The organism is Limnohabitans sp. B9-3 (assembly GCF_002778325.1).
GTDB classification, from domain to species: domain Bacteria; phylum Pseudomonadota; class Gammaproteobacteria; order Burkholderiales; family Burkholderiaceae_C; genus Limnohabitans; species Limnohabitans kasalickyi.
On record NZ_NESI01000004.1, the window covers coordinates 1 to 228704 of the forward strand.

Annotated in this window: 218 protein-coding genes, 4 tRNA genes, 1 pseudogene and 1 riboswitch (1 of these 224 running past the window's edge); of the genes and pseudogenes, 88 read left to right on the top strand and 135 right to left on the bottom strand. The window is 56.4% G+C overall.

Translation table 11 applies throughout. The annotated features are described in order from the left end of the window. Window positions 1-480: 480 nt before the first annotated feature. Both B9Z42_RS07735 and B9Z42_RS07740 read right to left on the bottom strand, forming a co-directional pair. Window positions 481-852, bottom strand: a complete 372-nt coding sequence (locus tag B9Z42_RS07735) for a helix-turn-helix domain-containing protein (protein ID WP_100132804.1) — start codon at window positions 850-852, stop codon at window positions 481-483. Beyond that, window positions 833-1225 (bottom strand): type II toxin-antitoxin system RelE/ParE family toxin, encoded by a 393-nt coding sequence (locus tag B9Z42_RS07740; protein WP_100132805.1) that lies wholly within the window; start codon window positions 1223-1225, stop codon window positions 833-835. The genes B9Z42_RS07735 and B9Z42_RS07740 overlap by 20 nt, the downstream gene beginning before the upstream one ends. A gap of 301 nt (window positions 1226-1526) precedes the next feature. Between B9Z42_RS07740 and B9Z42_RS07745 the strand changes: the two genes are divergently transcribed. Continuing rightward, window positions 1527-2258: a serine protease gene (locus tag B9Z42_RS07745; protein WP_158235927.1), complete on the top strand. Its 732-nt coding sequence runs from the start codon at window positions 1527-1529 to the stop codon at window positions 2256-2258. Between the two features lie 227 nt (window positions 2259-2485). Here the strand turns inward: B9Z42_RS07745 and B9Z42_RS07750 are convergent, their stop codons facing one another. From B9Z42_RS07750 to B9Z42_RS07800, 10 genes are all read right to left on the bottom strand, one after another. Beyond that, the gene (locus tag B9Z42_RS07750; protein WP_100132807.1) at window positions 2486-3487 is read right to left on the bottom strand and encodes a hypothetical protein; all 1002 of its coding nucleotides are present in this window, start codon (window positions 3485-3487) and stop codon (window positions 2486-2488) included. Between the two features lie 613 nt (window positions 3488-4100). Beyond that, on the bottom strand, window positions 4101-4595 hold the full coding sequence (locus tag B9Z42_RS07760; protein WP_100132808.1) for a hypothetical protein: 495 nt from the start codon (window positions 4593-4595) through the stop codon (window positions 4101-4103). Between the two features lie 27 nt (window positions 4596-4622). Further along, window positions 4623-5843, bottom strand: a complete 1221-nt coding sequence (locus B9Z42_RS07765; protein ID WP_100132809.1) for an HNH endonuclease — start codon at window positions 5841-5843, stop codon at window positions 4623-4625. Window positions 5844-5851: 8 nt separating this feature from the next. Next, window positions 5852-6421 (bottom strand): DNA-binding transcriptional regulator, encoded by a 570-nt coding sequence (locus B9Z42_RS07770; protein ID WP_143474054.1) that lies wholly within the window; start codon window positions 6419-6421, stop codon window positions 5852-5854. A 638-nt stretch (window positions 6422-7059) separates the two neighbouring features. Then, window positions 7060-7135, bottom strand: a tRNA-His gene (locus B9Z42_RS07775). Window positions 7136-7148: 13 nt separating this feature from the next. Further along, a complete protein-coding gene (locus tag B9Z42_RS07780; protein WP_100132811.1) occupies window positions 7149-9044 on the bottom strand; it encodes a SurA N-terminal domain-containing protein in 1896 nt (631 codons plus the stop codon). A gap of 69 nt (window positions 9045-9113) precedes the next feature. After that, window positions 9114-9189 (bottom strand) — tRNA-Val (locus tag B9Z42_RS07785). Window positions 9190-9202: 13 nt separating this feature from the next. After that, on the bottom strand, window positions 9203-9475 hold the full coding sequence (locus B9Z42_RS07790) for an HU family DNA-binding protein (protein WP_100132812.1): 273 nt from the start codon (window positions 9473-9475) through the stop codon (window positions 9203-9205). Between the two features lie 234 nt (window positions 9476-9709). Then, window positions 9710-10798, bottom strand: a complete 1089-nt coding sequence (locus B9Z42_RS07795; protein WP_100132813.1) for a tartrate dehydrogenase — start codon at window positions 10796-10798, stop codon at window positions 9710-9712. Between the two features lie 16 nt (window positions 10799-10814). Next, window positions 10815-11693 carry an alpha/beta fold hydrolase gene (locus B9Z42_RS07800; protein WP_100132814.1) on the bottom strand — a complete coding sequence of 293 codons (879 nt, stop codon included), beginning with the start codon at window positions 11691-11693 and terminating at the stop codon, window positions 10815-10817. A gap of 64 nt (window positions 11694-11757) precedes the next feature. Here B9Z42_RS07800 and B9Z42_RS07805 point away from each other — a divergent pair, with 64 nt between their 5' ends. Continuing rightward, on the top strand, window positions 11758-12732 hold the full coding sequence (locus B9Z42_RS07805; protein ID WP_100132815.1) for a LysR family transcriptional regulator: 975 nt from the start codon (window positions 11758-11760) through the stop codon (window positions 12730-12732). On the opposite strand, the gene B9Z42_RS07810 is transcribed toward B9Z42_RS07805, so the two are convergent. From B9Z42_RS07810 to B9Z42_RS07835, 6 genes are all read right to left on the bottom strand, one after another. Then, window positions 12707-13597 (bottom strand): DMT family transporter, encoded by an 891-nt coding sequence (locus B9Z42_RS07810; protein ID WP_100132816.1) that lies wholly within the window; start codon window positions 13595-13597, stop codon window positions 12707-12709. The two genes, B9Z42_RS07805 and B9Z42_RS07810, sit on opposite strands and share 26 nt — an antisense overlap. Further along, window positions 13597-14160 (bottom strand): CDP-diacylglycerol--glycerol-3-phosphate 3-phosphatidyltransferase, encoded by a 564-nt coding sequence (gene pgsA, locus B9Z42_RS07815; protein WP_100132817.1) that lies wholly within the window; start codon window positions 14158-14160, stop codon window positions 13597-13599. Before pgsA ends, B9Z42_RS07810 begins: the two co-directional genes overlap by 1 nt. A gap of 6 nt (window positions 14161-14166) precedes the next feature. After that, window positions 14167-17640: a DNA polymerase III subunit alpha gene (gene dnaE, locus B9Z42_RS07820; protein WP_100132818.1), complete on the bottom strand. Its 3474-nt coding sequence runs from the start codon at window positions 17638-17640 to the stop codon at window positions 14167-14169. A 101-nt stretch (window positions 17641-17741) separates the two neighbouring features. Further along, a complete protein-coding gene (locus B9Z42_RS07825; protein ID WP_100132819.1) occupies window positions 17742-18440 on the bottom strand; it encodes a DUF599 domain-containing protein in 699 nt (232 codons plus the stop codon). A 27-nt stretch (window positions 18441-18467) separates the two neighbouring features. Further along, window positions 18468-19001: a flavodoxin family protein gene (locus B9Z42_RS07830; RefSeq protein WP_100132820.1), complete on the bottom strand. Its 534-nt coding sequence runs from the start codon at window positions 18999-19001 to the stop codon at window positions 18468-18470. Window positions 19002-19043: 42 nt separating this feature from the next. Then, a complete protein-coding gene (locus B9Z42_RS07835) occupies window positions 19044-19739 on the bottom strand; it encodes a pirin family protein (protein ID WP_100132821.1) in 696 nt (231 codons plus the stop codon). Between the two features lie 103 nt (window positions 19740-19842). Here B9Z42_RS07835 and B9Z42_RS07840 point away from each other — a divergent pair, with 103 nt between their 5' ends. The 3 genes from B9Z42_RS07840 to gluQRS are packed head-to-tail and all read left to right on the top strand — an operon-like array spanning window position 19843 to window position 22836. Next, window positions 19843-20820 (top strand): LysR family transcriptional regulator, encoded by a 978-nt coding sequence (locus tag B9Z42_RS07840; protein ID WP_100132822.1) that lies wholly within the window; start codon window positions 19843-19845, stop codon window positions 20818-20820. Between the two features lie 10 nt (window positions 20821-20830). Then, a complete protein-coding gene (locus tag B9Z42_RS07845) occupies window positions 20831-21898 on the top strand; it encodes an NAD(P)/FAD-dependent oxidoreductase (protein ID WP_100133044.1) in 1068 nt (355 codons plus the stop codon). Next, complete coding sequence (gene gluQRS, locus B9Z42_RS07850; protein WP_369806864.1) at window positions 21880-22836, top strand: tRNA glutamyl-Q(34) synthetase GluQRS; 957 nt, start codon at window positions 21880-21882, stop codon at window positions 22834-22836. The genes B9Z42_RS07845 and gluQRS overlap by 19 nt, the downstream gene beginning before the upstream one ends. Here the strand turns inward: gluQRS and B9Z42_RS07855 are convergent. From B9Z42_RS07855 to B9Z42_RS07885, 7 genes are read right to left on the bottom strand one after another with little or no spacing between them, the layout of a single operon-like run. Next, window positions 22804-23520 carry a M48 family metallopeptidase gene (locus B9Z42_RS07855; RefSeq protein WP_100132824.1) on the bottom strand — a complete coding sequence of 239 codons (717 nt, stop codon included), beginning with the start codon at window positions 23518-23520 and terminating at the stop codon, window positions 22804-22806. The genes gluQRS and B9Z42_RS07855 overlap by 33 nt on opposite strands. Beyond that, complete coding sequence (locus B9Z42_RS07860) at window positions 23520-26648, bottom strand: type I restriction endonuclease subunit R (protein WP_100132825.1); 3129 nt, start codon at window positions 26646-26648, stop codon at window positions 23520-23522. Before B9Z42_RS07860 ends, B9Z42_RS07855 begins: the two co-directional genes overlap by 1 nt. Before the next feature lie 21 nt (window positions 26649-26669). Beyond that, window positions 26670-28088, bottom strand: a complete 1419-nt coding sequence (locus B9Z42_RS07865; RefSeq protein ID WP_100132826.1) for a Fic family protein — start codon at window positions 28086-28088, stop codon at window positions 26670-26672. Beyond that, window positions 28085-28663: an SLATT domain-containing protein gene (locus tag B9Z42_RS07870; protein WP_100132827.1), complete on the bottom strand. Its 579-nt coding sequence runs from the start codon at window positions 28661-28663 to the stop codon at window positions 28085-28087. The genes B9Z42_RS07865 and B9Z42_RS07870 overlap by 4 nt, the downstream gene beginning before the upstream one ends. Beyond that, window positions 28656-29960 carry a nucleotidyltransferase gene (locus tag B9Z42_RS07875; RefSeq protein WP_100132828.1) on the bottom strand — a complete coding sequence of 435 codons (1305 nt, stop codon included), beginning with the start codon at window positions 29958-29960 and terminating at the stop codon, window positions 28656-28658. Before B9Z42_RS07875 ends, B9Z42_RS07870 begins: the two co-directional genes overlap by 8 nt. Next, window positions 29957-31189, bottom strand: a complete 1233-nt coding sequence (locus B9Z42_RS07880; RefSeq protein ID WP_100132829.1) for a restriction endonuclease subunit S — start codon at window positions 31187-31189, stop codon at window positions 29957-29959. Before B9Z42_RS07880 ends, B9Z42_RS07875 begins: the two co-directional genes overlap by 4 nt. Next, complete coding sequence (locus tag B9Z42_RS07885) at window positions 31180-33648, bottom strand: class I SAM-dependent DNA methyltransferase (protein ID WP_100132830.1); 2469 nt, start codon at window positions 33646-33648, stop codon at window positions 31180-31182. The genes B9Z42_RS07880 and B9Z42_RS07885 overlap by 10 nt, the downstream gene beginning before the upstream one ends. A gap of 99 nt (window positions 33649-33747) precedes the next feature. On the opposite strand from B9Z42_RS07885, the gene trmB reads away from it, so the two are divergent. After that, window positions 33748-34473, top strand: coding sequence for a tRNA (guanosine(46)-N7)-methyltransferase TrmB (gene trmB / locus B9Z42_RS07890; RefSeq protein ID WP_100132831.1), 726 nt, complete (start codon window positions 33748-33750; stop codon window positions 34471-34473). A 20-nt stretch (window positions 34474-34493) separates the two neighbouring features. Further along, the gene (locus B9Z42_RS07895) at window positions 34494-35390 is read left to right on the top strand and encodes a pseudouridine synthase (protein ID WP_100132832.1); all 897 of its coding nucleotides are present in this window, start codon (window positions 34494-34496) and stop codon (window positions 35388-35390) included. Window positions 35391-35458: 68 nt separating this feature from the next. Here B9Z42_RS07895 and B9Z42_RS07900 read toward each other — a convergent pair whose 3' ends face one another. The 3 genes from B9Z42_RS07900 to alaS all read right to left on the bottom strand — a co-directional run bounded on the left by B9Z42_RS07900 (window position 35459) and on the right by alaS (window position 39983). Beyond that, on the bottom strand, window positions 35459-36595 hold the full coding sequence (locus B9Z42_RS07900; RefSeq protein ID WP_100132833.1) for a transglutaminase-like domain-containing protein: 1137 nt from the start codon (window positions 36593-36595) through the stop codon (window positions 35459-35461). Window positions 36596-36723: 128 nt separating this feature from the next. Further along, window positions 36724-37326 (bottom strand): TlpA disulfide reductase family protein, encoded by a 603-nt coding sequence (locus tag B9Z42_RS07905; RefSeq protein ID WP_100132834.1) that lies wholly within the window; start codon window positions 37324-37326, stop codon window positions 36724-36726. Between the two features lie 5 nt (window positions 37327-37331). Then, a complete protein-coding gene (alaS, locus tag B9Z42_RS07910) occupies window positions 37332-39983 on the bottom strand; it encodes an alanine--tRNA ligase (protein WP_100132835.1) in 2652 nt (883 codons plus the stop codon). Between the two features lie 88 nt (window positions 39984-40071). Here alaS and B9Z42_RS07915 point away from each other — a divergent pair, with 88 nt between their 5' ends. From B9Z42_RS07915 to B9Z42_RS07925, 3 genes are all read left to right on the top strand, one after another. After that, window positions 40072-41550, top strand: a complete 1479-nt coding sequence (locus B9Z42_RS07915) for an NAD-dependent succinate-semialdehyde dehydrogenase (RefSeq protein WP_100133045.1) — start codon at window positions 40072-40074, stop codon at window positions 41548-41550. A gap of 110 nt (window positions 41551-41660) precedes the next feature. Beyond that, window positions 41661-42002, top strand: coding sequence for a hypothetical protein (locus tag B9Z42_RS07920; protein WP_100132836.1), 342 nt, complete (start codon window positions 41661-41663; stop codon window positions 42000-42002). 18 nt (window positions 42003-42020) lie between these two features. Then, window positions 42021-42094, top strand: a tRNA-Gly gene (locus tag B9Z42_RS07925). A 49-nt stretch (window positions 42095-42143) separates the two neighbouring features. Here the strand turns inward: B9Z42_RS07925 and B9Z42_RS07930 are convergent. Together B9Z42_RS07930 and B9Z42_RS07935 are read right to left on the bottom strand one after the other, a co-directional pair. Continuing rightward, window positions 42144-42782: a 3-oxoacid CoA-transferase subunit B gene (locus B9Z42_RS07930; protein WP_100132837.1), complete on the bottom strand. Its 639-nt coding sequence runs from the start codon at window positions 42780-42782 to the stop codon at window positions 42144-42146. 1 nt (window position 42783) lies between these two features. Continuing rightward, window positions 42784-43491: a CoA transferase subunit A gene (locus tag B9Z42_RS07935; RefSeq protein WP_100133046.1), complete on the bottom strand. Its 708-nt coding sequence runs from the start codon at window positions 43489-43491 to the stop codon at window positions 42784-42786. Between the two features lie 112 nt (window positions 43492-43603). Between B9Z42_RS07935 and B9Z42_RS07940 the strand changes: the two genes are divergently transcribed. Continuing rightward, window positions 43604-44170 (top strand): PAS and helix-turn-helix domain-containing protein, encoded by a 567-nt coding sequence (locus B9Z42_RS07940; RefSeq protein WP_100132838.1) that lies wholly within the window; start codon window positions 43604-43606, stop codon window positions 44168-44170. A gap of 4 nt (window positions 44171-44174) precedes the next feature. Here B9Z42_RS07940 and B9Z42_RS16425 read toward each other — a convergent pair whose 3' ends face one another. From B9Z42_RS16425 to B9Z42_RS07955, 3 genes are all read right to left on the bottom strand, one after another. Next, on the bottom strand, window positions 44175-46496 hold the full coding sequence (locus tag B9Z42_RS16425) for an acyl-CoA dehydrogenase family protein (RefSeq protein WP_100132839.1): 2322 nt from the start codon (window positions 46494-46496) through the stop codon (window positions 44175-44177). Window positions 46497-46521: 25 nt separating this feature from the next. Further along, window positions 46522-47193 carry a nitroreductase gene (locus B9Z42_RS07950; RefSeq protein WP_100132840.1) on the bottom strand — a complete coding sequence of 224 codons (672 nt, stop codon included), beginning with the start codon at window positions 47191-47193 and terminating at the stop codon, window positions 46522-46524. A 96-nt stretch (window positions 47194-47289) separates the two neighbouring features. After that, window positions 47290-47712 (bottom strand): carboxymuconolactone decarboxylase family protein, encoded by a 423-nt coding sequence (locus tag B9Z42_RS07955; protein ID WP_100132841.1) that lies wholly within the window; start codon window positions 47710-47712, stop codon window positions 47290-47292. 61 nt (window positions 47713-47773) lie between these two features. Here B9Z42_RS07955 and B9Z42_RS07960 point away from each other — a divergent pair, with 61 nt between their 5' ends. Next, the gene (locus B9Z42_RS07960; protein WP_100132842.1) at window positions 47774-48361 is read left to right on the top strand and encodes a peroxidase-related enzyme; all 588 of its coding nucleotides are present in this window, start codon (window positions 47774-47776) and stop codon (window positions 48359-48361) included. Beyond that, the gene (locus tag B9Z42_RS16105) at window positions 48362-48637 is read left to right on the top strand and encodes a YkgJ family cysteine cluster protein (RefSeq protein WP_143474055.1); all 276 of its coding nucleotides are present in this window, start codon (window positions 48362-48364) and stop codon (window positions 48635-48637) included. Between the two features lie 9 nt (window positions 48638-48646). Here the strand turns inward: B9Z42_RS16105 and B9Z42_RS07970 are convergent, their stop codons facing one another. After that, on the bottom strand, window positions 48647-49069 hold the full coding sequence (locus B9Z42_RS07970) for a thioesterase family protein (RefSeq protein ID WP_100132844.1): 423 nt from the start codon (window positions 49067-49069) through the stop codon (window positions 48647-48649). Then, complete coding sequence (locus B9Z42_RS07975) at window positions 49066-49845, bottom strand: SDR family oxidoreductase (RefSeq protein WP_100132845.1); 780 nt, start codon at window positions 49843-49845, stop codon at window positions 49066-49068. Before B9Z42_RS07975 ends, B9Z42_RS07970 begins: the two co-directional genes overlap by 4 nt. Before the next feature lie 102 nt (window positions 49846-49947). Here B9Z42_RS07975 and B9Z42_RS07980 point away from each other — a divergent pair, with 102 nt between their 5' ends. Together B9Z42_RS07980 and gcvH are read left to right on the top strand one after the other, a co-directional pair. Beyond that, window positions 49948-51633, top strand: a complete 1686-nt coding sequence (locus tag B9Z42_RS07980) for an electron transfer flavoprotein-ubiquinone oxidoreductase (protein WP_100132846.1) — start codon at window positions 49948-49950, stop codon at window positions 51631-51633. A 5-nt stretch (window positions 51634-51638) separates the two neighbouring features. Next, entirely contained in the window at window positions 51639-52001 is a 363-nt protein-coding gene (gcvH, locus tag B9Z42_RS07985; protein ID WP_100132847.1) for a glycine cleavage system protein GcvH, read from the top strand. 18 nt (window positions 52002-52019) lie between these two features. On the opposite strand, the gene B9Z42_RS07990 is transcribed toward gcvH, so the two are convergent. The 3 genes from B9Z42_RS07990 to B9Z42_RS08000 all read right to left on the bottom strand — a co-directional run bounded on the left by B9Z42_RS07990 (window position 52020) and on the right by B9Z42_RS08000 (window position 55044). Beyond that, window positions 52020-52859 carry a cyclopropane-fatty-acyl-phospholipid synthase family protein gene (locus B9Z42_RS07990; RefSeq protein WP_233203570.1) on the bottom strand — a complete coding sequence of 280 codons (840 nt, stop codon included), beginning with the start codon at window positions 52857-52859 and terminating at the stop codon, window positions 52020-52022. Between the two features lie 206 nt (window positions 52860-53065). Further along, window positions 53066-53824: a hypothetical protein gene (locus B9Z42_RS07995; RefSeq protein ID WP_100132848.1), complete on the bottom strand. Its 759-nt coding sequence runs from the start codon at window positions 53822-53824 to the stop codon at window positions 53066-53068. Between the two features lie 29 nt (window positions 53825-53853). Beyond that, window positions 53854-55044, bottom strand: a complete 1191-nt coding sequence (locus B9Z42_RS08000; RefSeq protein ID WP_100132849.1) for a PLP-dependent aminotransferase family protein — start codon at window positions 55042-55044, stop codon at window positions 53854-53856. 19 nt (window positions 55045-55063) lie between these two features. Here B9Z42_RS08000 and nth point away from each other — a divergent pair, with 19 nt between their 5' ends. Continuing rightward, window positions 55064-55702 carry an endonuclease III gene (gene nth / locus B9Z42_RS08005; RefSeq protein ID WP_100132850.1) on the top strand — a complete coding sequence of 213 codons (639 nt, stop codon included), beginning with the start codon at window positions 55064-55066 and terminating at the stop codon, window positions 55700-55702. A gap of 12 nt (window positions 55703-55714) precedes the next feature. Here nth and B9Z42_RS08010 read toward each other — a convergent pair whose 3' ends face one another. From B9Z42_RS08010 to B9Z42_RS08055, 10 genes are all read right to left on the bottom strand, one after another. Then, a complete protein-coding gene (locus B9Z42_RS08010) occupies window positions 55715-56236 on the bottom strand; it encodes a VOC family protein (protein ID WP_100132851.1) in 522 nt (173 codons plus the stop codon). 16 nt (window positions 56237-56252) lie between these two features. Further along, window positions 56253-56495, bottom strand: coding sequence for a DUF2783 domain-containing protein (locus B9Z42_RS08015; RefSeq protein WP_100133048.1), 243 nt, complete (start codon window positions 56493-56495; stop codon window positions 56253-56255). A 16-nt stretch (window positions 56496-56511) separates the two neighbouring features. Beyond that, a complete protein-coding gene (locus B9Z42_RS08020) occupies window positions 56512-58173 on the bottom strand; it encodes an FAD-dependent oxidoreductase (protein WP_100133049.1) in 1662 nt (553 codons plus the stop codon). Between the two features lie 158 nt (window positions 58174-58331). Further along, complete coding sequence (locus B9Z42_RS08025) at window positions 58332-59309, bottom strand: tripartite tricarboxylate transporter substrate-binding protein (RefSeq protein WP_233203571.1); 978 nt, start codon at window positions 59307-59309, stop codon at window positions 58332-58334. A 92-nt stretch (window positions 59310-59401) separates the two neighbouring features. Continuing rightward, a complete protein-coding gene (locus B9Z42_RS08030) occupies window positions 59402-60241 on the bottom strand; it encodes a CoA ester lyase (protein WP_100132853.1) in 840 nt (279 codons plus the stop codon). Between the two features lie 26 nt (window positions 60242-60267). Further along, window positions 60268-61653 (bottom strand): MmgE/PrpD family protein, encoded by a 1386-nt coding sequence (locus B9Z42_RS08035; protein ID WP_100132854.1) that lies wholly within the window; start codon window positions 61651-61653, stop codon window positions 60268-60270. Next, entirely contained in the window at window positions 61650-62843 is a 1194-nt protein-coding gene (locus tag B9Z42_RS08040) for a CaiB/BaiF CoA-transferase family protein (RefSeq protein WP_100132855.1), read from the bottom strand. The genes B9Z42_RS08035 and B9Z42_RS08040 overlap by 4 nt, the downstream gene beginning before the upstream one ends. After that, on the bottom strand, window positions 62843-64003 hold the full coding sequence (locus B9Z42_RS08045; RefSeq protein WP_100132856.1) for an acyl-CoA dehydrogenase family protein: 1161 nt from the start codon (window positions 64001-64003) through the stop codon (window positions 62843-62845). Before B9Z42_RS08045 ends, B9Z42_RS08040 begins: the two co-directional genes overlap by 1 nt. Before the next feature lie 24 nt (window positions 64004-64027). After that, window positions 64028-64945 (bottom strand): MaoC family dehydratase N-terminal domain-containing protein, encoded by a 918-nt coding sequence (locus B9Z42_RS08050; protein ID WP_100132857.1) that lies wholly within the window; start codon window positions 64943-64945, stop codon window positions 64028-64030. A 3-nt stretch (window positions 64946-64948) separates the two neighbouring features. Beyond that, window positions 64949-65914 (bottom strand): tripartite tricarboxylate transporter substrate binding protein, encoded by a 966-nt coding sequence (locus B9Z42_RS08055; RefSeq protein ID WP_100132858.1) that lies wholly within the window; start codon window positions 65912-65914, stop codon window positions 64949-64951. 152 nt (window positions 65915-66066) lie between these two features. Between B9Z42_RS08055 and B9Z42_RS08060 the strand changes: the two genes are divergently transcribed. Continuing rightward, window positions 66067-66999: a LysR family transcriptional regulator gene (locus B9Z42_RS08060; RefSeq protein WP_100132859.1), complete on the top strand. Its 933-nt coding sequence runs from the start codon at window positions 66067-66069 to the stop codon at window positions 66997-66999. Window positions 67000-67033: 34 nt separating this feature from the next. Here B9Z42_RS08060 and B9Z42_RS08065 read toward each other — a convergent pair whose 3' ends face one another. Genes B9Z42_RS08065 through B9Z42_RS08085 form a run of 5 tightly spaced genes read right to left on the bottom strand, consistent with a single transcriptional unit; the run spans window position 67034 to window position 72527 of the window. Continuing rightward, the gene (locus B9Z42_RS08065; protein ID WP_100132860.1) at window positions 67034-67807 is read right to left on the bottom strand and encodes an ABC transporter ATP-binding protein; all 774 of its coding nucleotides are present in this window, start codon (window positions 67805-67807) and stop codon (window positions 67034-67036) included. Continuing rightward, window positions 67807-68817 carry an iron ABC transporter permease gene (locus B9Z42_RS08070; RefSeq protein ID WP_199172006.1) on the bottom strand — a complete coding sequence of 337 codons (1011 nt, stop codon included), beginning with the start codon at window positions 68815-68817 and terminating at the stop codon, window positions 67807-67809. Before B9Z42_RS08070 ends, B9Z42_RS08065 begins: the two co-directional genes overlap by 1 nt. Further along, the gene (locus B9Z42_RS08075) at window positions 68814-69719 is read right to left on the bottom strand and encodes an ABC transporter substrate-binding protein (RefSeq protein ID WP_233203572.1); all 906 of its coding nucleotides are present in this window, start codon (window positions 69717-69719) and stop codon (window positions 68814-68816) included. Before B9Z42_RS08075 ends, B9Z42_RS08070 begins: the two co-directional genes overlap by 4 nt. 40 nt (window positions 69720-69759) lie before the next feature. Then, entirely contained in the window at window positions 69760-70566 is an 807-nt protein-coding gene (locus B9Z42_RS08080; RefSeq protein WP_100132862.1) for an ABC transporter substrate-binding protein, read from the bottom strand. 8 nt (window positions 70567-70574) lie between these two features. After that, a complete protein-coding gene (locus B9Z42_RS08085) occupies window positions 70575-72527 on the bottom strand; it encodes a TonB-dependent receptor domain-containing protein (RefSeq protein WP_143474056.1) in 1953 nt (650 codons plus the stop codon). A gap of 74 nt (window positions 72528-72601) precedes the next feature. After that, window positions 72602-72846, bottom strand: a riboswitch (cobalamin riboswitch). A 35-nt stretch (window positions 72847-72881) separates the two neighbouring features. Here B9Z42_RS08085 and B9Z42_RS08095 point away from each other — a divergent pair. The 3 genes from B9Z42_RS08095 (at window position 72882) to B9Z42_RS08105 (ending at window position 74448) form a co-directional block, all read left to right on the top strand. Next, window positions 72882-73103: a DUF904 domain-containing protein gene (locus B9Z42_RS08095; protein WP_100132863.1), complete on the top strand. Its 222-nt coding sequence runs from the start codon at window positions 72882-72884 to the stop codon at window positions 73101-73103. Beyond that, complete coding sequence (locus tag B9Z42_RS08100) at window positions 73100-73405, top strand: cell division protein ZapA (RefSeq protein ID WP_100132864.1); 306 nt, start codon at window positions 73100-73102, stop codon at window positions 73403-73405. Before B9Z42_RS08095 ends, B9Z42_RS08100 begins: the two co-directional genes overlap by 4 nt. 227 nt (window positions 73406-73632) lie before the next feature. After that, window positions 73633-74448 carry a sulfite exporter TauE/SafE family protein gene (locus tag B9Z42_RS08105; protein WP_100132865.1) on the top strand — a complete coding sequence of 272 codons (816 nt, stop codon included), beginning with the start codon at window positions 73633-73635 and terminating at the stop codon, window positions 74446-74448. Between the two features lie 39 nt (window positions 74449-74487). On the opposite strand, the gene B9Z42_RS08110 is transcribed toward B9Z42_RS08105, so the two are convergent. Then, the gene (locus tag B9Z42_RS08110; protein WP_100132866.1) at window positions 74488-75465 is read right to left on the bottom strand and encodes a tripartite tricarboxylate transporter substrate binding protein; all 978 of its coding nucleotides are present in this window, start codon (window positions 75463-75465) and stop codon (window positions 74488-74490) included. A gap of 18 nt (window positions 75466-75483) precedes the next feature. After that, complete coding sequence (locus B9Z42_RS08115; RefSeq protein ID WP_100132867.1) at window positions 75484-76698, bottom strand: alanine--glyoxylate aminotransferase family protein; 1215 nt, start codon at window positions 76696-76698, stop codon at window positions 75484-75486. Between the two features lie 126 nt (window positions 76699-76824). Between B9Z42_RS08115 and B9Z42_RS08120 the strand changes: the two genes are divergently transcribed. After that, complete coding sequence (locus tag B9Z42_RS08120) at window positions 76825-77532, top strand: GntR family transcriptional regulator (RefSeq protein WP_100132868.1); 708 nt, start codon at window positions 76825-76827, stop codon at window positions 77530-77532. A gap of 2 nt (window positions 77533-77534) precedes the next feature. Further along, the gene (locus B9Z42_RS08125) at window positions 77535-80606 is read left to right on the top strand and encodes an FAD-binding and (Fe-S)-binding domain-containing protein (protein ID WP_100132869.1); all 3072 of its coding nucleotides are present in this window, start codon (window positions 77535-77537) and stop codon (window positions 80604-80606) included. 9 nt (window positions 80607-80615) lie between these two features. Here B9Z42_RS08125 and B9Z42_RS08130 read toward each other — a convergent pair whose 3' ends face one another. After that, window positions 80616-81344, bottom strand: coding sequence for a sulfite exporter TauE/SafE family protein (locus tag B9Z42_RS08130; RefSeq protein ID WP_369806860.1), 729 nt, complete (start codon window positions 81342-81344; stop codon window positions 80616-80618). Continuing rightward, complete coding sequence (gene hemN, locus B9Z42_RS08135; RefSeq protein ID WP_100132870.1) at window positions 81344-82762, bottom strand: oxygen-independent coproporphyrinogen III oxidase; 1419 nt, start codon at window positions 82760-82762, stop codon at window positions 81344-81346. The genes B9Z42_RS08130 and hemN overlap by 1 nt, the downstream gene beginning before the upstream one ends. Before the next feature lie 89 nt (window positions 82763-82851). Here hemN and B9Z42_RS08140 point away from each other — a divergent pair, with 89 nt between their 5' ends. Next, window positions 82852-83577 carry a helix-turn-helix domain-containing protein gene (locus B9Z42_RS08140; RefSeq protein ID WP_100132871.1) on the top strand — a complete coding sequence of 242 codons (726 nt, stop codon included), beginning with the start codon at window positions 82852-82854 and terminating at the stop codon, window positions 83575-83577. Between the two features lie 14 nt (window positions 83578-83591). Here the strand turns inward: B9Z42_RS08140 and B9Z42_RS08145 are convergent, their stop codons facing one another. The 9 genes from B9Z42_RS08145 to B9Z42_RS08185 form a co-directional block, all read right to left on the bottom strand. Then, window positions 83592-83828, bottom strand: a complete 237-nt coding sequence (locus B9Z42_RS08145) for a hypothetical protein (RefSeq protein ID WP_100132872.1) — start codon at window positions 83826-83828, stop codon at window positions 83592-83594. A 57-nt stretch (window positions 83829-83885) separates the two neighbouring features. Beyond that, window positions 83886-84146, bottom strand: coding sequence for a FixH family protein (locus B9Z42_RS08150; protein WP_100132873.1), 261 nt, complete (start codon window positions 84144-84146; stop codon window positions 83886-83888). An 8-nt stretch (window positions 84147-84154) separates the two neighbouring features. Further along, window positions 84155-85525, bottom strand: coding sequence for a cytochrome c oxidase accessory protein CcoG (gene ccoG / locus B9Z42_RS08155; RefSeq protein ID WP_100133053.1), 1371 nt, complete (start codon window positions 85523-85525; stop codon window positions 84155-84157). Window positions 85526-85602: 77 nt separating this feature from the next. Then, complete coding sequence (gene ccoP, locus B9Z42_RS08160) at window positions 85603-86538, bottom strand: cytochrome-c oxidase, cbb3-type subunit III (protein ID WP_100132874.1); 936 nt, start codon at window positions 86536-86538, stop codon at window positions 85603-85605. 33 nt (window positions 86539-86571) lie between these two features. Further along, window positions 86572-86709 (bottom strand): cbb3-type cytochrome c oxidase subunit 3, encoded by a 138-nt coding sequence (locus B9Z42_RS08165; RefSeq protein ID WP_100132875.1) that lies wholly within the window; start codon window positions 86707-86709, stop codon window positions 86572-86574. Between the two features lie 10 nt (window positions 86710-86719). Further along, complete coding sequence (ccoO, locus tag B9Z42_RS08170) at window positions 86720-87343, bottom strand: cytochrome-c oxidase, cbb3-type subunit II (RefSeq protein ID WP_100132876.1); 624 nt, start codon at window positions 87341-87343, stop codon at window positions 86720-86722. Window positions 87344-87353: 10 nt separating this feature from the next. Next, a complete protein-coding gene (ccoN, locus tag B9Z42_RS08175; RefSeq protein WP_100132877.1) occupies window positions 87354-88781 on the bottom strand; it encodes a cytochrome-c oxidase, cbb3-type subunit I in 1428 nt (475 codons plus the stop codon). Between the two features lie 60 nt (window positions 88782-88841). After that, the gene (gene ccoS, locus B9Z42_RS08180; protein ID WP_100132878.1) at window positions 88842-88979 is read right to left on the bottom strand and encodes a cbb3-type cytochrome oxidase assembly protein CcoS; all 138 of its coding nucleotides are present in this window, start codon (window positions 88977-88979) and stop codon (window positions 88842-88844) included. Then, the gene (locus B9Z42_RS08185) at window positions 88979-91234 is read right to left on the bottom strand and encodes a cation-translocating P-type ATPase (protein WP_100132879.1); all 2256 of its coding nucleotides are present in this window, start codon (window positions 91232-91234) and stop codon (window positions 88979-88981) included. The genes ccoS and B9Z42_RS08185 overlap by 1 nt, the downstream gene beginning before the upstream one ends. 104 nt (window positions 91235-91338) lie before the next feature. Between B9Z42_RS08185 and B9Z42_RS08190 the strand changes: the two genes are divergently transcribed. Then, the gene (locus B9Z42_RS08190) at window positions 91339-91782 is read left to right on the top strand and encodes a universal stress protein (RefSeq protein ID WP_100132880.1); all 444 of its coding nucleotides are present in this window, start codon (window positions 91339-91341) and stop codon (window positions 91780-91782) included. A 10-nt stretch (window positions 91783-91792) separates the two neighbouring features. Here the strand turns inward: B9Z42_RS08190 and B9Z42_RS08195 are convergent, their stop codons facing one another. From B9Z42_RS08195 to B9Z42_RS08220, 6 genes are all read right to left on the bottom strand, one after another. Beyond that, window positions 91793-92746 carry a nitronate monooxygenase family protein gene (locus tag B9Z42_RS08195; RefSeq protein ID WP_100133054.1) on the bottom strand — a complete coding sequence of 318 codons (954 nt, stop codon included), beginning with the start codon at window positions 92744-92746 and terminating at the stop codon, window positions 91793-91795. A 54-nt stretch (window positions 92747-92800) separates the two neighbouring features. Then, the gene (locus tag B9Z42_RS08200; protein ID WP_100133055.1) at window positions 92801-94591 is read right to left on the bottom strand and encodes an acyl-CoA dehydrogenase; all 1791 of its coding nucleotides are present in this window, start codon (window positions 94589-94591) and stop codon (window positions 92801-92803) included. A gap of 69 nt (window positions 94592-94660) precedes the next feature. Continuing rightward, the gene (locus B9Z42_RS08205; protein WP_100132881.1) at window positions 94661-95593 is read right to left on the bottom strand and encodes an electron transfer flavoprotein subunit alpha/FixB family protein; all 933 of its coding nucleotides are present in this window, start codon (window positions 95591-95593) and stop codon (window positions 94661-94663) included. 24 nt (window positions 95594-95617) lie between these two features. Further along, the gene (locus B9Z42_RS08210) at window positions 95618-96367 is read right to left on the bottom strand and encodes an electron transfer flavoprotein subunit beta/FixA family protein (RefSeq protein ID WP_100132882.1); all 750 of its coding nucleotides are present in this window, start codon (window positions 96365-96367) and stop codon (window positions 95618-95620) included. 135 nt (window positions 96368-96502) lie between these two features. Next, window positions 96503-97741, bottom strand: coding sequence for a mechanosensitive ion channel family protein (locus B9Z42_RS08215; RefSeq protein WP_100132883.1), 1239 nt, complete (start codon window positions 97739-97741; stop codon window positions 96503-96505). 15 nt (window positions 97742-97756) lie between these two features. Beyond that, complete coding sequence (locus B9Z42_RS08220; protein ID WP_100132884.1) at window positions 97757-98710, bottom strand: histone deacetylase family protein; 954 nt, start codon at window positions 98708-98710, stop codon at window positions 97757-97759. Between the two features lie 191 nt (window positions 98711-98901). Between B9Z42_RS08220 and mltB the strand changes: the two genes are divergently transcribed. Together mltB and B9Z42_RS08230 are read left to right on the top strand one after the other, a co-directional pair. Further along, window positions 98902-99906 (top strand): lytic murein transglycosylase B, encoded by a 1005-nt coding sequence (mltB, locus tag B9Z42_RS08225; RefSeq protein WP_369806861.1) that lies wholly within the window; start codon window positions 98902-98904, stop codon window positions 99904-99906. A 20-nt stretch (window positions 99907-99926) separates the two neighbouring features. After that, window positions 99927-100148 carry a TIGR02450 family Trp-rich protein gene (locus B9Z42_RS08230; protein WP_100132885.1) on the top strand — a complete coding sequence of 74 codons (222 nt, stop codon included), beginning with the start codon at window positions 99927-99929 and terminating at the stop codon, window positions 100146-100148. Between the two features lie 97 nt (window positions 100149-100245). On the opposite strand, the gene B9Z42_RS08235 is transcribed toward B9Z42_RS08230, so the two are convergent. After that, complete coding sequence (locus tag B9Z42_RS08235; RefSeq protein WP_100132886.1) at window positions 100246-102357, bottom strand: hypothetical protein; 2112 nt, start codon at window positions 102355-102357, stop codon at window positions 100246-100248. Window positions 102358-102795: 438 nt separating this feature from the next. On the opposite strand from B9Z42_RS08235, the gene B9Z42_RS16500 reads away from it, so the two are divergent. Beyond that, window positions 102796-102969, top strand: a complete 174-nt coding sequence (locus tag B9Z42_RS16500; RefSeq protein WP_143474057.1) for a lytic murein transglycosylase — start codon at window positions 102796-102798, stop codon at window positions 102967-102969. Window positions 102970-103001: 32 nt separating this feature from the next. On the opposite strand, the gene B9Z42_RS08245 is transcribed toward B9Z42_RS16500, so the two are convergent. Together B9Z42_RS08245 and B9Z42_RS08250 are read right to left on the bottom strand one after the other, a co-directional pair. Then, window positions 103002-104345, bottom strand: coding sequence for a dienelactone hydrolase (locus B9Z42_RS08245; protein WP_100132888.1), 1344 nt, complete (start codon window positions 104343-104345; stop codon window positions 103002-103004). A 48-nt stretch (window positions 104346-104393) separates the two neighbouring features. Beyond that, window positions 104394-105098: a Crp/Fnr family transcriptional regulator gene (locus B9Z42_RS08250; RefSeq protein ID WP_100132889.1), complete on the bottom strand. Its 705-nt coding sequence runs from the start codon at window positions 105096-105098 to the stop codon at window positions 104394-104396. Between the two features lie 174 nt (window positions 105099-105272). On the opposite strand from B9Z42_RS08250, the gene B9Z42_RS08255 reads away from it, so the two are divergent. The 5 genes from B9Z42_RS08255 to B9Z42_RS08275 are packed head-to-tail and all read left to right on the top strand — an operon-like array spanning window position 105273 to window position 110239. Then, a complete protein-coding gene (locus B9Z42_RS08255; RefSeq protein WP_100132890.1) occupies window positions 105273-106277 on the top strand; it encodes an ABC transporter substrate-binding protein in 1005 nt (334 codons plus the stop codon). A gap of 3 nt (window positions 106278-106280) precedes the next feature. Next, window positions 106281-107090, top strand: a complete 810-nt coding sequence (locus tag B9Z42_RS08260; RefSeq protein ID WP_199172007.1) for an ABC transporter ATP-binding protein — start codon at window positions 106281-106283, stop codon at window positions 107088-107090. Continuing rightward, on the top strand, window positions 107080-107835 hold the full coding sequence (locus B9Z42_RS08265; protein WP_100132891.1) for an ABC transporter permease: 756 nt from the start codon (window positions 107080-107082) through the stop codon (window positions 107833-107835). The genes B9Z42_RS08260 and B9Z42_RS08265 overlap by 11 nt, the downstream gene beginning before the upstream one ends. A gap of 46 nt (window positions 107836-107881) precedes the next feature. Then, window positions 107882-108808 carry a TauD/TfdA family dioxygenase gene (locus tag B9Z42_RS08270; RefSeq protein WP_100132892.1) on the top strand — a complete coding sequence of 309 codons (927 nt, stop codon included), beginning with the start codon at window positions 107882-107884 and terminating at the stop codon, window positions 108806-108808. Between the two features lie 12 nt (window positions 108809-108820). Next, window positions 108821-110239, top strand: a complete 1419-nt coding sequence (locus B9Z42_RS08275) for an aldehyde dehydrogenase family protein (RefSeq protein WP_100132893.1) — start codon at window positions 108821-108823, stop codon at window positions 110237-110239. A gap of 36 nt (window positions 110240-110275) precedes the next feature. Here the strand turns inward: B9Z42_RS08275 and B9Z42_RS08280 are convergent, their stop codons facing one another. The 3 genes from B9Z42_RS08280 to queG all read right to left on the bottom strand — a co-directional run bounded on the left by B9Z42_RS08280 (window position 110276) and on the right by queG (window position 112303). After that, entirely contained in the window at window positions 110276-110713 is a 438-nt protein-coding gene (locus tag B9Z42_RS08280; protein ID WP_100132894.1) for a CBS domain-containing protein, read from the bottom strand. Between the two features lie 109 nt (window positions 110714-110822). Next, window positions 110823-111179: a hypothetical protein gene (locus B9Z42_RS08285; protein WP_143474058.1), complete on the bottom strand. Its 357-nt coding sequence runs from the start codon at window positions 111177-111179 to the stop codon at window positions 110823-110825. A gap of 53 nt (window positions 111180-111232) precedes the next feature. Then, window positions 111233-112303 (bottom strand): tRNA epoxyqueuosine(34) reductase QueG, encoded by a 1071-nt coding sequence (gene queG, locus B9Z42_RS08290; RefSeq protein WP_369806865.1) that lies wholly within the window; start codon window positions 112301-112303, stop codon window positions 111233-111235. A gap of 42 nt (window positions 112304-112345) precedes the next feature. Between queG and tsaE the strand changes: the two genes are divergently transcribed. From tsaE to B9Z42_RS08315, 5 genes are all read left to right on the top strand, one after another. Then, window positions 112346-112825: a tRNA (adenosine(37)-N6)-threonylcarbamoyltransferase complex ATPase subunit type 1 TsaE gene (gene tsaE, locus B9Z42_RS08295; protein ID WP_199172014.1), complete on the top strand. Its 480-nt coding sequence runs from the start codon at window positions 112346-112348 to the stop codon at window positions 112823-112825. Continuing rightward, window positions 112822-114246 carry an N-acetylmuramoyl-L-alanine amidase gene (locus B9Z42_RS08300; protein ID WP_100132896.1) on the top strand — a complete coding sequence of 475 codons (1425 nt, stop codon included), beginning with the start codon at window positions 112822-112824 and terminating at the stop codon, window positions 114244-114246. The genes tsaE and B9Z42_RS08300 overlap by 4 nt, the downstream gene beginning before the upstream one ends. Before the next feature lie 5 nt (window positions 114247-114251). Beyond that, entirely contained in the window at window positions 114252-115397 is a 1146-nt protein-coding gene (locus tag B9Z42_RS08305; protein WP_100132897.1) for an aminotransferase class V-fold PLP-dependent enzyme, read from the top strand. A 7-nt stretch (window positions 115398-115404) separates the two neighbouring features. Beyond that, window positions 115405-115683 (top strand): VF530 family DNA-binding protein, encoded by a 279-nt coding sequence (locus tag B9Z42_RS08310; RefSeq protein ID WP_100132898.1) that lies wholly within the window; start codon window positions 115405-115407, stop codon window positions 115681-115683. A 112-nt stretch (window positions 115684-115795) separates the two neighbouring features. Beyond that, window positions 115796-116344 carry a hypothetical protein gene (locus B9Z42_RS08315; protein WP_143474059.1) on the top strand — a complete coding sequence of 183 codons (549 nt, stop codon included), beginning with the start codon at window positions 115796-115798 and terminating at the stop codon, window positions 116342-116344. 18 nt (window positions 116345-116362) lie between these two features. Here B9Z42_RS08315 and B9Z42_RS08320 read toward each other — a convergent pair whose 3' ends face one another. After that, the gene (locus tag B9Z42_RS08320) at window positions 116363-117004 is read right to left on the bottom strand and encodes a VTT domain-containing protein (RefSeq protein WP_100132900.1); all 642 of its coding nucleotides are present in this window, start codon (window positions 117002-117004) and stop codon (window positions 116363-116365) included. Between the two features lie 33 nt (window positions 117005-117037). Between B9Z42_RS08320 and mutL the strand changes: the two genes are divergently transcribed. From mutL to miaA, 3 genes are read left to right on the top strand one after another with little or no spacing between them, the layout of a single operon-like run. Continuing rightward, window positions 117038-119005, top strand: coding sequence for a DNA mismatch repair endonuclease MutL (gene mutL, locus B9Z42_RS08325; RefSeq protein ID WP_100132901.1), 1968 nt, complete (start codon window positions 117038-117040; stop codon window positions 119003-119005). Then, the gene (locus B9Z42_RS08330; protein ID WP_100132902.1) at window positions 119005-120192 is read left to right on the top strand and encodes an MFS transporter; all 1188 of its coding nucleotides are present in this window, start codon (window positions 119005-119007) and stop codon (window positions 120190-120192) included. Before mutL ends, B9Z42_RS08330 begins: the two co-directional genes overlap by 1 nt. Next, a complete protein-coding gene (gene miaA, locus B9Z42_RS08335; RefSeq protein ID WP_100132903.1) occupies window positions 120189-121169 on the top strand; it encodes a tRNA (adenosine(37)-N6)-dimethylallyltransferase MiaA in 981 nt (326 codons plus the stop codon). The genes B9Z42_RS08330 and miaA overlap by 4 nt, the downstream gene beginning before the upstream one ends. Here miaA and B9Z42_RS08340 read toward each other — a convergent pair. From B9Z42_RS08340 to B9Z42_RS16115, 25 genes are all read right to left on the bottom strand, one after another. Next, window positions 121150-121671 carry a DUF1178 family protein gene (locus B9Z42_RS08340; protein ID WP_100132904.1) on the bottom strand — a complete coding sequence of 174 codons (522 nt, stop codon included), beginning with the start codon at window positions 121669-121671 and terminating at the stop codon, window positions 121150-121152. The genes miaA and B9Z42_RS08340 overlap by 20 nt on opposite strands. Before the next feature lie 44 nt (window positions 121672-121715). Continuing rightward, window positions 121716-122306, bottom strand: coding sequence for an NUDIX domain-containing protein (locus tag B9Z42_RS08345; protein ID WP_100133060.1), 591 nt, complete (start codon window positions 122304-122306; stop codon window positions 121716-121718). A gap of 44 nt (window positions 122307-122350) precedes the next feature. Then, window positions 122351-123838 (bottom strand): NADH-quinone oxidoreductase subunit NuoN, encoded by a 1488-nt coding sequence (gene nuoN / locus B9Z42_RS08350; RefSeq protein ID WP_100132905.1) that lies wholly within the window; start codon window positions 123836-123838, stop codon window positions 122351-122353. A 15-nt stretch (window positions 123839-123853) separates the two neighbouring features. Beyond that, window positions 123854-125332: an NADH-quinone oxidoreductase subunit M gene (locus B9Z42_RS08355; RefSeq protein WP_100132906.1), complete on the bottom strand. Its 1479-nt coding sequence runs from the start codon at window positions 125330-125332 to the stop codon at window positions 123854-123856. 13 nt (window positions 125333-125345) lie between these two features. After that, window positions 125346-127367, bottom strand: coding sequence for an NADH-quinone oxidoreductase subunit L (gene nuoL, locus B9Z42_RS08360; protein ID WP_100132907.1), 2022 nt, complete (start codon window positions 127365-127367; stop codon window positions 125346-125348). A 6-nt stretch (window positions 127368-127373) separates the two neighbouring features. After that, window positions 127374-127682: an NADH-quinone oxidoreductase subunit NuoK gene (nuoK, locus tag B9Z42_RS08365; RefSeq protein WP_100132908.1), complete on the bottom strand. Its 309-nt coding sequence runs from the start codon at window positions 127680-127682 to the stop codon at window positions 127374-127376. Then, complete coding sequence (locus B9Z42_RS08370) at window positions 127679-128317, bottom strand: NADH-quinone oxidoreductase subunit J (protein ID WP_100132909.1); 639 nt, start codon at window positions 128315-128317, stop codon at window positions 127679-127681. The genes nuoK and B9Z42_RS08370 overlap by 4 nt, the downstream gene beginning before the upstream one ends. An 11-nt stretch (window positions 128318-128328) precedes the next feature. After that, window positions 128329-128841, bottom strand: a complete 513-nt coding sequence (gene nuoI / locus B9Z42_RS08375) for an NADH-quinone oxidoreductase subunit NuoI (RefSeq protein WP_100132910.1) — start codon at window positions 128839-128841, stop codon at window positions 128329-128331. A 14-nt stretch (window positions 128842-128855) separates the two neighbouring features. Further along, complete coding sequence (nuoH, locus tag B9Z42_RS08380) at window positions 128856-129938, bottom strand: NADH-quinone oxidoreductase subunit NuoH (RefSeq protein ID WP_100132911.1); 1083 nt, start codon at window positions 129936-129938, stop codon at window positions 128856-128858. Further along, window positions 129938-132040, bottom strand: a complete 2103-nt coding sequence (gene nuoG, locus B9Z42_RS08385) for an NADH-quinone oxidoreductase subunit NuoG (RefSeq protein WP_100132912.1) — start codon at window positions 132038-132040, stop codon at window positions 129938-129940. Before nuoG ends, nuoH begins: the two co-directional genes overlap by 1 nt. 12 nt (window positions 132041-132052) lie before the next feature. Beyond that, on the bottom strand, window positions 132053-133429 hold the full coding sequence (nuoF, locus tag B9Z42_RS08390; RefSeq protein ID WP_100133061.1) for an NADH-quinone oxidoreductase subunit NuoF: 1377 nt from the start codon (window positions 133427-133429) through the stop codon (window positions 132053-132055). A 2-nt stretch (window positions 133430-133431) separates the two neighbouring features. After that, window positions 133432-133947: an NADH-quinone oxidoreductase subunit NuoE gene (gene nuoE, locus B9Z42_RS08395; RefSeq protein ID WP_100132913.1), complete on the bottom strand. Its 516-nt coding sequence runs from the start codon at window positions 133945-133947 to the stop codon at window positions 133432-133434. Continuing rightward, complete coding sequence (locus B9Z42_RS08400; protein ID WP_100132914.1) at window positions 133944-135197, bottom strand: NADH-quinone oxidoreductase subunit D; 1254 nt, start codon at window positions 135195-135197, stop codon at window positions 133944-133946. Before B9Z42_RS08400 ends, nuoE begins: the two co-directional genes overlap by 4 nt. A 2-nt stretch (window positions 135198-135199) precedes the next feature. Then, window positions 135200-135811, bottom strand: coding sequence for an NADH-quinone oxidoreductase subunit C (locus B9Z42_RS08405; protein ID WP_100132915.1), 612 nt, complete (start codon window positions 135809-135811; stop codon window positions 135200-135202). Between the two features lie 14 nt (window positions 135812-135825). Then, window positions 135826-136302, bottom strand: a complete 477-nt coding sequence (locus B9Z42_RS08410) for an NADH-quinone oxidoreductase subunit B family protein (protein ID WP_100132916.1) — start codon at window positions 136300-136302, stop codon at window positions 135826-135828. Between the two features lie 9 nt (window positions 136303-136311). Continuing rightward, window positions 136312-136671 carry an NADH-quinone oxidoreductase subunit A gene (locus B9Z42_RS08415; protein WP_100132917.1) on the bottom strand — a complete coding sequence of 120 codons (360 nt, stop codon included), beginning with the start codon at window positions 136669-136671 and terminating at the stop codon, window positions 136312-136314. An 86-nt stretch (window positions 136672-136757) separates the two neighbouring features. After that, a tRNA-Leu gene (locus B9Z42_RS08420) sits at window positions 136758-136842 on the bottom strand. A gap of 108 nt (window positions 136843-136950) precedes the next feature. Next, on the bottom strand, window positions 136951-137313 hold the full coding sequence (gene secG, locus B9Z42_RS08425; protein ID WP_100132918.1) for a preprotein translocase subunit SecG: 363 nt from the start codon (window positions 137311-137313) through the stop codon (window positions 136951-136953). Window positions 137314-137336: 23 nt separating this feature from the next. Continuing rightward, complete coding sequence (gene tpiA, locus B9Z42_RS08430; protein ID WP_100132919.1) at window positions 137337-138095, bottom strand: triose-phosphate isomerase; 759 nt, start codon at window positions 138093-138095, stop codon at window positions 137337-137339. Beyond that, window positions 138095-139096, bottom strand: coding sequence for an NAD(P)H-quinone oxidoreductase (locus B9Z42_RS08435; protein WP_100133062.1), 1002 nt, complete (start codon window positions 139094-139096; stop codon window positions 138095-138097). Before B9Z42_RS08435 ends, tpiA begins: the two co-directional genes overlap by 1 nt. A 24-nt stretch (window positions 139097-139120) precedes the next feature. Beyond that, window positions 139121-141259: a polyribonucleotide nucleotidyltransferase gene (pnp, locus tag B9Z42_RS08440; protein ID WP_100132920.1), complete on the bottom strand. Its 2139-nt coding sequence runs from the start codon at window positions 141257-141259 to the stop codon at window positions 139121-139123. A 195-nt stretch (window positions 141260-141454) separates the two neighbouring features. Beyond that, window positions 141455-141718 carry a 30S ribosomal protein S15 gene (gene rpsO / locus B9Z42_RS08445; RefSeq protein WP_100132921.1) on the bottom strand — a complete coding sequence of 88 codons (264 nt, stop codon included), beginning with the start codon at window positions 141716-141718 and terminating at the stop codon, window positions 141455-141457. A gap of 111 nt (window positions 141719-141829) precedes the next feature. Then, window positions 141830-143143 (bottom strand): branched-chain amino acid ABC transporter substrate-binding protein, encoded by a 1314-nt coding sequence (locus B9Z42_RS08450; protein WP_100132922.1) that lies wholly within the window; start codon window positions 143141-143143, stop codon window positions 141830-141832. A 76-nt stretch (window positions 143144-143219) separates the two neighbouring features. Further along, a complete protein-coding gene (gene tsaD / locus B9Z42_RS08455; RefSeq protein WP_100132923.1) occupies window positions 143220-144275 on the bottom strand; it encodes a tRNA (adenosine(37)-N6)-threonylcarbamoyltransferase complex transferase subunit TsaD in 1056 nt (351 codons plus the stop codon). 26 nt (window positions 144276-144301) lie between these two features. Beyond that, window positions 144302-144496, bottom strand: coding sequence for a hypothetical protein (locus B9Z42_RS16115; RefSeq protein ID WP_143474060.1), 195 nt, complete (start codon window positions 144494-144496; stop codon window positions 144302-144304). Between the two features lie 133 nt (window positions 144497-144629). Here B9Z42_RS16115 and B9Z42_RS08460 point away from each other — a divergent pair, with 133 nt between their 5' ends. From B9Z42_RS08460 to B9Z42_RS08470, 3 genes are read left to right on the top strand one after another with little or no spacing between them, the layout of a single operon-like run. Continuing rightward, entirely contained in the window at window positions 144630-145658 is a 1029-nt protein-coding gene (locus tag B9Z42_RS08460; RefSeq protein WP_158235928.1) for a MerR family transcriptional regulator, read from the top strand. Further along, on the top strand, window positions 145655-146974 hold the full coding sequence (locus B9Z42_RS08465) for a DASH family cryptochrome (protein ID WP_233203574.1): 1320 nt from the start codon (window positions 145655-145657) through the stop codon (window positions 146972-146974). The genes B9Z42_RS08460 and B9Z42_RS08465 overlap by 4 nt, the downstream gene beginning before the upstream one ends. A gap of 52 nt (window positions 146975-147026) precedes the next feature. Next, window positions 147027-147689, top strand: a complete 663-nt coding sequence (locus B9Z42_RS08470) for a heme-binding protein (protein ID WP_233203575.1) — start codon at window positions 147027-147029, stop codon at window positions 147687-147689. Between the two features lie 50 nt (window positions 147690-147739). On the opposite strand, the gene B9Z42_RS08475 is transcribed toward B9Z42_RS08470, so the two are convergent. From B9Z42_RS08475 to B9Z42_RS08485, 3 genes are read right to left on the bottom strand one after another with little or no spacing between them, the layout of a single operon-like run. Beyond that, on the bottom strand, window positions 147740-149002 hold the full coding sequence (locus tag B9Z42_RS08475; protein WP_100132925.1) for a Y-family DNA polymerase: 1263 nt from the start codon (window positions 149000-149002) through the stop codon (window positions 147740-147742). 21 nt (window positions 149003-149023) lie between these two features. After that, the gene (locus tag B9Z42_RS08480) at window positions 149024-149884 is read right to left on the bottom strand and encodes an endonuclease (protein ID WP_100132926.1); all 861 of its coding nucleotides are present in this window, start codon (window positions 149882-149884) and stop codon (window positions 149024-149026) included. Then, window positions 149878-150288 (bottom strand): LexA family transcriptional regulator, encoded by a 411-nt coding sequence (locus B9Z42_RS08485; RefSeq protein WP_100132927.1) that lies wholly within the window; start codon window positions 150286-150288, stop codon window positions 149878-149880. The genes B9Z42_RS08480 and B9Z42_RS08485 overlap by 7 nt, the downstream gene beginning before the upstream one ends. An 86-nt stretch (window positions 150289-150374) precedes the next feature. Here B9Z42_RS08485 and B9Z42_RS08490 point away from each other — a divergent pair, with 86 nt between their 5' ends. Genes B9Z42_RS08490 through B9Z42_RS08500 form a run of 3 tightly spaced genes read left to right on the top strand, consistent with a single transcriptional unit; the run spans window position 150375 to window position 153691 of the window. Beyond that, a complete protein-coding gene (locus B9Z42_RS08490; protein WP_100132928.1) occupies window positions 150375-150542 on the top strand; it encodes a DUF2256 domain-containing protein in 168 nt (55 codons plus the stop codon). Next, on the top strand, window positions 150539-152116 hold the full coding sequence (locus B9Z42_RS08495; protein ID WP_100132929.1) for a cryptochrome/deoxyribodipyrimidine photo-lyase family protein: 1578 nt from the start codon (window positions 150539-150541) through the stop codon (window positions 152114-152116). The genes B9Z42_RS08490 and B9Z42_RS08495 overlap by 4 nt, the downstream gene beginning before the upstream one ends. A 9-nt stretch (window positions 152117-152125) precedes the next feature. Next, window positions 152126-153691, top strand: coding sequence for a cryptochrome/photolyase family protein (locus tag B9Z42_RS08500; protein ID WP_100132930.1), 1566 nt, complete (start codon window positions 152126-152128; stop codon window positions 153689-153691). 39 nt (window positions 153692-153730) lie between these two features. On the opposite strand, the gene B9Z42_RS08505 is transcribed toward B9Z42_RS08500, so the two are convergent. The 3 genes from B9Z42_RS08505 to B9Z42_RS08510 form a co-directional block, all read right to left on the bottom strand. Continuing rightward, a complete protein-coding gene (locus B9Z42_RS08505; RefSeq protein WP_100133065.1) occupies window positions 153731-155962 on the bottom strand; it encodes an NADP-dependent isocitrate dehydrogenase in 2232 nt (743 codons plus the stop codon). 377 nt (window positions 155963-156339) lie between these two features. Continuing rightward, entirely contained in the window at window positions 156340-156819 is a 480-nt protein-coding gene (locus tag B9Z42_RS16120; RefSeq protein WP_143474061.1) for a hypothetical protein, read from the bottom strand. Further along, window positions 156816-157172, bottom strand: a complete 357-nt coding sequence (locus B9Z42_RS08510) for a hypothetical protein (protein WP_100132931.1) — start codon at window positions 157170-157172, stop codon at window positions 156816-156818. Before B9Z42_RS08510 ends, B9Z42_RS16120 begins: the two co-directional genes overlap by 4 nt. Window positions 157173-157264: 92 nt before the next feature. Between B9Z42_RS08510 and B9Z42_RS08515 the strand changes: the two genes are divergently transcribed. The 11 genes from B9Z42_RS08515 (at window position 157265) to B9Z42_RS08565 (ending at window position 169990) form a co-directional block, all read left to right on the top strand. Next, window positions 157265-157561, top strand: coding sequence for a helix-turn-helix domain-containing protein (locus tag B9Z42_RS08515; protein ID WP_143474062.1), 297 nt, complete (start codon window positions 157265-157267; stop codon window positions 157559-157561). Window positions 157562-157628: 67 nt separating this feature from the next. Next, entirely contained in the window at window positions 157629-158276 is a 648-nt protein-coding gene (locus B9Z42_RS08520) for an ANTAR domain-containing response regulator (protein WP_100132933.1), read from the top strand. 244 nt (window positions 158277-158520) lie between these two features. Then, on the top strand, window positions 158521-159765 hold the full coding sequence (locus tag B9Z42_RS08525; protein WP_100132934.1) for a CmpA/NrtA family ABC transporter substrate-binding protein: 1245 nt from the start codon (window positions 158521-158523) through the stop codon (window positions 159763-159765). Between the two features lie 36 nt (window positions 159766-159801). Next, complete coding sequence (gene ntrB / locus B9Z42_RS08530) at window positions 159802-160587, top strand: nitrate ABC transporter permease (protein ID WP_100132935.1); 786 nt, start codon at window positions 159802-159804, stop codon at window positions 160585-160587. Beyond that, a complete protein-coding gene (locus tag B9Z42_RS08535) occupies window positions 160584-161417 on the top strand; it encodes an ABC transporter ATP-binding protein (RefSeq protein ID WP_100132936.1) in 834 nt (277 codons plus the stop codon). The genes ntrB and B9Z42_RS08535 overlap by 4 nt, the downstream gene beginning before the upstream one ends. Window positions 161418-161427: 10 nt before the next feature. Beyond that, window positions 161428-163914 carry a nitrite reductase large subunit NirB gene (nirB, locus tag B9Z42_RS08540; RefSeq protein WP_100132937.1) on the top strand — a complete coding sequence of 829 codons (2487 nt, stop codon included), beginning with the start codon at window positions 161428-161430 and terminating at the stop codon, window positions 163912-163914. Then, window positions 163911-164261 carry a nitrite reductase small subunit NirD gene (gene nirD, locus B9Z42_RS08545; protein ID WP_100132938.1) on the top strand — a complete coding sequence of 117 codons (351 nt, stop codon included), beginning with the start codon at window positions 163911-163913 and terminating at the stop codon, window positions 164259-164261. Before nirB ends, nirD begins: the two co-directional genes overlap by 4 nt. Before the next feature lie 50 nt (window positions 164262-164311). Then, entirely contained in the window at window positions 164312-167269 is a 2958-nt protein-coding gene (locus B9Z42_RS08550) for a nitrate reductase (RefSeq protein ID WP_100132939.1), read from the top strand. Window positions 167270-167303: 34 nt separating this feature from the next. Beyond that, window positions 167304-168275, top strand: coding sequence for a DNA-binding protein YbiB (ybiB, locus tag B9Z42_RS08555; RefSeq protein WP_100132940.1), 972 nt, complete (start codon window positions 167304-167306; stop codon window positions 168273-168275). Between the two features lie 50 nt (window positions 168276-168325). Next, window positions 168326-169123 carry a uroporphyrinogen-III C-methyltransferase gene (cobA, locus tag B9Z42_RS08560; protein ID WP_100132941.1) on the top strand — a complete coding sequence of 266 codons (798 nt, stop codon included), beginning with the start codon at window positions 168326-168328 and terminating at the stop codon, window positions 169121-169123. A gap of 90 nt (window positions 169124-169213) precedes the next feature. Beyond that, entirely contained in the window at window positions 169214-169990 is a 777-nt protein-coding gene (locus B9Z42_RS08565; RefSeq protein WP_100132942.1) for an SDR family oxidoreductase, read from the top strand. Between the two features lie 9 nt (window positions 169991-169999). Here the strand turns inward: B9Z42_RS08565 and B9Z42_RS08570 are convergent, their stop codons facing one another. Next, window positions 170000-170857: a DUF6671 family protein gene (locus B9Z42_RS08570; RefSeq protein ID WP_100132943.1), complete on the bottom strand. Its 858-nt coding sequence runs from the start codon at window positions 170855-170857 to the stop codon at window positions 170000-170002. Between the two features lie 7 nt (window positions 170858-170864). Continuing rightward, complete coding sequence (locus B9Z42_RS08575; protein ID WP_100132944.1) at window positions 170865-171872, bottom strand: sodium-dependent bicarbonate transport family permease; 1008 nt, start codon at window positions 171870-171872, stop codon at window positions 170865-170867. 84 nt (window positions 171873-171956) lie between these two features. Between B9Z42_RS08575 and B9Z42_RS08580 the strand changes: the two genes are divergently transcribed. From B9Z42_RS08580 to B9Z42_RS08595, 4 genes are all read left to right on the top strand, one after another. Continuing rightward, complete coding sequence (locus B9Z42_RS08580; RefSeq protein ID WP_100132945.1) at window positions 171957-172853, top strand: LysR family transcriptional regulator; 897 nt, start codon at window positions 171957-171959, stop codon at window positions 172851-172853. A 9-nt stretch (window positions 172854-172862) separates the two neighbouring features. Beyond that, a complete protein-coding gene (locus B9Z42_RS08585; RefSeq protein ID WP_100132946.1) occupies window positions 172863-174113 on the top strand; it encodes an NAD(P)/FAD-dependent oxidoreductase in 1251 nt (416 codons plus the stop codon). A 136-nt stretch (window positions 174114-174249) separates the two neighbouring features. Beyond that, entirely contained in the window at window positions 174250-174462 is a 213-nt protein-coding gene (gene rpsU, locus B9Z42_RS08590) for a 30S ribosomal protein S21 (protein ID WP_006296472.1), read from the top strand. A 114-nt stretch (window positions 174463-174576) separates the two neighbouring features. Beyond that, on the top strand, window positions 174577-175023 hold the full coding sequence (locus tag B9Z42_RS08595; RefSeq protein WP_100132947.1) for a GatB/YqeY domain-containing protein: 447 nt from the start codon (window positions 174577-174579) through the stop codon (window positions 175021-175023). A 63-nt stretch (window positions 175024-175086) separates the two neighbouring features. On the opposite strand, the gene pmbA is transcribed toward B9Z42_RS08595, so the two are convergent. After that, window positions 175087-176475 carry a metalloprotease PmbA gene (pmbA, locus tag B9Z42_RS08600; RefSeq protein WP_100132948.1) on the bottom strand — a complete coding sequence of 463 codons (1389 nt, stop codon included), beginning with the start codon at window positions 176473-176475 and terminating at the stop codon, window positions 175087-175089. A 76-nt stretch (window positions 176476-176551) separates the two neighbouring features. On the opposite strand from pmbA, the gene yjgA reads away from it, so the two are divergent. Both yjgA and mog read left to right on the top strand, forming a co-directional pair. Continuing rightward, window positions 176552-177226, top strand: coding sequence for a ribosome biogenesis factor YjgA (yjgA, locus tag B9Z42_RS08605; protein WP_100133066.1), 675 nt, complete (start codon window positions 176552-176554; stop codon window positions 177224-177226). After that, a complete protein-coding gene (mog, locus tag B9Z42_RS08610; RefSeq protein WP_100132949.1) occupies window positions 177223-177840 on the top strand; it encodes a molybdopterin adenylyltransferase in 618 nt (205 codons plus the stop codon). The genes yjgA and mog overlap by 4 nt, the downstream gene beginning before the upstream one ends. 8 nt (window positions 177841-177848) lie before the next feature. On the opposite strand, the gene B9Z42_RS08615 is transcribed toward mog, so the two are convergent. From B9Z42_RS08615 to B9Z42_RS08625, 3 genes are read right to left on the bottom strand one after another with little or no spacing between them, the layout of a single operon-like run. After that, entirely contained in the window at window positions 177849-178274 is a 426-nt protein-coding gene (locus B9Z42_RS08615) for a hypothetical protein (protein ID WP_100132950.1), read from the bottom strand. Continuing rightward, window positions 178274-179047 carry a serine O-acetyltransferase gene (cysE, locus tag B9Z42_RS08620; RefSeq protein WP_100132951.1) on the bottom strand — a complete coding sequence of 258 codons (774 nt, stop codon included), beginning with the start codon at window positions 179045-179047 and terminating at the stop codon, window positions 178274-178276. The genes B9Z42_RS08615 and cysE overlap by 1 nt, the downstream gene beginning before the upstream one ends. Before the next feature lie 32 nt (window positions 179048-179079). Further along, the gene (locus tag B9Z42_RS08625) at window positions 179080-179889 is read right to left on the bottom strand and encodes an RNA methyltransferase (RefSeq protein WP_100132952.1); all 810 of its coding nucleotides are present in this window, start codon (window positions 179887-179889) and stop codon (window positions 179080-179082) included. Between the two features lie 104 nt (window positions 179890-179993). On the opposite strand from B9Z42_RS08625, the gene B9Z42_RS08630 reads away from it, so the two are divergent. From B9Z42_RS08630 to B9Z42_RS08655, 6 genes are all read left to right on the top strand, one after another. Next, window positions 179994-180884 (top strand): inositol monophosphatase family protein, encoded by an 891-nt coding sequence (locus B9Z42_RS08630; protein WP_100132953.1) that lies wholly within the window; start codon window positions 179994-179996, stop codon window positions 180882-180884. Between the two features lie 215 nt (window positions 180885-181099). Continuing rightward, a complete protein-coding gene (locus B9Z42_RS08635) occupies window positions 181100-182338 on the top strand; it encodes an ABC transporter substrate-binding protein (RefSeq protein WP_233203576.1) in 1239 nt (412 codons plus the stop codon). 129 nt (window positions 182339-182467) lie between these two features. Next, window positions 182468-183325 (top strand): carbohydrate ABC transporter permease, encoded by an 858-nt coding sequence (locus B9Z42_RS08640; protein ID WP_233203577.1) that lies wholly within the window; start codon window positions 182468-182470, stop codon window positions 183323-183325. A 1-nt stretch (window position 183326) separates the two neighbouring features. Then, entirely contained in the window at window positions 183327-184373 is a 1047-nt protein-coding gene (locus tag B9Z42_RS08645; RefSeq protein ID WP_100132956.1) for a carbohydrate ABC transporter permease, read from the top strand. Between the two features lie 14 nt (window positions 184374-184387). After that, window positions 184388-185425, top strand: coding sequence for an ABC transporter ATP-binding protein (locus tag B9Z42_RS08650; RefSeq protein WP_100132957.1), 1038 nt, complete (start codon window positions 184388-184390; stop codon window positions 185423-185425). Next, window positions 185422-187560 (top strand): TIM-barrel domain-containing protein, encoded by a 2139-nt coding sequence (locus B9Z42_RS08655; protein ID WP_100132958.1) that lies wholly within the window; start codon window positions 185422-185424, stop codon window positions 187558-187560. The genes B9Z42_RS08650 and B9Z42_RS08655 overlap by 4 nt, the downstream gene beginning before the upstream one ends. A gap of 78 nt (window positions 187561-187638) precedes the next feature. Here B9Z42_RS08655 and B9Z42_RS08660 read toward each other — a convergent pair whose 3' ends face one another. Further along, a complete protein-coding gene (locus B9Z42_RS08660) occupies window positions 187639-188265 on the bottom strand; it encodes a hypothetical protein (RefSeq protein WP_100132959.1) in 627 nt (208 codons plus the stop codon). Between the two features lie 186 nt (window positions 188266-188451). Further along, on the bottom strand, window positions 188452-190026 hold the full coding sequence (locus B9Z42_RS08665; RefSeq protein WP_100132960.1) for an alkaline phosphatase: 1575 nt from the start codon (window positions 190024-190026) through the stop codon (window positions 188452-188454). A 131-nt stretch (window positions 190027-190157) separates the two neighbouring features. Between B9Z42_RS08665 and mutS the strand changes: the two genes are divergently transcribed. Genes mutS through B9Z42_RS08680 form a run of 3 tightly spaced genes read left to right on the top strand, consistent with a single transcriptional unit; the run spans window position 190158 to window position 194505 of the window. Continuing rightward, the gene (mutS, locus tag B9Z42_RS08670) at window positions 190158-192872 is read left to right on the top strand and encodes a DNA mismatch repair protein MutS (protein WP_100132961.1); all 2715 of its coding nucleotides are present in this window, start codon (window positions 190158-190160) and stop codon (window positions 192870-192872) included. After that, the gene (locus B9Z42_RS08675; protein WP_100132962.1) at window positions 192869-193696 is read left to right on the top strand and encodes a proteasome-type protease; all 828 of its coding nucleotides are present in this window, start codon (window positions 192869-192871) and stop codon (window positions 193694-193696) included. The genes mutS and B9Z42_RS08675 overlap by 4 nt, the downstream gene beginning before the upstream one ends. Next, on the top strand, window positions 193696-194505 hold the full coding sequence (locus B9Z42_RS08680) for an alpha/beta fold hydrolase (RefSeq protein WP_100132963.1): 810 nt from the start codon (window positions 193696-193698) through the stop codon (window positions 194503-194505). Before B9Z42_RS08675 ends, B9Z42_RS08680 begins: the two co-directional genes overlap by 1 nt. Before the next feature lie 22 nt (window positions 194506-194527). Here the strand turns inward: B9Z42_RS08680 and B9Z42_RS08685 are convergent, their stop codons facing one another. After that, entirely contained in the window at window positions 194528-195385 is an 858-nt protein-coding gene (locus B9Z42_RS08685; protein WP_100132964.1) for an undecaprenyl-diphosphate phosphatase, read from the bottom strand. Window positions 195386-195690: 305 nt separating this feature from the next. Between B9Z42_RS08685 and B9Z42_RS08690 the strand changes: the two genes are divergently transcribed. The 3 genes from B9Z42_RS08690 to B9Z42_RS08700 all read left to right on the top strand — a co-directional run bounded on the left by B9Z42_RS08690 (window position 195691) and on the right by B9Z42_RS08700 (window position 199351). Beyond that, window positions 195691-196782: a cytochrome-c peroxidase gene (locus B9Z42_RS08690; RefSeq protein ID WP_158235930.1), complete on the top strand. Its 1092-nt coding sequence runs from the start codon at window positions 195691-195693 to the stop codon at window positions 196780-196782. 100 nt (window positions 196783-196882) lie between these two features. Beyond that, entirely contained in the window at window positions 196883-198724 is a 1842-nt protein-coding gene (locus B9Z42_RS08695; RefSeq protein ID WP_100132966.1) for a glutamine--tRNA ligase/YqeY domain fusion protein, read from the top strand. Between the two features lie 9 nt (window positions 198725-198733). Further along, on the top strand, window positions 198734-199351 hold the full coding sequence (locus tag B9Z42_RS08700) for a pyridoxamine 5'-phosphate oxidase family protein (protein WP_100132967.1): 618 nt from the start codon (window positions 198734-198736) through the stop codon (window positions 199349-199351). 51 nt (window positions 199352-199402) lie between these two features. Here B9Z42_RS08700 and B9Z42_RS16355 read toward each other — a convergent pair whose 3' ends face one another. Then, window positions 199403-200005, bottom strand: coding sequence for a LysM peptidoglycan-binding domain-containing protein (locus tag B9Z42_RS16355; RefSeq protein WP_199172008.1), 603 nt, complete (start codon window positions 200003-200005; stop codon window positions 199403-199405). A 677-nt stretch (window positions 200006-200682) separates the two neighbouring features. Beyond that, window positions 200683-201423 (bottom strand): SOS response-associated peptidase, encoded by a 741-nt coding sequence (locus tag B9Z42_RS08710; protein ID WP_100132968.1) that lies wholly within the window; start codon window positions 201421-201423, stop codon window positions 200683-200685. Window positions 201424-201478: 55 nt separating this feature from the next. Here B9Z42_RS08710 and B9Z42_RS08715 point away from each other — a divergent pair, with 55 nt between their 5' ends. The 7 genes and pseudogenes from B9Z42_RS08715 (at window position 201479) to B9Z42_RS08745 (ending at window position 207350) form a co-directional block, all read left to right on the top strand. Then, on the top strand, window positions 201479-202030 hold the full coding sequence (locus B9Z42_RS08715) for a pseudouridine synthase (protein ID WP_100132969.1): 552 nt from the start codon (window positions 201479-201481) through the stop codon (window positions 202028-202030). Between the two features lie 288 nt (window positions 202031-202318). Further along, window positions 202319-203098 (top strand): glucose 1-dehydrogenase, encoded by a 780-nt coding sequence (locus B9Z42_RS08720; protein ID WP_100132970.1) that lies wholly within the window; start codon window positions 202319-202321, stop codon window positions 203096-203098. Window positions 203099-203105: 7 nt separating this feature from the next. After that, window positions 203106-203411: a 2Fe-2S iron-sulfur cluster-binding protein gene (locus B9Z42_RS08725; protein WP_100133068.1), complete on the top strand. Its 306-nt coding sequence runs from the start codon at window positions 203106-203108 to the stop codon at window positions 203409-203411. 24 nt (window positions 203412-203435) lie between these two features. Continuing rightward, window positions 203436-204107 (top strand): RluA family pseudouridine synthase, encoded by a 672-nt coding sequence (locus B9Z42_RS08730; protein WP_100132971.1) that lies wholly within the window; start codon window positions 203436-203438, stop codon window positions 204105-204107. 101 nt (window positions 204108-204208) lie between these two features. Further along, on the top strand, window positions 204209-205390 hold the full coding sequence (gene bktB, locus B9Z42_RS08735; RefSeq protein ID WP_100132972.1) for a beta-ketothiolase BktB: 1182 nt from the start codon (window positions 204209-204211) through the stop codon (window positions 205388-205390). A gap of 15 nt (window positions 205391-205405) precedes the next feature. Then, window positions 205406-206740: pseudogene (locus tag B9Z42_RS08740) on the top strand (MFS transporter); the annotation flags it as partial. 112 nt (window positions 206741-206852) lie between these two features. Beyond that, window positions 206853-207350, top strand: a complete 498-nt coding sequence (locus B9Z42_RS08745; protein ID WP_100132973.1) for a hemerythrin domain-containing protein — start codon at window positions 206853-206855, stop codon at window positions 207348-207350. Between the two features lie 563 nt (window positions 207351-207913). Here B9Z42_RS08745 and B9Z42_RS08750 read toward each other — a convergent pair. The 4 genes from B9Z42_RS08750 to B9Z42_RS08765 all read right to left on the bottom strand — a co-directional run bounded on the left by B9Z42_RS08750 (window position 207914) and on the right by B9Z42_RS08765 (window position 212541). Then, complete coding sequence (locus B9Z42_RS08750) at window positions 207914-208954, bottom strand: methionine synthase (protein WP_100132974.1); 1041 nt, start codon at window positions 208952-208954, stop codon at window positions 207914-207916. 55 nt (window positions 208955-209009) lie between these two features. Beyond that, window positions 209010-210023, bottom strand: coding sequence for an LLM class flavin-dependent oxidoreductase (locus tag B9Z42_RS08755; RefSeq protein ID WP_100132975.1), 1014 nt, complete (start codon window positions 210021-210023; stop codon window positions 209010-209012). 82 nt (window positions 210024-210105) lie between these two features. Then, entirely contained in the window at window positions 210106-211800 is a 1695-nt protein-coding gene (locus tag B9Z42_RS08760; RefSeq protein WP_100132976.1) for a long-chain fatty acid--CoA ligase, read from the bottom strand. A 108-nt stretch (window positions 211801-211908) separates the two neighbouring features. Continuing rightward, the gene (locus B9Z42_RS08765) at window positions 211909-212541 is read right to left on the bottom strand and encodes a response regulator (RefSeq protein ID WP_100132977.1); all 633 of its coding nucleotides are present in this window, start codon (window positions 212539-212541) and stop codon (window positions 211909-211911) included. Between the two features lie 83 nt (window positions 212542-212624). Here B9Z42_RS08765 and B9Z42_RS08770 point away from each other — a divergent pair, with 83 nt between their 5' ends. Further along, window positions 212625-213629 (top strand): P1 family peptidase, encoded by a 1005-nt coding sequence (locus tag B9Z42_RS08770; protein WP_100132978.1) that lies wholly within the window; start codon window positions 212625-212627, stop codon window positions 213627-213629. Window positions 213630-213691: 62 nt separating this feature from the next. Here the strand turns inward: B9Z42_RS08770 and ettA are convergent, their stop codons facing one another. Beyond that, on the bottom strand, window positions 213692-215353 hold the full coding sequence (gene ettA, locus B9Z42_RS08775; protein ID WP_100132979.1) for an energy-dependent translational throttle protein EttA: 1662 nt from the start codon (window positions 215351-215353) through the stop codon (window positions 213692-213694). Window positions 215354-215499: 146 nt separating this feature from the next. Beyond that, window positions 215500-216489, bottom strand: coding sequence for a tripartite tricarboxylate transporter substrate binding protein (locus tag B9Z42_RS08780; RefSeq protein ID WP_100132980.1), 990 nt, complete (start codon window positions 216487-216489; stop codon window positions 215500-215502). Between the two features lie 340 nt (window positions 216490-216829). Between B9Z42_RS08780 and B9Z42_RS08785 the strand changes: the two genes are divergently transcribed. Next, window positions 216830-218701: a DEAD/DEAH box helicase gene (locus B9Z42_RS08785; protein ID WP_100132981.1), complete on the top strand. Its 1872-nt coding sequence runs from the start codon at window positions 216830-216832 to the stop codon at window positions 218699-218701. A gap of 117 nt (window positions 218702-218818) precedes the next feature. On the opposite strand, the gene B9Z42_RS08790 is transcribed toward B9Z42_RS08785, so the two are convergent. Continuing rightward, on the bottom strand, window positions 218819-219775 hold the full coding sequence (locus tag B9Z42_RS08790; RefSeq protein ID WP_100132982.1) for a 2-hydroxyacid dehydrogenase: 957 nt from the start codon (window positions 219773-219775) through the stop codon (window positions 218819-218821). Between the two features lie 65 nt (window positions 219776-219840). Here B9Z42_RS08790 and B9Z42_RS08795 point away from each other — a divergent pair, with 65 nt between their 5' ends. The 3 genes from B9Z42_RS08795 to gloA are packed head-to-tail and all read left to right on the top strand — an operon-like array spanning window position 219841 to window position 221569. Continuing rightward, entirely contained in the window at window positions 219841-220614 is a 774-nt protein-coding gene (locus B9Z42_RS08795) for an enoyl-CoA hydratase/isomerase family protein (RefSeq protein WP_100132983.1), read from the top strand. Between the two features lie 23 nt (window positions 220615-220637). Then, window positions 220638-221183: a PaaI family thioesterase gene (locus B9Z42_RS08800; RefSeq protein WP_100132984.1), complete on the top strand. Its 546-nt coding sequence runs from the start codon at window positions 220638-220640 to the stop codon at window positions 221181-221183. Continuing rightward, the gene (gene gloA, locus B9Z42_RS08805; RefSeq protein ID WP_100132985.1) at window positions 221180-221569 is read left to right on the top strand and encodes a lactoylglutathione lyase; all 390 of its coding nucleotides are present in this window, start codon (window positions 221180-221182) and stop codon (window positions 221567-221569) included. The genes B9Z42_RS08800 and gloA overlap by 4 nt, the downstream gene beginning before the upstream one ends. Window positions 221570-221685: 116 nt before the next feature. On the opposite strand, the gene B9Z42_RS08810 is transcribed toward gloA, so the two are convergent. The 3 genes from B9Z42_RS08810 to B9Z42_RS08820 all read right to left on the bottom strand — a co-directional run bounded on the left by B9Z42_RS08810 (window position 221686) and on the right by B9Z42_RS08820 (window position 224760). Beyond that, the gene (locus tag B9Z42_RS08810; RefSeq protein ID WP_100132986.1) at window positions 221686-222003 is read right to left on the bottom strand and encodes a high-potential iron-sulfur protein; all 318 of its coding nucleotides are present in this window, start codon (window positions 222001-222003) and stop codon (window positions 221686-221688) included. A gap of 124 nt (window positions 222004-222127) precedes the next feature. Further along, a complete protein-coding gene (locus B9Z42_RS08815; protein ID WP_100132987.1) occupies window positions 222128-224278 on the bottom strand; it encodes a xanthine dehydrogenase family protein molybdopterin-binding subunit in 2151 nt (716 codons plus the stop codon). A gap of 17 nt (window positions 224279-224295) precedes the next feature. Further along, window positions 224296-224760, bottom strand: coding sequence for a (2Fe-2S)-binding protein (locus B9Z42_RS08820; protein ID WP_100132988.1), 465 nt, complete (start codon window positions 224758-224760; stop codon window positions 224296-224298). Window positions 224761-224899: 139 nt separating this feature from the next. On the opposite strand from B9Z42_RS08820, the gene pdxH reads away from it, so the two are divergent. After that, entirely contained in the window at window positions 224900-225559 is a 660-nt protein-coding gene (pdxH, locus tag B9Z42_RS08825) for a pyridoxamine 5'-phosphate oxidase (RefSeq protein ID WP_100132989.1), read from the top strand. A gap of 51 nt (window positions 225560-225610) precedes the next feature. Here pdxH and B9Z42_RS08830 read toward each other — a convergent pair whose 3' ends face one another. The 4 genes in view from B9Z42_RS08830 to B9Z42_RS08845 are tightly spaced (at most 37 nt apart) and all read right to left on the bottom strand, a layout consistent with a single transcriptional unit that may run on beyond the window. Continuing rightward, entirely contained in the window at window positions 225611-226963 is a 1353-nt protein-coding gene (locus tag B9Z42_RS08830; protein ID WP_100132990.1) for an NAD(P)H-dependent oxidoreductase, read from the bottom strand. Window positions 226964-227000: 37 nt separating this feature from the next. Continuing rightward, on the bottom strand, window positions 227001-227678 hold the full coding sequence (locus tag B9Z42_RS08835; RefSeq protein WP_100132991.1) for a GntR family transcriptional regulator: 678 nt from the start codon (window positions 227676-227678) through the stop codon (window positions 227001-227003). A gap of 5 nt (window positions 227679-227683) precedes the next feature. Further along, window positions 227684-228517, bottom strand: a complete 834-nt coding sequence (locus tag B9Z42_RS08840; protein WP_100132992.1) for a class II aldolase/adducin family protein — start codon at window positions 228515-228517, stop codon at window positions 227684-227686. A 19-nt stretch (window positions 228518-228536) separates the two neighbouring features. Beyond that, window positions 228537-228704, bottom strand: the 3' end of a protein-coding gene (locus tag B9Z42_RS08845; RefSeq protein ID WP_100132993.1) for a PDR/VanB family oxidoreductase. It continues 798 nt past the right edge of the window; only the last 168 of its 966 coding nucleotides appear in the window; its start codon lies off the right edge, out of view; it ends in the stop codon at window positions 228537-228539.

Genomic DNA, 228704 nt, shown 5'->3' on the forward strand with positions numbered 1-228704 from the left:
CTTCAGGTTTTTTGTAATCCGCCAACAGGCGGTCTATGAGTTCGTTGCTTACGGTCATTTCTCTTCCTTTGAAGATGAAGGCAGTTTCCTGCCATTAGACCGTTTACACAAAATCTAGGACACGCCCCCATAAGACGGGTACACAGGGGCATACAGGGGCACGCAAGTCCTTGATTTCATTAGAAACACAACACTTTCATGCCCCTACGTTCCCCTAAATTAGCACTGGTTTAGCACTGGGGAACAACTTCAATCTCTACTTATTCATATCTTGCGAACTAACAGCCATTACCTTGACAGCAAACTCAGTCCATATGAGTCCGAGCAGCAGCGTCAGACTGCGCCATAAAAGTGTCTACAGGTTTGAGGGAATGCCAGAAGCTGAAATCGCAAAGCTCGAAGCTAACTTAAAAATCCCCAACCGCTCCGTAGATCAAGGCTTAGCGATAGGCCATTAATCTACCGAGAATTGACTCGAAATTATGCTGCGGCGCGAGCGGAACGGGCCCGAACGCGACCCGTTTGAGTTGAGCTCGAGTGGATTGAAGAGTGTTCAACACCAAGATGATCGATAACAACAGGTGGGCGATTTGGAAATTGAGCGACCAACTCTAGCTTGCCGCCCATGCTTTCCACATAGTGACGAAGAGTTGAAAGCAACATATCACTGCGTTTTTCTAATCGCGAAATTGTGTCTTGACCTACCCCAAGTGCAGCTGCCAAATCTTCTTGAGTTTGCTCTGCCGCTTTACGAAGATCTTTGAGGGTGGCCAACTCCATCGCACGGTCGTTGATGCGAGCGCGCCGTTTGGCTGGCATTGCGGCCATGATGTCATCGAGTTTTCTTGCCATTTTTAGGCTCCTTTTCTATTTGGTCATCTAACGATGCAAGATGCTCTTCATAACGGGTATCTGCTAACGCAATCAGTCGCTTGTAAAACCGTTTTTGATCTGCCCCACCTTTGTCACCACCAACGAGCAAAACCGCCTGTCGCTGTGGATCAAATGCAAAAGCAACGCGCCAAACCTCTCCCATCCAGTTAAATCGCATTTCCTTCATGTTGGCGTGCGAAGTACCTTTAAGCGTGTCTACTGTGGGGCGCCCCAGATTGGGACCGAACTCCGCCAGCAACTTGGCATGAGCCAACAGTTCGTCTTGTAATTTTTCATCTAGCTCCGCCACCTCATCAGCAAAGTCGTCGTGAAGTAATACGGTCCAAGTCATGCGCTAAATTATGTCTTTAAATGCATATGGAGTCAAATCCATATATTGGACCAAGCAATCTTTCGAAAGAACACCGTTGCTGTAATGACCTGAATGCAGCGATTGCAGCCGTTCAGTCCTGGGTTGCTAAGTTCGGCAACCGGTCAGAAGGGGAAGTTAATGACCGACCGCTTCCCGGGGGCCTCTCGATCCAAGCGAATCTTGGACTTCGGCCGTGTGCACTGATAGAACAGCGGCAATCGCGCTATTCGTCTTACATAATCAGTTTCTAAAATGAATAAAAACTCATGGAGAACGTCCAGTGCACCAAAGATTGGCTGACGCCACATTTAGAGTTGAGTGCGGTACTAGCTCGGGTAGCGGGTTCAGCTTCCGCCATCCATCCATCGCTGCAACCAACTGTCATGTCATCGAACCATATTTGTCTGCTGGCAGCCCCATCTATCTAGTCACCGAGGCCGGCGCGCGAATTCCGGCTCAGTTAGTAAGCTACTCGCCGGAGAACCAATATGACTTTGCCCTGCTTACTGTGCAAGGCTCATTGTCGCAAGGTAGGCAAGTACTACAACCCAAAGCCAACGCCGCTGCACCACGCGGTTTGTCTACGCTGTTCGCTGGCTTTCCACACGGCATTCATGACTTGCTTGTTCACGAAGCGGTAGTGTCCGGGCCCGCCGCTTCTCACGCTTTCTACATTGATGGCTCTGTCAATGGCGGGAACTCTGGTGGACCAATTGTTGAAAAGGCAACAGGTGAACTTATCGGATTGGTAACGCAGCGACGGTTCCTTGGAGTAGTTCAGCTCGGTCAACTCCGGCAGAAAGTTCAGCAGTTAACGCAGCATTGCCAAGGCGTGGCGAGCCAAGGTTCCGTGGAAATCATGGGCGTGAACTTCGGTGCCTTCGCCCAAATGATGGCCCAGAACTTCATTGTTGTAGACCAGCTACTTCAGGCTAATGCCAACTCCGGCATTGGAATCGGCTTCTCCATTGAGCACATGAATGCTGAATACACGCGCTTAGGCCTTCCATAAAGCGAGGCTTAACTCTCGGCTGGACCTTATGTCATCTCGACTATCGAGCGACTGTTCATACATAGGCAGCCAGAGCGCTAAGTCTAGGGACTACTGCTAGTCGGCTCAAGGTGGATGAAGCGATCATCGGCCAGAGTCGAGGCTGTCAGCCCGTTCCTGAAATTCGCATGATGATTCAGTTGACGAGATTCATTTTTACATGTCCAGGCTTTCACTCGAACCTTTATTCATCGAGCTAGCGAGTCGGTTCGCACAAGTTTAAAGTCATGCGACAGCGACATGTCCCGTGCCAAGTTGATGACTTCTACGTTGCAGTCGCCGAAATCTTCAGGAGCTTGGTCTCGAACGAACAATTTTTGGTCGCAGTGTTCGTGCGGGTCGAGGTCGGTATCGATTAGGGGGAAACAGATCTGTAGAGGGGCTTTGTTCGGGCTATTTATCGTTGCCTCACCCAAGATCATCAGCCGCCCAAAACTGGTTGGCTCGGAACTCATGATCCCAGTTGGAAGTTGGCGCTGTCCATTGAGCAGCCTAAAGTGGTTTTCGGTCTGTAGCTTACAGCTCGCTCGGCCTCCGTTTTCAAGCACAAAATCGGTATTCGACACTAGGCACAAAATTGCGAGTGATATAAGGTCCGCCTGTGCGTCCCAGATTAACTCGTCAAAAGGGACATTTTGCGTGCGCATTACATCCTTTAACTCCTTGTGAAAGTCGCGGACGTGAAAGGCCGCCCTTGAATGGATGAAACCAGTGATGAACTGCAGAGCAGCGAACAGCTCAATGCCACCTTTGTTGCTTCGTAGACTGCATGAGCCAGTTTTCTTGTCGATCAAGAAATTGGTTTCGATTTTCTTGATGAGCGTGGCTTGACTCATCTTGTACTCAGCCTTCAGGCGGCCTTCGTCCGACAGGCGCGCTTGAGAAAGAAATAATCGGTAGATATAAGCGGGAAAAGGTACGCTAAGGTTCAGCGGACATTTCTCAGACACATATTCCTGAAAGTACTGTATCGAGTCAGCGAACGCTGTAATGGACTGCTGCGCCAGACCTCTATCTCGTGCGTCTGAGTGCGCTACGAAATGCGCTACCTCAAGAAAGACTGTCTTCTCCCTAGCATGAGCGCGAAGCTTCATGAGTAAGTTGTCGACGTCGTTCTCATCGAAATGGCCGGCTTGGATGCGTTCAATGATTTGGTTCAGCTTGGCGAGGTCTTTAAGTTGTAGCGGCATGTGGTGTCATCCGTTAATACAGGTCAGTTTACGGTTGAACGGCCGCTTTGTGGCGCCGAATTCAGTGGTGGCTACTTTTTGTTTGGATCGAAGCAGCTCACTATGATGCCGACCACGGTCGGCTGCTATCAGCCTTTTCCAGCTGTTTGCTCGATGTCTGCACTGCAGCGTTAGCAGACTTCGACTTAAAGCGTAGGTTGCCCGCTACCGGCCAAAAGTTGTCATCGACGCGAATATCCAGGTGGTTCGTTACCAGACTGCAAGCTGTCACTTAGCATGGTAGAGGGCTACCTTTGGGACGTAGAGCCGGAGGTTCGAATCCTCTCACCCCGACCAATCTGAACCCACTGATCACCCAAGGTCAGTGGGTTTTCTTGTTTTTGGGAGTCCCTACTCACTGCTCAAAGGATGACGCAGCGGTGGCTCCACTCGCCCTCCACTCGACCAAATGCTTTTGTAGGAAGGTTTTCGGTCAGCTACTCGGGCAGGAGGTTTTGTAGACTCAAGCATGGCGGCAGTGTCAAGAGAATTTCCGCTGGAGCCATAGCTGATTGACGGCTGGGTCGTGAGCCGTCTGTTAGGTAGCGTGCCCTTCGCTGGACTTTCAGGTTAGCTACACCTGAGGGCTGGGTGGCTCGCGCTCCAGAACGACACCCTCGGTAGCGCAATCCTCAAAAACAACAATCAGGCCATCTGATCGTCTCTCCACACGGATCATTTTGATCGGGAGGAGCACTGCGCCATTAGCGTCTTCAACTTCGGTGACGTCGCAACCCGCATCAAAAGCGAGTGCGATGATTTCTTCCTCAGTGAAAATATTGTGACTTCCCTCTTTGGCACTAGAGATGACAGTCATCAGTCGCCTTGCGGCTTTTTCTAGTGGCGTCAGATCGTCATAAGGCACAAATTCATGTGTTCCGCTTGGCGGACTCAGAACTTCACGGGCCAGCAGCGAAGATTCGGCCCCCAACTCAATATTGCTAGAAATTCTCAACACAACACTGACTGATCGGGCCAAAAAATCACGTCGATCAAAACTGACGGGCGCAGCGAACTGTGCCTGCGCAGCAGGCACATAAGTGTTCATTTTCAGATCAGTTGAATTCATTGCTTGAATGCTCTTGTGCTCTACTTTTCAATCACCCTCGTCTAATCTGAAAACTTGCTCACGATGTGCCTTGAGATAGGCCTTATGGCGGTCAGAAATGTGCCTTAGTCGTGTTGCCTTGGAGAGACTCAACGCATGTAATTGATCTTCAGTCAGCTGACTACTAACCAGAATCAATCCATCGTCCGTGAAAGAAATCAAGCCACTATCGAAAAGCCGGTCAACAGAGGCTGTCAGTAGGAGCCCATTGAATGGATCAAGTCGCTCTTGGTTTGAGCACTTAGACCATGGCTTGGCATGTGAAGCAATCAAAACTTGATCAATATCGCAACCAGTGACAGCACAGCGCCGTTGCCAAAGATCCAACAGCTTCTTTCGGTAATCACCCTGACCAATGCGAGCTTGGACTAATGTGGCTCGTTGAGTTGGTCTCAATTCGCTGCCATGAGCATCAGCGTCGATCTCTGCCGCAGCCACCAATTCTTCTGGCATTTGAAAAACTGTCGTAGGCCAAAGTTGTTTAAGCGCCTCGACCAAAGCAGGTCGCATCTTCCATTGCCAATGACCCGAGTCGTCTTGATTTCGACAGACCGTTCCAATCATCTGCGTCTTTTGACTCAAGCCTTGGATGCCTAATGCTTCGGCCAATAGAGCGCCAACCCTTCCGTATTGAACATTAGCGGCTTCGAAACCGCTATAGCCAGCCAGTACAGCCAAGCATTCCATAGAAATCTCATGACTGCGAGCATTTACATGGCCGAGCAGCATTTCTTTCTGCGTCTGCGTGAACTGAGGCTCAAGGTTCCTGAGAACCTCGAGAAATTGACTGGCTGAGATTGTGGAAGCTAGGCGAAAAGCTCGAGCCTCTGGCGTTTCAAGCTCGCTAACCAAATTTTCCAATTGCTTGACTGTAGAGAGATCGATTTCTCGAACACCAAGACTGAAATTCTGCTGGCTCTTCTTGAACTCCTCAAACCAAGTCAGACCAGATAGCAAGAATGGCGGGGCAAAAGCAAAACCATTTGAGCCATGAGCAGAATTCGGACTACCCTGCTCAATGGAATCAACTGTGAACGTGTATTCGAGGTAAAAGGTCTTGCGCTTTTCACCTACGCCACTGATCAACCAGACTTGTTGACCAATCAAATGCCTGATGTGCTTTGATGAAAAAACTGAGAACCCGTCAGCTCCGCGCGCAGGCCTAGAACCAATTTTTTCTGTATTGTGATATTGGACGTAATGCTTCATAGAGTGGCTCAACGCTTCCCGGCGCGAATGTCTTTGGCAATACGGTCACACTCTGCCTGGGCAGCACGGAATTCCTCATCCGCAGCGTCAAACTCGTCGAGTGAATCGTCTGTCGGCAAGCCACTACCGCGAGGCAGCCACTGTTCGTTCATGCCCAGCATGGCTTCCTGCCGACGGTGGAACGCCCGGTCCATGCGCAACATGGCCCGATGTTCCTCATTGAGCCTCTTCAGTCTCTCAAGTTCTACCAAGCACTTGACCTTGGCATCTGGGCCGTCACTAAGTCCAGTAATACGACCATCCTGAATAGCGTTGATCGTCCGTTCATTCGATTCAATCATCCGCATGAGGCCCGCAGGATATGCAGCTCGAAATTCCAAAGCCCTCAGGACAGGTGCGGGTGGCTTGCCATCACCAGCACACCAGCTTCGCATGGTCCTTTCATCTACGTTGAGATATTTCGCGGCAGTACGTTGACTGAGGTTCGCTGCCTTGAGCAAAAACCTGAGCTCTTCAGCATCTGTGTGAGCGTTTTTAGAATGTGATGCCGTAATCGGCAAATAGCGACTTGCGTACATAAAGATCCTTGTAAGTTACCGGGTTTGATTGGCACGCCGCAAGGGCTGCAGTGGTGATTTTAACTTTAGCAGCCGGTTTTGGCAAACAAGTCCGTCCGGTTGCTCAGGACACCGCTCCGAAATTACGCTTGAGCGCATGGACTTGGGCATTTGGGTACAGCATCAAACGACACCGACTACAAGCTATCGAGGTACCGCACTCTGCCCATTTTGGCGTCAACCACGCCCATTGCCAACTGCCCGATCAAGGTCCGCAATCGCTCAAGTCCTGACTGTGGCCAGAATTTCTTCATAGACCGCAACGGGTCGGCAACTGCCAATCATTAACCCATGGCCTAGTCCGCTTTCAGCCTGAAGCGGTCGTTATGTCACCCGACTAGAGGAAATTTCCAGCTTCTTTATGTGTGTGCTGATAATTACCTAAATCCAACGGAACGGACGATGGTCGAAAAAAAACCGCAGATTGCTTGAACAATTCTGCGGAAATATTTTAAAAAGCGATCCAACTTGGGGCCTTACGACCTCAAAACGAAGCTGGAAAAACCTCGCTTCAGCGCTGCTTAAAAATCCAAATTAGCACTGGATTAGCACTGGAGACCCCCTAGGCAACGTAAGTCGTTGATTCTAAAGGGAAAAAATGGGGTGGCTGATGGGGCTCGAACCCACGACAACAGGAATCACAATCCTGGACTCTACCAACTGAGCTACAGCCACCGTAGAGGGGAAATTATAACCTAGCTACTTTGATTTCCGCCTTAAATTTTTCTTTTAATACACGGTAGTAAGCCAATCCTTCTGCCGATGCCCACCACTGCGCGTATTGGTCACGCTCACGAGCACGATTTTGTGCAGCATCACGCGGGACGATCTTCTCCACCTTCACCACGGCATAACCGCTGGTGCCAAGATCAACGCCCACCCAAGCTGGCAGAGTTTGAGTGCTCGCACGCAACGCAGCTTCGACCACAGCGGGTGCCTGCTGCTGCTTTTGTTCACGCGAAATCACCACGGAGGCTGGGAGTTTTGCGTTGTCTGGCGATGCCTTCCATTCTGTCAACTTGGCAGTACCCTCTTGGCGTGCACGCTCTGCTGATTGGATGGCTTTTACTTGTTCCAGTACACGGGCCTTAACTTCGTCCAACGGCAAGGTGCGTGCCGGGCTATGTTGGATGATGCGTGCTGCCGCCAACACATTAGTACCGAGTTCAACGGCTTCTGTGTTGCGCTTTTTCTCAATCGAATCAGCAGAAAAAATAGATGCCAAAAACTTTGGATTACCCAGGACACTGGCAGCAGATGCAGGTAAGGGATCGCGGGTCAAACCATTGGCTTGCTGAATATCGAGTTTCAAACGCTCAGCCACAGGCTTCAGGCTGTCGGACTGCTCGTAAACCATATTCGTAAACTGCTCAGCGACCTCGGCGAATTTGCGTTGTGCCAACTGACGTCGCACATCGACTTCTAAGCTCGCACGTTGCTCTTCGAAGCTCTTTTGTTTGGGTTGCTTGATGTCAGTCACTCGAATGATGTGGAAACCAAACTCGGTTTCCACAACGCCACTGATCTCGCCCTTTTTCAAGGTGAACACAGCATCTTCGAAGGGTTTCACCATGGCACCACGCGCAAAGAAATCAAGGTCACCGCCTTTGCTCGCAGAGCCTGTATCTTGCGAGTTCTTGCGAGCCACGTCAGCAAACTTCTCAGGTGACTGTTGAACAGTCGTCAACAAATCTTGCGCGTTGGCACGCGCTTTGTCGCGCTCTGAGGTAGGCGCGGCTTTGTCAGCATTGATCAAAATATGACTGGCACGACGCTCTTCTAAGCCTGCCAAGCGTGACAGATTTTGTTCGTAATAGCTTTTAAGTTCAGCCTCAGGCACCACGATGCTTTTTTGCACAGACGCCAAATCTAAAACTACATACTCAACGTCAGCACGCTCCATCGATTGAAACTGCTCAGGGCGCGACTTGTAATAGGCCTCTAAATCTGCGTCGCTCGGTTTAATTTGCGCGGCGTAGTCAGAGGCTGCAAAGCGTGCCACCTGCACTTGACGCTGCTCATAAAAAGCATTCAAAGTTACGTTGGCCAGGGCTGCAGGCGAAAAGCTGGTCACCCCTACGCCGGACATCACTTGACGAGAAGCCAAATCTCCACGCACTTGGGCTTCAAACATCTCAGGTGTCATACCTTGACTGCTCAAGAGTTGGCGATAACGTTCAATATCCAATGTCCCATCGGCACGACGGAGTGCAGCGATGTTGGGATTTTGTTGTAATTCTCCAGCCAACCGTTGGTCACTCACGCCCAAATGCAACTGGTTTGCCGCGACTTGTAACAGTCGTTCACGCACCATGCGCTCCAAGGTGCTGTATTTGGCTTCAGGTGTATCAAAGAGTTTCATGTCGGCATTGGGCATGGAACTGCGCATGCGGTCCACTTGAACGCGATGCGCGTTGTCCCACTCGGATTGCATGATGTCCACGCCATTCACAGTGGCAACAGGTGCACCTTTTTCAAGAGACCGGTTGTAGCCTTCCAGGCCAAACAAAACAAAGGAAGGAAAGATCAATAGGAACAGTAAAAACTGCATGATCCTGGTGTGCTGGCGGACAAAATCAAACATGCTATGAACCCGATGTGATTCTTGGTAACAATAAAAAAGGCGAACATGTGTTCGCCTTTACGTGTGTGGTGGTGGGCGCTGACGGTCTCGAACCGCCGACCTACTCCGTGTAAAGGAGCCGCTCTACCAACTGAGCTAAGCGCCCCACCGATTCAAAATTAATTCAACGCATCTTTCAGGCCCTTGCCTGGACGAAACTTAGGCACTTTAGCAGCTTTGATTTTGATCGCGTCGCCGGTGCGTGGGTTACGGCCTGTGCGGGCTGCACGTTTGCCAACAGCAAAGGTACCGAAGCCCACCAAAGACACAGTACCGCCCTTTTTCAGAGTGGTTTTCACGGCGCCAATGATCGATTCGAGCGAGCGTGTGGCTGCGGCCTTCGAAATGTCTGCGTGCTTGGCGATATGCTCAATCAGTTCAGTCTTATTCACAAAAATCCCCTCTCATCGAGATGTGATGTTGATCGGTTGTCGCAGCAGGTCGATGTGATGATTTGCCTCATCAGATCTTGTCTTAAACACTGCTGGATTTTCTTTTAAGTTACCCAAAGCGCTCACGCTTTGAGCAGAGGGCATGCCGGTAAGACACGCCTTGCAGGGCAACTGGATTGGGAATTCTAGTCGGTTTTTTATGCGTTTTTGTGGCTATCAGATGACAAGCACAACTCACAAAGCCTCTGCAATCGAGCGACCGACGTCAGAAGTATTACCTTTTCCGCCGATATCAGGGGTCTTAGGTGCGCCACTTCCAGGAGCCAACACTTTTTCAATCGCAGCCAGAACAGCATCGTGCGCGTCTTTGTAACCCAAAAACTCCAGCATCATGGCGCCACACCAAATCTGACCAATCGGATTGGCAATGCCTTTGCCCGCGATGTCAGGTGCCGAACCGTGGACAGGCTCAAACAACGACGGGAACTTGCGGTCTGGGTTCAAGTTCGCGCTGGGCGCAATACCAATCGTGCCGGTGCATGCAGGGCCTAAGTCGCTCAAGATGTCGCCAAACAAATTGCTGGCCACCACCACGTCAAAGAAGTCGGGGCGTTGCACAAAGTGCGCGGTCAAGATGTCAATGTGGAACTTGTCGACGTTGATGTCTGGGTAGTTCTTGGCCATCTCCACCACGCGCTCATCCCAATAAGGCATGGTGATAGCAATACCGTTTGATTTGGTCGCGCTGGTCAAATGCTTTTTAGGACGCGTCTGGGCCAACTCGAAGGCAAACTTCAGCACGCGGTCCACGCCAATGCGCGACATCACGGTTTCTTGCATCACGATTTCACGATCGGTGCCTTGGTACATGCGACCACCGATGCTGGAGTACTCGCCTTCGGTGTTTTCACGCACGATGTACATGTCGATCTCACCAGGCTGGCGTGGCGTGCCGTCACGACGCACCACCGGCGCGATGATGCCAGGCATCAAACGGGCTGGGCGCAGGTTGATGTACTGGTCAAACTCGCGGCGGAACATCAACAACGAGCCCCACAGCGACACATGGTCTGCAATTTTTTCAGGCCAACCCACAGCGCCAAAGTAGATGGCGTCGTGGCCACCGATTTGGTCTTTCCAATCGTCGGGCAACATCTTGCCGTGCTTCTCGTAGTAGTCCCAGCTGGAGAAGTCGAAGTGATCGAACTGCAAATCAATGCCAAATTTGCGCGCAGCGGCCTCCATCACGCGAATGCCCTCGGGCATCACTTCTTTGCCAATGCCATCTCCCGCGATAACGGCAATGCGGTGTTTTTTACTCATGAAATGCTCCTAAAAATTAAACAGTGAAAAACGTTTGGGCCTCAGCGATCACCCGCTCGGGTGCCTCTTCGGCCAAGTAATGCCCGCATGGCAGCGAGTGCCCTGAAACATCCTGTGCGCGCTCACGCCACAACGACAAGACATCAAAACAACGGGCAACCGCGCCATGTTCGCCCCACAGCACGCGCAGGGGTTGGGTTAATTTTCGCCCTGCCGCCACATCAGCGCGGTCGTGGTCCAAGTCAATCGTGGCGCTGGCTCGGTAGTCTTCACAAATGGAGACAGATGTGCCTGGCAGCTCCGAACAACGGGCGTACTCAGCTAAAGCCTCTGGGGCAAAAGCCGCCAAGCCCGCATGACGGCTGCCCATGACACTGCGCACATAGTGCGCGGGCCCCGCATCCAACAAAGCCTCAGGCAAAGGTGAAGGCTGAATCAGAAAGAACCAATGCCAATAAGCACGCGCAAACGATTCGCTGGTGTGTTCGTACATGCCCAAAGTCGGCGCAATGTCGAGCAGCATCAAACGCTGCACGGCCTGCGGATGATCCACCGCCAAACGGTGCGCCACGCGTGCGCCACGGTCATGGGCCAACACATCGAAACGATCGAAACCGTGCTGCTTCATGACGGCCATCGCATCCAACGCCATTTCGCGTTTGCTGTGGTTCGCATGCGCAGCGTCGGCAGGGGGACGGGCTGAATCGCCATAACCGCGCAAATCCATCAACACCACACGCCGTGTTTTTGCCAACTCGGGCGCGACACGATGCCACATCACCATGCTCTGTGGATGGCCATGCAACAGCAAAAGCGGCGGGCCCTCCCCGCCTACTCGGCTGTGCAGCAGCACGCCGTTGCGTTCCACAGTCAGGGTTTGGAATGAATTCAACATAACGACAGCTTACCCCTCCATAAAGCAATAATCGAGCAATTGATTATTTCTATTCAGGCAACAGTTGGACCGTTCAGATTTAGAGTTGGTGTTGGCCGTCAGGCTGCACGGCAGTTTGGTCAAAGCGGCGCGCGTCCTGCAACTCGCCCCGCCGGTGGTCACCAAACGGCTCTCCGCCCTTGAGAGCCACTTAGGCGTACGCCTGTTTCAACGCACCACGCGGCGCGTCAGCCCTACCACTGAAGGGCACGCCTTGTGCGACCGTGCTGCGGAATTGCTCAACCGCTTTGTGGCCCTAGAAGACGAGCTGCGCGAACGTCAAAGTGAACCCTCCGGCCCTCTTCGCATCGCCTGCAGTTTTGGTTTTGGCCGACTTTGGCTGGGCCCACTGCTGGCGGAGTTTCAAGCACGCTACCCAGCGGTGCGGGTGGATTTGCAACTGTCCGAGCAATTGCCCGACTTGGCCAACGAAGGCTTTGACGCTGCCATTTGGCTCTGGCACCCGCCCGCGCACATCGCGGCCGAGTGGATTTCACGCAAACTCGCCGCCAACCAACGCGTACTGGTGGCATCGCCCGTGTATCTGGCGGCACACGGCACGCCACAAACACCTGAAGACTTGGCCTCACACGCCTGTCTGGTGGTGCGTGAAAACGGCGGCGACACGGGACAAGGGCAGCGCTTTGACCACTGGCGGCTCAGCCAAGAAGGTCAAGCCCGTGCGTTGCATCTGGCCGTCCAAGGCCCACTGACCAGCAACTCCGGCGAAATGGTGCGCGACTGGTGTTTAGCAGGCCGCGGCATCATGCTGCGCAGCCTGTGGGACATTGCCCCACAGTTGGCCTCGGGCCAGTTGGTGAGGGTACTGCCCGATTACGCCATGTACGACGCCGATATCCATTGGTTGGCCCCCTACCGCGCACAAATGCCGCTGCGTATTCGCCTGCTGCAAGATTTTTTAGCCGCACGGTTTCGCGAAGAACCGTGGAAGGCCCTCAGCCCGATGAGCGCCGTTAGCTCACCACACGCGGCGGCCTGACGACCAAGCTCACGCCTACTGCGGTCACAGCAATGCCGGCCAGCGTCACCAACGTGATGGGCTCATCAAACAAAAACCAAGCCATCACCGCTGTGGTGGGTGGCACCAAATACATCAAGCTGGTGACGTTGGCGGCAGCTCCGCGCTGGATCAACACATACAACAACGAGCTACCGCCCAAGGTCAGCCCGATCACGGACCATGCCAACGCACCCATCATCTCGTGCGTCCAACGCACCGGCTCAGCCTCAACACAAGCAATGGGCAAAGTGATCACAAACGCCGCCATCAACTGCACCGCATTGGCGCTGCGCACATCACAAGACTGCACAAAACGCTTTTGGTACAGCGTGCCGATGGTGATCGCACACAAGGCCATGAAGGCCATCGCCAAACTCCAAGGCGTGACCTCAATGCCGCCCTCTAACTTGCGAGAAACAACCATCGCCAAACCCATAAAGCCTAACGTCAACCCAAGCCATTGGCGGCGCGACACATGGCCACCGCGTGACGACAACCAAATTGCAGTCAGCACTGGCTGCAGCCCCACAATCAGCGCCGACAAGCCTGAGCCCATACCCACTTTGACGGCGGCCCAAACGCCTCCCAAATAGCCGGCATGCATCAGCACTCCCGTCAGGGCCAAATGTCCCCACTGTGCGCGCCCAACCGGCCAAGGCACACGCGCCCAAATCACCCAGGGTACAAAACACAAAATGGAAAAAGCGTAACGCCACAGCAAAAACGTGAACGGCGGGGAATGGGGCATGCCGTAGCGCGCCACGATAAAACCTGTGCTCCAAATGCCCACAAAGACCACAGGCATGGCACGCAGCCATGCTTGGTGTGACACACCACCGCTCATTATTTGGCGTGCCGCACGATGTCAGGCCATGCTTTTTGCAGGTAATACACCATCGACCAAACCGTCAAAACACCGGCCAGCCAAATCAGCACCAATCCCCATAGTGCTGTGTCGATCACGCCAAACAACATGCCATCAAACAGTAAAAAGGGAATCGCCACCATCTGCACCGTGGTTTTCAGTTTGCCCAGCACATGGACTGCCACGCTGCGTGACGCGCCAATTTGCGCCATCCATTCGCGCAAGGCAGAAATCGCAATTTCACGGCCAATGATGATCAGGGCCACCAACACATCGGCACGCCCCAATTGCACCAACACCAGCAAACTGGCACAGACCAAAAACTTATCGGCCACGGGATCTAAAAACGCGCCGAAGGCAGAAGATTGATTCAATTTACGAGCCAAGTAACCGTCTAGCCAATCGGTCAAGGCAAACACCACAAACATGACAGTGGCCCAAAGGTTGCGCTGCTCGGTTTCGATGGGCAAATAAAACAGCCCCACGATCAACGGAATAGCCACGATACGGGCCAGGGTCATGAGCGTTGGGATGGTCCACATAAAAAGTTACTCGTAAATGATTTGAGACTGGCCCTCATGGGCCTGCGCCATCCAGCTGGCCAAAGCGGCATCGCTGGGGAAAAATTTGGAGGACTCACCCAATTGAAGGTCTGCCGTCGCGCCCTCGCGCAGCAGCTTGAAGCGCACGCCAAGACCGCGCACCAACTCGCCTTGCTCTGAGGTTTCAACCTTGGCCGGATGGTCGCGCAGCAAACGCGCCACATCAGGCGCGGTGCCGTTGACCGTCACGCTGAGGTATTTGCCAAAGCGGCAGCGCGCTTGCCCCAAGTCCCAGACTTGGTTGATCACCAAGCGCAAGCCACCCGAAAAACGGTCAGGCTGCGCCTTGCCCATCACGATCACCAGCTCATCGTCTTTCAAGCTGTTGCGAAACGCATTGATGGTTTTTTCGTCCGCCGTCGCTTCGATCACACCCGACTTATCGTCGAGTTTGAAAATGGCCAACTTGCCGCGCTGGCCGTTGATCACGCGCATGTCGCTGATGATGCCCGACAGCAGTTGCGGCTCTCGCGAGTCCATCAATTCTTCAATGCGGGTGCGGGCAAAGCGGCGCACTTCGCGCTCGACCTCGTCAAACAAATGGCCGGAAATGTAGAAGCCCAGCGCCACCTTCTCGTGCGTCAAGCGCTCTTTCACACCCCAAGGCATGACGGACACCACTTCGGGTTCTTGCGTGCTGGAGCCGTGGGCGTCATCACCCATCATGTCGAACAAGCCACCTTGGTTGGCATTGGCTTCGCTGGCGGCGGCAAAGTCAAAGGCACGCTCCACGCTAGCCAGCAGCTCAGCACGGTTCAGGTGCAAATTGTCAAACGCACCGGCTTTGATGAGTGCCTCAACCGTGCGCTTATTCAAGCGGCTGCGGTCCACACGGCGGCAAAAATCAAACAAACTGGAGAACGGGCCACCCGCTTCGCGGGCCGCCACGACGGCTTCAATCGCTTGCTGTCCTGAGCCTTTGATCGCGCCTAAGCCATAGCGAATCACCTTGTCGGAGATGGGCTCAAAGCGGTAAAAACCACGGTTCACATCAGGTGACTCAAAGGTCAAGCCCATTTTTTGGGCGTCTTCGTACAAGACTTTGAGCTTGTCGGTGTTGTCCATCTCCACCGTCATGTTGGCGCAGAAGAACTCGGCCGTGTAGTGCACCTTCAGCCAACCCGTGTGATAGGCCAGCAGTGAGTAAGCGGCCGCGTGCGACTTGTTGAAGCCATAGCCCGCGAACTTTTCCATCAAGTCAAAGATCTCGTCGGCTTTGTCTTGGTCGATGCTGTTTTTGGCTGCGCCCGCGCGGAAGATAGAGCGGTGCTCGGCCATCTCTTCGGCCTTCTTTTTACCCATGGCGCGGCGCAACATGTCGGCGCCGCCGAGCGAGTAGCCACCCAAAATCTGCGCGGTCTGCATCACCTGCTCTTGGTAAACCATGATGCCGTAGGTCTCGGACAACATCTCAGCCACCATCGGGTGCGGGTACTCAATGGTTTCGCGCCCGTGTTTACGCGCCACAAAGCTCGGAATCAGGTCCATCGGGCCGGGGCGGTACAAGGCGTTCAACGCGATCAAATCTTCCAAACGCGTGGGTTTGGCATCGCGCAACATACCTTGCATGCCGCGACTTTCAAACTGGAACACCGCTTCGGTTTTGCCGTCTTGGAACAAGCGGTAAGTCGGACCATCGTCCAGCGGGATATTTTCAAAGGCGAAGTTCTCTTGGCCTTTGTGGCGCTTCATGATGAACTCGCGCGCAATCTCCAAAATCGTCAGCGTGGCCAAGCCCAAAAAGTCGAACTTCACCAAGCCAGCGGCTTCCACGTCGTCTTTGTCAAACTGGCTCACCGCCGATTCGCTGCCGGGCTGTTGGTACAGCGGGCAGAAGTCGGTCAGTTTACCTGGGGCAATCAACACACCACCCGCGTGCATGCCCACGTTACGCGTCATACCTTCGAGCTTCTGCGCCAGCTCCAACAAGGTTTTAACTTCGTCTTCTTTGGCCAAACGCTCGGCCAAGATGGGCTCGACCTCGATCGCGCCTGCGATGGTGATGTGCTGGCCCGGCTTGTTGGGAATCAGGCCGCTGATGCCCTTGCAAAAGGTGTAGCTCATGTCCAGCACACGACCCACGTCACCAATCGCGGCACGCGCCGCCATGGTGCCGAAGGTGGCAATTTGCGACACCGCCGCACGGCCGTATTTGTCTTTCACGTAGTCAATCACTCGATCGCGGTTGGTTTGGCAAAAGTCGATGTCAAAGTCGGGCATCGAGACCCGCTCTGGGTTCAAGAAACGCTCGAACAGCAAGTTGTATTGCAGCGGGTCCAGGTCGGTGATCTTCAGCGCGTACGCTACCAGCGAGCCCGCACCTGAGCCACGACCAGGGCCTACGGGGCAACCATTGGCCTTGGCCCATTGGATGAAGTCACCCACGATCAGGAAGTAGCCGGGAAAACCCATCTTCAAAATCGTGTTCAGCTCAAACTCCAAGCGGTCGACGTAGCGCGGGCGCTCTTCATTGCGTTTGGCCTCGTTGGGATACAAGTGCAACAAGCGCGCTTCTAAGCCCTCGTGCGACACATGGCGGAAGTAGTCCTCGACCGACATCACCACGCCGTTGACGGGGGGAATGGGAAAGTTGGGCAACTGCGGCTTGCCCAACACCAAAGTCAGGTTGCAGCGCTTGGCAATTTCTAGGGTGTTGGCAATGGCGCTGGGCACATCGGCAAACAAGGCCTCCATTTGCTCGGACGATTTGAAATACTGCTCGCGGGTGAAGCGGCGCACGCGGCGCTGGTTGCCCAAAATTTCGCCCTCAGCAATACACACGCGGGCCTCATGGGCCTCGTAGTCGTCGGGCAAGGTGAACTGAATCGGATGGGTCGCCACCACCGGCAAATTCAAACGCGCCGCCAATTGCACAGCAGCCGTGACATGCGCCTCGTCGTCCGCGCGCCCTGCGCGCTGCAACTCGATGTAGAAGCGATGCGGAAAAATACCAGCCAACTGCAAGGCCACTTCACTGGCACGTGTCGTGTCACCCTGCACCAAAGCCTGGCCCACTGCGCCAGCTTGCGAACCGGCTAAGGCAATCAAGCCTTGAGACAGTTCTTGCAGCCACGCCAACTTGATGACACCCACGGCCCGGATGACGTTTTGCGTCCAGCCCCGGCTGATCAACTCGCACAAGTTCAAATAACCTTGGTGGCTTTGCACCAACAAAATCATGCGCGAGGTTTGTGCGGGGTCTTGCGTCAGGCTTTCGAGGTAGATCTCGGCACCGATCAGCGGTTTGACGCCCTTGCCACGCGTTTCTTTGTAGAACTTGATGGCACCGTACATGTTGTTGATGTCGGTGATGGCCATCGCGGGCTGTTGGTCAGCAGCCGCCGCTTTCACCACCTCGTCGATGCGGTTGGTTCCATCGACGACAGAAAACTCGGTGTGAAGGCGCAGGTGAACAAACATGAAAGAGATTGTAGAGATGACAGGTGGGCACTTGCCGCCTTCAAGGCCTTATGCCTGGGAATATTTCAGGCCAACTCTGACCTGTTTTTGAGTACTCTTGCCTACTCTTGAAGAAGCGCCAGCACTTCAGATTTAAATTCGCGGGTGTACAAAACACCCGCCACCAGCATGGTGGCTAGGACAAACATCGTGGGCGAAAAAAACCAACCCAATGCGGCAAACGAAAAGTAATAAGCGCGCAAGCCACCGTTGAAGGTTTCGGCGGCCAAGCCTGTCATCGCTGCGGCACGGTCCGCGCAATGCTGGCGGTTGGCCACGCCTTCATTTTCAAAACTTGAGGGCGGAGGCATGGCGCCAATCAGCAGGGCCACAAAGGTGTACTGGCGCATCGACCAAGAAAACCGAAAAAACGAATACACAAAAATTACCACCAACACCAAGATCTTGAACTCAAACACCAGCATGGGGGTTTGCTCGGCAAACGGGATTTCTCGCACCAACTCGGCCGCTTTGTCGGTGGTGCCTAACAGGGCGAACAAGCCGCCCAAAATCAAAATGGTGGTGGAGCAAAAAAACGCGGGCGTGGCCGACAAGGTTTGCGTGATGATGCCGTCCAGCATGCGCGGGTCACGCGCCGTGGCCTGCAACATCCACAAATGGCGGTAGCGGTTGGTCATCGCCAAAATAGAGTGCTGACCATCGCTCCAATACTTGGCAAACAAGGCGTAACCCACCCACACCAAGACAAAAAAACTGAGCGCAAACCAATCGGCCCAAGGTAGCAGTTGAAAAATTTTCATAGTCAACATGCTACCCAAAGAAAACCCTTAGCTGCGCAATTTCGCCGCCACAACTGCCACGCGCTCGCCGTAGGCTTTGGCGGTGTCCAAGTCGCCTTGAGGAATGTCAGCCGCTGGGCTGGTCGGGCCCACTTGGGCCATCAGGCCGGAGTTAGAACCCAAACGGTTGATGGTGCCGTCGTTCATGGCGGGCTGACCCACCCACACCATGCCTTGCTGCATGGCCAAGGTGATGAAGTATTGGATGGTCGACAGTTTGTCGCCGCTGGGGCTGGCCGAGATGGTGAAGCCACCAGCCACTTTGTCTTTCCAAGCGCTGCCGAACCACTGCTTCGATGTGGCGTCAGCAAATTTCTTGAACTGCCAAGACACGGTGCCCATGTAAGTGGGTGAGCCAAAGATGATGGCGTCAGCGGCATTCAAAGCCTCCCACTCTGCATCGGTGATGTTGCCATCTGCGTCAATGGCGACGACGGTGGCTTTCGCGCCTTCGGCCACGAATTGAGCCACGCGTTGGGTGTGGCCGTAGCCTGAGTGGTAAACAACAACGGTTTTGGTCATGAGGAACTCCTGTGAGTGGTTTAAAAAAATGAAAGTCAACGATCAGGCTACTAAGTCAAACACCAGCACCTCGGCATCTTGGCCTTGTGTGAGCGTGATGGTCGGTTCGTTGTCCAACAATGCCGCGTCGCCCGCTGACAAAGCCACACCATTCACGCGCAAGTTGCCGCGAATCAAGTGAACATAAGCTTTACGTTGCGGGGCGATCTGCAGGGTGGCCGTTTCCGCGCCATCAAACAAACCCGCGTACAGCGACGCATCTGCGTGAATTTTGACCACCGCGCCCTCGGGGCCTGCAATGCAACTCAAGGCGCCGCGCTTGGAAGCCGGCGGCACGGTTTTTTGCTCGTAGCCGGGGGCAATGCCGCGCACATTGGGTTCGATCCAAATTTGGAAAAAGTGCGTCGTTTGATCTGGGGCGTGGTTGAACTCGCTGTGCTGCACGCCCGTGCCAGCGCTCATGCACTGCACATCGCCGGGCGGGATGCCTTTGACGTTGCCCATGCTGTCTTTGTGCGCCAAATTACCGCTCAGCACATAGCTGATGATTTCCATGTCGCGGTGGCCGTGGGTACCAAAACCGCCACCGGCCGCAATGCGGTCTTCGTTGATGACGCGCAAATTGCCCCAGCCCATGAACTGCGGGTCGTAGTAACTGGCGAATGAAAAGCTATGGAACGACTTGAGCCAGCCGTGGTCGGCATAACCGCGATCTTGAGATTTGCGAAGGGTCAGCATGGTTTTTTCTCCTAAGACTGAACTTTAGGCGCTTCGCGGGCCTTGGCCGTGCATCGCATTTGATGGCATCATTCAAATTATTTGAACGATCAGAGCGCTTGACATGAACTCCCCCCGCGACGTGCTGACCCCCGACTCCCTAGCCATGCTGCACGCCATTGAAAAAGCAGGCAGCTTTGCTGCAGCGGCCCGCGTCTTGGGCGTGGTGCCCAGCGCCCTCACCTACCGCGTTCGCCTGATCGAAGATGCGCTGGACGTATTGCTCTTTAACCGCAGTTCCAGACAAGCCAAACTCACCGCGGCAGGCGTTGAGTTGATGCGCGAAGGCGAGCGTTTGCTGGCTGACATCGACGCCATCGCCAACCGCGTGAAGCGTGTGGCCACCGGCTGGGAGAGCCAATTCACCATCGCGGTGGACGGCATCATCGACCGCAGCACTGTGATGGAGTTGTGCGAAGCCTTTTTGGCCTTGAACGCCCCCACCCGCCTCAAACTGAGGGACGAAACCCTCACCGGCACCTTGGCTGCCGTCACCAGCGGTCAAGCTGACTTGGCGCTTGGCATTCCTGGCATCTTGGGCGAAGGCGGCGTTGCATCGGGCATTCACAGCCAGAGCTTGGGCATCATGAAATTTGTCTTCGCCATGGCACCCAACCATCCACTAGCCATCGCCCCCGAACCTTTGAGCGACGCATTACTTGGCCAACACCGCGCCGTCGCCGTGGCCGACTCGGTGCAAAGCGGAACAGGTATGACCATAGGTTTGCTGCCTGGCCAAGACGTGTTCACTGTTTCCAACATGGACCGAAAAATAGACGCGCAACTGCGCGGCATGGGCGTGGGCTTTGTGCCTGAGTTAATGGCTCAGCCTTGGATCAAAGCAGGACAGTTGGTGACGCGTGAGGTCGAACGTCCCAGACGCGAGTCCAACCTCAGTTACGCTTGGCGCATCCCCGACGGCAGCGAGGGCGAACGCGGTGGCCGCGCTTTGCAGTGGTGGCTTAAGCAACTCAAAAGCCCCGCTACCCGATCTGCCTTATTGGTGAACCCCCGAACCTTCAACCCCACACACAACGTGTAGAGTGCAACACATGACCTTAAACATCGCCATCATCGGAGCCGGCATCGCTGGCATCACCGCAGCCCGCACCCTGGCCCAAGCTGGCCACCGTGTGCATGTGTTTGAAAAGAGCCGCGGCGCAGGCGGACGCATGTCCACCCGCGAAAGCGCTTTTGGCACCTTCGACCACGGCACCCAGTTCTTCACCGTGCGTGACCCGCGCTTTTCGCTGGCTCTGCAAAGCGTGGCCGGTACCACCGACATTTGCCGCCCTTGGAGCGCCAACGCCGTGCGTGTGCTCGACCCGCAAGGCCATGTGTTTGAAGCCGCTCGCAACACCAAAGATGCACACTTCGTGGCCAAGCCCGGCATGAATGCCTTGGTCCGCCACTGGGCCAAACCTTTGGGCAATGACGTGGTTTATCAAACCCAAGTCACACGCTTGGAACGCTCGGCCAAAGGCCAATGGACCGTGCATGCCGTCAACAGCGCATCAGGCACCGACGTGACCGAAAAACACGCCGGCTTTGACCGCGTGCTGATGGCAATTCCCTCCGTGCAAACCGAACAACTGCTGCGCAACTCCGGCAAAGGCACTGCCAGCGCCGCTTGGCTCAAAGCCATGGCCAAAGTAGAAGTGGCCCCTTGCTGGACGCTGATGTTGGCCTTCCCCAACGCCATCCAACCCGAATTGCACATCGGCCCTCAATGGAACGCTGCCCGCAGCACCCACCACCGCGTGGCGTGGTTGGCGCGTGAATCGTCCAAACCCGGTCGCGGCAAGCTGGAGCGCTGGACCGTCCAGGCCAGCGCCGATTGGTCCACCGAACACTTGCAAGACACAGCCCCCCGAGTGAAAGCCAAACTGCTGCGCGCCTTCGCCGAACTGACCGGCATTCGCGCCGAGCCCTCGCACGCCGAAGTGCACCGATGGCTGTATGCCAAAACCATCACGCCCCTGGGCGTGTCGCACCAGTACAACCCCGCCAATGGCTTGGGCACCTGCGGCGACTGGCACTTGGGTCACCGCGTCGAAGACGGTTTTGTGTCGGGTCTTGAACTCGCCTTGACCGTTTGCCAATCGGCACACCGCCTGTAACCCGCTCACACGCGGGCAACGCGTGTGATTTTTCTGTGCACTACATCGGTCGCTTTGCACCTTCACCCACGGGCCCGCTTCATGCGGGCTCGCTCGTTGCTGCGCTCGCCAGTTGGTTAGACGCCCGTGCGCACGGTGGCCAATGGCTGGTGCGCATCGAAGATGTGGACACACCGCGCTGCATACCCGACGCCGACCAACGCATCCTCCAACAACTCGCCACCTGCGGCCTCATGCCCGATGCCCCTGTAGTGTGGCAATCGCAACGCGGCAATGCCTACCAAGCTGCGCTAGACAGTTTGATTGCCAAAGGCTGGGCCTACCCCTGCGGCTGCTCACGCAAAGACATTGAAGGCGCCCATGCGTTGATGGGCAACGCCCGCGCCCGCCACAGCGCGGCGGTCTACCCCGGCACATGCCGCCACGGTTTGAACGGCAAAGATGCACGCGCATGGCGTTTGAATGTGCAACGCGTGATCGACGATTTAAAACTTGCCACGCCTTTGACATGGCAAGACCGTTTGCTTGGCAGCCAACAACAAGACGTGGCCAAAGAAGTCGGCGACTTTGTGCTGCGCCGAGCCGACGGCCTGTGGGCCTACCAACTCGCAGTCGTCGTCGACGATGCTGCCCAAGGCATCACCCACATCGTGCGTGGCGCAGATTTGACCGACAACACCGCACGCCAAATCGTGTTGCAACATGCGTTGGACTTGCCCACGCCTAGCTACATGCACACGCCACTGGTGCTGGGTGAGAACGGGGAGAAGTTGAGTAAACAAAACGGCGCTGAGGCGTTGGACTTGAACGATCCTCTCCAAGCTTTGAACCGTGCGGCACAAGCTTTAGGTCTTGCTGGTTGCCCCACTTCGATTAAAGATGCGTTGCGTCAATGGACGCAAGCCTCACTCGCGCCAGCCTTCGTGCCCCAGAGGTAAGGCGTTGAGCTCAGCGCGACATTCGCGCCAATGTGGCCAATGCTGATCAAGTAACGCCACGAATCGTTCGTTGTGTGTGGGCTCTAATAAATGGGCCATCTCATGAACCACCACGTATTCCACCAAGTCTTTGGGTTTTTTCACCAGCTCAGTATTAAGTCGAATATTGCCCGCATGGTGGTTACAGCTGCCCCACTTTGTTTTCATACGTTGCAAAAAGTAGCCTGACACCTTCACGCCTAACTTAGGCTCCCACTTGGCAATCAGCTTGGGCACCAGCGCATGCAGCAGCGACTTGTGCCATTCATGCATCACCTCTAGCCGCTTTGCGGCATCGTGCCCAGGCCTAACGCTGAGGGTAATGCGTTTGTGGTCTAGCTTGACATGTGGTTTCACGTTTACATCAACCACTGTCATCAAATAACGGCGTCCCCACACATGATGGCTCTCTCGCTCCACAAATTGGCGCGGGGCTTCGCGTGCTTGCGCACTGAGCATGGCCTGCTGCTGGCGAATCCATTGCAACTTGGTAATGGCATAAGCACGAGCCACTTCAGGACGTGTGCCTAGCGGAGCCACCAGCGTGACCTTGCCATGTGGCGGCAACACGGTCAGGTGCACGTTCTTGATGGCTTTAAACGCCATCGAGATCGTGATGTCACCCAACTCAATCACGCTACTCATCAGTAACCCGGTTGGTTCTTGACCAGTTCAAACACCGCCAGCGTGGCCTCGCGGCTTTTGCCAAGCGCTTTGTGGATCAGGTTTTGCACCACTCGCTCTTTGACTTCATCGCCCTTCCAGCCAGCAGGCGCTTCAGCCTTGATCGCTTTATCCAACTTCAAAGCCAACTGCAAACGCTCATCGCCATAGGCAGTTTTGGCTTCGGCTATTGCATGCACCTCTACTTCAGGAGCAACCACATTTATCAAGTTGTTGTACAGCGTTGTGGCTTCACGATTGCCTTTCAGCGCCATAGGCACGCCAGCATCAGGGTGGCCTTGAACCAGCTTCTTCACCAGCACCTCTGCATTGCGCAAGAACGATTCATAGGCCTCGGTGTCGTCACGCTTTTGCTTGATCAAATCGTCCAACAACTTGGACATCTGGTCATAAAAACGCGGATCGGTAAGGCGGTCGCGAATGATGGTTTTTCGCACGTTGTTGATGATGCCCTCTGCAATCGAATCCCGCGACGCCTTGCCCTTGGCATTGAGCTTTTGGGCAATCGCATCGTGAATGCCAGTCTTGATGATCAAGTCGGTCAACGACAAGGTTTCCAGGTCTCCCAACACATGGGCCGAATCGGCCTGAATGTAGGTGTTGATCAAGTGCCGCATATCAGCCTCGTAAGGCTTGATGTCAAACTCTTCGCCCGAGTGCATCTTGATGGCCTCACGCACCTCGACGTAAAAATCAGCCTCTTTTTGCAGGGCCTGAACATCGGCAGGCGAGTAACCCGCTTCGGCCAGGTTTTGCGCCAAATCGGCATAGGCCCGCACAAAGGTCGACACCGACTTGTAAAACGTGATGCGCAGCGGCTCGGTGTTGGTCAGCGCCTCGGGGTCGCTGGCGTGACCACAAAAGTAGTGAATGAATTGCTCAATCTCTTTGGGCGAAGACACTGGCGCACACAAATAACTCAGCGCCTCGCGTGCTGCGTCCAGCTTGGCTTTGCCTTCTTTGAGCCAGTCTTTGACGATCACGTTGCCGTCATCGCCATCGGCGTCGTCAATGTCCAGCTCGTCAGACGTGTAAACCGCAATCGCGTTTTGCACGTTCTGAAACAGCTCTTTGTAGTCCACGATGTGGCCGTAATCCTTGTCCTCACCATCCAGGCGGTTGGTGCGGCAAATGGCCTGAAAGAGGTTGTGGTCCCGCAGTTCGTTGTCCAGATAAATGTAGGTGCAGCTGGGCGCATCAAAGCCCGTGAGCAGCTTGCTCACCACAATCAACAGCTTCAAGTTGGCAGGCTCTTCAATGAAGCGGCGCTTCATCTCGTCTTCGTACTGCTTGGTGGTCTGGTCTTTGGCCAGCACATGCTGGGTGTATGTGTCGAACTTGTAACGCTCATCGCTCTTGGGCGGTTCGCGAGAAATCGCGTTGTGGTTAGGCTGGTACGACGTAATGATGCCGCAGTAATCACCAAAGCTCGTATTCCTGAACAAGCGCAAATAGTGACAGGCATCGTAAATGGACGCCGCCACCAAAATGGCGGTGCCCCGGTTGTTGTCCAGTCGGGGCTTGACGCCAAAGTCGTGAATGATGTCGGCCACGATGCGGCCCTTGCGCTCACCCGCGCTCATCAGGCTCTCCATCGTCGCCCAATGGCGGCGCAGCTCTGACTTTTTGTAATTGTTCAGCCCACGGGTCTTGGTTTCAAACCAATCGTCCACGGCCTTTTTGTTGGTCAGCTGCTGGGGCACCGTGCGGGCTTCGTATTTCAGGTCCAGCACCACCTTGTCTTCCACCGCTTGGTGAAACTTGTAGGTGTGGATGTAGGTGCCAAACACATCACGCGTGGTTTGCTTGTCTTTGCGCAGCAGCGGCGTGCCGGTAAAGCCAATGAACACGGCCGAAGACAGCCAGCGCTTCATCTGCTTGTTCATGTCGCCGCCCTGGGTGCGGTGGCATTCGTCCACAAACACATAAAAGCGGCCCTTCACGGGCGGCGGATCGCCCTTCAGGTCGGCTGCATCAAACTTGTGGATCAAGGCGCACATCAAACGCGGCGCAGGCTGCGACAGCATGTCTACCAACTCGCGGCGGCTGGTGATGCGTGGCGACGGCGCATCGGCGCTGATCACCCCAGCGTTTTTCATCACCCCGGTGATCTGTTTGTCGAGCTCGTCCCGGTCGGTCACGATCAGCACCCGCGCATCGGGCTCGTTTTCCAGAATCCACTTGGCCAGCAGCACCATCAAAATGCTCTTGCCGCTGCCCTGGGTGTGCCAGATCACGCCGCCCTCGCGCATCTTGATGCGCAACTGCGCCGCCTTGATGCCCTCGTATTGGTGCAAACGCGGCACCTTCTTTTGACCCGCGTCAAACACCACAAAATTGCGCATCAAATCCAGCAAACGAGTTGGCTCGCACATTTGCGCCAATGGCTCGTCCAACAAACTGCCCGCAGCCAAATCGCTGGCAGCGCCCGGCATGCCTAGGGTGTGGTGTTTCCACTCGACATAAAACTTCTCAGGCGTGCCCGCCGTGCCATAACGCAAGCCCTGCGAGTCGTTACCCGCCAAAGTCAGCTGCACCGTGCTGAAAAAGCTTTGGTTAAAGATCGGCTCTTGGTTGGTGTTGAGCTGACGAATGCCATCGGCCACCTCCACAGAACCGCGCTTGAGCTCCAGCACCACCACGGCCATGCCGTTGATGTAGAGCACCACGTCGGGGCGACGCTCGTGCCCACCTCTGAGCGTGACCTCTTGGGCCAAACCAAAGTCATTGGCCTGCGGGTTGCCCCAGTCAATCAGGTGCACCGTCTCGTGCGCAGCGCCTGCAGCCACTTGCACTTGCACGCCGTAGCGCAACAGCTGGTAAGTGCGCAAATTTGCCTGGTACAGCGTGATGCCCGTCACATCGGTTGCCGCTTGCAACTTGGTCAAGGCCTGCGAAATATGAGCCGCTGAATAACCCCGCTTTTGCAGGCTGGCATGCAACAGGTCCAACTCTACACAGCGGTTTCCATCGCGTTGACTCCAGTCGCCCAAGTAGGCGTAACCCAAGCCACCTTGGGCCACGGGCCGGGTGATGCGCTCGACCACGCGGTTTTGTGTGACCCGCTCGGGCCGCAATGTTGTGCTCACTCAGTCGTCTCCCTGATTTTTTTATTCTGTATAGGCCTTGCCTGCTGCAGTCAGTCGGTATTTTTGATTGCGGCTTTGCGGCTTGTCGGGGATGGTCATTTCCACCAAGCCCGAGGTCACTGCTGCCTGCTGGTAGCTTTCACGGAAGTGTTTTTCATCCTTGAGACCCAAACTGGCCATGAGTTCTGCCCTACTCATCTCCCCGACCAGCACTTGCAACAAGCGCCCAACTTCGGGGGTGACTTCGGGGGTGACTTCGGGGGTGACTTCGGTAGAAACCACCGAAGCAGCCACCGTCCGCCAAACCACCGCCCTAAATTGGTTAATTTCCGGTTCATCCACCAAATCAATCTTGGGCCAAGCATCCAAGGCGCGGGGCACGCCTGTGCCCATGCCACGGTAAGGCAAGATGTGCGCCGCGTGCTCGGCCAGCACTTGGTTGCGGCGATTGGACACGCCCGTGCGAATTTGCTCGGGCGTCAGGCTGTCGGGCAAATGGCCGGGGCTGATGATCTCCACCCGGTCGGTGAACACAAACAGGCGAATGGTGGCGCTGACCAAAAAGTCGCGGTGCACCAAGGCGTTGACCAGCAACTCCACCAATGCTTCTTCGGGGAGCTCTAGCTGGCCCAGCGTGTTGAAGCCCCTGCCCGCCTGCACCTTGTGCAAGCTGCGCTTGAGAAAAGCCATGCCGCGCTCAAACTGCTCGTCCAGCGGGCCATCAATGTTCTCGCTGTCGAGGTAACGCATGTCGCCCAAGCGAGTGCTCGGAAACCACACCGCGCCAATCTGGCACACCGGCAGCAGCCGCTGCGGGTGCTTGCCAAACAACAACACCCCCGCCAAGTTGGGCACGCCGCCCTGCGCCAGTTGCAGGTTTTCCATCAGCTGGGCAACGGGCAAGCCTGCTGCGCTCAGGCTTTGGCCATAGCGCCGCTCGAAGTAGCGGCCAAAGGCACGCTCGTCAATGTCGGCCACCGTGGCGTTGCGCACCGGCACTTGGTCGGCCTGCAGCAGCCCACCGCGCTGGAACATGCGCTGCATTTCTTCACGCGCCGTCACATGGCGCTTATCGGCCCCGCTTTTCACCCAGACGCGGCCTTGCAGGTCCATATAAGGTTTGTTCAGCCCATCGGGCACCGACACCACCAGCACCAAACCTTGGGCGGTTTGCACGTTGTCGGTCTGCGGGTGCAGCGGCGGGCGCACATGCTGGCTGGCCGCGTTGCTGATGAGCTGGTTCAAACGCCGTACATCGGCCGCATCCAGCCCGACAATACTGCCGTCATCGTCCACGCCCAAAAACACCGTACCTCCGCCGCTGTTGGCGAACGCAGCCAGCTCCGCCGCCATGCCGTCGGCATTGGTGGCGTCGCGCTTGAACTGGTGGCGGCTGTCTTCGCCACGGGCCAATGTTTGCAGTAGGTCGACTTCGGTCATGGTTGCTTGCGCTTCAATTCCCTGGGAAGAAATGCATCAATCTCGTCATCAGAGAATGTCATATCTTCAAGTTCTTTGAGTGCCTTTTGAGCTTGCGTATATGCTTTGTAGTTGGTACTCGGTGCGCCTGAATAAACAACGTGCAAATCATCCGCCAAGTGGTCACGCAGACTTCGTAAATCATCAAGCGAAGCACCGCCCATGCGCAGATCAGTCAAGAGTGAGAGGTACTTTTCACGAATGACCCACAAGTCCGCGCCAGCTTGTCTGTGTTTTTGAGCAATCTCTCCCAAATCGTAGTCTTTGGTATATGAGTTCAAGACGAGAAGGATTGTTGACAGTAAAACGACAATCAGTGTTCCAAATTTTTTAAATTCAGCCAGTGATGAAAACTCAAACAGTGTCGTTAGCAAACCTCCTGTAACCAAAGCCGACAAAATGATTTGTGCAAGCTTAATTTTCTTATGTAGTTCCAACAAAATATCGGCGCATTTTTCATGGGTTTTATGAGAGTAAACCACACGCACATAGCACTCACGAAGCTGCCCCTCAAGAACCATTTCTGCATTAGTCATAGTCACTCCCATCCGCAACAATCGGCACATGAATTCTGTCTTTGGCAACAACCACGCCATCCATCACGCAATAACACTCAACGATATGTTCGCCCATGAACTGCGTTTTTTCTGATCTACGCATACTGCCGTCATCCTCAACTATTTGCCCTCGAATGGAGTCTCTTCGAATTGCCTCTACCCCTCGATTTAGAACCTTCCAATAGATTTTGTAGGGTTCGGCAACGGAAACCTCACTGACATAGAAAAGCAAGTCTTTCTTCGCTCTCAGAGGAAACCTCAACCTGAGTAAATCACGAAGAATGAACTTTCTAAAACCATTTTGTTTGACCTCACAGTCAATATTCAAATACTCTCGAATGTCAATTGGAAATCTATCTTCAATGAATTCCTCAGTATCACGCCAGCTGCGAGCTGCCATTCTTACTGTTGCTTCTTTTGCTGCTGGGAAAGGTCGTCCATAGACCTTTTTCCATTTTTCATTGACATTTTTTTGCTCTTCTGCATCGATAGCTTCAAGGCATAGGCTGTAGGCCTTTTTAGCTTTCTTTTGAAACTTTCTTTTTACCTTGACTCGCTGACGACTTCCTGGGGCTGCGTACTCAGTTTGCTCAGGCAATTCAGAAAGATATTTGAAAAAATCTCGACTCAGAAAATCGTAATAAAGAAAACTTTTCTCATCGTAGTCAGAAGTTGAATCAAGAAATTTATAGGCCAACGTATCGATTAATAAGCCACCCATCCCAACGCCATGCTTGTTCTTCCATGCACGAGCCATTTTGCATAGCCGTCGCAGATTTGAGTTTTTCAACGTATCCAGGTCAGCGATTGCGTCCATTTCTTCTCTGGGTTTGGTAATTTTCCAGTTACCGCCATTGGCCGTGTCGGGGTATTTGTAACTATTGTCGTCTTGCTCAAATACTGGCTGAACCTCAACATGAAAGTCCTTATAAGTCACTGTCACCACAAGGCGATCTACTCGGACTTTGGTGGTTGGATAACGATTCACGATTGCTTCTTTTGCGTCCTGCAAAAGCTTCAACTGGCCACCCACCTTGTTGTAGTCATCCCATTTCGTCTTGGGCATGATGAAGAGCATGTCCAAGTCAGAAATTCCATTGATACCAGTTTTTCTACCGAATGACCCAACTTGCAATGTATTAGCTGTCTTTGACTCGGTATCTCGAAATTGCTTGTTGAGTGCTGCCGTTAACTCACCATATCGCAAACTGATAGTTTCGGCATTGAAAATGACCAAGTTACCGATGAACTCAGAAAACATATCGGCGATGCTCATACCAAACGTGTCCTTCCTGTCAAAAGCTCTTGCATCATTCCTTGCTTTAAGTCCAGAGTTTTTTTGAATCGAAACTCGAGGGCAGAGAGTTCGGCATCTATGTCAGAGAGGGCTGCAGCGATGGCAACTTGTTCGCTGAAATCATTAGGTACAGCAATTTGCACGGCTGCTACATCTGTTGAATTGACGGAGTCAAAGGTTGACCCTTTGGAGATTCTTTCCCAACTGGGTTCAAGATAGATAAGTGCGTGATAAATAAAATCATTTGAAGTTCGTACAACACAGACACCCCGACCAATACAAAAATCAAAAGTAGCACGAGCGACCTCACCAACAGGCGCACGAACCGACAACAAAACATCACCCAACTTACCTTGCTTAGTAATTTTTGTCGTAAATACGCGTTTGATCGTCTGGCGGTCTCGGATATCTGCGTTACCTTGAATTAGTGGTAAACCTTGACCTTTGCTGTTGTAGTTGACAGAGCTAGGTGATTGACCCATTTCAATCTCTGAAATATCACCCAACCCCCTCACTGACCACGCCCCACTAAACCCAGGCAAGCGGGTTTGGCCGGTAAGGAGTTGTTGCATGATGGCTTGCTTGAGGTCGCGCTTTTTGACGATCAGTTTTTCCAGTCCGGCGATCAGGGAATCGACGTCGGAGAGGGCTGTTGCGATCGCTCTCATTTCAGTGTCATCTAAAGGCAAAGAGATTCTGAATTGAAAAAGTTCTTTAAGAGTCACGCTTGCCTGATTTGCGTTGCCCCGAAAGATTGCCTCAATGTGTGAAAAATATCTCTTCGTTCGTAAATTATTTAGAAGAATTCGCTGAACGTACTCACGATGATTCCTGTCGCGTAGTAACACTGCATTTTGATTGAGCAGCATATTTTTATGCGAATGATCAATCAGGATCACCTTGCCCACCATAGAGTCATACATTGGGGGCTTTGATCCAACTGTGGAGACAATCAGGTCATGCTCCTTGAGTTGCCAATTGGCGTACTTAGACACATTTCGGTCAGACACGTAGATCGCGTCTTCTGCTTTGATCGAATCATAGGTTGTGTCACTAACTCGCAGAACTCGAATGCCCGTGCTTTGGTATTCACTTGATTTAAAAGGAAAGCCCTTCGTATAGGTAATTAGCTCTGAAAGTTGTGCAACTTCCCACTCATCGGGAATTACACCGACCTCAGTCTGCTTGTAGCCGATTTCTAGCCCCATATCACCCCCATCCGCTTGAGGTGCTCACCCACCTTGGCCGACAGGGCCTCCACCTCATCTTCCAGAGCAGGCAGCGGCGTGGCATAGCGTTCGGCCAGTTCGCGGATGCGGCGGGTCAGGGTTTGGCTCACGCGGTCCAGTTCGGCTTGCAGACTGGTTTGCAAGGTGGCCAGCCATTTGTCGTGCACCACCAGTTGTTGGGTTTCTGCTTCGGTTAGCGTGGCGTAGCGGCTGTAGGCTTTTTGCTCCAGCGCGGCGTCCAGCGTTTTCACGGTTTTCTTGAGGGTGGCTTCTTCGTCGCTGAGTTTGAGCCAAGTTTTCAGCACCGCCAACTCGTCAGCAGCATCCGCATCGTTGCCGATTTCCTTGATGCGGCTTTTCACTTCTTTGTCGTTGATTTTTTCGAAGCCGGCAAAGGTCATGTCTTCGGCGCTGTGCTCTTCTTCCAGCTCGGCCAGTTGGGCGCTCACGGCGTCGAGCTCGGCCTGTTTGGCGTCGAGTGCGGCTTGTTCGGCGGCGTAGTAGCGGGCAATCAGCAAGGCCCGGGGAATCAGGTCACTCTTGTAGCGGCGTTTGTTGACCACAAAGTCGTGCGCTTCGGGCCACACCAGTTTGTTGTCTTTGTTTTTGACTTGCACCACTTCGCGCAGGGTGCGTGCGCTGGCCCAGCCGTCTTGCACCAGCAGGTACACGTCGTCTTGCATGACCTCGGCCCAATAGTCCATGAGGTGTTGGTACACGTCATACGCGTCCACCAAGGGCACGGGCTTGAAGGTGGCCAGCAGGTCTTCGGCCAGTTGCTCCACCAGGGCTTTGGGTTTGTCGCCGGGCTGAATGCCTGGCAGTGCAGGCAAGTTGCGAGTTTGCCATGCGGCAAAGCTGCTGGTGGCTTGGGTGTTGAAGGCCACAAACTCGGGGTGGGCCAGCACGGCGGCCTTCACCTCGTTCATGGGTTGTTGCAGCTGGGCATAGCCTTCGCGCAGGTGTTTAAACAGCATGTTGCGCAAGGCGGGCATGACCTTCCAGTAGGCGGCCAGTGCGTCCAGGTCGCGGTTGGGGATGCCGCCCGTCATGTGGGCTTGCAGGTCTTGAATGTCTTCGGCCTCTGTGCTGTCGATGTAGCGCGGCAGGTTGAGGTTGTAGGCGTTTTTGTCGCTGGCAATTTCATCCAACGGCACCATGCGGGCGAAGCCAGCCAAGTCTTCGAGCTTGTCAAACGCATCGACGATTTTGTGGATGTCTTGCTCGCGCAGTTTGTTTTTGTTGCCGTCTTTGATGAAGCCTTTGCTGGCGTCGATCATCATCACGCCCTTGCGGGCGTTGGCGTTTTGCTTGTCCAGCACCAACACACAGGCCGGAATGCCCGTGCCATAAAACAGGTTGGCAGGCAGGCCGATGATGCCTTTCAAGATGCCGGACTTGACGAGCTTTTCGCGAATCACCGCCTCGGCATTGCCCCTGAACAACACCCCGTGCGGCAAGATGCAGGCAGCTTTGCCGCTGCTGTTCATGCTGCGGATGATGTGCATGAGGTAGGCGTAGTCGCCCTGCTTGGGTGGCGGCACGCCCCAGCCAAAGCGTTGGTACGGGTCGCTGGCACCGCTGTCGCCCAAGGTCAGACCCGTGCTCCACTCTTTGTCGCTGAATGGTGGGTTGGCCACTACGTAGTCGTAGGTGCGAAGCTGTTCGCCGTCTTTGAACTTGGGCGCAGTGAGCGTGTTGCCGCTCAGCACATTGGCCGTGGGGAAGTCGTGCAAGATCATGTTCATGCGGGCCAGGCCCGCTGTGGTCACGTCTTTTTCTTGGCCTTCAAGGGTGATTTGCTTGCCTGCCTCGGCAGCTACTTTGAGCAGCAGCGATCCGGACCCACAGGTGGGGTCGTATGCCGTGGTTTTGGCGCTGGTGTTGTCGGGGCCAACGCCCAGCACCTTGGCCAGAATGCGGCTGACTTCGCTGGGGGTGTAGAACTGGCCTTTGCTTTTGCCCGAGTCTTGCGCGAAGTGGCGCATGAGGAATTCATATGCATCGCCCAGGATGTCGTCGTGGTCAGCGCGGTTTTGCGAAAAGTCCAGCTCGGGCTTTTGGAAAATGGCAATCAGGTTACCCAGCCGCTCAACCATTTCCTTGCCTTCGCCCAGTTTGTTGGGGTCGTTGAAGTCCGGAAAGTCGCTGCGGGCCAGTTTGCTGTTGGCATCAATCAGCGGCTGGATGATCTGGGTGTTGATCTTGTCGCCAATGTCGCTCTTGCCCTTCAGCTCAATCATGTCCTTGAAGCTGCCCCCTTGGGGGATGACCACCGCCGGGGCAAAGTCGTCGCTGTTGGCGTACTTGTCGCTCACGTATTTAATGAACAGCATGAACAGGACGTAGTCCTTGTACTGGCTGGCATCCATGCCCCCGCGCAATGCGTCGCAAGAGGCCCAAAGGGAGGAATACAGGTCGGATTTTTTGATGGCCATAGCCAATGATTATTAGTGATTTGAGATCCTATAAATTCACCAGAATTTGGCATGCTCTAGTCCCACGATAATCACCGGTAACTGAAAGACTCGCTTGCCATGACCGCCGACACACCCACCACTCCAGACGCCACAAAATCCGACGCCCCCTTCATGCGCGTCATCAAAACCTACGTGCTGCGCGCGGGGCGTATGGGGCCTGGTCAGACGCGTGCTTTTGAGCAGTTCGGCCCGCAGTTTTTGGTGCCCTACACGCCTGAGCGTTTGGACACCGCCGCCACTTTTGGCCGCACCGCTCCCCTGATTTTGGAAATCGGCTTTGGCATGGGCGACGCGACCGCCAAAATTGCGCAGACCCGACCTGACGACAACTTTTTGTGTTGCGAAGTACATGCTCCCGGTGTGGGCGCGTTGCTCAAGCGCTGCGGCGAAGAAAGCATTGGCAATATCCGCATCGTGCAGCACGACGCGATCGAGGTGATGGACCACATGCTGGGCGAAAACAGCCTCGACGGTGTGCACATCTTCTTTCCCGACCCTTGGCACAAGAGCCGTCACCACAAACGCCGTTTGATTCAAAGCGCGTTTGTCAACCGCTTGGCCAAACACATCAAACCCGGCGGCTATCTGCACTTGGCCACCGACTGGCAACCGTATTCAGAGCAAATGATGCACGTGGTGTCCGCCGAGCCCTTGCTCAAAAACACCGCAACAGACCCCAGCGGCTTTGCCGAAAAGCCCGCCTACCGCCCGCTCACGAAGTTTGAAAACCGTGGCTTGAAACTCGGTCACGGCGTGTGGGACTTGGTGTTCACCAAGGTCTAACACCTCTGAAAACCACTCCCATGCGAATCCCCACGCGCAACGGCGTAGGTGCCAGCCGCGTGTCGCTGCCGGTTGGACCTTGGTCCACGGTGTTGGATTTCTTGCTGGAGCGCATGCCCGACATTTCGCGCGACGAGTGGTTGCAACGCTTCGATGACCAACTGGTGCTGGATGAATCCGCGCAACCTGTCAAAGCCACGCAGACCTACAAGCCACGCACCAAGCTTTACTACTACCGCCACATCGCCAACGAACCGGTGCTGCCCGAAAAAGCCAGCCTCGTGTTTGAAGACGACCGTTTGCTGGTGGCCGACAAACCGCACTTCATGCCGGTCACGCCTGCGGGTCGTTATGTGCAACAAAGTTTGTTGGTACAGCTCAAACACCTCACCAGCAATGACGACCTCGTGCCCCTGCACCGCATCGACCGCGAAACCGCTGGACTCGTGATGTTTGGCAAGCGCCTGCAAGATCGCGATGCCTATCACGCCTTGTTTCGCGACAAAAAAATGCACAAGGTGTACGAAGCGGTGGCGGCCTACGACCCCGCGCTTGAATTGCCACGCGTACACATCAGTCGCCTAAAGCCCGACGAACTTTTTTTCAGAACTCAAGAAGTGGATGGCGAGCCCAACAGTGAAACACGCATCAGCCTGCTCAAAATAGAGGGTGCGCGCGCGCTGTACCAGTTAGAGCCCGTCAGCGGCAAGCGCCACCAACTGCGCGTACACATGATGGCACTGGGCTTGCCACTCGAAGGCGACCAGTTTTACCCCACAGTTTTACGCGGGCCAGATGCAGACGAAGACTTCAGCCAGCCGTTGCAGCTGCTGGCCAAAAGCGTCGCCTTTACCGACCCCGTCACAGGGCAAGACCGAGAGTTTCACAGCGCAATGCGTTTGAGCATCGCGCTTTAGAGCTTCAAGCATGAAGGCGCGAAGGCCCGAGGCATTGAAGCGTCAGGCCAACCCAACGCTTCCAACATTTAAGCTTTGATTTCGCGTGCCGTGATTTGGTACTTGAAACTGTCAGGTGCGTAAGAGTCTGAGCGGCCATCCACCGTCTCAGCGACGGGGTACATCAAGAAACCCAAGCGGTCTTCTTTGCTGCCGGGCAAGGTCACATCGTGCGCCGTGTTCCAGCCCAGCCAGTTGCCTTCCCAGCCGCCGAACAGGCGGTTGTAGACGGGCTGCACGACGGCGTTGTCGGTGCGCTTGATCCACTCAGGTGTCTCCATGCGCATCACTTTGGCCACGTCAGCGGGGTCCATCGCCACCCAACCGTGGGCTTGCAAATACACCTCGGCACGGCAGTGTTGCGCGCCTTTCAAGCTGGCAGGGTTGCCCGACAACTCTTTGTAGCCAAAAGCCGAAGGCACCAAACGAATGCCGTACACATCGCGGGCGGGCACGCCGACCGAGCGGCACAGGCCCACAAACAAGGCGTTGATGTCGGCGCATTTGCCGCCTAAGTTGCCCGTTTCCAGCATGGTTTTGATGTCGCCCTCACCGCAACCGCGTGTCTTGGGTTCGCGCCAAGCATTGGCCACGACCCAGTCGTAAATAGCGCGCGCTTTTTGGGCGTCGGTCTTCGCACCTTGCGTGGCTTTGAGGGCCGTGGTGCGCACGATGCCGTCGGTCGGCAAGAAATGTGTGGCTCGGGTGTAGTGATGCAACGTACCCGCATCCTCTCGGGTGAATGCGTGCGCTGTGGGTTGATTGATGTCCACAAAGCGGCTTTGGGTTTGCACGCGGCTGGTGATTTCGACAAACGGCGTGACGCCGGCAGCGAACTGGGTGTAGAGCATGCGAGCGCCGTCCACACCGTCGCTGGTGATGCGTGAGGTGCCGTTGGATTGGAAGCTGCTTTCCAGCGATTGCTGCCAATCCGAATTGATGCTGGGCACGGGCAACCAGACACGAGAGGCTGCACCTTTGACGTCGGCCAAGTCAACACGGGTGGTGACTTCAAACGTGCGCCATTGGCCCGCTTGTGGCTCGAAGCGGCGCGCAGTTTGGAAGTTTGTTTGGGAATTGGTTTGGGCCACAGCAAAGCCAGGCACACCAGAGAGGGCGCACGCAGCTGCGGCCCCCTTGAGAAGGGAACGACGCACGAGAGTCATGAAAGAGAGCTCCGAATAGTGAATGAGACCTGTCGGCACATGCAAGGCGATCACGCGAGATGAAACAACGCGCCGCACCTATGCCCCGAAGGCAGGTCACCTCACACAAAGCGCATGAGGCGCGCAGATTATCGCTTGGGGGTAGCCACCTTCGATGGCACGTTGGAGATGGGAACGGTTTGGCGTACATCGGCCAACCATGTATTCGCCTGCGGCCCACTCCAGTCCACATCCCCCATCACGCGCCAGCGGGCTTGGCCGTTAGGAGCAATGAGGATGGTGGTGGGGTAGACGGCCACGCCCCACCGCTTGGCCAACTCGCCTTTGGGGTCTGAAATGACTGGGAACGTCATGCCCGTGCTTTGCATGTATCGGGCTGCGCGTGCAGCAGGTTCTCGCACGTTGATGGTGAGCACCACGGTTTGGCTGTCGCTGATGTCATGCAGGGTTTGCAACGTGGGCAATTCGTCTTTACACGGCGCGCACCAAGTGGCCCAAAAATTGAGAACGACCACTTTGCCTGTTAGCTCAGCTGTGGTCCACGCTTTGCCTTGCAAATCGACGGCTTCGATTTTGGGCGTCGCCGTGTTGGCGGGCCATGCGGTTTTATCAAACTGCGCCCAAGCATCCGTGGCCATCAAACTTGAAGCCAAGACGGCGAGGCAAACACCAAGAAAAAGGCCCAACACGGGTTGGGCCTTTGTTTGCATGTCTTGTGAACGTGAGTTCATGCGGATCACAAGCGTTCAGTCACCCAAGCTTGCACACTGGCCAAAGCCTTGGGCAAGGCTGCAGCGTCAGTGCCACCCGCCATCGCCATGTCCGGCTTGCCGCCACCTTTGCCGCCGACTTGCTGGGCCACAAAGTTGGCCAACTCGCCCGCCTTGACTTTGCCCACGTTGTCAGCGGTGACACCTGCAGCGATGTTCACCTTCTCGCCATCAACAGCCGCCAACACGATGACGGCCGACTTCATCTTGTCTTTGAGCTTGTCCATGGTGTCGCGCAAAGTTTTGGCGTCTGCGCCGTCGAGCTTGGCCACCAAAAGCTTGGTGCCTTTGATGTCCACCGCTTGCGTCAGCAGCTCATCGCTTTGCGCGGAAGCCACTTTGCCTTTGAGGGCCGACACTTCTTTTTCGAGGGTTTTGATTTGCTCCAACACTTGCGCCAAACGTGCGTTGAGTTCGGTGGGTGGCGCTTTGAGCGCACCAGCGGCTTGCGCCACAGAGTCTTCAAGGGACTGCAAATAAGCCAGCGCATTGGCGCCTGTGACGGCTTCAATGCGGCGTACACCAGCGGCCACACCGCTCTCGCCCACCACTTTGAACAAGCCGATGTCGCCCGTGGCTTTGACGTGTGTGCCACCGCACAGCTCACGGCTAGAACCAATGTCGAGCACGCGCACGGTCTCACCGTACTTCTCGCCAAACAACATCATGGCGCCAGTTTTCTGAGCGGACTCGATATCCATCACACGCGCTTGTGCTGCAGCGTTGGCCAAAATTTCGGCGTTGACCTTGGCTTCAATCTCCCGAATCTGCGCATCGGTGACGGGTGCGTTGTGCGCAAAGTCAAAACGGGTGCGCTCGGCATTCACCAAGCTGCCTTTTTGTTGCACGTGGTCGCCCAACACTTCACGCAAGGCTTTGTGCATCAAGTGGGTGGCAGAGTGGTTGCGCACGGTAGCTGCGCGCACTTGTGTGTTGACCTGTGCGTCGACGTGGTCGCCTACGGCCAACGTGCCTTGGGTCAAAGTGCCGTGGTGGCCAAACACATCGGCCTTGATTTTCAAGGTGTCTTCCACCGCAAAGCTGGCTGAACCACTGACCAACACGCCAGCATCGCCCACTTGGCCGCCGCTCTCGGCGTAGAAGGGGGTCGTGTCCAACACCACCACGCCCGTTTGGCCGTGCTTGAGTTCGGCCACGGCGTTGCCGTCTAAGTACACAGCCACCACTTTGGACGTGGCTTTGAGGTCGTCATAGCCCACAAACGTGTTGCCAGCGCCGGTGTAGTCCAAGGCCTTGTCCATTTTGAACTTGCCGGCGGCGCGGGCTTGGGATTTTTGTTTCTCCATCGCGGCGGCAAAGCCTGCTTCATCCACGCTCAAGCCACGCTCGCGGCACACGTCGGCCGACAAGTCGAGTGGAAAGCCGTAGGTGTCGTGCAGCTTGAAAGCCACATCACCCGGCAATACTTTCACGCCGCCTTCCAAAGCGGCATCCAAAATTTGCATGCCCACGCCAAGGGTTTCAAAGAAGCGTTCTTCTTCGGCCTTCAACACCGACGCAATGCGCTCGGCTTGGCTGGCCATATTGGGGTAAGCATCTCCCATGAGCTTGACCAAGTCAGGAACGAGTTTGTGGAAGAACGGTTTTTTCTGACCCAACAAATACCCGTGGCGAATGGCGCGGCGGATGATGCGGCGTTGAACATAGCCACGGCCTTCGTTGCTGGGCACCACGCCGTCGCTCACCAAGAACGAGGTGGCCCGGATGTGGTCTGCAATCACACGCAAGCTCTTATGGCCCAGATCGGTGCAGCCGGTTTCGCGTGACGCGGCTTTGATGAGCGCATCAAAAATGTCGATTTCGTAGTTGCTGTGCACATGTTGCAAGATAGCCGCCAAGCGCTCGAGGCCCATGCCCGTGTCCACGCAAGGCGCGGGCAGTGGTGTTACGGCGCCTGTATCGTCCATGTTGAACTGCATGAACACGTTGTTCCAAATCTCAATAAAGCGGTCACCGTCTTCATCGGGGCTGCCGGGCGGGCCGCCTGGGATGTGGTCGCCGTGGTCGTAGAAGATTTCAGAACAAGGACCGCAAGGGCCGGTGTCGGCCATCATCCAAAAGTTATCGCTCTTGTAGCGGCCGCCTTTGTTGTCGCCAATTCGGATGATGCGGGTTTCTTGCACGATGCGCTCAGGCGTCCAGCCGGCCTTGACAAAAATGCCGTGCCAAATGTCATACGCCTCGTCGTCTTCCATGTACACAGTGGCATAGAGCTTGTCGGCGGGCAATTTGTAAACCTCGGTCAACAACTCCCAAGCCCACTGCAACGATTCGCGTTTGAAGTAGTCACCAAACGACCAGTTGCCCAGCATTTCGAAGAAGGTGTGGTGGCGGGCGGTGTAGCCCACGTTTTCTAAGTCGTTGTGTTTGCCGCCGGCGCGCAAGCAGGCTTGGACTGAGGCTGCGCGCACGTAAGAGCGCTTGTCTTCGCCCAAGAACACGTCTTTGAACTGGACCATGCCCGAGTTGGTGAACATCAAGGTGGGGTCATTGCCCGGCACCAGGGGGCTAGAGGCCACCACGGTGTGGCCTTTGGACTCGAAGAAGTCCAAGAACGTTTTGCGGATGTCGGCGACGGTGAATTGCGGTTTAGTCATCCTGAAATTATAAGTTTGGGTGTCACCCCAGGGTCATTCAGGCTACCGACCCAGCGGTATGCTCGGTGCATTGAATTTGGAGACCCACATGGACATGAAAACAGCGCCCCTTTCTTTGCTCAACGACCCCAGCTTGCTCAAGACCGACGCCTTGATCAACGGTCAATGGATACAAGGCGCCAGCCGTTTCGATGTGCTTGACCCCGCCACCGGCAAAAAACTGGCCGATGTGGCCAACCTTGGGGCTCAAGATGCCGAAGCCGCCATCAACGCCGCCAATGCGGCTTGGCCTGCGTGGCGCAACAAAACCGGCAAAGAGCGCAGCATTTTGTTGCGCAAGTGGTACGACCTGTTGATGGCCAACCAAGAAGACTTGGGCCGCATCATGACCGCCGAGCAAGGCAAACCCTTTGCCGAAGCCAAGGGCGAAGTGGCCTACGGCGCGAGCTTTGTGGAATGGTTTGCTGAAGAAGCCAAGCGCGTGAACGGCGAAACCTTGCCCCAGTTCGACAACAACCGCCGCTTGATGGTGCTCAAGCAGCCCATTGGCGTGTGCGCCGCCATCACGCCATGGAACTTCCCGCTGGCCATGATCACCCGCAAGGTTGCTCCAGCCCTGGCTGCAGGCTGCCCCGTGATCATCAAACCCGCCGAACTCACACCGCTCACCGCCTTAGCGGCTGCCGAGCTGGCTATTCGCGCAGGCATCCCTGCTGGCGTGTTGAACATCCTCACCGCCGACAGCGACAACAGCATTGCCGTGGGCAAAGTGTTCTGCTCACACGACGTGGTGCGCCACATCAGCTTCACAGGCTCTACCGAGGTGGGCCGCATCTTGATGGCGCAGTCGGCACCCAGCATCAAGAAACTGGCCTTGGAACTGGGCGGCAACGCCCCCTTCATCGTGTTTGACGATGCCGACATCGACAGCGCCGTCGAAGGTGCGATGGCGAGTAAATACCGTAACGCGGGCCAAACTTGCGTCTGCGCCAACCGTATTTACGTGCAAGACGCGGTGTACGACGAGTTTGTGCAAAAGTTCGCTGCCAAGGTCAAAGCGCTTAAGGTCGGCAACGGCTTTGAGGACGGCGTGATGCAAGGCCCACTGATCGAAGATGCGGCCGTCGAAAAAGTCGAGCGCCATGTGCAAGACGCGCTCGCCAAAGGCGGCAAACTGATCACCGGCGGCCACAAAATCGGCGGCCAGTTCTTCGAACCCACCGTCATTGCCGATGCCCGAGCCGACATGCTCTGCGCCCGCGAAGAAACCTTCGGCCCCTTCGCCCCCGTGTTCCGCTTCCACAACGACCAAGAAGCCATCGATGCCGCTAACAACACCGAGTTTGGTTTGGCCAGTTATTTCTACAGCCGCGACGTCGGCCGCATTTACCGCGTGAGCGAAGCGCTGGAGTACGGCATGGTGGGCATCAACGTGGGCATCATCGCCACTGAACATGTGCCATTTGGCGGTGTCAAACAGTCCGGATTGGGGCGCGAAGGCTCCAGTCACGGCATGGACGAATACCTAGAAATGAAGTACCTGTGTATTGGCGATATCTTGAAATAACATCAAAGTTAACAGCCACCCTTGATTTCAGGGATTTGACGCCAATTTATGGAAACAATGTATACAATTCATGCAGTCGATTTTCCTAGGCAAGCGAGGGCATAAGCATCATGAAAACCAAACAAATTTACCTACGTTTTCTCAACCTCATCCACGCGTTGGAAGGGGAAGCGCACACGCCTGCCATGGACCTCGATGCCAAGAAATTGCTCGAAATGATTGCAGTGCGTCATGAGCAAGAAAAACCGCTGACGGTGACAGAAGCCATGGCGCTTGGCACCATTGCGTCCCCTGCCACCATTCACCGCAAACTCGATCAATTGCGCGAACTCGGCATGATTGACACGGTGTTTGAAGGCAAGAACCGCCGTACCAAATATTTGGTGCCAACCCAAGCATCACACGACTACTTCGAAAGCATCGGCAAGGCCATGCAAGCCGCACTGGCCTGAACGGTCTGACACTCACAAGCGGGTGTCGTTCAATGGTAGGACTCTTGCTTCCCAAGCAAATAACGTGGGTTCGATTCCCATCACCCGCTCCAAGTAAAAAAGCCGCTCACTGAGCGGCTTTTTTGTGGCTGACGCACTAAGTTAAATGAGCGCCACGCCTGTCTTGCTCTGCAAGAACTCACGCGTCACACCGGGTGCCAACTCAATCACCTTCAGGCCTTCGGGCACCACGTCCATCACGGCCAAGTCCGTGATGATGCGGTCCACCACGCCGACGCCAGTCAAAGGCAAGGTGCATTCTTTCAAGATTTTCAAATCTTCGGTACCGTCTTTTTTCTTGGCAACATGCTCCATCAAAATGATCACGCGCTTGACGCCTGCGACCAAGTCCATCGCGCCGCCCATGCCCTTGACCATCTTGCCGGGGATCATCCAGTTGGCCAGATCGCCCTTTTCGCTCACCTGCATGGCACCCAAAATAGACAGGTTGATCTTGCCGCCACGGATCATGGCAAACGACTGCTCGCTGCCAAAAATTGACGAGCCTTTGATGGTCGTCACGGTTTGCTTGCCGGCGTTGATCAGGTCGGCATCGACTTCGTCTTCAACGGGGAAGGGGCCGATGCCCAACATGCCGTTCTCACTTTGCAACCAGACTTCCTTGTCGGCGGGCACGAAGTTGGCCACCAACGTGGGGATACCGATGCCCAGGTTCACGTAGAAACCGTCTTCCAGTTCATGGGCCGCACGGGCAGCCATTTGGTCTTGACTCCAGCTCATATCAAACTCCAGCCTTTTCAGTGATGGTGCGCTTTTCAATGCGCTTTTCGGGGGACGCATTCAGCACAATGCGGTGCACATAAATGCCGGGCAGATGCACGCTGTCGGGGTGCATGTCACCGGTCTCGACGATCTCTTCGACCTCGACCACGCAGATCTTGCCGGCCATCGCCACAGCCGGGTTGAAGTTGCGTGAGGTGTAGCGGAACTGCAGGTTGCCAGACTTGTCAGCGCGGTGCGCTTTGACAAATGACACATCGGGCACCAAAGAGCGCTCCATCACATACATCTCGCCGTCGAACTCACGCAGCTCTTTGCCTTCTGCCACCAAAGTGCCCACACCCGTCTTGGTGAAAAAGGCCGGAATGCCTGCACCACCCGCACGCAGCTTCTCGGCCAGCGTACCTTGTGGGGTGAACTCCAGCGCCAGCTCGCCCGCCAAGTACTGGCGTTCGAACTCTTTGTTCTCGCCCACGTAAGACGAAATCATCTTCTTGATTTGGCGGGTCTGCAGCAGCAAACCCAGGCCAAAGTCATCGACGCCCGCATTGTTAGAAATGGCAGTCAGGTTTTGCACACCGCTGTCGCGCAGGGCTGCAATCAAGGCTTCAGGGATGCCGCACAGGCCAAAACCGCCCACGCCAATGAGTTGCCCGTCAGCCACGATGCCCTTCAAGGCCTCAGCTGCGGATGGATAAATCTTGTTCACGCCAATCTCCAAATAGAGGATGAAAACGCCACGATACTACGTATTCAAATACGTAGTTTTTCGTAATGGTCAGTCCGTACACAGACCGGCAGACATTGTCACAGGATTGCGCATGAGCACAGCCCAGAAAATAGATTACCGCCTCGCCTTTGACTTGGCCCCCATCGGCATGGTCCTCTCAAGCAACCGCACCATGGTCGATTGCAACCAGCGGGTGTGTGAAATGTTTGGCACATCCCGCGAACAGCTGATCGGCCAGAGCTTTCAGCTGCTCTACCCCAGCGCCGACGAGTACGAGCGCACCGGCCAACGCATCACCCCCATCTTGAACACCAAAGGCGTGTACGCCGACGACCGCGTGATGAAACGCGTAGACGGCCGATTCAAGGGCGAAACCTTCTGGTGCCATGTGACCGGCCGGGCTCTGAACCGCGATGCCCCGCACGAGGCCGGCATCTGGACCTTTGAAGACCTGTCCGCACGCAAACCCGTCAAGGCCGAACTCACCGCCCGCGAACGCGAGGTGGCTGCCCACCTGATGGACGGCATGACCAGCAAAGAAATCGGCAAAGCACTGAACATCAGCCACCGCACAGTAGAAATCTACCGCGTCAAGCTCATGCGCAAATACCAGGCTTCAGGGGCTGCAGACTTGATTCAGAAGTTGATGCGGGGTTAACAGGTCAAACTGCGCCGACCAACCCAGCCAAGCGGCGCAAATGCTGCGTGACCCCGCCAAACTGTTGCTCGATCACCGTCAGTCGCTTGAAAGCATGTCCCACGGCCAGCTCGTTGGTCATGCCCATGCCACCGTGCAACTGCACCGCGCCCTGCCCCACCAAACGGGCGGCACGCAGCACCGTCACATGGGCAGATGACACGCGCTGCGCGCGGCGCGCCGCACTGTCGCCACACACATCGGCACAAGCACCGACCGCAGCCGCGGCTTGCACCAGCGCTAGGTACATATCTGCCATGCGGTGTTGCAGCGCTTGAAAGGTCGCCAAAGGCTGGCCGAACTGTTTACGCTGGCTGGTGTAGCTGAGCGTGTCGCGCATCAGCGCCTGCATCACGCCCACGGCTTCGGCACCAGCAACCAAGGTTGCCGTGTCCCACGCTTGCGAGAGTGCGGCCAATGCGTCGCCCTGCCCCAAGACAGCCTGAACAGGCACTTGGTCAAACGCCAACTCTGCGGCCCAGGCCCCGTCGATCAATTGAACATCGCGCCGCTGCACGCCGCTGGCCGCCCGTTCAATCACGCAGATGCACAGTTGCCCCGCCTCATCTCGCGCACTGACCAGCCAGTGTGTGGCCCAAGGTGCACTGCGCACGAGGGTTTTGCGCCCACTGACGCAGCGCTGGCCACCTTTGGTGTGCAAGTGGGTCGACACCCGACTCAAGTCGGTGCGCCCCTCAGGCTCAAAGGCTGCCACAGCCAGACGGACTTGGCCGTTGGCTAAGCCCTGCAACAAAGCCTCGGCCGCCGGATCGTCCAGCGCCTGCAGCAAGTTCGCGCCCAGAACGGCGGAACTGCTGTAAGGCTCAGGCACCAAGGCAGCGCCCAAAGCTTGGCAGATCAGCATCTGCTCAGGTAATCCACCCCCCATGCCCCCTAGGTTTTCAGGCAATGCTGCGCCCAAAAGACCCAGCTCGTGAGCCAAGCCTCGCCAAAGCGGCGCGATCGCTTCAGGCGTGGCGATCATCTGGGCCCGTTGGTCGACAGACAAGGTGTTCTGCAGCCAGGCTCGCAAACTGTCCAACAGCATGGTCTGCGTTTCGTCGGTAGGCAACACGGGCTCCACCACCTCGGCACTCAAAATATGGCGGGCAATCAGATTGCGCTGCACCTCGTTGGTGCCGCCATAAATCGATGCGGCACGGTCGTTCAAATACGCCCTTGTCGCAAATACCGACGCCTCGGGAACGGACAGCACATGATCGCTGGCCTCTTCCACAGTCAGGCTGGTGGCTCCATAGGGGCCTGCAATGCTCAGACCTAACTCGGTCAAGTGCTGTTTGAGTTCAGTCGCCAGCACCTTGCCCATCGATGGGGCCGCGGGCATACAGCAAGGCTGAGGACCGCCGCTGATGCGCGCAGTCAGCACCTGCTGCTCCCAAGCGTGCAAGGCGTCGATACGGCATTGCGCGTTGGCCAAGGTCAAGGCGATGTCGTCGTGCTCGGAATCAGCCGCTCCCTGTGCAAAGGACTCGCGCAATGAGGCGTACAGGCGAGCCAATCGGCCCCGCAAAAACGGCGCAGAGGAGCCGCCCCGTTCGTGTTCCAGCAAGAATTTGGCAATGGTCCAGCCCTGGTTTTCTTGACCGATCAGCGCGTCTGCAGGCACACGGGCGTCATCAAAGAAAACTTGGTTGAATTCATGATCGCCCGAGATGCTGACGATCGGGCGAATCTGAATGCCCGGGTTGTTCAGCTCGAACATCAAAAAGCTGATACCTTGCTGCGGCTTGCCGCTGCTGTCGGTGCGCACCAGGCAAAACATGTGCGTGGCGCGGTGGGCGTGGGTTGTCCAGATTTTGGAGCCGTTGATCACCCATTCGTTGCCCTCACGACGGGCGCGGCATTGCAGCGATGCCAAGTCGGACCCGGATCCAGGCTCGCTGTAGCCCTGGCACCAGTAACTCACGCCGTTGCGAATGTCGGGGAGCCAACGTTCTTTTTGGGCCTGCGTGCCAAACGCCACCAGCACAGGTGCCGCCATGACCAACCCCAAGGGCGAGACTTTGGGAGCGTCGGCCGCCGCCATCTCGCTGGCAAAAATGTCGTGCTGCTTGGGCGTCCAACCGCAACCACCCCACTCAACCGGCCAGTGTGGCGCCGCCCAGCCACGCTTGGCCAGAACCCGCTGCCAAGGAATACCCACTTCGTAATCCGAAAAAATGCCCGAGGTGCGGTGACCGCCAAGACGGATCTCCTCCGTCAGCTCGGTCGCCAAAAAGGCGCGCACTTCGTCGCGGAAAGCCAGTTCGTCTTTGCTCAAATTCATGGGGTCTTAGCTCCAAGCGTGGGGTTCAGAAGCCGACGTATCGCACAAAGTTGGCGTGGTCCTCGCGCACCGACTTGACGGTGTTGGCCACAAAGGATTCGTCTGGGTAGCCCAGCGCAATACAAATCATGATGTTTTGGTCATCTGGTATGCCCGCGTGCTCACGCACCACGGCCGATTGCATGATGCCCTGCCCATTGATCACGGTTCCTAAGCCCCGTTCCCAAGCCGCCAACACGATGGCGTGCGACAAAGCACCTAGGTCAAACTGGCTGATGGCCGCAGGCTCTAGGTATTTGTCGTAAGTGAGCACCAGCGACACAGGCGCGTCGAACTGGCGAAAACCGCGCATGACCCAATCGGTGCGGCGTTCTTTGTCGTCACGCGCAATGCCCATGACGTCAAACAGCTGAATCGCGATGTCCACTTGGCGCTTACGGTGGATGCCATCGTAGGCCTCTTTCATTGGGAAGTCGCGCTTGGGCGGCACACCTTTGAGCATGTTTTCGGTGTTGCCCTGTCGAATGCGCTCCAACGGTTCACCCGTGATCACGTGCACGTGCCAAGGTTGTGTGTTCATCGACGAGGGCGACCATTTGGCAACCTCGATGATCTCTTCGATCACTGCACGAGGAACCGGTTTTTGTTGGTAGCCTCGGATACTTTTACGGGCCTTGATGAGTTCTGAAAATTCCATGCGCTTGTCTCCTCACCGAAGAATCGGTGAAAAGCCAAGCTACGTCAACGCGACGCTGTTGCGTCCGTTACTCAGCGCTCATGAGGCCCCAACCCCTCAGGCCAAGGACTCGACCACCTCAGTCACCGATCGGAACGCATCAATCGCTGTGGGAAAACCACAGTACACCGTGGCGTGCAGCATGACTTCGCGCAGCTCTTCAGGCGTCGCGCCGTTGTTGAGTGCCCCACGCGCATGGGCTTTGAGCTCGTGTTGCTTGCCCAAGGCAGTGAGCATGGCGACGGTGACCAAGCTGCGGGTCTTCAAATCTAAACCAGGGCGCTGCCACACGTTGCCCCACGCATTGCGGGTGATGAACTCTTGCATGGGCAGGGTGTAGTCGGTGGCATTGCCAAACGCACGGTCCACAAACTCAGGCCCCATGACTTGAGTGCGAGTGGTCAAGCCTGCCTGAAAGGGTGCGTCATCAAGACGTTCGGCGCGGGCTTGTTGGGAGGGCGAGATGGGTGTGTTTGACATGACAGGCTCCTAGAAAATCTCTGAGCATAATCAAAAGCTAAAACCTCAGCCTGGAGACCCGATGAGCAACCGCTACCCCCAACCCGAACTCACTGACTTGCCCGAAGACATCCGTGCCAAAGTGCTGGAAGTGCAAGACAAAGCGGGCTTTATCCCCAACGTCTTTTTGGCCTTCGCGCGACGCCCAGCCGAGTGGCGCGCGTTCTTTGCGTACCACGATGCCTTGATGGTGCCCGAGTCGGTGGGGCGAGAAAGCGGCCTCACCAAAGGCGACCGCGAAATGATCGTCACCACCACCAGCGCGGCAAACAACTGCCTGTATTGCGTGGTCGCCCACGGTGCGATTTTGCGCATTTACGAGAAAAAGCCCTTGGTGGCCGATCAAGTCGCGGTGAACTACCGCAAAGCCGACATCAGCCCGCGCCAACGCGCCATGCTCGATTTCGCGATGAAGGTTTGCCAACATTCCGACCACATTGAAGACGCCGATTTTGCCGCCTTGCACGCGCACGGTTTCAGCGACGAAGATGCGTGGGACATTGCCGCCATCACTGCCTTCTTTGGCCTGAGCAACCGCATGGCCAGCTTCAGCAGCATGATGCCAAACCCCGAGTTCTACACCATGGGTCGCGTGCCCAAACAAAAGTAAATGCAATGCCGCAGCGGTTGCGGCGCGTGCTGCATTGCGCCGTCCATCACCAGCCCCTTGCCTGGCATGCCCAACGGCAAACCGGCGGGTGTGCCCTGCGCGCAGCTGATGCCCGACATGCGTTGCGCCGTGTTTGGCAAGCCTGAGCGGCCCGCGTTTTGCGGCGGGCTGCAACCCCAGCCGGAGATGTGCGGGGCAGACCGGCCAGCCGCCCTGCTTTGGTTGACCCAATTGGACCGAGCCACGACGCCCGAAGCAATCGGAGCGTGTCTCTAACTTAGTCCGTTAGGGCGTCACGATCGCCCGCACCCAGTCGGGCAGCTCAATCGCTTTTTGATTCGGAAAATCCACCCAAATGGTGGTGGCTCCGCCTGCCGCGTGAATGACGCCGGGTTTGCCGACCAATTCCATCGTGCCCCAAGTCTCAAACGTGGTGCGCCCGGGGTCGCTGGTGTACATCTTCAGCAGCACATCGCCGGGGTACTCCAACTGTTTGTAGAAGTTGCAAAACGCATTCACGATCACCGGGCCATGGCCATCGGGTTGCGGTGTTGCGCCGATAGAGCGCATCCAGTCAATGCGGATGGTTTCGAGGTAGCGAAAGTAAGTGGCGTTGTTGACGTGCCCCATGGCGTCCATGTCGCCCCAGCGAATGGGCACCACCAGTTCAAACACCAGCTTTTTGTGCTCAGGAATGTCGTACTTCATAGGGCAAAACCATCGTCAGCCGCGATGATGGCGCCGTTCACAAAACCGCTCTCGCCGCTGGCCAGCATGACCAGCAAGGCGTCCAAATCTTTGGGCTCGCCCACACGCTTGCGCGGCAACATGTTGACCAGCTTCTGGCCTTGCTCGGTGCTCCAATGGTGGTGATTGATTTCGGTGTCGATGTAGCCCGGGCAAATGGCGTTCACATTGATACCAAAACGGCCCCACTCCATCGCAAACACCTTGGTCATTTGCACCACCGCCGCTTTGCTCATGCAATACACGCCGATTTGCGGCAGCACTTTCAGACCCGCCACCGAAGCGATGTTGATGATGCGACCACTGAAGGTGCCGGGCGCTGCGCCCTTGGCACGGGCCAGCATGCGCTTGCCCACCTCTTGCGCCACAAAAAACGAGCCTTTCACGTTGGTGTCAAAGGTGAAATCAAAGTCGGCCTCGCTCACATCTTGCACGCGTTGGGTGGTGCTGACGCCGGAGTTGTTCACCAAAATGTCAATGGGCCCAGCTTGCTGCTCGGCCAGTGCCACCGCCGCTTGAATGCTGCTGAGCACGGTGACATCCATCGCCACCACGTGCGCCGCACCGCCTTCGGCTTGCAACTCGGCACGCAGGGCTTCTAACTTTTCAACGCGACGGCTGGCCAACACCACCGTGGCGCCAGCGCGAGACAAGGTGCGCGCAAACTGCGCCCCCAAACCGCTGGATGCGCCCGTGACCAATGCCACGCGACCCGATAAATCGATGCTGTACGCCATGTGTGTCTCCTCTTTGTCTAGGTGATTTTCATTATGACAAGGGCATCTAAGCAAGGCCCTAAAATCTGTCTCACCTCTGACAACAGACTCTGACGAGACTTTATGACGCAAGAAGACATCCTGGCCCAGTTCGGCCCCCGCGAAGCCATGGAATACGACGTGGTCGTGATTGGTGGCGGACCTGGTGGTTTGGCCACTGCCATTCGCATCAAACAACTCGCCGCAGAAAAGGGCAACGACGTGTCTGTTGTGGTGCTAGAAAAAGGCTCAGAGCCTGGCGCCCACATCTTGTCTGGCGCGGTGATGGACCCCAAGGCCATGACCGAGCTCATCCCCAACTGGAAAGAACTCGGTTGCCCGCTGAACCAAGAAGTCACAGGCGACGACTTGCTTACCCTCACTGAAACTGGCGTCAGCCGAGTGCCAGGTTGGCTGATGCCGCGCAACTTCCACAACGATGGTTGCTATGTGGTGTCGCTCAGCAACGTGGTGAAGTGGATGGCGGCTCACGCTGAATCGATCGGTGTGGAAATCTTCCCAGGCTTCGCAGCCGCTGAAGTTTTGTATGACGAGCAAGGTGCCGTTAAAGGCGTGGCCACCGGCAACCTCGGCATCGGCAAAGACGGCGAACCCACCGACAACTTCCAGCTCGGCATGGAACTGCACGCCAAGTACACCATCTTCGCCGAAGGCGCACGCGGTCACTTGGGCAAACAAGTCATTGCCAAATACAACTTGGCCGAGGGCCGTGACCCTCAAAGCTACGCCATCGGCATCAAAGAGCTGTGGGAAGTCGACCCCTCCAAAGCCAAGCCCGGCTTGGTGGTGCATACCTCTGGCTGGCCCATGCAAGACGACGCCTTTGGCGGCGGTTTTTTGTACCACCTCGAAGACAACAAAGTCACGCTCGGCTTTGTGCTTGGCCTTGACTACAAAAACCCATGGCTCAGCCCCTTTGAAGAAATGCAACGCTGGAAAACACACCCAGCCATTGCAGCCCACCTCGAAGGCGCCAAGCGCATTGGCTACGGCGCACGCGCCATCAACAACGGCACGCCACAAGCTTTGCCCAAGACCGTGTTTCCAGGCGGTGCACTGATTGGTTGCGACGCGGGCTATTTGAACGCTGCGCGTATCAAGGGCAGCCATGCCGCCATCAAGAGCGGCATGTTGGCGGCTGATGCAGCCTACGAGGCTGTGTCTGCAGGCCGTGCCAACGACGAGCTCAGCGCCTACCCCGCTGCGTTCGAGAAGAGCTGGCTGAGCAAAGAGCTCAACCAATACCGCAACTTCAAACTGTGGTTCAAAAAAGGCATGTTGGTCGGCACGGTGATGACTGGCATCGAGCAATGGCTGCTGCCCAAGCTCGGCATTGACACCCCACCTTGGACCCTGCACGGCACCAAACCCGACCACGTGAGCTTGGAGCCTGCGGCACAGCACGCCCAAATCAACTACCCCAAGCCCGACGGCAAGCTCACGTTTGACCGCTTGAGCAGCGTGTTCATCAGCAACACCAACCACGAAGAAAATCAACCCGCCCACTTGACGCTGAAAGACGCGTCCGTGCCCGTGGGCATCAACCTCGCTCAATACGCAGGCCCCGAGAGCCGCTATTGCCCCGCCGGTGTCTATGAGTACGTGAAGAACGACGACAACAGCGATCGTTTGCAAATCAACGCGCAAAACTGCGTGCACTGCAAAACCTGCGACATCAAAGACCCCACCCAAAACATCATCTGGGTCACGCCAGAAGGCGGTGGCGGCCCTAACTACAGCGGCATGTAACGACTATGAACCAATATCACGCAGAACACACTTGGGTGCGCATCGAAGGCGACACCGCTTTGGTGGGCATCACCCAGCACGCACAAGACACACTGGGCGACATCGTTTTCATCGACTTTGCCGAGGTGGGTAAAACCTTTGCACAAGGCACGGTGGCCGGTGTGGTCGAGTCTGTCAAAGCCGCCGCTGACGTGCACATGCCCGCGAGTGTGAAAATCCTCGAGCAAAACGAAGCCCTGCGGGCTGACCCATCTCTTGCCAACAGCGACCCCGAGGGTGAGGGTTGGTTTTACAAAGTCAAACTCAGCAACCCTGCTGAGTTGGATGGGTTAATGGATGGTTCGGCTTATCAGGCCATCACTGGGTGAGTTGAAGACCAGGGCAGCTCAAAAGCGGCGACCCTCCAAGGTTTGGACGGAGCCGTCTGTCGAGAGGGTGCCGCTCATGACGTTGGCATTGACTTTGCCACTGAAGCTGCGCACAGCCTGACCAACGCCCCGGAACTGAAAACTCAAGACATCACCCCGCAAACGTGCACCTAATATTTGCTGGGTGCTGCCTTCAAGGGTAACGGTGCCACCCACGTTCTGGAAGGTTTGCTCTAGGTCCAAACGCGCTGTTTGCCCTCCCTCAAAGCTCACGCGCCAGCCGCCCTGCACAGACGCAGGAACGATCCACATAAAGGCATCGGCATTTGCGGCGCTAGCGGTCTCATCGGCCTGCCATTCGCCCATGTCAAAAGCATGCGCAACTACGCGCGTACCTGGTTTCATTTGCAAGATCGTGGGTCGAAGTTGCAAGTTGAGTTCGGGCAACAGGTACAGCGTGACCACGGTGGCCGAGCTGAAATCCTCTTTAAAAATGTCGCCCGTGATGATGCGCACTTTGTCCTGCACACCGGCCTCGGCCACCTTGCGTCGGGCAAACTCAGCCATGTTTGGATTGAATTCAATGCCCACTGCATTGGCCTTGAATTTTTGGGCAGCCGCAATCGCGATGATGCCGTCGCCGGCTCCCAAATCAAACACGCGGTCTTGAGGCGTGACTTTAGCCATGGTCAGCATTTTTTCAACCAACTCGGGCGGTGTGGTGATCCACATCACGTCTTTACCGTTCTGGCCTCGCGAGGGCTTGTAGTTGGGGTCGGTGGGTGGGGTGCTGGCACAACCTACCAAAATGAATGAAGACAAGAGGGTAAAAGCAACACGGCGAGACAAGGACTGCACGGCAAAACTCCTAAAAACGCTTGAAATGGGAGGGCAAAATAACTTGGAATGAGATCCAGCTTTTAAATGTCAGGCATAACTGGCATGCTAAGTTTGAAGGTTGACGGATGCTTGGGCTGATCACCCCCTAACAAGCTGATACCTCAACTGCTGTTTTCCAAAGTGATTGCTGGCTGAACAGGCTTTTTCAATCGCATTCAAAGTACTCACCAACAATTGAGCCCGTTCCATGCTTGGTCGTATTTTTGCTCAGTGTTTTTCACTGAGAGAACCTTACTCAAACGATCATTAGCTTTGTCGCCAGCCCAAGTGAAATCCGAGGGGCCATCAAATCTCGGAACGTTTGTTGGGGATACAACATCTGCCCCACTGTCGTTGATAGAAGCAAAAGGATTTTTAAATAAATTAAACACCATTTTTTTATCTAGTTGTGCTTGCCTTGTTGCTAGCTCCTTGCAAGCCACATAGCGGCTGGGGTAAAACGCAATGTTCTTAAGAGATTTGCCAGAATCATGGCTAATTAGAATAATCTGCTTTTGATACTCGGCAGCGACCAAAAATTTACCGCTCTCAGACTCAAACCAATCATTCCAAGCTTTGTAGGCTGTTTTATCAGCGGCATCACCAGCAACTCGATCGAGCAGCAAATCCACCCTATTCTGAGAGGTCACCTTCTTTAACTTAAGAATATCACCCTGATATTGGATCAAAGCCAAGCCTTTGCTTCTATCAATATTGACTGTGGCGTTATATTTAACTGAATCTTCATTTTTCAACAGCGTTCCATTGCCATACTCGCTGAATGAAAACGAGATGTAGTCGATGGATGATCCATCGTAATAATCCCATTTGTTATTCTTTAACTCAGTAGTTGGATTCCTGTATTGAACATTTTGATTCAACCCGCCACACCCGCTGAAGCTCACAAAGAGAATAACAACCCCGAAAAATTTAATTAAATTCATTCCACAACACTTTCAAAGTCACCAATTATTCACAACGCCTGCCCCAAACGCGCAATCCCCTCTTTGATCTTCTCCACATCAGCCGTCGCAAAACTCAAACGAATCGCTGATGTATCGGGGTCGTTGGCAAAAAAAGGTGCGCCGGGAACAAAAGCGACGCCTTTTTCAATGGCACGTTTGGCCAATTCGGCACCGTCTTTCACCTTGCCGCCTGCGCCGGTGAGGTTGGCCCAGAAGAACAAGCCGCCTTGCGGTTGCGTAAACGTCAAGGCATCGCCCAATTCGCGCTTCAAGGCATCGCCCATGGTTTGGGCACGCTCGGCGTAAACACTGCGCACATGCGCCAAGGTGGCAGGCATGCGGCCTGCTTTGAGGTAATGCGCGGCAGTGGCTTGCGCAAAGGTGGAGGTGTGTGCATCACTGAATTGTTTGCACATGGTGGCGCGGGCCAAAAGCTCGGGCGGGGCAATCATCCAACCCACGCGCAGACCGGGTGACAACACTTTGCTGAGCGAACCGCAGTAAACCAACAAATCGCGACTGCCCGGCACTTGATCGCTCAAAGCGAGCAAGGAAGGTGGCGGTGCCTCCCCAAAGTACAAGTCGCCGTAAGGGTCGTCTTCGACCACCACAGTTTGGTATTTCACCGCAAGCTCCAGAATGCGCAAACGGCGCTCTAGGCTCAGCGTGGCGCCGCTCGGGTTACCAAAGGTGGGGATGAGGTACACCAGCTTTGGTTTGTGCTGCACCATCAATTCTTCGAGCTTGTCCACTTGCACACCATGCGCATCAATGGGCACGCCCACCACTTGCGGGCCATACAAACGGAAGCACTGAATGGTGGCTAAGAACGTGGGGCCTTCGACCAAGGCCACATCGCCTGGGTCGAGCAAGGTTTTCGCAACCAGGTCAAGCGCTTGTTGGCTACCTGTCGTGACGATGAGGCCGTTGGCGTCTAAGCCCTTCACGCCTTTACTGGCCATGAAAGCAGCAAGCTGTTCGCGCAGGGGGTTGTAGCCTTCAGTTGCGCCGTACTGCAAAGCAGCGCCTGGCTCTTCGGTCAAGGCGCGGCTGCTGGCCTCGCGAATGCCTTCCACGTCAAACATGGCGCTGTCGGGAAAGCCGCCTGCAAAGCTGATGATGCCGGGCTTGCCCAGGAGTTTGAACAGTTCACGAATGGCGGAAGTTTCAACGTTGTTGAGGCGGTCAGCAAATTGCATGGTGGGGAATAATGGTCGTATGAAAACACAGCACATTGAGCCTTTTTTTGCGACGCTGAAAGCAGCCAATCCGCAGCCCAATACCGAATTGGAATATACCAGCGTGTTCGAGTTACTCAGCGCGGTCTTGCTCAGTGCTCAAGCCACCGATGTGGGGGTGAACAAAGCCACGCGCAAGCTGTTTGCGGTGGCCAACACGCCGCAACAAATTTTGAATTTGGGCTTAGAGGGTCTGGAGGGTTACATCAAGACCATTGGTCTGTACCACAGCAAAGCCAAACACTTGATTGAAACCTGCCGCCTCTTGGTGGACCAGCACCACAGCGTGGTGCCGCGCACACGCGAAGCGCTGGAAGCCTTGCCGGGTGTAGGCCGAAAAACCGCCAACGTGGTGCTGAACGTGGCTTTTGGCGAACCTGCGATGGCGGTGGACACACACATTTTTCGCGTGGGCAACCGCACCGGTTTGGGGCCTGGCAAAACCCCTCTGGCCGTCGAGATGAAGTTGATGAAGCGCATTCCAGCCGCGTACTTGGTGGACGCACACCACTGGCTCATCTTGCATGGGCGTTATGTGTGCCAAGCCCGTAAGCCGCTGTGTTGGCAATGCAGCGTGTCAGACTATTGCAGCTTCAAACCCAAGACACCCAAGCCCTGATCAGGTGCGCTCTTATTTGTGCATCCACGCCGCGTGCTTGGGTGCGCGCTTGGTCTGGCTCCACTCTTCGAGCATGTCCCATTTCACGGCGTCGAGCTTGTCATACATGTCGGGCGTGCCCACATCGCAGGCGAGTTCTAGGCGATGGCCATTGGGATCGAAGAAATAAATCGATTTGAAGATGGCGTGATCGGTGATGCCGAGCACCTCCACCCCACCCGCTTGCAGCCGCTCCTTGGCGGCCTCCAAAGTCGCCAAGCTGTCTACTTTGAAGGCGATGTGCTGCACCCACGCCGGTGTATTGAGGTCTCGCCCCATCGCGGGTGCGGTGGGCAATTCAAAAAATGCCAACACGTTGCCGTTGCCTGCGTCTAAAAACACATGCATATAAGGGTCAGGCGCTTTGGTGCTGGGCACTAGGTCCTCGGCAATAGCAAGCACGAAGTTCATGTTCAGGTGCTTGACATACCACTCCACGGTTTCTTTGGCGTCCTTGCAGCGGTAAGCGACATGGTGAATGCGGTCGATTTTCATGGTCAGTCTCCAGTGACTAGGTGGGATCTTGGTTGACATCAGCACGGGCCAAAGTCAAAGCTTCACGCAGCACCTGCATGTCGCCAACATGGTTGGCCAGCAGCAAGATGAGCTTGGCATTTACCAAGGCGCTTTGCGCGTCACTGAGCTCGCGATGGGTGTCAATCAAAGCTTGATAAAAGTCATCGCCCGGCGTGAAGTCACGAAAGTAGCGTTTACCTGGCTCGTTGAAATTCGGGGCTAAATTGAGGTGTTGCATCGGTTCTGCCTTGTGCTCAAACATTGCAAGTGGCTTGGTTCAACGCTGCTTTGAGCCACGCGGAATTGAAACGTCGCGCACGCGCGCAGACGTGTTGATCGGGACGAATTAACCAGACGCTGCCTGGCTGCGCGTCGTAGCGTTTGGCAAACAAGCCTTGCGTGTCCACATAGACTGGCAAACCTTCGATCGCGCCTGTGTGGCGACTGACCACGGCAGCATGCACAGGCACAGGCTCATCCGCGAGTGCCTTCAAGGCGTGACGTGTGGCGGCATCAAGCTGGCCCACCTCGTCGACAAACACCAAGCACTGAAAACGGTGCCCCATTTGGTCTATCAGCCAAGCGTCTTGGCCGTTGACGTGAATGGGGGCGTCGTCCATCGGTGCGCCGGGCAACATGTTGCCCTCAAAGGCATCCACATCGGGGGTGTTCAGGGACGAGTCGGTGATGAAACTGGGCACCGACAAACGCCCCGAGTTGACCAATTTGCGCGCAAACGGGTGATGCCGCGCCAACGCCAAGGCCGCATCACGGAACACGCGGCTGGTGGCGGTTTTAGGCGTCAGGAAATCGGTCGAACGGGTGGAATTCAAAATGTTTTCATCGGCGGCAAAACCACGCTCGGTGTTGTAGGTGTCGAGCAAGGCTTGGGGTGCCAAACCACGCAGCACCAAGGCCAACTTCCACATCAAACCATCGGCGTCTTGAATGCCCGAGTTCGCGCCACGCGCACCAAAGGGCGACACCTGATGCGCCGCGTCACCCACAAACAGCAAGCGCTTGTGGCGAAAGTCTTTCATGCGCCGGCACTGAAAGGTGTAGATGCTGACCCACTCCAACTCAAACGGGCGCTCGTCACCCAACATGGCTTGTAAACGCGGCAGCACACGCTCGGGCTTTTTCTCTTCTTCAGGATCGGCATCCCAACCCAGTTGAAAGTCGATGCGCCACACGTTGTCGGCTTGCTTGTGCAAGAGCACGCTTTGGCCGGGGTGAAACGGGGGGTCAAACCAAAACCAACGCTCGGCTGGAAACTCGGCCTTCATCACCACGTCGGCGATCAAGAAGCGGTCTTTGAACACATGGCCTTCGATGTCCAAGCCCAGCATGCGGCGCACAGGGCTGCGTGCGCCGTCGCCCACGACCAGCCAATCGGCCTCGATCTCAAACTCACCGTCGGGTGACGACACGCACACGCACGCGTGGTCATTGTGCGAGGTGACGCCCACCACCTGGCATTTCCACCGAATGTCCACGCCCAGCTCTAAGGCGCGATTGACCAAGGCTTCTTCCAAGTAGTACTGCTGCAGGTTGATCATGCCAGGGCGCTTGTGGCCAGGGTCGGGCACCAGATTGAATTGGTACACCTCCTCTTGCTGCCTGAACGTGCGCCCAATGTTCCAACTCACCCCTTTGTCGCACAAAGGCTGGCCCACGCCCAAACGGTCCAAGACCTCTAGCGTGCGTTTGGCGTAACACACGGCCCGCGAGCCCACCGACACCGAATCATCTTCGTCAAACAACAAGACATCCAAGCCTTGCAAACGTGCATCAATGGCCGCAGCCAAACCCACAGGGCCACCACCAATGACGATCAGTGGCCGGCGTTGCGGTGGCTGCGCCATCAAGTCAGTGGGTGCAACGTAGTTGAATTTTGGATAGGTGTAAGAACCCATGGCGCTTGTCTCCTGGTTGGGCGGCGCATTTTTAATGGGCAAAAGTTTAACATTGGTAAATTAGTTTCTCTAAACGAAACCCATCACACATCCCAAAAAATCCAATAGACGCAAAAAAGGCCACACGAAGTGGCCTTTTGTTGTGCGCGTGATTGAGCTCAGTCGGCGTAAATACCCGACTTGGCGATCACAGGGCCCCACTTCTTGATTTCAGCCTCTAAGTGCGTCTTCAAGCCTGCGGGGGTGACTTTGTCCATAGGAGGAACATCCGAGCTCAAATCTGCCAAACGTTGCTTGACCGCTGGGTCTTGCAAAGCGGCACGCAGGGCCACGTTGATCTTGTCAATCACAGCAGCAGGCGTGTCTTTAGGTGCGTACATGCCGTGCCACACTTTGACCTCAAAGCCCTTCAACCCTTGCTCGTCCAATGTGGGCACGTTAGGCAAGGCGCTCAAACGCTTAAGCGTGGTGACGCCATACACCTTGACGCGTGACTCTTTGATCAAGGGCACGGTTTGTGTGGTTTGGTCGCACAACAAATCCACTTGGCCACCCAGCAAATCGTTCATCGCGGGGCCGGTACCTTTGTAAGGAATGGTGTTGAGGTCGGTCTCCATGGCGCTCATGAACAGCAAGCCGCACAGGTGCGACACAGCGCCTAAACCGGCATTGGCCAAAGACACTTTGTCTTTGTTGGCTTTGACATAAGTTTGCAACTCTGCAAAGTTGTTGGCCGGAAAGTCCTTGCGTGCCAGCATGGTCATGGGCACGTCGACCACTTGGCCGATGTATTCAAAGTCTTTCAGTGGATCGAACGACAGCTTTTTGTACAAAGCAGGCGCCGTAGCCATGCCCATATGGTGAATAAAAATGGTGTGACCGTTGGGCGCAGCACGCGCGACACGCGCTGCGGCAATGGTGCCACCAGCACCCACCGTGTTTTCAACCAACACGGTTTGCCCCAAAGACTTGCCCATGGGAATGGCGATCATGCGCGCCACCACATCCGTTGGGCCGCCCGCCGCAAAAGGCACGACCAAGGCAATGGGCTTGTCTGGGAATGCAGAGGTTTGGGCGCTTGCCACGCCGCTCAAAGTGCCGCACGCCACAGCGCAGGCCAATAGTAAAGTTTTCATTTGTTGTTTCATGATGGTCTCCGTTTTTAAAATACTGACGAAGCATAAACGGCAAGCAAGGTTTGAGCGCGAATGCCTGATATGCAGCAATGTTATTGGTCCACCAAAATTTGACGCGCCAACCGCAAAACAGGGGGGTCCACCATCTTGCCATCCACACTGAAAGCACCACCTCCAGCGGCAGTTTCCGCGGCCAAAACACGGTGCGCCCAATCTCGCTGAAGCGCGGTAGGCATGAATGCGGCACGTACCGGTTGCAACTGTGCAGGATGAATGCACAACTTTGCAAAAAATCCAAATCGTCGGCTGCGAGCGGCATCGGATTGCACCAAAGCCATGTCTTGTGTGCTGGTGCTCACGCCATCGATGGGTGGCGGCAAACCTGCACAGCGCGAAGCCAAGACCAGCTGAAAGCGCACAGGACCCAGCTCCGCCTCATCGGCCTCGCAGGCCATGCCCAAATCGGCTTGCAAGTCCAAATGCCCCAAAGCCAAGCGTAGAACCTGTGGGGCTTGGGCGATGACATCGAGAGCGCGCACGGCTTGCGCAGTTTCGATCAAGGGGACGAGCTGCATCTGAACAGGACCACCTTTCGCCACGCGCTGGAGCTCTGCCACCGATTCGGCCTTGGGCACCATCACAGCACTCAAACCGTCGAGCGTGCCCAACCAAGCCAAATCAGCCGTCGCCTCGTTGCTGCTGAGGGCGTTGATGCGAATCAGCACACGCGCACGTTGCGCGCTGGTCCATGTTTGCCAAGCCTGAGTGATCGCATCGCGCGCTTTGGCTTTGTCAGACAAAGGCACCGCATCTTCAAGGTCCAAAATCACGGCATCCGCGCCACTTTGCAAGGCTTTGTCAAAGCGGTCGGGGCGATGGCCGGGCACAAATAAAAATGTGCAAGCGCGCGCTAAAGGATGAAGTTCAGTCATAGCGGACCGCAAAACTCAACACAGCCTCAAGCCTGCACGGGCATCACCCGCGGGACGATCGGCCACTGCATGACTTGCCAAAGCTGCGCCACGGCGGCAGCCATCTCATCCGGCGTGGCGCCACCGCTGTGCGCGGCAAGAAGCAGGGCCTTGGCCGTGATTTCATCGCGGCTCAGCGTGTTGCCTGGGTCGCCCTTGGGCTCATCCACGCGCCCGTGCAACACGCGGCCATCCGTCGTGTGCACGGTGACCTTGCCAATCCAACGCTGCGGGTAAGCGGTGTCCACTTCGTCGTCCAACACCATCTCCACTTTGTCGCGCAAGGCTTGGGTGATGTCGTCTTTGAAATGCTGGTCAAACTCGCTCAACCCCGCATGCTCAAAGCGCGCCACCAAGGCCAACACCGTGCCCATGCTGAACTTGCTTTGGTGCACGGTGCTCGGGTTTGTGACAGGGCCCAACACGTCAATCGCCCCTTGGTGCACATGGGTGACCACGCGGGCCAAGTGAGCAATTTTGAGCTGGTGGTCTTGCATCACTTTCAGCAAGGCATCGGCCGCAGGATGCGTATGGCGGCACGAGGCGTGGTACTTGAACGAGGTTTCTGCCGTGGCCCAACGGGTGCCCAAGCCGTCGGTGAGTTTGCGCACATCGGCATCGCTGGACATGCCCGCAGCCATGCCTTGTGGACCTTCCAAAATTTGTGCCGCACCGGTGAAGTTGTCTTTGGCCAAATAAGCGGCCATCAAGCCGGCACCTGCAGCGTGGGCGGTGTGCAATTGTTTGGAGTCTGCTGCGGTACGCAAGAACTCCCACAAACCCGCAGACTGTGTGCCGGCCGATCCAAACGCGTGCTGCATCTGCGTGGCATTGAGCCCCAGCAAATGCCCCACAGCCGCAGCGGCTGCCAAGGTGCCCGCTGTCCCTGTGGTGTGAAACACGCGGTAATGCGAGCGTCCTAAAAACTCACCCACACGAATGCCCACCTCATAACCCGCCACGGCTGCGGTGATGAGTTGCGCACCCGTGGCCCCAATGGCTTGCGCGACAGCCAACACGGGCGAGAACACCACCGTGGCTGGGTGAAACACCGAGCCGTTGTGCACATCGTCTTGCTCGGCCACATGCGATGCGGCGGCATTGGCCATCGCCGCCCAATAAGGGCTGGTGGTGCGGCGGTTGGTCAACACCTCGCTGGGGCCGGATGCAGGCCCCATGCTCACCGCGAATTTGGTCAAGGTTTCAACAGGTCGCGAGCCATGACCTGCAATGGCTGAGCCAAACCAATCGACCCACAGGTCTTCGGTTTTGCGCAGCACATGCTCAGGAATGTCAGCGGTCTTCAGGTTCGCAGCAAAGGCAGCGAGCGTGGCGGTGGCGCTAGAGGGCACGGTTGTGGAAATGGCACTCATCGTTGAACTCCCAGTTCTTTCAAAATCGCTTCGGTGTGCTCGCCCACTTTAGGAATAGCACCCATGCGGTAATCAAACGCACTTTGTTTGCCGGGTGGCAACAAGGCTGGCAAGTCACCCGCAGGTGAATCGACCGAAGTCCAACGCTCACGCGCTTGGAGCTGCGGATGTGCCCACAGCTCGGCCATGGTGTTCATGCGGGCGTTGGCAATTTGCGCCACATCCAAACGCGCAATCACTTGCTCAGCCGTCAACGCGGCAAAGGTGTCGAGGATGATTTTTTCTAACGCGTTGCGGTTGGCGTTGCGCAGGGCATTGCTGTTGAAACGCGCGTCGGTGGCCAGTTCGGGTTGCTGCAGCACATGCTGGCAAAACTGCACCCACTCACGTTCGTTTTGCAAGCCCAACATCACCGTGCCACCATCGCCTGCGGCGAAAGGACCATACGGGTAAATGGTGGCGTGCGCCGCGGCGCTGCGCGGCGGCGGCGACGCGTTGTCCATCGCGTAATACATGGGGTAGCCCATCCACTCGCCCAAGGCTTCGAGCATGGACACATCGATGTGTGAACCCTCCCCTGTTTTGTCACGCTGAATCAGCGCTGACAAGATGTTGGTGTAGGCGTACATGCCCGCTGCGATGTCGGCAATCGAGTTGCCGCTTTTGCTGGGGTGATCGGGCGTGCCGGTGATGCTCAAGAAACCCGCTTCACTTTGGATGAGTAAGTCGTAGGCTTTCTTGTCGCGGTACGGACCGTCGTTGCCGTAGCCGGAGATGTCGCACACGATGAGGCGCGGGTTCTCGGCGCGCAAAGTGGCGGCATCCAAGCCCATTCGCCCCGTGGCACCGGGTGCGAGGTTTTGCACCAACACATCGGCCTTGGCAATGAGCTGTTTGAGCACCGCCAAATCTTGCGGGTCTTTCAGGTCCAGCGCCAGACTTTCTTTGGAGCGATTGACCCATACAAAGTGCGAGGACTGACCTTTGGCACGTTGGTCGTAAGCGCGTGCAAAGTCACCGGCGCCGGGGCGCTCCACCTTGATGACGCGGGCGCCCAAGTCCGCCAACTGGCGCGTGCAAAACGGCGCGGCAATCGCGTGCTCTAGAGACACGACGGTGATGTGGTCGAGCGGACGCACGCCGGCATTGGCGGCAAACGGTGATGCGGAATGTGAAGCAGCGTGTGTCATCAGAACGACCTTGGCAAACCCAGCAAATGCTCGGCAACATAAGAAAAGATCATGTTGGTCGACACCGGCGCCACTTGGTACAAGCGGGTCTCGCGGAATTTGCGCTCGATGTCGTACTCGCAGGCAAAGCCAAAGCCGCCATGCGTTTGCAAACAAACGTTGGCCGCTTCCCAGCTGGCCTTGGCCGCAAGATACTTCGCCATGTTGGCTTCAGCGCCAGCGTTTTGTAGGGCATCAATTTTTTCGCAGGCCTTCCAGCGCATCAGGTTGGCGGCTTCCAGCTCGATGAAGGCATCGGCAATCGGGAACTGCACGCCCTGGTTTTGACCAATGGGGCGGCCAAACACCACACGCTCGTTGGCATATTTGCTGGCGCGGTCAATGAACCAATAACCGTCGCCAATGCACTCCGCAGCGATCAAGGTGCGCTCAGCGTTCAGGCCGTCGAGCAGGGTCTTGAAGCCTTTGCCCTCTTCACCCAGCAGCGCGTCTTCGGGAATTTCGAGGTTGTCAAAAAACAATTCGTTGGTCTCGTGGTTGACCATGTTCAGGATCGGACGCACGGTTAGGCCGTTGCCAATCGCTGTTTTGAGGTCGATCAAAAAGCAGGACAAGCCTTCGGACTTTTTCTTCACCTGGTCAGCGGGCGTGGTGCGCGCCAGCAGAATCATCAGGTCGCTGTGCTGGATGCGCGAGATCCAAACCTTCTGGCCGTTGATGACCCAGCGGCCATCTTTTTTGACAGCGCTGGTTTTGAGTTTGGTGGTGTCGCTGCCGGTGGTGGGCTCGGTCACGCCCATGGACTGAATGCGCAATTCGCCCGTGGCAATTTTGGGCAGCAACGTGTCTTTTTGTTGTTGAGAACCGCTGCGCACGATGGAGTTCATCACGTACATCTGGCCGTGACAGGCGCCCGAGTTGCCGCCCGAGCGGTTGATCTCTTCCATGATGACCGAGGCCTCGGCCATGCTCAGGCCCGAGCCGCCGTATTGCTGCGGAATCAGCGCGGCCATCCAGCCCGCTTTGGTGAGCGCGTCCACAAATTCTTCGGGATAGCCGCGTTTTTCGTCAATCTTGCGGTGGTATTCGTCAGGGAACTGGGCGCAAAGGTCGCGCACAGCGTCGCGGATGTCTTGGTATTGGTCAGGGGTGTGCAACATAAAAACGTCTTTTCAAAAATGAGGTCAGCCGAGCTCAGCGGTGGCTTGCATGGTGAGCCAGCCTTCGTGGTCTTGCGCCCAAAGGCGCACCTGGTTGCCGTCTGCTTGGGGTTGACCGTTGACACGCAAGATACGTTGGTCGCCGCACTCAAACGTGGGACGCAGCGCTTTGAATTCAAAGCGTTGGATGGGGCGGTTCGTGTGACGGCGCACCAGATCCACCAACAAAGTGGCAATCAACGGGCCGTGCACGATGAGGCCGGGATAGCCCTCGACGTCGGTGACGTAGGTGCGGTCGTAATGGATGCGGTGGCCGTTGAAGGTGAGCGCGGAATAGCGAAACAACAGCACGTCATCAGGCGCGATGTCACGTTGCCACAATTCACTGTTGCCACCGCTTTGCACCAATGGGGCACCTTGTCCAACCATGCTGGCGGCAGCCACCGGCGCAGGCATAGGGTCGCCAGGCTGGGCCGCTGGGCGATACACGATGTCGTGCTCTTCCGTCAAACACAAACCGTCTGCGTTGTGCACTTCATGCTTCACGAGCACAAACAACAAATCGCCCGTGCGGCCCGATTTATGCGTGACGGATTGGATGGTGGAGACGCGCTTGAGTGCATCGCCCACGCGCAGCGGCGCATGCCACTGCAAACGTCCACCTGCCCACATGCGACGCGGCAGCGGCACAGGCGGCAAAAAGCCACCGCGCTTCGCATGGCCATCGGGCCCAATCTCGCTTTGGCGGTGATGGGGCAAAAAGTACAACCAATGCCACAACGCAGGCAGCTCGGTGCCCGCGGCAGGCAACGGGTCGTCACGATCCAGCGTGGCACTCAAAGCGCGCAAGGGTGCGGGGGTGATGAGGTCTTCTAAGGTTTCGCTGCGGCCTTGCCAGGTTTGCAAGTGCGCGAGGGTTTGGGGGTCGAGGTGGGTGGTCATCGGTCAGTCAATCGAAGCGCCAGAGCTTTTGACAATCTGCGCCCAGCGCACGATGTCTTCGTTCAACAAGGTTGCGAATTGTTCTGGTGTGGTGGGCCCAGCCATTTCAACGCCTTGCAACTCCAACTTGTCGCGCAGGTCTTTGGCGGCCAAGGTTTTGGCCATGGCGTCTTGCAGTTTGATCTGCACATCCGCAGGAACACCGGCGGGGGCAAAGAGGCCAATCCACAAAGTGCCTGTGTAGCCAGGAACCACTTCAGACAAGGCGGGCACATCGGGCAAAGCGGGCGAACGCTTGGAGCTGCTAACAGCCAACGGTTTGAGCTTGCCCGACTTGATGTGCGCCAGCGACGATGGCAAGCTGGCAAACACCAACGGTAACTGGCCGCCCAGCACGTCGTTCAGCGCCGGTGCCACGCCTTTGTAGGGCACATGCTGCAAGTCGATGCCGGCCATGCTGTTGAGCATCTCCCCCAGCAAGTGGTTCAAGGTGCCGTTGCCCGCTGAGGCGTATTGGTACTGGCCAGGTTTGGCTTTGGCCATGGCGATGAGCTCTTTCATCGACTTGGCAGGAAAGTCGGCGTTGGCCAACAACACATTGGGCACGGCGCCAATCAAGGCGACGGGCTTGAAATCTTTGACGGGGTCAAAACCCGGGTTTTTGTAGAGCGCTGGGTTGATCGCTTGGCTGCTGCTGATGGTCATCAACAAGGTGTAGCCGTCTTTGGCCGACTTGGCCGCGAACTGCGTGCCGATGTTGCCGCCGGCGCCTGGGCGGTTTTCCACCGCCACAGGCGAACCCAAAATTTCAGAAAGCTTTTGGCTCACCACGCGCCCCACGATGTCGTTGGTACCGCCCGCGGTTTGCGGAACGATCATCAAAATGGCACGACTTGGGTAGGTCGACTGCGCCATGCCAGTGCCAGCCGCAACGCACAAACAAGCGCAACACAAAGCACGCCGAGTCATGCGACGTGACTTAGATAAAAGGTTGATCATCCACATCTCCAAAATAAGTGGGTGGATGTTCGGCGGTTTGACGCGGCAGCGCAATCGGTCATTTCCAGATCCAGCCTCTTGTTTTTCCGAAGGCTTAGGCTTGGCAGCATTAACATGGCACCATGCATTTCGACCTGAATGATCTCCGGCTTTTTGTGTGGGCCGCTGACGAAGGCAGCCTCACCAAGGCAGCTGCCAAACAACACCTGTCACTGGCCGCGGCCAGCGCACGTATCAAAGCACTCGAAGCTCAAACCGACTTACCGCTTTTGTACCGAGAAGCGCGTGGCGTACGTCTGTCACCACCGGGACAAGCGTTCTTGCACCACGCTCGTTTGATGCTGCGTCAAGTCGACCAAATGCGCGGCGATTTACAAGAATACGGGGGCGGCTTGCGCGGCCATTTGCGAGTATTTGCCAACACCACCGCTGTGACTGATTTTTTGCCAGAAATCTTGCCAGAGTTCTTGGCAGACAACCCCAAGGTGAACATCGACCTTCAAGAAAAACCGAATGCTGACATTGCGCGTGGTGTGCAAGATGGTCGGGCTGACATCGGCATCGTGGCCGGACAAGTGGACACACTGGGCCTGCAAAGCCTGCACTTCAGCACCGACCGCTTGGTGCTGGCCACCGCCAAAAACCACCCGCTGGCACAACGCCAAAAAGTGGCGTTTGTAGACACGCTCGACGAAGACGCCGTGGGCATGCATCACGGCAGCACCTTACAAACTTTCTTGAGCCAAGTGACAGAGCGATTGGGCAAGCCCCTGAAGCTGCGCATTCAGCTCTCCAGTTTTGATGCCATGTGCCGCATGATTGGCGCGGGCGTGGGAGTTGGCATCGTTCCTGAATCAGCCGCCAGACGCAATCAAGACGCCATGAACATGGCGTTGGTAGAACTCAGCGACGCGTGGAGCGTGCGTGAGCGCTACATCCTGACACGCGACCAAGCCGCCCTGCCCGCCTATGCCCAATCGCTGATCGCGTTGCTGTGTGCGCGCTATGCGCCAATGAAAGAATCCGCCAAAGCACCAAGAGACAAATCAACCTGACTGAACTGGCGGTCATCACCTGTGCTTGAGAATTTTAAAACTTGGGCACAGCCACCCACTGGCCATCCAACGCATGGATCGCAATACGCTTGCCAAACACCGCTTCAACAGCGCGGTGTGTGACGGCGTCGGCACATGGGCCTTGGTGCACCACGCGGCCCGCTTGCATGACCACCAAGTCGTCCGCATGCAAGGCCATGCCCACTTCGTGCAGCACGCTCACGACCGTGGTGTTTTGCGAGGTGAGGCAGCGCACTTGCTCTAGCCAATCCACTTGATGCGGGGGGTCCAGGTTGGCCAAAGGCTCGTCCATCAACATGACTTGCGCTTGCACGGCCATGGCACGAGCCAGCAGCACACGTTGGCATTCGCCACCCGACAGCTGACCCAACGAGCGCTCGCGCCAATCCCAAGCGCCTGTGGCTTGCAAGGCCGTTTCGACCACCGCATGATCTTTAGCGCTGGGCGCAGCCAGCCAGTCTTGATGCGGCATGCGCCCCAGCATGACCACATCCCACACGCGCAAGTCGTCGGATGCCGATTCGTTTTGACCCAACCACGACAGCTGCTGCGCGCGCTGCTTGCGGTCCATCGCCATCAACGTTTGGTCAAACAAAAAGATGCTGCCAGTGACAGGCAGCAAGCCTGCCATGGCTTTGAGCAAGGTGGATTTACCCGCGCCGTTGGGGCCCACAATGCTGCTCCAACGCCCTGCGGTCAACGACAGATCAATCCCGTGCAAGACCTCATGACCGGCAAGAGACACATGCACATCCATCAAGCGCAAAGCAAACGACGACGTACTCATCAAGCCGCCCTTGATGTTTGACTGCGGTACATGAGCCACAACAAATAGCCGCCACCCAACACCGCCGTCAGCACCCCCACAGGCATCTCTTGTGGCGACAGCAACAGGCGGGCCAGCAAGTCGGCGGCGAGCAGCAGTAAGCCGCCCATCAAGGCAGACAACACCACGATCCAATTGTGTTGGCTCTTCACCACGGAGCGCACCAAGTGCGGTGCAGCCAAGCCGACAAATGCGACCAAGCCCGTTTGCGCCACCGCCGTGCCCGTTGCCAACGCCAACACACACACCAACGCGACACGCATGGGGATAAGCGGCAACCCCAAGCTCAAGGCCGTGGATTCACCCAAACTCAAGGCATCGAGCACACGGCTCAACGTGAAAGCCAACACCAAGCACACCAGCAACACACCGAGCATCAGCACACAAGCGTTCCAACCAATGAAGCTAGTGGAGCCCAACAAAAAACCCTGCATGCCTTGCAACACATCGGGGCGCATGAGGGTGATCAACGAAGCCACCGCACCGAACACCACCCCCACAATCACGCCCGCCAACAACAAGCGCAAGGTGTGCTGCACACCACGCGCCAGCACCAACGTGAGCAACACAGCCAAGACCGCCCCCACAAACGCGGCACCCGTCAAGCCCAAACGCACCACAAACTCAGCCGCAAACGGATGACCCCCAAACAACGCAAGCGCGACGGCCACACCCAGCGATGCGCCTGATGCACTCCCTAACAAATAAGGGTCAGCCAACGGGTTACGAAACAACCCCTGCGCCAACGCCCCCGCCAAGCCCAGCAACGCCCCAGCCGCGCAAGCGCCCAAGCTACGCGGCAAACGAATGTCCCACACGATTTGCCAAGCGGTGTCGTCGTTGAAAGCACTGAGCCAACTCTCGACACCTGTGGTGCCCACGGCAGTGCCCAGTGCAATACCCAATGCACAGAACACCAACAGGCTCAAGGCCACGGCCAGCGAAGAGGAGCGCGCGCCTGGGTCCGTCATGGCGCTCCTTTGGTTTTGTCGACGGCCTCGGCTTTGTTGGCTTGCGCTTTCTCAGTCAAACATTTGGCCATCAAGCGTGCCGCCTCAGCCATGCGCGGACCTGCACGCACCAACACATCTGACTCTTCAGATTTGAAATGGCACACACGTTGCGTCCGCATTGCCCGCATGTTTTGCCAACCCGGCCGTGTGGCCATGTCTGCAAAGTTGCTGTCGCCCACCATGATGATGTCGGGCTGAGCGCGCACCACAAACTCCGGATTGATTTGAGGAAAAGGGCCCAACGATGCGGGCAAGATGTTGCCCGCGCCCAGCCGCTGCAAGGTTTCGCCAATGAACGACGACTCGCTGGCGCCATACGGCGCGCGGTTGACTTCAAAGTACACACGCTGGCCTTTGGCTTGCACAGGAATCGATTGCGCGGCGGCATTCACAGCCGCGTCGATGTGACGCCACGCGCGATCACTCTCTTGTACAGGCACAGCCAGCGCTTGGGCCACGATACGCATCACACGCTGCACATCGGCATGCGAGCGTGGCTCAAGCGCCAGCACCGTCAAGCCCAAAGCGGTAAAGCGTTCTGCACCTCGCGCTGAGGTGGCCATCAGCACCAAATCAGGTTTGGCCGCCACCACGCTTTCGATGTTCGGGTCAATTCCGCCACCCATCCGAGGCAGCTTGGCGATGCTCTCTGGCCAGTTGGAGTAACGGTCCACACCCACCAGCTTTTGGCATTGCCCCAAAGCGCACACCGTCTCGGTGAGCGAAGGCAACAGGCTGACGACGCGTTGTGGGACTTGGGTGATGGTCACGTCCACTTGACGGTCATCACGCAACACAACGGCCTGCGCAGGATTGGCGAAACTGTTGATCACAACGAAGCACGCCCACATATGCAACATAACAAACCGTTGCCGAGTCATGCTTAGCTTCATCATGCCTCTACGCATAGGAGGACTCCCAACGCTTGACGATTTGGTGCAGCTGCGCCACACCATCGGTCAAGGCCGCAGGCCCAGGCTGCAAGATGTCGGCCGACTTGATTTCAAAAATCTGCTTATTCCGCACAGCAGGCACGTCTTGCCAACCTGCGCGTGCTGCTGCTTTTTCTGGGCGAAACTTCTTGCCACACAACGAGCCAATGATGATGTCGGGTGCACGGTCCACGATGGTTTGACCACTGGCAATGATGCGGTCTTTACCCATGGGCATTTGTGCCAACTCAGGAAAACAATCGTCACCACCCGCTATGCCAATCAGCTCAGACACCCAACGTATCGCGCTGAAGTGTGGCTCATCCCACTCTTCAAAATACACCTTGGGGCGGCGCTTGAAGGTGGCGGCTGTCTTTTGTATGTCGTCCAACTGTGCACGCATGTGCTGCAAACGCTGCAAGCCTTGCTCGGCTTGCCCCACCATCGCCGCCACTTGGTAGAGCATTGAAAAAATCTCATCCACACTGCGCTGGTTGAACACCGTGACTTGCACACCCGCACGAATCAGCAAGGCCGCAATGTCAGCCTGCAAATCAGAAAAACCAAACACGCAATCGGGCTTGAGTGCCAAGATCTTGTCAATCTTGGCGCTCAAGAACGCGCTGACTTTGGGCTTCTCGTCACGCGCACGACGCGGGCGCACGGTGTAACCCGAGATCCCCACAATGCGCGCCTCTTCCCCCAGCAGGTAGAGCCACTCTGTCGTTTCCTCGGTAAGGCAGACGATGCGAGAAGGAAGATGTGAAGCCAGCATTCAGACTTTTACTTATAGCTATAACGCAACGTCAAATAGCCACTGCGACCGGGCGTTGCATATGGCGTTCCAAAAGATGTTGCTAAGGTGTATTTTTTATCGAGCACGTTATCAACTCTAGCAAGCAATGACCAATTGGCATCTATTTTGTACAAATCCGAAACATTCAAAACGCCATAGCCAGCTAAGGTGTTCTGTCCACTGCTGTCTAGACGCTCAGAAGCAAGTTGCAACATAGCGGAGACTTTATGACTTTTGATTTCCTTAGACAAAGTAAGTGCAGCGCTGCTCTTCGGGCGACGATCTAATTGCAAGCCTGTTTCTTGATTGATCGCTAAAAGACGGGTGTATTGCGCCGCAACAAACCAATCAGCAATACGTTGTCTAACACCTGTTTCAAGGCCGCGGATTGTGACTTGATTGACATTTACAGGCTGGTAATAAGAACCATAGGCGTCACCAACGCCTTGCTCCGTACTTTTCCAAGAAATCAAGTCTGAAATTTTTGTCTCAAAGTAATTCAAGCTCAATGCATACCCATCGACATATCGCATGCCGATTTCTGCCGTTTTTGATTTCTCAGGTTTAAGGCTTGCGTTTCCAACAGTGTCGTACACACAGGGTGTTCGCGATCCCCAGCTTGTCATCACCGTCGGTCCACAAGTACCGGCTGAAGAACTTAAAGAGTTACCAAAATCGTCTGTATTAGGCTCAGCTGAGTGGGGCCAATATAAATCGTTGGCAGTTGGCGCTTTAAAAGCCGTGCCATAGGAAGACATCACCTGCAACTTAGAGTTGATTTTTTTACCCGCTGCGGCATTGAAGGTGGACTGATTTCCATAAACGTTATGGTGATCACTGCGTCCACCTAATTGCCAATCAACATCTTGCCACTTGGTCGCATACTGACCAAAAATAGCATTCGTGACCAACTCTTTTTGGACGTTATTAGCCGCATTCCAATAATCCAACTTAACTACTTTATCGACCCACGTATCAGCACCTAAAGTCAGTACACCACTGGACATCGTGAACAAGTTTTGCCACGACAAGGCTGTTCTATCTGTACTGAACTCACCTGGAGGGTAGCCCTTAGGAACGGTCAGATTTACACCAAACGAACTAAGTTGCAATGTCTGGTGCCAGCTATCAGTTGTCGCATGATCAACACGCGCAAAGCCACTGTAGTTTCGAGAAAAATTAAGACCATATTCGTCTTCGTTATTACCTTCGCCATAACTCAAACCGAATTGCAAACGCGTGTCACGATCAAATTTGCGATTCAGAGTTCCGTCAATATATTTTTGACGCGAACCAAATCGATTGGGTTTAGTCAAAATAGTTTGCATACCATCGATGGATTTAGTACCCATACGAAGACCATAGACCCACTCACCACCACCACCTATAGACACATCCGTTTGACGTGTTCCATAGGAACCGATAGTTTGAGCAATGGACACACCTGACTGTGGTGTGCGTGTAAATATCTGAATCACACCACCTACGGCATCTGAGCCATAAAGACTGGCTAATGGACCTCGAACGACTTCAATCTTTTCAATTTGTTCAGGCAAAAAAGAATTCCAGTCGAACTCTCCAGTTCCTGCAGCAGAGACACGTACACCATTTACAAGAACAAGCAGCTGATTTGTCGTTGTTCCACGCATGTAAACACTGGTCGCCTTGCCTGCTCCACCACTTCGTGCTGTTTGGACGCCTGGCAAACCGGCCAACAAATCCATGATGGATTGGGCGCCACTTTCTTCAATTTGTTGTCGTGTGATCACACTGACAGATTGGAAAACTTGATCTGCCGTTACCTCTCGGCGGTTGGTTGTAACAACCACTTCTGGATCACTGGAATATTGAGATTGAGCCAGCGCCGTCAAGCTTGCCAAAGACAACGCAGAAAGCGCAGGCACAAACGCGCGCGCGCGGAGACGAATAGATTTCTTCATGATTTGAATACCAACTTTTTTGCCCTCACCGCCTTCCCCGACAGTGCTTGAGCGATCAGGCGGCGCATTTTTAGGCGCACCGCCACCTTGTTGGCCGGTATCCGGGCTGGCGGAGACGACCTCTGTCGCCTTCCCAAGCGCTTGTTCAAGGCGCTCAGTGGCATGTGTGACAGAAGCTGAGCCGAAAGGCTCGTCCGCTTGACCGTTGCGGGGGCAGCGCAGGTTGGGAGTTGTCGAGTTGGTCGACGCGACCTTCCTGCTTCCCGTTGAACTGCAGCATGTGAACCACGCTGCGAGCACCAACATTTGAAATTTTAGCGGCTAACCTTTCAGCCACCTTAAAATGCGGAGGTCATGCCAAACACACCCCTGATCGATCAAATCACCGAACGCGTGGAGCGTTTGCTGCTGCGTCACGAAGAACTCATGCGCACCAACGCCTTGCTGAGTGCACAAATGCAAGAACTCACGCACGAACGCGATCTGCTGAAGTCGCGACTGAGCGCAGCTCGTCATCGCATTGATGCCTTGATTGAGCGGTTGCCGCAAAACGCGGCTGAGAAAGACAAAGCATGAAGCAAATTGAAGTTCAAATCATGGGTCAAGGCTACGTGTTGGGCTGCCCCGAGGGCGGCGAGACACGTTTGGGTCAAGCAGTCAACAAAGTCGATGAGGCCATGTGCAAGATTCGCGATGCTGGCAAGATCAAAGCGCGTGACCGCATTGCTGTACTCGCCGCCCTGAATTTAGCGTTTGACTTGACCGACCGCCCCAGTTCGGTGCTTTCTGCGGTCGATCAAAGTACATCCACTGTACAAATGCAGGCCCTTCTGCAGCGACTCGACAACGTGCTCGCCAGCGACAACCAATTGCTCTAAAGCACGCCTACAATGGCTCGGTCTGCAAGTCCTTGGGGCTTTATATTTCCTTGAACCAATGCTCATACGAGCCCGGGCTTGGAACATCGTTTGGTGAGCGTGATCGTCTCGCGTCAGATGAACCCAACGTCAAACTGACCTCGCCCACCTGAACCCCCGGTTCAGGATGACGGCCCTGAGGCCCTTGCAGACACCTTCTTTCTTTTGTCTTAAGGCGTCGCCCTCTCATGGACCTCCAACCCCAACTGATTCTTGAACTCGCCGCATTAGGCATTTGCACAGGTTTTCTGGCCGGTCTATTGGGCATAGGCGGCGGCATGGTGATGGTGCCATTCATCACCATCATGTTGTCCCATCGCGGTGTGGATGCCAACTTGGCCGTCAAAATGGCGATCGCCACCTCGATGGCCACCATCATATTCACGTCCATTTCCAGCGTACGCGCCCATCACAAACGTGGCGCCGTGCGTTGGGATTTGGTCAAAGGTTTGGCGCCTGGCATCGTCTTGGGCAGCATGATCGGCAGCTTGGGTGTGTTCGCCCTGCTCAAAGGCTCTTACTTGGCGATCTTCTTCGGCTTGTTTGTCGGGTTCTCAGCCACACAAATGTTTTTGGACAAAAAACCCGCGCCCACACGTCAAGTTCCCGGCCCTGCCGGTTTGGCAGGTGCTGGCGGTGCCATTGGATTTTTATCAGGCTTGGTCGGCGCAGGTGGCGGCTTTATCAGCGTCCCCTTCATGGCATGGTGCAACGTAGCAATCCACAACGCAGTGGCGACCAGCTCTGCCTTGGGCTTTCCGATTGCGCTGGCCAACGTCTTGGGCTACGTGATCAGCGGTAGCTCGGTGGAGGGCTTGCCCGCTGACGCGTTTGGTTATATCTGGGTACCTGCGCTGGCTGTGATCGCGCTGTGCAGCGTGTTCACTGCACCTTTGGGCGCCAAAGCTGCCCACAATTTGCCGGTCAAACAGCTCAAGCGTGTCTTTGCCATCGTGTTGTATCTGCTGGCCGCCTACATGCTTTACAAAGGCTTGACGAGTTGAGCCGACAAGGCCCTAGCTCAGGGCCTTGAAGAGGGGCCGTTAAGCGTCCGCTTGGACTTTGGCGTCTTTCACCACTTTGGCCCATTTCTGGGTTTCGTTGCGGATAAATTCGGCAAAGCGTTCAGGTGTACCGCCGCCATCTTCGGCGCCATATTGGTCAAATTTTTCGATCACATCAGGCATGGCCATGACGCGGTTCATGTCTTCGTTGATACGCTTTACGAAGGCAGGGTTCATTTTGGCGGGGCCCACCAAGCCATACCACGTGGTGGCATCAAAGCCTGCAAACCCTTGTTCGTCCATGGTCGGCACGCTAGGATGACCTTTGGCGCGTTTGGGTCGGGTTTGCGCCAGCGCAATGGCTTTGCCGCTTTTCACGTGCGGCGTGGCGGAGGTCATGGTTTCAAAACAATATTGCACTTGACCGCCGATGAGGTCGGTCAACGCAGGGCCTGAACCTTTGTAGGGCACATGCAGCGCGTCGATGCCAGCACGCAGCTTGAACATCTCCAACGCCAAATGCTGCGCTGAGCCACCCCCCGCCGATGCAAAGCTGATCTTGCCTGGATTTTGTTTACACAAGGCCACCAAGTCTTTCACTGTTTTGGCCGGTTGGTTTTCGTTACAAATCAACAAATTGGGCGTGACGCCCACCAAACCAATGGGTGTGAAGTCGCGTTCCACGTTGTAGGCCAACTTAGGCTGCAAACTGGGGGCTAGCGCGTGACTGTTAATGTGCGCCATCAACAAGGTATTGCCATCCGCCGGTTGCTTCGCCACATGGTCCGCAGCAATCACACCGGCGGCTCCTGCTTTGTTGTCAATCACGATGGTCACGCCCCACATCGCTTGCAGCTTTTGCGCCAGCACACGGGCCAAGGCATCGGTTCCGCCACCCGGTGGAAAACCCACCACGATGCGAATGGGACCTGCAGGCAGTGTTTGCGCCTGAATCATGGGCGCGGCCAACGTCACGGCTGTGGCGGCACTGGCTTGAAGTAGCGTTCTGCGTTTCATGCTGTCTCCTCTGTGTTTTTAAGACCTGACCAACGGGGGCACAGGGTGTGCCGAGAAAAAATCCATGGCGGCTTGCACGCCCGAATCTGCCAATTTCACGCCACTTAGTTTGAGGCCCATTTCGCACGCGGAAAGCGCGGCGATCAAGGTCAAATCATTGCAATCGCCCAAATGGCCGATACGGAACATGCGGCCTTTGACCTTGCCCAAGCCGGTGCCCAGTGAGCAATCAAAGCGCTCGTAAATCACCTTGCGCACAGCGTCAGCATCAATGCCTTCTGGCGTCATCACACCTGTCAAGATAGGGGAATACACCTTGGCATCGGCACATTGAATCGGCAAGCCCCACGCGTTCACCGCAGAACGCACACCCTCGCCCCATCTCAGATGGCGTTTGAACACCACGTCCAAACCTTGACCCAAAATCATGTCGCAAGCTTCACTCAAACCATACATCAAGTTGGTATTGGGCGTAGATGGGTAATAACCCGTTTTGTTGATCTCCAGCATCTCGTCCCAGGCCCAAAACGATTTTGGGAGCGTGGCCTGTTTGCTGGCTTCAATGGCTTTGGGTGACAAGGCGTTGAAGCCAATGCCAGGCGGCAGCATCAACCCTTTTTGCGAGCCGCTGATCGTCACATCCACCCGCCATTCATCGTGGCGATAGTCGGCTGAGGCCAAGCCTGAAATGGTGTCGACCAACAACAGAGCCGGATGCTTGGCGTTGTCGATGGCGCGGCGCACCGCGGGGATATCGCTGGTCACGCCCGTCGACGTTTCGTTGTGCACCACACACACGGCTTTGATGCTGTGGGAGGTATCGCCCTTAAGGCGCTGCTCGATCATGTCGGCGTTCACTCCATGGCGCCAGCCCTCAACCCCAGGCAGTCCAAGCACTTCGGTCTTGATGCCCAAGCGGGTTGCCAACTTGTTCCACAAAAATGCGAAATGTCCGGTTTCATACATCAGCACATGGTCGCCCGGGCTCAAGGTGTTCACCAAAGCCGCTTCCCAAGCGCCGGTGCCCGACGAGGGATAAATCATGACCGGGTGCTTGGTTTTGAAAATCTTTTGCATGTCAGCCATGAGCTTTAAACCCAACGCCGCAAATTCAGGACCGCGGTGGTCGATGGTGGGCAAGCTCATGGCCCGCAAGATGCGGTCGGGCACAGGCGACGGCCCGGGAATTTGCAAAAAGTGGCGGCCAGTGGGGTGAAAGTCTAAATTGAGCATGCGCGTTGTTCTCCTGAAGATTGACTATTTTTTGCATACAAAATTCATTTTGCAACTATCGAATACCCTAAATATCTTTTAAATTCATCGATTGACCCTCTTTCTTTTTGCATACAAAATAAACCCATGACCGCAGAAATCTTGTCCATCCCCCGTGCTGCCTTGCACAACCAAGTGACCCACCGGTTGCGACAAATGTTGGTAGAGAACCAAATCGCGCCGGGCGCCAAGCTCAACGAACGCACGTTGTGCGAGGCCTTGAACATTTCTCGCACCCCTTTGCGCGAAGCCATCAAAGCCTTGGCGGCTGAGGGACTGGTCGAGTTGTTGCCCAACCGTGGCGCAGTGGCTGTGGCCTTGACGGAGGCCGATGTGCGCAACACCTTTGAGGTGATGGCAGGCTTAGAAAGCCAATCTGGCATGCTGGCAGCCCAGCGCATCACCGACACAGAGCTGAACGAAATTCGTGCGCTGCATTTGGAAATGATGGCGGCGCATGTGCGCCGTGACCTCTCCACCTATTACCGACTCAACGCCGTCATTCACCGCGCCATCAATGCGGCGGCCAAAAACCCAGTGCTCTCCAGCACCTACGACCAAGTTAACGCTCGGTTGCAGGCCTTGCGCTTTCGTTCCAACCAAGACGAAGACAAATGGAACAAGGCCATGGCCGAGCACACCCAAATGATCGACGCCCTGCAAGCCCGCGATGCACCAGCGCTGCGCGATGTGCTGCTCAAACACCTAGAAAACAAACGCGACGTGGTGATCGCCCAACTACTCGCCCAACAAACCAACGCCACCGTCACCACTAAACAGACACGCAAGGCCTGACCATGAACGCACCTCTGCCCCGCCACATCACCGACACACCCGCCAACACCTACGAACGCGTGGCCACTGGCAGCAACGAAGTTGCAGGCAAACTGGCCGCGCGGTTGCGGGCTGAAACCCAAGGCGAGGTGCTGTTCTCAGCTGCCGACCGAGGCCGATACGCCACCGATGCGTCGATTTACCAAATCACACCGGTGGGTGTGTTTGTGCCACGGCATGCACACGAAGTGCCCGTCGCGCTGCAGATTTGCCGCGACTTAGGCGTACCCATCGTGCCGCGCGGCGGCGGCACCAGCCAATGCGGCCAAACCACCGGCGCAGGTTTGGTGATTGACCACAGCAAACACATTCGCAACGTGATTCAGCACGACGTTGATGCGCGCACTGTCGAGGTCGAACCCGGCATGGTGCTGGACCACTTGAATGCCCAACTCAAAGCTCACGGTGTGTGGTTTCCAGTGGATGTATCCACCAGCGCCCAAGCCACCTTGGGCGGAATGGCGGGCAACAACTCGTGTGGCAGCCGCTCGATTGCCTACGGCAACATGGTGCACAACGTGGTGGGGGCCAACGCATGGCTGAGCAGCGGCGAATTGCTGCAGTTTGGGGCCTACGGCGCAAGCAGCGGACGTGCTTTGCAAATAGGCGATTTCGTCAAACACTTGGCACAAGGATTAACACCGGAGCTGGAAGCCCACTGGCCCAAAGTGATGCGCCGCGTCGCAGGCTACAACCTCGATATTTTCAACAACCAAAACGAGCGCCCTTACACCAGTGACGGCTCCGTGAACTTGGCGCACTTGCTGATTGGCAGCGAAGGCACGCTGGGCTTGACCCAATCCCTCACGCTTAAGCTGAGCGACTTGCCGCGCGCCAAGGTCTTGGGCGTGGTGAACTTTGACAGCTTTTACAAAGCCATGGACGCCGCCCAGCACATCGTCAAGCTGGGCGACGGCACGCTCACAGCGGTCGAGTTGGTCGACCGCACCATGATCGACCTGTCGCTGCAAAACCCAGCGTTCGCCCCCACCATTCGCACCGCCTTGATTGGCGAGCCAGAGGCTGTGCTTCTGGTCGAATTTGCAGGCGCCAACAAAGACATGCTCAAGCCCAAAATGCGCCAACTGGTAGAGCTGATGGGAGACCTCGGCTTGCCCGGCAGCGTGGTGGAAATGATCGACGACGCACCCCAAAAAAACCTGTGGGAAGTGCGCAAGGCCGGCCTCAACATCATGATGAGCCTCAAAGGCGACGGCAAGCCGGTGAGCTTCATCGAAGACTGCGCGGTACCCCTCGAAAGCTTGGCCGAGTACACCGACGAGCTGACCCAAGTGTTCAAGCGCCATGGCACCAAAGGCACGTGGTACGCCCACGCCTCGGTGGGCACCTTGCATGTGCGTCCAATTTTGGACATGCGACGCAACGGCGCCGCCAAGATGCGCGAAATCGCTGACGAAGCCAGCGCCTTGGTGCGCAAATACAAAGGCGCTTACAGCGGCGAGCACGGCGATGGCTTGTGTCGCGGTGAATGGATTGAGTGGCAGTTCGGACCCAAAATCAACGAGGCCTTCACGCAAATCAAACAACACTTGGACCCGTTGAATTTGTTGTCACCGCAACGCATCGTCAACCCACCCAAGATGGACGACACCTCGCTGATGCGTTTTGGCAATGACTACAAAGTCATCCCGATTCAAACGGCTTTGGACTGGCGTGCGTGGGACGTGCAAAACGACCCCGCCACCGAGCTCACCACCGCCCCCGGCACCGGCGGCGACGCCGCCCAAGGCTTCGCTAAAGCCGTGGAGATGTGCAACAACAACGGCACATGCCGCAAATTTGACGCAGGCACCATGTGCCCCAGCTACCGCGTCACCCGCGACGAAAAACACCTCACACGTGGTCGCGCCAACACCCTGCGCTTGGCCTTGAGCGGCCAGCTCGGCGCTGAGGGCCTGAGCAACCCTGAATTGATGGAAGCCATGGACTTGTGCGTGGGCTGCAAAGGCTGCAAGCGCGATTGCCCGACAGGCGTAGACATGGCCCGCATGAAAGTAGAGACCCTGCACCATTACAAAGCGAAGCATGGCTTCACCCTCAAAGACCGCCTGATTGCCTACCTGCCTCGCTACGCGCAACACGCCGCACGTTGGTCAGGCCTGCTGAATTTGCGCAACAAAATTCCGCTGCTGGCTCAGCTGGCCGAACGCCTCACAGGCTTGTCTGCACAACGCAGCTGGCCCACTTGGCAGGGCCAACATTTCTTTAACCAAGGCACACAGGGCGTGTCAAAAGAAGCTGTGTTGAGCGCCAGCAAACCCGTGGTGCTGTTTGTTGACACCTTCAATGGCTACTTTGAATCGAGCAACGCCCACGCCGCCCTGCGTGTGTTGCAAGCGGCAGGCTACAGCGTGCATGTGGCGTCGAAAAACGAGCGCGGTCACGATGCGGACGCCGGACACTTGTGTTGTGGTCGCACCTTCTTGGCCAACGGCATGGTGGACAAAGCGCGTGAACACGCCCGTGAGCTGATTGACACCTTGCTGCCTTTTGCCAAACGCAACATTGCCATCGTGGGCTTGGAGCCCTCTTGCTTGCTGACGCTGCGTGATGAGGCACTTGTATTGGGCTTGGGCGACAGCGCACACCGCGTGAGCGAACAAGCGCTTTTACTAGAAGAGTTCTTGGCACGCGAAGCCAAAGCGGGCGCGTTGGATGAACTCAAGACGCACCTCAAGCCTGCCGTCAAAGCCATCTTGCTACACGGCCACTGCCATCAAAAAGCCTTTGGCTTGATGCCGCCCGTGCTGGATGTGATTCGCCTTATCCCCAACGCAGCCCCTGAGCTGATTGAAAGTAGCTGCTGCGGCATGGCCGGTAGCTTTGGCTATGAGGCCTCGCACTTAGAGGTGTCGATGCAAATGGCCGAGCTGAGTTTGTTGCCCGCAGTACGTGCCAAGCCTGATGCCATCGTGGTGGCAGACGGCACAAGTTGTCGCCACCAAATTGAAGACGGTGCCGCTCGCCAAGCCATTCACGTGGCTCAACTGTTGAGCGACCACCTGAAAAGTTAAGTCAGCAACTTATTGCGGAACCAAGCACCACGGTGCTTGGTACTCCACCAAGCCTATCCAAAGGGTCCAGCCAGAACTGGCCGCCAAAGCCAATCCTGCCAAGCGCACGCCCCATGCGCCACTGGATGCGCCAGCGACACCCGTGGGCTTGAACCCGCGCATGCGCAACCACAACCAAGGGCCCACCGTCAGCACGACGGCGCTGCCCAAGGCGAACAAGGCCATCACGCCTGCGCCCTCTAGAGGGCTGCTGCTCAATGCGGCCACCAGCAAGGCACCGTAAAGCAAACCGCAAGGCATCAAAGCCCACAAAAAACCCAAGACGACAGCGCCGCCGTTGCGCAGCTTGAGGTGCGCCGTCAGGCTCTGGACGCGGCGCCAAATGTTGCGCCCGATGCCGTCGAGCCACACGGGTTGCTCTGCGCGCCATAGCAAGAGCAAGCCCACCAAAAACGCAAACAAGTGCAACAGGGTCCACACTGGGCGAAACACGGCAGATTGCGTGCTGAGCCAGCCCACGCCTTGCATGGTGTATGCGGCCACTGCGCCCAACGTGCTGTAGCCCGCGATGCGGCCCAGTTGAAACAACAGCATGGCCGATGTGCCCTGCCCTGCGCCTTGCTTTTGTGCAGAACGGCCAATGCCCGCACAGACAGCACCACACATGGCCAAACAATGCGGGCCGCCCGCCAGTCCCATCAGCAAAGCGGTCAGGGCTAAAGTTGAATTCATCACCATCAGATGATTTTAGAGAACCTCGCGCGGTTGCGGTCTGTTTGCAAATATTGATCAAACACCATGGCGACGCCGCGCACAAAGAACCAACCCAACTCCGTCACCTGAATCCCCGTCGAATCTAGGGACACAAGCCCTTGCGTTTGCATATGCCGCAACGATTCCAGTTCTTGCGCAAAGTAGGGCTGAAAATCAATTAGATGCGCCAACTCGATGGACTCAAACAACACATGCCCTTGGCACATCAACGCCATGATGACCGACTGTCGCACCAAGTCATCGCGTGACATGGCCAAACCTCGCTCAACAGGCAAACGCCCTTGGTCAAGCAGGTCGTAATAAGCCTCTAAGGTTTTCACGTTTTGGCTGAAGGTGCTGCCCACACGGCCGATCGACGACACCCCCAACGCCACCAAATCACAATCGGGTTGTGTGCTGTAGCCTTGAAAGTTTCGGTGCAAACGTCCTTGACGCTTAGCCACCGCCAGCGCGTCCGTGGACAGCGCAAAGTGATCCATGCCGACATAGACATAGCCTGCGGCCATCAACACGCGCATGGCACTGGCCAACATCGCCAACTTAGAGCTGGCGGGCGGCAAATCTTCTACATGAATGCGGCGCTGAGGCTTGAACCGCTCTGGCAAATGCGCATAGGCGTACAAGGCAATGCGATCGGGGTGCAGCTTCACGACCTGCGCCAAGGTGCGCTCAAAGGTCTCGGGACTTTGCATGGGCAGGCCATAAATCAAATCCACATTGATGGACTCAAAGCCAATCTTGCGGGACACTGCCACCAAATCAAACACCTGCGCCTCAGGCTGAATGCGGTGTACCGCTTTTTGCACGGCCGGCTCAAAGTCTTGCACGCCAAAACTCAAACGGTTAAACCCTAGCTCTGCCAGTCGTATCAAACGCTCTGGTGTGACGGTGCGTGGGTCAACCTCTATCGAATATTCACCACCCGGCGTGAACACAAAATTGCGACGCAGCATGGCCATCAAATCTTGCAATTCAACATCGCTCAAAAACGTGGGACTGCCACCGCCAAGATGCAATTGCGAGACGCTTTGCCCAACGCCCAGATGCGCAATATTGAGCTCGACCTCGCGCGTCACGTAGCGCAAATATTCGGCACCCCTTTCATGGTGTTTGGTGATGATTTTGTTGCACGCACAGTAGTAACACAGGGACTCACAAAACGGGATGTGAACATACAGCGACAACGGGTAAAGCTTGGAGCCCAAACCCACACGCCGCAGCGTCAGGGCTTGCACATAGTCGAGCTCGCCGAAGGCCTCTACAAACCGATCGGCCGTGGGATATGAGGTGTAGCGGGGGCCTGGCACGTCATAGCGCTGAAGCAATTCAGGACTGATCACAACAGGTGAAGGGTGTGCAGCCGACAAAAGGGAGGAGGACATAAGTTCACAGTCATATTTGGATCTCATAATGTGACTTGAATCTGCTTTTTTAGTTTTGACACAAGTCAAAAAACCGGTCTGTTTGAAGTATGAATCCTCACGCCATCAAAGTCGCCTGCTCCAGCTGCAACCTGCGTGAATTGTGTATGCCCGTCGGGCTCACTGATGCGGATATGCAGCGCATTGAAGAGGTGGTGGCCACACGCCGCAAAGTGCCCAAGGGCACACATTTGTTTCACAACGGCGAGCCATTCAACGCGCTCTACGCCATACGCACTGGATTTTTCAAAACTTGCGTGTCCTCCGAAGATGGACGCGATCAAGTCACAGGCTTTCAGATGGCAGGCGAAGTGATTGGGCTCGACGGCATCGTCAGCGACCGTCACACGTGCGATGCGGTTGCCTTAGAAGATGCCGAAGTCTGTGTGATGCCCTTCGACCGGATTGAAGAGCTGTCGCGGGAGGTGAACGCACTGCAGCACCATGTCCACAAAATCATGAGTCGAGAAATCGTACGCGAACACGGCGTGATCATGATGTTGGGCAGCATGCGTGCTGAAGAACGGTTGGCTGCATTCTTGTTGAATTTGGTGCAACGCTTGCATGCACGCGGCTTCTCGCAATCCGAGTTGATGCTGCGCATGACACGCGAAGAAATTGGCAGCTATCTTGGTCTCAAATTAGAGACGGTCAGCCGAACCTTTTCCAAGTTTGCGGATGACAAGATCATTGAAGTCAAGCAGCGCCATGTGCGTATCTTGAACACGGATGCGTTGAAAGCTTTGGTCAACCCGCCCACCTGCGGTCCACTCTGATCTAAAAAAATCACTCAACGGTTGACGTCAGAGGGTAATACCGACAACAAGGTGGTCAAGGCGCTCGATGCCGCTGTCACGGTCCAGAACACAAAAAACGAAAGGGTGTAAATGCCCTGTCTAGACATGTCAATCGGTTGTCCTGCCCAATGCAGGTCTGTGGGGTCGAGCAAAGCAAACACCAAGATTTCTAAAACACCCGCAAGCAAAAAGGCTGGCCAGAGAATCCACATCATTCGTTGTGCCAACATCACGTTCTCCAAAAAGATAAATTTTTGATCACTTGCTCACCTTGGGTGCTTTGAACATCAAGGCTTGGCAGACACAGGCGTGGCCGCATGGTTGCGGGTTTGCAGGGCAGGCGCAAGGGCTTTTTGCTCGGCCAAGGTCTTGTTGATCTCTAGACCCCGGCGGTAATAGTCTTGTGCAATCACAGGGTCTGGCACACGGATGGCAATCACCAAGGTCACAAATCCGGCGACCACCACGGCAGCGGGTCCTGCAATGATGAGCCAGACATGGCCGTACATCCACCAAGGCTGTGTATCGAGTTGTGTAGGTGAGGTCATAGCAACTTTCAGCGTGGCACGATGAACACAGATTTTTCAACCACCAGGTCGTCTGTCCCCACCGCTTGAATTTCAAACTGTATTTTGTGCGATCCGGCTTCGACAGAGCCGTAGGGAATGTCTGCGCGCAGCACCACCCAGCGGGCTTGTGCGGCATCGACCTTGACATCGGTTTCAGTCTCGATGCGGATATTTGGCAAACCACGAACAGACAAATGGTAGGTCTGCGCGCGCTCGGAGGCATTCATGATTTGCAAGCGATACACATTCTCCAAAGTGCCGACTTCTGTGATGCGCGAGAGTGTGGACCGGTCACGCACGACATCCACTTTGAACGGCGTGCGCAAACTCAAAGACACCAACACAAACGCAATCAAGCCCACCAAAAACAGGGCGTAGATCTGCACCCGCGGACGCAACATGCGCTGCCATATTTGCTTGGATGACCATTTTTGGCCCAGAGCATTTTGCGTGGCGAAGCGCACCAAGCCACGCTCAAAACCCATTTTGTCCATCACCGAATCACACACATCCGCGCAAGCGCCGCACGAAATGCATTCGTATTGCAAGCCATCACGAATGTCGATACCCGTCGGACAGACCTGAACACACAGGGTGCAATCGATACAAGCACCCAACTGGGGTTGAGTCAGTTCGACATGGCGAGCGCGAGAGCCTCGGGGTTCGCCGCGCGCACTGTCGTAAGTGACGATGAGCGTGTCATGGTCAAACATGGCGCTTTGAAAGCGGGCATAAGGGCACATGTATTTGCAAACCTGCTCGCGCATAAAGCCTGCATTGCCATAAGTCGCAAAGGCGTAGAAGAACACCCAGAACAACTCCCACGAACTCATGTGCGTGGTGAAAAACTCCATGGCTAAATCACGAATTGGTGTGAAATAACCCACGAAGGTGAAGCCTGTCCAGATCGACAAGACGATCCAGATCAAATGTTTGTACCACTTCTTCACCAATTTTTCGAGGGAGAAATCGGCGCCATCCAAACGTATGCGCGCAGAACGATCACCTTCAATTTTGCGTTCTATCCACAGAAAAATTTCGCTGTACACCGTTTGTGGGCAGGCAAAACCGCACCACAAACGCCCCGCCACCGCCGTGAATAAAAACAGCGACAGCGCTGAAATCACCAACAAGCCGGTCAGGTAAATAAAGTCTTGCGGGTACAAGACCAAGCCAAAAATGTAAAAACGGCGCGATGCCAAGTCAAACAAAACGGCTTGACGTGTGCCCCACTCCAGCCATGGCAAACCGTAAAACACCAGCTGCGTCAGCGCCACAAAAAACCAGCGCCACTTTGCGTACACACCTTGGACGGATCGGGGGTAGATTTTTTTGGCTGCCGCATAAAGCGACACCATCGCCTCATCGTCTGCAGGCACAGCGGTGATGGGGATGGTCTTACGCTGCTTCGCGTCGTCAGCTGAGTTCACAGCAATTACTTCGCTGTATCAACAACAGCAATTGCAGGTTGGTTTGAAAAACCCCACACATAAGCCGTCAACACGTGGATTTGCGAGGATGTCAACCGGCCTTCTTGCGCAGGCATTTGGTTGACCTTGCCCACGTTGATGATGGCTGCAATCGCTTCTTCTCCCCATCCATGCAACCAAATTTTGTCGCTCAAGTTCGCCGAGCCCAAAGCTTGGTTACCTTTGCCGTCCATGCCGTGACAGGCCGCGCAAGCACCAAACTTCGATTTCCCTAAGCCTGCGCGCACAGAGTCATGTGGACTACCGGACAAGCTCAGGACGTAGTGCGACACGTTGCGAATATCGTCGGGTGAACCCACAGCGGCTGCCATGGGCGGCATTTGGCCGATACGACCTTTGGTCAAAGTTTCTTTGATCTTGTCAGGTGTGCCACCGTGCAACCAATCGCCGTCGGTCAGGTTAGGGAAGCCTTTGGAGCCGCGCGCGTCAGAGCCATGACATTGGGAACAGTTGTTCATGAACAAACGCTCACCCACAGCCATGGCTTTGGGGTCCTTGGCCAATTGTTCTGGCGTTTGTGCATCAAACGCTGCATACAAGGGTTGCAAATCGGCATTGGCTTTGGCCACTTCATCGTCGTATTGACCCTGCGATGTCCAACCCAACTCGCCCACATAACTGCCTAGCGTGGGGTAGGCCACGCCATACACCGCCGCAAACACAAGGGTCATGATGAACAACCACAACCACCAACGTGGCAAGGGGTTGTTCATTTCGCGCAAATCACCGTCCCACACATGGCCCGTGGTGCCGTCGTCGGTTTGATGCGCAGACACTTTGACCTGTGCAGAAAACCACAACAAGAAAGCGCAATACAAGACGCCAAAGATCGAAATAGCGGCCACAAAGATCGACCAAAAACTACTTGTGAAATCACTCATGATTCGATTCCTTTATAGAGCACCTTGCAGCACTCAGTCCTGATCGAGGGGCAACTTAGAGGCCTCCTCGAAATCTTTTTTGTTGCGCTTGGAAAAAGCCCAAACAATGATGCCAATGAAGACGGTAAATGAGATCACCGTGGTAGCTGCGCGCAGGTCGTTCACGTCCATGGTGTGCTCCTTATTTCAGGGCCAAGCCTAGAACTTGCAGATAAGCAATCAAGGCATCCATTTCAGATTTGCCCTTCACGTCTTCAGTCGCTTTGGCAATTTCTTCATCCGAGTAAGGCACGCCCACCGTGCGCAAGGCTTTCAAGTGAATGGGCATCGCTTCGGCGTCCACCAAATTCTTGTTCAGCCATGGGTATTCGGGCATGTTGGATTCAGGCACCAAATCTCGTGGGTTGTTTAAGTGCACGCGGTGCCACTCGTCGCTGTATTTACCTCCCACACGCGCCAAGTCAGGCCCTGTGCGCTTGCTGCCCCATTGAAAGGGGTGGTCATACACCGACTCACCAGCGACCGAGTAATGGCCGTAGCGCAAGGTTTCAGCACGGAACGGACGAATCATTTGCGAGTGGCAGTTGTAGCAACCTTCACGCACATAAATGTCACGACCCGCCAGTTGCAGCGCGGTGTAAGGCATCACACCTGTTACCGGCTCGGTGGTCGATTTTTGGAAAAACAAAGGCACGATTTCAACCAGACCGCCAATGGCGACCGACATCAAAATCAACACGATCATCAAAAAATTGTTGGTCTCCACACGGGCGTGGGAGAAACCTTTGGAATTGTTATCAGACATGTGCTTCTCCTCAGTCGTGGGCTGGTGCAGGAATGGCGACGCTGACCTTGTGGCCGTTCAAGGCCGTTTTGATCACGTTCCAGAGCATGATCAACATGCCGGCCAAGTACAACAAGCCACCCAACATACGGATCACATAGAACGGATAAGTGGCTTTGACAGACTCCACAAAGGTGTAGGTCAAGGTACCGTCCGCGTTGATGGCACGCCACATCAAGCCTTGCATCACACCGGCAATCCACATGGCCGCGATGTACAACACGATGCCGATGGTGGCCATCCAAAAATGGACCTCAATCGCTTTTTTGCTGAACATCTCTTTTTGACCGAACAGCTTAGGAATCAAATAGTAGAGGGAGCCCATCGACACCAAGCCCACCCAGCCCAAAGCCCCAGAGTGCACATGGCCCACAGTCCAGTCGGTGTAATGGCTCAGGGCGTTGACCGTTTTGATGGCCATCATGGGGCCTTCGAACGTGGACATGCCGTAAAAGGACAAGGACACGATCAAGAAACGCAAGATGGGGTCATCGCGCAGTTTGTGCCAAGCGCCCGACAAGGTCATGATGCCGTTGATCATGCCGCCCCAGCTCGGGGCCAACAACACCAGCGAGAACACCATGCCCAAGGACTGCGTCCAATCAGGCAAGGCGGTGTAGTGCAAATGGTGCGGACCCGCCCACATGTACGTGAAGATCAAAGCCCAAAAGTGCACGATCGACAAGCGATACGAATACACAGGGCGACCGGCTTGCTTGGGGATGAAGTAATACATCATGCCCAAGAAGCCTGCGGTCAAGAAGAAACCCACCGCGTTGTGGCCGTACCACCATTGAATCATCGCGTCTTGCGCACCGGCATAAGCCGAGTACGACTTCATCCAACCGGCTGGAATGGCCGCACTGTTGACGATGTGCAACAAGGCCACCGCAATGATGAAGGCGCCGTAAAACCAGTTGGCCACATAAATATGCTTGACCTTGCGCGTGCCCACAGTGCCAAAAAACACCACCGCATACGACACCCAGACCACCGCAATCAGCAAGTCAATGGGCCATTCGAGTTCGGCATATTCCTTACCTTGGGTGAAACCCAGAGGCAAGCTGATGGCCGCTGCCACGATGACCAACTGCCAACCCCAAAAGGTGAAGGCGGCCAGCTTGGGCATGAACAAAACAGTGTGGCAGGTGCGTTGCACCACGTAGTAACTGGTCGCAAACAAGGCACAACCGCCAAACGCAAAAATCACCGCGTTGGTATGGAGCGGGCGTAAGCGGCCATAGCTCAACCAAGGAATGCCAAAGTTCAATTCGGGCCAAGCCAGTTGAGAGGCAATGATCACCCCCACCAACATGCCAACCACCCCCCAAACCACCGCCATGATGGAAAACTGCCTGACGACGCTGTCGCTATATACGGCTTGTTGTGATGCGTTCATCGTTCACCTTTCATTTCTGATCAGTGTCCTCAATGTCGCGAGGATTTGTATTGATCCAAATCAATCGTCACGCAGAATTCGTTCACCTTCTTGCTCAATACCTTCAAATTGACCCTGATGAATGGCCCACCAAAGTCCAGCGAGGATGCACAGCACCAAAATCACGGACAAAGGGATTAACAAATACAAGATATCCATCAAAACCCTTTCGTTAGACGTAGCGCGTTCACAACCACCCAGAGCGAACTCAGGGCCATACCCAAACCTGCCAGCCATGCGGGCAAATATCCAAGGGCGGCCAGCGGCACACATACTGCGTTGTACAACGCAGCCCAAGCCAAGTTTTGCTTGACGACGCGCAACATGTGACGCGCGAGCTTCACGCTACGCGCCACCACCAAGAGGCCGCCGCCCATCAACACCAGATCAGATGTCGACTGCGCCAAAGGCACCGCATTGCCAAACGCCATCGACACATGGGCACCTGCCAGCACAGGCCCGTCGTTCAGCCCGTCACCGACCATCGCCACCTGCGCACCTTGGGCTTGCGCCGCTTGCATGCGGGCTAATTTATCTTGCGGTGAACACGCACCCGCGGCATGCGCAATGCCCACACGGTGTGCCACGCGTTGCACTGCCTCGTCTTGATCACCAGACAACAGCCAGACATCGATGCCCAAGGCTTGCAAGTCTTGAACGGTCTGGGCCGCGTCATCACGGACATCCTCTGACAACTGCCAGCTCGCCAGCCACATGGTTTCGCTGCATAAATGGACTTGGCAGGCTTGTGCATGCTCAGGCAATCCCTTGCGTTGAGCGCCGCAAAACTGGGCGGAACCCAATCTCAGTGTTTCTTCAATCCCGCCTTCTAAGCCTTGCCCCATCACTTCCTGCACATCACCCATTTCAAGCGCGTTCACATCGCCCGACGCCTGATGCTCTGCCACCAAAGCACGCGACAAAGGGTGTACCGAATGTTGGGCCAAGGCTGCCGCCATCTGCAACGCTTGTGCAGGCGTCATGCCCTCTGCTGTCCAAACTTGCGTGATGTGCTGACCATCACGCGTCAACGTGCCGGTTTTGTCAAAAATCAACGTATCAATCTTGGCCAACGACTCCAAGGCCTGCATACGCCGCACCAGCACACCATGACGCGCCAAGGTGCCAGCCGCCGCCAACATGGCGGCAGGCGTCGCCAATGACAAGGCACAAGGGCACGTCACCACCAGTACCGCCACCGCCACCATCAAGGCATGGCTCGGGTCACTGGGCCACCACGCCACAGCCGCCAAGATGGCCATGACCAAAACACCGATTAAAAAAGGCTTGGCGACACGGTCGGCAAGTTGAGCCAGACGTGGTTTTTGCAGCGAGGCATCTTCCATCAAAGCCACAATTTTGGAAAACTGCGTGCCCTCACCCACCTGCGTCACGCGGACAAGCACGGTGGCCGTCAGGTTATGGCTTCCAGCCACCACGGTGTCCCCCACAGCGCGCGGCTGAGGCCGCGACTCCCCCGTGAGCAAGGCCTCGTCCGCCAAAGTTTGGCCCTGCAAGACCACACCATCGGCCGGAAAGCTCTCACCCGCCAACACACGAATCACGTCGTTCTCCAACACGCGACGCACCGCGACACGCTCAAAACGACCGTAGGCGTGTTGCCGCTCGACGCTGTCGGGCAAGCGGTTCATCAACACGTCCAGCGCGCCCGCTGTGCGGTCACGCAATCGCAGCTCTAACCAACGACCAGTGAGCAAGAAAAAAACAAACATGGTCAACGAGTCGTAATAGACCTCGCCCCCGAATAGGCCATTGGGCTCAAACGTCGCCGCCGAACTCAGACTAAAGGTGATCACCATGCCCAAAGCCACCGGCAAATCCATGCTGATACGCCGCTGGCGAATGTCGCGCAAAGCGTTGCTGAAAAACGGTCCACATGAAAAAAGTACCACCGGCAGAGTCAACACCCACGAGGCCCAACGCAGCAAGAAAACCATGTCTGGCGTGATGTCGCCCTCACCCGACACATAGGCCGGGTAGGCATACATCATCACTTGCATCATGCAAAAACCTGCCACCAACCAACGCCACAAGGCGCGGCGCGTTTCAAGTTGGCGCGCTTGTCGCAAGCTGCTGTCTGCAGCAGGCAAAGCGCCGTAACCCGCTTTTGCAATGGCCGCCATCCAAGTCGATGGTAAGACGCGCGCTTCTGACCAGACGATCTTGGCGCGGTGTGTCGTGGCATTGACTTCGGCCGATTGCACACCAGGTACGGCCAACAAAGCATCTTCAATCGCAAACGAACAGGCGGCGCAATGCATGCCTTGAATCACAACGTGCGAGTCCCACACGGCATCGGCCACTTGGGGTGATACGGCCGCATGGGGCTGGCTAAATCGCAACCACTCTTGGCGGTCGTCCAACAAATAGGCCGTCGGTGAGTCTGAATACATATAAGCTGTAGCCTAGCGTGTCCTTCTTGCTCAAGCTTGATTTACATCAACACACGGCAAAAAGGAAACGCTAAGCTGAACCCATTCACAAACAGGAGTCACTTATGTACACACGAATTTTGGTTGCCACCGATGGATCTACCTTGTCCAAAAAAGCGGTCGCCAGCGCCATCGCCTTGGCCGCGCTCAGCGGTGCGGAGTTGATCGCCGTGAAAGTGACGCCCCGTTACCCACAAAGCTACTTTGAGGGCTCTTTGCCGTTGAACCCGACCGAAGTTTCAAAGATCGAAACACAGTGGGCTGACGATGCAAAAAAAATGCTCGATGCCGTGGTTAAAGCCGGCAAAGCCAAAGGCGTGACGGTCAAGGCTGTGGTGGTGAAGTCTGACATCGTGTCGGACGCCATCATTGCCACCGTCAAGAAGCACAAAGCTGACTTGGTCGTGATGGCCTCGCACGGTCGCCGTGGCATCAAGCGTTTGTTGCTGGGCAGCGAAACCCAGCAAGTGTTGACGCACGCCAGCGTGCCTGTGCTGGTCTTGCGCTAAGCGTTAGCGATCAGGCGGTGATGCGTGACTTCGCAGCTTGGTACTCGCGCTTCAAGCGGGCCACCAACTCGGCAGTCGGCACCACCGCTTTGACCGCACCAATGCCCTGACCGCAGCCCCAGATGTCTTTCCACGCTTTTTTGGCATCGCCACCAAAGTTCATTTTGCTGGGGTCGCTCTCTGGCAAATTCTCGGGGTCCAAGCCTGCGTTGCGAATGGAAGGTGCCAAGTAATTGCCGTGCACACCGGTGAACAAATTGCTCAACACAATGTCGTCTGAGGTGCTGTTCACCACGGCCTGTTTGTAATCTTCCGCGGCACGGGCTTCATCCGTGGCAATGAACGCGGAGCCAATGTAAGCAAAGTCAGCCCCCATGGCTTGAGCCGCCAACACAGCGCCGCCCGTGGCAATGGAGCCACTCAGCGCAACGGGACCATCAAACCACTCACGGATTTCTTGAATCAAAGCAAAAGGACTTTTCACACCAGCGTGTCCGCCTGCGCCAGCAGCCACTGCGATCAGGCCATCAGCGCCCTTCTCGATCGCCTTTTTCGCAAACTTGTTGTTGATCACGTCGTGCAACACGATGCCGCCATAGCTGTGCGCGGCCTGGTTCACATCTTCACGCGCACCCAGCGAGGTGATGATGATCGGCACTTTGTACTTCACGCACATGGCCATGTCGTGCTCAAGGCGATCATTGCTCTTGTGCACGATTTGGTTGATTGCAAACGGCGCAGCCGGTTGGTCTGGGTGCTCACGGTTGTGCGCCGCCAAGGCCTCTGTGATTTCGATCAACCACTCTTCGAGTTGCTCAGCCGGACGCGCATTGAGCGCGGGCATGGAGCCCACCACACCGGCCTTGCACTGCGCAATCACTAGCTTGGGATTGCTGATGATGAACAAGGGCGAGGCGATGACGGGAAATTTGAGTGAATCAAACGCAGCAGGAAGTTTGGACATGAATTGCACTTTCAAAAATGAGTGAAACGCGGATCAGGACAGAAATGTAAGAACTTAAAAAGCGTCCAACGCCAGCTCAGTCACGCTGTCAGCGCCTTCGACGATGCTGTCGCGCATGCCAGGCACTTTGACCAAGATGTGGTCAGCGTAAAAACGTGCCGTCGTGATTTTGGATTGCATGAAGGCAGCCTCTTCGCCCTTGGCCAACTGCTCTTCAGCCACCAACAGCGCGCGCGCCATTTGCCAACCGGCCACCAAATTGCCCGTGAGCATGAGGTAAGGCACGCTGCCCGCAAACACGGCGTTGGGGCTGGTTTTGGCACCCGCCACCACGAAGTCGACCACGTTCAAAAACGCTTCGCGTGCGGCTTGCAAACGGGCAGCGACGGCCTTGGCATTGGCGCTGCCGCTCTTGAGCAAATCGGCTTCGGTCTTGGCCACTTGTGCGGCAATGCCTTTGGCGGTTTGGCCACCATCGCGGCCAGTTTTACGACCAATCAAGTCGTTGGCTTGAATGGCGGTGGTGCCCTCATAAATGGTCAAAATCTTGGCGTCGCGGTAATACTGTGCGGCACCGGTTTCTTCGATAAAACCCATGCCGCCGTGCACTTGCACACCCAAGCTGGTGACTTCCAAACTCATCTCGGTGCTGAAGCCTTTGACCAGCGGCACCAAAAATTCGTAGAACGCCAAGTTGTCTTTTCGTGTGTCGGCATCGGGGTGATGGTGCGACGCGTCATACGCGGCGGCAGCCACCGTGGCCATCGCGCGGCAGCCTTCGGTGTAAGCGCGCATGGTCATCAACATGCGGCGCACGTCGGGGTGGTGAATGATGGGCGCGCTGGTCTTCATGCTGCCGTCCACGGGGCGGCTTTGCACGCGATCACGCGAGAAGGCCACAGCCTTTTGGTACGCACGTTCAGCGATGGAAATGCCTTGCACCCCCACGGCATAACGCGCGGCGTTCATCATGATGAACATGTATTCCAGACCACGGTTTTCTTGGCCCACCAAGAAGCCCACCGCGCCACCGTGGTCGCCATACTGCAACACGGCTGTCGGGCTGGCTTTGATGCCCATCTTGTGCTCGATGCTCACGCAGTGCACATCATTGCGAGCACCCAACGTACCGTCTGGGTTGACCATGAACTTAGGCACCACAAACAAACTGATGCCCTTCACGCCTTCGGGTGCGCCTTGCACACGCGCCAGCACGAGGTGAACGATGTTCTCGGCCATGTCGTGTTCACCGTAGGTGATGTAGATTTTGGTACCGAACACTTTGTAGGTGCCATCGGCTTGTGGCTCTGCGCGGGTGCGCACCGCGGCCAAGTCGGAGCCCGCTTGGGGCTCAGTCAAGTTCATGGTACCCGTCCACTCGCCAGAGATGAGCTTCTCGAGGTAGGTGGCCTTCAATTCGTCTGAGCCCGCGGTCAGCAAGGCCTCAATCGCACCGTCCGTCAACATCGGGCACAAAGCAAAGCTCATGTTGGCCGAATTCAGCATTTCGCCGCAAGCCGCACCAATGGTTTTGGGCAAGCCTTGGCCGCCGAACTCTGCGGGGTGCTGCAAACTTTGCCAGCCACCTTCGGTGAACTGGGCGTAGGCTTCTTTGAAACCTGGTGTGGTGGTGACCTTGCCGTCTTTGAAGAATGAAGGGTTCTTGTCGCCTTCCCAATTCAAAGGTACCAGCACCGACTCGTTCAACTTGGCGCATTCTTCCAGCACGGCTTGCGCGGTTTCTAAACCGGCATCTTCAAAACTGGGCAGTTGGGCGATCTGGTCGAGTCCGGCCAGGGACTGCATGTTGAACAACATGTCTTTGACGGGGGCGATATAGCTCACAGTGAGTCTCCAAGAATCCATACAAACAATAAAAAAGGCACCCCGCAGAGTGCCTTTTCAACCACAGGCTTAAAGCGCTGCAACCAGCTCTGGCACAGCCACAAACAGGTCAGCCTCCAAGCCGAAATCGGCCACCGAGAAGATCGGGGCTTCCGCGTCTTTGTTGATCGCCACGATGACCTTGCTGTCTTTCATGCCGGCCAAATGCTGAATGGCACCGCTGATGCCGCAAGCGACATACAACTGAGGGGCGACGATCTTGCCGGTTTGGCCCACTTGCCAGTCGTTGGGGGCGTAGCCCGCATCGACCGCAGCGCGGCTGGCGCCCATCGCGGCACCGAGCTTGTCGGCCAGGGGGGTCATGACTTCGGCAAACTTTTCAGCAGAGCCCAAAGCACGACCGCCTGACACGATGATCTTGGCGGCTGTCAATTCAGGACGGTCGCTCTTGGTGACTTCACGTTTCACAAAACTGCTCTTGCCAGAGTCGGCCACAACGGCCACGCTCTCCACGGCAGCCGAGCCGCCCGAAGCGGCAGCGGCATCAAAGCCCGTGGTGCGCACGGTGATGACTTTGACCGCGTCCAAAGACTGCACCGTGGCCATGGCGTTACCCGCATAAATGGGGCGCTCAAACGTGTCGGCACTGTCGACGCGGGTGATGTCGCTGATTTGCGCCACGTCCAATTTAGCTGCCACACGGGGGGCCACGTTTTTACCGGCTGCGGTGGCGGGGAATAAAAAGTGACTGTAACCCGCGGCCACGGCCAGCACTTGGGCGGCCACGTTTTCGGCCAAGCCGTCAGCCAAAGTGGCGCCATCGGCGTGCAGCACTTTGGTAACGCCAGCAATTTGCGCGGCAGCGGCAGCGGCAGCGGCAGCGTTGTGGCCAGCGACCAACACATGCACATCGCCGCCCAAAGCGGCAGCAGCGGTCACGGTGTTGAGGGTCGAAGGCTTGATGGAAGCGTTGTCGTGTTCAGCAATCACGAGAGATGTCATGGTGTTTCTCCTGCGTAGTTCTAATTAAATGACTTTGGCGACGTTTTTGAGCTTGTCGACCAAGGTGGCCACATCGGGCACTTTGATACCAGCGCTGCGCTTGGGTGGCTCGTTGACCGACAAGGTCTTGATGCGCGAGGTCACGTCCACGCCAAGGTCTTCGGGCTTGAACACGTCAAGTTGTTTTTTCTTGGCCTTCATGATGTTGGGCAAGGTCACATAACGTGGCTCGTTCAAACGCAAGTCCGTGGTGATCACGGCGGGCAAGCTGATCGACAGCGTTTCCAAACCACCGTCCACTTCGCGCGTGACGCTGGCTTTTCCGTCGGCCACTTCGACTTTGGACGCGAATGTCGCTTGGGGCAAGTCTGCCAAAGCAGCCAACATTTGGCCGGTTTGGTTGCAGTCGTCGTCAATCGCTTGTTTGCCCAAGATCACCAAGCCTGGCTGCTCTTTGTCCACCAAGGCTTTGAGCAACTTGGCGACCGCCAAGGGTTGCAACTCTTCAGCGGTTTCCACCAAGATGCCACGATCTGCGCCGATGGCCATGGCCGTGCGCAAGGTTTCTTGGCATTGGGTCACACCGCAAGACACGGCGATGACTTCGGTCACCACACCCTTTTCTTTCAAGCGAACCGCTTCTTCGATGGCGATTTCATCAAAGGGGTTCATGCTCATTTTGACGTTGGCGATGTCCACGCCTGAGTTGTCCGACTTGACACGAACCTTCACGTTGTAGTCCACAACGCGTTTGACAGCGACCAATACCTTCATGGCAAAAGCTCCAAGTTTTGAGTAAAAACAGATTGACGTTTACGTAAACGTCAGATTGTAGGGTTTAGCAACAGCTTTTTTAGAACGACCGTGCTTTTTTGGCTATTGTGCACAAAAATTCACACGCCACAGGCGTCACATTCGAAGCACCACTTCTTGTGGTGACTTCACCAGCCATAGGCCAGCGCCTCTCAGCGCTGCTAAAACAGCAATATTGACGCCTGAGCGTGCCGAAGATTGGCCGTTGGCTGGGTCGTCCATCCAAAAATTCAAGGTAAAACGAAGCCCTTGCGGCGACACTTCAGCCAGCAAAGCAAGAGGCGCAGGATCAAGCAAAACGTGCGGCGCACTCGACGCAGCAGCGATCAGCAAGGCCTGCACCTGGGCCACATCACTCTCCAAGCCCACCCAAAACGTGCAGGTTTGCAGCATATGGGTGCTTTCCAACGAGAGGTTCTCCACGCGCTGGGTGATGAGCAATTCATTGGGTACCACCGACTCACTGCCGTTGGCTGCACGCACCAAGGTGTAACGGGTTTTGATGTCGGTCACGCGGCCTTCAAAGCCGTCGACCCGCACGTAATCGCCAATGCGCAGAGAACGCTCCAACAAAATGACAAAGCCGCTGACGTAATTGGCCGCCAACTTTTGCAAGCCAAAACCAATACCCACGCCCAAAGCACCGCCCAACACCGAGAGCGCGGTCAAATCCACCCCCAATGAAGACAGTGCAAACAAAGCACCAATCAACAACAAAATGGCCCGCAGGGCGTTGGCGGCCACGCGGCGCATCGACAAATCAGACACGGCACGGTTGAGCAAGCGGTGCTCAATCGTGGCAGACAGCCACAAACTCAGCACCAGCACAAAGCTCGAGGTCAGCACGACATCAATGATGTGCATCACGCTCAACCGAGTCTTGCCTATGGTGAACGTGAGACTGTCCAGCTCAGCCATGGCCGGTACCAATAAGCCCGTGATCCACAACACCGCCAAGCCCCAAGCGAACCAAGAGACAACGCGCTCCAAGGCGCGTGCGCTTTGCGATCCAGGAAAAACTGCGGTCAACACCCGCGCTATCACCCGGATGATGACCAGCGACACCAAAACAGGCACCACCACTTTGAGCACAGGCACATGTTGCAGCTTGAGCAAGCCCAGCTTCAGCCCCACCGTGAAGACCAGCGACAGTGTCGGAAACAGCACGCCATCGATCACACGGCGACCAAACAAAATCGAACGGTGACCCAGGCGAGCACGCCCCAGTCCCCAGCTGATGCCCCAGGCGAGGCCTAAGCAGGCCAGCAAACCCAGCAACTCCAACCCAATGGCCGGGCTTTGTAAGTCCAGCCAAAACTCCTGCAAATCACTCATGGATCATCGTTTTCATCAAAGTTCGGCCAACACACGCAAATGCGCTTCTACGCTGCGACCCAGCGCACTCAGGTCATAACCGCCCTCCAAACAAGAAACGATACGCCCTTGCGCGTGGCGCAAAGCAATTTGGCGCACGCGGTGCGTGATCCAGCTGTAATCTTGCTCGGTCAAACCCATTTGACCCATCTCGTCTTCCCTGTGAGCGTCAAACCCCGCGCTGATAAAAATCATCTCGGGTTTGAACTCTTCTAAGCGCGGCACCCAATAGGTCTCGATCAACTCACGCACATCCATGCCCTTGGTGTAGGCCGGTACGGGAATGTTCACCATATTAGCCGCAGAGTTCTCGGCACCGCTGTGCGGGTAAAACGGGTGCTGAAAAAAACTCACCATCAGCACACGCTCGTCGCCCGCCAAAATGTCTTCGGTGCCGTTGCCGTGGTGCACGTCAAAATCCACCACCGCGACGCGCTTCAAACCGTGGCGCTCCAGCGCATATTTCGCCGCAATGGCTACGTTGTTGAAAAAACAAAAACCCATGGCCTGCTTGCGGGTGGCGTGGTGTCCGGGCGGCCGCACAGCGCAAAACGCATTTTCAAGCTCACCTGCCAACACCGCATCGGTGGCTGCGACAGCAGCACCCGCTGCACACAGCGCGGCTTTCCAAGTGTGCGAATTCATGGCTGTGTCAGCATCAAGGTGCGAATAGGCAGGGCCACCGGCTTGCAGATCATCTTGCAAACGATCGCTGGTGCCGCGTAAGGCTGCGATGTACATGCGGTCATGAGCCAACTCAATGTCTGCCAACGGGGCTTCGGGGGCTTGCAGCTGCGTGAGGCCTAAATCCACACCGCTGATCAGCAGGCGGTCTTGAATCGCACTCAAGCGATCAGGACATTCAGGATGGCCAGCACCCATCTCGTGCAACCCACATTCGGGATGGGTGTAGTAACCAGTTTTACGCATTTTTTATCTCAATTCTCTCTATCTCAGCTTACCATGCAGGCCTTGCATTTAGCCCTTGGCAAACCCGCGTGACCTGCTCTACCCTGCGTACTTTTACCTGCGTCGCACTGCTTGCAACCTCCCTCGCAAGCAGCGCTACCGCCACTCCCAACTACGCCTCTTCCAAACACCCCCCAAAAGCCAAACAGAGCTTGACCAAGCAACCTTCTGCACCCAAGGCCAAAGTCAATGGCCCAGTGTTTGGCATGACACCTGAAGTGACCGCACTGGCCGACGAACTGGCCCGACAACAAGCACTGCCCGTGGCTTGGGTGCGTCAGCAACTCAGCGGCGCACGGCGCTTGGCACGCGTCCCACAACTGGTGTTACCCCCGCCCGTGAGCGTGCCCAAAAATTGGCGAGCCTACCGTGAGCGCTTCATCGAGCCCAGACGCATTGAGGCAGGCGTGCAGTTTTGGCAAACCCACAGCAACGCCCTTTCAAGGGCTGAGCAAACCTACGGCGTGCCCGCAGAAATGATCGTGGGTGTCATCGGCGTGGAAACCTTCTACGGCCAGCACATGGGCAACTACCGCGTGCTCGATGCCTTAACCACCCTGACCCTCGACTTCCCAGCGGCTCATCCACGCGCGGCCGAGCGCCAAGCGTTTTTCAAATCGGAGTTAGGCCATTTTTTGGTGCAGCTGCGCCAACATACACGCAGCGGCAACACCACCCCCATCAACGGCAGCTTTGCGGGTGCCATGGGATGGCCCCAATTCATGCCGTCGAGCATCAACAAATTTGCCGTGGACTTTGATGGCGATGGCACGATTGATTTGCGCAACAGCCCCGTCGACGCCATCGGTTCAGTCGCCAACTATTTCAAAGCCTTCGGCTGGCAAACCGGCATGCCCACGCACTACCCCGTGCGCTTTGACGAAACCCGCCTCGACAAACCCACCCTCCTCGCCCCCGACATCGTGCCCTCGTTCAGCGTCAGCAGTTTCTTGGCCAAAGGCGCTTTGCTCGATGGCGAGGCGGTGCAGCACGCAGGGCCATTGGCTTTGGTCGAAGTGTTCAACGGCGACGATGCGCCCAGCTATGTGGCGGGCACCGAAAACTTTTATGTGGTGACGCGTTACAACTGGAGCAGTTATTACGCCTTGGCGGTGATTGAGTTGGGCCAGGCTGTCAAAGCGGCCAAGGAACGCTGAAACATCAGCGCTTTAACTTTATGAATCCCCTGAACCCCAAGAAACTGCTGTTGACCAAATGGACAACCGTCATCCCCGTGGCCAAACAAAAACACTTCTTGGTCTGCCGGGTGATTCAACCTGAGTTACCAACTGACCCCATTGAGTTGGTGGAAATCGAAGCGGTGTTTTCAAAAGCCACACAGGTCATTGCCTGGCGAGAGCTGCAAGACGATGCTGTATGGCGGCAGGGATGGCTTTGAAGCGCAACTGTGCTCAACATTACCGCAAGAATAATTTGCAAGACAAATAAAAACGCCCCGTTTCATTCAAGCGGGGCGTTTTTTTAGTCATCAAGACTTAAGGGGCAAGGAATGTCATGGTGTAGAAATTGACATACTCAACCCCATCAGACGATCTGCTGTAAAGATCGGTACCCGTCACTTTAGAAGTAGCGGCATATTGAGTCGTGCCTGTGGCGCACTGAGGATCACCGCTGGGGCAAGTGATAGTGAATGCTCTAAGCGTAGACCTGATTGACACACGGTCCTCAAACGAGCCGCTGAATCCGCCACCAGGACCTGCTCCTAAACCTGATGCGCCAAAGATACGAACTGCTGTCATCGGAGCGGCATTAACGGGCACCGGCTTCTTGGCTGCAATCAAATCGTCGAATGCGCCCTGCCATGCCAACTCAAAACCTGAGGCAGGAAGACCACCATAGCCATTACCTGAAATGGCGGTCACGCTTGCAGATGCCTTTAAAGCATCCAGCTTGGCTGTGGTCAAGGTGGGTAATGGCACGGCCTTGAACTCTCCGATTGAGTAAGCCCTTCGGGCTGGTCGGTGATATTGAGTTGCCGTTGTATTGTCGGCAAAGTTGTACACAAAAGTCCATGGCTTGGTCGATACTTGGCCTTCCAACTCGGTTTCTGAGACGTCAGGTGAGGCAAAAGCCAATGATGTGTCTTTTGTACGGGGATGAGTGGATGTGGTGTTGTTCACATACTCCGAACGAAGTCGCAAGAAATTAGTTCCGCCAAGCTGCTGGCCTACGGCATTACAAGTAAGGCTTGGGTCTTTTGCAAAAACCAGAAAACTGAAACCCGTCTTGGGGCACAGCTTTAAATTATTGCCTTTAGGTGTAGTCACTACAAGATCTGTAATTGGCTTACCGCTGCCAACCACTTTAGCAACGCCAGAAACCCAATAAACAAATGCTCCCGGCGTGTACCCAACGCTGTAGTAACTCATGTCATCATTACGAACATTGGTGCGTTTCTGCGCATAAGAGCCGACTCCTCCATCATGGAGGTACTGATTACCGACAACTTCAAGCCGGCCATTGGTCACATTTTTACGGACCATAGTGCGTTCATATTGATAGTTTCCTGCGGAGTCCACCCAGCGATAACCAATCAACATATCCCCTGCTTTGGGACCGTTAATTGGCGCATCGGTTTTAACCGTACCGAAATACTGGGGACGATCAAAGACTACCCCAACAGCAGAAGGATTGAAAATTCCGCTGAAATGTTGTGTCGATGAAACCAACGAGCCACCATGTTTGTAAGTGACCGGATTTTGACCAATAAATATTTCCTTGCAAGGGGTAGCGACCACAGCTGCAGCAGTGGTACCGGTTGCCCCAACCCTGTCGACTTTGGGCAATGCGTAACACGCCGTCATTTTGTCCAAAAGATTTTTGATCAAGGGCGATGTACCGTCTGCCACCACATCGCCTGCAGGAACATCGGGCAAAGTAGGAATGGCAGCTGAAACCGTGGCGCCCAGTGCAAATTGGCTTAGGGAATTTGCGCCTTGGTCCTCATCCATAGCGCCTTTGACCGTCACCTCGACATTGGATGTGGTTCCAGCAGGGGTGATTTTGATGTCCAACATGTCGAGCACCTTGTCGACGCCGGTGCCATTCGTCGCAAACTTGACGCTGAAGGGATCAAAGCTGCTCACGTTGGCCGCGGTGAACAAGGGCTTAAGGGCAGTTTGAACAACCGTCGATGCCGAAGTAATGGCCGATGTCGTGGCTGTAACTGAGCCCTTGGCAATTTCCGTGCTGAGACTAAGCGGGTTTCCGCTGGGTGACAACTTGGCAGCGACCAGATCGGTAATTTGGTTGATATTAACGGTTGTCGAGTTGCTGCTGCCCAAAATACTGACCAGCTTGTCCACACCATCATCAACGACAAATGTATATGGAGCCACTTTGCCGGCAGGAATGCTCAAGCTGTATTTACCGTCAGCACCCACAACAACACCCTCCACCACAAGGCTACCTGTTGCGTCAAAAACGCTCACAGATGCGGAAGCCATTGGAGCACCCGTGGCGGCAATGCCATCAATGGCAATAGCTTGCGGACTTGTTAAACCACCCCCGCCACCACCACCGCAGGCCACCAAGCCTACAGCGGCAAGGAGCAAGCCGCAGTAGCTGATCTTTTTCATGGCTTTCATGTTTTCCTTAGTTTAGATGATTACAAATATGAAAATTTTAAATAAATTGACACGAATTAAGCTCAGTAAAAACCCTAAAAAGACTGTTTCTATCGACTCATACAGCGGGATCAACTGGCGCCATAACAAGCCCTTCCATGACCGGACCACAAAACAGTTTTTTGGCTTGTTGAAGATCCATTATCAGTACTGCATCTGAAATTTATTAACTAATCTTCTGTCAAAAGCTACTCTTTGATGTCTTCGAAATCATCCAGCTGAAGCAAAAAAAACTAGATATTTTTATTAATTAGTCCGCCGAACAATCTCCCTTTTGAGCAGCCAAAGTTGAACAGGATCAGGCGGACCTTGGCGCAACAAGCGCTAGTATCTGGATCGGTACACATCCCAACAGTTGAAAGGAAAGAATGCCTAGGCAAATGGGGTCTGCGGTGATTCATGGCGCGCACCCTCGCTGCGGACTTCGACCGTGACAGCCAGATCGACCTAGGCAACAGCTGCGTCGACGCCATCGGCTTAGTCGTCAACGACTTCAAAGCCTTCGGCTGGCAAACCGGAAGCTGTGTTTTCAAAAGCCACTCAGGTCATTGCGTGGCGAGAGCTGCAAAATGACCGCGTCTGGCGCTAGGGTTGGGTGTAGCTTTTTATCGGGCCGCCGCGCCCAAATGCTCAAGCCTCAACCCCACTGCCGTGCGAGCTGGGAAGCCCTTCCAATAGGTGTGGTCGGCTTTGAAACTGCCATCGGGATTGGCCGACCACTTGCCTTGCTGCGCATACTCCAGCACGTCTAAATGTGCCGCCTTGGCGGCATCCTGTTCCAAGTGCTTGCCCAAAAAGGCCGCAATGAAGTGTTGCGAAATATTGTTCATGCGCACGTTGTCCCACACCGCATCAACGTAATGCGCAGCGGGCGTCACAGGCAACCAGGGCACTGACTTCCAGGCCTCTTGCGGTGGGGGCATGGGCGCACCCGCGTTGTGATTGGCATTTTCAAAGGTCAGCAAATACCTGTCGGCATGGATGCTGCCTTCATAGATATTGCGCACCCCGGGCGCGTACCCTGACACATCGTCCACGCTGCCAGCAATGAAGAGCATGGGCGTCTGAATGCCCTTGAGGCCGTCTTCGTTCCAGAAACCCTGCTTCCAACCCCAAGGTGCAAAGGCAACCGCCGCTTTGATGCGCGGGTCACGCCTTTTTGCGAAATCAGGATTCGCGTGGAGCAGCAGGTTCAGACTGTCCTTGGGCAGATTGGGAAATTGGGTGGCCTTGTCGCTGAAGCCGCCACCGAGTTTGTTGATGACGCCATAGCCACCCATGGAGTAGCCGATCAGCGCGATGCGGTTTTCATCGATCAAGTCTTTGAAAGGGCTGGCCGCATTTCGGTTGGCTTTGACCATTTCATCGATCACGAAGGACACGTCCAGTGGCCGGTTACGCAAGGTGCTGGGGAATGCGCCTTGATCGGAGTAGGTGCTGTCGGTGTGGTCGATGGAAGCCACCACATACCCTTTGCTGGCCAAGTTCTCGGCAATGGGACTCATCAAAAATCGGTTGCCCGGATAGCCATGCGACATGATGACCAAGGGGTAAGCGCCGTTCGTCCGATTTGGCTTCGCATCTCGCAGTGCTTTGCCATGGAGCGTGATTTGTGTTTTGCCGTCTCGGAAAAAGACGTGGTATTCACCTGCGTTTATGGCGGCAGGGTCCGCCTGACCGGGATACCAAATTTCAGTGGTCAATGGCCGGTCGTACATGGGCACGTCTTGGCCCGACTTGGCGTTCAGCATGTCCCATTGATTGGGATGTTTGAACTGCAGCGTTTTGACCCCAATATCAAACGCCCCATAAGCCGCCAAGGCTGGCGCGTCAGATCGGATCTGGTCGATCCGATTGGATTGCGCAAAGCTGAAAGCGCTGCTCAGACCAATGCCGCCACACAGCAGCGCTTGGGTGAAACCGCGACGAAAGAGTAAGGATGGGGACATGACAAATCACCTTGAGCATTGAAAAGGGGTGCGGCGCATGGCAGGGGCTTAGCGCATGGAAGGTTGCAGCAAGACGATGCTGCGGTAACCCAGTCGAATCAATCCTTGGTCTTGAAAACGTCTGAGTTGTTGATTCACGCGTTGTCGCGAAGCCATGGCCGCCTGCGCCAGATCGCCTTGGCTGACAGAAACTTGCACACCTTCAGGAACTTGGACACTGTTCAATCGAGCGATCCGCTCTAGCGTGGCCCAAACTCTTTTTTCCAAGGTCGGCATGCCCTGCGTCGCTAAGGTGTCAAACATTTGATTGACTCGCAGACCCAAAATTCGAATCAAGTCGATCGCCAACTCGCCATCTTGTCGAACCAGCGCCATGAGTTTGGTGCGCTCGATCTGCAAGACTTGACTGGGGACGGCAGCGACCAAATCGGCCGGGTAAGTGCTATCGGCAAACACGGAACTCAGACCCGAAATTTCGCCGGGCAGCATCCAGTGCAACAACTGCTCTTCTCCCTCAGGCGTGATCACACTGACACGCAACCGTCCCTCGATCAACAGCAAGGCTGCCCCCAGAGATTGCCCGCGACTGAGGATGACCTGACCCGACTGCCAATGGCGATTGACGCCGATTTTCATCAAGGCTTGTATCGAGCGATGGGTCAGACCTACACCGTCCGACCAAGACTGTGTCGAAGCGGCCGCTTCACCCTGTTTAAGCTGGGCATAACGGTGAGCGTTGCGGGCGTTTTGCATGGCATTTATTGTGAAGGTGAACGGGCCCAGCGTGGGTAGATTTTGAATTTTGAGTGCTTTCCCTTAAATTGTCACATGGGTAACAATTTGTCGGCACGTGGCACTTTCTAATGCAAATTCGAATGAAGTTGACTTCACAAGGCGCAAGCCAAAGCCACATTGATTGGAGACCACATGAAATTTTTATTCAGCACCCGCATCAAAACCGCCATGGGCATTGCAGCCCTCACCTTGGGTTCCACGGTCATGGCTCAAACGGAAACTTTGCGCATCCAAGACTACCCGGGCTTGGGCAATATTTTGGTGCGTGTCGCTGCAGCCAATGGGTATTGTGAAAAAAACGGACTCAAGTGCGAGCTGAAAACCATTCCTGCCGCGCCTTTGGGCATACAAACCCTGATGGCCGGTGACATTGATGTCGCTTTTGGCCCAGCTGAGGTGGTCATTCAAGCCGCGAACAAGGGGGCGGATCTCAAAATCATCGGCAGCGGCTCACGCGGCAACATTTTCTATTTGATGGCTGGGGCTCATACCGAAACGCCCAATTCGGCCAAAGGTTATCCAGCCGTGATGGCGGACCTGAAGGGCAAAAAAATAGGCGTCACCTCGCGTGGCTCAGGTGCTGAATTTCAGTTGATCGACATGCTCAAAGGTGCGGGCATGACCGGTAGTGATGTGACCATCGTGCCGGTGGGCGCACCGAACACCGCCTTGCCTGCCATTGCCAACAAGCAAATTGACGCACTCATGCTGTTCTCCCCCATGGACGGTTTTTGTGAGGCTATGAAAGTCTGTCGCGTGATTGTGGATCCTCGCAAAGGCGAAGGCCCCAAGGAGATCACGCAGCTCAACGGCGCTGCGGGCCCGATGACTGTGCGAGGAGATTTTGCGCAAAAGAAAGGCCCCGTATTGGATGCATTTGCAAAGGCCATGCGTGAATCGGAATCCTTTGTTCAAAATCCCGCCAACTTCAATGCCTTGCTCAAAATAGTCAACGACACCTTCAAAATAGAGGGGCCTACAGGCGCCGCTGCAGTCGAAGCTTCCTTGCGTAACGCCATCACCAGCTCGGGATTTTCCTTAGACCCCAAAGCCTTGCAAGCTGCCGCCGACTATTTACAAAAAACCGCACAAATCGATAAAACCTTCGACACCTCAAAACTATTGCAATTGCGCTGATCCATGGACATCGTCAACGCAAGCGCCGAGTTGAATCACTCGCCGCTCGCCATCGCAGTCGATGGCGTTCATTTGAGTTTTGATGGCATCACGCCTGTCTTATTTGATGTGTCTTTGCGCATCAAACAAGGCGAATTTGTGTCTTTGGTTGGCCCCAGCGGCTGCGGCAAAACAACACTGTTGAACATGGCTGCAGGCTTGGTGGCGCAGACCGGCAAGGGCTCCATTCAAGTGGCGGGCTCAGCACCCCTACAAGGCAATCCTCAAGTGGGCTACATGCTAGCCCGTGACAGTCTGTTGCCTTGGAAGACCGCATTGGGCAACGCCATGTTTGGCATGCAAGTTCGCGGCGTGCCTCGTGCTGAGGCTCAAGAACGCGCCCAAGTCATGTTGCAAGAAGTGGGTTTGGCAGGGTTTGAAAATGCCTACCCCAAAGCCTTGTCGCATGGCATGCGCCAGAGGGTGGCGCTGGCACGCACCTTTGCCATGGGTTCCTCGGTTCTCTTGATGGACGAACCATTTGGTGCGCTGGATGCACAAACCAAACTGCAACTCGAAGACCTGTTGCTTCGCCTGTGCCAACAACACAAGCAGTCGGTGCTGTTTGTCACGCACGATTTGTCGGAGGCTGTCGCCGTATCTGATCGCGTGGTGGTCATGACGTCTAGGCCTGGGCGCATCGTGGCCGACATTGCGATTGATTTGCCACGTCCGCGTTCCATTCGCGAGCTACAAAAAGATCCGCATTTTCACGAACTGTATGCGCAAATCTGGTCGCACCTTGAGTCTGGTTGGAGCAAACATGAAGGCTGAAAAATTGAAATGGCTGGTCGTACATCTCGCCTTCATCGGCATGATGTTGGCGCTGGGCGAATGGCTGACTGCCAACCGTTGGCTCGATCCCACGTTTGTGGGGCAACCCAGCGGCATCCTCAAATTTTTATGGAACAACATCACGTCAGGGCAGCTCTGGGTGGACATGGGCTGGACCATGGCCGGCACCTTGATTTCTTTTTTACTCGGCAGTGTGGCGGCCATTGCCGTTGGACTCGTCTTTGTGGGATTTCCAAAGTTTGAGAAGTTCCTAGACCCTTATTTGAACGCGATGAACGTGATGCCACGTATTGCGTTGGCACCACTGTTCATTTTGTGGTTTGGCTTAGGGCTAGGGTCAAAGATTGCGTTGGGTTGCAGCCTGACGTTCTTCATTGTCCTGTCGAGCACCGTCGCAGGCATTCGTGGCGTTAGCCAAGACCACGTCACCCTTTGCAAGACCTTGGGGGCGAGTGCCGTTTCCACCTTCTTTCAGGTCACTCTGCCCGGCGCTGTGCCCGTGATTTTTTCGGGCTTGCGCTTAGGTCTGATCTATTCGCTGCTGGGCGTGATTGGTGCAGAAATCATTGCCTCAGAAAAGGGCCTGGGCCAATCACTGGCTTATCTGGGCTCCACATTTGAAGTCAACGGCGTGATGGCCTTGCTCTTGGTCTTGGCCCTGATCGGTGTCAGCGTGATGAAAACCATGACATGGCTTGAAAAACGATTGCTCCACTGGCAATGAACCCAAACTTCCCAAAGCATTTTTAACTTTCCGAAAGTGAGCCCCCATGGCCAATACCAAACCCCTGAAACTCATCAACATTGCCAAGCGCTACAAGCACATCACCCCCGTGCCGCGCATGCCGAACTTTGCCGCTTGGATCGAAGGCGTCGACCTGACCAAGCCGCTGAGCAAAGAAGTGCAAGCCGAGTTGCGCCAAGCCCTGTTTGACTTTGAGGTCATCTTCTTCAAACCCCAAGTGATCACGCCTGCGCAACATATCAGCTTGGCTAAAGTGTTTGGCCCCCTGTCGTCAGGCTCTTACTTTGAGCGCCACCCCGATGCACCGGAGTTGGAAGTCATCCACTCGGACCCCGCGCGACCACCCTCGATTGACAACTGGCACACCGACATCAGCTGGAAACAGCGTCCACCTTTAGGCACCGCCATTCAAATCACGGTGACGCCACCCGCAGGCGGCAACACCTGCTGGATCAGCACCAGCAAAGCCTATGAGTGGCTCTCTCCAGGCATGAAAAAATACCTGGACGGTCTAACGGCCGTGCACAGCTGGGAGGTTTCAGGCTTTCGCGAAGCACTCGGCAAACGCGGCGACGAAGCCTTGATCGCAGCGATCAAGGCCTTCAAGCCCGTGGTGCATCCTGTTGTGCGCGTGAACCCAGACTCAGGCCGCAAATGCATTTATGTCAACAGCGATTTCACGCGCAACATCGAAGGCGTCGATCGCCACGAAGCCGTGGGCATGCTGCGCTTTTTACTGGACTGGATGAAAAAACCCGAGTTCATGGTGCACCATCAATGGGAACCCCACGGCATCGCCATCTGGGACAACCGCTCCACACAACACTATGCGGTGGCGGATTACTGGCCACACAGCCGAGTCAACCAACGCGTCACATTTGATGAGCCGGGCAGCAAAGCCGACAAGGTGAATGTGAACAAGAAGGTTTTGGGCGGCGGAAAACTCAACTGAAATAAGTAAAAAATGACGATCGATACCAATCACATCTCAAAAGTCTTTGACGCTCAGGCAGCCACAGCACTTCGCCTGAGAAGCTCAACGGCCAATGAGCGCATTGCAAAGATTCGGAGGTTACGCGATGCCGTGATTGCGCACACAGAGGATTGGTATCACGCTGCTTACCTAGACTTCAAGAAACCGCAAGGCGAAGTTGATCTTGCTGAAATCTTGCCCGTGTGCATGGAAGCGAATGACGCCATTCGCAACCTCAAAAAATGGATGAAGCCAACCCATGTTTGGCCGACCCTGTTGACCTTGGGTATGCGAAGTCACGTGCAACACACACCCCGTGGACGTTGCCTGATCGTTGGCCCGTTCAACTACCCTGTGAATTTGACGTTAGGGCCCTTGGTTTCAGCCATCGCCGCGGGCAATACGGCCATTTTGAAACCTTCTGAATTGACGCCCCATCTTTCTGGATTGATCTGCAAGGTGGTGCGTGAGGTTTTCACGGAAGACGAGGTCGCCATCTTTGAAGGTGAAGCGGAGGTGTCGCAGGCACTCTTGGCGCTGCCTTTTGATCACATCTTTTTCACAGGCAGTCCAACGATTGGCAAGTACGTCATGGGTGCTGCTGCCAAGAACTTGGCAAGTGTGACCTTGGAGTTGGGCGGTAAAAGTCCGACCATCATCGATGAAACGGCCAACCTCAAGTTGGCTGCAACCAATGTCATGTGGGCCAAGTTTGCCAATGCGGGTCAGACCTGTATCGCACCAGACTATGTGTTTGTGCATGAAAACGTCAAGGATGCGTGGCTGGCCTGCTGTCGCGAACAACTCATCAAAGCGTATGGCACGACGCTCGAGGCGCAAAAGAGCAGCCCCCACCTGGCGCACATCGTGAACGGACGGCATACCAAGCGTATCAAGGCGCTGTTGGATGATGCACAGGCCCAAGGCGCACGCACCATCACGGGCGGAGGCGCCAGTGAGGGAGACTGCTTCATTCAGCCGACCTTGCTTGACCAAGTGTCCCCCACCTCTCGGATCATGGAGGAAGAGATCTTTGGCCCATTGCTTCCTGTGATTAGCTATAGCAACCTGGATGAGGTGATTGCGCACATCAACGAAGGTCCTAAGCCTCTTGCGCTTTATATCTACAGCCGCAGCAATGCACATATTGACAAAGTTCTGACGCAGACCGTGTCGGGTGGTGCTTGCGTCAATCACGCCCTGATGCAGTTTCTTCAGGGAAATTTGCCATTTGGCGGAATCAATAACTCAGGCATTGGCAATGCACATGGCCACTATGGGTTCAAGGCTTTCAGCCATGAGCGCGGCGTCGTGCGTACGCAGTTTTCATTCGCCGCCACCTTGTTCTCTGCCGGAGAAGTCCCTGGGATGATTCGTCAAGCGATCAAGTCCGCTTTCAAAATTTTGTAATCTGCCATGTGATTGGCAGATCACGGCCCGGCACGATCAGACGCCGTGCCCCTTGATATAGGTTTCCAGAAACTTGATCTGGTTGCCCTGGAGTTCAATGATATTTTTGACCAAGTCACCCACCGAAATAACACCCACCACCTTATTGGCTTCAAGGACTGGCAAGTGCCTGATGTGCTTGTGAACCATGATCGCCATGCACTCTTCTAAGGAGTTGGAGAGCGTCACGGTGAGAGGGTTCGCTGTCATGATTTTGGAGACCGCAACCTGCGTGGGATTGAGGTGTGGCAACAACACTTTGATGGCGCAATCGCCTTGAGAAACGATGCCCTTCAAGTCGCCGTCATCGATGACGAGGACGGCCCTGACGCGGAAATCGCGCATGATTTTCAAGGCACTGTCGACAGGGTCAGAAGACCGAACAGAAAAAATGGTGCTTGCTTTTTGATCAACAATTTTTTTAACAGTCGTCATGAAATCTGCCTTGAGAGTTACCAAACTTATAGTCTAACAAAAGTACAAGGTCTCGCAGCCATGGCCATTCACACCTTCAGTTTGAAGCGGTGCTGCCAAGGAAAGCACCTCAATCTTTAGGCAGGTAACGCTTCTCCCGGATTTCACGCACCTCCACATCTTCAATCACATCGGATTTAGAGCTTGAACGATGCGTATGTGCTGGCTCTTCATGCCGTGGCGCATCGCTTTGACTGGACCAACGAAACCCACCAGACCAGCGTGCACCTTGGCCAGACTGCATGCCTTTGCGCATGGTTTGTACTTGTTGCCACATCATCACCACTTGTGGCTTTTTTCCCGTCAGCAGCCAACGTAGAGAGGCAAAAACGATGAACAAGGCCAACCATCCCAAGACGACCAAAGTCATCAACACAGCGAAAGCCATGCCTAACAAAGTGATGAGCAAACGAGTAAAAAGCGCCATAGGTTGATAGTAACTGGGACGATCGCGGTTGTCGCACAAGACGCGTTGAAGCCTTAGCAAGCGCTTTGCCGCAACGCCCACTGCACATGGTCACGGACCACCTCGCTCTCATGCGTGAGATGAGCTTCCAAGGCTTGGCGTAAGGTCAACTGATCAGTTTGGCGCAGCGCATTGCCCGCTGCGACCGCCAAATTGCGCACCCAACGCGTATGGCCAATGCGCCGAATGGGACTGCCCTCCGTGATGCGTAAAAACTCAACTTCAGTCCACGCCAACAAACGGGCGATGTCTTGCCCCACCAACCCCGTTCGTGCGTCAAAGTCGGGCAAGCTGGAGGTTTGGGCAAATTTGTTCCAAGGGCAAATCAACTGGCAGTCGTCGCAGCCGTAAATGTGGTTGCCCATCAAGGGACGCAGGGCTTCGTCGATGGGACCTGCGTGCTCAATCGTCAAATACGAAATGCAACGTCGCGCATCCACCACACCCGGTGCCACGATGGCTTGGGTCGGGCACACGTCGATGCAGGCGGTGCATTGGCCGCAATGCGCGCTGGTGGGCTCAGAGGCTGGCAGGGCAATGTTGAGAAAAATCTCGCCCAAAAAAAACATGGAGCCCGCCTCGCGGTTGAGCACCAAGGTGTGCTTGCCGCGCCAGCCCTGCCCACTGCGGGCGGCCAACTCGGCCTCCAACACGGGCGCGGAGTCGGTGAAGGCGCGGTATTGCAAACCGTCTTGGGGCAACTCTGCCGCATGAGCCATCAAAAAAGCGTCAATTTGGCGCGCCAAGGTGTCTAAGCGTTGGCGCAGCACCTTGTGGTAGTCACGCCCTCTTGCGTAGACGGACACCACGGCTTCATGCGGTTCGCGTAAACGCTGCCACTCACGTTCTTGCCAATCGGTGGGGGTGTCGCGCGGCAAATAGTTCATACGCGCCGTTACCACGCTCAAAGTGCCCGGCACCAACTCGGCGGGGCGGGCGCGCTTCATGCCGTGGCGGGCCATGTAGTCCATCTCACCATGAAAATTTTGCGCCAACCAGGCTTGCAAATGCGGCTCGGCAGACGACAAATCCAAAGGTGCCACCGCAATTTGGGAAAATCCAAGGGAATTCCCCAAATTCTGAATTTCTGATAGCAATAATTGGTGAAAACTAGACAACCGACGTCCTTGAAGAATTCCGCCATTGTAAAAACTCTCTCTTGGCCCGATGAAGCCGCCACCGCCGCCTTTGCACGCCAGTTGGCGCAGGCCTTGGTGCGCGCTGCAAATGGCCTGCATGCTTGTATCACCTTGCAGGGCGACTTGGGCGCGGGCAAGACCACGTTGGTGCGCCACCTCTTGCGTGCGCTTGGTGTGGCAGGCCGCGTCAAGAGCCCGACGTATGCCGTGGTTGAGCCCTACGAGGTGGCTGACGGGCACATTTGGCATTTTGATTTTTACCGCTTCAGCGATCCACGCGAGTGGGAAGATGCCGGCTTTCGCGACATCTTTGCCAGCCCCGGCCTCACGCTGTGCGAGTGGCCACAAAACGCCGAAGGCGTGATGCCCCACCCAGATCTAGACATCCACATTCAAGTGGGCGACGACGACCAACGTAGCGTCACGCTGCACGCCCACACCGCGCGTGGTCAGGCGCTGCTGGGATGAACAAGCCGCTACCCAGACGCACCGTGCTCAAAGGCGGCACCTTGGCCCTGCTGCTGGGCAGCGCCGACATTGCGCGGGGCGCCACCATCGTGGCCGTGCGTGTGTGGCCGGCGGTCGACTACACGCGGGTGACGATTGAGAGCGACACTGCCCTCAAAACCACGCCCCTGTTTGTGGCCAACCCACCCCGCTTGGCGGTGGACATCGACGGCATCGAACTCAACCCCGCGCTGCGCGAATTGGTCGGCAAAGTGCGCTCCGACGACCCGTACATCACTGGGGTGCGTGTGGGTCAATACACACCCAACACCGTGCGCTTGGTGCTGGACTTGCGGCAAATGGTGCAACCCCAAGTCTTCAACCTGCAACCCGTCAATGCGGGCGGTGCGCGCTACCAACACCGCTTGGTGCTGGACCTCTACCCTTCCAAAGTGGCCGATCCGCTGGAAGCGCTGATCGTTGACCGGCTCAACGGCACACAAACCAACGTGCCATCGATGACGGCTACCCCGCCTGTCTCAGCCAACGCCTTGGGCACCGCGCCCGACCCCATGGCTGATTTACTCGCCAGCCAAAACCGACAACCCCAGCCCTTGGCTGCGCAGGCTCCAGCCTCCAGTGCGTCGGGTGCTTCAACGCCGTTCACCTCCGCAGCCTCGGTGGGCAACAACGCCAGCCAAGGCAGCGAGCGCTTCATCATCGTGGCGCTGGACCCGGGGCACGGCGGCGAAGACCCAGGGGCGATTGGCCCACGCGGAACGAAAGAAAAAGACGTGGTGCTGCAAATTGCCCACCGCATGCGTGACCGCATCAACAGCACCGTCATCCAAACCAAATTCGGCAAATTGCCTATGCGCGCCTACCTCACGCGCGACGGCGACTTCTTTGTGCCCTTACAAGTTCGAGTCGACAAAGCGCGGCGCGTGCAAGCCGATTTATTCATCAGCCTGCACGCCGATGCATTTTTTACACCGCAAGCCAAAGGCGCGAGCGTGTTTGCGCTCAGCCAAGGCGCGGCTTCTAGCGCAGCAGCTCGCTGGATGGCAACCCAAGAAAACCGCGCCGACTTGGTGGGTGGGCTGAACATCAAGACCCAAGACGCCACTGTGCAACGCGCCCTGCTGGACATGAGCACCACCGCCCAGATCAACGACAGCCTCAAGCTCGGCAGCGAAATGCTGGGGCAAATTCGGCGCATTGGCAAACTGCACAAACCGCAAGTCGAACAAGCCGGATTTGCGGTGCTCAAAGCACCTGACATTCCAAGCGTGTTGGTTGAAACTGCCTTCATCAGCAACCCCGACGAAGAAGCCCGCTTGACCAGCGAAAGCTACCAAAACGAACTCGCCAACGCGTTGATGAAAAGTATTGAGCGCTACTTCTCACGCAACCCACCGCTGGCTCGCACCCGAAACACCTGAACGCCATGGCAACGTCAAACTTGGCTTACTTCAACCACGCCGGTGCATCGTTAATATCTACCGCCGTGCTCGACACGGTGGTGGCCCATTTGCAATTAGAAAGCCGCATCGGCGGCTACGCCGCGGCCATGCAGCAGCAGCCGGCGCTCGACCAGGTCTACGCCCGTGCTGCCCAACTGCTGAATTGCGACACAGATGAAGTGGCTTTGACCGACAGCCACTCACGGGGTTGGCGCGATGTGCTGTCGTGCCTGCAGTTTTCGCCAGGTGACCGCATTTTGGTAGCTCGCAGCGAATGGGGCGGCAACTACGCGGCGCTCGCACACATGGCCCAACGCAGCGGCGCCTCGCTCGAAGTCATCCCCTGCACAGCCACGGGTGAGGTGTGCCTAGACGCGCTGGCCCACATGCTGGACCACCATGTTCGCTTGGTGTCACTGACTTGGCTGCCCGCCAACGGTGGCCTGATTCAACCCGCAGCCAAAGTGGGCGCACTGACCCGCGCCGCTGGCATACCGTTCTTTCTCGATGCGGCTCAGGCTGTGGGGCAACTGCCCGTGGATGTGCGTGCGTTGGAGTGCGATGTGCTGACGACACCCGGACGAAAATGGCTGCGCGGGCCGCGTGGCACAGGCCTACTCTATGTGCGACGGGCCTTTCTTTCAGCGCTGACACCCCCTGTGGTGGACCACTTCACAGCCCCTTTCGGACAAGGGCGCTACACGCTACGCCCAGATGCCCGCCGTTTTGAAACTTCCGAAGCGGGCATCGCTGCACGCTTGGGGCTAGGCCAAGCGCTCAAAGAGGCACTGACCCAAGGCATTGAAAACATTCAACACAGCATCTTTGCGAAAAGCCAAACCATCCGTCAGGCACTGGCTCACATTCCTAACGTGCAACTGCGCGATATCGGTTTGGCGCAGTCTGGCTTGGTGTCGTTCACGTTTGATCACTGCACCGCCAAAACGGCACAGACGCGTCTCAACGCACAGGGCATTGAAGTCGCCTTGAATGGGCTTGCTTTCACGCCGCTCGACCTGCAAGCCCGAGGCCTGACGGACATCCTTCGCGCCAGCGCGCACACCACCACCACGGATACCGACATCGACCGGCTCATCCATGCAGTTTCACAAATTGCTGCCAACGCCTAAACACCCCATGAACTCCCCAACGCCAAACCCACAAGCGCGCAACCCCCTGCACGGGCTGACTTTAGAAAAAATCGTCACCGAACTGGCCGACTACTACGGATGGGAAGACTTAGGCCAACGCATTGCCATTCGGTGCTTCACCCACGACCCCAGCGTGGGCTCCAGCCTCAAGTTTTTACGCAAAACACCCTGGGCGCGTGAGAAAGTCGAAAGTCTTTATTTGTTCATGCTGCGCGATATAAAGCGCGAATCAACGCAACAAAATCAAATGGATGATTCATTTTGAGGCTGATGTTTGTTTGTAAAAACAGACATGTAATTTCCACGTACTTGGGCTGTCATCATGCATTCAGCAGGGTGATATATTGATATCCAAGCAACAAGAAAATTTAAGCAACGTGCTACTCCAACAACGGCTTGCCATCATCGCCATCACATCGATCAGCTATTTTTTGCTGTTTCGATTGAATATGAGTTTGTTTGACTTTTTACATTTTTCTCATGGCGTGGATTGGATATTTTTACCCAGCGGCTTGCGAATGGCATTTGTTTTGTTGTTCATCGCCGAAGGCGCCATTGGCATTGCTTTAGCCTCAACAGCCATCACTTACCTATTCCACTTTGATGGCAGTTACATCGGTAGCCTACTGAATGGATTGATTGCAGGTTTAGCCCCATTTTTGGCACGTCACATCGCTTTGCAGTATTGGCAATTGGACAGAGATTTAAAGAATCTCAAAGCCATTGGCATCTTCAAAATATCCGTTTTATTTGCGTTTATCAGTGCCCTGGTGCATCAACTTTGGTATTTCTGGAGTGGCAAAACAGAAGACTTCATTGCCAGCACGTCGGTCATGATGGTGGGCGACTTATTGGGCACACTGATTGTGTTGTTCGCCCTGAAAACCATAGCCCCCCTGCTCAGTCCGTTTTATAAGAAACCTTAATCTAGGACTTTGAGCCGTTTAAAGCGGCTGACGCGAGGCCTTCCAAGAACCGTAAATGGCCAAAGCGCCCGGAATCAAAATCATGGCCCAAATGATTTTGTCGAGATGCAGCTTCACCCACGGAATGTTGCCAAAGAAATAACCCGCTGTGACGATGCCACCTACCCACAAAGCACCACCTGCCACGTCGTAAAAGGTGAATTTACGGCGGGTCATGTGCGCCACACCCGCCACAAACGGGGCAAAGGTGCGCACAAAAGGCATGAATCGGGCAGCGACCAAGGTCACGCCGCCGTAGCGCTCGTAAAACGCATGGGCTTGGTCAAATGCGCGGCGGTTGAAAAACTTGGAGTCTTCCCACGCGAACACCTTCGGACCAAAGAATCGCCCGATCGCGTAATTGGTTTGGTTGCCCGCTACCGCTGCAGTGAACAACAGCGCGACCGACAAGCCATAGTCCATCAGCCCCACACCGCACATGGCGCCCACGACAAACAGCAACGAGTCGCCCGGCAAGAACGGCATGACCACCAAACCCGTCTCCACAAAGATGATCAGGAACAACAGGGCATAGACCCAAACGCCGTAGGCCTGGACAAAGGCCTCGATGTAGCGGTCGATGTGCAAAATGAAGTCGAGCATGAGTGTGATGGGTTCCATGCCCGTGATTATCCCTGCCTCTAAAATCTCAGGGTGCAACCTGCTACTCAACCCCCACGCGCGATCCGCGAACTCCCCGACGAACTCATCAGCCAAATCGCCGCCGGCGAGGTGGTGGAACGCCCCGCCTCAGTGGTGCGCGAGTTGGTCGACAACGCCTTAGATGCCGGCGCCACACTCATCACCGTGCGTTTGTTGGCCGGCGGTGTACGCCTGATCAGCGTGGAGGACAACGGCGTGGGCATCCCCGCCAATGAGTTGCCCATTGCGCTCAAGCGCCATGCCACGAGCAAGATCACCAGCCTGAACGAGCTGGAGTCGGTGGGCACGATGGGTTTCAGGGGCGAGGCCTTGGCTGCGATTGAGTCGGTGTCTGAGTTGTCCGTGTTGTCGCGCACCGCCGCACAAGACATGGCCATGCTGCTTGATGCGCGCAGCGGCGAGCTGCAAGCGACGGCGCGTGCGCAAGGCACCACCATCGAAGTCAAAGAGCTTTTTTACAGCACCCCCGCGCGGCGCAAATTCTTAAAAACAGACAACACCGAATTGGCGCACTGCGTGGAGGCAGTTCGTCGCCATGCATTGACGCGCCCCGAAGTGGGTTTTGCCATTTGGCATGAAGGCAAATTGGTCGAGCAATGGCGCGCACAACCGGCAGAAGTGGAACGCCAACTCGCCCTAGACCGCCGGCTCGCCGACGTGTTGGGTGATGATTTTCTGGACAATTCGGTCGCCGTGAACTACCAATCGGGCAACGTGACGGTGGTGGGTCGCGCCGGTGTGCCAGATGCTGCACGTTCACGTGGCGACCACCAGTTCTCCTACGTGAATGGCCGCTATGTGCGCGACAAAGTGGTGACCCACGCCGCCCGCAGCGCCTACGAAGATGTGTTGCACGGCCACCGCCAGCCGGTTTATGCCTTGTATGTAGAGATCGACCCCACGCGGGTGGACGTCAACGTGCATCCCACCAAAATTGAGGTGCGTTTTCGCGACAGCCGCGAGGTGCATCAAGCTGTGCGCCACGCGGTTGAAAACGCCTTGGCCGTGCCACGCGCCAACTTGTTGGCGGCTGCGGCGTTGACGGCGACGGATGCGAATTTGGCAGCGGACAACGGTGTGCAACTCAAGCCCAGCTCAGGCGCCTGGCCTCAAGCGCATTGGCAACAAGCCGCTATGCCCTTGGCGGGCAACCGCGTGTCCGACCTCAGCGCCTTGTGGCAATCCACCGCTCCCAAAGGCTTGCCTGCACACGAGTCTGCGCAAACCCAATTTGATGGCACGCCGATGGTTAGCCGCGATGCGGGTTCTGCGTTTCTCAACGAGACCGCGTTCGTAAGCACCGGTGCCACCTCGCCCCTCACAACCAGCGCCAGTCACGCATCGTTGAACGCTGCGAACTCAGCCTCCGCCGAGTCTTGGCCTTTGGGCAAAGCCTTGGCGCAACTGCATGGTGTCTACATCCTGGCGGAAAACGCCCAAGGCTTGATCTTGGTCGACATGCACGCGGCGCACGAGCGCATCGTCTACGAGCAACTCAAAACCCAAGTGGACACGCAGCACATGGCCAGCCAGCCGTTATTGATTCCCGCCAGTTTTCCAGCCACTGCACAAGAAATCGCAGCAGCCGAAGCCAATGTCCAAACCCTCCACGAATTGGGTTTGGAAATCTCGGCCCTGTCCGCCAAAACCTTGGCCGTACGCGCTGTACCCAGCAGCTTGGCGCAAGGCGATGCCGTCGCCCTCGCACGCAGCGTTTTGGCGGAGTTGTCGCAGCACGATGCCAGCACCGTGGTGCAACGCGCGCGCAACGAACTGCTGGCCACCATGGCCTGCCACGGCGCGGTGCGCGCCAACCGACGCCTGACCTTGGACGAAATGAACGCGCTGCTGCGCCAAATGGAAGTCACTGAGCGCTCCGACCAATGCAACCACGGTCGCCCGACTTGGCGTCAACTCAGCATGCGCGAACTTGACGCTCTCTTTTTGCGCGGTCGTTGATGTCACCCCAACTCATTGTGGGGCTGTTGTCGATGCTCTTGGGCATTCAGCCCGTTGCCACAGATTTGTACTTACCCGCCCTGCCTGCGATCACCTCAGACTTACAGGCCACCGTGGCACAAGCCCACCTCACATTGAGTGCCTTGTTGCTGGCCTTTGGCACTTCGCAACTGGTGTGGGGTCCGCTGTCTGACCGGTTTGGACGCAAACCTATTTTGTTATGGGGCTTGGCAGCGTTTGCTTTGGCCGGCATGGGTTGTGTGTTGTCAACGGCCATGCCAGAACTCATCATGTGGCGGTCGTTGCAAGGCGCTGCGATGGGTGCGGTGGTGATGTGTGGCCGTGCCATCGTGCGCGATTTGTACATGCCCGATGTGGGCGCGCGCGTGATGTCCAAAGCGCTCACGGGCTTGGGCATGACGGCGGCCATTTGTGCACCCCTTGGTGGCCTGCTGACCGACCTGTGGAGCTGGCATGCAGCGCTCGGGTTGGTGGCGGCATTTGGTTTACTCTCTTGGGTGATGGTCGCTTGGAAGTTTGAAGAAACCGTCCAGGTGAAAAACCCGGATGCACTGCGCGCTCGCGTGTTGGTGCAAACCTGGTGGCACATCGTGCGCCACCCCACGTTTGTGGCCTTCACCGCGGTGGCCCTTTGCTCCTACGTGGGGTTGTTCACCTTCTTGGCATCGTCTTCTTTTGTGTTCATCGGCCTACTGAAGTTGGCACGTTGGGAATATGGGTTGCTGATGTTTTCCATGGCATTTGTGTACCTGAATGGCACGCTGCTGTGCCGACGTTTGTTACAGCGTTTTGGGGTGCGACGCACCGTGGCCTTTGGCGGATGCTTAAGCTTATTGGGCGGCGGTTGGATGGTGCTGAACCCTTGGCTAGGCTGGGTCAGCGTGGCGAGCATCATGCTGCCGTATTACTTGTTCATCTTAGGTCATGGCATTCATCAGCCTTGCGGACAAAGCGGCGCCATTGGGCCGTTTCCGCAAGCCGCTGGTGCGGCGTCTGCTTTGGGTGGGTTTTTGATGATGGTGACGGCCTTTGCCACAGGCATTTGGCTAGGCACGCAAGCCGACGGCAGTGTCTTTCCGATGGTCAACACCTTGGGCTTTTGGAGCCTGCTGACGACCTTGGCGGCCTGGGGCTTGGTGTGGCGTCAACCAGAGAAACAAGCATGAGCAACCTTCCCTTAGACGCCATCGCCTTGTTAGGCCCCACCGCGAGCGGCAAAACAGCTGCGGCCTTGGCCATTGCGCAATGGCTGCCCATCGAAATCATCAGCCTCGATTCAGCCCTCGTGTACCGCGGCATGGACATCGGCACCGCCAAGCCAAGCGCACAAGAACTGGCCCAAGTGCCTCACCACCTGATTGACATTCGCGATCCTTTGCACGCCTATAGCGCGGCCGAATTCGCACGCGATGCAACTGACTTGATCGCCGACATTCGTGCACGCGGCAAGCTGCCTTTGGTGGTGGGCGGCACCATGCTCTACCTCAAAGCCTTGCGCGATGGCATTGACGATTTACCAACCGCGCAGCCCGAACTGCGCGCCCAAATCGAAGACCAAGCCATCGACCTCGGCTGGCCCGGTATGCACGCCGAATTGGCCAAGGTCGATCCGGTCACGGCGGCACGTTTGGCCCCCAACGATGCGCAGCGTATCTCGCGCGCCTTGGAGGTATGGCGTGTCAGTGGCAAACCCCTGTCGCAATGGTTCGCAGAGGCCGCCCACACACGCGCCCAAAAAACCGCGCTGAACATGCCTTTGATTTCGTTAGAGCCCAGCAACCGTGCTTGGTTGCATGAACGCGTTGGCCAACGTTTTGACGCGATGTTGAAAGCGGGTTTTATGGATGAAATGCTCACACTCCGCGGGCGTGGCGATTTGCACATCGACTTGCCCAGCATGCGCTGTGTGGGCTACCGACAAGCTTGGGAATTGCTAGAACGCGCGGCGGACTTCAAGGTTCCGATCGAAACCCTCTTGCCACAGCTGCGCGAACTGGGCACGGCGGCAACGCGTCAACTGGCCAAACGCCAACTCACTTGGCTGCGTGGCTTGGGCGAACGCTTGATCGTGCCTTGCGATGCGCCTGACGCACTGGCACAAACGCAAGCCCTGGTGAAGCAGCTTACTGCAGCGTCTCTTTGACCGACTCAGGCATGGGCAACGGCAATACAGAAATGCCCTCGTCCAGCAAAGCCTCGGTTTCTTGTGGGCTGGCTTGTCCACGGATGTTGCGGTGCTCGGCTTCTCCGTAATGCATCTTGCGTACCTCTTCGGGAAAACTGCTTCCCACATCTTCGGTATTGGCCACCACATGGCGCACCATTTTCAATAACGCAGCTTGCAGTTGAGCCGGCTCAAGCGCGTGAGGTTCTTGTGCGTGAGTGGTGACAGTCTCAGTGACCGCAGGATCAGACACTGTTTGCATCGGCTCAGACTCGACTGGACGAGCAAGCCCACCACCACGCTCCCCACGCGATGTTGTCAAGTTCAACCTTGGCGCGCTGAGTTTTTTCGTGATGGCGGCGTCGGCGCAAACCGGACACGTGACCAAGCCGCGCGCAAGTTGACTCTGAAAGTCATCTTCAGAGGCGAACCAGCCCTCAAAGCTGTGTTGCTGGCTGCAATGGAGGTCAAGAACTTTCATAAGCGCAAATTAAGCCACACATCGCTCAAAGAACACAGACAAGCTCAAACCGTTTGCCACGTCAGTGGCCAGGCACCACTGCGATGGTTTTGCAGCCACAACAAACCCGTGAGGGTTTTGGCATCGGTCAGCTGACCGTCGCGCGACCACGCCAGCAGCTCGTCCATGCTGGCGGTGAACACATCTAAAAATTCACCCTCATCCAACTGGCGTTCACCAAGGCTTAAGCCACGCGCAAACCAAATATCGATGAACTCCGTGGAGTAACTGATGACAGGGTGCAACACACCCGCATGCGCCCACTCGGTGGCTCGGTAGCCAGTCTCTTCCAACAACTCACGTTGGGCACAGGCAAGACGATCCTCACCAGGGTCCAACTTGCCAGCGGGAAACTCAATCATCACCTGTTGCACGGGATAGCGGTACTGACGCTCCATGACCAAACGACCATCGTCCAACATGGCGATCACCATCACCGCTCCGGGATGAATGACGAATTCGCGCGTGGCTTGCTCGCCGTTGGGCAAGCGCACGGTGTCGCGAAAGGCGTGCAAGAAGTGGCCTTTGAGCAACTCCACATGATCGAGCGTGTGTTCGACCAAATGGCTGTCGGACGAAGAAATAGGTGCAGACATGAAAAAAGCCAGCACAGAGGCTGGCTTCGCAGAAAGTTTGTGAATTAGGTGCCGAGCGTGGACACGATGGCACGCGCGCACAAGGCCATCAGCCCACCAGGCATCATGCCCAAGATCAAAATCAAGGCACCGTTGATGGTCAAGACGACACGCACATCGGTGCCGGCAGACACGGTGGTGGCCGTGATCGGTGCATCAAAGTACATGACTTTGACCACGCGCAGGTAGTAGAAAGCGCCGATCAACGACATCATCACGGCAAACACGGCCAAGGCAATGGCGCCCGATTGGCCTGAAGCGATGAGTGACTGCAACACCGACAGCTTGGCGTAGAAACCTACCATAGGTGGCACGCCAGCCAACGAGAACATACACAAGGCCATCACGCCAGCATACAAAGGGCTGCGTTGGTTCAGGCCAGCGAGGTCGGTGATCTCTTCGCTCTCGAACCCTTCGCGGGCCAACAACAAAATGATGCCGAACGTCGCCAAAGTAGTCAGGACGTAAGTGATGACGTAGAACATGGATGAGCTGTAGGCATTGGCGGCAGACGCCGTGTTGCCATTGACCACACCCGAGAGCAAACCAATCAACACAAACCCCATTTGCGAAATGGTCGAGAACGCCAACATGCGCTTGAGGTTGGTTTGCGCCACCGCAGCCAAGTTACCAATTAACAAGGAACCGATGGACAAGACCATCAACATCTGTTGCCAATCGATCGCCAAAGGCAACAAGCCTTCTACCAACAAACGGATGGTCATGGCGAACGCGGCCAACTTGGGCGCACCACCAATCATCAACGTCACCACCGTGGGCGCACCTTGGTACACGTCAGGAATCCACATATGGAAAGGCACCACACCGAATTTGAACGCCAAACCGCAGACCACGAATACCAAGCCCAACACCAACACTTGGTGTTTGATTTGGCCGGAAGCCACAGCCTTGAAGACCGTGCTTATGTCGAGTGATCCGGTTGCGCCATAGAGCATGGACAAACCGTAGAGTAAGAAGCCACTGGCCAACGCGCCGAGCACAAAGTACTTCATGGCGGCTTCGCTGGCCGTTGCATTGTCACGACGCAAAGCCACCAAGGCGTAGCTGGACAAGGTCAACAATTCCAAGCCAAGGTACAGCACCAGGAAGTTGTTGCCCGAGATCATGACGAACATGCCCAAGAGCGCAAACAAACCCAAGGTGAACATCTCGCCACCGCGAAGCATGTCGCGATCAGCGGCATAGGGACGGCCGTAAACCAAGGTGACCATCACAGCCAAAGCCGCAAAGCACTTGAGCCAACCGCCCATGGGGTCAGACACCACCATGTTGCCAAAGCTGTAAACCGTCAGCCCTTGGGACGCTGCACTGGCCTGCATGTAGGCGACGACACCCAAGGTGGCCATGGACAGGGCGTAGGTCAGCGTACGGCGGGGTGACTTGACAAACAAATCAACCAAGGCGATCACGATGGCCATGATGGCCAGCAAAATTTCGGGATAAACCGCAGCAATGCTCAGTTTTTCAAACATATTCTTCTATCCCTTTTATTGGGGCAACTTCGACAGGGCAACGTGCTTGAGCAAGTCGGCCACCGAGGCATCCATCACATCGGTGAAGGGCTTGGGGTACAGGCCCATGACCAACACCGCAATCGCCAGCAAAGACATGACCAAGAACTCCCGCGCATTGATGTCGGTCAGCGCTTTCACGTGCTCGTTGGCAACAGGGCCTAAGTAAACGCGCTTGACCATCCACAAGGTGTAAGCGGCGCCAAAAATCAAGGCAGACGCAGCAGCCAAGCCAATCCAGAAGTTGAACTTGATGGCGCCCAAAATGACCATCCACTCGCCCACGAAACCTGCTGTTCCGGGCAAACCGCAATTCGCCATGGCAAAGAACAGGGCAAACGCTGCAAACTTGGGCATGGTGTTAACCACACCCCCATAGCTGGCAATTTCACGCGAGTGCATGCGGTCGTACAACACACCAATCGACAAGAACATGGCGGCAGACACAAAGCCGTGGGCGATCATTTGCACCAAGGCACCCGACACACCGATGTCATTGAAGATGAAGAAGCCCAAGCTCACGAAGCCCATGTGTGCGACAGACGAATAAGCCACCAGCTTTTTCATGTCCTCTTGAACCATCGCCACCAAACCGACGTAAATCACAGCCACGAGCGACAAAGCGATCATGAGCCAAGCGAATTCGCGCGCAGCATCCGGCGCAATGGGCAATGAAAAACGCAAGAAACCGTAAGCACCCAACTTCAACATGATGGCAGCCAGCACCGCAGAGCCGCCGGTAGGCGCTTCCACGTGAACGTCTGGCAACCAAGTGTGCACAGGCCACATCGGCACCTTCACGGCGAAGGCGGCAAAGAAAGCAAAGAACAAATAAGTTTGCGCGGTTGAGCCCAAAGGCAATTTGTGCCAAGTGGCCAAGTCAAAGCTGCCACCCGATTGGGTGTAAAGATAAATCAAGGCGATCAGCATCAGCAAAGAGCCGAGCAAGGTGTACAAGAAGAACTTGAACGCGGCGTAAATCTTGTTCGGGCCGCCCCAAATACCGATGATCAAGTACATCGGAATCAGTGTGGCTTCAAAGAACACGTAAAACAGCATGCCGTCCACGGCCGTGAACACGCCAATCATCAAACCGCTCAAGATCAAGAACGCGCCCATGTACTGGTTCACGCGCTCAGTGATGACTTCCCAACCTGCGAGCACCACAATCAAGGTGATGAAAGCGGTCAGCAACACAAACCACATCGACAAACCGTCGACGCCCAAGTGGTAGAACACATTGAAGCGTTCAATCCAAGGGGCTTTCTCGACCAACTGCATCGCAGAAGACGCCGTGTCAAAACCTGCATAGATAGGCAAGGTGACCAACACACTGACCAAGGCGCCAATCAAGGCCACCCAACGGACTGTTTTGGCGTGTTCGTCACGGCCGAAGGCCAACAACACGGCACCAAAGAAAATTGGTGTCCAAATGGCAAGGCTCAATAAACCCATTTTTTTATTCTCCTTATTTGAGCCAGACGAACCACGTCATCAGCAAGAACACGCCCAGAATCATCACCAAGGCGTAGTGATAGAGGTAACCCGACTGCAGCTGACGCGAGGCCGTCGAGATCCAACCCACCAATTTCCAGGACGCGTTGACGATGCCACCTTCGATGATGGCTTGGTCGCCGCCCTTCCAAAGGCCCGTACCCAACAGTCGTGCGCCTCGGGCCAAGATGTTTTCGTTGATCCAGTCCAAGTAATACTTGTTTTCCAACAAGGTGTAGACGGGCTGGAAAGCACGTTTGATCGCGGCAGGCACGGCAGGGTTGACCATATACATGTAGTAAGCGCTGGCCACACCGGCCACGGCCAACCAGAACGGTGCCGTGCTCAGGGCATGAATCGCCATGCCCACTGCGCCGTGATAGCCGTGCGCCAACTCTTTCATCACGGGGTGCTTGTCCGCGTTGATGAAGATGGCATCTTTGAAGAACTCGCCGTACAGCATCGGATCGATCGTCAAGTAGCCGATCACCACCGACGGAATGGCCAACAGCAGCAATGGCACCGTTACCACCCATGGGGATTCGTGAGGGCTGTGATCGTGACCATGGTCGTCATGACCGTGGTGATCGTCGTGGTGGGCATCCGGGTTTTGGTCGTAACGCTCTTCGCCGTGGAACACGAGGAAGTACATGCGGAACGAGTAGAACGCGGTGACGAACACACCGGCCAACACGGCAAAGTGCGCGAAACCAGCACCGGGCAAGTGACTTTCAGCCACAGCTTCGATGATGCTGTCTTTGGAGTAGAAGCCCGAGAAGAACGGTGTGCCGATCAAGGCCAACGAACCGAGCAACGAAGTGATCCAAGTGATGGGCATGTACTTGCGCACACCGCCCATCCAGCGGATGTCTTGGTTATGGTGCATGCCCATGATGACGGAACCAGCCCCAAGGAACAACAAGGCTTTGAAGAACGCGTGCGTCATCAAGTGGAACACGGCCACTGAGTAAGCCGATGCGCCCAAAGCCACCGTCATGTAACCGAGCTGCGACAACGTGGAATAAGCCACGACGCGCTTGATGTCGTTTTGAATCAGGCCCAAGAAGCCCATGAACAACGCAGTGATGGCACCAATCACCAAGACGAAGTTCAAGGCTGTGTCTGACATTTCAAAGAAAGGCGACATGCGCGCCACCATGAAAATGCCAGCGGTCACCATGGTCGCTGCGTGAATCAGTGCAGAGATGGGTGTGGGGCCTTCCATGGAGTCAGGCAACCACACATGCAGCGGAAATTGCGCTGACTTGCCCATCGCACCGATGAACAAGCAGATACAAATCACGGTCACCAACATCCATTCGGTGCCAGGCAAAGTCAATGCACCCAATTCGCCTGCTTTGGCAAATGCTTCGGTGTAGTTCAAAGTGCCTGTGTAGGCAGCGATCAGACCAATGCCCATGATGAAGCCGAAGTCACCGACACGGTTGACCAAGAAGGCTTTCATGTTGGCGAAGATGGCCGTAGGTTTGTTGAACCAAAAACCGATCAACAAATAAGAGACCAAGCCCACCGCTTCCCAGCCGAAGAACAACTGGAGCATGTTGTTGCTCATCACCAGCATCAGCATGGCAAAGGTGAACAAGGAGATGTAGGAGAAGAAGCGGTTGTAGCCTTCGTCTTCTTCCATGTAGCCAATGGTGTAGATGTGCACCATCAGGGACACAAAGGTCACCACACACATCATCATGGCGGTCAAGCCGTCGACCATGAAGCCGACTTCCATTTTCAAACCACCCACCACCATCCAGGTGTAGAGGGTTTCATTGAAACGCGCGCCATCGTTGGCCACGCTGTTCAAGGTCATGGCAGACAACACAAAGGCAACCAGCACGCCCAGAATGGTCAAGGTGTGGGTCAGACGGCGGCCGATCCAGTTACCGCCAAAACGGGTACCGAACAAACCGGCTAAGGTAGAACCCACGAGGGGTGCCAATGGCACGGCCAACAGCGTAGAAGCTTGAAGGGTTTGAGACATGATCTGTTAACCCTTGAGCGTGTTGAGTTCGTCGACGTTGATGCTGGACTTGTTGCGGAACAACTGCACCAGAATCGCCAAACCAATGGCGGACTCAGCAGCCGCCACGGTCAAGATGAAGAACACAAAGATTTGCCCATTCAAGTCGCCCAAGTAGTGCGAGAACGCGACAAAGTTCATGTTCACAGCCAACAGCATCAACTCAATCGCCATCAACAAGACGATCAAGTTTTTGCGGTTCAAGAAAATGCCGGTCACAGAGAGCGCAAACAAAATCGCGCCCAACGTCAGGTAATGGCCTAAAGTAATGCTCATGCTGATTTCTCCTCTTCGGCTGCGGGTGCAACGGGCGGTTTGACCGCATCCATCTTCACCAACGCGACACGGTCGCGCGCTTTCACGCGGACTTGGTCAGCCGGATTTTGGTATTTGCTGTCTTTGCGTGTGCGCAAGGTCAAAGCGATGGCGGCAACCAGGGCGACAAACAAGATCAAAGCAGCGATTTGCACTGGGTAAAGGTACTCGGTGTACAGAAGCACGCCCAACTCTTTGGTGTTGGAAACTTGCACCGCACCCGCTGTGGCTTGCACTTGCGGCTCTCTGATGCGAAAACCACCCAACAACACCGCTGCCAATTCGAGTGCAATCACAGCACCCATGGTGGCAGCCAAGGGGAAATGTTTCCAAAAGCCTTGGCGAATGCTGTCCATGTTGATGTCGAGCATCATCACGACGAACAAAAACAAAACCATCACCGCGCCGACATACACCAGCACCAAGGTGATGGATAAGAACTCAGCGCGCAAGAGCATCCACACACCCGAGGCTTGGAAGAATGCGAGCACCAAATACAGCGCGGCATGCACCGGGTTGCGCGCCGTGATGACGCGAAACGCTGCAAACAGCATGACGGCTGAAAACACATAAAAAAGAGCCGATTGAACGTCCATCATGAAATCTTTCAACGGTATTTGGCGTCCGCAGCCTTGTTGGCTGCGATCTCGGGTTCATAACGGTCGCCGACGGCCAACAACATCTCTTTGGTGAAGTACAGGTCACCGCGTTTTTCGCCGTGGTACTCAAAGATGTGGGTTTCAACGATGGAGTCGACGGGGCAACTTTCTTCGCAGAAACCGCAGAAGATGCACTTGGTCAAGTCGATGTCATAGCGTGTGGTGCGGCGGCTGCCATCGGCACGCTGGTCCGACTCGATGGTGATGGCCATCGCGGGGCACACGGCTTCGCAGAGTTTGCAAGCGATGCAACGCTCTTCGCCGTTTTCATAACGACGCAGGGCGTGTAAGCCACGAAAACGGGGCGATGCAGGCGTTTTTTCTTCAGGGAACTGAATCGTGATGCTGCGCGAGAACATGTACTTGCCGGTCAGGGCCATGCCTTTGAACAGCTCGGTCAGCAAGAAGCTCGACAAAAAGTCGCGCAACGAGAAGGGAACAGATTGTGTGGTTGTTGTCATGGTGTTTTACAGCCTCAGTTCCAGATGTTCCAAGGGGTCTGCATCCAGATACCCACCACCAACAACCAAACCAGCGTCAGCGGAATGAAAATTTTCCAACCCAAACGCATGATCTGGTCATAGCGGTAACGTGGGAACGTGGCACGCACCCACAAGAACATGGTGACGACCACGAAGGTCTTCAGTCCCAGCCAAATCCAGCCCGGGATCATGTTGAACAGGGCGTTGTCAAAGGGTGACAACCAGCCGCCCAAGAACATCACGACGGTCAACATCGAAATCAAAATCATGTTGGCGTATTCGGCCAAGAAGAACATGGCGAATGACATGCCCGAGTACTCGATCATGTGGCCAGCCACAATTTCGGATTCCCCTTCCACCACGTCAAACGGGTGACGGTTGGTTTCAGCCAGACCAGAGATGAAATAGATGATGAACACAGGGAACAAAGGCAGCCAGTTCCAAGACAAGATGCCCAGGCCCTTGTCGGCCATCATGCCTTTGCCTTGACCCATCACGATGTCGGTCATGTTGAGGCTAGAAGACACCATCAACACAATCACAAAGCAAAAGCCCATCGCAATTTCGTAACTCACCATTTGTGCCGACGCACGCATGGCACCCAAGAAGGCATATTTGGAGTTAGAAGCCCAACCGGCAATGATCACGCCGTACACCTCTAAGGAGGTGATGGCCATCAAAAACAGCAAACCTGCGTTGACGTTGGCCAAAGCCACATCGGGACCAAAAGGAATCACAGCCCACGCAGCCAATGCCGGCATGATGGTCATGATAGGGCCCAACAGGAACAAACCCGTCGACGCCTTGGTGGGGATGATGATCTCTTTGGTCAACAACTTGAGCGCGTCAGCGATCGGTTGCAACAAGCCAAAGGGACCGGTGCGGTTGGGGCCCTTGCGGATTTGGGTATAGCCAATGGCTTTGCGCTCCCACAAAGTCAGGTAAGCCACGCAACCCATCAAAGGCAACAGCACCGCCACGATCTTGAGCAAAGTCCAGAGAATAGGCCAAGCCAGAGTGGTCCACCAGGCATCGGCCATCAAGCCAAAGCCTGCGTTGTAGATGTTGTCAACCATCACAGACCTCCTTGCAATTTGGCATCAGCCGTGAGTTGCAGCGATGGTGCGCGACGCACCAAGCTGTCGAGTTGGTAAATCGCCGCAGAGGCCGGCTGACCTGCAGCTGGACTCACGTCCACTTGTGCACTGCATGCGTTGGACAACAAGGCTGGCACATCGGCAGGGATGGCTTGGGCACGCACGTCTTCAATGGTCTCGAAGTCGAAGCCGGGCACGGAGAGCATGGAGCCCAACACGCGCAACACTTTCCAGGCAGGACGTGTCTCGCCCAAAGGCTTGACCACGCCATGGAAGCTTTGGACGCGCCCTTCGGTGTTGATGAACGTGCCCGCTGTCTCAGTGAATGGCGAAATGGGCAACAGCACATCGCTGATGTCCATGTTGGCCTTGAAGGGTGACAAGGTCACCACCATGTCGGCTTGACCGATGGCTTGTGCCGCAGCCGCGCCGTTGGCTGCGTCGAAGGCAGGCTCAGTGTTGAGCAACACCACCGCCTTCAAACCACCTGCCAACATTTGGCCTGCATTTTGACCGCCTGCTTTTGGCAAGGCGCCCACCACTTGAGCACCCACGGTGTTGGCGGCTTCGCCAAGGAAACCCACGGTCGCGCCGGTTTGTGCACCAATCCAGTTGGCCAAGCTCAGCAAGCTCGAAGCTTGTGGGTGGTGTGCCGCTGCGTTGCCCAACAAAATGGCTTTGCGCTCGCCGCCCGTTAATGACTTGGCAATGGCTTGTGCTTGGGCGCTGTTGGCGTTGCCCGCCACAGGCGCAGCAGCACTGGTGATGGCACCCACCGCTGCCGCGATGTCGGCCAAAGCTTGCACCCAATTGGCAGCGTCAGCCACCAAGGTGTTGGCGACGGGCATGGCCCAGTCGAAGGCTTGTCCGTTCAAGGCATTCACCTTGCCACCGTGACGCACGGCCTGGCGCAGACGTTGGGCCAACAAAGGTTGGTCTTTGCGAATGTTTGAGCCAATCACCAAGACACGTTGCAGCGTGGTGAGAGAGGCCACAGAGGTTCCCAGCCAACGAACTTTTCCGTCGTGTTGGAAGTCTGCAGCGCGCAAACGTGTGTCGATGTTTTGGCTACCCAAACCGCGTGTCAGGCTAGTAGCCAAGTACAACTCTTCCGCTGTGCTGTGTGGGCTGGCCAAGGTGCCGATGGTTTGTGCGCCATGCTGAGCTTTGACGCCTTGCAAACCATTCGCCACGTATTCGAGGGCCGTTTGCCAATCGACTTCTTTCCACGCGCCGCCTTGCTTGAGCATGGGGGTGGTCAAGCGGTCAGCGCTTTCCAAGGCTTCGTAGCTGAAGCGATCACGGTCTGCAATCCAGCACTCGTTGACGTCTTCGTTTTCCAAAGGCACGACGCGCATGACTTTGTTGTTCTTGACTTGAACGATCAAGTTTGCGCCCGTCGCATCGTGGGGGCTCACCGACTTGCGGCGGCTCAGTTCCCACGTACGTGCGCTGTAGCGGAATGGCTTGCTGGTCAACGCGCCCACGGGGCAAATGTCAATCATGTTGCCCGAGAGCTCAGAGTCCACCGATTGACCCACAAAGGTTTCAATCTCGGCATGCTCGCCACGGTGAGACATGCCCAGCTCCATGACGCCAGCCACTTCTTGACCAAAGCGCACGCAGCGTGTGCAGGCGATACAACGGCTCATCTCTTGCATGCTGACCAAAGGACCGACGTCCTTCGGAATCACCACACGTTTCTCTTCTTCGTAACGCGAGGTAGAACCGCCGTAACCCACCGCCAAGTCTTGCAACTGGCATTCACCGCCTTGGTCACAAATTGGGCAATCAAGCGGGTGATTGATGAGCAAAAACTCCATCACCGACTTTTGCGCTTTAACAGCACGGTCTGTTTTGGTGCGAACCACCATGCCTTGCGTCACAGGCGTGGCACAAGCTGGCATGGGCTTAGGGGCTTTTTCCACATCGACCAAACACATGCGGCAGTTGGCCGCAATGCTGAGTTTCTTGTGATAACAAAAATGCGGAATGTAAGTGCCAGCCTTTTCAGCGGCATGCATGACCATGCTGCCTTCTAGGACTTCAACTTTTTTTCCGTCGAGTTCGATTTCAACCATGGTGCTTATCCGTCAAACGTACGCCGGGACCATGCAGGTCTTATGCGTGATGTGGTGTTCAAATTCGTGGCGGAAATGCTTGATCATGCCGCGCACGGGCATGGCGGCTGCATCGCCCAGAGCGCAAATGGTGCGCCCCATGATGTTCTCGGCCACGTTGTCGAGCAAAGCCAAGTCACTTTCGCGGCCTTCACCACGCTCAATGCGGTCGACCATGCGCCACAACCATCCTGTACCTTCGCGGCAAGGTGTGCACTGGCCGCAGGACTCGTGCATGTAGAAGTAGCTCAAACGTTGCAGACTCTTGACCATGCAGCGGGTGTCATCCAGCACGATCACGGCGCCAGAGCCCAACATGGAGCCCGCTTTGGCGATGGAGTCGTAATCCATGGTGCACTGCATGATCACATCAGAGGGCAACACAGGCGACGATGAACCGCCAGGAATCACAGCCTTCAAAGTGCGGCCTTTGCGCACGCCACCCGCCAACTCCAACAGCTTGGAAAACGGTGTGCCCATGGGAATTTCGTAATTACCGGGACGCTCGACGTCACCGCTGACCGAGAAGATCTTGGTGCCGCCGTTGTTGGGCTTGCCGCATTCGAGGTAAGCCTGACCACCGTTGCGGATGATCCAAGGCACGGCCGCGAATGTTTCGGTGTTGTTGATGGTGGTGGGCTTGCCGTACAGACCAAAGCTCGCAGGGAACGGTGGCTTGAAACGCGGTTGGCCTTTTTTACCTTCGAGCGATTCGAGCAAGGCCGTTTCTTCGCCGCAAATGTAAGCACCAAAACCATGAGAAGCATGCAGTTGAAAACTGAACTTCGAGCCCATGATGTTGTCGCCCAAAAAGCCTGCTGCGCGGGCTTCTTCTAAAGCAGCCTCAAAGCGTTCGTAGCTTTGAAAAATCTCGCCGTGGATGTAGTTGTAACCCACGCTGATGCCCATGGCATAAGCCGCAATGGCCATGCCTTCGATCACGATGTGTGGGTTGTGCTGCAAGATTTCACGGTCTTTGCAAGTCCCAGGCTCGCCTTCGTCGGAGTTACAGACCAAATACTTTTGACCTGGGAACTGACGTGGCATGAAGCTCCACTTCAAACCCGTGGGGAAACCCGCACCGCCGCGACCACGCAAGCCGGACTCTTTGACGGTGGCAATCACCTGGTCTTGCGTCATGCCCACGGCGCCTGTTTCGGGGTCGGGCGTGCTGCCGTCTTGACCCAGAATTTTGCGCAGGGCTTGGTAGCCGCCTCGGGCTACGTAATCTTGCAAGGACCAGTTCTGGCCGTTCAAGCCAGCCAAGATTTGGGGTCCGAGGTGACGGTCGTGGAAACAAGTTTCCTCGGCGGTCGTTTGAAACTGGGAAAGCACTTGTTGAACGTTCATGCTCATTCCTTCGCAGCGCGCAAGCCGTCGACCAATTGGTCCAACTTGTCATTGCTCATGTAGCTGCACATGGTGCGGTCGTTGACCAACAACACGGGCGCATCGGCGCAAGCACCCATGCATTCGCCAGGTTGCAAGGTGAACATGCCGTCGGCGGTGGTGCCACCGACTTCAATGCCCAGTTTCTGAGTCAAATGCACCAATGCCGCCTGCCCGTTGCGCAACTGGCAAGGCAAGTTGGTGCAAACGTTGATCTTGAACTTGCCAACCGGTTTTTGGTTGTACATGTTGTAAAACGTGGTCACTTCGTGCACGGCCATTGGCGCCATGTCCAAATGCTTGGCAATGGCGCGTTCGCTTTCAGCACTGACGTAGCCCTGCTCTTGTTGCGCGATCGACAGGCAAGCCATGACGGCTGACTGTTTTTGATCTGCAGGATATTTGGCAACTTCACGGTCAAAACGCGCAAAGGCTTCGGCCGACAGCGGTAAGCTGTGGTGGGTAACTTCAGAACTCATCGGTCAATTTCCCCGAACACAATGTCCATGGTGCCAATCACCGCCACGGTGTCAGCGATCATGTGGCCACGCGCCATTTCGTCCATGGCTGCCAAATGGGCAAACCCTGGGGCGCGAATCTTTAAACGGTAAGGCTTGTTGGCACCATCGCTCACGAGATAGATACCAAACTCACCCTTGGGATGCTCGACAGCGGCATACGCTTCGCCCTCGGGCACATGAAAACCTTCGGTGAAAAGTTTGAAATGGTGGATCAACTCCTCCATGTTCGACTTCATACCTTCGCGGCTAGGCGCGGCCACTTTGTGGTTGTCTGTGATGACCGGACCGGGGTTGACGCGCAACCAGTCGACACACTGTTTGATGATGCGGTTGGACTGACGCATTTCTTCCACACGAACCAAATAGCGGTCGTAGCAGTCACCGGTTTTGCCCACAGGAATATCAAAGTCCATGCGGTCATACACGTCGTAAGGCTGGTGCTTGCGCAAGTCCCAAGTGATGCCAGAACCACGCAACATGGCGCCCGTGAAACCGAGGTTTTTCGCGCGCTCTGGGGTGACCACACCGATACCGACGGTGCGTTGTTTCCAGATGCGGTTGTCGGTCAACAGGGTTTCGTACTCGTCCACCAATTTGGGGAAACGTTGCGTGAAATCGCCGATGAAGTCGAGCAAAGAGCCTTGGCGGTTTTCATTCAAACGCGCAATCGCTTTCGCATTTTTGATCTTGCTGACTTTGTACTGAGGCATCACGTCTGGCAAGTCGCGGTAGACACCGCCTGGACGGAAGTAAGCCGCATGCATGCGCGCGCCAGACACGGCTTCGTACATGTCGAACAAGTCTTCACGTTCGCGGAAGCAATAAATCAAGATGTTCATCGCGCCGCAGTCGAAACCATGGCAGCCCAACCACAACAGGTGGTTGAGCAAACGGGTGATTTCGGAATACATCACACGGATGTACTGCGCACGCTCTGGCACTTCGAGCCCCATCATTTTTTCGATGGCCAAGCAGTAAGCGTGCTCGTTACACATCATGGACACGTAGTCGAGACGGTCCATGTAGGGCAAAGATTGAATGTAGGTTTTGCTCTCAGCCAGCTTTTCAGTGGCACGGTGCAACAAGCCGATGTGTGGGTCAGCGCGCTGGACCACTTCGCCATCGAGTTCAAGCACCAAGCGCAAAACGCCGTGTGCAGCAGGATGTTGAGGACCCAAGTTCAGGGTGTAGTTCTTGATATCAGCCATGGTCAGTGCACACCGCCGTAGTTGTCTTCACGAATGATGCGCGGCGTGATTTCGCGCGGTTCGATGGTGACGGGTTGGTACACCACACGTTTTTGCTCGGCGTCATAACGCATCTCAACGTGACCCGAGGTGGGGAAATCTTTGCGGAAGGGGTGGCCAATAAAACCGTAATCGGTCAGGAGGCGGCGCAAATCCAAATGGCCTTCAAACACGATGCCAAATAAATCGAAAGCTTCGCGTTCAAACCAATTGGCAGAACTCCACAGGTCATTGATCGAAGCGACAAGAGGCACGTCGTCGCTCACCGCAAACACGCGCACACGAAGACGCCAGTTATGACTGATCGACAGCAAATGGATGGTGACTGCGAAACGAGGCGCATCTGTGAATTTGGAGTGCGCACCGTCTTTGTAGCTGGAATAGTCCATGCCACATACGTCGATCAATTGCTCGAAACCTAAACGGGCGTTGTCGCGCAAGTGTTGGCAAACATCGTGGTAATCCGCAGCAGAGACGGTGAGGGTCAGCTCGCCCAAAGCCGAATCGAGTTGCTTGATTTGACCGCCCAGCACATCGTGCAAAGCCGCTTCAAGCGTTTGAATGGAATGACTCATCTTGAACTTCCTGCTCAGCGGGCAATGGTGTTTTCGCGACGAATCTTGCTTTGCAATTGCAAGATGCCATACAACAGCGCCTCAGCCGTGGGTGGGCAGCCCGGCACATACACATCCACAGGCACCACGCGATCACAACCACGCACCACCGAGTAGCTGTAGTGGTAGTAACCACCGCCGTTGGCACATGACCCCATGGACAAGACCCAGCGAGGCTCAGACATTTGGTCATAAACCTTGCGCAAAGCGGGGGCCATCTTGTTGCACAAGGTTCCCGCCACGATCATCAAATCGGACTGGCGGGGACTGGGGCGAAACAACATACCAAAACGGTCAATGTCGTAGCGCGCAGCGCCGGCATGCATCATCTCAACTGCACAACACGCCAAGCCAAATGTCATGGGCCACAACGAGCCCGTTTTGGCCCAATTCACCACCGAGTCGTACGACGTGGTGATGAAGCCTTCTTTGAAAACGCCTTCAAGTGACATAGTTGATCCTTATTCCCAGTCGATGGCACCCTTGATCCACATGTAGGCGAAGCCTGCAACCAGGATGGCAAGGAAGATCATCATGTCGATGAAGCCAATGAAACCAATGTCCTTGAGCGCCACAGCCCAAGGAAACAAAAATGCAATTTCCAAATCAAACAAGATGAAGAGGATGGCGATCAAGTAGTAGCGCACATCAAACTTCATGCGCGCGTCTTCAAACGCTTCAAAACCGCATTCGTAGGGAGAATTTTTCGCTGGATCAGGGCGATTTGGACCTAAGAGATAGCCCAAAACCTGAGGAACCACCCCCACGACAAGACCAATGAGGATAAAAAGAAGGACAGGGAGGTAGGGTTCTAAGCTCATCTCAATCTCGCGATATGACTATCAGTTTTAGTCAGCGAAGTTTGCTGTAACTGGATGACACCAGGGTTACAGCAAACTTTTTTGGATGGTGCCGTCGGCGAGACTCGAACTCGCACAGCTTTCGCCACTACCACCTCAAGATAGCGTGTCTACCAATTTCACCACGACGGCTTTGGGTTGATTGTTCAATGAAAACGAAGAGGGATAACGCTTCCTGAACAGCTTAAGAGTTTACTCTGAAAAGGGGCCCAATCACTCTAAAACTCAAAGGTTTTTAGCTTACTTTGTTGGAATTTGTGCGGCACCTGAAGCTGGCACAACGGCAGGTGCGGGAACAGCACCATTTTCAGTGGCAACGGGTGCAACCGCAGCACCTTCGAGCACGCTGCCAGAGCTGGCTGGGCGCAAATTACCAAAATAAGCCAAGCCCAAGGTGCACACAAAAAATACCGCAGCCAACACACCTGTTGTGCGAGACAAAAAGTTAGCACCACCCGTCGCACCAAACAAACTTCCAGAACTGCCACTGCCAAACGCAGCCCCCATGTCTGCACCTTTGCCGTGCTGAACCAAGATCAGGCCAATCATGCCCAAGGCTGCTAACAACTGGACCACTTGCACGATGTTAAGAATCAAACTCATAAAAACTCCGGAAAAAATAGATTTCAGCGCGCCGCAGCGGCAATGATGGTGAGGAAGTCAGCTGACTTCAGAGCAGCGCCGCCGATCAAACCACCATCAATATCTGGCTGGCTCAACAGTTGGGCTGCATTGGCGGCATTCATGCTGCCGCCGTACAAAATTTGGACACGGTCTGCATGCTCTGTGGCAGCGTGCAATTGCGCACGAAGTACCGCATGCACAGCTTGCGCCTCTTCTGGAGAGGCCGTTTTACCGGTGCCGATGGCCCAAACAGGCTCATACGCCACCACGATTTCGCTGATGCAATGACCGTTGGTGTGAATCACAGCGGCCAATTGGCGCTTGACCACCTCTTCGGTTTTGCCAGCGTCACGCTCGGCCAAAGTCTCGCCCACACACACAATGGGCGTGATACCCGAAGACAGTGCGCGTTGTGCTTTAGCCGCCACATGCTCATCGGTTTCGCCATGGTATTGACGACGCTCAGAATGCCCAACGAGGCAATAACGCACAGCAAAGTCTTTGAGCATGGCAGCCGATGTCTCACCGGTATAAGCGCCCTGCTCTTGAGCGGAAACATCTTGTGCACCGACCTCAATGCCCGAACCTTTGACGAGTTGCTGCACTTGGGACAAATAAGCCACCGGCACACACACCGCCACTTGCGCTTGCTTGCCATTCAATGCTTGCGCCAAACCTTGCTGGACACCTTGCAATAAAACTTCGTTGGCAGCCAAACTGCCATTCATCTTCCAATTTCCTGCGATGAGTTTTTGCTTCATCACACACTCCAGGTCAAAACGATTTTGCCCACATGCTGGTTGGACTCCATCAAACGGTGCGCATTGGCAGCACCATCAGCCGATGCCGCATCGAAGGTCGAATGAATCACGGGACGAATATGACCCGCTTCAATCAAAGGCCACACATGCTCGCGCAAATTGCGCGCAATCGCCGTTTTGAAAGACACAGGGCGGGGACGCAAGGTCGACCCTGTGATGGCCAAACGACGGCGCAACACCAAGCCAGCGTTGAATTCGCTCTGAATACCGCCCTGCACCGCAATGATGACCAAGCGGCCATCTTCGGCCATGCACGTCACTTCGCGCGCCACATAGTCGCCAGCAACCATGTCGAGCACCACATCCACGCCTTTGCCATCGGTCAGGCGCAAGGCCTCGGCAGCAAAGTCATGGGTCTTGTAATTGATGGCGTGATCAGCGCCGAGGGCCACGCAGGCAGCGCACTTGTCGTCGCTTCCTGCCGTGACGATCACCTTGGCACCCAAGGCTTTGGCCATTTGAATAGCCGTCACCCCGATACCACTTGAACCGCCCTGCACCAGCAATGTCTCGCCCGCTTGCAAACGCGCACGGTCAAACACATTGCTCCAAACGGTGAAAAAGGTCTCTGGCAATGATGCCGCTTCCACATCGCTCAAGCCTTGAGGTACAGGCAAACATTGGCCAACGGGGGCCACGCAAAACTGCGCATAACCACCACCGGCCACCAAAGCACACACACGGTCCCCGATCTTCAAGCCCGCTTCAGCCAAGGCGGAAGCATCACCAGACTCGATCACACCGGCGACCTCTAAACCCGGCACATCCGATGCGCCAGCAGGCACAGGGTAGTTACCGGTCCGTTGCAGCACGTCAGGGCGGTTGATGCCACTGGCGCTGACACGGATCAGCAATTCACCCACACCGGCTTGCGGAACAGGCCGCTGAGCAGGACGCAGCACCTCAGGGGCGCCAGGACTAGAGATTTCAACGATGTGCATCATGTGCGAACCTCGGAGCTTGGATTAAGACTGTGCGTCGTGACGATCGCCGTGGTGTTGGTCGCCCGCAGGACGCTCCATCAAGGCTTTCATCGACAACTTCACGCGACCTTTTTCGTCGGTTTCGAGCACTTTCACGCGCACGATCTGACCTTCGGCCAACACGTCAGTCACCTTCGCAATGCGCTCGTGGCTGATCTGGCTGATGTGCAACAGACCGTCTTTGCCTGGCAACAAGTTGACCAAGGCACCGAAGTCCAAGATCTTGGTGATCGGGCCTTCGTAGACCTTGCCGATTTCGACTTCAGCCGTGATTTCGGTGATGCGACGCTTGGCGATTTCAGCCTTCTCACCATCGGTGGCAGCGATGGTGATCGTGCCGTCTTCCTCGATGTTGATTTGGCAACCAGTTTCTTCGGTCAACGCACGGATGGTGGCGCCGCCCTTGCCGATCACGTCACGGATCTTCTCGGGGTTGATCTTCATGGTGAACAACTTCGGTGCAAAGTCAGACACTTCGGTCTTGGCTTCGCCCATCGCAGCTTGCATCTTGTCCAAGATGTGCATGCGCGCTTCTTTGGCTTGAGCCAATGCCACTTGCATGATTTCTTTGGTGATACCTTGGATCTTGATGTCCATTTGCAAAGCGGTAATACCGTTGGTGGTACCGGCCACTTTGAAGTCCATATCGCCCAAGTGATCTTCGTCACCCAAGATGTCGGTCAACACGGCAAAGCGGTTGCCATCTTTGATCAAGCCCATGGCGATACCGGCCACGTGTGCTTTCATCGGCACGCCCGCGTCCATCATGGACAAACAGCCACCGCAGACCGAAGCCATCGATGAAGAACCGTTGGATTCTGTGATTTCAGACACCACGCGCATGGTGTACGGGAACTCTTCTTTGGTGGGCAAAACCGCCACCAAAGCACGCTTGGCCAAACGGCCGTGGCCGATTTCGCGGCGCTTGGTTGAACCCATGCGGCCCACTTCGCCGGTGGCGAACGGAGGCATGTTGTAGTGCATCATGAAGCGGTCTTCGTATTCACCAGCCAATGCATCGATACGCTGTGCATCGCGCTCAGTACCCAAAGTGGTGACCACCAAAGCTTGGGTTTCGCCGCGTGTGAACAAGGCAGAACCGTGGGTGCGTGGCAACACGCTGTTGCGAATTTCGATAGGACGCACCGTGCGTGTATCGCGACCATCGATGCGTGGCTCGCCTGCCAAAATTTGGCTACGCACAATGCGGGCTTCGATGTCGAACAGCATGTTTTCGACTTTGACCGAATCAAACTCGACGCCATCCGCCTTCAAACCAGACATCACAGCGCCGTAAGCTTCACGGCAAGCGTGTGTACGCGCTTGTTTATTGCGGATTTGGTAGGCAGCGCGCAGCTTGTCTTCGGCTTGAGCAACAACCTTGGCGATCAGTGGCTCGTCCTTGGCAGGAGCTGTCCAGTCCCATGCGGGTTTGCCAGCGTCGCGCACCAACTCGTGGATGGCGTTGATCGCGATGTTGCCTTGCGCGTGGCCGAACACCACAGCACCCAGCATGATTTCTTCAGACAGCTGTTGGGCTTCTGATTCGACCATCAACACAGCCGCTTCGGTGCCCGCGACCACGAGGTCCATCTGGCTGTCTTTGCGTTGTGTTTGGCCTGGGTTCAAGACGTATTCGCCGTTGATGTAACCCACGCGCGCGGCACCGATCGGGCCGTTGAAAGGAATGCCAGAAATGCTCAAGGCAGCAGACACAGCGATCAAAGCCGCGATGTCAGCATCCACTTCAGGGTTCAACGACACGGTGTGAATCACCACGTGCACGTCGTTGTAGAAACCTTCAGGGAACAAGGGACGGATGGGGCGGTCGATCAGACGGCTGGTCAATGTCTCGTGCTCGCTGGGCTTGGCTTCGCGTTTGAAAAAGCTGCCGGGGATCTTGCCTGCAGCGTATGTTTTCTCGATGTAGTCAACGGTCAAGGGGAAGAAGTCTTGGCCAGCTTTGGCGATCTTCGAGCCCACGACGGTGGCCAATACCACGGTGTCGTCCATGTTGACGAGCACAGCGCCGCCCGCTTGACGCGCGATTTCGCCGGTTTCCATGGTGACCGTGTGCTGGCCCCACTGGAAGGTTTTGGTAACTTTGTTAAAAATTGACATGTTTTTTCCTAATGAAATTTGGCAAACCTCGGTGCAGTCACGATGCCATTCCAGAAAAGCTGGGACTTTTTTGGAATGACACAGCTTTCGAATCTGCGCCTCTTTGTCTTGCCTTGGGTTAAAAGTTCGTTCTTGAAAGTGCAAAACGCCTGAGCTTGTTGAAAACTCAGGCGTTTGTCGCTAAAAATTTAACGATTACTTGCGCAGGCCAAGCTTGGCGATCAGTGCAGCGTAACGGTCAAAGTTTTTCGACTTGAGGTAGTCGAGCAATTTGCGACGACGGCTCACCATACGCAACAGACCGCGACGACCGTGGTGGTCTTTGGCGTGCAATTTGAAGTGAGGTGTGAGTTCGTTGATACGAGCGGTCAGCAAAGCCACTTGGACTTCGGGACTGCCTGTATCGCCTGCGGCGCGTGCGTTGTCTTTGACGACATTAGCAATAGTTGCTGTCAACATGGTTTTTTCCTTAAATATTTGACTTGCGTTGCACCGTGGAAATTGGTGCAACGTGCTGTTGCTTTACCCAAAAGTAAAGCCCGCTGAGTATAACAGGACGCCCTCAGCGCTTCAATAGCGCTGCATTTGGCAACTCGTCGGCATCTGGGCAGCATCAGGCGAGAGTGACTTGATCACCCGAAAGCCGTAGCTTGAGCCTTCCACGTCAAAGGCCACACCCGGCTCGCCCTGGTGATCCATTTGCCCGACCACCAAGGCTTGCTGAAATTGATGGTCTGCCGCGCGCATGAATCCTTTTTGACCAAATTTTGTCAGGCTGACGCTTTCTAAAGCACGCGCCACGGGCGCAGCTTCCACCGTCCCGGCCTTTTCAAGCGCTTGCACCAAGGCCTCGACCATCAGTTGCATGCGCATGTGCACGTAGTCGTCGGCAGGCTGGGGGAAACGTTGGCGAAATGACTTGTAAAAATCTGCCGAAGGCTTGGTCTGCACATTGGGCAACCAATCGGCCACTGCCACCACACGACCAACCCCCGACTGACCAATGGCCGCAGGCGCACCTAGCGCATTGCCGTAAAAGGTATAAAACTTGCCATCAAACCCCACCTCGCGGGCCGCTTTGACCAACAGCGTCAAATCATTGCCCCAATTGCCCGTGATCACCGCTTGGGCACCACTGGCTTTGATTTTGGCGGCATAAGGCAAAAAGTCTTTCACACGCCCGACCGGATGCAGCTCATCACCCACGATCTGCACATCGGGGCGCTGCACCGTCAGTTGGCGACGCGCCTCACGCGAAACAGCCTGACCAAAACTGTAGTCTTGGCCCATCAAATACACACGCTGGGTGGCTTTGTCAGACTTGATCACTTGCATCAAGGCCGACATGCGCATGTCGGCATGTGCATCAAAACGAAAGTGCCAGAAGCTGCAACGCTCATTGGTGAGTGCAGGGTCAACGGCGGAATAATTCAAAAATAACACGCGACGCTCAGGCTCACGGTCGTTGTGCTTGTTGACCGCTTCAATCAACGCGGCGGCCACTGCGGAACTGTTGCCTTGCAACACAAAACTTGCGCCCTCATCCAACGCCGCACGAAAGGCAGAAAGCGCCTCTTCGGTTTGACCCTTGCTGTCGTGGCGCCCCAACACCAATTCGCGCGCACCGCCGGGTAATTTCACCCCGCCGCGCTGGTTCACACGCTCGACGGCCCACAACAAATTGCGATACACCGCCTCACCGGTGTTGGCAAACGGACCACTCAAGCCTTCCACCATGGCCAATTTGATGGGAGGCAAAGCGGGTTTGACTTGCGTCACCGAGGGTGCAGCTTTGGGTGTTGTGGCACCCGCCACACACGCCAGTACGGCACCACACGCCAAGACGGCAGACCGTTTCAAAGCAACACGAAAAAAAACACGCATGACGAACTCTCTCATTTAAAAACAACAGGTGAAGGCTGCGCATGCCAAGCGGCATGGCACCAAGACGCACGCCCAATCAGCCTAATTCAGCCAAAGGCCAGCGTGGTCGAATATCAAACCCGTAGTGATGAAGCGCTTGAGCTTGTCCACCCGAACCGCTTTGCAAGCGCATGGCAGCAGCCATCGCAATCATGGCGCCGTTGTCTGTGCACAAATGCAATTCGGGGTAATGCACGCGCACGCCTTGACGCTTGCAAGCGGCATTGAGTTGTTCGCGCAAATGCCGGTTGGCCCCTACGCCACCGGCCACCACCAAGCGCTTCAAGCCGGTTTCACGCAAGGCCGTGAGTGATTTTTTCAACAGCACATCCACAATCGCAGCCTCGGTCGATGCGGCCAAATCAGCCTTGCGGGCTTCTAAATCATCACCCAGTTTTTTGGCTTGGGTCATGACCGCCGTTTTCAAACCGGCAAAAGAAAAGTCCAAATTTCCGTTGTGCAGCAGCGGTCGCGGCAACTTAAAAGCAGCCGGATCGCCCTGCTCCGCCAACTTCGACAAAGCAGGACCACCGGGGTAACCCAAGCCCATCAGCTTGGCAGACTTGTCAAACGCTTCACCCGCCGCATCGTCAATGGTTTCACCGAGCAATTCATAACGACCCACACCATCGACGCGCATGAGCTGTGTGTGCCCACCCGATACCAGCAAAGCCACAAACGGAAACTCAGGCGGATCGGCACTCAAAAAAGGCGACAACAAGTGCCCCTCCAAATGGTGCACACCCAACACAGGCTTTTGCAGCGCAGCGCCCAGCGCACACGCCACGCCTGCGCCCACCAGCAACGCACCCGCTAAGCCAGGACCTCGGGTGTAAGCCACCACATCGATGTCTTGCAAACTTTTTTGAGCCTCGGCCATCACCTCACGCGCCAGCGGAATCACCCGGCGAATGTGGTCACGGCTCGCCAACTCGGGCACCACACCGCCGTAGGCTTGGTGCATGGCAATTTGGCTGTACAGGGCGTGCGATAGCAATCTTGGCAGCACCGGTTGCGGCTCAGGGTGCGCGTCTAATTCCACGAGCGCAACACCCGTTTCATCGCAGGAAGATTCAATACCAAGGATCAACATAGGCGCAGAGTTTATGCGCCAGCACCTTACTTGGACGGGATGTCGGGGTGAGTCGCCGAAGACAGACTGGGCGCGTCTGGCACGCTGGAGCCCGTCGCAGCGGGGGCATCAGCACGGGAAAAACTCATTTTCTCGCCATCCCAGCGCTGGCCGCACCAGCACACACCATCGGCGTTGATGATGCAGGTTCCGGTGCCGCAGCACCTCACGTCATCGGTCATGTCTCATCCTTCAGGTTGGACGTTAAAACTAAGTTGCGTTGAATTTTTAAGGATAAACCTACGCGACACCTTGAATATCTATTCAAATAAAATATTTCAACACATAATCTACGCAAATTCTACTCAAATAATGATGTCAAACACCAGTGCCCTGCCAACAACCGCTCTGTACCGCATTGGTGCTGTGTCCAAAACCGCAGGCATTCCTGTGTCGACGCTGCGCATTTGGGAGACGCGCTACGGCGCATTCACCCCCGTCAAGACCGAAGGCAAGCAGCGTTTGTTTGCCGAGCACGATGTCTCGAAAGCCTTGCTGCTCAAACAGCTGTCGCAAAACGGCCATGCCATCAGCACCATCGCCAACCTCGACCTAGAGCAACTTCGCCGCATGAGCAACTTGCCGCACCACACATCGCCGAGCGTGGTGACACCTGGCCTGCCCGTCTCATTGGCGGTGGTCGGCCTGAGCATGGCCAATCGGATTGAATCCCAGAAATTTGCAGCGGGCTTGAAACAAAACCAAATCAAAGTCACCGATGTGTTGCAGGACTTGAGCACCGCCTCACAGGCCGAGTTGCCTCAGCAACCGCAGGTACTGCTGGTCAAAGTCAACACCTTGCAAACAACGGTGCACACCGACCTTCAAGCGCTGGTTGCCAAGCATAAATTTGCGCAAACCATCGTTATTTATAACTTTGCAACGGATGCGGTGGTTCAGGCCATGAAGTTTTCGGGTTTCATCGTGCGGCGTGAACCCATCTCCGACATCGAGTTGGCTGAGTTGCTGCAATCGGTTTTGTTTGTCGATCCTGAGCGTGCGCAAGAGTTCGGCACCACGGGGGCAGTCATTGCGGCACGTAAATACTCAGACGCCACCCTCAGCCGCGTGGCGGGCATTTCTACCAATGTGCTGTGCGAATGCCCGCGCCATGTGGCCGAGCTGATTGCACAGCTTGCCAGCTTTGAGCAATACAGCCAAGAGTGCTTGAATCGAAACGCCGAAGACTCACACCTGCACGCTTACCTGCGCTCTATTTCAGGGTCTGCACGCTCGCTGTTTGAAAACGCTTTAGAAAAAATTGCAGCGCATGAAGGCATTGATTTGCGGGACGATGTGCGGCCCCAAGATCGCCACGTCGCCGTGTTTCACGGAAAAAAATGACACATCCGGCCACCATCTCGGGCGTCGTTTACTGGTTCAGAAACGACCTGCGCCTCCACGACAACCCAGCCCTGCAACACGCCATCGCACTGGCCGAGCGGCACCGTACGTGGCTGCTGCCGGTTTATGTGCACGACACCGCCTTGCAATTGACCAGCCCTTGGGGCTTTGTGCGCACCAGCGAGCACCGCTTAGCCTGGGCGGCCATGGCCGTGCACGATGTGAGCGAACAGTTGGCTGCACTTGGCAGCCAGCTGCTACAAATCAGTGGCGATCCTAGCCAGGTGCTGGCCGAGCTGATGACCCGCCTCGGTGCCAGCACACTGGTGTGCGAAGACATTGCGGCCCCCTACGAAGAGGCCCACATCCAAGCCCTGCAAAAAGGAGGACGAGAGGTGCAGACCGTGTGGCAATCCACGTTGATGGCCCCCGACCAACTGCCCTTCGAGCCGCACGATGTGCCCGATGAGTTTTCTAGCTTTCGCCGCGCCGTTGAGCGCCATGCGTGCGCACCGGCCAAGCCAGCAGCCGCCATCACACGCCTGCCTGCGCGGCCGGAGAACCTGCCACACGACGCCCTAGCAACCCACGCCAGCACCTACACCCCACTGAACGATCCACGCTCTGCATTTCCTTGGTCGCAGCCTGCGTTTCATGGCGGCGAACGTGCGGCACTTGCGCATCTGGCGCAATACTGCAGCCGAGGTTTGCCGCACAGCTACAAGGCCACGCGCAATGGACTTTATGGGGCCGATTACTCCACCAAGTGGTCACCGTGGTTGGCCACTGGCGCGCTGTCTGCGCGTCAGGCATGGGCGGCCATTCAGGCCTTTGAAGCGCAACACGGTGCCACGGACAGCACCTACTGGATCAGCTTTGAGCTGCTGTGGCGCGACCACTTCCGCTGGCTGCACCTCAAGTACGGCGAGCGCATGTATTGGCAACGTGGCTTGTCGGACGCCCCGTTACAACAACGCGCCCACAACGCACGCGGCTTTGAGCGCTGGCGCACAGGCCAAACGGGCCACGCGCTGATTGACGCAGGCATGCGCGAACTCAACGCCACAGGCTATTCGTCCAACCGTTTGCGGCAAAACCTAGCGAGTTTTTTGATCCACGATTTGCACGGCGATTGGCGTGCCGGTGCCGCTTGGTTTGAATCGCAGCTGATTGACTTTGACATCTACAACAACCAAGGCAACTGGTTGTACCTCAGCGGTCGCGGCACTGACCCCAGAGGGTCCAGGCGCTTCAACCCCGATAAGCAGGCACACGACTACGACGCCGACGGCACTTACCGCAAACTCTGGCTTTGAAACGCTGGCTTGTCCATCCCCTGATCGAACACCTGCTGGAGCAACTGCCGTCATGCGCTTAAACACTCACACCCTCATCGCCTTGTTGGCTGGATTTTTATGGATGGAACCGACCATGGCCACGGAAGAACCTCGCTACGACGTGCGCATCGCGCAAGGCCCCTTCGAGCTGCGGCACTACGCGCCCACCTTGATCGCCGAAACCGTGGTGGACGGCGACATGGATGCTGCATCTGGCAAAGGCTTTCGCTTGATTGCTGATTACATCTTTGGCAACAACCGCGCTGCGGGCTCACAACAAGCCGCCAAAATTGCCATGACGGCCCCTGTGACGATGGAGCCCCAATCTTCAAAAATTGCCATGACAGCGCCCGTCACCATCGAGCCACAATCGGGCAACACCGCGATGGTTGAGGCGAACCAATGGCGCATCCACTTTGTCATGCCCAGCCAATACACCTTGGCCAACATTCCCAAACCCAACAACAGCGCGGTGACCTTGCGCGAGCTACCGCACAAGTACTTTGTGGTGTACCGCTACTCGGGCTTCAACACGCAAGCGGGGGTGCAAGAAAAAACCAACGAAACCTTGGCATGGGCCAAGCAACAATCCCTTCAGGTGATAGGCACGCCGCAGCTCTCGCGCTACGACCCGCCTTGGACGCTGCCCATGTTCAGGCGCAACGAAATCATGGTGGAAGTCGCCGCGCCATGATCGCCAGCGCCTACGTGGCGCTACGCCAACAGCGCTAAAACACAGACCCATCACACCACAGGCACTTGCTGCCAGTCCGTGGTGTAGCTCGGCGACTTGTGGTTTTGGTTCATTTGCCAGGTCTTGAAAGCGCCTTGCGTCGACACCTTGACTGTGCCGCGGCCATAGCGTTGGTTCAAGCCATCAATCACAGCCATCAAGTGGCTGGCTGGGGCTTGCGCAGGCTCTAGCCAATCGGTTTGGTGCGTGGTGACGGCCGAAATATCGCTCAGCATGATGCCGGCTTTTTTGTAGCCGTACCCCTCTTTGAACAAGCGACTCACCAAGTAATCAGCCCAGCGGTTGACCACCAAACTGTCTTGCGTGGGCTGCGGCAGCGGCAAGGTGAATGACGGGTTGTACTGAGGCTGGTCTGGGCGAAACCGGTTGGTGCGCAAAAACACGTGAATGGCCCCCGCGTGCGAGCCCTGCGCGCGCAGCTTGACGCAGGCATTGGCCGCAAAGGTGCTCATGGCGTCTTGCAGCACGACCAGCTCGTGGACGGTTTGGCCAAAGGATCGGCTGCACACAATTTGCTGCTTGTCGGGCGCCATGTCTTGCAGTGCGAGGCAGGCCACGCCTTGCAGCTCGCGCTGCGTTTTCTCTAACACCACACCAAACTCGGCACGCAAGGTGGGCGTGTGTGCACCGCGCAAATCAGCGGCCGTGTGAATGCTGTGTTCAGCCAGCCGTGCGCTCAGGCGTTGGCCGACGCCCCACACCTCGCCTACCTCAATTTGGCCCAAGATGCGCGCTTGCTGGGCGTCGCTCAAATCGTTGTAATTGAAAACGCCTTTAGACCTCGGGTGCTTCTTGGCAATGTGGTTGGACAGCTTGGCTAAAGTCTTGGTCGGGCCAATGCCCACACACACCGGAATGCCTGTCCAAGCGATCACGCGGTCACGCATTTGGTAACTCAGGGCTTTGAGTTGGGGCATGCCCGTGAGGTCGACAAAACACTCGTCAATCGAATACACCTCATGTTGCGGGGCATAGTCAGCAAGGATGGACATGACGCGGTTGGACATGTCGGCGTACAACGCGTAATTGGAGCTCAGGGCCACCACGCCTTGCTCTTTAGCCTGTTGCGCGTACGCAAACCACGGCTGGCCCATGCGCACGCCCAAGGCCTTGGCCTCGTTGGAGCGTGACACCGCACAGCCGTCGTTGTTGGACAGCACCACCACGGGCACGCCCTTCAAGTCGGGGCGAAACAAGCGCTCGCAACTGACGTAAAAGTTATTGCAATCGACCAAGGCAATTTGCGAGGGCATGGGGTTCAGAGTGTTGCGGACTTACCGCGCTGGCTCAACCACCGCTGTTTTCAGCATGATGGGCCGCACCAAAATTTTGTAGCTGTCCAAATCAAACTCGCGCGGCGCTGCGTCGCTCAACGCCAAGGCTTGACCGAAGTGCGGAGACGGCGGAGACGGCGAAGATGGCAATGACCGCGAGCACTGCGTGCCCAAATAACACCAGTTGTTCACACGGTGGCGCTGCACCCAAGTGCCCGAGGTTTCCACCACATCCACCGCACCGGCAAAGGGCCACACCTCAACCTGCGAATCACACAGGGCCGAGAACAAACGCGCGTCATGAATGCCTCGATCTTCCTGGCCCACACACACGCCCAAACAGGTTTTGATTTGCACCCCAAAGCAGCCGCGCTGGCCGGCTTTCTCAAGCCCCAACACCGACAAACACAAGCTGTGCTGCTCGGCCAAGGCCTTGAGCTTGGCCGCAGCCGCATGCGGCGATGCAAACAAACCGTACAGCGCAGGCGTGGTGCCCAGGTTGACCAACTTGCTGTCCACCACCTCGGGCACCAACCCAGCGGGCGACTGCACCAAACGAATCGAACACAAGCTGCGAATACGACGCAGCCGCTGGTTGAACAGCGGGTTGTCGGTTTTGATCATGCGCGACTCCAACAGCAAAGCACCCATCTCACCCGCGGTTTCGATGAAATCGATGCGGCGCGTTTGCGCCACCATGCGCGCCTCGTCGGGCGCGCGCAGGTGGCTCATGACGCGGCTGCGAATGTCCACACTTTTGCCAATATACAAAGGCAAGGGGCTGTCACCTCGAAAAATATACACACCCGCGCCGCGTGGCAACGCCGCCAAACTGTCGGGGTCAATCTGGTGGGTCAGCACAGTTTGTGGATGTTGTGGGTCACCACGCCCCACACCACGAAGTCGTCTTCTTCTTTGATGCGTCGGGGTTCGTAACTTGGGTTTTCGGCCATCAGCTGCACCACGCCCGCGCGTCGGTGCAAGCGCTTGACCGTGAACTCGTTGTTGAGCTGTGCCACCACAATGTGGTTGTGCTTGGGGTCAATGCTGCGGTCTACCAGCAAGGCGTCGCCCTCGTAAATGCCGACCCCTGTCATCGAATCGCCCTTGACACGAAACACATACGTGGCCGCTTTGTTGCGAATCAAATGTTGATTGAGGTCGATGCGTTCTTCGGTGTGGTCGGCTGCTGGCGACGGAAATCCCGCAGGCACCAACCAGCCGCACACATCCAGCCACACGCCGCCCACGTCCAGTGGCAGCATAGGATGAGAGAGTTCTTTTAAATGTGACATTTGCTTATAATACTGTACAAATAAACAGCCCAATTCAAGACACGCCCGACCACACCATGCCGCCAAAAAACACGTTCAAAGGCAACAAGCAAAGCCTGCCCAGCAAACCCTGCAAAACCTGCGGGCGCGACATGACGTGGCGCAAAGCGTGGGCCAAAAACTGGGAACAGGTGCTGTACTGCTCAGACGCTTGCCGCAAAAACAAATCGGCCACGCCCCCATGAGCTACGCACTGGTTTGGTTCAAACGTGACCTGCGCTGGCAAGACCACGCGGCGTTGGCCAACGCTGCGCAGCAAGGGCCTGTCCGCTGCATTTACGTGGTCGAGCCCGAGCTGTGGCTGCAACCCGATGCCGCCTTGCAGCACTTTGAGTTTGTGCGCGAATCGCTGCAAGCACTGGATGCTGAGCTGCGTTTGCAAGGCGGCTGCGTAGAAGTGCACACGGGTGAGCTGCCCGAGGTGTTGAGCCGCATTTGGCAAGAAGCGCCCTTTCGCACACTGCACGCGCACCAAGAAACCGGCAATGGCTTTACTTATGCGCGTGACCTACAAGTGGGCGCGTGGTGCAAAGCCCACGGTGTGGGATGGCATGAGACCCCTCAGTTTGGTGTGGTGCGTGGGCTGAGAAACCGCAACTTGTGGCAGCCTGCTTGGGAAAGGCACATGGCAGAGCCTGTGCGAGATGTGGGCGCTTTGCAGTTTTGGCAATGCCAGACATTGAGCCGCGCTGGGTGCACCCCCTCGCAGATGCAAGCCCCCGCGCACCTGCAGCACAACCCGCCGCTGCGCCAACGTGGTGGCCGCCCGTTAGCCTTGGCCACCTTGCACAGTTTTTTGCATGCCCGCAGCTTGGGCTATCGCGGTGGCATTTCGTCGCCGCTGTCGGCACCCGATGCATGTTCGCGCCTGTCGGCGTATTTGGCTTGGGGCTGCATCAGCATGCGCGAGGTGGTGCAGCACACGCGCGCTCAGATCGCCCAGCTGCCTCCCAGCGCCAGCCGACACCGTGCAGGATTAACGGGCTTCATCAGCCGTTTGTATTGGCACTGCCACTTCATCCAAAAGTTAGAGAGCGAACCCGCCATCGAGTGGCACAACATGCACCGAGGCTACGACGGTTTGCGCGAACACGATTTCAACGAAGCGCACTTTGAAGCCCTCAAAGCCGCCCGCACCGGTTGGCCCATGGTCGACGCGTGTGTGACCATGCTGCGCGAGACGGGCTGGCTGAACTTTCGCATGCGGGCCATGCTGGTGTCGGTGGCGGCTTACCCTTTGTGGTTGCACTGGCGGCCCGTGGGCGAGTGGCTGGCCACGCAGTTTTTAGATTACGAGCCGGGCATCCACTGGAGCCAGTTGCAAATGCAATCAGGCACCACAGGGATCAACACCACACGCGTTTACAACCCCATCAAACAAGCGCAAGACCACGACCCACACGGCCGCTTCGTTCGTCAGTGGTTGCCCGAGTTACGCCAAGTGCCCGACACTTGGCTGTTTGAACCTTGGCTCATGCCGCACACCATGCAAGTGCACCTCGGTGTATTTGTCGGCACTGACCTGGCGCAACCCGTGGTCGACTTAACCCAAGCAACACGCGAAGCGAAGCAATTGCTGCACAGCCGACGCCAAACCGACGAGGTCAAAGCCGCAAAAAAAGCGGTGGTCGACAAACACGCCTCGCGTAAAAACTGGGGTACAAGCACAAGCGCACGCCGCACACCTACACGCAAAGCAACACGAGCCTCTGCCGACACCACCCAAGCTGCCAAAGCGCAACTTGGTTTCGATTTTTAAAAAGCCCACATGACCACACCCCGACAACGCCTCATCCTCATCTTGGGCGATCAGCTCGACGAAGACGCCTCTGCCCTGAGCGACTTCAACCCCGCACACGACACGCTGTGGATGGCCGAGGTGTTGGAAGAATCCACGCACATTCCCTCGTCCAAGCAACGCACCACGGTTTTCTTAAGCGCCATGCGCCACTTCGCAGCGCACCTGCAAGCACGCGGCTGGCCGCTGATTTACAGCCAACTCGATGACCCACACAACTCAGGTACGCTGGCGGGTGAATTGGCCAAAGCCATCGCCCAAGTCAAGCCGCAACAACTGGTGATGACCGCCCCCGGCGACTGGCGCGTGTTGCAAAGCCTGCGCGCTGTGGCCCAACAACACGACTTGCCACTGGAGATCAAAGACGACACGCACTTCTTCAGCACCGTGCGCGACTTTGCCGCCCACGCCGCGGGTCGCAAGCAGCTGCGTCTTGAATACTTTTACCGTGAGCTACGCCAGAAAAACGGCATCCTGATGGAAGGCAAAAAACCCATCGGCGGCCAATGGAACTTTGATGCCGACAACCGAGGCAGCTTTGGCAAACAAGGCCCAGGACTGCTGCCCGCCCCCACACGCGTAACCCCCGACACCATCACCCAAGATGTGATGGACATGGTCAATAAAAAATTAGCGCATCACCCAGGCTCAATTGCCCAATTTGGCTGGCCCGTGACACGCGCACAGGCCTTGGTCGCGCTGTATGAATTCATCACTCACCGACTGCCCAGCTTCGGGCTGTACCAAGATGCCATGTGGGAAGGCGAAGTGTGGCTGTACCACTCTCACCTGTCGTGTGCGTTGAACCTGAAGCTGCTCAACCCACGCGAAGTGGTAAGTGCGGCAGAGGCCGCGTTGCACAAGGGCCATGCGCCCCTAGAAGCGGTCGAAGGTTTTGTGCGGCAAGTTTTGGGCTGGCGTGAATACGTGCGCGGCATTTACTGGACCCACATGCCCGACTACGCCGAAGGCAACGCTCAGCAAGCCCACGAGCCGCTGCCCGCGTTTTACTGGACCGGCAACACCGAGATGGCTTGCTTGCGCGACGCCATTGGCCAAACCCTGCAACACGGCTATGCACACCACATTCAACGCTTGATGGTCACAGGCCTGTATGCCTTGATGCTGGGCGTAGAGCCCAAACAAGTGCACCAGTGGTACCTCGGTGTGTATGTAGACGCGGTGGAGTGGGTCGAGCTGCCCAACACCTTGGGGATGAGCCAGTTTGCCGATGGCGGCCTGATGGCCAGCAAACCTTATGTGGCCAGTGGCAAATACATAGACCGCATGAGCAACCATTGCAAAGGATGCCGCTTCAACCCCGCCGAATCCACAGGCGACACGGCCTGCCCCTTCACCACCTTGTATTGGGATTACCTAGGCCGCCACGCCGACATGCTGGCCAAAAACCCGCGCATGCTGATGCAACTGAAAAACCTCAACCGTCTCACCCCTGAGCAACGTGAGGCTATTGCCACGCAGGCACAGACACACCGCACCCAACTTCGCGCCAAAGAAAAAGCCCCCCAAGCCTGACGGCTTGGAGGGCTCGGTTCGTTGAGCGACTGAGTGCGCTTAGACGCTGGCCATGGCGGCGTTCAGCGTGGCGCTGGGGCGCATCACAGCGTTCACCTTGGCTACATCGGGCATGTAGTAACCGCCGATGTCCACAGGCTTGCCTTGAACGGCATTGAGCTCATCCACGATCTTGCTTTCGTTCTCGGTCAGCGTTTTGGCCAAAGGCGCAAACTTGGCAGCCAAGTCTTTGTCGTCGCTTTGCGCGGCCAACTCTTGGGCCCAGTACATGGCCAAGTAGAACTGGCTGCCGCGGTTGTCCAACTGACCTGTCTTAGGAGACGGGTTCTTGTTGTTGTCGAGCAATTTGCCAGTGGCGGCATCCAGCGTCTTAGCCAACACGGAGGCCTTGGCGTTACCCGTCTTCAATCCCAAATCTTCAAAACTGACGGCCAGTGCCAAGAACTCACCCAGCGAATCCCAACGCAGGTGGTTCTCTTCCACCAACTGCTGCACGTGTTTAGGGGCAGAGCCGCCCGCGCCGGTTTCGTACATGCCGCCACCTGCCATCAAAGGCACGATAGACAGCATCTTGGCTGAGGTGCCCAGTTCCATGATGGGGAACAAGTCGGTCAGGTAGTCGCGCAAGATGTTGCCTGTCGCGCTGATGGTGTCCAGACCACGCACCACGCGCTCCAAGGTGTAACGCATGGCACGCACTTGGCTCATGATTTGAATTTCCAGACCCGCCGTGTTGTGCTCGTGCAGGTACATCTTGACCTTGGTGATCAACTGCGCTTCGTGCGGACGGTACTGGTCGAGCCAGAACACCACGGGCATGCCGGAGTTGCGGGCACGGGTGACGGCCAGCTTGACCCAGTCGCGAATCGCTGCGTCTTTGCACTGGCACATGCGCCAGATGTCACCGGCTTCCACGTTTTCGCTCAACAGCACTTCGCCTGTGTTGATGTCGGTGATGTTGGCCACGCCGTCTTCAGAGATTTCAAACGTCTTGTCGTGCGAGCCGTATTCTTCGGCTTGCTGGGCCATCAGGCCCACGTTGGGCACGGTGCCCATGGTCTTGGGGTCGAACGCACCATGCCATTTACAGAAGTTGATGATCTCCTGGTAAATGCGTGCAAAGGTGGATTCGGGCATCACGGCCTTCACGTCTTTCAAACGACCATCGGCACCCCACATCTTGCCGCCGTTGCGGATCATGGCGGGCATGGAGGCGTCCACGATCACGTCGTTGGGCGAATGGAAGTTGGTGATGCCTTTGGCCGAGTCGACCATGGCCAATTCAGGGCGGCCTTCGTGGCAAGCGTGCAAGTCACGATTGATTTCGTCTTGCTTGGACTGGGGCAGCGTGGCGATCTTGTTGTACAGATCGGCCATGCCGTTGTTCACGTTCACACCCAGTTCGTCAAACAACTTGGCGTGCTTGGCAAACGCGTCTTTGTAGAAAATCTTCACGCAGTGACCGAACACGATGGGGTGCGACACCTTCATCATGGTGGCCTTGACGTGCAAGGAGAACATCACGCCGGTTTGGTGCGCGTCTTCGATTTCTTTTTCGTAAAACTCGAGCAAAGCTTTTTTGCTCATGAACATGCTGTCCACGACTTCACGGTCAAGCAAGGCCACCTTGGGCTTCAGGACAATGGTTTTACCGCTCTTGGTAATCAGCTCCATCTTCACTTCACGGGGACGGTCCATGGTCATGGACTTTTCACCGTGGTAGAAGTCGCCGGCATGCATGTGCGAGACGTGTGAACGCGAAGCTTGGCTCCAATCGGCCATGCTGTGTGGGTTCTTGCGGGCAAACTCTTTCACGGCGCGTGGCGCGCGGCGGTCCGAGTTGCCTTCGCGCAGCACAGGGTTCACGGCAGAGCCGGTGCACTTGGCATAACGGGCCTTGAGGGCTTTTTCTTCGTCGGTCTTGGCGTTCTCAGGGTAATCAGGCAACGCATAACCTTTGGACTGCAACTCCTTGATCGCCAGCACCAGTTGGCCCACCGATGCGCTGATGTTGGGCAGCTTGATGATGTTGGCTTGGGGCTTCAAGGTCAGCTTGCCCAGTTCGGCCAAGTTGTTGGTGACGCGCTGCTCAGGGGGCAGCAAATCCGAAAACTCACCCAAAATGCGGGCCGCGACGGAGATGTCGCTCTCCACCACGTCAATACCCGCGGCGTCTGCAAACGTGCGAACGATGGGCAAAAACGCACGGGTGGCCAGCAAAGGCGCTTCGTCCGTCAAGGTGTAAATGATTTTTGATTTTTCAGCAGCCATGTGTGCGCTCATTCTTTTAATAGATGGATTGGTAAGAAATGCGGTGTCCGATTCCAAACCCAAGCCTGAGTGACAGGCTAGGCTTTGCGGTCAACACTTTACAACAAGTGAAGAAGCGCTTCGCTTACAAATAACAGCGGCGGCGAGATTGCACCCGCCGCCGCTAAAAACAATTTGTTTCACTAAATTAATTAACCCAAAGCTAGCTTTAACTGCTCGAAATGAGCACAGAGATGCAGTGGATACATCGCACGCCTGTCCAATCTACCAACGGCTATTGCAACTTCAAATTCAGCAGATCATCAATCACCAACTTGATACTGTTTCGAATGGCACCTTCGTTAGCAATTGTCAAACGATCGTTGTACGCAAAAGCATCATTCCATTTGGCTGTATGCGTTGCTTGAACAACACGCGCATAAACCTCTTTGCGCGTGTTGTTCAAGCAACGAATAACGAACTGATGAAGAGACGTCAAGGTTTGCCCCCATAAACGGTTGACTCAAATCCAATAAATCTGCTGTCAACTGATATTGAGCAGTAGCAAAAACCGGATTCAGCAGCGTCGCATTTCGCAAAGACTCTTCTAGCGCACGCTGAAATGCATCAGACGAAACTTTAGAACGCCACATCGCATTGGTCTCAGAACCCCCAGTCACCATTGAAACCGCAACATTAGTTTTCAAAGCTGAGTTGACGGGCGACTTAGAAACTTGATCGAAATCAGTTCGCGCTGCTGTCATCTGGTCAATTCTTGCTGACGAAGCACAGCCAGAAAGCAACGCAACTGTTGCAACTGCGACGAACAGGCTAGTCACTGACCGCATTTGCGGTACGGAAATCATCAACTTTTTCATGAACATTTTTTCTGAGTGTTGGTCGTTTGAATTGCCTCGTATTCACCCTTCAAACGCGACAACTCAGCCTCTTGCTGTTTTGTTCCTCCAAGGGCAAACAACGCCGGCCAAAACAAAAGTCCGCCTGCAACAAGCGCTTTATCGTTACCTGCAGCCTCATCCAAACGCCCTGTCAGTTGATTGACGCGACCGTTGAGACGGCTCATTTCCATCCGTAACTGATCGCAATCCAAGTTTGAAAACTGCGCTGGTGAAACATAGGAAGCTGAAACATCCTTCCCTGCCGTTGCACAACCAGCACATAAAGAAACCACTGCCATTGCAGCAGCGATCACATTCAATTTGCTTTTCATCTGAGTCTCCAAAAGTAAAAAAACTGATAAACACCACTAATGTACGAATTAAGGTGTGTACGAATTAAAGCACGAAAGTGATAAATGTTGCCGTGACAAACGACAACATCCATCCCCTACAAAAAAGTTTTGGTCTTCGCATCAAAGAGTTTCGAGATCTAAAAGGCATGACCCAAGAGGACTTAGCAGAAGGGGCTGCGCTCTTCAGAACTTACCTAAGCAGAATTGAGATGGGACATGCAAATCCAACATTGACTGTCATTCATGCGCTTGCGAAAGGTTTAAACGTGGCACCGGGATTACTTCTTGAAGAACCCGAAATTCTTAGCATCCCAAAGAGAAAACGAGCCACAAGCTCAATCTCCAGAGGTCGGGTCGATAAAAATTGACAACCGACGCTGAATCCAAACACAAGACTCCTGCAGTTCTGGTACACGTTTTGCATAGCAGTACGCAATGCAAACCCAAAAAACACCACGCCCACAAGCCCTGCGCATCGTGGTCGTGGCCCCCGACTTGGTGGTGGAAGACCCCGAGGACGACCACGCACTGAGCCAAGCCGAGCGCTCACGCGCCTTGCGCATTGGGCTGCTGGAAAGCGGCTTCAACCTGATTGCCACCCTGCCCGCCGACGTGTTCTTGGCCGACCGAATTCACCAATTGCAGCCCGATCTGATCATCGTGGACGCCGAGTCTGAGGCGCGTGATGCTCTGGAGCATGTGGTGTTTGCCACCCGCGACGCCCGTCGCCCCATCGTGCTGTTCACCGACGACAGCGACACCAGCCATGTGCGTGATGCCGTGGCTGTAGGCGTGTCGGCCTATATCGTGGACGGCTTGTCGAGCACCCGCATACGCCCCATCTTGGACGTGGCCATGGCCCGCTTCGACTATGAAGAACGCCTGCGCTTGGAGCGAGACGACGCGCGCAGCGCCTTGCAAGAGCGCACCGTCATCGACCGCGCCAAAGCACTGCTGATGGAGCGACAAGGCCTGAGCGAGAAAGAAGCTTTCACCAAACTGCGCAAGGTCGCCATGGACAAAGGCCTCAAGTTAGCGGAGGTCGCGCATCGCATGCTGGACATGGCGGAGTTGCTGGCTTGAGTGCACGAAACCCACAAAAACGCCAATTCGGTGCAAAGTTAAAACACACAACCCCAGCAGTCACCAAGATGGGGCGCTAAAAACTCGGGAGAACCCCTAGAAGCTGGCACAGCAATTGCAAACAGTTCATCACAAGAACCAATGACGGTTCAAGGACAAAGGCGTCCCCACCCATGCACCCAAGGTGTATGCGGTGAGGACGCTTTTGTCGTTTCTGCCCAGCCATTTATCAAGGAGTGAAGTCATGACGAAACTTTTGGAGACCCCCATGAGCCGCCGCAATATCTTGCAAGCTGCCACAGCAGGCGCACTCACCATCGCGCCCGCCTTGCGTGCCGCCGTGTATGCCCAAGGCTCGGACAAGCCTGAAAAAGAAGAGGTCAAGATTGGCTTCATTCCCCTCACCGATTGCGCGAGCGTGGTGATGGCGTCTGTCCTTGGCTTCGACAAGAAATACGGCGTCAAGATCATCCCGTCTAAAGAATCTAGTTGGGCCGGTGTGCGCGACAAGCTGGTCAACGGTGAGCTCGACTTTGCCCACGCCTTGTACGGCTTGATTTATGGCGTTCACATGGGCACGGCTGGTCCGAAAAAAGACATGGCCGTGCTGATGAACCTGAACCAAAACGGCCAGGCCATCACCCTGTCCAAAAAGCTGGCTGACAAAGGCGCGGTCGACGCCGCCAGCTTGGCCAAACTGATGGCCACTGACAAGCGTGAATACACCTTCGCGCAAACTTTCCCGACGGGCACACACGCCATGTGGTTGTATTACTGGTTGGCCAGTGTCGGTGTGAACCCCCTCAAAGACGCCAAGGTCATCACCGTGCCACCGCCTCAAATGGTCGCCAACATGCGCGTGGGCAACATGGATGGCTACTGCGTGGGCGAGCCTTGGGGCCACCGCGCAATTGCCGATGGCATTGGTATCACCGCAGCCACCACACAAGACATCTGGCGTGACCACCCTGAAAAAGTCTTGGGCACCACCGGCGAGTTCGTCAAGAAATACCCCAACACCGCACGCGCTGTGACCGCTGCCATTTTGGAAGCTGGCAAGTGGATTGACGCGGGCTTGCAAAACAAAATGAAGATGGCTGAAACCATCGCCGACAAGTCGTATGTCAACACCAGCGTGGACGTGATCAACCAACGCATCTTGGGCCGCTACCAAAACGGTTTGGGCAAAACTTGGGACGACCCCAACCACATGAAGTTCTTCAACGACGGCACGGCCAACTTCCCTTACCTGTCTGACGGCATGTGGTTCCTCACACAGCACAAGCGTTGGGGTTTGCTCAAAGACCACCCTGATTATTTGAAGGTGGCCAAAGAGATCAACCAGATCGACATCTTCAAACAAGCGGCCGCCGCCAGCAACACACCCGTGCCCAAGAGCGACATGCGCAGCAGCAAGTTCATGGACGGTGTGGTGTGGGACGGCAAGGACCCGAAGAAATACGCGGACAGCTTCAAAGTTCACGCTTAAAGCACCTACAAACGCTCTCGCACAAGGACACATGCCATGACTTTGAAACACCTGTTGTCACGCGTGGTGCCGCCCTTCATGGGCTTGGCGCTGCTGGTGGGCATTTGGTCGCTGGTGTCCATCACCAGCACCAACAATTTCCCTAACCCCACCGACACCTTCTGGCAAGCCGTGGATGTGTTCAGCAACCCGTTCTACAGCAACGGCCCCAACGACCAAGGTGTGGGCTGGAACGTGTGGAGTTCTCTCAAGCGCGTGGCACTGGGCTTTGGCTTGGCCGCGTTGGTGGGCATTCCTTTGGGTTTCTTGATTGGGCGCTTCGAGTTTTTGTCGCGCATGTTTAACCCACTCATCAGTTTGTTGCGTCCTGTCTCGCCACTGGCTTGGTTACCCATTGGTTTGTTGGTGTTCAAGGGCGCCAACTCTGCTGCCATTTGGACCATCTTCATTTGTTCGATTTGGCCCATGGTCATCAACACCGCGGTGGGGGTGCAACGTGTGCCGCAAGACTACATGAACGTGGCCCGCGTGCTCAACCTCTCGGAGTGGAAGATCGTCACCAAGATTTTGTTTCCTGCGGTATTGCCCTATATGTTGACCGGTGTGCGTCTGGCCGTGGGCACAGCGTGGTTGGTCATCGTCGCCGCGGAGATGCTGACCGGTGGTGTGGGCATTGGCTTTTGGGTGTGGGACGAATGGAACAACCTGAATGTGAAGAACATCATCATCGCCATCTTCGTGATTGGCATCGTGGGCTTGGTGTTGGAGTACGCCCTCATCAAACTCGCCACCGCATTCACCTTTGAGGAGGTGCAGTCATGAACGCATCGTTGACCAGCAAATATTTGCAAATTCAGGGCGTGGCCCAAACCTTCAAAACAGCCAAGGGCGATTTCCCTGCCCTGCGCAACATCGACCTGACGGTGAGCAAAGGCGAGTTTGTCACCCTGATTGGCCACTCGGGTTGCGGCAAGTCCACCTTGCTCAACCTCATTGCGGGCTTGACCATGCCCACTGAGGGCACCTTGATTTGCGCCAACCGCGAAATCGCAGGCCCAGGCCCAGAGCGTGCGGTGGTGTTTCAAAACCATTCGCTATTGCCTTGGCTCACTTGCTTTGAAAACGTCTACCTCGGCGTGGAACGCGTGTTTGGCCAAAGCGGCATCGTGGACGGCAAACCCAAAGAAGACAAAGCCCAACTCACCGCACGCACACACGCCGCCCTAGAGATGGTGGGCCTGAGCCACGCGGCCTTCAAACGCCCGGGCGAAATTTCGGGTGGCATGAAGCAACGCGTGGGCATTGCACGCGCCTTGGCCATGGAACCACAAGTACTGTTGATGGACGAACCCTTTGGCGCTCTGGATGCATTGACCCGCGCCAAGTTGCAAGACGAGTTGCTGGCCATCGTGGCCAACACCCAAAGCACCGTGGTGATGGTGACACACGATGTGGACGAAGCTGTGTTGCTGTCCGACAAGATCGTGATGATGACCAATGGCCCCGCCGCCACCATCGGCGAAGTGCTGAGCGTCGAGCTGCCCCGCCCCCGCTCACGCGTGACGCTGGCCGACGACCCTGCCTATTTGCACTACCGCAAAGCCGTGATTGACTTTTTGTACACGCGCCAAGCGCACGTTGAGAAACACTGAGGAACCACCCATGACGAACAAACTCAAACTCGTGATGGTGGGCAACGGCATGGCCGGTGTGCGCACCTTGGAAGAACTCATCAAGCTCACGCCAGACCTCTACGACATCACGGTCTTTGGCTCAGAGCCTCACCCCAACTACAACCGCATCTTGTTGTCGCCCGTGTTGGCGGGTGAGCAAACCTTGGATGAAATCATCCTCAACCCACTCGACTGGTACAGCGACAACCACATCACGCTGCACACCAGCTGGACCGTGACCGAGGTGGATCGCGTCAAGCGCGTGGTGCACGCCACCAACGCTGCAGGCGAAGTCCAAAGCGCGCCGTATGACCGCTTGATTTTGGCCACGGGTTCCAACCCTTTCATGCTGCCCGTGCCGGGCCGAGAGTTAGATGGCGTGCTGGCCTACCGCGACATTGCCGACACACTGGCCATGATTGACGCAGCCACGACATACAAACACGCGGTGGTGATTGGCGGCGGTTTGCTCGGCCTCGAAGCGGCCAACGGCTTGATGAAACGCGGCATGCGCGTGACCGTGGTGCACGTGGCCGAATGGCTGATGGAGCGTCAACTCGACAAAGTCGCGGGCGGCTTGTTGCAACGATCACTCGAAGAGCGCGGCATGCAGTTCCGCATGCAGGCTCACACCCAAGAATTGCAAGCCGACAAAAACGGCCGTGTGGCGTCTGTCTTGTTCAAAGACGGCTCGCATGTGCCAGCAGAGTTGGTAGTGATGGCCGTGGGTATTCGCCCCAACACGGCGCTGGCCGAAAAGATGCACCTGCATTGCGAGCGCGGCATTGTGGTCAGCGACACGCTACAAACCGTGACAGACCCTCGCATTTACGCCGTAGGCGAATGTGCGGCCCACCGTGGCATCGCCTATGGTTTGGTGGCACCTTTGTTTGAGCAAGGCAAGGTGTTGGCCAACCATTTGGCCGAGTTCGGCATTGGCCGCTACACCGGCTCGCTCACCTCGACCAAGCTCAAAGTCACTGGCATCGATTTGTTCAGCGCGGGCGACTTCATGGGCAGTGACGACGGCAGCACCGAAGAAATTGTGCTGAGCGACCCGCACGAAGGCGTTTACAAAAAGCTCGTCATCCGCAACGACCAATTGGTGGGCGCGTGTTTGTACGGCGACACCGTGGATGGCAGCTGGTACTTCAAGCTGCTGCGCGATGGCCGCAGCGTGGCCGACATCCGCGAGAAGCTGATGTTTGGCGAATCGAACATCGGCGACGTGGGCCATGAAGGCCACAGCAAAGCCGCCAGCATGCCTGACGACGCCGAGGTGTGCGGTTGCAACGGCGTGAAAAAAGGCGCGATCTGCAAAGCCATCCAAGACAAAGGTTTGTTCACCTTGGATGAGGTGCGCAAGCACACCAAGGCCAGCGCCTCGTGCGGCTCGTGCACAGGCTTGGTCGAACAAATTTTGATGTTCACCGCAGGCGGCGACTACTCGGCCACGCCCAAGAAAAAAGCCATCTGCAGCTGCACCGACCACAGCCACCAAGAAGTGCGCAACGCGATTTCGCAGAACAAGCTGTTGACCAACGACGCAGTGTTTGAATTTTTGAATTGGAAAAAACCAAGCGCAGACGTCAAAGCCACAGGCTGCGCCACCTGCCGCCCTGCCATCAACTATTACCGCATGAGCAGCTGGCCCAAAGAAGCGCTGGACGATCCGCAAAGCCGCCTCATCAACGAGCGCAGCCACGCCAACATTCAAAAAGATGGCACCTACAGCGTCATCCCACGCATGTGGGGCGGCGAGACCACCGCCGACGAATTGCGCCGCATTGCCGACGTGGTGGACAAGTACAACATCCCCACCGTCAAGGTCACGGGCGGTCAACGCATTGACTTGCTCGGTGTGAAGAAAGAAGACCTCGTCAATGTGTGGAAAGACATTGGCATGCCCAGCGGCCACGCCTATGCCAAAGCTTTGCGCACCGTTAAAACCTGCGTGGGCAGTGAGTGGTGCCGCATGGGTACACAAGACAGCACACAAATGGGCAAAGACCTTGAGAAAGCCATGTGGCGCATGTATGCCCCACACAAGGTGAAGTTCGCGGTGTCGGGCTGCCCGCGCAACTGCGCAGAAGCCGGCATCAAAGACGTGGGCATCATCGGCGTGGACAGCGGCTGGGAGATGTACATCGCCGGCAACGGGGGCATCAAAACCGAAGTGGCCGAGTTCTTTGTGAAGGTGAAAACCTCCGACGAAGTGATGGAGTACACCGGCGCCTTCATGCAGCTGTACCGCGAAGAAGGCTGGTACCTCGAGCGCACCGTGCACTACGTGAACCGCGTGGGCATGGACTACGTGAAGAAAAAAATCTTGGACGACGAAGCAGGCCGCAAAGCCTTGTGGGCACGCTTGCAATTCACGCTCGACGGCGAACCTGACCCATGGTTTGAGTTCGACAAAGCACAAGTCGACACGCGCCAATTTGAAGCCATCACCGTTGAAGGACACACACCATGACCGAATGGAAAGTCATTTGCAAAGTTGACGACATCCCCGTGCTGGGCGCACGCCGGGTGCAGCGCGCCAAGGGGGTGGAAGTGGCGGTGTTTCGCAACGCCGAAGACAAAGTGTTTGCCCTGCTCGACCAATGCCCGCACAAGCATGGCCCTCTGAGCCAGGGCTTGGTGTTTGGCGAAACCGTGGTGTGCCCGCTGCACAACTGGCACATTGGGTTAGCCGACGGCTGCGCCCACGCCCCAGACGTTGGCTGCACCACCCGCTTTGCGGTGCGTGTGGAAAACGGCGATGTGGCCTTGGATGTGAACGAGCTCAACACACTCGCCATTGACGACGCCCCACACTAAAACACCCACCCACCGCCTCACAACTCGTCACCCACTGCCCGAAAGAAGCCATGAAAGAAACGCGTTCAACCTGCCCCTACTGCGGTGTGGGCTGCGGCGTCATCATCGAATCGAACGCGGGCCAAATCACGGGCGTGCGTGGCGACCCCGCGCACCCTGCCAACTTTGGCCGCTTGTGCAGCAAAGGATCGACCTTGCACCTCACGGCCAGCCCCGTGATGGCGGAACAAACGCGTTTGCTGCAGCCCATGCGCCGCTTGGTTCGCGGCGGGAGTTTGCAACCCATGGCGTGGGACAACGCCATGCAACTGGCCAGCCAGACACTGGCCAGCATCGTGCGTGCGCACGGGGCCGATGCGCTTGGGTTTTATGTCTCAGGCCAGTTGCTGACCGAAGACTATTACGTGTTCAACAAATTGGCCAAAGGTTTGCTGGGCACAAACAACATCGACACCAACTCGCGTCTGTGCATGAGCAGCGCGGTGGCGGGCTACAAGCTCACCCTCGGCGCCGATGCCCCACCCGCTTGCTACGACGACGTGATGCACGCCAACTGCCTGTTCATCGCGGGCAGCAATGCGGCCTATGCGCACCCTGTTTTGTTCAGGCGCATCGAGGACGCACGGGCGAAAAACCCAAACCTCAAAATCATCGTCGCCGACCCGCGCCGCACCGACACCGCGAGCAGCGCCGACCTGCACTTGCAGCTGCAACCCGGCACGGATGTGACCTTGTTTCACGGCATGCTGCATGTGATGTTGGCCGAGGGCTGGGTCGACACGGCCTACATCGCCGCGCACACCGAGGGCTTTGAAGCACTGCAAAATTTGGTGGCCGACTACACGCCCGCACGCGTGCACGACGTGTGCGGCATCACGCCCGAACAACTGCTGCAAGCCACCCGCTGGTTTGCGGGCGTGCCCCCCCACAGTTCAAACAACGCGCCTGACCCCAAGTGGCGCACGCTCAGCCTGTATTGCCAAGGCTTGAACCAGTCGAGCAGCGGCACGGCCAAAAACGCCTCTCTCATCAACTTGCATTTGGCAACCGCACAAATTGGCAAAGCCGGGGCAGGACCTTTCTCACTCACCGGTCAACCCAACGCCATGGGCGGTCGCGAGGTGGGAGGCTTGGCCAACCTCATCAGCGCCCACCGCGACATGAGCAAACCCGAACACCGCGCCGAAGTCGCAGCCCTGTGGGGCATTGACGATGTGCCATCCAAGCCCGGCAAGACCGCGGTGGAAATGTTTGAAGCCGCTGCCGATGGCGAAATTAAAGCGCTGTGGATTGCCTGCACGAATCCCGCGCAATCCATGCCCGACCAAGCCACGGTGCGCCGTGCCTTAGAACGCGCAGAGTTTGTCGTGGTGCAAGAAGCCTTTGCCACCGCCGAAACTTGTGACTTCGCCGATCTGCTGCTGCCCGCCACAACCTGGGGCGAAAAAGAAGGCACGGTCACCAACAGCGAACGCCGCATCACACGCGTTCGTGCGGCCGTGCCAGCCCCCGGCCAAGCCAAACATGATTGGCAAATCGTGGTGGACTTGGCAGCCCGTTTGCGTGAAGAGCCCGGTGTCGCGGCACATGCCACACCCAGCCTGACACCGTCATTGGACGATGCCCACGCGACCAGCAACACTCCCCCCCGCGGCCTGCACATGGCCTACACCTCGCCCGAAGAAATTTGGGTGGAGCACCGTGAATCCACACGAGGCCGAGACCTCGACATCACTGGCCTGAGCTACGCGCACTTAGAACACACCCCCGAGCAGTGGCCCATGCGCGAGGGTGCCGCCCAAGGCCAAGCGCGCTTGTACGAAGACGGCGTGTTTGCCACAGCTAACGGACGCGCCAAATTTGCAGCCTTGCCTTATGTGCCCACGGCGGAAGCCCGCGAGTCACGTTTTCCGTTCTCGCTCAACACAGGCCGCTTGCGCGACCAATGGCACGGCATGACGCGCACCAGCTTGGTCGGCAAACTCTTTGGCCATGTGGCTGAACCCGTGGTGCAGCTGCACCCAGACGACATGGCGCGACTCGACTTGACCGAAGGCGGCTTGGTGCACGTCACCAGCAAGCGCGGCTCCATCGTGGTGCCCGCCCAAGCCAGCAGCGACCTCGGCGCTCACCAAGCCTTCATCGCCATGCATTGGGGTCCTGCGTTTTTGAGCGGTCGCGACCACCAAAACAAACCGCTCGCGGGCGTCAACGCCATCACCACCTCGGCGTATTGCCCCAGCTCCAAGCAACCGGAGCTCAAGCATGCCGCTGTCAAAGTGCTTAAGGCCGAACTGCCTTGGACTTTGCTGGCTGTGGCTTGGTTGCCCGAAGACAAGGCGCAAACCATTTTGCAAGCCCTGCGCGCGCGCATGGTGCAGTTTGAATTTGCCAGCTGCGTGCCTTTCAGTGGCGACGCGACCTCCGATGGGCAAGTTAAAGGCCCCGCATGCCAAGGTGTGCTCATGCGTGCGGCGTGCAGCGAAGCGCCCAACATGGCGTTGCTGCACGACATCGAGAAACTCTTGGGGCTGAACGGTATAGACAGCCTGCGTTATATCGATGCCAAGCATGGCCAACTGCGCAGTCTGAGGTTGAAACGCCAACAACTCAAAACCAACGCGGGCAACAACACAGGCGCCACATCTCACACGCAACTGGACGCCTTCGTGATCGCGGGGGACACCTCCGCTGAAACGTGGCTCAAAGCCCTGCTTCAAACGCAGGCATCCACGCAAGACTTTGGCCGTCGCCTGCTGATGACAGGCAATCAACCCCCGGTTGCCTTGGTCGATGCAGGCGCAACGGTGTGCGCCTGTGTCGGCGTGAAAGACGTGGCCATCCAAGCCCATTTAAAGGCCGGCCAAGGCGACGAGAACGCGCGTTTGGCCACCCTGCAAGACGCGCTGAAATGCGGCACCCAATGCGGCTCGTGTGTGCCTGAGTTGCGCCGCATGATTCGCCTCACCTTGTCCAGTGACGCACCTGCAGCGTCATTGGCCTTATAGCGCTGGGTTATCAGCGCTGCGAGACAATACACGCATGGGAATTGGCCACTACATCAAAGACATCGGGCGCGGTCGCGACGGCGCTCGCCCCCTCACGCGCGAACACGCCACCGACCTGATGGGCCAAGTGCTCGATGGCCAAGTGAGCGACTTAGAAATTGGCGCGTTTTGCTTGGCCATGCGCATCAAAGGCGAAACGCCCGAAGAAATGGCCGGTTTTTTAGACGCCACGCATGCACGCCTGCAACACGTAGGCGCCCACGCTAACACGCCAGTTGTTGTGCTGCCCAGCTACAACGGCGCACGCAAATTGCCTGTACTCACCCCGCTGTTGGCCTGTCTGTTGGCCCGCGAGGGCTTGGCAGTGGTCATGCATGGCACGGCCACCGAAGCCAGCCGTATCACCTCAGAAGCGGTGTTGGCGGCCTTGGGCATTCAAGCGCGTCAAACTGCCAGTACTGTGGCCGCAGGCGAGGTGGCGTTTGTGCCGACCGAGGTGCTCAATCCTGCCTTGAAACGCTTGTTGGATGTTCGCCGCGTTGTGAATCTGCGCAACCCCGCACACAGCTTGGTGAAGTTGATGAACCCTGTGGCGCGCTTATCCCTGTCTACGTCGCCATCGACGTCACCGATAGTCGGCAGCACACCCCAGATCCCAGAGGCGCGCACCTTGCTGGTCAGCAGCTACACCCACCCCGAGTACGCCATTTCCATGGCGGCCACGTTGGCGTTGACCGAGGCTCGCGCCCTCTTGCTTCGGGGCACCGAGGGCGAAGTGGTGGCCGATGCACGGCGTTTGCCGCAAATTGATGCGTTTGTGAACGGCACACGCACCCCCTTGGTCGAAGCGCAAGCGGGCTCGTTGCTCAAACTGCCAGAACTGCCCACACAGATCGACGCCGACAGCACCGCCCACTACATCCAAAACGTGCTCGACGGCCAACTGCCCGTGCCCGCCCCGATTGCCCGCCAAGTTCAGGCCGCGCTGCAAGCGCTGGCACTCTGAACTGCCCCTCGATCGCCCTGCCTTGACACCCTTGCTTTGAAAATTCAACCATGACACCTGTCAAATCTTCCACGCCTCATGTCACCTTGGTGGGCGCTGGCCCTGGTGACCCTGAGCTGTTGACACTCAAAGCGGTCAAAGCCATTGCATCAGCCACTGTGTTGCTGGTGGACGATTTGGTGAGCGATGCCATCACGGCCCATGCCTCCCCCACCGCACGCATCATCCATGTGGGCAAACGCGGTGGCTGCCAATCCACGCCGCAAGCCTTCATCGAAAAACTCATGCTGCAAGAAGCGCTTGCGGGCGAGACGGTGGTACGGCTGAAAGGCGGCGATCCCTTCATTTTTGGGCGTGGCGGCGAAGAAGTTGAACATTTGCAAACGCAAGGCGTGGCGGTGACAGTTGTCAACGGCATCACCTCAGGGCTCGCAGGCGTCACCTCGTTAGGCGTGCCACTGACGCACCGCGAACACGCGCACGGCGTGGTGTTCATCACCGGCCATGCCAAGCAAGGTTCGTCCGACGGGGTGGACTGGGTGGCGCTGGCCAAAACCGCACAGCAAGCCAAGCTCACCTTGGTCATTTACATGGGCATGCGTGGCGCATCCGCCTTGCAAGCAGCGTTGTTGAAAGGATTGCGCGCAGAGACCCCAGTGGCCATCGTGCATCAGGTGAGCCTGCCCACGCAACGGCACGCCGTGTGTACCTTGGCGGAGTTGCACCAAACGGTGGCGCGCGAAAAACTGGCAAGCCCCTCTGTGATTGTGGTGGGTGATGTGTTCAAGGGTTTGTTGGAAATGCAAAACCAAGCGGCATCGACGGTGCAACAAGCCGCACAAGGCTGAACACGCCAACCCAGGCTGTCACCCATAGAACAGCCCTTGCAAGAGGCCTGTGCTCAGATCGCAGCATCTGACAACATAGGAGACATCGTCATGAGCAATTCACTCAAAGGTCAAGTGGCTTGGGTCACAGGGGGCGGCAGCGGCATTGGTTTAGCAGGAGCCATTGAGTTGGTCAAAGCAGGTGCCCATGTGGTGATTTCTGGCCGCAACGCAGCGTCTAACGCCTCGGGCTTGGCGGTACTGCAAGCCTTGGGCAGTGCGCAAGGCATTGAACTCGATGTGGCCGACAAACACGCGGTCAAAGCAGCGGCAGACCAGATCTTGGCGCAGCACGGGCACATTGACATCTTGGTCAACAGCGCGGGCACCAACGCCACCAAGCGCAACTTCGATGTGGTCTCGGTCGACGATTGGGACAACGTGGTGGCCATCAACCTGTCGGGCTCGTTTTACACCGTCCACGCCGTGCTGCCCAGCATGCGCGCACGAGGCGGCGGCTTGATCATCAACGTCTCGTCGTGGGCGGGTTTGTATGCCTCCAAGCTCACCGGTCCGGCTTACAACGCCACCAAACGTGCGGTGATCGCCTTGACCGAATCGATCAACATGGAAGAAGGCGGCAATGGCATTCGCGCCAGCTCGGTGCTGCCAGGCGAAGTGGCCACACCCATTTTGAACAAGCGCCCCGTGCCGCCTTCGCAAGAGCAACGCGACCGCATGGTGCAAGCCGAAGACATGGGCCAAGCCATTTTGTTTTTGGCCCAAATGCCGGCGCGCACCTGCATCAACGAGCTCATCATCTCGCCCACCTTCAACCGCTTTTACATGGGCGGCTTGGAGACACCGCCGGCCAAGCCCAGCGTCTGAGTTCACGGATCAAGGGTTGCAATAGTTGCAGCGCGCAGGGTCGGCCGATTCAACCCGCTCAACAGCCCTCTGCTCTTGAAAATTGCACGACACACACTGCCAAACTTCTGCGAGAGGCAACTGCGTAGGACGTGCGCATGCTCGGCAAGGTAAGCCTGGACTTTTTTTCGTCAAGCTAAAACCAGGCTTGGCGCATTGAGGACAGGCTGAACGTAACTTTTGTATCAAATCGTCCATGGCTTGACGGATCAGTGCTTGTCGGGTCGGGTTTGAAAATGCCCGCAGGTCGTTTTCAACCACCACCCCACCCTCTGCAGACTGCGTCTGAGCGACATGGAATGCCTGCGTCAGTGCCTGCGTGTCACAAATGCCTTTTTGCCACTCACCCGCGTCTGCGTGTTCAGGGCGTAAGTTCAAACCATGGCTCGGAAAATTGGCATGGCCGACGAAGCTGTGCAGCTCATCCAAGGTGTGGAGGGTTCTTTGCACGCTCTGAGCCGGACCATGCGCGAAGCCTTGCACTTCCAAGCCAAGTTGTTGATCAACCCAGATTAAAACTTCCGAGTTCCAGGGGATAAAACCGACAAACGGATCGGGTCCAAATGCACCCTCACTGGCGATCCCAATGTGCAAACCCGTCAGACGCATGCCGATCTGTGCTTTGGCCCTGGCGGCATCGAGTTGCGAACCTTGTCGTGCCACCTCTTTGGTGAATGTGCCCAACAAATCCGTGTCGTAAGCCGCCGTGTGCACCAGTTGGCAACCCAAGGACGCCTCTAAGCGATCTCGGACCAAATGCTCTTTGCCGTGCTGCGTCAGAAAGGCAACTTGACTGCCTTGGTAAACAAGCCCTGCACACGTTGCCATTGACACCTCATCCTAAAAAATTTTGCGCCAAGGATACATAAATCGGAATGCCAAACAAAATATTCAAGGGAAAGGTCACGCCAAGACTCAAGCCAAAGTACAAGGACGGGTTGGATTCAGGCAGTGCATATTTCAAAACAGCAGGCACCGCAATGTAAGAGGCACTGGCCGCCAAGACCATCAACAAGGCGCCGTCACCCACAGGAAGGCGCAATAAGACAGCCAGCCCCAAGGCCAAGCTGGCATGGGTCAAAGGACCCAACACGGCGTAGGCCATCAACACAGGTGAACGATCGCTCGCCTTGGGCAAATTGCGCGCGGCCATCAAACCCATGTCGAGCAAAAAGAACGACAGCATGCCCTTGAACAGATCGCCTGAGAAAGGCTGCATGGCAGCCTTGCCCGCTTCACCCGTGAGCAAGCCCACCAGCATCGCACCCAAAAGCAGCAACTGGGCGCCGTCGGTGAAGGACTCGTGCAAGATCTTGCCCACCTTCATACTGGGCAGCGCGGATGAAGCCTGTGGCGCAACAGCGCTGCCACCCAAGGGCAGCCAAGCATGGCCCTTGTTTTGCCGCAACACATTGGCAAACACCACCGCCATGATGATGGCCGGAGACTCCATCAAAGCCATCGCTGCCGCCATGTGTCCGCCATAGGACACCCCTGAATTTTCTAAATATTGAACGGCCGTCACAAACGTCACCGCACTCACAGACCCGTACGTGGCAGCGACCGCCGCAGCATCAAACCCTGAAACGAAACGGCGTAAAAACCAGTACCCCATCAGTGGAATGCAGATGGCAAGCGCGACGGCCGCCGCCAAACTGATGCCAACTTGAGCCGTCAGGCCTGAATGTGACAGCGCAAAGCCACCTTTCAAACCCAGCGCCATGAGCAGGTACAAAGACAGAAAACGGGAAATAGCAGGCGGAATTTCAAGATTAGACCGGACAGCCCCGGCTAGGACCCCGACGATAAAAAACAAGATGGCAGGGTCGAGAAGATTGTGCATGGTGGATTCCTTTGCCGAAATCTTAAATTTCACGCACTGTTTTGTAAAATTGATTCTTCAATACATCACTATAGATAAAAGTCTATGCATTTAACGTTTCGCCAACTGCGACTTTTTCAAGCCTTGGCCGATAAAGGCAGTGTCAGCGCCGCTGCAAAAGCGGTGCATGTCACGCAGCCCACGGCATCCATGCAACTCAAAGAAATGAGCTTGGCCATAGGCCTGCCGCTTTACGAGGTCATTGGTAAAAAGATTTATCTGACCGAGACCGGCCTGTTACTGGCGGCCACCGCGCGAGAAATGGGTCAGACCTGGGAATCGTTTGAGCAAGGCGTCGATGCCATCAAGGGCATCACGCGAGGTCGACTGAAAATTTCTGTCGTCAGTACGGCCAAGTACTTCATGCCCAAACTGATGGGTTCTTTTTGCAAACGTCATCCGTCCATCGATGTCTCACTGGAAATCTTGAACCGTGATGGGGTATTGGAGCGTTTGCGTGACAACCGAGATGACCTCTACATCATGTCCATGCCGCCGAGTGACCTCACGCTGATCGACGAAATCGTGATGCCCAACCCGATCGTGATGATTGCGGCTTCTAAGGACCCACTGGTCAAACAAGCCAAAGTTTCGCTCGCCGAATTGTCAAAGCACAGATTCATTTTGCGTGAGAAGGGATCGGGCACCCGAATGGCTGGCGATGCGCACTTTGCCAAAACAAAATTTCGCCCCAACATTCGCTTGGAGCTGGGGAGCAACGAGGCCATCAAAGAAGCTGTGGCTGGCGGCCTCGGCATTGGTGTGATCTCTCAACATGCTTTGCATGGGCATCAAAAAGAGCATGGTGCCAGCGTCATTCAGGTGCCGGGGTTTCCATTGCGCTCTTCATGGCATTTGGTACACCTCGCTGCAAAAAATCTTTCACCGGTCGCAGAGGCATTCAAACAACACATCTTGAACGACAAAAAACTAGGCCACTAAACTCACGCCATGAAATTGTTTGATGTGGTGATCGTGGGTGCCGGTGCTGCCGGTTTGTTTTGTGCAGGCGTGGCTGCGCAACAGGGCTTGCAAGTGCTGGTGCTCGACCACAGTGAAAAAGTGGCCGAAAAAATCCGCATCTCAGGCGGTGGCCGCAGCAATTTCACCAACCGCGAACTTGATGTACGGGCTCCGCATAAGCACTTTTTGGGCGATAACCCGCAGTTTTGTCGCAGCGCCCTCTCGCGCTACACGCCGCAAGACTTTGTGGCGCTCATGCAAAAACACAGCATCCCGTTTCACGAAAAGCACAAAGGCCAGCTGTTTTGCGACCGCTCCGCCGAAGACCTGATTCAAATGCTGCTGGCCGAATGCCATGGGTCCGCCAACGGCGGCAGCGTGACGCGCTGGCAGCCCTGCAGCTTGAAAGCCATTCGCTATTCAGATACTGCGCCCGAGGCCCAGCGCTACGAAGTGGACACGGACCAAGGCACCGTGCAAGCCGCCGCAGTGGTGGTGGCAACGGGCGGCTTGTCGATACCGAAAATTGGGGCGACTGACATCGGTTACCGACTGGCCAAGCAGTTTGACCTGCGTGTGGTCGAACCCCGCCCAGGGCTGGTGCCGCTCACCTTTGATGGCGACGCTTGGGGGCCCTACGCCCAACTGTCTGGCTTGTCTCTGCCGGTTCGGATTGAGACGGGCAGCAAAAAAACGCTGCAAAGCTTTGACGAAGACCTGTTGTTCACCCACCGCGGCCTCTCTGGCCCCGGGGTGCTGCAAATATCAAGCTATTGGCATGCTGGCTCAGACATTCGCATCAACTTGGCGCCCGAGGTCGACATGGCAGATGCGCTCTTGCGTGCCAAGCAGCACTCTAAAAAGTTAATCGCCAATGAACTCAATGCTTGGGTGCCCTCACGTTTGGCCGACACCTGGGCCAGCCAAGACACCGCGTGGCAGCGACCCGTGATTGAGGCCAGCGACAAAGCACTCAACCTTTTGGCACAACGTTTGAGCAGTTGGCCCCTCACCCCCACAGGCACCGAAGGTTACAAAAAAGCCGAAGTCACGGTGGGCGGCGTGAACACACGCGACTTGTCGCAACAGACCATGGAATCCAAGCAGCCCGGGCTGTATTTCATTGGCGAAGTAGTGGACATCACAGGCTGGCTGGGGGGCTATAACTTCCAATGGGCTTGGGCCAGCGCCCATGCCTGTGCAAAAGCCTTGGGCGAACGCGTCAAACCCGCTGGATAAGCCGCTATAATTTATCTCTTTGCTGGCAAACCCCCAACGGCCTGATCAACTTCATGTTGGGGAACATCGCAGGCACGGCGCTTAGGCACGATCTTCCTAGGCACCCTCTGACTGCAAATAATTGGAAATTTTGGTAATGACCACCATCCGTGTTAAAGAAAACGAACCGTTTGACGTTGCTCTGCGTCGCTTCAAGCGCACCATTGAAAAATTGGGTCTTTTGACCGACTTGCGCGCTCGCGAGTTCTACGAGAAGCCAACGGCTGAACGTAAGCGTAAAAAAGCAGCTGCCGTGAAACGCAACTACAAGCGCATCCGCAGCATGCAGTTGCCCAAGAAGCTGTACTAACCAGCTTCTTCCTGATCTGGGTTGAAAAACCTAATCAGACGCTCGCATGGGGACGCTCATGCGAGTTTTTTTTTGCCTCATCACACTTCCCACCTTTCGCCAACGGAGCCGACCATGAGCCTCAAAGCACAAATCACCGAAGACATGAAAACCGCCATGCGCGCCAAAGACAGCGTGCGTTTGGGCACCATCCGCTTGCTGCAAGCCGCGATGAAACAAAAAGAAGTGGATGAGCGCGTGGAGCTGGACGACGCCATGGTGATCGCCATCGTCGACAAACTGATCAAGCAGCGCAAAGACTCGGTTGCCGCCTACCTGAGCGCGCAACGCCAAGACTTGGCCGACGTGGAAAGCGCTGAAATGAAAGTGTTGGAGGTGTACTTGCCCCAACGCCTGAGCGCCGACGAAATCACAGCTGCCGTGAAAGCCATCGTGGCTGAAGTCGGTGCCGCTGGTCCTGGCGACATGGGCAAAGTCATGGGCGCGGTGAAAGCGCAATTGGCCGGCAAGGCCGACATGGGCTTGGTGTCTGCGGCCGTAAAAGCAGCATTAGCGGGCTAAAAACGCACACCACGCATAAAAAAACGGGCCTTGAAGGCCCGTTTTGCTTGGAGGTTTGACGTTTTAACTGCCTGCCACCTTCATGCGGTTGATCAACACGGAGCCAATCGTTTTGGCGCCCATGTTGTAGGCGTCAGCACCAATCGCGTCGATGCCTTGGAACATGTCTTTCATGTTGCCCGCGATGGTGATTTCTTGAACAGGGAAGGCGATTTGGCCGTTCTCCACCCAAAAACCGCTGGCACCGCGCGAGTAATCGCCGGTCACGTAGTTCACGCCTTGGCCCATCAGCTCAATCACGAATAGGCCTGTGCCGAGCTTTTTCAACATGGCGTCTAAGTCGTCGCTGCTTTGGGTCAAACGCGAGCGCATCACCAAGTTGTGCGAGCCACCGGCATTGCCCGTCGTGGGCATACCCAGTTTGCGGGCTGAGTAGGTGCTCAAGAAGTAGCCTTCCACACGACCGCCTTTGACCACGCTGCGCGCGCGGGTGGTCACGCCTTCGTCGTCGAACGGCGAGCTGCCTTTGCCGCGCAAGATGAACGGGTCTTCCGAAATGTCGATGTGCTTAGGGAACACCTTTTTGCCCAAGGAGTCCAGCAAAAACGTACTCTTGCGGTACAGAGATCCGCCGCTGACGGCCTGCACAAATCCACCCAACAAGCCTGCAGCGACCGGCGCTTCAAACAGAACGGGGCATTCGGTGGTAGCAATTTTGCGAGACTTCAAACGGCTCAAGGCGCGCTCTGCCGCGTAGCGCCCCACCGCTTCGGGCGAGGCCAAATCTTCGGCAGAACGCATGGAGCTGTACCACGAGTCGCGCTGCATGTTGTTCCCTTTACCGGCAATCGGAGCGACCGAAAAACCTTGGCGCGAACTCGCGTAGCCGCCACGAAAACCGTGCGTGTGTGCGCTGAAAAAGTGACTTTGCTGGGCAGACACCCCAGCACCTTCGCTGTTTGTGATGCGCTTGCTGGTGCGCAAAGCCGCCTCTTCGCAACGCAAAGCCAACACCGCCGCTTCTTCGCTGGTGATGGCCCAAGGGTGAAACAAATCCAAATCGCGGTGCGTTTTGGCGATGTCTTTTTCGTCAGGCAAACCTGCAGTCGGGTCTTCTGCCGTGAACCGGGCGATGTCGTAGGCCGCCTGCACGGTACGTTCAACCGCAGCCCCTGAAAAATCAGAGGTGCTGGCGTTGCCACGGCGGTTGCCCAAATACACGGTCACGCCCAACGACTTGTCGCGGTTGCGTTCCACATTTTCTAACTCGCCCTTGCGCACAGACACGCTCAAACCGCAGCCTTCAGAGGCCTCAGCCCCCACATCGGTGGCGCCTAGTTTTTTGGCGTGTGCGATGGCGTGATCCACCAGCGCTTCGAATTGCTCGCGGCTGTGGCTGAAGCCTTGCGCAGGCGAATGGAGAGGGGCTTGGTTTTTGGAGGCTTTGGTCATATCGGCGGCTATGATACTTGTCAGTGCGTTGGCCTCCGTTTTGGAGGGCGAAACAGCCGATATTTACCTCCCCCCTATGTCACGTAAACCCAAAAAAGGTTATTTCGTCCGCGGCCAATTTGTGGCCGAAGGCAGCGAACTCGACCTCGAACTCAAAGCCGAACTCAAAGGCACCGACGGCGCCAGCCGCACCGACCGCAAAAAAGACAGTGACGATCGCCAAGACCTAGGCGTGGACATGCTGACGCTTCGAAACGATTTGGCGCAGCGTCTGAACCTCCAAGGCCATGTCACCGACCAACTGCGCGAGGCCTTGGCCGAAGCCCGCCGCATCACGAACTTTGAAGGCAAGCGCCGTCAAATGCAGTACGTGGGCAAACTCATGCGCAAGCTGAGCGAAGAATCGATTGCAGCCGTCAAAGACGCGCTCAACGAACAACGCATGGGCAGCACCCGCGACACCTTGGCACTGCATTTGGCCGAGCACTGGCGCGACCGTTTGATCGCCGACGACACCGCCGTCCAAGAATGGATGAACGAACACCCCAGCACCGACAGCCAGCAACTGCGCGCCTTGGTGCGCCAAGCCCGCAAGGACGACACCACCTCCAAAGCCGATGTGGCCAAGGGCTTGTTGCCGCGTCAAGGCCGTGCGTTCCGTGACATTTTTCAACTCATCAAAGAACAGATGAATTTGGCGGACGATGCCGCCCACACGCCCGAAGAAGACGACGGAGAGTACAAGCCATGAGCGAGATATCTTTGCCAACACCAGACGCACGTTGCGACACCATTCGCGTGGGCATCGTCTCCATCAGCGACCGCGCCTCAAGCGGCACCTACGAAGACAAGGGCTTGCCTGCGCTGCGCGACTGGTTGGGCCAAGCCCTGCTCAACCCCATCGAGTACCAAGCCCGCTTGATCCCCGATGACCAGGCCACAATCAGCCAAACGCTGATTGAATTGGTCGATGCGGGTTGCGCCTTGGTGCTGACCACAGGCGGCACAGGCCCTGCTCTGCGCGATGTCACGCCAGAAGCAACCTTGGCCGTGGCCGACAAAGAGATGCCCGGTTTTGGCGAGCAAATGCGCCAAATCAGTCTGCGGTTTGTGCCGACCGCTATTTTGTCGCGCCAAGTGGCAGTGATTCGCGGTCAAAGCTTGATCATCAACTTACCCGGCCAGCCCAAGTCGATTCAAGAAACCTTGGGCGGCTTAAAAGATCCACAAGGCCAACAACTGGTGGACGGCATTTTTGCCGCGGTGCCTTATTGCATCGATTTGATCGGAGGTCCCTACATGGAAACGCGTGATGCGTTTTGCAAAGGCTGGCGACCCAAAACGGCTGTGCGACCCGCGCGCTGAGCCACGTTTCAGCGCTTGACGGGTTTCCCTTTGGCTTTGGCTTTAGTCTTGCCATCAGGCGTGGGGTTGGCACTGCGCGCACGCGGTTTCTCTTCGGACATGTCGAAGAAGATTTCATCGAAGAAAAGCTGAATGCGCGGCGAGTCGCTGCCCTGTCGTTTCAAATGCGGCTCAAAGCACAAGACGTTGAACACATAGCTGTTCATCGCATCAACAAACTTGGTGAAGTGCGGCACCTCCACCGAGTCGATCGGGTCGATGGCCAAGTACCAAGGCTGTGCGTGACCGGCCTCGATACGCATCGTGATGGCGCACTTCACTTCACTGAAAAACAAACCGTACTGCTCAATGTTCATGCTCATCTCGCCGACAAAGCTACCTTCGTCGTTCAGCACAGCAGAAATTTCGGTGGGATAAAGGGTTAAAAAATTCATCACTCTTCAAGCAACTGGTTGATACGCGCCGCTTCGAATTGTTCTTTTCGCGCTGCATCGTTGGGCACGCGAACGGGCAGGGCTTGACCGCTAGACAATTGCTCAATGGCCTGCCAAAGCAAGGCAATTTGGTGCTCTTGCGTGGCAGCGTTGTCAATCAAGCCACGCATGGCTTGGCTGACGGGATCGTCGTTTTGGGTGACACCGTAAGCTGAAAAGCCCATTTTGGACGCGGTTTCTTCACGTTTGGCATCAGTCTCAGCGTGAATGATGCGCGCGGGGTTACCCACCGCTGTAGCACCCGCAGGCACAGGTTTGGTCACCACCGCGTTGCTACCCACCTTGGCACCATCGCCGACGGTGAAGCCCCCCAGCACCTTGGCGCCTGCACCAATGACGACGTCTTTGCCCAAGGTCGGGTGACGTTTCGCGCCTTTGTACAGGGACGTACCGCCCAAGGTCACACCTTGGTAAATCGTGCAACCGTCGCCAATTTCTGCCGTCTCACCCACGACCACGCCCATGGCATGGTCAAAAAACACACGTTCACCAATCTTGGCGGCTGGGTGGATTTCAATGCCAGTGAGCCCACGCGAGATGTGAGAAATAAAACGACCCAGCCATTTCAAACCCAGCGTCCAAGAGCCATGTGCCAAGCGATGCAGCACCACCGCGTGCAAACCGGGGTAGCAGGTCAAGACTTCCCAGCGGCTGCGAGCGGCGGGGTCACGGTCCAAAATGCATTGAACGTCTGAGCGGATGCGAGAAAACATACGTGAATTATCGTTGTCTGAACAGCGTGGTTTCAGACTTGTTTGGTCGCTGCGGTTTGGGCCGCCTGCGACATGGCTTTGGCGATGCCACGCAAAATGTGAATTTCTTCTTGTGTGACCTGGGCGCGGTTGAACAACTGGTTCAAACGAGGCATGAGTTTTTTAGGGGCTTGTGGGTCTAAAAAGCCAATATCGGTGAGCGACTGCTGCCAGTGATCGAGCAACCCTGCGAGTTGCTGGGCGTCGGCCAACGGTGTGACCTCTGGTACTGAGGCTGTGCGTGCAGTAGCGGTCGCAGATAGGGGTGCGGGTGCGGCATCGGCAGACGGCAACATCGTGACAAGTCCGCCCAAAGCCTGTCGCCAGTCGTAAGCCAACACTTGCACAGCGGCCCCCAAATTGAGTGAGCCAAATTTTGGGTCTGTCGGAATGCTCAAGCACGTGTGGCAGCGGTACACGTCCTCGTTGCGCATGCCAAAACGCTCGGAACCAAACAAAAACGCCACGCCGAAGTCTGGGTCGTTGAGGTGATCAGCAGCCAAAGCCGCAAAGTGCGGTCGAGGCTCTAAGGTGGGCGGGCCAAAGTCGCGGGGCGTCATGGCAGTGGCACACAGGTGGGTCATGCCTTCCAAAGCTTCGTCCAATGTGGCCACCACGCGGGCGTTGGCCAAAACATCGAGGGCACCGCTGGCGCGCTGGATGGTCTCTTCGCGGCGCAGCACGTTGTCCCAACGGGGAGCCACCAGCACCATTTCGGTGAATCCCATGACCTTCATGGCACGGGCTGCGGAGCCCACATTGCCAGCGTGGCTGGTGTGGATGAGGATGAATCGGGTTTTCATGACGGAGATGTGAGTGTTAGCGCGTAAAATACTGAGCTATTGTCGCCGCCCGCATCGCCGGGCGTTCATCCTCGGCCTGGTTGGGTCAGCTCTTCACAAAATCTATGTCGTCCTCTTCTGTACACCCCATGCTCAACGTGGCCGTTAAGGCTGCACGCGCCGCAGGCGCCATCATCAACCGCGCCGCGCTCGACGTGGAAGCTGTGCGTATTTCACAGAAGCAAGTGAACGACTTTGTGACCGAGGTTGACCACAACAGCGAACGCATCATCATCGAGACCCTCTTGGGCGCTTACCCTGACCACGGTATCTTGGCCGAAGAGTCTGGCGCCACACACGGCAACCCCGACGCCGACCACATCTGGATCATCGATCCGCTTGATGGCACCACCAACTTCATTCACGGCTTCCCTTTTTACTGCGTGAGCATTGCGCTGCAAGTGCAAGGTCGCGTCGAACAAGCCGTGGTGTATGACCCCACCCGCAACGATCTGTTCACCGCCAGTAAAGGCCGTGGCGCATTCATGAACGACCGCCGCATCCGCGTGAGCAAGCGCACCCGCCTGGAAGAGTGCTTGCTGTCCACCGGCTTTCCCTTCCGCCCGGGTGACGACTTCAACCGATACCTCAGCCTCATGGGCGACTTGATGCAACGCACCGCCGGCCTGCGCCGTCCCGGTGCAGCCGCGCTCGACTTGGCCTACGTGGCCGCGGGCTTTAGCGATGGCTTCTTTGAATTTGGCTTGAAGCCTTGGGACATGGCCGCGGGCGCTTTGCTGGTCACCGAAGCCGGTGGCTTGGTGAGCAACTTCACTGGCGAGGGCCCCTACCTTGAGCACGAAGAGTGTTTGGCGGCGCCGCCTCGCATTTACGCCCAATTGGTTCCGCTCACGGCAAAGTATTCAAAGTTTGCGGGCGTGGACGACAAGCGTGCAGCCAGCACGGCAGCCAAGACGTTGAGCGTGTCGCGCGCTGCGCCAAACGCGCCGCTTTAACGAAACAAGCGGCTGCCGGGCCATAGCAGCAAGCCGCACCCAATGCCCCATGGGCAAAGAAGCCTGATATGCGGCTTCTCAATCGGCATATGCGAGTAAACGCTAACGAAATGACGCCATTGGCAGGCCTATCATTCATCATACGTTTAACCCAAGGTGCCTGCATGTCTATGATTAAGTCCAACGTTCGTTGCCACTCCTTACAAGTTTTGAGCATGGCCTTGATTGCCGCAGGCGCCATTTCAGCGCAAGCACAAGAAGTTCGTGTCATGTGCTACCAAGATGGCGTCGAATGTGATGTGACGGCAGAATTGGCCAAGAAGTTTGAAGCACAAAACCCTGGCATCAAAATCGTGGTCGATGCCGTGCCTTACAAGACCATTCTTGAGCAACTCCCCGTTCAATTGGCCGCAGGACAAGGTCCAGACATTGCGCGCGTGACCGACTTGGGCGGCTTATCCAAGTTTTATTTGGACATTTCGTCCCACATCAAAGATCAAAAATATTTCGATGCACAATTTGGCAGCACTGCCGGATGGTTGAGCCCCAATGCCGGGGACAAAGGCATTTATGGCTTTATGTCTCAACTGACGATGACAGGCCCATACGTCAACAAAACCCTGTTTGAACAAGCCAAAGTCGCGCTCCCCGGCCCCAAAGCGACATGGGATGAATGGGTTGTCGCCGCCAACAAAGTCGCCAAAGCCACGCAAACCAAAGCAGCCATGGCCTGGGACCGCTCGGGGCACCGATTTGCGGGTCCCGCCATCAGCAACGGCGCTGCCATTTTTGATGCCAAGGGCGATTTGACGCTGGATGCGGGCTATAAAACCACGGTCAACAAATTTGTAGGCTGGCACAAAGACGGCACCCTGCTCAAAGAAGTATGGGCAGGCTCAGGCGGTTCCACTTATGCCGACTCGATTGGTGAATTCATCAACGGCAACACCGTGATGGTCTTGTCTGGGTCATGGCAAATTAACCGTTTGCAAAAAGACATCGGCAACAAATTTGACTGGGTGGCCGTGCCAAACCCTTGTGGCGTAGCCGCTTGCACCGGCATTCCCGGAGGCGCAGCTTGGGTCGCGTTGAAAACCAGCAAGTCGCCCAAAGAAACGGCCGCCTTCTTGAACTTCATGGCTGCTGAGGCCAACTATGCCGATTTCATCGCCAAAACAAACAACATTCCAGCGCACGCTGGATTGGCCAAAAAAGGGGTGAATTACGTCAATGCACAACCCGCTGCTCGCGCAGCCTTGGGCATTTTTGGCTCTGGTGTGGCTCAGTTATCACCCGTCGCCTACAAATTCCAAGGCTACAAATACAACCGCGCCCTGATGCTGCCGACCGTGTCACGCGTCACACAAGCCTTGGTGGGTGAATTGAGCACCGACGAAGCCCTCAACAAAATCAATACGGATATGCAAGACGCAGTAAAACAAGCGCAAAAGTAAGTCGGCGCTGTGCGTTTTCTCGCGTTCTTTTTTAACCTTTTTGAACCCGTCTTCCGATTCAGCCAGAAGTGGCTGGGTCAGTCGCGTCTTGCTTGGTTATTCGTTGCGCCCAACTTGTTGGTGTTTGGCGTGTTCACTTTTTTGCCGATCATCATCAACGTGCTCTACGCCACGTCGGCAGGTGTGGCGCTCATGCCCTCAGAGCGGCCTTATTCAGGCCTAGAGAATTTTGAAATTCTGTTTGAGTGCCGCGACTACTTCGATTTTCAAAGTTGCCGCAAAGACGTCTTTTGGCGTGCCATTGCCAACACCCTGAAATTCAGCGCCATTCAAGTCTCGCTGATGGTGTTTTTCTCGCTACTCACCGCCTTGGTCTTGAACCGAAAAATCATCGGTCGTGGTTTTTGGCGTGGCGTTTTTTTCTACCCTGTGCTGCTCTCGCCGGTCGTGGTTGCCTTGATCTGGAAATGGCTGCTGCAAAGCCAAGGCGTCTTTAATGCGGTGTTGATCTCGATGAACCAAGGGCCGGTCGATTGGCTCACAGACCGACATTGGGCTTTCTTTTGGACCATCTTTGTGTCGATTTGGGCACACATGGGGTTCTACACACTCATCTTGCTGGCGGGTCTACAAGCTATTCCCAAAGATGTGTATGAAGCCGCCTTGATGGACAAAGCGTCGCCTTGGCGCACGCTGACCCACATCACCCTGCCCTTGCTGATGCCCAATTTGATTGTGGTGCTGGTACTGGCCATGATTCGCGCCGTTCAAGTATTTGACGAGGTGTTTGTGCTGACAGGCGGAGGCCCAGGCTCGGCCACCACCTTCATCGTGCAATTCATCTACCAAACAGGCTTTGCGGAGCAAATTCATTTGTATGGCTTGGCTGCTGCCGCGTCCTTGGCATTGGCAGTGGGCTTGATCCTGCTCACGCTGCTGCAACTCAAGTTGACCCGAGCCACAGACGCTGGCCAAAAGGTGCGCTGACATGGTGTTGAAATTTCTCACCCGCACACGACATGCCCAACGCTTCGGCTGGACTGATGCGCTGAGCTATGCGTATTTGGTAATTGGCTTGTTCACCTTGTTTGCACCCGTGGTGTGGGTGCTCATGTCGTCCTTCAAAACAGAAGCGGCGATCGGCGAGTTCCCCCCGACCTTCTTGCCCTACACGCAACGGACGGTTCAGGTCGACAACTACCCGCAGCCTTTGCCCTTGTTCAACGTCACCACCGAGCAAGGCGTGGTCAAGCCCATGGCGCAAGTCAGCCGCATCGGCATCATGGCGACGATGGTCGACCCAAGCAAGCCTCAGGAAACGCTTCAAGTCAACATTCAAAAACGCCAACCCATTCGTGAATTAAGTTTCTCCACGAGCAACTACACCGAGCTGTTTGGGAAGTTTGCGTTTGGCAAGTACTTGTTCAACAGCGTGTTCATCACGGTCGTGGCCACGGTGCTGACCTTGCTCTTCAATTCGATGGCTGCGTTTGCTCTGTCTAAGTACAAATTCACAGGCCAAAAGACAGTGTTTTTGCTCATCATCGCAACCCTGATGATTCCACCCACCATCGTGTTGGTGCCTATCTTTTTGGTCATCAACTCTGTGGGCTTGCTCAACAGCCTGTGGGGCGTCATCTTGCCCGCTGTGGCCACACCCACGGGCGTGTTTTTGCTGCGCCAATACATGCTGACCATTCCCGACGAATTGCTCGAAGCGGCGCGCATGGACCATGCGAGCGAATGGCGTATCTACTGGCGCATCGTGTTGCCTTTGAGCGCCCCTGCCTTGGCCGTGCTGGCTATTTTCTCGGTCATGTGGCGTTGGAACGATTTCTTGTTGCCTTTGATCGTTCTGTCCAAGTCTGAGTTCTTCACCTTGCAATTGGCTTTGAACTCATTCCAGGGCGAACTCAACACGCAATGGCATTACTTGCTGGCCATGACCGTCATCACGCTGCTGCCCATCACCTTGGTGTTTGCCTTCTTGCAGCGCTACATCACCACAGGCATTGCCAGCGCCGGTGTCAAATAACTCGGGGATTTTCTGTGTCCACGCTCGAACTTCACGCTGTCACCAAATCATTTGGTGAAACACACGTCATTCAACCTATCGATCTGAAAGTCCGGCACGGCGAGTTCATGGTCTTTGTAGGGCCGTCGGGTTGTGGCAAATCCACCTTGCTGCGCATGATCGCGGGTTTGGAAGACACCACCGCTGGCGACATCTTGATCGACAACGAGGTGGTCAACACCGTGTCGGCTGCGGATCGAGGTTGCGCCATGGTGTTTCAGTCTTACGCGCTTTACCCCCACATGAGTGTGTATGCCAACATGGCCTTCGGCCTTGAAAACATGGGCATGCGCAAAGACCTGATCCAAGAGAAAGTCACCGCAACGGCCAAGCTGTTGCGCCTCGACCCTTTGCTAGACCGACGCCCCACCCAGCTCTCTGGCGGCCAACGTCAACGCGTTGCCATCGGGCGCGCCATTGTGCGAGAGCCCAAAATATTCTTATTTGACGAGCCCTTGTCCAATCTCGATGCCGAGTTGCGCGTCTCCATGCGCAGCGAACTGCGCGAGCTGCATCACCGCTTGGGAGCAACCATGATTTATGTCACCCACGACCAAGTCGAAGCCATGACCTTGGCAGACCGCATCGTGGTGCTGCGCCAAGGACAAATTGAACAAGTGGGTTCACCGCAAGAACTCTACGAACGCCCTGTCAACACATTCGTTGCGGGCTTCATTGGCAGTCCGCGCATGAACTTCATTCCGGTCAGCAGCTTATCGGGCCTGCCCGCCGATCAATTTGCACCAACAGCACACACGCACACGCTGGGTATTCGTCCCGAACATTTCATTACGTGTGCCGCACACGAAGGCTTGACCTTGACGGTGACCAACACCGAGTACATGGGCTCTCAAACCTTGGTGCAAGCCACCTTGCAAGACGGGACAAAGATTGAGGCTCTGCTGCAAGACACGACACCGCCCGCACTCCATCAAACCCTCTCGTTGAAAACGACTGGCGCGCACATCCACACGTTCGATGCCAACGGCCAAGCCCTAGGAAACCACGCATGACCCCCTGGACCGCAGAACAATGGGCGCCACATGCGCAAGGCGCAGACGTCCAGCTCAGCTCACGCGGCAATCTGCGTTTGCGCTTTTTGAGCGACCGCATGGCACGCGTCACCTTCCAGCCCAAAGATGGCTACCGCGAGCCCAACACCTGGTCCATTGCACCCCTCAGCGCACCCACGCCCAACGACGCGCCATGGCAAGGTCGCCATCGCGATGACCTGTCGTGCTTTGCAACGCCTGCGGTGGCGCACCAGCACAGCCAAGGTTTGCAAACCTTGTCCACCCCTTGCTTGCAGGTCGAATTGCACACACACCCTTTGCGCTTGGTGTGGCACTGGCAGCAAGACGGCCAAGACGAGGTGGTGCTGTCTGACCGGTCCACCAGCGCTTACCTGAGTGACAAGCGCACGGGCGCGTTGCGGCATTACATCCAACGCGACGATGCCGAAAAGTTTTATGGCTTGGGTGATAAAACAGGCCCGCTCAACCTCATTGGTCGGCGTCTGCGCACCCTAGCCATGGACTCGCTAGGCTACGACCCCGAACACGGCGACCCACTGTATAAACACTGGCCTTTTGTGTTGAGCCGCACACCCAACGGAAAGTGGCTGGGTCTTTATTACGACACCTTGGCCAGCTGCACGTTTGACTTTGGCTGCGAACACGACAACTACCACGACTTTTACCGCTACGTCGACATCGACGACGGTGACCTCGACTACTACGTGATGGTGGGCAACACCCCCGCTGAAGTCATCCAGCAATTCATGACCTTGATCGGTGGCACGCACTTACCACCGCGTTGGACAGTCGGCTACGCCCAAACCGCCATGGGCTTGGCAGACTCACCCGATGCGCAAAATCAACTGTCCAACTTCATTGATTTAACCCAGCAGCACAAATTGCCGGTGTCGGCATTTCATTACGGCTCGGGCTATTCCTCACGCGGCAAACGCCGCTACGTGTTCACCTGGAATCACGACAAGTTTCCAGACCCCAAGTCCTTGAACCAGAAATTTCACGCACACGGCATGCACTTGGTGGCCAACATCAAGCCGTGCTTGCTGGACGACCATCCCGCGTTTGAGGGACATATCAAAGACGGCCTTTTTATTCAAGACAACGCACAGCAAGCCGTGGTCGAACCTTATTGGGATGGTCAAGGAGCCCACTTGGACTTCACCAACCCCAAAGCTGTGCAATGGTGGCAAGACCAACTCAAAGCTCAAATTTTGGACATGGGCTTTGACGCGGGCTGGAACGACAACAACGAATACGCCATCCTCAACGAAGACGCGCAATCCAACGGCTGGGGCCAAGCCATGGCCATGCACCGCTCGCGTCCCTTGCATGCCTTGCTGATGACCCGCGCCACCTTTGAAGCACAAGAACAAGCCTTGGGCCGTGACCAAGTGTTCACCGTCACCCGCGCTGGCCCACCTGGCATTCAGCGTTACGCACAAACTTGGTCGGGTGACAACACCACCAGTTGGCGCTCACTGAAATGGAACATTCGCACCGGACTGCAAATGAGCTTGTCGGGCATGTTCAACGTCGGCCACGATGTGGGCGGTTTTTACGGGCCCCTGCCCGATCCAGAGTTGTTTTTGCGTTGGGTCCAAGCGAGTTGTTTGAACCCGCGTATGGTCATGAACTCGTGGAAACCGGGCAACGCCAGCAACCTGCCGTGGATGCACCCCGAAGTCAAAGACGATGTGATTCGCGCCATCGAATTACGCTACACCTTGATGCCGTATTTGTGGTCCTTGTTCGAACGGGCATCGTCACACCACGAGCCCATCATTCGACCGACGTTTTACGACTTCCCGGACGACGCGCAGTGCTTTGAAGACAGCGACGATTTCATGCTGGGCTCATGGCTACTGGTCGCGCCCGTGGTGCACCCAGGCCAAACCACGCGTGAGGTTTATTTGCCCCAGCTGGCCCAAGGCGCGTGTTGGTTTGACTTTGAAACCGGCGAACGTTTTACGGCAGGACAAACCCACACGGTACCAGCCCCCTTGAACAAGTTGCCTTTGTTTGCACGCCAAGGTGCACGCATTGCCTGCGCTGCGCCACAAGCTGGACGCGTGGCGCGGTTTGATGACCCCGTTCAGACAACCCGCAAGTTCTGACGCTGCTGCGCGACACAAGCGCTGGGCAAATTACGTCGTTACGCAGAAGACGCACGCTTTGCTACGCTGAATGGGCCTTTAATCGTGCTTGTGCAAAGCGCGCCAGCCCAATCGCAGGTCTAAAGCCTCGGATTTGCGCACGACAGACTCGTAGCCCATATCGCCGAAATCGGCGGCATCTAAATGCAAATAATTGGCTGACTTCACACTGGGTTGAGGCCAGCTGTCGGGAGGCGTTGGTGCAGACGCTTTCAATTCAAAACGCACGGTCGTTCCACCCTTCGCTTCACGCACCAAGAGGTGAGGCAGTTGCAAAGCCGGCCACCAATCTACCGTCACGCGTTCTCGCCCCAATTGCCCACGCAAGCGCACACGAGCTTGACTTCCTTGGCCGTAGCGGGACACCACCTTGAGTTGCGACAACTCAGTGGGGTCGACAAAGTGGGATAAAGCAGCCCAATCCACTTTGACGTCCAAGGTGGCCAACTCACCTGTGCTGTAGTCGACCACACGCTCATCATCGTGGAAGACACGTTCAAAACTGATGCGCTGCTGCGCATCGCGAAACCACAATTCGTCCACCGAGCCTTTGAGCAAAGCCACGCGTTGCGCATCACGGTAAAAATACCAAGTGAGACGCTGTGGTTTAGCACGGGACAAACCAGCACCTGGACGATCAACGGTCACGGCATAACGCGCAGCCATTGGCGCAGATTCAGCGCTTAAGCCCAATAGGTCAGATAGCCCAGATGAGCCAATTGAACTCGTCGAACCGCGCTGAACATCATGCGCTTGGGCCGCTGCGGCCAAAATGCAAACCGTGACCAATAACAGCAGAGACTTAGTCAAGTATTTTTTCAAAATGATGGCTCGCCAATTGAGCTACAGCGATTATTTCAGCGCTTCCATCATCACGTGGAAAATCCAGTTTTGCTCCATCGACCCACGCACCAAATGGGCTTTGGGGCCGCGTGCATAAATCGCCACGTCTTCACCCGCATGCGTTTCGGAGGCCAGAGGCACAGTGGCTTCTTGCAAGAAGTTCAGGTCGGTGGTGTCCAGATTGGTCAGGTCTGGACGACCCGTTGCACGAAAGCCAGGGCCGTTGGTGTAGGCCAAGGTGGTGAAGGGCTTGCCGTTGAGATCCAAACTGTTTTTCAGCGGCGTACCGTCTTTGGCAGGCACTTCACGCACCAACCCAAGAATGTTGTTGCCACGGCTGGGGTAGCCAGCGATGGTGAAGGTGTGGCTGTGGTCAGCCGTGACGATGATGAGGGTGTCGTCCAAGGCGCCCGCAGCTTTGAGCACATCGACCGTGCGTTGGATGGCGTTAGAAAACTCAATCGTGTCAATCAACGCACGTTTGGCATTGCCTGCATGGTGGGCGTGGTCAATGCGCCCACCTTCTGCGTGCAAGAAGAAACCTTTGGGGTCCTTCAACAACACGCGCAGCGCTTTCTCGGTCATCTCGGTCAGCGAGGGTTCGCCTGCAGGGTCATTGGCGCGGTCGGCTTCGTATTGCGCATGCGATGGCTCAAACAAGCCCAGCAAGTAACTGTGGTTGTCCGGCTCAAAAGCATCGAACTGTGCTTTGTTCCAAGCATAGGCAGCGCGACCGTAAGGGCTGCGTGTGGTCACCCACTCTTGCGTCAAGTCACGGCCATCCAGACGACGCCCTTTGTCTTTGGCGTACTCGGGATCCATCAGGGTGTTGGGCATGAAGTAAGTGCGTCCGCCCCCCAGTGCCACTTTGAGACTCTTGCGAACCGACGGAGACACCTCGATCATCTGACGCGCGATGTCTTTCACCGCATGGTCAGCACCACGACAAGGTGCGCCGGTGTTGATGTCGGTGACCGGCAAGTTGGAATCGGCCTCCCAGTCGCGCATGGCCGTGTGGGCATACAAAGCGGCCGGCGTGGCATGGGTGATGCGGGCGGTGGACACAATACCCGTGGACTTGCCCATGTCAGCCGCCTCCTCCAGCACGCTGCGAACTTTTTTGGCCTCAATCACCGCAGCACTGCATTCGCCACGCGGCGTGGTGTGGTTGACCGACAGTTGCCCTTCACGTGCCTTGTAGCCCGTGGCTATGGCGGTCATGGTGGGCGCAGAGTCTGACGTTTGCTGATCCCACGAGTAAGTTTTAGACAAGGCGGTGTAGGGAAAACGGTCAAACGACAAACGGTTTTCCTCGCCCGATTTACCCTTCATCTGGCCTTCCAAGATGCGCGCCGCCGTGATGGTGCTCACGCCCATGCCGTCCCCCACAAACAAAATCACGTTTTTGGCACGGCGGTTGTTCACAGGCAAGGCCTTGCCTTGTTCGATGAACGATTGACCATCGTTGAACCAATCAGCAACCACTTCCGGCCCTTGTACAACTGGGGTAGGTTGGGCGAAAGCTGCGCCGTGGGCCAGCAAGGCGACAGCGGTGGCAACAGCAGAAATCAAGCGACGGTTCATTGGGATGTCTCCTCATTGGGCGCAAAAAATTAAAGAAATTATGGAATATTCTTGTGTCAGCGCCGTGACCTGAAGGGTCACGGTACTTTGCGGTGAAAATAAAGGCAGATGACCGCCCAAGTTAATTAACCATGCCCACCGATTCAGTCTTTGCCGGTCACACCCCCATGATGCAGCAGTACTTGGGGCTCAAAGCTGACCACCCCGAGACGCTGTTGTTCTACCGCATGGGCGACTTTTACGAGTTGTTCTTTGCCGATGCCGAGAAGGTCACGCGGCTGCTCGACATCACGCTCACGCAGCGCGGCCAATCCAACGGCGAGCCTGTGGTGATGGCCGGTGTGCCATTTCACTCGCTCGAAACCTACCTCTCACGCCTCATCAAGCTGGGCGAGTCCGTGGCGATTTGCGAACAAGTGGGCGATGTGGGCGCCAGCAAAGGACCGGTCGAACGCAAAGTGGTGCGCGTGGTCACGCCTGGCACGCTGACGGATAGCGCCTTGCTCAGCGACAAAACCGAAGCCTATGTGCTGGCCATTCACCAAAGCGACCGCCATGGTTGCGGCTTGGCTTGGCTCAGCGTCACCCAAGGCTTGGTGCATTTGGCCGAGTGCGACACGTCCGAGCTGCCCAACTGGATTGCCCGCGTGGCACCCAGCGAAATCATTTACAGCGCTGAGGTCAGCCCTGCGTTTGAGCAACAGCTGAAAAGCTTTTGCAGCCATTTAAGCCTACCCGCCCAAGTGCGCCCCGCATTTCAGTTTGACGCCGCTTTGGGTGGTCGCAAACTGCTGCAGCATTTGCAAGCCGCCTCGCTCAATGCGTGGAACGCACAAGACGTGGTGCAAGCCCACGCCGCCGCCGCCGCCCTGCTGACCTACGCTGAACACACCCAAGGCCGCGCCCTCACGCATGTGCACGGCGTGTACGTGGCGCGCAACGACGCGCTGATCGATCTACCGCTCACCACCCGTCGCAACCTAGAGCTGACCCAAACCCTGCGTGGCGAAGACTCGCCCACCTTGTTCTCGCTGCTCGACACCTGCATGACGGGCATGGGCAGCCGCCAGCTCAAAAACTGGCTGCTCTCACCCGAGCGCGACCGCGCCGGAGCCATGCACCGCTTAGCCGCTATTGAAGCGCTGCAAGACAACCGCACGCAAAGCTACAAAGTGCTGCGTGATGCCCTCAAGGGCTCGGGCGATGTGCAACGCATCAGCGCACGCGTGTCGCTGCGCCAGGTGCGTCCGCGTGAGTTGGTGTCGCTAGGCCAAGCGCTACAAAAAGCGTTGCGCATACAACCGCTCATTCCCACCTCTACAGCGCCAGCAGCGTTGCAGGCGGAGCGCTCTGCTGCGTGTCCCCCGCTCGCTGGGCGAGCTCCTCCTTTACCTTCGCAGAGCGCTCCGCCTGCAACGCTTCTCTTGCAAATCGCTCAAGACATGGGGGTACCGCCTGAATGTGGTGCTTTGCTGGAGCGCGCTTTGCTGCCTGAGCCCGCCGTCTTGGTGCGCGATGGGGGCGTGATCGGCCACGGGTATGACGCAGACCTCGATGAGCTGCGCGCTATTCAAAACAACTGCGATGGCTTCTTGCTTGAACTCGAAGCCCGCGAGCGCGAGCGCACTGGCATTGCCAATTTGCGTGTGCAGTTCAACAAGGTGCATGGCTTCTACATTGAGGTCACGCAAGGCCAAATCGACAAAGTGCCGGCCGACTACACACGCCGCCAAACACTTAAGAACGCTGAGCGTTTCATCACGCCCGAGCTCAAAACTTTTGAAGACAAAGCCCTCAGCGCCCAAGAGCGCGCCTTGACTCGCGAGAAGTTTTTATTCGAGCAACTGCTCGACACCTTGCAGCCCTTTGTGCCCGCCCTCACCCGCTTGGCCCAAGCTGTGGCCACGCTGGACGCGCTGTGCGCCTTGGCCGAGCGCTCGCTCACCTTGGGATGGTGTGCGCCTGAGTTTGTCAAAACACCGTGCATTGAAATCACGCAAGGCCGCCACCCCGTGGTCGAAGCACGCTTGGCCGAAACGCATGGCGTGGTGGCTGGCGGTGCGGCTAAAACCTTCATTGCCAACGACACGATGCTGGGCCACAAACAACGCATGCAAGTTATCACCGGCCCCAACATGGGCGGTAAGTCGACCTACATGCGCCAAGTAGCCATCATCGTCTTGCTGGCCAGCATTGGCAGCCATGTGCCGGCCACGGCGTGCCGACTGGGACCGATTGACGCCATCCACACCCGCATTGGTGCGGCCGACGATTTGGCCAATGCGCAATCGACCTTCATGCTGGAGATGACCGAGGCCGCGCAAATCTTGCACGCCGCCACGCCCCACAGCTTGGTGTTGATGGACGAGATCGGCCGCGGCACCTCCACCTTCGATGGCTTGGCCTTGGCCAGCGGCATTGCCACACATTTGCATGACAAGACCCAAGCCTTCACGTTGTTTGCCACCCATTACTTTGAACTCACCGAATTTCCCGCCAAGCACCGCGCGGCGGTAAACGTGCACGTCAGCGCGGCGGAGTCAGGTGCCAACATTGTGTTTTTGCACGAAATTCAACCCGGCCCGGCCAGCCGCAGCTACGGTATTCAAGTGGCCCGCTTGGCTGGCATGCCAAGCGCGGTGCTTAGCCACGCCCGCCATGCATTGGCCTCGCTCGAAGCGGGGGCCGATGCATCGAAGGTTCAAGTCGACCTCTTTGCGCCGCCGCCTTTGCAAGACGATGTGGGCCCCAGCCCCTTGCAAGCCAAGCTGGCCGAGATCGACCCCGACAAACTCAGTCCACGCGATGCGTTGGACGCCCTGTATCAACTGAAAAAACTTTTATGACCTACTGCGTCGGCATCAAACTCAAAGCGGGCCTCGTGTTCTTGTCTGACTCGCGCACCAACGCGGGCCTCGACCAAATCAGCACCTTCCGCAAAATGATCGTGTACGAGAAGCCGGGCGACCGCTTCATGGTGTTGTTGTCAGCAGGCAATTTGTCCATCTCGCAATCGGTGCGTGAGATCTTGCAAGTCGAGCAACTCAAAGACACCCCCGAGAGCGAACCCATCACCATTTGGAACGCCAAGAGCATGTTTGATGCGGTGCGCGTGTTGGGCGCGGCCATTCGCCGTGTGCACGAGCGTGATGCGGCGGCCCTCAAAGCCTCGGGTGTCGACTTCAATGTGTCGCTCATCTTTGGTGGGCAAATCGCAGGCGAAGGCATGCGTTTGTTTCAGGTGTATTCACCCGGCAACTTCATCGAAGCCACGGCTGAAACGCCCTACTTCCAAATTGGCGAATCCAAATACGGCAAGCCTGTTTTGGACCGCGTGTTGCAACCCGACACGCCCTTGAACGAAGCGGCCAAATGCGCGCTGGTGTCGATGGACTCCACACTCAAATCCAACCTATCCGTCGGCCTGCCGCTGGACATGGTGGTGTACGAAGCCGACAAGTTCGAGAGCGACAAAGTGGTGTGCATCGACGAGCACAACCCCTACTTTCAAATGATGCACAACACCTGGGGCGAAAAACTGCGCGAGGTGTTTGATGGCATTGACGACCCCGTTTGGGACGGGAAAGCCACAGCCACACCCTTGCTGCAACCCGCGGCGCGCGCGCCCGCCCTCAAGAAAATCATGACACCGGATGAAAAGCTTATTTGATGCCGACCACTGCGCGCCTCATCTTTTCGCACGGCAACAGCTTTCCCGCCAGCACCTACCGCGTGCTCTTTGACAGCCTGCGCCAGCGCGGCTTCAAGGTCGATGCCGTCGAAATGTTTGGCCACGACCCCAAGTACCCGGTGACCAACAACTGGCCCAACTTGGTCGAGCAGTTGGCTGACTTTGCGCGTAAAAAGCAGGGCTCGGGTGAACCCGCATTTTTGGTGGGCCACTCACTGGGCGGCATCCTGAGCCTGATGTGCGCGGCCCGTCATCCTGAACTCGCACGCGGCGTGGTCTTGATCGACTCGCCAGTGCTGGGCGGATGGCGCGCCACCACGTTGGGTTTAGCCAAACGCACCTCACTGGTGGGGGCCCTGTCGCCCGGACGTATCAGCCAAAAGCGACGCAACCACTGGCCCGATGCGCAAGCAGCACTCGACAGCTTCCAGAACAAAAAAGCCTTTGCCCGCTGGGACCCGCAAGTCTTGCGTGACTACATTGACTACGGCACACACGACGAAGGCGGCCAACGGGTCTTGAGCTTTGACCGCGAAGTCGAAACCGCGATCTACAACAGCCTGCCCCACAAACTCGACAGCCTGCTCAAACGCCACCCGCTCAAGTGCCCCGTGTCCTTCATTGGTGGCACACACTCCAAGGAAATGCGACAAGCTGGGACAGAGCTGACGCAGCAGGTGGTCAAAGGCCGCGTCATGATGCTCGATGGCTCACACCTCGTTCCCATGGAAAAGCCTCTCGCCACTGCCGCGGCCATCGAGGCCTCGCTGCGTAATTTCGGGGCTTGAAGGACTCAGGCGCTGACGGGGGTCATGCCGCCCAGGTCACCCAGCCCATGGTGTGGGTGACCAACACCAGCAGGCCGAACACGATGCGGTACCAAGCAAACGGCACAAAGCTGTGGCTGGCAATGTAGCGCAGCAACCAACGCACACAAATCCAAGCGCTGAGAAACGAGAACACCAGGCCTACGACAAACACGGGCGCATCGGCCATGCTCAACAACGCACGTTCTTTGTAGAGGCTGTAAGCGCCAGCGCCGATCAGCGTTGGAATGGCCAAGTAGAACGAAAAATCGGTCGCCGCTTTGCGCGACAAACCCAGCAACATGCCACCAATGATGGTGGCACCGCTGCGGCTGGTGCCGGGAATCATGGCCAAACACTGAACCAGACCCACTTTCAAAGCATCCAACGGCGACATGCTTTCGACATTCACGATGCGCGCGTTGTCGTTGGGGTGAGCGTCTTCGCCCTCAGGCTTAGCGCGGCCCCAACCCTCGGCCCACAAGATGATGAAACCACCGATGATGAAGGTACTCGCCACCACCGTCGGTGTGAACAAATGCGCTTTGATGAACTTGCCAAATAACAAGCCCAACACCACGGCAGGCACAAAGGCGATGAACACGTTCAATGCAAAGCGGCGTGCCTCAACCTGCGTCGGCAAGGCAACCACCGTGCCCGCCAACTTTTGCCAATAGACAATGATCACGGCAAAGATAGCGCCCGTTTGAATCGCAATGTCAAACACCTTGGCTTTGTCGTCGTCCATGCCCAACAAGGCACCCGCCAAAATCAAATGGCCGGTGGAAGAGATGGGCAAAAACTCGGTCAAACCTTCCACAATGCCCATCACGGCGGCTTTGAGTAACAAAACGATATCCATATGACTCCTTAGATGGCTCAAATTATCCCTTGTGCGAATTCCTACGGCGGCATTTGCAGTATTTGAGTCACTGGCTTTGCATGTCTAGCAAAGATGACGACGAAGTAATATTCAAATTTGTATTTATTTCCCTTTGGAACCATAAAATTTAAGGTACTTATTTGCTAATTAATTTAAGAGGCGACATGCCAAACTTCAAAATTCAAAAGATACGACCACGAACACAGACCTTGTTTTCCGTGTTTTTTGCTTTGTTGACTATGGGTTTAAGTGCATGCGGAGGTGGAGGCGGCACGACGAACGCTGTGAGTTCTTATCCAAGCGTTGCGGCAGCAACGTCCTTGGATTTGAATTCGCCGCTTAACTACACATCACCCACCTTACTCGCACACTACGATGCAAGCGTGCTGGCTGCAACCAATCAAACACCAAACAATCTCACAACCAACAAAGGCGCAACGCTCGGCCGCGTTTTGTTCAATGATGTGCGTTTGAGTTTCAACGGCACCAAATCTTGTGCCTCATGCCACCAGCAAAGCAACGGTTTTGTTGATCAAGCACAATTCAGCACTGGCTTTGCTGGCGGACTCACCACGGCCCATTCCATGCGGCTGAGCAACATCGCCTTCTACCAAGGCAACAGCATGTTTTGGGACAAACGTGCCAGCAGCATAGAAGACCAAGCAACTGACCCCATTCAAAATGCCACCGAAATGGGCTTTGATGCCACACACGGCGGTTTTAGTGCCCTGATTTCTAAAATGCAGAACTTGTCCTATTACCCAGAACTGTTCACTTGGGTGTACAACGACGCCGCAATCACAGAAGCAAGAGTTCAAAATGCGTTGGCTCAATTTCAGCGCAGCATGATCTCTGCCAATAGCAAATGGGACCGCGCTTATGCAGTGGTGTTCGAGGCCAACGGTAATGCCAATACCCCGCAAAACTTTGGGCGTTCATTGGCGGGTAACAACATCCCCGCCGCCGACCGATTCTCAGCCTCTGAAGACAATGGCCGCGACTTGTTCATGCGGGCCCCCAACAACGGCGGTAAAGGGTGTGCGGGCTGCCACCAACCACCCACTTTCGCGCTTGACCCCAACTCTCGCAGCAATGGACTTGACCTGAATGAAACCGTAATTTTCAAGTCCCCCTCACTCAAAAACGTGGCTCTCTCTGGACGTTTCATGCACGATGGACGTTTCAGTACCCTCAATCAGGTGCTCACACACTACGCATCAGGCGTCCAAGCTGGCACGGCGAGAGACAACCGTTTGCCAGTTGGCGGCATACCTATGACAGCCCAAGAGCAAGCCGATATCGTGGCCTTCCTGCAAACGTTGACCGACACAACCCTCACCACAGACACCCGTTTTGGTAATCCATTTATTCGCTAACTGCAGTAGCCAAGCTACTCCTGGGTTCTCGATGATTGCGCTCTAGGATAAAAGGCTCTCGAATCAGAGTATGGGACCTAGCGCCCCCTAAAATCACAGGATGACGAAACCCGCCAACCCCGCGACCGAACCAGACCACAAGCCCAGCAACTTTTTGCGCCAAATCATCGAGAACGATTTGGCCCAAGGCACTTACGCCAGCCGCCGCTGGGCAGGCAGCCCTGGTGACGCCGCGCATCACGCCAAAGGCGAGCCCGACCCAGCCAAGATTCGCACCCGCTTTCCGCCCGAGCCCAACGGCTATTTGCATGTGGGCCACGCCAAAAGCATTTGTATCAACTTCGGGCTGGCCAAGGAATACGGCGGCGTGTGCCACCTGCGCTTTGACGACACCAACCCCGAAAAAGAAGACACCGAATACGTCAACAGCATCATCGACGCTGTGAAGTGGCTCGGTTTTGATTGGGCACAAATCGGTCAAGCCGCTGGCTCTGCCGCGCCCTACCAGGCCAGCGACTACTTTGACTTCATGTACCGCGCCGCCGAGTTTCTGATTGAAGCTGGTTACGCCTATGTGGACGAACAAAGTGCGGAAGACATGCGCGCCAACCGCGGCGACTTTGGCAAACCCGGTGTGGACAGCCCTTTCCGCACCCGGACCGTGGCAGAAAACTTGATGCGCTTTCGCGAAATGCGCGATGGCAAGTTAGCCGACGGCGCTGCCGTGCTTCGCGCCAAGATCGACATGGCTTCGCCCAACATCAACCTGCGCGACCCGGCCATCTATCGCATCCGCCGCGCCACCCACCACCACACGGGCGACACCTGGTGCATCTACCCGATGTACACCTTTGCCCACCCCATCGAAGACGCGCTGGAGCAAATCACCCACAGCATCTGCACGCTGGAGTTTGAAGACCAGCGCCCGTTTTACGACTGGCTGATGGCGCGTTTGTCTGAGTCGACAACACGATCCGATGGCCAGGTGGTGGCCGGTTTACTCGCTGCACCGAGCCCCAAGCAATACGAGTTCTCGCGCCTCAATCTCACCTACGTCATCACCAGCAAACGCAAACTCGCGCAACTGGTGAACGAAAACAAAGTCAGCGGTTGGGACGACCCCCGCATGCCCACCATCGTGGGCCTGCGTCGCCGTGGCTACACACCAACAAGCTTGCGCCTGTTTGCAGACCGCATCGGCGTGACCAAGAGCGACAGCTGGATCGACTACAGCACGCTCGAAGGCTGCCTGCGTGAAGACTTAGAAAACACCGCGCACCGTGCCATGGCCGTGCTCGACCCCGTCAAACTCGTGCTCACCAACTGGGACGAGGTGATGGGTGCGGGCCACCTAGAGCCTTGCACACAACCTGCGCTGCCCCACGCCGACGATGGCGCTGAAGTGCCCACACGCCATTTCAAAATTGGCAAAGAAGTGTGGATTGAGCGCGACGACTTTATAGAAGTGGCCCCCAAAGGCTACAAACGTCTCTACCCTGGCAACAAAGTGCGCCTCAAAGGTGGCTACGTCATCGAGTGCACAGGCTGCACCAAAGACGCGGCTGGCAACATCACTGAAGTGCAAGCCACCGTCATCCCCGACACCAAGAGCGGCACACCCGGCAGCGCCACCGTCAAGGCCAGCGCCGCCATTACTTGGGTGGGCGTGAACGACGGCTTGCAGGCTGAAGTACGGATGTATGACCGCTTGTTCACCGACGCACAACCCGATGCAGGCGGCAAAGACTTCCTTGCCGCCCTCAACCCCGACAGCCTGAAAGTTGTGACTGCGTATGTAGAGCCCTCATTGGCCCACGTGCCCGCCAGTGCGCACTTTCAGTTTGAACGCCACGGCTACTTTGTGACCGACCGCGTGGACCATGGAGATGGCAAGTTGGTGTTCAACAAGATCACGGGACTGAAAGACACTTGGGCTAAATAAAGGCTTTGCATGAACATCACCAGCCTCTCTGAACTGCGAAAGCTTTACGGCCCTGCCAGTGAGCGATCAGTCAAGAAAGAAATCCCCGCACTGGATGTGCATGCGATTCAGTTCATTGGCTTATCTCCTTTTGTCGTCTTGGCGAGTGGTGGGGTTCAAGGCGCTATGGATGCGTCGCCGCGCGGCGGGGATGCTGGCTTCGTCAAAGTGTTGGATGCGCAAACGCTCCTGATTCCCGATGCACCAGGCAACAACCGGCTGGACACCTTAGAAAACATCGTCACCACAGGCCAAATCGGTTTGCTGTTCATGGTGCCCGGATTTGACGAAACACTGCGCATCAACGGCCGCGCGGTGTTGTCCACGTCCCCTGAAGATTTGGCCCTTTGCACAGATGCCCGCCGCACCCCTTTGTTGGCCATTCGCGTGGTTGTGGCATCGGTCTACCTGCATTGCGCTAAAGCACTGATGCGCTCAAAGCTGTGGGACGCCTCTTTGCACAATGCACGCACTCAAATGCCCACCATGGGCGAGATGATGCGCGACCAGATCCGCGCATTCAAAGGCGAAGACATACACGTCGAGTCACAGGCCCAGATGTTGGACCGATATAGGCAGTCGCTTTAATTTCCAGCAATAACGCGACCATTTGATGGACGCATCTCATCGTTGGTCAAATCAATCCGGCACTCTTAAAACCTGACCAGGAAGAATATTGTCCGGCGATGCCAGCACACGGGGATTAGCCTCAAACAAGCGCGGGAACTGGCTGGGGTCGCCGTAGACCCGATTGGCGATTTGGCCCAACGTGTCGCCGGAACGCACTTCATACACCTGGCCCGTGGCGTCACGCTCTGTGCTCACGGCATTGCCCGACTCTGCGACGCGATTTTGTGCGGGTTCGGCTGGAGCATTGCGTGCGTTGGCTTGCTGAGTTCGCTCAGGCCTTTTGTTTTCAGGCCTAGCGGGCTTCATCACCCTCGGCTGCTCTGCCCCAGCACTTTGCAAATTAAAAGCACCACTGCCTGACGTGTTGGCGCCCCCATTGGCAGTAGCAGCACCGGATGACAGTCGGCCGCCGTTTTGCACCATTTGATCTAAAACATTGAATTTGCCGTACCAATAGCCACCAAATCCCGTCGTGACCATGCAAAAAATCATCGCAACTCCGAGATAAATAGGTGCGCTGCTCATCCCTGCGCCAGAAGCAGCGCCAGCTGAGCCGACCGGAGCTTCCATGATTTGGCCGTCTTTGATCACAAATTGTTGAAGAGGTTGCATGGCGGTTCACCTTTTTAAAAAGAATACTTAAATACTAATTATCATTAGGCGTACATCCATATTAAATTTTGTAAATCACGATCTGAATTCGATAGATCTTGACTACCGGCGAGAGATATTTAACCCGCTGAGTAAAGCCCTTCGTCAGCACCTTTGAGCCGAGCCGAGTCGTCAACTAAGTTGTTCGACCAGACTGTGAATGACCCTGTGCATAACTAGACTCATACCCATGCAAACCCTGATGCCACGGGGGCTACAACGCGATGCTGTCAAAACAGGCAGTGCCGGAGCACAAGCGCCATCCGACCGATCCTTCAAGTTATACGCACAGACTGTGAATGACTCTGTGGGAAACTCCGTGGATAGTGCTGCAAAGCCTTACGGACATTGACTTCCAACACGATGCTTAAAAATTGAGCATCCTCAAAAATTAATTTTCAAGGCCTCTAAAAGTATTCAAAACAGAAGCCTCGCACACAAAAAAAGAAATCTCAACGCGCTGCAAAGGGTAAATTTGTGCTTACGCTTCAAGGAGAAATAGTTGTTCTTCCCCCATGTGAATGACCTTGTGGATAACCCTAGGGATATCTCCTCAAACCCTGACCCAGCTTGGGCTGGCGCAGCATGCTTCTTTTATAGGCAGCGACCACGACGCCCCATCCAATCAACGCATGGGTTTATTTTTTCTCCACAGGGTTGGCCGTCAGCAAATTGGCAGGGTAGGCACGCATGAACTCGCGGGCTTTTTCTGGACGGGCGCTGAGCCAAGCCGCATAAGCGCCCTCACCCAGAATGGCGGGCATGCGTTTTTCGTTGCCGTTTTGTTGGTAGCGGTGCAGCAAGGCGTGGCTATTGGCGTTGACGGTCAACAGCGTGAAACTGACGATCTCCGCGCCTTCTTTTTCCCAGCGCTCCCACAAGCCCGCCACGCCCATGGGCTTGCCATCGACGCGAGAGATGCGCGTAGGCACCGCCTTGCCGCTGCGCCAATCGTCTTCAAAAAAGGCCATGACGGGCACAATGCAGCGCTGGCCGTTGAGCCACGATTCGCGAAAGTTGTTCGACGTGGTGACCGTCTCCGAGCGCGCGTTGATCAGCTTGGTCGAGCGCAGTTTGGCGTCGGAGGCTGATTTCACCCACGGCGGCACCAAGCCAAATTGGCCATAGCCCAACTCACGCATGAGCGACTGTGAGGCATCCATATCGGTTGGTGCTGCCACGAGCGCAGGTTCTAGGGCTGCATCTGGTGAGATGTTGGGCACGGAAGTAACAGAAGGCGAGGTTACCGTCGCATGGCGGATAAACACACCCGCTTTACGCGGCCACACATCGCGCTCAAAGGCTTGGTTTGGGGCAGCCACGTCAAAGGCATCGGGGTACAGGGCGGCGTTGAGCACGCTTTCAAAATGAGCAGTCATGCGGGCGATGCTAGCTGAGTGCCTGCTACGCTCTAGGCTTGATTGTTGAGACCCCATGCTGATTCGATTTAACAAACCCTACGGCGTGCTGAGCCAATTCACTCCAGAAGGCCGCTGGCAAGGACTGAGTGACTTCATCCAACTGCCCGGCGTCTACGTCGCGGGCCGTTTGGACGCCGACAGCGAAGGCCTTCTGCTGCTCACCGACGACGGCCAACTGCAAGCCCGCATTGCCGACCCGCGCTTCAAGATGGAAAAAACCTACCTCGCCCAAGTCGAAGGCGTGGTCAACGACGACGCTTTGCAAGCCCTGCAGCGCGGCGTGGTGCTCAACGACGGCCCTACCCTGCCCGCCCGCGCACGCGCAGTCGACGCGCCCGCAGACCTGTGGCCACGCACACCGCCCATTCGCGAGCGTCAAAACAAACCCACCTCGTGGCTAGAGCTCACCATCCGCGAAGGCCGTAACCGCCAAGTGCGCCGCATGACGGCTGCCGTTGGCTTGCCCACGCTGCGCCTGATTCGCACCGCCATTGGCACCTACACCTTGGACGATTTGCCCAGTGGTATTTGGCGAGAAACATCGCTCGATCAAGCGAGAACGTAGGCGGCGTGAATTACCATGCCTGCACATCTCACTCCGAGATGAATCCTAAGGAGGGATGTATGGCCAAAGGCGAACAACACAGTAACAAGATGACGAAAAAGCCCAAAAAGGACACGTCACCCCCCAAGACTTCCACCTCGGACCGTCCCAACCCACCCACGACCTACGTCGCACCCCGCGGCAAAATCAAGTCGAAATAAATCGGACTTGACGCCTGCGTGACGAGCCCGTCACGCAGAGCGCGGCACACTGGCGCTCTAAAAATTCACACCTTTGGAGACCGCCCCCATGAACACCCAAGACCTGTTTTCGCTGCAAGGCCGCACCGCCATCGTGACCGGTGGATCGCGTGGCATTGGCCGCATGATTGCCGAAGGCTTTGTGCGCCAAGGCGCACGGGTGTACATCACTGCACGCAAGGCTGAGGCGTGTGAACAAACAGCCAAAGAGTTGTCGGCCCTGGGCCACTGCGTGGCGCTGCCGCTGGATGTTTCTAGCTTGGACGGTGCCAAGGCCTTGCTGGCTGCCTATACGCAGCACGAAAGCCAGCTCGACATTCTGGTCAACAACGCAGGCGCCGCGTGGGGCGCACCGTTCAACGAATTCCCAGAAGCCGGTTGGGACAAAGTGGTAGACCTCAACATGAAGGCCCCATTCTTTCTGACCCAAACCTTTGCGCCCATGCTGCGTGCAGCGGCCAAAACACACGCCGCCAAGGTGATCAACATCGCCTCCATCGACGGCATTTCGGTCAACCCTTGGGAAACCTATTCCTACGCGGCCAGCAAAGCGGGCTTGATTCACCTCACCCGCCGCATGGCCACGCGATTGATTGAAGACGGCATCGTGGTCAACGCCATCGCCCCTGGCCCCTTTGCCTCCGACATGAACAAAGAAGCCCGCGACCACGGCGACACCGTGGCCGAACGCGTACCCGCCAAGCGCGTGGGCCAACCCGAAGACATGGCCGCTGCCGCCATTTACTTAGCATCCCGCGCAGGCGACTACGTGCTGGGCCACACCTTGGTGGTGGACGGCGGCGTGACGCATGTGCGCGGTGATGCTTAACACCTTTATGACTTCCCACAACACCTTCTCGATCTTCACCGTTCACGTTCAACCCGCTGATTTGCAATACGACGTCGAGGGCGACTTGACCTTGCTCGAAGCGGCCGACATGTCGCGCATCGAGCTACCCAGCTCGTGTCGCAACGGCACATGCCGTACTTGCATCTGCCGCCTGGTGAGCGGTGAGGTCGATTACACGGTCGAGTGGCCGGGCTTGAGCGCCGAAGAAAAAGCAGAAGGCTATGTGCTGCCCTGCGTGGCGCGCCCACGCTCCAACGTGGTGATCGAACAGCCCGAAGCCCGCGCCACGTAAGATTGGGTCGAAAGACACCGATTTATGACCCCGATTTATGAAGACGAACACCTGCTGGTGTTTGAAAAACCCAGCGGCCTGCTGTCCGTTCCCGGCCGAGGCCCCGAGAAGCAAGACTGCCTTTCCAAGCGCGTGCAAGACATCTTCACCGACGCGTTGGTGGTGCACCGGCTCGACCAAGATACCTCGGGCCTGATCGTGATGGCACGCGGCATCGAAGCCCAACGCCGCATCAGCCGCCTGTTTGAAACCCGCCAAGTGAGCAAACGCTACATGGCGGTGGTGGCCGGCAACCCATCTCAGACACAAGCCGAAGTGACGGCCAACGAAGACGGCTGGCGAAGCATCGAAGGCCACATCCTGCTCGACTGGGAGCGTCGCCCCATTCACATCATTCACCCCGACGGCAAGCCCAGCCGCAGCCTGTGGCGTTGTGTGCAAGCCGGGCCAGAAGCCAGCTTGATTGAGCTAGAGCCCTTCACCGGCCGCACCCACCAATTGCGGGTGCACATGCAAAGCATTGGCCACCCCATGTTGGGTGACTCGTTGTACGCGCCGACCGAGCTCAAGGCCCTGACGCCTCGTTTGATGCTGCATGCCCAAGACATTGGCTTTCCCCACCCGTTCACCCAAGCGCCTCTGATGTTCAGCGCGCCTGTGCACTGGTCGGCACAGGCGCCGTATTTAGTGGTTTAAAGAGGTGGTCAAAGACCGAACGTAAGGCCTCTGTCGCCGAAGCAGGGCACACTATTTTGGTTTTTTAAAATTGATCTTATTTTTAACAACAGGAGATAAACATGCGTGAAGTCGTCGTCGTCAGTGGTGTTCGCACAGCCATCGGTACTTATGGTGGCAGCCTGAAAGACATTCCCCCCAGCGAATTGGCCGCCCAAGTGGTGCGCGAGTCGTTGGCCCGCGCTGGCGTTGAAGGCAAAGACGTGGGCCATGTGGTGTTTGGCCATGTGGTCAACACCGAGCCCAAAGACATGTATTTGTCGCGCTTGGCAGCCATCCACGGCGGCTGTCTGGAAGGCACGCCCGCCTTCAACGTGAACCGCTTGTGCGGTTCGGGCTTGCAAGCCATCGTGTCGGCCAGCCAATCCATCATGCTGGGCGACTGCGACGTGGCCATTGGCGGCGGCGCTGAAAACATGAGCCGTGGCCCATACGCTTCATTGAGCGCGCGTTGGGGTGCACGCATGGGCGACACCAAGATGGTCGACATGGTGCTCGGTGCTTTGCACGACCCCTTCCAAACCATCCACATGGGTGTGACCGCTGAAAACGTGGCCGCCAAATTTGGCATCACCCGCGAGATGCAAGACGCCTTGGCTGTCGAGAGCCACAACCGTGCGCAACGCGCCACCGAAGCAGGCTTGTTCAAAGACCAAATCATGCCCGTCATCTTGAAGAGCAAAAAAGGCGACGTGGCCTACACCACCGATGAGCATGTGCGCGCCAACTGCAAGCTCGAAGACATGGCCAAGTTAAAGCCCGTGTTCCTCAAAGAAAACGGCACCGTGACGGCAGGTAACGCTTCGGGCATCAACGACGCTGCAGCTGCCGTGGTGTTGATGGAAGCCAAAGCTGCCCAAGCTCGCGGGGCCAAGCCGTTGGCACGTTTGGTGGCTTATGCCCACACCGGTCTGGACCCCAAAATCATGGGCATGGGCCCCGTGTCGGCCTCACGCCTGGCACTGCAAAAAGCAGGCTTGACCACGAACGACATGGACGTGATCGAAGCCAACGAAGCCTTCGCCGCCCAAGCCTGCGCCGTGACGAAAGAGCTGGGCCTGGACCCCGCCAAGGTCAACCCCAATGGGTCGGGCATTTCGCTGGGTCACCCCATCGGGGCCACCGGCGCGTTGATCACCGTGAAAGCTTTGTACGAGTTGCAACGCGTTCAAGGCAAGTACGCTCTGGTGACCATGTGCATCGGCGGCGGCCAGGGCATTGCTGCCATCTTTGAGCGCATGTAAGCCAAAATAGGCAGCATGCAAGACCACCTCCCCGAACGCAGCGACCACAAAGCCAACCAATTTGCCTTACTCGGGCAACGTCGGTTTGCACCATTTTTTTGGACGCAGTTTTCGGGGGCGGCGAACGACAACTTGTTCAAGTTTGCGTTCACCGTGATGGTGACCTACCAGCTCAGCGTGAGCTGGTTGCCCGTCTCCTTGGCGGGCTTGGTGATTGGGGCCCTGTTCATCCTCCCCTTTTTGTTGTTCTCTGCCACCAGCGGCCAATTGGCTGACAAGCTGGACCAAGCCGCGCTGATGCGCTTGGTAAAGAATTTGGAAATCGGCATCATGGCCTTAGCCGCAGTGGGCTTTGCCACGGAACAGGTGACGGTGTTGCTGCTGTGTACGTTTTTGATGGGCCTGCACTCCACGCTATTTGGCCCCGTGAAGTTCGCTTACCTGCCCCAAGTGCTGAAAGGGCATGAGCTCACCGGCGGTAACGGCATGGTCGAAATGGGCACGTTTGTCGCCATTTTGCTGGGCAATGTGGCGGGCGGTTTGTTGGTGGCGATCCCAGAGGTCGGCCACACCGCCGTCGCTGTGGCATGCGTATCGGTCGCCGTGCTGGGCCGACTCCTCAGCGGTGCCATTCCTTCGTTGCCGGCCACCGCGCCTGATTTAAAAACCAACTGGAACCCGATCACCGAAACTTGGCGCAACCTGCAATTGGCGCGCGCCAACCGCACCGTTTTTATCACCCTGCTAGGCATCAGCTGGATGTGGTTTTTCGGCGCCATCTTTTTGAGCCAATTCCCCAGCTTTGCCAAAGAAGTGCTGCATGGGGATGCGCAAGTGGCGTCCTTGTTGTTGGTGCTGTTCTCAGTGGGCATTGGCGCGGGCTCTCTGTTGTGTGAGAGCCTGAGCCGACGGCGCGTCGAGGCGGGTTTGGCACCTTTAGGCGCCATTGGCATGTCGGTGTTCGCGATCGATCTGTACTTTGCCTCACGCGGCCTGCCCGATGCGCCCCTGATGGACATCGCCACCTTTTACGCAGACAGCGCACACTGGCGCGTGATGGCCGACTTGGTGCTGCTGAGTTTGTTTGCTGGCATCTACAGCGTGCCTATGTACGCCTTGATCCAACAACAAAGTCACACGGCCGAATGCGCCCGCATCATCGCAGCCAACAACATCATCAATGCCCTGTTCATGATTGCCAGTTCCTTGATCGCAGGGGCCATGCTGGGCGCAGGCATGACCATTCCCGACGTGATCTTGTGGACTGGCGTGGCCAACGCCGTGGTGACGCTGGCGATTTTTGTCGCCGAACCGCTGTACCTGCAACGCTTCGCCGCATGGCTGCGCTCTGTTTGACACTGCGCCAGGTGAGCGGTGACGAATTGCCATTAAGCTTTATGGATCTTGAGACGCTGCACATGCCGAGCGATCCGTCCGTGCCCCTTGATTTGAAAGTTTTGCCATGACCGACACACACACTGCTCCCATCGCCATCCGAGAAGTCACCTTGGCTTGGTCTGACGACTTAGCCTTGGACCTCGACTTCATGGACGACACCCACCGCGAGTTTGTGGACTTGCTAGCTGCCACCGAATTGGCCGACGACGAGACCTTGATAGAGCGCTTCAGCGCCTTGATCGACCACACCGACGATCACTTTGGTCGCGAAGACCAGTGGATGAAAGACACACAGTTTTCATCGAGCAACTGCCACACCTCGCAGCACGATGTGATCTTGCAAGTGATGCGTGAAGGCATGCGGCGTGGCAAAGAAAATGGCGACTTGGCGATGGTGCGTCAATTGGCACACGAGCTGGGCATTTGGTTTCCCCAACACGCCCAAACCATGGATGCGGCGCTGGCTCAGCACTTGCAACGTGTGGGGTATGACGCGGAGACGGGCATTGTGTCGGCACCTGAGGCTTTGCCTGCTGGTGAGATTCATGGCTGTGGTGGTTAATCTGCTTTGTTCGCTTGCTGCGGTTTTTTTAGCTCTTAGCGGTTTGGTTTCTACTGGGGGGCGGTGCTTGCAACTTGGGTGTCTTGTTGCGCGAATGTCCCCCGAGCGGCGCTGGGGCGCCACTCTCCTCCTTTACTTCGCTTCACAAGACACCCAAGTTGCAAGCGCCTAGTTGGGGTGTTAGGGGTTGAAGGCACTTCTGGCTGCTGATGCTGATGCTGATGCTGATGCTGATGCTGATGCGGCTAAGGCTAAGGCTAAGGCTAAGGCTAAGGCTAGGTCTAAATGCTAGGTGCTAGGTGCTAGGTGCTAGGTCTAAATGCTAGGTGCTAGGTGCTAGGTGCTAGGTGCTAGGTGCCAAGTGTTTGACACCAACAATAAAAATCAAAACCCGAGAAAGTGAATCCCCGCAAAGCCGCAGGCGAGCGTATTTCAACTGGCGCAAAGAGGGGTTTGGGTATCTGCTGAAGCGAAGTCAAGGAGGAGAGTGGCGCCCCAGCGCCGCTCGGGGGACATTCACTTCAGCAGATGCCCAAACCCCTCCCCCCACCACAAAACAAAAATCAAGCGTACCGAGTACGCGCCAAAGCAGCACCAGCCGCCAAGGCCTCCAGCTTCTTCACCGCCACCTCACGGGTCATAGGCGCCAAGCCGCAGTTGGTGCAAGCAATCAAACGGTTCTTAGGCACATACTTCAACGCCATGCCAATCGTGTCAGCAATTTGCTCTGGCGTTTCGATCACATCGCTGGCCACGTCAATCACGCCCACCATCACGTCTTTGCCTTCCAGCAAAGCCATCATCTCGGGCGGCACATGTGAGTGGTAACACTCCAAACTCACCTGCTGAATGCTGCTCTTGGCCAACGCAGGCAACACTTTTTCGTATTGACGCCATTCGTCGCCCAAAGTCTTCTTCCAGTTGTTGTTGGCTTCAATGCCGTAGCCATAACAAATGTGAACCGCCGTGGTGCAGGTCAGGCCTTGTGCCGCGCGCTCTAGCGCTTTGACGCCCCAATCTGCGGCTTCGTCGAGGTAGACGTTGAACGCGGGTTCGTCAAACTGGATGATGTCCACGCCGTCGGCTTGCAAGGCCAAGGCTTCTTGATTCAGCAACTCGGCAAAGGCAAACGCCATGTCAATGCGGCCTTGCACCGCGTCTTTGCCTTTGCCGTAGAAGCGGTCGGCGACGGTGTCGACGATGGTCATGGGGCCGGGCAAGGTGAATTTGAGTTTCTTCTTTGTGTGAGCACGGGCGAGCTGCGCTTCAAACGCGTGAACTCGGCCTTTCAACTTCAAAGGTGCGATGACTTGCGGCACTTGGGCGTCGTAGCGGTTGTTGCGAATGCCCATCGTCACTTTGTTTTCAAAGTCGATGCCTTCGACTTGCTCTAAAAAGCCGTGCACAAAGTGTTGGCGTGATTGCTCGCCGTCGCCGACCACATCGAGACCGGCGTCTTCTTGGGCTTTGATCCACAACAGCGTGGCGTCGGCTTTGGCTTGCAAAAGCGCGTCACCTTCGGCTTGCCACTTGGGCCAGAGTTTGTTGGTCTCGGCCAACCATTCGGGTTTGGGCAGGCTACCAGCGATGGCGGTTGAAAACATAGAGGGCTCCAGTGAGGGGTTTGAAAGAATGAAATTGATCCAGCGATGGCTTGATTCAAGCCTGAGCGTCTGCCAACGCGAACTCTCGCGCCAGCAACTCATACGAACGGGCTTGCGCAGCAGGCTCATGGGTCCAAGTGATGATGACCACCTCGTCGAGCTGCAAACGATCGGCCAAGCGACGCAGTTTATCGGCAACTTGGGAAGCGCTGCCCACCAAAGCGTTGGCACGCATTTCGGCATACGCCACGTGCTCAGACGGCGAGTAGTCGCGCACAGCTTCATCGGGCGGCAACAGCGTGCCAATACGACCGGTATTGCGGTCCAGCTTCCAACGCGCGCGGCTTTGGAACAAGCGCCAAGCTTCGTCTTCGGTGTCTGCGGCCAAGGCCCAAACACACACCGTGGCGCGGGGTTTGGTGCTAGTTTCGGTGGCGCGAAAGTTGGCGCGGTACAGATTCAAGGCATGGTCTGCGCCCTGCCCGTCGGTGATGAAGTAGGCGAAGGCATAGGGCAGGCTTAAGTGGGCTGCGAGTTGTGCGCCGTAATCGGAGCTGCCCAACATCCACACATCGGGAGAAGTAGGGCCACTGGGGTAGGCAAACACGCCGTAACCGGGGTGGCCTGGGGGCAAGGGCTGTCCAGTCACCCAAGCTTGCAGTTCCATCACTTGCTGCGGAAAGTTGTCAGAGGCATGGCGGTCAGCGTTGAGCAATTGCGCGGTACGGCCATCGCTGCCCGGCGCGCGCCCCACACCGAGGTCGATGCGGCCCGGCGCCAGTGCGTCGAGCACGCGAAACTGCTCAGCCACTTTGAGCGGGGCGTAATGCAGCAGCATGACGCCTGCACTGCCCAACCTGATGCGCGTGGTGCGTGAGGCAATGGCGGCCATCAACACTTCGGGGGCAGTGCCCACGATGCTGGGGTGGCTGTGGTGCTCGCTCACCCAAAAGCGGTGATAGCCCCAAGCCTCGCATTGACTGGCGAGCGCCAAGGTTTGGCGAATGCTAGCGTCTTGGCTTCGGCCAGACGCAGCGGCGGTTTGATCGAGAACAGATAGTTTGAGCACGGGCGTTAGCTTACCAACAGATGCAAGCCTCGTTTGTCACACAAGCATTCGCCAACACAAGACAAGGCTGTTGCGCCGCAACTCACGCTTTGGGGCTTTCCGCTTCTTGCAGCAAACGCCACATCACTTTGCCGCTGCCGCTCTTGGGCAACACATCGACAAACTGCACTTGTGTAGGTGCTTTGTAAACCGCCATGTTTTGGCGGCACCAGTCGATGATGTCTTGCTCCACCACCACGCCTTTGTGGCTGGCGCGCAACACCACCACGGCTTTGACGGTTTCACCGCGGTAGCTGTCGCGCGACGAGATGATGCACGCCTCTTGAATGGCGGGGTGCTTGAACATCAGCGCCTCTACTTCGGCAGGCCATACTTTGAAACCCGAAGCATTGATCATGCGCTTCAAGCGATCGGTGATGAAGAAGTAGCCATCTTCGTCCACACGGCCCAAGTCGCCAGAACGGAAGAAGCGCTTGCCCTCGAGCTCAAAGAACGCGGCGGCCGTGGCATCAGGACGTTTCCAGTAGCCGTTGAACACTTCGGGGCCATGAATGACAATTTCGCCCGACTCACCTTGCGGCAACTCTTGCAAAGTTTCTGGATCGACGATGCGGGCATCTGTACTCATAAACGGAACGCCCAAGCACTGCTGTTTAGGCGCATCGGGTGGGTTGCTGTGCGATGGTGCTGCGGTTTCGGTTAAGCCGTAACCTTCGCTGTAGCGCAAACCATACAACTCGAACAAACGCTGGGCGACAGCCTGCGGCATGGCTGCGCCGCCGCCGCCGATGTGCACCAAGCCTTTGAGGTCGAACTTGTCAAAGTTAGGGCTACCCAACAAATCGATCACCATGGTGGGAATGTTGGTCCAGTGTGTGACGCGCCACAAAGAAATCAACCGGCCGGCCAATTCGCGGTCCCACCGCGGCATCAACACCAAGGTCGCGCCCAAGTAAATGCTCGAATGCATGACGCTGGTCATGCCCGTGATGTGGAACATGGGCACCACCAACAGCCCCACGTTCTCGTGGGTGCCATTGCCCCAAATGGCAGACGCCATAGCGTTGTGCATGATCGTGCGGTGCGGGTGCATGCAGCCCTTGGGCAAGCCGGTGGTGCCGCTGGTGTAAGGCAGTACCGCCAAGTCGTCTGGGCCCACCGTCAACGGGCCTAAAGTCGCTGTGGTGGCTAAGACATCTTGCCAGCGGTGGATTCGGCCACCTGTCAATTCCGGCTCGAGGTGCTGGGTGAATAACCAATCGTGCCAAGCCACCGGTGGGGCGTTGTCGCCCGACACTTGGGCGTCAAACGCATCGGTGAAGTGGGTGACCAGCAAATGGGCCAAGCCCTCGCCCGCAGGCAACTGATTGCTGGCACTGGCCAATTCAGCCGCCAGATCTGCGGTGGTGATGGCCACTTTGGCGTCGGGGTCGGTGATGTAGTGCTTGAGCTCTTCGGCACGGTTCATCGGGTTGACCGGCACCACCACGGCGTTGGCTCGCAAAATCGCAAAGTGTGCGATCACCAACTGCGGGCAGTTTTGCATATTGAGCACCACGCGGTCGCCCTTTTGCACACCCAAGCTTTGTAAATGTGCCGCAAGCGCCTCGGCTTTGGCTTTCAGCTCGGCATAAGTGAAACGCGTACCTAAAAAAATCAGCGCCGTTTTACTGGGAAACCGGCGCGCACTGGTTTCTAAGTTATCCCACAACGACGTATTGGGCAAAGAAATGGCATGCGGCACGCGAGCGGGCCAAAAACGATGGTGTGGTTTCATGGCCGTTAGGGTAGCGCTTATGGCCGGTCAGGCGCATTGGGAATGGCCCTAAGACGAGGCGCGGGGGTCACTTGGGCGTCAGAGAAGGAGACGTAAAGTTAGCGTCACTCAAGCCGCTTGCGAGCGTGCACGGCGGTTGATTTGACGCACCGACATCAGAGCATCAAAGAAACCACGCAACCAATCCATATCGACCGGCTTTTGCAGCATTTGCACACCGTCGGGCAAACCACCTTTGGCTTTGACCTCATCGGCGCTCATGCCAGTGATGACCACCACCGCCAAGTTGCTGAACAAGGCGTGTTCGCTGAGCGTTTTCAGGAACTGAAAACCATCGACGTTGGGCATACGCAAGTCGGTCAGCAGCACTTGAGGTTGCAAGCTAGGCATGTCCAACAACGCTTCCATGGCGGACGAATACATCACAGCGTCGAGTGGCAGACCCCATTTGTCAAAGTTAGCCTGCAACATGATGCGAGTTTCATCGTCGTCTTCCACGACCAAAACACGCAAGCGGTCTTCGCTGAGCATCAAGGAAGCGGGGGCCAGGTTGTGGCGACGCTGGTAATCTTGGATCGATTGCAAAGAAATACGGCGGTGTCCCCCTTGGGTTTTCCAAGCCTTGAGGTCGTTTTTTTCGACCAAGCCCTGTACAGTGCCCACCGAGATGCCCAGCATCTTGGCTGCGTAACTGGTACCGCAATAGCCATCGTAGGCCTCTTTGTTGGTTGTCAGACTCATAGAAAACTCCTAAATTGAGCGTTTTTACATATTTCGTATTATTTTAATCGATTTAAAGCTTCTTCATTGAATACTTAAAAATCATGAACAATCACACACTCACTGTCATTCAAGGCATTCAGGTCGGACACCATACTGACAATCGCCGCCCCACGGGCTGTACGGTCGTACTTACGCCATTTGGAAGCGTGGCCGGTGTTGATGTCCGCGGTGCAGCGCCCGGCACGCGAGAGACGGACCTGTTGCACCCGAGCAACACGGTGCAGCACATCCATGGGCTTGTATTGAGTGGTGGCAGCGCTTTTGGATTGGATGCCGCTTCTGGCGTCATGCGTTGGCTTGAAGAACAGGGCCACGGATTGCCAGTGGGCCCCGTGTGCGTGCCCATCGTGCCTGCCGCCGTGGTGTTCGATCTGTGGGTGGATGATTTTGAGAGTGCTGCCTTCCAACGTGGCGAACGCATCCGTCCAGATGCGCAAGCGGGCTACCTGGCCTGCCTCGCAGCCAGCAACGCCCCCGTGGTGCAGGGCAATGTGGGGGCCGGCGCAGGTGCCACGATTGGCAAGATGAATGGGCCACACTGTGCGATGAAAGGTGGCTTGGGAAGCGCCGCACTCACCGTCAACGGCATCACGGTGGCGGCCTTGATCGTCTGCAATGCTTTGGGTGACGTGATCGACCCACGCAATGGCCGCCTGTTAGCGGGCGCGCGCACCGCCCCAGACAGCCGCGAACTGCTCGACATTCGCCAAGCACAACTCAAAGGTCATGCGATTGCCAGCCTCACAGCAGGCAGCAACACCACCATCGGCGTCATCGCGACCGATGCGGTGCTCACCAAACCCCAATCCCACCGCCTGGCCCAAGTAGCCCACGACGGCTTGGCCCGCAGCATTTGCCCGGTGCACACGCCCATGGATGGCGACACCTTGTTTGCACTGGGCACAGGCACCAGCGGCCAAGCGGCAGACATGATGCTGCTCAGCACCTTGGCCGCCGAAGTCACCGCCATGGCGGTGGTCAACGCCGTTCAAGCCGCCCAAGAACTGCGACTCGGCAACAACTGGTGGCCCGCCATGGCGCCATGAAAAAAGGCCCAGTCCTTGCGAACTAGGCCTTCTGGGCTGAACCTTTGCGGAAAAGCTAAAAATTACTTCAAAGCCTTGAAGCGCACGCGCTTGGGCTTGGCACCCTCTTCGCCCAGACGGCGTTTCTTGTCGGCTTCGTACTCTTGGTAGTTGCCGTCAAAGAACACCCACTGGCTGTCGCCTTCGGCAGCCAAAATGTGCGTGGCAATGCGGTCCAGGAACCAGCGGTCGTGGCTGATGACCATGATGGAGCCCGCGAATTCCAGCAGCGCGTCTTCTAACGCACGCAAAGTTTCCACGTCCAAATCGTTCGAGGGTTCGTCCAGCAGCAACACGTTGCCGCCTTCGATCAGGGTTTTGGCCAAGTGCAAACGGCCGCGCTCACCGCCCGACAACATGCCGACCTTCTTTTGCTGGTCGCCACCGTTGAAGTTGAAGCGGCCGCAATACGCGCGGCTGGCCATCTGGAACTTGCCTACGTTGATGATGTCCAAGCCGCCGGACACGTCTTCCCAGACGGTTTTGTTGTTGTCCAGGTCGTCGCGGTTCTGGTCCACAAAGGCCATCTTCACGGTCTGGCCAATCTTCACCTCACCACTGTCTGGTTGTTCTTTGCCAGAAATCAGCTTGAACAGGGTCGACTTACCAGCGCCGTTGGGGCCGATGATGCCGACGATGGCGCCCGCAGGCACCTTGAAGCTCAGGTTGTCGATCAGCAAACGGTCGCCAAAGGACTTGCTGACGTTGTTGAACTCGAACACTTCATTGCCCAGACGCTCGGCCACAGGAATGAAAATCTCCTGGGTCTCGTTGCGCTTTTGGTATTCGTGGTCGGACAACTCTTCGAAGCGGGCCAGACGCGCCTTGCTCTTGGCTTGGCGGCCTTTGGGGTTGGACCGTGCCCACTCCAATTCTTTCTTCATGGCCTTGGAGCGTGCGTCTTCGGTGCGCTGCTCGGTGGCCAGACGGGCGTCTTTTTGCTCCAGCCAGCTGGAGTAGTTGCCCTTGTACGGAATGCCGGAGCCTCGGTCGAGTTCCAAAATCCACTCGGCGGCGTTGTCCAGGAAGTAACGGTCGTGGGTGATGGCCACCACGGTGCCCGAAAAACGCGACAAAAACAGTTCCAACCAGTCCACCGATTCTGCGTCCAAGTGGTTGGTGGGTTCGTCCAGCAACAACATGTCAGGGCGCGAGAGCAGCAGGCGGCACAGGGCAACACGGCGCTTTTCACCGCCCGACAGTTTGCCGATGATGGCGTCCCAAGGCGGCAGGCGCAGCGCATCGGCGGCAATTTCGAGTTGGTGCTCGGAGGCATCGCCAGCGGTGGAGATGATGGCTTCGAGTTGAGCCTGCTCGGCGGCCAGCGCGTCAAAGTCGGCGTCTTCTTCGGCGTAGGCGGCGTACACCTCTTCCAGGCGGGCCTGCGCGGCCTTGACTTCGCCCATGCCGCTTTCCACGGCTTCACGCACGGTCTGCTCGGCGTCCATGATGGGTTCCTGCGGCAGATACCCGATCTTCAGTCCCGCCATCGGAATGGCTTCGCCTTCGATCTCTTTGTCGATGCCCGCCATGATCTTGAGCAACGTGGACTTGCCCGAGCCGTTGGTGCCCAGCACGCCAATCTTGGCGCCGGGGAAGAAAGACAAGGAAATGTCTTTGAGAATTTGACGCTTGGGCGGCACGATTTTGCCGACGCGGTTCATCGAAAATACGTATTGAGCCATCTGTAACCCTGAATAAAAAGTAGCGGAGACTGACCACCCCACGGGCGCCAGCTCAAGTTCACAGCCGGAGCCGCCAAGGGCTGGCTGTGTCTGTGCAGCCTTCCATTATCCCAGCTTATGGAGGCAGCACCCCCGCAGGGCCTCACTCAATCGAGCTTGATGCCCAGATCGACCGCCAATTTGATCCAAACGGGCACTTCGCCCTCCCAGTCTTTGCGGGTGTCCGCCAAGTTTTTGGGTTTGTTGGGGATGGCGAAGGTTTCGCGCAGCTTGGCGGCTTTGTCGGTGTTGGACCAAGCCACGGCTTCATCGGCCATACGCTTGAGAATAGATTCGGGCGTGCCTGCTGGGGCCACCAAGGGCAAACCGCCTTCCAGCGTGACCAGTTTTTCGGTGTTGCCTTGCTCCGTCAGGGTGGGCACATCGGGCAGTTTGGGCGAACGGTAGCTGCCAGTCACGCCAATGGCGCGCACGCCACGCGCGGCCATGGCGTTGAAGGCCTGAAAACTGCCCACGGCAACTTGCGACTGCCCCGAGGCCACGTCCAGCCACATGGCGGCCTCGCCTTTGTAGTGCACCGACTGGATGCTGGTGGCGTGCTGGCGGTTGGTCTGGTCGGCCAACATGTGCGGGTAAGAGCCAGGCGCATAGGTGCCCATGGAGGTGGGGTTCTTTTTAGCCCAAGCCACAAACTCGGGCATATTTTTAGCCGGAATCTTGTCGTTGATGCCCACCACCAGCGGTCCGGAGGGGAACACGGTCACGGGGGTGAGGTCTTTGTCCAAGTTGTAAGGCAGCTTGGAATACAAAATACGGTTTTGCCAAAACGTGCCCGACGTGCTCATGACAAAGGTGTAACCGTCGGCCGGTGACTTGGCGACTGCATCAATACCAATGATGGCGCCCGCCCCCGGTTTGTTTTCAATGACCACCGGCACACCCAGCTTGGTTGACAGATATTCACCGTAGTTGCGTGCATAGGCGTCGGTCAGACCGCCGGGTGGAAAGGCCACCACAATCTTGATAGGTTTGGCAGGCCAGGCAGGCGCTTGCGCCCAAGCTGGCCCCAGCAGCGCCGCCATCCCCAAAGCGGTGGCAGCGATTTTTAGAACATGTCGGCGGTTGTTAGTTGGCATGTGTGTCTCGAATTTGTTGTTAGATGCGTGAATTTCACAGCGCCAGTCTAGGCTGGACAGATGGTCCTTTAAATTGGGGTTTGAACCCATGCCAGAAGGCATATCACGAGGCCATCCAACCGGCCCATCATGGCAAGGACCTACTTTGTGCCACAATGCAAACCGTTGCAGCCTCCAGTAGTTGCAACATCAGCACTTCTGCTGGGGCCTGACCCAGGCAACGCTCAAAACAAGCGCCTGCGGCTTCCATGCCCACCTTAAAACTTATCGGCCAACACTGGTAACTGCCAACCGCAGTTGAATGAGCCGATAACTGCGCCGGACATGGCGCTCTGACCACATGAACTTTGACGAATTGAATCTGGCTCCGGCCCTCCTGAAAGCCGTGCTTGAGCAAGGCTACGACACCCCAACGCCTATTCAAGCCCAAGCCATCCCGGCCGTCTTGGCAGGCCACGACTTGTTGGCAGGCGCCCAAACCGGCACCGGTAAAACAGCGGCATTCACTTTGCCCATGCTGCACAAACTCACCATGAGCCGCAGCAAAGAAAACAAATTTGGCGTGTACGGCGTGCGCGCCTTGGTGCTGACCCCCACCCGCGAACTCGCGGCCCAAGTGGAAGAGTCGGTGCGCAACTACGGCAAATACCTGCAACTCACCTCCACCGTCATCTTTGGCGGCGTGGGCATGAACCCCCAAGTGGCCCGCATCAAAAAAGGCGTGGACATCTTGGTGGCCACCCCTGGTCGCTTGCTCGACTTGCAACAGCAAGGCCTGCTCGATTTGTCCACCGTGGAAATCTTGGTGCTTGACGAAGCAGACCGCATGTTGGACATGGGCTTCATCCACGACGTCAAGAAAATCTTGGCCTTGGTGCCCAAAGACAAGCAAAGCTTGTTGTTCTCCGCCACCTTCAGCGATGAAATTCGCGAATTGGCTGGCAACTTGCTCAAGAACCCACAAAGTATCCAAGTCACGCCCAGCAACACCACGGTGCAACGCATCACGCAAGTGGTTCACCCTGTGGGCCGCGGCAAGAAAAAGGCGTTGCTCGCCCACATCATCAACGAGCACAACTGGAGCCAAGTGCTGGTGTTCACCCGCACCAAGTTTGGCGCCAACAACGTGGCCGAGTTCTTGACCAAGAACGGCATCAGCGCCATGGCGCTGCATGGCAACAAGAGCCAAACGGCACGCACGCAAGCTTTGGCCGGCTTCAAGAGCGGCGACATCCGCGCCTTGGTCGCCACGGACATTGCCGCACGCGGCATTGACATTGACGAGTTGCCACACGTCGTGAACTACGAAATCCCCAACATCAGCGAAGACTATGTGCACCGCATTGGCCGCACAGGCCGCGCTGGTTCGAGCGGCGAAGCCGTGAGCTTGGTGTCGTTGGATGAAGAAGGCTTCATGAAAGACATCGAACACTTCACCAAACAGCAAGTGCCTGTGGTGGCGGTTGAGGGCTTTGGCCCAGATGCAGACGAAAAAGCAGAACCCATCGCCATGGGCCGTCAAACCCTGTGGGGTGGTTTGGGCAAGCCCCCAGGCCGTGACGTGATGGCCGCCGCAGCCAAAGCGGCACGCGGCGAAATGCTGCAACGCATTCGCGACACCAAAGCCACGGGTGGCGGTCGCAATGCAGGTGGCGGCGGTCGTGGTGGCCAAGGCGGAGCCTCTGAAGGTCGCGCCCCTCGCCCCAGCGGCCATGTGAGCCGTGACCGCGTGGGCGATCGCCCTGCACGCGATGGCGAACGTGCCCAGTTTGGTGACCGTCCTGCGCGCAGTGGCGAACAGCGTCCCGCCCGTGATGGCAATCGCCAGCCTGGAAATGGACAGGGCCAAGGCCAACGCGCGCCCCGCCAGTTCGACAACCGCGGCCCACGCAACGACGCACCACGTCCACCGCGTGATTTCGATGCGCCCCGCGCTCCACGTCGTGATGATGACGAGTTCCAACCCCGCGCCAACGCGCACTTGGGCACCCAAAGCGGCGTGAACGCCTTTGGTCACAAAACCCAAAACAGCGCACAGCGCCAGCCTGATCCAACACGCACCAGCGTCGATCTGATGACCGAACGCAAACGCGGCGGTGGTAGCGGCTTTGGACGCCGTCCTAGCGGTGGCGGTGGTGGTGGCCGCTCAGGTGGCGGCGGCGGCCGTTCCGGTGGTGGATTTGGCGGCGGCGGTGGTGGCTACGGTCGCTAAACCCACAACCAACATGGCGCACGCTCTCGTGCATCTCGAACGGGCCTGAGGAAGGCCTGTTCACAAAAAACCCGCTTGGGCGCTAGCCTCAGCGGGTTTTTTCATGGACAAAACAAGTCACGTCATGCCGACGTCGGGTCGGCACTCGGGCACAGGCGTTGGCAACTCGGATTGGGCATAAAACGCCCGCAGGTTCGCCATTGTCAAATCGGCCATGTCACGGCGCGTTTCTTCGGTGTGGCTGCCGATGTGAGGCGTCAACACCACGTTGGAAAAACTGCGCAATTCGGCAGGCACGCGGGGTTCATCCCAAAACACATCCAGGCCTGCGCCGGCGATGGTTTTGTCTTTCAAGGCTTGCACCAAAGCCGCTTGATCGACCACCGAAGCGCGTGCAATGTTGATCAAAAATCCTTTGGGGCCCAATTTTTGAAGTACCTCAGCGTTGACCAAATGTTTGGTTTGTGCACCACCGGGTGTGGCCACCACCAAAAAATCAACCGCTTCAGCCAAGGACGCCACATCGGCATGAAAGGCGTATGACACATCGGACTTGGGCGCTCGGCCGCAGTAGGCCACAGACATGTCAAACGCCTCCGCACGCTTGGCAATGGCACGACCGATTCGGCCTAAACCCAAAATGCCCATTCGCTTGCCCGACACACGGCGTGTCATGGCAAACGGCTCCATGACCCAATCCCCGTTGCGCAAAAAATGGTCGGCCTGCGGAATGCGTCGGCCCACAGCGAGCATCAGACCCAAAGCGAGGTCGGCCACATCGGCGGTCATGGTGCCGGGCGTGTGCGTCACCACAATGCCGCGCGCTTGAATGGCGTCCATCTCGATGCCGTCATAGCCCACGCCGCACAGGGCGATGAGCTTGACGTTGGGCAACATGCTGAGCAACTTTTTATCCACCTTGGATTCGCTGCCCGTGCCCACCAGCGCCGTGACTTTGGTCAACGCCTCAGGGTCAACGATGTGGGCGTGGTCGTGCACGATGTAATCCTCTTGCTGCAAGGCGTTCGTCAAGAACACAGGCAAGTTCGATACTTTCATGAGGTGTTGGGTCATGGCGTGCCTCTCTCTAAATATGTCAATGGTCTAACTCTAACCCGTCATTGGCTAACATCGCTGGCATGACAGAAGGCATTCCCACACTCGAGCTGAACGGCCCCATCGCCACGATCACCCTGCGTCGCCCCGGGTTGCGCAATAGCCTCAACGACGATGACCTCAACACCTTGCTGGCCCACTTTGAGGCCATCCACACCAACACCGATGTGCATGTGTTGGTGCTTCGGGCCGACACGCAGGGTCAAAAAAATCCAGTCTTCAGCGCGGGTTATCACGTCGGCGGCTTTGACAACGATCCGATGGCGCCGCTGTTTTTTGAAAAAATTCCTGAAGCACTGGAGCGCTTGCGCCCCGTCACCGTGTGTGCCTTGAACGGCAGTGTCTACGGTGGCGCCACTGACTTGGTGCTAGCCTGCGATTTCAGCGTGGCGCAAGAAGGTTTGCATTGGCGCATGCCCGCCTGTGCCTTGGGTTTGCACTACTACCCCAGCGGGCTGCGCCGATACGTGAGCCGTTTTGGTCTCAACGCCAGCAAACGGGCCTTCTTATTGGGCCAGACATTGCGTTTTGAAGACTTGGCCAAGCTCGACCTGTTTGAAGCCTTGGTGCCCGCCGCAGACTTTGAAGCGGCGGTGCAAAACCTCACCGACGCCCTGAAAACCATGTCGCCTTTGGCACTGCAAGCCACCAAAAAGAGCCTCAACGAGATTGGTGCAGGGCTATATTGCGAGCCCGTACTCAAAGAACGTTCACGCCAATCCGTGCACAGCGGGGACTTCGCCGAAGGCCGTGCCGCCTTTGCCGAACGACGCCCCCCGCAATTCACGGGCCGTTGAATCACCCGCTACAGAAAGCCCTCATGACCTCACCGCAAGACACCCTCGCCACCTGGCTGGCCGAAGAAGCTGCTGTCCGTGCACGCCTGCTGCCCGTGGGTATCACCCCTTTTCACGACGTGCTGCCACGCACGGGCCTACAGCTCATGCAAGGCATGCTCAGCGGTGAATTGCCGCCCTCGCCCATTGGCCGCACGATGGACTTCATCTTGATTGAAGCGCGTGAAGGCCATGTGGTGTTTCAGGGCGCCCCCAGCGACGCCCACCTCAACCCCATGGGCAGTGTGCACGGCGGCTGGTTTGCCACTTTGCTGGACTCAGCTTTAGGCTGTGCAGTGCACACCCGGCTGCCACAAGGACGTGGCTACACCACCACCGATTTGAGCGTCAAAATGCTCAAAGCCATCACGCCCAAAGTGCAGCGGGTGCGCGCCATCGGCGAGGTCATCCATTGCGGGCGACAAGTGGCGTCTGCGCAGGCCCGCTTAGTTGGCCCAGACGGCACGCTTTACGCACACGCCACCACCACGTGTTTCGTTTTTGACTTACCAGGACAAACCAAACCATGAGACTGCTTCACACCATGCTGCGCGTCGGCGATTTGCAAAAATCGATCGACTTCTACACCCAAGCCATGGGCATGCAACTGCTGCGCAAAACCCATAGACCCGAGCAAAACTATGACTTGGCCTTCGTTGGTTACGGCAGCAATCCTGACCACGCCGAGATTGAGCTGACGTACAACTATGGCGTAACCAGCTACGACTTGGGCACAGCCTTTGGCCACATCGCCATTGGCGTGCCTGACGTGGCGGCCACGTGCGCCCAGATCGAGCAGGCCGGCGGCACCATCACACGCGCACCAGGCCTCGTCAAAGGCGGTACCACCATGATCGCCTTTGTCCAAGACCCAGACGGCTACAAGATCGAGTTAATCGAACGCGCTGCAGCCTGATGGTGCAACGCTGATTGCCATGAAAAAAGGGAGCTGATCAGCTCCCTTTTTTGCGACACATCTGTCGTGCAGTTGCAAGCCTCGCCGTTTGGCAAGGGCTTGCGCGCCACAAAGACTTAGGCCTTTTTGGCGTAAGCCGAGCACCAGCCTTTGCCAGCCACTTGCTTGCCAGCAAACAGGGGGCAACCACCAGCAGCCGCATCGGCCTTGCCTTGGAACAAAGCACAGTTCCCACAAATTTGGCCTGCAGCGTACTTGGGTTGCTTGGTTTTATCGACCTTGGTGGCATCGGCTTTGTAACCCAGGCCAGAAGCTTGTGGGTCTGTCTCAGCGACCATGGCTTGCGCTTGGGCTGCCGTGGTTGCCAAGGCAGCAACACCTGCCACAGACAAGGTTTGCATCATGAAGACGCGACGGTTGGTAGGTTTGTTCATGGATGATCCCTTTGAAAAATAAAAAATATGGGCCAGAACATACTGGCAGACGCTATCTTAACGAACCCAAAAGCAGGCCCATTGATTCACATCAATGGGCCCTGAGCCGTCAAGGGTGTCTCACTTAAGCTTGGGCTGTGTCTTTCAAAACTTGCGCCGTGATGGGCAGGCGACGCACGCGTTTACCTGTCAACTTGGCCACCGCGTTGGCGATGGCCGGAGCCACCACCGCCGTGGCAGGCTCACCAATGCCGCCGGGCTTCTCGGTGCTAGGAACCAACACGATGTCAATCTTCGGAGCTTCGTGCATGCGCACGGGAGCGTAGGTGTTGTAGTTGGCTTCTTGCACACGACCGGCTGTCATGGTGATTTGGTGCTTCAACGCTGCGCCCATGCCAAAAATGATGCTGGATTGGATTTGCGCTTCCACCGTGTCAGGGTTGACCATGTGGCCCAGATCGGCCGCTACCGTCACGCGGTGCACCCGAACTTCGCCGCTGGCGTCCAAGCTCACCTCAGCCACTTGAGCCATGTAGGTGTCATAGCCTTCCATCAGCGCGATGCCCAATGCACGGCCTGATGACAAAGGCTTGCCCCAACCAGCCTTGTCGGCAGCCAGTTTCAGCACGTTGGCAAAACGGGGCTTACCCGCGAGCAAGCTCATGCGGTAGGCATAAGGGTCTTGGCCAGCAGCTTTGGCCATTTCGTCCATAAAGCTTTCGTTGGCGAAGGCATTCATGTTGTGGCTCACCGCACGCCAGTAGCCCACACGCACGCCCGTGTCGTGGATCACCAAATCGTGTTGGGTGTTGGCAATGTTGTAGCCCGCCACAGCGGCTTCGGCCATGAAGGGGTCCAGCGTATCTTTAGGCAAACCAAAGGCGCGCTGCGTGACCGACTGAGAGGCCACCTTGAAGTGCATCGCCACGGGCTTACCGGAAGCGTCTAAACCGGCTTTGAGCTGGTTCACGCCCGCAGGACGGTAGTAGTCGTGGGTCATGTCATCTTCACGCGTCCAGACCAGCTTGACGGGCTTGTTGACGGCCTTAGAAATTTGAGCGGCTTGCACGATGAAGTCCAACTCCAAGCGACGGCCAAAACCACCACCCAAGAACGTTGTTTGCAACGTCACGTCTTCAGGCTTGAGACCCAAAGCACCCGCCACTGCACCTTGCGCTCCTTGTTGGAACTGGGTCGGACCAATCAACAGGGCTTTGTTGCCTTGCACATGGGCCGTGAAGTTCATGGGCTCCAGCGGTGCGTGCGCTTGCAAAGGAATGACGTACTCGGCTTCGAGCACCTTGGCAGCACCTTTTAGGGCCGCGGCCACATCGCCTTGTGGCTTGGTGATTTCCAGCACTTTGCCGGTTTTCAGGGCTTGGCGTGTGCCGTCGATCACGCTGGCATCGCTCAAAGCAGCACCAGCGCCTTCATCCCATTGAATGGTCAGCAAGTCGCGGGCCTTTTTCGCTTGCCACCAGCTGCTGGCAACCACGGCCACACCGTCGCTGATCTGCACCACGTCGATCACGCCGGCAGAGGCTTTGGCTTTCGCACCATCAAAACTCTTGACGGTGCCGCCAATCACGGGGCATTGCGCCAACGAGGCGTACACCATGCCGGGCAATTTCACGTCAATGCCGAACTCAGCCGTGCCATTGACCTTGGCAGGCGAATCCAAGCGCTTGGTGCGTTTGCCCACCACCTTGAAATCTTTGGGCGATTTGAGAGGTGGTTTCTCAGGCACTGGCATGGTGGCCGCCGACTGGGCCAAGTCGCCGTAAGTGGCTTTGAGTCCCTTAGGGCCGGTGATCACGCCTTTGTCGGCTTTGAGCAAGTCTTTGTCGACGCCCCAACGTGCGGCAGCTGCGGTCAGCAGCATTTCGCGCACTTGCGCACCCGCGATGCGCAGCTTTTCCCAGCCGTCACGCACCGAGGTTGAGCCACCGGTGATTTGCGCGCCCAGCAAAGCGTTCACATACACCGCGGCAGGCGGCGCTGCCACCACTTTGATTTGTTTGATGTCGACGTTGAGTTCCTCTGCAATCAACATGGGCATGGAGGTGTACACGCCTTGGCCCATTTCGGAGCGCGCTGAGAGCAAAGTGATGACGTTGTTATCGGCAATGTGCACCCACGCATTGGGGGTGTGCACGGTACCGGCCGCCATGGCTTCGCCGAGGGTGCCTGGCAAGTTAAAGCCCAACATCAAGCCGCCAGTCACGGCCGTAGACGCTTTGAGAAAGGAACGACGCGAAGTATTTGTCTGTGTCATGGTATTTCTCCGTCCGATCAAGCGTTGCGCATCATGGCGGCGGCATCTTTGATGGCAGCACGCACACGGATGTAGGTACCGCAGCGGCACACGTTGCCGCTCATGGCTTGGTCAATGTCAGCATCGCTGGGGTTCTTGTTTTTGGCAAGCAAGGCCGATGCGCTCATCAACTGACCCGATTGGCAATAGCCGCATTGCGGCACATCGTGCTTGATCCACGCCACCTGCAGGGGGTGGCTGTTGTCTTTGGAGAGGCTTTCCACGGTGGCCACTTTTTTGCCTGCCACGGTAGAGAGTGGGGTTTGGCACGAGCGCACGGGCTGGCCATCGACGTGCACGGTGCATGCGCCGCACAAGGCTGCACCGCAGCCAAACTTGGTGCCGGTCAGGCCCAGCTCATCGCGAATCACCCACAACAGTGGGGTGTCTGTATCGGCTTTGGCCTTGGCGGCTTTGCCGTTGATTGAGAAATCAACACTCATCGAGGTCTCCTGTTTTGGAAAAGTTCTAAGACCCTTTGAGCATAACGGCCAGAGGTAGGATGAAAATAAGACTTCCCCCGAATTAGTCGCTTAAAGCTCATTTTTTCTCAATGACACAACACGCCCTGTGTAAACACTTATGAACGACATTGCCGATCTTCGCAAAAGTTACGAACGCGCTGAACTCAACGAATCAGCCTCAGCCACAGATCCGATGCAGCAATTCGAGCTCTGGCTCAAAGAGGCCATCAGCGCGAAAGTACCCGAGCCCAACGCCATGACCTTGGCCACCGTCGGCAGCGACTTGCGCCCCAGCACACGCGTGGTGCTGATCAAAGGCTACGACGCGCGCGGCATTGTGTGGTTTACCAACTACGACAGCCGCAAGGGTCAGCAACTGGCGGGCAACCCGTTTGCGGCCTTGCAGTTTCATTGGGTAGAACTTGAACGCGTAGTGCGCATTGAGGGCCGTGTGGAGAAAATCAGCGATGCAGAAAGCGACGCCTATTTCAACAGCCGCCCTCTCGACTCACGCATTGGCGCCTGGGCCAGCCCACAAAGCCAAGTGATTGACGACCGCCTGACTTTGGTCAAAAACGCAGCCAAATACGGCGCGCAGTTTTTGCTCAGTCCCCCGCGCCCACCCCACTGGGGCGGCTACCGACTGGTGCCTGATCAATGGGAGTTTTGGCAAGGCCGCAAGAGTCGTTTACACGACCGCTTGCGCTATCGCAGCGCCAGCACGACGCCCAACGCCGAGTTGTCCACGGTGTGGGTACGCGAACGATTGGCGCCTTGAGCGACAGATCAAAAGCGTGAATGACAACAAATCACGCAGGGCGGACAAAAATCAGGCCGTCATTTCTTTGCGAAACACATCTTCCTGCTCGCGTCGGAAAGCCACAGCCTGCTTGGTGGCGTCATAGTCCACATCGTTCCACGTCACCACGGCGCCGGCAGCGATGTCGTGCTTGAGCACCATGTTGTGCGCCAGCCCAATGGGCAGTGCTTGGATGCGCAGCGAATCGGCGACTTGCATCAACTTGCCGTACACCGTGAAGCCACCCTCACCGTCCAGTTTTTCGCCCTTCTTGAGGTCGCGTTTGGCTGTAGCCCCGACGTCACCGCGCCACTCGCCCGTCGCACCGGTCGCTTCTTGGCGCACGGCAATGCTGGCCACAGAAATGCCCAACTCCAGACCAATGAGGTGATAAGGCTTGTACATGGCGGCATATTTGCCTGTGGCATCTGTTTTGAGGCCGTACTGCTGAAAACAATCCATCACATATTTGCTAGGGGCCTCAAAGACGGCATACACGCCCCAACGCAGATCGCGAAACACGGGGCGGCCATCGCGCTCGATGGACGACACCACTTCGACGGTTCCCTTTTGCGTCAAGATGCCGCCGTCCGTTTGGGGGCGCAAGATATGCGGCAAATCATCCACGCCGCACGGTGGGAAATACAAGCCCTCTTTAGGGGGCGTCAAATCGCAACCGTTGGCGACGGCCGCCATTTCAAGCGCTGACTTGGTGCCATCCAAAAAGCTGTTGAACATCTGTGCGTTGAAGTCGCCACCCGCAACTTGCTCTGGCGTAAAGCCGTAGTGGCCCCACACCGTATCGGGGGTGCTTTGGTGATAAATGGGCAAATACTTTGTGCCCTTGCCAGCGCACACCACGTCCATACCAATCGTGCGGGCCCAGTCCACCATTTCCGCAATCAGTGCGGGTTGATCGCCAGAAGCCATCGAGTAAATGATGCCCGCCTCTTTGGCGCGACGGGCCAAAAGCGGGCCCGCTAAAACGTCGGCCTCTACGTTCACCATGATGATGTGCTTGCGGTGCTCGCAGCACAGCAGCGCATGCGCAATACCCGCCGCAGGGCTGCCCGTGGCATCGATCACGATGTCCACCCACTCACTGGCAATGACAGCGGCCGCATCATCCGTCACGAACGTGCTGCCGTCTTTCACGGCTTGCGCCATGGATGTGGCAGACATTCGGTGCGCGTCCCAGTCCACGCGGGCCAAAGACGCACGCGCACGGTCGGGCGACAAATCGGCCACCGCCACCACATGAATGCCCGGCGTGCGTGGTGCCTGTGACAAATACATGGACCCGAACTTGCCCACACCAATCACGACCACGCGCACGGGGCGTCCTTCGGCAGCACGTGCCTTTAATTTTTGAAACATCGACATCGAAATCTCCAGTTGATCTTTTTTATGGGTGCGCCACTCAGGCTGTCTTTCGCACGGGCAAGTTCTCGGTGTTGGACAAGTTGCTGATCAGCGTGTCTCTTGCCAAATCGGTGTGTTTTTCAGACAACGCAGCAGCCAACTCGCCCTGGCCATCGTGGATGGCTTGAACAATCGCCGCATGCTCGTCCCAAATGCCGTCGCCGCCCAACTGGTGTTGGTGCACGGCCCCCATCACGCGGCGCAGGTGGATCCAATGCAGCATGGCCGACTCCACGATGAAGGGGTTGCCCGAGGCCTCATAAATCGCTTTGTGAAATGCGGTGTCGGCATCAATCAACGCGTTCACGTCGTTCCCAGCCGCCGCTTTTCTGCCAGCCTCAATCAAGGCCCATGGGATTTTGGCTTGTCGGGTGGCGGCTAAGCGTGCCGCCAAAGCATCCAAAGAACCTCGTACTTGGTACAGGTGACCAAAGCGCGTGGCATCCAGTTGCGCAACGACCAAGCCGCGCCCAGGAGCTTCTTCCAACAAGCCATCTTTTTTCAACAACCGCAGCGCCTGCAAAACAGGCGAACGCGACACATTGAGCTTTTCTGCCAAGTCCTCTTGGGTGATCCGTTCGCCCGGCGCCAGTGTGCCTGCGCTGATGGCGTCTAGCAGCGATTTATAGACTTCATCGACAAAGTCGGTGCGGTTGGGAATTTTGGCTAAGCTCATCGCGTTCAAGCAAACATATCTGGCTGCGTGGCCACGAGGTGCTCGTAAATCGGTTGGAAATGCAACCAACCGATGTACTCAGAGCCCACATGCTCACGGCTGTAGCGTGCGCGATCGGGTGGCACCAAAACAGGCTTGTGGCCAGAAGCCTCGACCACCAATTGTTGGCGGCAGCAACGCTCAAGGGCGATGAACCAGAAGGCAGCCGCTTCGATGCTGTGGCGGCTGGCGGTCAACAAACCATGATTTTGGTGAATCGCAGCCTTGACGCCTTTGAACCAATCACACACCGCCAAGCCTGCCTTCTCTTCAACGGCCACTTGACCCGCCTCATCTTTGATCACGATGTGGTCTTCAAAGAAAGCCGCTGCATCTTGAGAAATGGGTTCGAGCGGGCGACCCAGTGCAGCAAACGCCGTGCCATAAACGGTATGTGCATGGCACATGGCCACGATGTCAGGGTGTGCCTCATGGACGGCAGCGTGCAACACAAATCCAGCGCGGTTGATGGCGTGTCGCCCCTGCACCACTTGGCCCTTATGGTCCGCCAAGATCAGATTCGACACCTTCACTTGTGCGAAGTGCACACACATGGGGTTGGTCCAATACAGCTCTGGATGCTCGGGGTCACGAATCGTCAAGTGACCGGCAAAACCGTAATCGAACCCTTCGAGCGCAAACGCTCTGCAGGCCGCCACAAGGCGTTTTTTGAGGTGCAAACGCTCCGCCTCAAAGCTCTCAAACGTGGGGATTTCGGGATAGATCAGCCCGGTTTGTGTGGGGTCATAAATTGACTTTTTTTGCACATTCAAGGGGGGTGTTTTCACTTTATCCAACATGGTGTTCTCCTGATCAAAATTACAAATCCAATGACAAGCTTTTTCCCTTAGCCCGCGACACACAAACGGTGAGGCAATGCGACCGCTCGTCGTCATTCAGTATGTAGTCACGGTGGTCAACGTCGCCGTCGACATAGCCGACTTTGCATGCCCCACACAAGCCCGACAAACACGAGGTGGGAACTCG

Coding starts and splice junctions, on each gene's coding strand:
- B9Z42_RS08250 (WP_100132889.1), bottom strand. CDS start 105,098: ATGCAAAACGCCCGCAACGCTCACCGTTATGCCCAGCTTAAACAGGGT.
- B9Z42_RS08720 (WP_100132970.1), top strand. CDS start 202,319: ATGAACACCCAAGACCTGTTTTCGCTGCAAGGCCGCACCGCCATCGTG.
- B9Z42_RS08205 (WP_100132881.1), bottom strand. CDS start 95,593: ATGACATCTCTCGTGATTGCTGAACACGACAACGCTTCCATCAAGCCT.
- B9Z42_RS08055 (WP_100132858.1), bottom strand. CDS start 65,914: ATGACTCGGCGTGCTTTGTGTTGCGCTTGTTTGTGCGTTGCGGCTGGC.
- B9Z42_RS08680 (WP_100132963.1), top strand. CDS start 193,696: ATGCCGACCACTGCGCGCCTCATCTTTTCGCACGGCAACAGCTTTCCC.
- B9Z42_RS08120 (WP_100132868.1), top strand. CDS start 76,825: ATGACCGCAGAAATCTTGTCCATCCCCCGTGCTGCCTTGCACAACCAA.
- nuoF (WP_100133061.1), bottom strand. CDS start 133,429: ATGAACGTTCAACAAGTGCTTTCCCAGTTTCAAACGACCGCCGAGGAA.
- B9Z42_RS07960 (WP_100132842.1), top strand. CDS start 47,774: ATGAGCAACCGCTACCCCCAACCCGAACTCACTGACTTGCCCGAAGAC.
- B9Z42_RS08065 (WP_100132860.1), bottom strand. CDS start 67,807: ATGAGTACGTCGTCGTTTGCTTTGCGCTTGATGGATGTGCATGTGTCT.
- B9Z42_RS08045 (WP_100132856.1), bottom strand. CDS start 64,003: ATGTTGCACACCCCTGACCAATACCAAGACATCCGCGACGCTGTGCGC.
- nirB (WP_100132937.1), top strand. CDS start 161,428: ATGACGAACAAACTCAAACTCGTGATGGTGGGCAACGGCATGGCCGGT.
- ccoO (WP_100132876.1), bottom strand. CDS start 87,343: ATGTCTGATAACAATTCCAAAGGTTTCTCCCACGCCCGTGTGGAGACC.
- nuoG (WP_100132912.1), bottom strand. CDS start 132,040: ATGGTTGAAATCGAACTCGACGGAAAAAAAGTTGAAGTCCTAGAAGGC.
- B9Z42_RS16120 (WP_143474061.1), bottom strand. CDS start 156,819: ATGAAAAAGTTGATGATTTCCGTACCGCAAATGCGGTCAGTGACTAGC.
- B9Z42_RS07830 (WP_100132820.1), bottom strand. CDS start 19,001: ATGACCAAAACCGTTGTTGTTTACCACTCAGGCTACGGCCACACCCAA.
- B9Z42_RS16425 (WP_100132839.1), bottom strand. CDS start 46,496: ATGAATTTGAGCAAAGACGAACTGGCTTTCCGCGACGAAGTGCGCGCC.
- B9Z42_RS07880 (WP_100132829.1), bottom strand. CDS start 31,189: ATGGGGCTAGAAATCGGCTACAAGCAGACTGAGGTCGGTGTAATTCCC.
- B9Z42_RS08700 (WP_100132967.1), top strand. CDS start 198,734: ATGAACATCACCAGCCTCTCTGAACTGCGAAAGCTTTACGGCCCTGCC.
- nuoH (WP_100132911.1), bottom strand. CDS start 129,938: ATGGTTGACAACATCTACAACGCAGGCTTTGGCTTGATGGCCGATGCC.
- B9Z42_RS08300 (WP_100132896.1), top strand. CDS start 112,822: ATGAACAAGCCGCTACCCAGACGCACCGTGCTCAAAGGCGGCACCTTG.
- nth (WP_100132850.1), top strand. CDS start 55,064: ATGAAAACACAGCACATTGAGCCTTTTTTTGCGACGCTGAAAGCAGCC.
- B9Z42_RS08285 (WP_143474058.1), bottom strand. CDS start 111,179: ATGGCGCTTTTTACTCGTTTGCTCATCACTTTGTTAGGCATGGCTTTC.
- nuoE (WP_100132913.1), bottom strand. CDS start 133,947: ATGAGTTCTGAAGTTACCCACCACAGCTTACCGCTGTCGGCCGAAGCC.
- B9Z42_RS08410 (WP_100132916.1), bottom strand. CDS start 136,302: ATGTCACTTGAAGGCGTTTTCAAAGAAGGCTTCATCACCACGTCGTAC.
- B9Z42_RS08245 (WP_100132888.1), bottom strand. CDS start 104,345: ATGTCCCCATCCTTACTCTTTCGTCGCGGTTTCACCCAAGCGCTGCTG.
- B9Z42_RS08025 (WP_233203571.1), bottom strand. CDS start 59,309: ATGAAAACTTTACTATTGGCCTGCGCTGTGGCGTGCGGCACTTTGAGC.
- B9Z42_RS08550 (WP_100132939.1), top strand. CDS start 164,312: ATGAAAGAAACGCGTTCAACCTGCCCCTACTGCGGTGTGGGCTGCGGC.
- B9Z42_RS07950 (WP_100132840.1), bottom strand. CDS start 47,193: ATGGAATTTTCAGAACTCATCAAGGCCCGTAAAAGTATCCGAGGCTAC.
- miaA (WP_100132903.1), top strand. CDS start 120,189: ATGAGCAACCTTCCCTTAGACGCCATCGCCTTGTTAGGCCCCACCGCG.
- B9Z42_RS08660 (WP_100132959.1), bottom strand. CDS start 188,265: ATGGCTGCGCGTTATGCCGTGACCGTTGATCGTCCAGGTGCTGGTTTG.
- B9Z42_RS08665 (WP_100132960.1), bottom strand. CDS start 190,026: ATGAACCGTCGCTTGATTTCTGCTGTTGCCACCGCTGTCGCCTTGCTG.
- B9Z42_RS08710 (WP_100132968.1), bottom strand. CDS start 201,423: ATGACTGCTCATTTTGAAAGCGTGCTCAACGCCGCCCTGTACCCCGAT.
- B9Z42_RS08035 (WP_100132854.1), bottom strand. CDS start 61,653: ATGAGTGCCATTTCCACAACCGTGCCCTCTAGCGCCACCGCCACGCTC.
- B9Z42_RS08800 (WP_100132984.1), top strand. CDS start 220,638: ATGACCTCACCGCAAGACACCCTCGCCACCTGGCTGGCCGAAGAAGCT.
- B9Z42_RS08150 (WP_100132873.1), bottom strand. CDS start 84,146: ATGACCTCACCTACACAACTCGATACACAGCCTTGGTGGATGTACGGC.
- B9Z42_RS07735 (WP_100132804.1), bottom strand. CDS start 852: ATGGCAAGAAAACTCGATGACATCATGGCCGCAATGCCAGCCAAACGG.
- B9Z42_RS07995 (WP_100132848.1), bottom strand. CDS start 53,824: ATGAATTTAATTAAATTTTTCGGGGTTGTTATTCTCTTTGTGAGCTTC.
- tpiA (WP_100132919.1), bottom strand. CDS start 138,095: ATGAAGCAAAAACTCATCGCAGGAAATTGGAAGATGAATGGCAGTTTG.
- dnaE (WP_100132818.1), bottom strand. CDS start 17,640: ATGTTTGTTCACCTGCGCCTTCACACCGAGTTTTCTGTCGTCGATGGA.
- yjgA (WP_100133066.1), top strand. CDS start 176,552: ATGTCACGTAAACCCAAAAAAGGTTATTTCGTCCGCGGCCAATTTGTG.
- B9Z42_RS07980 (WP_100132846.1), top strand. CDS start 49,948: ATGACGCAAGAAGACATCCTGGCCCAGTTCGGCCCCCGCGAAGCCATG.
- pgsA (WP_100132817.1), bottom strand. CDS start 14,160: ATGTGGACCATCCCAACGCTCATGACCCTGGCCCGTATCGTGGCTATT.
- B9Z42_RS08210 (WP_100132882.1), bottom strand. CDS start 96,367: ATGAAGGTATTGGTCGCTGTCAAACGCGTTGTGGACTACAACGTGAAG.
- B9Z42_RS07865 (WP_100132826.1), bottom strand. CDS start 28,088: ATGACCGAAGTCGACCTACTGCAAACATTGGCCCGTGGCGAAGACAGC.
- secG (WP_100132918.1), bottom strand. CDS start 137,313: ATGAGTTTGATTCTTAACATCGTGCAAGTGGTCCAGTTGTTAGCAGCC.
- B9Z42_RS08310 (WP_100132898.1), top strand. CDS start 115,405: ATGAACTCCCCAACGCCAAACCCACAAGCGCGCAACCCCCTGCACGGG.
- B9Z42_RS08655 (WP_100132958.1), top strand. CDS start 185,422: ATGACCCCCTGGACCGCAGAACAATGGGCGCCACATGCGCAAGGCGCA.
- B9Z42_RS08495 (WP_100132929.1), top strand. CDS start 150,539: ATGAGCTACGCACTGGTTTGGTTCAAACGTGACCTGCGCTGGCAAGAC.
- ccoP (WP_100132874.1), bottom strand. CDS start 86,538: ATGAGTGATTTCACAAGTAGTTTTTGGTCGATCTTTGTGGCCGCTATT.
- pnp (WP_100132920.1), bottom strand. CDS start 141,259: ATGTCAATTTTTAACAAAGTTACCAAAACCTTCCAGTGGGGCCAGCAC.
- B9Z42_RS08185 (WP_100132879.1), bottom strand. CDS start 91,234: ATGTATTCAGACTCACCGACGGCCTATTTGTTGGACGACCGCCAAGAG.
- B9Z42_RS08115 (WP_100132867.1), bottom strand. CDS start 76,698: ATGCTCAATTTAGACTTTCACCCCACTGGCCGCCACTTTTTGCAAATT.
- B9Z42_RS08585 (WP_100132946.1), top strand. CDS start 172,863: ATGAAATTGTTTGATGTGGTGATCGTGGGTGCCGGTGCTGCCGGTTTG.
- B9Z42_RS08750 (WP_100132974.1), bottom strand. CDS start 208,954: ATGTTTTCAACCGCCATCGCTGGTAGCCTGCCCAAACCCGAATGGTTG.
- B9Z42_RS08520 (WP_100132933.1), top strand. CDS start 157,629: ATGCAAACCCAAAAAACACCACGCCCACAAGCCCTGCGCATCGTGGTC.
- B9Z42_RS08675 (WP_100132962.1), top strand. CDS start 192,869: ATGACCTACTGCGTCGGCATCAAACTCAAAGCGGGCCTCGTGTTCTTG.
- B9Z42_RS08815 (WP_100132987.1), bottom strand. CDS start 224,278: ATGACACAGACAAATACTTCGCGTCGTTCCTTTCTCAAAGCGTCTACG.
- alaS (WP_100132835.1), bottom strand. CDS start 39,983: ATGACTAAACCGCAATTCACCGTCGCCGACATCCGCAAAACGTTCTTG.
- rpsU (WP_006296472.1), top strand. CDS start 174,250: ATGACCACCATCCGTGTTAAAGAAAACGAACCGTTTGACGTTGCTCTG.
- B9Z42_RS08625 (WP_100132952.1), bottom strand. CDS start 179,889: ATGAAAACCCGATTCATCCTCATCCACACCAGCCACGCTGGCAATGTG.
- B9Z42_RS08645 (WP_100132956.1), top strand. CDS start 183,327: ATGGTGTTGAAATTTCTCACCCGCACACGACATGCCCAACGCTTCGGC.
- ccoS (WP_100132878.1), bottom strand. CDS start 88,979: ATGGATATCTTGTATTTGTTAATCCCTTTGTCCGTGATTTTGGTGCTG.
- B9Z42_RS08140 (WP_100132871.1), top strand. CDS start 82,852: ATGAATCCTCACGCCATCAAAGTCGCCTGCTCCAGCTGCAACCTGCGT.
- B9Z42_RS08485 (WP_100132927.1), bottom strand. CDS start 150,288: ATGCTGCCACTGGACGTGGGCGGCGTGTGGCTGGATGTGTGCGGCTGG.
- gloA (WP_100132985.1), top strand. CDS start 221,180: ATGAGACTGCTTCACACCATGCTGCGCGTCGGCGATTTGCAAAAATCG.
- B9Z42_RS08125 (WP_100132869.1), top strand. CDS start 77,535: ATGAACGCACCTCTGCCCCGCCACATCACCGACACACCCGCCAACACC.
- B9Z42_RS08020 (WP_100133049.1), bottom strand. CDS start 58,173: ATGGGTTCTTACACCTATCCAAAATTCAACTACGTTGCACCCACTGAC.
- B9Z42_RS08580 (WP_100132945.1), top strand. CDS start 171,957: ATGCATTTAACGTTTCGCCAACTGCGACTTTTTCAAGCCTTGGCCGAT.
- B9Z42_RS07795 (WP_100132813.1), bottom strand. CDS start 10,798: ATGAGTAAAAAACACCGCATTGCCGTTATCGCGGGAGATGGCATTGGC.
- B9Z42_RS08320 (WP_100132900.1), bottom strand. CDS start 117,004: ATGGAACCCATCACACTCATGCTCGACTTCATTTTGCACATCGACCGC.
- B9Z42_RS08220 (WP_100132884.1), bottom strand. CDS start 98,710: ATGCGTAAAACTGGTTACTACACCCATCCCGAATGTGGGTTGCACGAG.
- B9Z42_RS07940 (WP_100132838.1), top strand. CDS start 43,604: ATGAGCACAGCCCAGAAAATAGATTACCGCCTCGCCTTTGACTTGGCC.
- rpsO (WP_100132921.1), bottom strand. CDS start 141,718: ATGTTGACAGCAACTATTGCTAATGTCGTCAAAGACAACGCACGCGCC.
- B9Z42_RS07855 (WP_100132824.1), bottom strand. CDS start 23,520: ATGAGTAGCGTGATTGAGTTGGGTGACATCACGATCTCGATGGCGTTT.
- B9Z42_RS08570 (WP_100132943.1), bottom strand. CDS start 170,857: ATGGCAACGTGTGCAGGGCTTGTTTACCAAGGCAGTCAAGTTGCCTTT.
- B9Z42_RS08000 (WP_100132849.1), bottom strand. CDS start 55,044: ATGCAATTTGCTGACCGCCTCAACAACGTTGAAACTTCCGCCATTCGT.
- B9Z42_RS08490 (WP_100132928.1), top strand. CDS start 150,375: ATGCCGCCAAAAAACACGTTCAAAGGCAACAAGCAAAGCCTGCCCAGC.
- B9Z42_RS08575 (WP_100132944.1), bottom strand. CDS start 171,872: ATGCACAATCTTCTCGACCCTGCCATCTTGTTTTTTATCGTCGGGGTC.
- B9Z42_RS08130 (WP_369806860.1), bottom strand. CDS start 81,344: ATGGTGATGAATTCAACTTTAGCCCTGACCGCTTTGCTGATGGGACTG.
- B9Z42_RS08030 (WP_100132853.1), bottom strand. CDS start 60,241: ATGACTGAACTTCATCCTTTAGCGCGCGCTTGCACATTTTTATTTGTG.
- bktB (WP_100132972.1), top strand. CDS start 204,209: ATGCGTGAAGTCGTCGTCGTCAGTGGTGTTCGCACAGCCATCGGTACT.
- B9Z42_RS08095 (WP_100132863.1), top strand. CDS start 72,882: ATGCCAAACACACCCCTGATCGATCAAATCACCGAACGCGTGGAGCGT.
- B9Z42_RS07840 (WP_100132822.1), top strand. CDS start 19,843: ATGAACTCCCCCCGCGACGTGCTGACCCCCGACTCCCTAGCCATGCTG.
- B9Z42_RS08820 (WP_100132988.1), bottom strand. CDS start 224,760: ATGAGTGTTGATTTCTCAATCAACGGCAAAGCCGCCAAGGCCAAAGCC.
- gcvH (WP_100132847.1), top strand. CDS start 51,639: ATGAACCAATATCACGCAGAACACACTTGGGTGCGCATCGAAGGCGAC.
- mog (WP_100132949.1), top strand. CDS start 177,223: ATGAGCGAGATATCTTTGCCAACACCAGACGCACGTTGCGACACCATT.
- B9Z42_RS08405 (WP_100132915.1), bottom strand. CDS start 135,811: ATGAGTCATTCCATTCAAACGCTTGAAGCGGCTTTGCACGATGTGCTG.
- B9Z42_RS08340 (WP_100132904.1), bottom strand. CDS start 121,671: ATGAAAGTTCTTGACCTCCATTGCAGCCAGCAACACAGCTTTGAGGGC.
- B9Z42_RS08730 (WP_100132971.1), top strand. CDS start 203,436: ATGACCCCGATTTATGAAGACGAACACCTGCTGGTGTTTGAAAAACCC.
- B9Z42_RS08345 (WP_100133060.1), bottom strand. CDS start 122,306: ATGTCTGCACCTATTTCTTCGTCCGACAGCCATTTGGTCGAACACACG.
- trmB (WP_100132831.1), top strand. CDS start 33,748: ATGACCGCCGACACACCCACCACTCCAGACGCCACAAAATCCGACGCC.
- B9Z42_RS07810 (WP_100132816.1), bottom strand. CDS start 13,597: ATGAGCGGTGGTGTGTCACACCAAGCATGGCTGCGTGCCATGCCTGTG.
- pdxH (WP_100132989.1), top strand. CDS start 224,900: ATGAACGACATTGCCGATCTTCGCAAAAGTTACGAACGCGCTGAACTC.
- hemN (WP_100132870.1), bottom strand. CDS start 82,762: ATGTCCTCCTCCCTTTTGTCGGCTGCACACCCTTCACCTGTTGTGATC.
- B9Z42_RS08370 (WP_100132909.1), bottom strand. CDS start 128,317: ATGGACGTTCAATCGGCTCTTTTTTATGTGTTTTCAGCCGTCATGCTG.
- B9Z42_RS07835 (WP_100132821.1), bottom strand. CDS start 19,739: ATGCTGACCCTTCGCAAATCTCAAGATCGCGGTTATGCCGACCACGGC.
- B9Z42_RS16105 (WP_143474055.1), top strand. CDS start 48,362: ATGCAATGCCGCAGCGGTTGCGGCGCGTGCTGCATTGCGCCGTCCATC.
- B9Z42_RS08500 (WP_100132930.1), top strand. CDS start 152,126: ATGACCACACCCCGACAACGCCTCATCCTCATCTTGGGCGATCAGCTC.
- B9Z42_RS08635 (WP_233203576.1), top strand. CDS start 181,100: ATGGCCTTGATTGCCGCAGGCGCCATTTCAGCGCAAGCACAAGAAGTT.
- B9Z42_RS08745 (WP_100132973.1), top strand. CDS start 206,853: ATGACCGACACACACACTGCTCCCATCGCCATCCGAGAAGTCACCTTG.
- B9Z42_RS08270 (WP_100132892.1), top strand. CDS start 107,882: ATGGCCAATACCAAACCCCTGAAACTCATCAACATTGCCAAGCGCTAC.
- B9Z42_RS08435 (WP_100133062.1), bottom strand. CDS start 139,096: ATGCACATCGTTGAAATCTCTAGTCCTGGCGCCCCTGAGGTGCTGCGT.
- B9Z42_RS08770 (WP_100132978.1), top strand. CDS start 212,625: ATGAACAATCACACACTCACTGTCATTCAAGGCATTCAGGTCGGACAC.
- B9Z42_RS08715 (WP_100132969.1), top strand. CDS start 201,479: ATGCTGATTCGATTTAACAAACCCTACGGCGTGCTGAGCCAATTCACT.
- B9Z42_RS08330 (WP_100132902.1), top strand. CDS start 119,005: ATGTCACCCCAACTCATTGTGGGGCTGTTGTCGATGCTCTTGGGCATT.
- B9Z42_RS08400 (WP_100132914.1), bottom strand. CDS start 135,197: ATGGCTGATATCAAGAACTACACCCTGAACTTGGGTCCTCAACATCCT.
- B9Z42_RS16500 (WP_143474057.1), top strand. CDS start 102,796: ATGGCGCGCACCCTCGCTGCGGACTTCGACCGTGACAGCCAGATCGAC.
- B9Z42_RS08470 (WP_233203575.1), top strand. CDS start 147,027: ATGCGCTTAAACACTCACACCCTCATCGCCTTGTTGGCTGGATTTTTA.
- B9Z42_RS07770 (WP_143474054.1), bottom strand. CDS start 6,421: ATGTACGCAAGTCGCTATTTGCCGATTACGGCATCACATTCTAAAAAC.
- B9Z42_RS08785 (WP_100132981.1), top strand. CDS start 216,830: ATGAACTTTGACGAATTGAATCTGGCTCCGGCCCTCCTGAAAGCCGTG.
- B9Z42_RS07895 (WP_100132832.1), top strand. CDS start 34,494: ATGCGAATCCCCACGCGCAACGGCGTAGGTGCCAGCCGCGTGTCGCTG.
- B9Z42_RS16355 (WP_199172008.1), bottom strand. CDS start 200,005: ATGCAACCTCTTCAACAATTTGTGATCAAAGACGGCCAAATCATGGAA.
- nuoI (WP_100132910.1), bottom strand. CDS start 128,841: ATGACAACAACCACACAATCTGTTCCCTTCTCGTTGCGCGACTTTTTG.
- B9Z42_RS08835 (WP_100132991.1), bottom strand. CDS start 227,678: ATGAGCTTAGCCAAAATTCCCAACCGCACCGACTTTGTCGATGAAGTC.
- B9Z42_RS08760 (WP_100132976.1), bottom strand. CDS start 211,800: ATGAAACCACACCATCGTTTTTGGCCCGCTCGCGTGCCGCATGCCATT.
- B9Z42_RS08450 (WP_100132922.1), bottom strand. CDS start 143,143: ATGCGTGTTTTTTTTCGTGTTGCTTTGAAACGGTCTGCCGTCTTGGCG.
- B9Z42_RS08230 (WP_100132885.1), top strand. CDS start 99,927: ATGAATCCCCTGAACCCCAAGAAACTGCTGTTGACCAAATGGACAACC.
- B9Z42_RS07885 (WP_100132830.1), bottom strand. CDS start 33,648: ATGGCCATCAAAAAATCCGACCTGTATTCCTCCCTTTGGGCCTCTTGC.
- B9Z42_RS08280 (WP_100132894.1), bottom strand. CDS start 110,713: ATGACGACTGTTAAAAAAATTGTTGATCAAAAAGCAAGCACCATTTTT.
- B9Z42_RS08145 (WP_100132872.1), bottom strand. CDS start 83,828: ATGTTGGCACAACGAATGATGTGGATTCTCTGGCCAGCCTTTTTGCTT.
- B9Z42_RS08305 (WP_100132897.1), top strand. CDS start 114,252: ATGGCAACGTCAAACTTGGCTTACTTCAACCACGCCGGTGCATCGTTA.
- ybiB (WP_100132940.1), top strand. CDS start 167,304: ATGGGAATTGGCCACTACATCAAAGACATCGGGCGCGGTCGCGACGGC.
- B9Z42_RS08595 (WP_100132947.1), top strand. CDS start 174,577: ATGAGCCTCAAAGCACAAATCACCGAAGACATGAAAACCGCCATGCGC.
- B9Z42_RS07930 (WP_100132837.1), bottom strand. CDS start 42,782: ATGAGCTGGAGTCAAGACCAAATGGCTGCCCGTGCGGCCCATGAACTG.
- B9Z42_RS08460 (WP_158235928.1), top strand. CDS start 144,630: ATGTCAAACACCAGTGCCCTGCCAACAACCGCTCTGTACCGCATTGGT.
- B9Z42_RS08260 (WP_199172007.1), top strand. CDS start 106,281: ATGGACATCGTCAACGCAAGCGCCGAGTTGAATCACTCGCCGCTCGCC.
- B9Z42_RS07740 (WP_100132805.1), bottom strand. CDS start 1,225: ATGACTTGGACCGTATTACTTCACGACGACTTTGCTGATGAGGTGGCG.
- B9Z42_RS08110 (WP_100132866.1), bottom strand. CDS start 75,465: ATGAAACGCAGAACGCTACTTCAAGCCAGTGCCGCCACAGCCGTGACG.
- B9Z42_RS08840 (WP_100132992.1), bottom strand. CDS start 228,517: ATGTTGGATAAAGTGAAAACACCCCCCTTGAATGTGCAAAAAAAGTCA.
- B9Z42_RS08465 (WP_233203574.1), top strand. CDS start 145,655: ATGACACATCCGGCCACCATCTCGGGCGTCGTTTACTGGTTCAGAAAC.
- B9Z42_RS16115 (WP_143474060.1), bottom strand. CDS start 144,496: ATGACCGATGACGTGAGGTGCTGCGGCACCGGAACCTGCATCATCAAC.
- B9Z42_RS08565 (WP_100132942.1), top strand. CDS start 169,214: ATGAGCAATTCACTCAAAGGTCAAGTGGCTTGGGTCACAGGGGGCGGC.
- tsaD (WP_100132923.1), bottom strand. CDS start 144,275: ATGTTGATCCTTGGTATTGAATCTTCCTGCGATGAAACGGGTGTTGCG.
- B9Z42_RS07750 (WP_100132807.1), bottom strand. CDS start 3,487: ATGCCGCTACAACTTAAAGACCTCGCCAAGCTGAACCAAATCATTGAA.
- B9Z42_RS08235 (WP_100132886.1), bottom strand. CDS start 102,357: ATGAAAGCCATGAAAAAGATCAGCTACTGCGGCTTGCTCCTTGCCGCT.
- B9Z42_RS07900 (WP_100132833.1), bottom strand. CDS start 36,595: ATGACTCTCGTGCGTCGTTCCCTTCTCAAGGGGGCCGCAGCTGCGTGC.
- ettA (WP_100132979.1), bottom strand. CDS start 215,353: ATGGCTCAATACGTATTTTCGATGAACCGCGTCGGCAAAATCGTGCCG.
- B9Z42_RS08830 (WP_100132990.1), bottom strand. CDS start 226,963: ATGTCGATGTTTCAAAAATTAAAGGCACGTGCTGCCGAAGGACGCCCC.
- B9Z42_RS08525 (WP_100132934.1), top strand. CDS start 158,521: ATGACGAAACTTTTGGAGACCCCCATGAGCCGCCGCAATATCTTGCAA.
- nuoK (WP_100132908.1), bottom strand. CDS start 127,682: ATGAGCATTACTTTAGGCCATTACCTGACGTTGGGCGCGATTTTGTTT.
- B9Z42_RS08790 (WP_100132982.1), bottom strand. CDS start 219,775: ATGACCCAACACCTCATGAAAGTATCGAACTTGCCTGTGTTCTTGACG.
- B9Z42_RS08100 (WP_100132864.1), top strand. CDS start 73,100: ATGAAGCAAATTGAAGTTCAAATCATGGGTCAAGGCTACGTGTTGGGC.
- B9Z42_RS08685 (WP_100132964.1), bottom strand. CDS start 195,385: ATGGATATCGTTTTGTTACTCAAAGCCGCCGTGATGGGCATTGTGGAA.
- ccoN (WP_100132877.1), bottom strand. CDS start 88,781: ATGAACGCATCACAACAAGCCGTATATAGCGACAGCGTCGTCAGGCAG.
- B9Z42_RS07800 (WP_100132814.1), bottom strand. CDS start 11,693: ATGTTGAATTCATTCCAAACCCTGACTGTGGAACGCAACGGCGTGCTG.
- B9Z42_RS07765 (WP_100132809.1), bottom strand. CDS start 5,843: ATGAAGCATTACGTCCAATATCACAATACAGAAAAAATTGGTTCTAGG.
- B9Z42_RS08695 (WP_100132966.1), top strand. CDS start 196,883: ATGACGAAACCCGCCAACCCCGCGACCGAACCAGACCACAAGCCCAGC.
- B9Z42_RS08630 (WP_100132953.1), top strand. CDS start 179,994: ATGTCGTCCTCTTCTGTACACCCCATGCTCAACGTGGCCGTTAAGGCT.
- B9Z42_RS08355 (WP_100132906.1), bottom strand. CDS start 125,332: ATGGGTTTATTGAGCCTTGCCATTTGGACACCAATTTTCTTTGGTGCC.
- B9Z42_RS08765 (WP_100132977.1), bottom strand. CDS start 212,541: ATGAGTCTGACAACCAACAAAGAGGCCTACGATGGCTATTGCGGTACC.
- B9Z42_RS07760 (WP_100132808.1), bottom strand. CDS start 4,595: ATGAATTCAACTGATCTGAAAATGAACACTTATGTGCCTGCTGCGCAG.
- B9Z42_RS08070 (WP_199172006.1), bottom strand. CDS start 68,817: ATGACGGACCCAGGCGCGCGCTCCTCTTCGCTGGCCGTGGCCTTGAGC.
- cysE (WP_100132951.1), bottom strand. CDS start 179,047: ATGTTTTCTCGCATCCGCTCAGACGTTCAATGCATTTTGGACCGTGAC.
- B9Z42_RS08050 (WP_100132857.1), bottom strand. CDS start 64,945: ATGACCACCCACCTCGACCCCCAAACCCTCGCGCACTTGCAAACCTGG.
- B9Z42_RS07825 (WP_100132819.1), bottom strand. CDS start 18,440: ATGAAAATTTTTCAACTGCTACCTTGGGCCGATTGGTTTGCGCTCAGT.
- B9Z42_RS08535 (WP_100132936.1), top strand. CDS start 160,584: ATGAACGCATCGTTGACCAGCAAATATTTGCAAATTCAGGGCGTGGCC.
- B9Z42_RS07970 (WP_100132844.1), bottom strand. CDS start 49,069: ATGAAGTACGACATTCCTGAGCACAAAAAGCTGGTGTTTGAACTGGTG.
- nirD (WP_100132938.1), top strand. CDS start 163,911: ATGACCGAATGGAAAGTCATTTGCAAAGTTGACGACATCCCCGTGCTG.
- B9Z42_RS08265 (WP_100132891.1), top strand. CDS start 107,080: ATGAAGGCTGAAAAATTGAAATGGCTGGTCGTACATCTCGCCTTCATC.
- B9Z42_RS08015 (WP_100133048.1), bottom strand. CDS start 56,495: ATGCAACACCTCAATTTAGCCCCGAATTTCAACGAGCCAGGTAAACGC.
- nuoN (WP_100132905.1), bottom strand. CDS start 123,838: ATGTTTGAAAAACTGAGCATTGCTGCGGTTTATCCCGAAATTTTGCTG.
- cobA (WP_100132941.1), top strand. CDS start 168,326: ATGACACCTGTCAAATCTTCCACGCCTCATGTCACCTTGGTGGGCGCT.
- B9Z42_RS08085 (WP_143474056.1), bottom strand. CDS start 72,527: ATGAAGAAATCTATTCGTCTCCGCGCGCGCGCGTTTGTGCCTGCGCTT.
- B9Z42_RS08215 (WP_100132883.1), bottom strand. CDS start 97,741: ATGAGTGATTTGCAGGAGTTTTGGCTGGACTTACAAAGCCCGGCCATT.
- B9Z42_RS08080 (WP_100132862.1), bottom strand. CDS start 70,566: ATGCTGGCTTCACATCTTCCTTCTCGCATCGTCTGCCTTACCGAGGAA.
- B9Z42_RS07905 (WP_100132834.1), bottom strand. CDS start 37,326: ATGAACTCACGTTCACAAGACATGCAAACAAAGGCCCAACCCGTGTTG.
- B9Z42_RS07975 (WP_100132845.1), bottom strand. CDS start 49,845: ATGGCGTACAGCATCGATTTATCGGGTCGCGTGGCATTGGTCACGGGC.
- B9Z42_RS08780 (WP_100132980.1), bottom strand. CDS start 216,489: ATGCCAACTAACAACCGCCGACATGTTCTAAAAATCGCTGCCACCGCT.
- B9Z42_RS08510 (WP_100132931.1), bottom strand. CDS start 157,172: ATGAAAAGCAAATTGAATGTGATCGCTGCTGCAATGGCAGTGGTTTCT.
- B9Z42_RS07780 (WP_100132811.1), bottom strand. CDS start 9,044: ATGTTTGATTTTGTCCGCCAGCACACCAGGATCATGCAGTTTTTACTG.
- B9Z42_RS07955 (WP_100132841.1), bottom strand. CDS start 47,712: ATGTCAAACACACCCATCTCGCCCTCCCAACAAGCCCGCGCCGAACGT.
- B9Z42_RS08040 (WP_100132855.1), bottom strand. CDS start 62,843: ATGACACACGCTGCTTCACATTCCGCATCACCGTTTGCCGCCAATGCC.
- B9Z42_RS08105 (WP_100132865.1), top strand. CDS start 73,633: ATGGACCTCCAACCCCAACTGATTCTTGAACTCGCCGCATTAGGCATT.
- nuoL (WP_100132907.1), bottom strand. CDS start 127,367: ATGTCTCAAACCCTTCAAGCTTCTACGCTGTTGGCCGTGCCATTGGCA.
- B9Z42_RS08810 (WP_100132986.1), bottom strand. CDS start 222,003: ATGAACAAACCTACCAACCGTCGCGTCTTCATGATGCAAACCTTGTCT.
- B9Z42_RS08505 (WP_100133065.1), bottom strand. CDS start 155,962: ATGGCTGCTGAAAAATCAAAAATCATTTACACCTTGACGGACGAAGCG.
- B9Z42_RS08195 (WP_100133054.1), bottom strand. CDS start 92,746: ATGTCCAAACTTCCTGCTGCGTTTGATTCACTCAAATTTCCCGTCATC.
- B9Z42_RS08255 (WP_100132890.1), top strand. CDS start 105,273: ATGAAATTTTTATTCAGCACCCGCATCAAAACCGCCATGGGCATTGCA.
- mutS (WP_100132961.1), top strand. CDS start 190,158: ATGCCCACCGATTCAGTCTTTGCCGGTCACACCCCCATGATGCAGCAG.
- B9Z42_RS08795 (WP_100132983.1), top strand. CDS start 219,841: ATGACAGAAGGCATTCCCACACTCGAGCTGAACGGCCCCATCGCCACG.
- B9Z42_RS08415 (WP_100132917.1), bottom strand. CDS start 136,671: ATGAGCTTAGAACCCTACCTCCCTGTCCTTCTTTTTATCCTCATTGGT.
- B9Z42_RS08615 (WP_100132950.1), bottom strand. CDS start 178,274: ATGAATTTTTTAACCCTTTATCCCACCGAAATTTCTGCTGTGCTGAAC.
- B9Z42_RS08725 (WP_100133068.1), top strand. CDS start 203,106: ATGACTTCCCACAACACCTTCTCGATCTTCACCGTTCACGTTCAACCC.
- ntrB (WP_100132935.1), top strand. CDS start 159,802: ATGACTTTGAAACACCTGTTGTCACGCGTGGTGCCGCCCTTCATGGGC.
- ccoG (WP_100133053.1), bottom strand. CDS start 85,525: ATGGTGTCGCTTTATGCGGCAGCCAAAAAAATCTACCCCCGATCCGTC.
- B9Z42_RS08475 (WP_100132925.1), bottom strand. CDS start 149,002: ATGCCCTCGCAAATTGCCTTGGTCGATTGCAATAACTTTTACGTCAGT.
- B9Z42_RS07845 (WP_100133044.1), top strand. CDS start 20,831: ATGACCTTAAACATCGCCATCATCGGAGCCGGCATCGCTGGCATCACC.
- B9Z42_RS07875 (WP_100132828.1), bottom strand. CDS start 29,960: ATGAGCATCGCCGATATGTTTTCTGAGTTCATCGGTAACTTGGTCATT.
- B9Z42_RS08165 (WP_100132875.1), bottom strand. CDS start 86,709: ATGGACGTGAACGACCTGCGCGCAGCTACCACGGTGATCTCATTTACC.
- B9Z42_RS08010 (WP_100132851.1), bottom strand. CDS start 56,236: ATGAAAATCGACCGCATTCACCATGTCGCTTACCGCTGCAAGGACGCC.
- B9Z42_RS08060 (WP_100132859.1), top strand. CDS start 66,067: ATGCATTTCGACCTGAATGATCTCCGGCTTTTTGTGTGGGCCGCTGAC.
- B9Z42_RS07870 (WP_100132827.1), bottom strand. CDS start 28,663: ATGACTAATGCAGAAATGGTTCTTGAGGGGCAGCTTCGTGAGTGCTAT.
- B9Z42_RS08075 (WP_233203572.1), bottom strand. CDS start 69,719: ATGTTGCATATGTGGGCGTGCTTCGTTGTGATCAACAGTTTCGCCAAT.
- B9Z42_RS08190 (WP_100132880.1), top strand. CDS start 91,339: ATGTACACACGAATTTTGGTTGCCACCGATGGATCTACCTTGTCCAAA.
- B9Z42_RS07920 (WP_100132836.1), top strand. CDS start 41,661: ATGAAAACCAAACAAATTTACCTACGTTTTCTCAACCTCATCCACGCG.
- B9Z42_RS08275 (WP_100132893.1), top strand. CDS start 108,821: ATGACGATCGATACCAATCACATCTCAAAAGTCTTTGACGCTCAGGCA.
- pmbA (WP_100132948.1), bottom strand. CDS start 176,475: ATGACCAAAGCCTCCAAAAACCAAGCCCCTCTCCATTCGCCTGCGCAA.
- B9Z42_RS07915 (WP_100133045.1), top strand. CDS start 40,072: ATGGACATGAAAACAGCGCCCCTTTCTTTGCTCAACGACCCCAGCTTG.